This is a genomic window from Kitasatospora sp. NPDC092039 (assembly GCF_044756065.1).
Taxonomy (GTDB): Bacteria; Actinomycetota; Actinomycetes; order Streptomycetales; family Streptomycetaceae; genus Kitasatospora.
This window is the reverse complement of the sequence record NZ_JBIVSD010000002.1, coordinates 381,576-590,393: the sequence shown is the minus strand read 5'-3', so window position 1 is coordinate 590,393 and position 208,818 is coordinate 381,576. Positions and strand designations below refer to the sequence as shown.

General features: G+C 75.0%; 129 protein-coding genes and 3 pseudogenes. 61 read left to right on the top strand and 71 right to left on the bottom strand.

All coding sequences use genetic code 11. The features are described 5' to 3' along the window. Nucleotides 1-151: 151 nt before the first annotated feature. The 6 genes from ACIQI7_RS05675 to ACIQI7_RS05650 form a co-directional block, all read right to left on the bottom strand. Nucleotides 152-1,900, bottom strand: coding sequence for a glycoside hydrolase family 36 protein (locus tag ACIQI7_RS05675; protein WP_401105461.1), 1,749 nt, complete (start codon nucleotides 1,898-1,900; stop codon nucleotides 152-154). Between the two features lie 2 nt (nucleotides 1,901-1,902). Further along, nucleotides 1,903-2,730 (bottom strand): carbohydrate ABC transporter permease, encoded by an 828-nt coding sequence (locus ACIQI7_RS05670; RefSeq protein WP_401105459.1) that lies wholly within the window; start codon nucleotides 2,728-2,730, stop codon nucleotides 1,903-1,905. After that, nucleotides 2,727-3,641, bottom strand: a complete 915-nt coding sequence (locus ACIQI7_RS05665) for a carbohydrate ABC transporter permease (RefSeq protein WP_401105456.1) — start codon at nucleotides 3,639-3,641, stop codon at nucleotides 2,727-2,729. Before ACIQI7_RS05665 ends, ACIQI7_RS05670 begins: the two co-directional genes overlap by 4 nt. Next, on the bottom strand, nucleotides 3,638-4,981 hold the full coding sequence (locus ACIQI7_RS05660; protein WP_401105454.1) for an ABC transporter substrate-binding protein: 1,344 nt from the start codon (nucleotides 4,979-4,981) through the stop codon (nucleotides 3,638-3,640). The genes ACIQI7_RS05665 and ACIQI7_RS05660 overlap by 4 nt, the downstream gene beginning before the upstream one ends. 236 nt (nucleotides 4,982-5,217) lie before the next feature. After that, on the bottom strand, nucleotides 5,218-6,444 hold the full coding sequence (locus ACIQI7_RS05655; protein ID WP_401105452.1) for a radical SAM protein: 1,227 nt from the start codon (nucleotides 6,442-6,444) through the stop codon (nucleotides 5,218-5,220). Nucleotides 6,445-6,464: 20 nt separating this feature from the next. Beyond that, nucleotides 6,465-7,199 carry a hypothetical protein gene (locus ACIQI7_RS05650; RefSeq protein WP_401105450.1) on the bottom strand — a complete coding sequence of 245 codons (735 nt, stop codon included), beginning with the start codon at nucleotides 7,197-7,199 and terminating at the stop codon, nucleotides 6,465-6,467. 304 nt (nucleotides 7,200-7,503) lie between these two features. Between ACIQI7_RS05650 and ACIQI7_RS05645 the strand changes: the two genes are divergently transcribed. Continuing rightward, nucleotides 7,504-8,460 (top strand): aromatic prenyltransferase, encoded by a 957-nt coding sequence (locus tag ACIQI7_RS05645; protein WP_401105448.1) that lies wholly within the window; start codon nucleotides 7,504-7,506, stop codon nucleotides 8,458-8,460. Continuing rightward, nucleotides 8,457-9,248 (top strand): class I SAM-dependent methyltransferase, encoded by a 792-nt coding sequence (locus ACIQI7_RS05640; RefSeq protein ID WP_401105446.1) that lies wholly within the window; start codon nucleotides 8,457-8,459, stop codon nucleotides 9,246-9,248. The genes ACIQI7_RS05645 and ACIQI7_RS05640 overlap by 4 nt, the downstream gene beginning before the upstream one ends. Nucleotides 9,249-9,318: 70 nt before the next feature. Here the strand turns inward: ACIQI7_RS05640 and lysA are convergent, their stop codons facing one another. Then, the gene (gene lysA / locus ACIQI7_RS05635; protein WP_401105444.1) at nucleotides 9,319-10,740 is read right to left on the bottom strand and encodes a diaminopimelate decarboxylase; all 1,422 of its coding nucleotides are present in this window, start codon (nucleotides 10,738-10,740) and stop codon (nucleotides 9,319-9,321) included. Between the two features lie 60 nt (nucleotides 10,741-10,800). Next, nucleotides 10,801-10,992, bottom strand: coding sequence for a hypothetical protein (locus ACIQI7_RS05630; RefSeq protein ID WP_401105442.1), 192 nt, complete (start codon nucleotides 10,990-10,992; stop codon nucleotides 10,801-10,803). Between the two features lie 520 nt (nucleotides 10,993-11,512). Here ACIQI7_RS05630 and ACIQI7_RS05625 point away from each other — a divergent pair. From ACIQI7_RS05625 to ACIQI7_RS05615, 3 genes and pseudogenes are all read left to right on the top strand, one after another. Continuing rightward, a pseudogene (locus ACIQI7_RS05625) lies at nucleotides 11,513-12,097 on the top strand (potassium-transporting ATPase subunit B); the annotation flags it as partial. 268 nt (nucleotides 12,098-12,365) lie between these two features. Continuing rightward, nucleotides 12,366-12,851 carry a universal stress protein gene (locus ACIQI7_RS05620; protein ID WP_401105440.1) on the top strand — a complete coding sequence of 162 codons (486 nt, stop codon included), beginning with the start codon at nucleotides 12,366-12,368 and terminating at the stop codon, nucleotides 12,849-12,851. 491 nt (nucleotides 12,852-13,342) lie between these two features. Further along, the gene (locus ACIQI7_RS05615) at nucleotides 13,343-13,807 is read left to right on the top strand and encodes a hypothetical protein (protein WP_401105438.1); all 465 of its coding nucleotides are present in this window, start codon (nucleotides 13,343-13,345) and stop codon (nucleotides 13,805-13,807) included. Nucleotides 13,808-13,829: 22 nt separating this feature from the next. Here ACIQI7_RS05615 and ACIQI7_RS05610 read toward each other — a convergent pair whose 3' ends face one another. From ACIQI7_RS05610 to ACIQI7_RS05585, 6 genes are all read right to left on the bottom strand, one after another. Then, nucleotides 13,830-17,636 (bottom strand): ATP-binding protein, encoded by a 3,807-nt coding sequence (locus ACIQI7_RS05610; RefSeq protein ID WP_401105436.1) that lies wholly within the window; start codon nucleotides 17,634-17,636, stop codon nucleotides 13,830-13,832. 68 nt (nucleotides 17,637-17,704) lie between these two features. After that, nucleotides 17,705-19,051 carry a nitrate/nitrite transporter gene (locus ACIQI7_RS05605; protein WP_401105434.1) on the bottom strand — a complete coding sequence of 449 codons (1,347 nt, stop codon included), beginning with the start codon at nucleotides 19,049-19,051 and terminating at the stop codon, nucleotides 17,705-17,707. After that, on the bottom strand, nucleotides 19,048-19,407 hold the full coding sequence (gene nirD / locus ACIQI7_RS05600) for a nitrite reductase small subunit NirD (RefSeq protein ID WP_387751557.1): 360 nt from the start codon (nucleotides 19,405-19,407) through the stop codon (nucleotides 19,048-19,050). The genes ACIQI7_RS05605 and nirD overlap by 4 nt, the downstream gene beginning before the upstream one ends. After that, entirely contained in the window at nucleotides 19,404-21,992 is a 2,589-nt protein-coding gene (gene nirB / locus ACIQI7_RS05595; protein WP_401105432.1) for a nitrite reductase large subunit NirB, read from the bottom strand. The genes nirD and nirB overlap by 4 nt, the downstream gene beginning before the upstream one ends. Beyond that, nucleotides 21,989-23,212 carry an NAD(P)/FAD-dependent oxidoreductase gene (locus ACIQI7_RS05590; RefSeq protein ID WP_401105430.1) on the bottom strand — a complete coding sequence of 408 codons (1,224 nt, stop codon included), beginning with the start codon at nucleotides 23,210-23,212 and terminating at the stop codon, nucleotides 21,989-21,991. Before ACIQI7_RS05590 ends, nirB begins: the two co-directional genes overlap by 4 nt. Continuing rightward, nucleotides 23,209-25,398, bottom strand: a complete 2,190-nt coding sequence (locus tag ACIQI7_RS05585; protein WP_401105686.1) for a molybdopterin oxidoreductase family protein — start codon at nucleotides 25,396-25,398, stop codon at nucleotides 23,209-23,211. Before ACIQI7_RS05585 ends, ACIQI7_RS05590 begins: the two co-directional genes overlap by 4 nt. Nucleotides 25,399-25,770: 372 nt before the next feature. On the opposite strand from ACIQI7_RS05585, the gene ACIQI7_RS05580 reads away from it, so the two are divergent. Together ACIQI7_RS05580 and ACIQI7_RS05575 are read left to right on the top strand one after the other, a co-directional pair. Then, entirely contained in the window at nucleotides 25,771-26,892 is a 1,122-nt protein-coding gene (locus ACIQI7_RS05580; protein ID WP_401105428.1) for a uroporphyrinogen-III synthase, read from the top strand. Then, entirely contained in the window at nucleotides 26,892-27,587 is a 696-nt protein-coding gene (locus tag ACIQI7_RS05575; protein WP_401105426.1) for a sirohydrochlorin chelatase, read from the top strand. The genes ACIQI7_RS05580 and ACIQI7_RS05575 overlap by 1 nt, the downstream gene beginning before the upstream one ends. Nucleotides 27,588-27,909: 322 nt before the next feature. Here ACIQI7_RS05575 and ACIQI7_RS05570 read toward each other — a convergent pair whose 3' ends face one another. The 4 genes from ACIQI7_RS05570 to ACIQI7_RS05555 form a co-directional block, all read right to left on the bottom strand. After that, nucleotides 27,910-28,857 carry a phosphorothioated DNA-binding restriction endonuclease gene (locus tag ACIQI7_RS05570; protein WP_401105424.1) on the bottom strand — a complete coding sequence of 316 codons (948 nt, stop codon included), beginning with the start codon at nucleotides 28,855-28,857 and terminating at the stop codon, nucleotides 27,910-27,912. A gap of 53 nt (nucleotides 28,858-28,910) precedes the next feature. Continuing rightward, nucleotides 28,911-31,019, bottom strand: a complete 2,109-nt coding sequence (locus ACIQI7_RS05565) for a hypothetical protein (protein WP_401105422.1) — start codon at nucleotides 31,017-31,019, stop codon at nucleotides 28,911-28,913. Nucleotides 31,020-31,104: 85 nt separating this feature from the next. Beyond that, on the bottom strand, nucleotides 31,105-32,202 hold the full coding sequence (locus ACIQI7_RS05560) for a tetratricopeptide repeat protein (RefSeq protein WP_401105421.1): 1,098 nt from the start codon (nucleotides 32,200-32,202) through the stop codon (nucleotides 31,105-31,107). A gap of 130 nt (nucleotides 32,203-32,332) precedes the next feature. Next, on the bottom strand, nucleotides 32,333-32,980 hold the full coding sequence (locus tag ACIQI7_RS05555) for a lysophospholipid acyltransferase family protein (RefSeq protein ID WP_401105419.1): 648 nt from the start codon (nucleotides 32,978-32,980) through the stop codon (nucleotides 32,333-32,335). A gap of 559 nt (nucleotides 32,981-33,539) precedes the next feature. On the opposite strand from ACIQI7_RS05555, the gene ACIQI7_RS05550 reads away from it, so the two are divergent. Continuing rightward, the gene (locus ACIQI7_RS05550; RefSeq protein ID WP_401105417.1) at nucleotides 33,540-34,151 is read left to right on the top strand and encodes a transglycosylase family protein; all 612 of its coding nucleotides are present in this window, start codon (nucleotides 33,540-33,542) and stop codon (nucleotides 34,149-34,151) included. 130 nt (nucleotides 34,152-34,281) lie between these two features. Here the strand turns inward: ACIQI7_RS05550 and ACIQI7_RS05545 are convergent, their stop codons facing one another. The 3 genes and pseudogenes from ACIQI7_RS05545 to ACIQI7_RS05535 form a co-directional block, all read right to left on the bottom strand. Then, complete coding sequence (locus ACIQI7_RS05545; RefSeq protein ID WP_401105415.1) at nucleotides 34,282-36,219, bottom strand: amino acid transporter; 1,938 nt, start codon at nucleotides 36,217-36,219, stop codon at nucleotides 34,282-34,284. A 338-nt stretch (nucleotides 36,220-36,557) separates the two neighbouring features. Continuing rightward, nucleotides 36,558-37,284: pseudogene (locus tag ACIQI7_RS05540) on the bottom strand (multicopper oxidase family protein); the annotation flags it as partial. 15 nt (nucleotides 37,285-37,299) lie between these two features. Next, the gene (locus tag ACIQI7_RS05535; RefSeq protein WP_401105413.1) at nucleotides 37,300-38,265 is read right to left on the bottom strand and encodes a LysR family transcriptional regulator; all 966 of its coding nucleotides are present in this window, start codon (nucleotides 38,263-38,265) and stop codon (nucleotides 37,300-37,302) included. A gap of 125 nt (nucleotides 38,266-38,390) precedes the next feature. Between ACIQI7_RS05535 and ACIQI7_RS05530 the strand changes: the two genes are divergently transcribed. The 13 genes from ACIQI7_RS05530 to ACIQI7_RS05470 all read left to right on the top strand — a co-directional run bounded on the left by ACIQI7_RS05530 (nucleotide 38,391) and on the right by ACIQI7_RS05470 (nucleotide 51,106). Next, complete coding sequence (locus ACIQI7_RS05530) at nucleotides 38,391-39,437, top strand: YncE family protein (protein WP_401105412.1); 1,047 nt, start codon at nucleotides 38,391-38,393, stop codon at nucleotides 39,435-39,437. 374 nt (nucleotides 39,438-39,811) lie between these two features. Then, nucleotides 39,812-39,952: a hypothetical protein gene (locus tag ACIQI7_RS05525; protein ID WP_401105410.1), complete on the top strand. Its 141-nt coding sequence runs from the start codon at nucleotides 39,812-39,814 to the stop codon at nucleotides 39,950-39,952. Between the two features lie 128 nt (nucleotides 39,953-40,080). Continuing rightward, complete coding sequence (locus tag ACIQI7_RS05520) at nucleotides 40,081-40,305, top strand: hypothetical protein (RefSeq protein ID WP_387751513.1); 225 nt, start codon at nucleotides 40,081-40,083, stop codon at nucleotides 40,303-40,305. 104 nt (nucleotides 40,306-40,409) lie between these two features. Beyond that, on the top strand, nucleotides 40,410-42,020 hold the full coding sequence (locus ACIQI7_RS05515; RefSeq protein WP_401105408.1) for a Rieske 2Fe-2S domain-containing protein: 1,611 nt from the start codon (nucleotides 40,410-40,412) through the stop codon (nucleotides 42,018-42,020). An 11-nt stretch (nucleotides 42,021-42,031) separates the two neighbouring features. Then, complete coding sequence (locus tag ACIQI7_RS05510; protein ID WP_401105406.1) at nucleotides 42,032-43,135, top strand: glycosyltransferase family A protein; 1,104 nt, start codon at nucleotides 42,032-42,034, stop codon at nucleotides 43,133-43,135. After that, on the top strand, nucleotides 43,132-44,211 hold the full coding sequence (locus ACIQI7_RS05505) for an NAD-dependent epimerase/dehydratase family protein (protein WP_401105404.1): 1,080 nt from the start codon (nucleotides 43,132-43,134) through the stop codon (nucleotides 44,209-44,211). Before ACIQI7_RS05510 ends, ACIQI7_RS05505 begins: the two co-directional genes overlap by 4 nt. 20 nt (nucleotides 44,212-44,231) lie before the next feature. Further along, a complete protein-coding gene (locus tag ACIQI7_RS05500) occupies nucleotides 44,232-45,245 on the top strand; it encodes a decaprenyl-phosphate phosphoribosyltransferase (protein WP_401105402.1) in 1,014 nt (337 codons plus the stop codon). Next, entirely contained in the window at nucleotides 45,239-46,426 is a 1,188-nt protein-coding gene (locus ACIQI7_RS05495; RefSeq protein ID WP_401105400.1) for an endonuclease/exonuclease/phosphatase family protein, read from the top strand. The genes ACIQI7_RS05500 and ACIQI7_RS05495 overlap by 7 nt, the downstream gene beginning before the upstream one ends. Beyond that, nucleotides 46,419-47,417: a glycosyltransferase family 2 protein gene (locus tag ACIQI7_RS05490; protein ID WP_401105398.1), complete on the top strand. Its 999-nt coding sequence runs from the start codon at nucleotides 46,419-46,421 to the stop codon at nucleotides 47,415-47,417. The genes ACIQI7_RS05495 and ACIQI7_RS05490 overlap by 8 nt, the downstream gene beginning before the upstream one ends. Further along, nucleotides 47,414-48,532 carry a lysylphosphatidylglycerol synthase domain-containing protein gene (locus tag ACIQI7_RS05485; protein WP_401105396.1) on the top strand — a complete coding sequence of 373 codons (1,119 nt, stop codon included), beginning with the start codon at nucleotides 47,414-47,416 and terminating at the stop codon, nucleotides 48,530-48,532. The genes ACIQI7_RS05490 and ACIQI7_RS05485 overlap by 4 nt, the downstream gene beginning before the upstream one ends. Beyond that, nucleotides 48,507-49,466 (top strand): aldo/keto reductase, encoded by a 960-nt coding sequence (locus ACIQI7_RS05480; protein WP_401105394.1) that lies wholly within the window; start codon nucleotides 48,507-48,509, stop codon nucleotides 49,464-49,466. Before ACIQI7_RS05485 ends, ACIQI7_RS05480 begins: the two co-directional genes overlap by 26 nt. Nucleotides 49,467-49,721: 255 nt before the next feature. Beyond that, a complete protein-coding gene (locus tag ACIQI7_RS05475; protein WP_401105392.1) occupies nucleotides 49,722-50,051 on the top strand; it encodes a hypothetical protein in 330 nt (109 codons plus the stop codon). A gap of 119 nt (nucleotides 50,052-50,170) precedes the next feature. Then, nucleotides 50,171-51,106: an aegerolysin family protein gene (locus ACIQI7_RS05470; RefSeq protein WP_401105390.1), complete on the top strand. Its 936-nt coding sequence runs from the start codon at nucleotides 50,171-50,173 to the stop codon at nucleotides 51,104-51,106. A gap of 66 nt (nucleotides 51,107-51,172) precedes the next feature. On the opposite strand, the gene ACIQI7_RS05465 is transcribed toward ACIQI7_RS05470, so the two are convergent. The 3 genes from ACIQI7_RS05465 to ACIQI7_RS05455 all read right to left on the bottom strand — a co-directional run bounded on the left by ACIQI7_RS05465 (nucleotide 51,173) and on the right by ACIQI7_RS05455 (nucleotide 56,084). Beyond that, nucleotides 51,173-53,857, bottom strand: coding sequence for a LuxR C-terminal-related transcriptional regulator (locus ACIQI7_RS05465; RefSeq protein ID WP_401105388.1), 2,685 nt, complete (start codon nucleotides 53,855-53,857; stop codon nucleotides 51,173-51,175). 225 nt (nucleotides 53,858-54,082) lie between these two features. Then, the gene (locus ACIQI7_RS05460; RefSeq protein ID WP_401105386.1) at nucleotides 54,083-55,060 is read right to left on the bottom strand and encodes a LuxR C-terminal-related transcriptional regulator; all 978 of its coding nucleotides are present in this window, start codon (nucleotides 55,058-55,060) and stop codon (nucleotides 54,083-54,085) included. A gap of 400 nt (nucleotides 55,061-55,460) precedes the next feature. Further along, on the bottom strand, nucleotides 55,461-56,084 hold the full coding sequence (locus ACIQI7_RS05455) for a LysE/ArgO family amino acid transporter (RefSeq protein ID WP_401105384.1): 624 nt from the start codon (nucleotides 56,082-56,084) through the stop codon (nucleotides 55,461-55,463). A gap of 69 nt (nucleotides 56,085-56,153) precedes the next feature. On the opposite strand from ACIQI7_RS05455, the gene ACIQI7_RS05450 reads away from it, so the two are divergent. Both ACIQI7_RS05450 and ACIQI7_RS05445 read left to right on the top strand, forming a co-directional pair. Then, nucleotides 56,154-57,053, top strand: coding sequence for a LysR family transcriptional regulator ArgP (locus tag ACIQI7_RS05450; RefSeq protein ID WP_401105382.1), 900 nt, complete (start codon nucleotides 56,154-56,156; stop codon nucleotides 57,051-57,053). A gap of 211 nt (nucleotides 57,054-57,264) precedes the next feature. Then, a complete protein-coding gene (locus tag ACIQI7_RS05445) occupies nucleotides 57,265-58,536 on the top strand; it encodes an MFS transporter (RefSeq protein ID WP_401105380.1) in 1,272 nt (423 codons plus the stop codon). A gap of 9 nt (nucleotides 58,537-58,545) precedes the next feature. Here the strand turns inward: ACIQI7_RS05445 and ACIQI7_RS05440 are convergent, their stop codons facing one another. The 7 genes from ACIQI7_RS05440 to ACIQI7_RS05410 all read right to left on the bottom strand — a co-directional run bounded on the left by ACIQI7_RS05440 (nucleotide 58,546) and on the right by ACIQI7_RS05410 (nucleotide 66,380). Further along, complete coding sequence (locus ACIQI7_RS05440) at nucleotides 58,546-59,421, bottom strand: helix-turn-helix domain-containing protein (protein ID WP_401105378.1); 876 nt, start codon at nucleotides 59,419-59,421, stop codon at nucleotides 58,546-58,548. Nucleotides 59,422-59,528: 107 nt separating this feature from the next. Next, complete coding sequence (locus ACIQI7_RS05435; RefSeq protein WP_401105376.1) at nucleotides 59,529-60,371, bottom strand: class I SAM-dependent methyltransferase; 843 nt, start codon at nucleotides 60,369-60,371, stop codon at nucleotides 59,529-59,531. Next, a complete protein-coding gene (locus tag ACIQI7_RS05430) occupies nucleotides 60,368-61,867 on the bottom strand; it encodes a 4-hydroxyphenylacetate 3-hydroxylase family protein (protein WP_401105374.1) in 1,500 nt (499 codons plus the stop codon). The genes ACIQI7_RS05435 and ACIQI7_RS05430 overlap by 4 nt, the downstream gene beginning before the upstream one ends. After that, nucleotides 61,864-62,508, bottom strand: a complete 645-nt coding sequence (locus ACIQI7_RS05425) for a flavin reductase family protein (protein ID WP_401105372.1) — start codon at nucleotides 62,506-62,508, stop codon at nucleotides 61,864-61,866. The genes ACIQI7_RS05430 and ACIQI7_RS05425 overlap by 4 nt, the downstream gene beginning before the upstream one ends. Beyond that, entirely contained in the window at nucleotides 62,505-64,340 is a 1,836-nt protein-coding gene (gene asnB / locus ACIQI7_RS05420; RefSeq protein WP_401105370.1) for an asparagine synthase (glutamine-hydrolyzing), read from the bottom strand. The genes ACIQI7_RS05425 and asnB overlap by 4 nt, the downstream gene beginning before the upstream one ends. Nucleotide 64,341: 1 nt before the next feature. After that, nucleotides 64,342-65,220 carry a hypothetical protein gene (locus ACIQI7_RS05415; RefSeq protein WP_401105368.1) on the bottom strand — a complete coding sequence of 293 codons (879 nt, stop codon included), beginning with the start codon at nucleotides 65,218-65,220 and terminating at the stop codon, nucleotides 64,342-64,344. Between the two features lie 242 nt (nucleotides 65,221-65,462). Beyond that, nucleotides 65,463-66,380 (bottom strand): LuxR C-terminal-related transcriptional regulator, encoded by a 918-nt coding sequence (locus ACIQI7_RS05410; protein WP_401105366.1) that lies wholly within the window; start codon nucleotides 66,378-66,380, stop codon nucleotides 65,463-65,465. A 716-nt stretch (nucleotides 66,381-67,096) separates the two neighbouring features. Here ACIQI7_RS05410 and ACIQI7_RS05405 point away from each other — a divergent pair. From ACIQI7_RS05405 to ACIQI7_RS05375, 7 genes are read left to right on the top strand one after another with little or no spacing between them, the layout of a single operon-like run. Continuing rightward, the gene (locus ACIQI7_RS05405; protein WP_401105364.1) at nucleotides 67,097-68,041 is read left to right on the top strand and encodes an ABC transporter permease; all 945 of its coding nucleotides are present in this window, start codon (nucleotides 67,097-67,099) and stop codon (nucleotides 68,039-68,041) included. A gap of 1 nt (nucleotide 68,042) precedes the next feature. Then, complete coding sequence (locus ACIQI7_RS05400; protein WP_401105362.1) at nucleotides 68,043-68,927, top strand: ABC transporter permease; 885 nt, start codon at nucleotides 68,043-68,045, stop codon at nucleotides 68,925-68,927. Continuing rightward, the gene (locus tag ACIQI7_RS05395) at nucleotides 68,924-69,706 is read left to right on the top strand and encodes an ABC transporter ATP-binding protein (RefSeq protein ID WP_401105360.1); all 783 of its coding nucleotides are present in this window, start codon (nucleotides 68,924-68,926) and stop codon (nucleotides 69,704-69,706) included. Before ACIQI7_RS05400 ends, ACIQI7_RS05395 begins: the two co-directional genes overlap by 4 nt. Further along, nucleotides 69,703-70,479: an ABC transporter ATP-binding protein gene (locus tag ACIQI7_RS05390; protein ID WP_401105358.1), complete on the top strand. Its 777-nt coding sequence runs from the start codon at nucleotides 69,703-69,705 to the stop codon at nucleotides 70,477-70,479. The genes ACIQI7_RS05395 and ACIQI7_RS05390 overlap by 4 nt, the downstream gene beginning before the upstream one ends. A gap of 60 nt (nucleotides 70,480-70,539) precedes the next feature. Then, entirely contained in the window at nucleotides 70,540-72,156 is a 1,617-nt protein-coding gene (locus ACIQI7_RS05385) for an ABC transporter substrate-binding protein (protein ID WP_401105356.1), read from the top strand. A 46-nt stretch (nucleotides 72,157-72,202) separates the two neighbouring features. Then, nucleotides 72,203-73,228 carry an LLM class F420-dependent oxidoreductase gene (locus ACIQI7_RS05380; protein WP_401105354.1) on the top strand — a complete coding sequence of 342 codons (1,026 nt, stop codon included), beginning with the start codon at nucleotides 72,203-72,205 and terminating at the stop codon, nucleotides 73,226-73,228. Between the two features lie 33 nt (nucleotides 73,229-73,261). Then, a complete protein-coding gene (locus tag ACIQI7_RS05375; RefSeq protein WP_401105352.1) occupies nucleotides 73,262-74,356 on the top strand; it encodes an LLM class flavin-dependent oxidoreductase in 1,095 nt (364 codons plus the stop codon). An 82-nt stretch (nucleotides 74,357-74,438) separates the two neighbouring features. Here the strand turns inward: ACIQI7_RS05375 and ACIQI7_RS05370 are convergent, their stop codons facing one another. Next, on the bottom strand, nucleotides 74,439-75,587 hold the full coding sequence (locus tag ACIQI7_RS05370) for an FAD-dependent oxidoreductase (RefSeq protein WP_401105350.1): 1,149 nt from the start codon (nucleotides 75,585-75,587) through the stop codon (nucleotides 74,439-74,441). Between the two features lie 195 nt (nucleotides 75,588-75,782). Here ACIQI7_RS05370 and ACIQI7_RS05365 point away from each other — a divergent pair, with 195 nt between their 5' ends. Then, nucleotides 75,783-76,694, top strand: coding sequence for a hypothetical protein (locus ACIQI7_RS05365; protein ID WP_401105348.1), 912 nt, complete (start codon nucleotides 75,783-75,785; stop codon nucleotides 76,692-76,694). A gap of 24 nt (nucleotides 76,695-76,718) precedes the next feature. Here ACIQI7_RS05365 and ACIQI7_RS05360 read toward each other — a convergent pair whose 3' ends face one another. Both ACIQI7_RS05360 and ACIQI7_RS05355 read right to left on the bottom strand, forming a co-directional pair. Then, nucleotides 76,719-77,234 carry a hypothetical protein gene (locus tag ACIQI7_RS05360; RefSeq protein WP_401105346.1) on the bottom strand — a complete coding sequence of 172 codons (516 nt, stop codon included), beginning with the start codon at nucleotides 77,232-77,234 and terminating at the stop codon, nucleotides 76,719-76,721. A 138-nt stretch (nucleotides 77,235-77,372) separates the two neighbouring features. Beyond that, nucleotides 77,373-78,263, bottom strand: coding sequence for a LysR family transcriptional regulator (locus ACIQI7_RS05355; protein ID WP_401105344.1), 891 nt, complete (start codon nucleotides 78,261-78,263; stop codon nucleotides 77,373-77,375). 212 nt (nucleotides 78,264-78,475) lie between these two features. On the opposite strand from ACIQI7_RS05355, the gene ACIQI7_RS05350 reads away from it, so the two are divergent. The 5 genes from ACIQI7_RS05350 (at nucleotide 78,476) to ACIQI7_RS05330 (ending at nucleotide 84,404) form a co-directional block, all read left to right on the top strand. After that, nucleotides 78,476-78,886 carry a nuclear transport factor 2 family protein gene (locus ACIQI7_RS05350; RefSeq protein WP_401105342.1) on the top strand — a complete coding sequence of 137 codons (411 nt, stop codon included), beginning with the start codon at nucleotides 78,476-78,478 and terminating at the stop codon, nucleotides 78,884-78,886. Nucleotides 78,887-79,079: 193 nt separating this feature from the next. After that, entirely contained in the window at nucleotides 79,080-81,920 is a 2,841-nt protein-coding gene (locus ACIQI7_RS05345; RefSeq protein ID WP_401105340.1) for an AAA family ATPase, read from the top strand. Between the two features lie 170 nt (nucleotides 81,921-82,090). Then, nucleotides 82,091-82,963, top strand: coding sequence for an NAD-dependent epimerase/dehydratase family protein (locus tag ACIQI7_RS05340; RefSeq protein ID WP_401105338.1), 873 nt, complete (start codon nucleotides 82,091-82,093; stop codon nucleotides 82,961-82,963). Beyond that, complete coding sequence (locus tag ACIQI7_RS05335; protein ID WP_401105336.1) at nucleotides 82,956-83,780, top strand: MBL fold metallo-hydrolase; 825 nt, start codon at nucleotides 82,956-82,958, stop codon at nucleotides 83,778-83,780. Before ACIQI7_RS05340 ends, ACIQI7_RS05335 begins: the two co-directional genes overlap by 8 nt. Before the next feature lie 222 nt (nucleotides 83,781-84,002). Continuing rightward, nucleotides 84,003-84,404: a YccF domain-containing protein gene (locus ACIQI7_RS05330; RefSeq protein WP_401105332.1), complete on the top strand. Its 402-nt coding sequence runs from the start codon at nucleotides 84,003-84,005 to the stop codon at nucleotides 84,402-84,404. Nucleotides 84,405-84,485: 81 nt separating this feature from the next. On the opposite strand, the gene ACIQI7_RS05325 is transcribed toward ACIQI7_RS05330, so the two are convergent. From ACIQI7_RS05325 to ACIQI7_RS05285, 9 genes are all read right to left on the bottom strand, one after another. After that, a complete protein-coding gene (locus ACIQI7_RS05325) occupies nucleotides 84,486-85,751 on the bottom strand; it encodes an APC family permease (RefSeq protein ID WP_401105330.1) in 1,266 nt (421 codons plus the stop codon). Nucleotides 85,752-85,896: 145 nt separating this feature from the next. Next, nucleotides 85,897-86,328, bottom strand: a complete 432-nt coding sequence (locus tag ACIQI7_RS05320) for an SRPBCC family protein (protein ID WP_401105328.1) — start codon at nucleotides 86,326-86,328, stop codon at nucleotides 85,897-85,899. 111 nt (nucleotides 86,329-86,439) lie between these two features. Beyond that, nucleotides 86,440-88,071: an AMP-binding protein gene (locus tag ACIQI7_RS05315; protein WP_401105326.1), complete on the bottom strand. Its 1,632-nt coding sequence runs from the start codon at nucleotides 88,069-88,071 to the stop codon at nucleotides 86,440-86,442. Nucleotides 88,072-88,211: 140 nt separating this feature from the next. Continuing rightward, nucleotides 88,212-88,451: a chaplin gene (locus ACIQI7_RS05310; RefSeq protein ID WP_401105324.1), complete on the bottom strand. Its 240-nt coding sequence runs from the start codon at nucleotides 88,449-88,451 to the stop codon at nucleotides 88,212-88,214. Nucleotides 88,452-88,549: 98 nt separating this feature from the next. Beyond that, complete coding sequence (locus ACIQI7_RS05305) at nucleotides 88,550-88,927, bottom strand: hypothetical protein (RefSeq protein WP_401105322.1); 378 nt, start codon at nucleotides 88,925-88,927, stop codon at nucleotides 88,550-88,552. Next, a complete protein-coding gene (locus tag ACIQI7_RS05300; protein ID WP_401105320.1) occupies nucleotides 88,924-91,491 on the bottom strand; it encodes an Hsp70 family protein in 2,568 nt (855 codons plus the stop codon). Before ACIQI7_RS05300 ends, ACIQI7_RS05305 begins: the two co-directional genes overlap by 4 nt. A 31-nt stretch (nucleotides 91,492-91,522) precedes the next feature. Further along, a complete protein-coding gene (locus ACIQI7_RS05295; protein WP_401105319.1) occupies nucleotides 91,523-92,356 on the bottom strand; it encodes a nucleotide exchange factor GrpE in 834 nt (277 codons plus the stop codon). After that, nucleotides 92,353-92,775 (bottom strand): hypothetical protein, encoded by a 423-nt coding sequence (locus tag ACIQI7_RS05290; RefSeq protein ID WP_401105317.1) that lies wholly within the window; start codon nucleotides 92,773-92,775, stop codon nucleotides 92,353-92,355. Before ACIQI7_RS05290 ends, ACIQI7_RS05295 begins: the two co-directional genes overlap by 4 nt. A 161-nt stretch (nucleotides 92,776-92,936) precedes the next feature. After that, nucleotides 92,937-97,025, bottom strand: a complete 4,089-nt coding sequence (locus ACIQI7_RS05285; RefSeq protein ID WP_401105316.1) for a hypothetical protein — start codon at nucleotides 97,023-97,025, stop codon at nucleotides 92,937-92,939. A 230-nt stretch (nucleotides 97,026-97,255) separates the two neighbouring features. Between ACIQI7_RS05285 and ACIQI7_RS05280 the strand changes: the two genes are divergently transcribed. Next, nucleotides 97,256-99,043: a hypothetical protein gene (locus ACIQI7_RS05280; RefSeq protein WP_401105314.1), complete on the top strand. Its 1,788-nt coding sequence runs from the start codon at nucleotides 97,256-97,258 to the stop codon at nucleotides 99,041-99,043. A gap of 196 nt (nucleotides 99,044-99,239) precedes the next feature. Here ACIQI7_RS05280 and ACIQI7_RS05275 read toward each other — a convergent pair whose 3' ends face one another. Then, nucleotides 99,240-101,480 carry a heavy metal translocating P-type ATPase gene (locus ACIQI7_RS05275; RefSeq protein WP_401105313.1) on the bottom strand — a complete coding sequence of 747 codons (2,241 nt, stop codon included), beginning with the start codon at nucleotides 101,478-101,480 and terminating at the stop codon, nucleotides 99,240-99,242. Between the two features lie 262 nt (nucleotides 101,481-101,742). Between ACIQI7_RS05275 and ACIQI7_RS05270 the strand changes: the two genes are divergently transcribed. Together ACIQI7_RS05270 and ACIQI7_RS05265 are read left to right on the top strand one after the other, a co-directional pair. Continuing rightward, nucleotides 101,743-102,024, top strand: a complete 282-nt coding sequence (locus ACIQI7_RS05270) for a metal-sensitive transcriptional regulator (RefSeq protein WP_401105311.1) — start codon at nucleotides 101,743-101,745, stop codon at nucleotides 102,022-102,024. A 50-nt stretch (nucleotides 102,025-102,074) separates the two neighbouring features. Next, nucleotides 102,075-103,019 carry a hypothetical protein gene (locus tag ACIQI7_RS05265; protein ID WP_401105309.1) on the top strand — a complete coding sequence of 315 codons (945 nt, stop codon included), beginning with the start codon at nucleotides 102,075-102,077 and terminating at the stop codon, nucleotides 103,017-103,019. Between the two features lie 239 nt (nucleotides 103,020-103,258). Here the strand turns inward: ACIQI7_RS05265 and ACIQI7_RS05260 are convergent, their stop codons facing one another. The 4 genes and pseudogenes from ACIQI7_RS05260 to ACIQI7_RS05245 form a co-directional block, all read right to left on the bottom strand. After that, the gene (locus ACIQI7_RS05260) at nucleotides 103,259-103,447 is read right to left on the bottom strand and encodes a hypothetical protein (RefSeq protein ID WP_401105307.1); all 189 of its coding nucleotides are present in this window, start codon (nucleotides 103,445-103,447) and stop codon (nucleotides 103,259-103,261) included. A 386-nt stretch (nucleotides 103,448-103,833) separates the two neighbouring features. Continuing rightward, nucleotides 103,834-104,989: pseudogene (locus ACIQI7_RS05255) on the bottom strand (permease). A 30-nt stretch (nucleotides 104,990-105,019) separates the two neighbouring features. Beyond that, on the bottom strand, nucleotides 105,020-105,193 hold the full coding sequence (locus ACIQI7_RS05250) for a hypothetical protein (protein WP_401105306.1): 174 nt from the start codon (nucleotides 105,191-105,193) through the stop codon (nucleotides 105,020-105,022). Between the two features lie 102 nt (nucleotides 105,194-105,295). After that, nucleotides 105,296-106,729 carry an MFS transporter gene (locus ACIQI7_RS05245; protein ID WP_401105304.1) on the bottom strand — a complete coding sequence of 478 codons (1,434 nt, stop codon included), beginning with the start codon at nucleotides 106,727-106,729 and terminating at the stop codon, nucleotides 105,296-105,298. Nucleotides 106,730-107,034: 305 nt separating this feature from the next. On the opposite strand from ACIQI7_RS05245, the gene ACIQI7_RS05240 reads away from it, so the two are divergent. Beyond that, nucleotides 107,035-107,940 carry an NADP-dependent oxidoreductase gene (locus ACIQI7_RS05240; protein ID WP_401105302.1) on the top strand — a complete coding sequence of 302 codons (906 nt, stop codon included), beginning with the start codon at nucleotides 107,035-107,037 and terminating at the stop codon, nucleotides 107,938-107,940. 30 nt (nucleotides 107,941-107,970) lie between these two features. On the opposite strand, the gene ACIQI7_RS05235 is transcribed toward ACIQI7_RS05240, so the two are convergent. After that, nucleotides 107,971-109,011: a CU044_5270 family protein gene (locus tag ACIQI7_RS05235; RefSeq protein ID WP_401105301.1), complete on the bottom strand. Its 1,041-nt coding sequence runs from the start codon at nucleotides 109,009-109,011 to the stop codon at nucleotides 107,971-107,973. Beyond that, a complete protein-coding gene (locus tag ACIQI7_RS05230) occupies nucleotides 109,008-109,640 on the bottom strand; it encodes an RNA polymerase sigma factor (RefSeq protein ID WP_401105299.1) in 633 nt (210 codons plus the stop codon). The genes ACIQI7_RS05235 and ACIQI7_RS05230 overlap by 4 nt, the downstream gene beginning before the upstream one ends. Before the next feature lie 105 nt (nucleotides 109,641-109,745). Here ACIQI7_RS05230 and ACIQI7_RS05225 point away from each other — a divergent pair, with 105 nt between their 5' ends. From ACIQI7_RS05225 to ACIQI7_RS05215, 3 genes are all read left to right on the top strand, one after another. Beyond that, nucleotides 109,746-111,332: a serine protease gene (locus ACIQI7_RS05225; protein WP_401105297.1), complete on the top strand. Its 1,587-nt coding sequence runs from the start codon at nucleotides 109,746-109,748 to the stop codon at nucleotides 111,330-111,332. A 258-nt stretch (nucleotides 111,333-111,590) separates the two neighbouring features. Beyond that, nucleotides 111,591-111,911 (top strand): cation transporter, encoded by a 321-nt coding sequence (locus ACIQI7_RS05220; protein WP_401105295.1) that lies wholly within the window; start codon nucleotides 111,591-111,593, stop codon nucleotides 111,909-111,911. A gap of 110 nt (nucleotides 111,912-112,021) precedes the next feature. Next, the gene (locus ACIQI7_RS05215) at nucleotides 112,022-112,303 is read left to right on the top strand and encodes a metal-sensitive transcriptional regulator (RefSeq protein WP_355267078.1); all 282 of its coding nucleotides are present in this window, start codon (nucleotides 112,022-112,024) and stop codon (nucleotides 112,301-112,303) included. A gap of 123 nt (nucleotides 112,304-112,426) precedes the next feature. On the opposite strand, the gene ACIQI7_RS05210 is transcribed toward ACIQI7_RS05215, so the two are convergent. After that, nucleotides 112,427-113,200 (bottom strand): thioesterase II family protein, encoded by a 774-nt coding sequence (locus ACIQI7_RS05210; RefSeq protein ID WP_401105292.1) that lies wholly within the window; start codon nucleotides 113,198-113,200, stop codon nucleotides 112,427-112,429. Nucleotides 113,201-113,424: 224 nt separating this feature from the next. Between ACIQI7_RS05210 and ACIQI7_RS05205 the strand changes: the two genes are divergently transcribed. The 3 genes from ACIQI7_RS05205 (at nucleotide 113,425) to ACIQI7_RS05195 (ending at nucleotide 116,023) form a co-directional block, all read left to right on the top strand. Further along, the gene (locus ACIQI7_RS05205) at nucleotides 113,425-114,363 is read left to right on the top strand and encodes an ABC transporter ATP-binding protein (RefSeq protein ID WP_401105290.1); all 939 of its coding nucleotides are present in this window, start codon (nucleotides 113,425-113,427) and stop codon (nucleotides 114,361-114,363) included. Then, nucleotides 114,347-115,120: an ABC transporter permease gene (locus tag ACIQI7_RS05200; RefSeq protein ID WP_401105288.1), complete on the top strand. Its 774-nt coding sequence runs from the start codon at nucleotides 114,347-114,349 to the stop codon at nucleotides 115,118-115,120. The genes ACIQI7_RS05205 and ACIQI7_RS05200 overlap by 17 nt, the downstream gene beginning before the upstream one ends. Nucleotides 115,121-115,297: 177 nt before the next feature. Then, entirely contained in the window at nucleotides 115,298-116,023 is a 726-nt protein-coding gene (locus tag ACIQI7_RS05195) for a TetR/AcrR family transcriptional regulator (RefSeq protein ID WP_401105286.1), read from the top strand. 160 nt (nucleotides 116,024-116,183) lie between these two features. On the opposite strand, the gene ACIQI7_RS05190 is transcribed toward ACIQI7_RS05195, so the two are convergent. The 10 genes from ACIQI7_RS05190 to ACIQI7_RS05145 all read right to left on the bottom strand — a co-directional run bounded on the left by ACIQI7_RS05190 (nucleotide 116,184) and on the right by ACIQI7_RS05145 (nucleotide 138,452). Then, the gene (locus ACIQI7_RS05190) at nucleotides 116,184-121,916 is read right to left on the bottom strand and encodes an amino acid adenylation domain-containing protein (RefSeq protein WP_401105284.1); all 5,733 of its coding nucleotides are present in this window, start codon (nucleotides 121,914-121,916) and stop codon (nucleotides 116,184-116,186) included. A gap of 63 nt (nucleotides 121,917-121,979) precedes the next feature. Then, complete coding sequence (locus ACIQI7_RS05185; RefSeq protein WP_401105282.1) at nucleotides 121,980-122,411, bottom strand: hypothetical protein; 432 nt, start codon at nucleotides 122,409-122,411, stop codon at nucleotides 121,980-121,982. Between the two features lie 99 nt (nucleotides 122,412-122,510). Then, nucleotides 122,511-122,933, bottom strand: coding sequence for an aspartate 1-decarboxylase (gene panD / locus ACIQI7_RS05180; protein ID WP_401105281.1), 423 nt, complete (start codon nucleotides 122,931-122,933; stop codon nucleotides 122,511-122,513). Between the two features lie 43 nt (nucleotides 122,934-122,976). Next, nucleotides 122,977-124,488, bottom strand: a complete 1,512-nt coding sequence (locus ACIQI7_RS05175) for an alpha/beta hydrolase (RefSeq protein WP_401105278.1) — start codon at nucleotides 124,486-124,488, stop codon at nucleotides 122,977-122,979. 115 nt (nucleotides 124,489-124,603) lie between these two features. Continuing rightward, nucleotides 124,604-124,807, bottom strand: a complete 204-nt coding sequence (locus ACIQI7_RS05170) for an MbtH family protein (RefSeq protein WP_401105684.1) — start codon at nucleotides 124,805-124,807, stop codon at nucleotides 124,604-124,606. 38 nt (nucleotides 124,808-124,845) lie between these two features. Continuing rightward, a complete protein-coding gene (locus ACIQI7_RS05165) occupies nucleotides 124,846-125,706 on the bottom strand; it encodes a methyltransferase domain-containing protein (protein ID WP_401105276.1) in 861 nt (286 codons plus the stop codon). 11 nt (nucleotides 125,707-125,717) lie between these two features. Continuing rightward, nucleotides 125,718-128,654, bottom strand: a complete 2,937-nt coding sequence (locus ACIQI7_RS05160) for a type I polyketide synthase (RefSeq protein WP_401105274.1) — start codon at nucleotides 128,652-128,654, stop codon at nucleotides 125,718-125,720. Between the two features lie 13 nt (nucleotides 128,655-128,667). Then, nucleotides 128,668-135,132, bottom strand: coding sequence for an amino acid adenylation domain-containing protein (locus tag ACIQI7_RS05155; RefSeq protein WP_401105272.1), 6,465 nt, complete (start codon nucleotides 135,130-135,132; stop codon nucleotides 128,668-128,670). Further along, nucleotides 135,129-137,822: an acyltransferase domain-containing protein gene (locus ACIQI7_RS05150; protein ID WP_401105271.1), complete on the bottom strand. Its 2,694-nt coding sequence runs from the start codon at nucleotides 137,820-137,822 to the stop codon at nucleotides 135,129-135,131. Before ACIQI7_RS05150 ends, ACIQI7_RS05155 begins: the two co-directional genes overlap by 4 nt. Before the next feature lie 159 nt (nucleotides 137,823-137,981). Then, complete coding sequence (locus ACIQI7_RS05145) at nucleotides 137,982-138,452, bottom strand: ester cyclase (protein WP_401105269.1); 471 nt, start codon at nucleotides 138,450-138,452, stop codon at nucleotides 137,982-137,984. Nucleotides 138,453-139,070: 618 nt separating this feature from the next. On the opposite strand from ACIQI7_RS05145, the gene ACIQI7_RS05140 reads away from it, so the two are divergent. From ACIQI7_RS05140 to ACIQI7_RS05120, 5 genes are all read left to right on the top strand, one after another. Continuing rightward, nucleotides 139,071-157,877 (top strand): SDR family NAD(P)-dependent oxidoreductase, encoded by an 18,807-nt coding sequence (locus tag ACIQI7_RS05140; protein ID WP_401105267.1) that lies wholly within the window; start codon nucleotides 139,071-139,073, stop codon nucleotides 157,875-157,877. A 28-nt stretch (nucleotides 157,878-157,905) separates the two neighbouring features. Beyond that, nucleotides 157,906-174,603, top strand: coding sequence for an SDR family NAD(P)-dependent oxidoreductase (locus ACIQI7_RS05135; RefSeq protein WP_401105266.1), 16,698 nt, complete (start codon nucleotides 157,906-157,908; stop codon nucleotides 174,601-174,603). A gap of 83 nt (nucleotides 174,604-174,686) precedes the next feature. After that, nucleotides 174,687-185,813, top strand: a complete 11,127-nt coding sequence (locus ACIQI7_RS05130) for a type I polyketide synthase (protein WP_401105264.1) — start codon at nucleotides 174,687-174,689, stop codon at nucleotides 185,811-185,813. Nucleotides 185,814-185,838: 25 nt separating this feature from the next. Further along, a complete protein-coding gene (locus ACIQI7_RS05125; RefSeq protein WP_401105262.1) occupies nucleotides 185,839-188,184 on the top strand; it encodes a beta-ketoacyl synthase N-terminal-like domain-containing protein in 2,346 nt (781 codons plus the stop codon). A gap of 92 nt (nucleotides 188,185-188,276) precedes the next feature. After that, complete coding sequence (locus ACIQI7_RS05120) at nucleotides 188,277-188,579, top strand: hypothetical protein (RefSeq protein WP_401105260.1); 303 nt, start codon at nucleotides 188,277-188,279, stop codon at nucleotides 188,577-188,579. A gap of 6 nt (nucleotides 188,580-188,585) precedes the next feature. Here ACIQI7_RS05120 and ACIQI7_RS05115 read toward each other — a convergent pair whose 3' ends face one another. Together ACIQI7_RS05115 and ACIQI7_RS05110 are read right to left on the bottom strand one after the other, a co-directional pair. Beyond that, on the bottom strand, nucleotides 188,586-189,128 hold the full coding sequence (locus ACIQI7_RS05115) for an MOSC domain-containing protein (protein WP_401105258.1): 543 nt from the start codon (nucleotides 189,126-189,128) through the stop codon (nucleotides 188,586-188,588). 56 nt (nucleotides 189,129-189,184) lie between these two features. Next, nucleotides 189,185-189,580 carry a DUF4345 domain-containing protein gene (locus ACIQI7_RS05110; RefSeq protein WP_401105256.1) on the bottom strand — a complete coding sequence of 132 codons (396 nt, stop codon included), beginning with the start codon at nucleotides 189,578-189,580 and terminating at the stop codon, nucleotides 189,185-189,187. Nucleotides 189,581-189,692: 112 nt separating this feature from the next. Here ACIQI7_RS05110 and ACIQI7_RS05105 point away from each other — a divergent pair, with 112 nt between their 5' ends. After that, a complete protein-coding gene (locus ACIQI7_RS05105; protein WP_401105255.1) occupies nucleotides 189,693-190,331 on the top strand; it encodes a TetR/AcrR family transcriptional regulator in 639 nt (212 codons plus the stop codon). A gap of 100 nt (nucleotides 190,332-190,431) precedes the next feature. Then, complete coding sequence (locus ACIQI7_RS05100; protein WP_401105254.1) at nucleotides 190,432-191,667, top strand: cytochrome P450; 1,236 nt, start codon at nucleotides 190,432-190,434, stop codon at nucleotides 191,665-191,667. 225 nt (nucleotides 191,668-191,892) lie between these two features. Here the strand turns inward: ACIQI7_RS05100 and ACIQI7_RS05095 are convergent, their stop codons facing one another. Next, nucleotides 191,893-193,113, bottom strand: coding sequence for a Dyp-type peroxidase (locus ACIQI7_RS05095; RefSeq protein ID WP_401105252.1), 1,221 nt, complete (start codon nucleotides 193,111-193,113; stop codon nucleotides 191,893-191,895). Nucleotides 193,114-193,144: 31 nt separating this feature from the next. On the opposite strand from ACIQI7_RS05095, the gene ACIQI7_RS05090 reads away from it, so the two are divergent. The 3 genes from ACIQI7_RS05090 to ACIQI7_RS05080 all read left to right on the top strand — a co-directional run bounded on the left by ACIQI7_RS05090 (nucleotide 193,145) and on the right by ACIQI7_RS05080 (nucleotide 196,753). Beyond that, nucleotides 193,145-194,506, top strand: a complete 1,362-nt coding sequence (locus tag ACIQI7_RS05090; RefSeq protein ID WP_401105250.1) for a right-handed parallel beta-helix repeat-containing protein — start codon at nucleotides 193,145-193,147, stop codon at nucleotides 194,504-194,506. Nucleotides 194,507-194,783: 277 nt separating this feature from the next. Further along, nucleotides 194,784-196,049: an MFS transporter gene (locus ACIQI7_RS05085; protein ID WP_401105248.1), complete on the top strand. Its 1,266-nt coding sequence runs from the start codon at nucleotides 194,784-194,786 to the stop codon at nucleotides 196,047-196,049. Between the two features lie 125 nt (nucleotides 196,050-196,174). After that, a complete protein-coding gene (locus ACIQI7_RS05080) occupies nucleotides 196,175-196,753 on the top strand; it encodes a hypothetical protein (protein ID WP_401105246.1) in 579 nt (192 codons plus the stop codon). A gap of 85 nt (nucleotides 196,754-196,838) precedes the next feature. On the opposite strand, the gene ACIQI7_RS05075 is transcribed toward ACIQI7_RS05080, so the two are convergent. Then, nucleotides 196,839-197,267, bottom strand: coding sequence for a hypothetical protein (locus tag ACIQI7_RS05075; RefSeq protein WP_401105244.1), 429 nt, complete (start codon nucleotides 197,265-197,267; stop codon nucleotides 196,839-196,841). A gap of 312 nt (nucleotides 197,268-197,579) precedes the next feature. Here ACIQI7_RS05075 and ACIQI7_RS05070 point away from each other — a divergent pair, with 312 nt between their 5' ends. Together ACIQI7_RS05070 and ACIQI7_RS05065 are read left to right on the top strand one after the other, a co-directional pair. Continuing rightward, nucleotides 197,580-197,798: an MbtH family protein gene (locus ACIQI7_RS05070; protein ID WP_387751293.1), complete on the top strand. Its 219-nt coding sequence runs from the start codon at nucleotides 197,580-197,582 to the stop codon at nucleotides 197,796-197,798. A 102-nt stretch (nucleotides 197,799-197,900) separates the two neighbouring features. Next, nucleotides 197,901-198,899, top strand: coding sequence for an ArsR family transcriptional regulator (locus ACIQI7_RS05065; protein WP_401105241.1), 999 nt, complete (start codon nucleotides 197,901-197,903; stop codon nucleotides 198,897-198,899). Between the two features lie 206 nt (nucleotides 198,900-199,105). Here ACIQI7_RS05065 and ACIQI7_RS05060 read toward each other — a convergent pair whose 3' ends face one another. The 3 genes from ACIQI7_RS05060 to ACIQI7_RS05050 are packed head-to-tail and all read right to left on the bottom strand — an operon-like array spanning nucleotide 199,106 to nucleotide 202,575. Further along, nucleotides 199,106-199,666, bottom strand: coding sequence for a flavin reductase family protein (locus tag ACIQI7_RS05060; protein ID WP_401105239.1), 561 nt, complete (start codon nucleotides 199,664-199,666; stop codon nucleotides 199,106-199,108). Then, a complete protein-coding gene (locus tag ACIQI7_RS05055; protein WP_401105237.1) occupies nucleotides 199,663-200,994 on the bottom strand; it encodes a cation:proton antiporter in 1,332 nt (443 codons plus the stop codon). Before ACIQI7_RS05055 ends, ACIQI7_RS05060 begins: the two co-directional genes overlap by 4 nt. Before the next feature lie 30 nt (nucleotides 200,995-201,024). Then, the gene (locus ACIQI7_RS05050) at nucleotides 201,025-202,575 is read right to left on the bottom strand and encodes a tryptophan halogenase family protein (RefSeq protein ID WP_401105235.1); all 1,551 of its coding nucleotides are present in this window, start codon (nucleotides 202,573-202,575) and stop codon (nucleotides 201,025-201,027) included. 293 nt (nucleotides 202,576-202,868) lie between these two features. Between ACIQI7_RS05050 and ACIQI7_RS05045 the strand changes: the two genes are divergently transcribed. The 3 genes from ACIQI7_RS05045 (at nucleotide 202,869) to ACIQI7_RS05035 (ending at nucleotide 206,465) form a co-directional block, all read left to right on the top strand. After that, nucleotides 202,869-204,011, top strand: a complete 1,143-nt coding sequence (locus ACIQI7_RS05045; RefSeq protein WP_401105233.1) for a 2,3-diaminopropionate biosynthesis protein SbnB — start codon at nucleotides 202,869-202,871, stop codon at nucleotides 204,009-204,011. Between the two features lie 308 nt (nucleotides 204,012-204,319). Further along, on the top strand, nucleotides 204,320-205,120 hold the full coding sequence (locus ACIQI7_RS05040; RefSeq protein WP_387751276.1) for a BTAD domain-containing putative transcriptional regulator: 801 nt from the start codon (nucleotides 204,320-204,322) through the stop codon (nucleotides 205,118-205,120). A 217-nt stretch (nucleotides 205,121-205,337) separates the two neighbouring features. After that, nucleotides 205,338-206,465, top strand: a complete 1,128-nt coding sequence (locus ACIQI7_RS05035; RefSeq protein ID WP_401105231.1) for a LysR family transcriptional regulator — start codon at nucleotides 205,338-205,340, stop codon at nucleotides 206,463-206,465. Here the strand turns inward: ACIQI7_RS05035 and ACIQI7_RS05030 are convergent. Genes ACIQI7_RS05030 through ACIQI7_RS05020 form a run of 3 tightly spaced genes read right to left on the bottom strand, consistent with a single transcriptional unit; the run spans nucleotide 206,357 to nucleotide 208,799 of the window. Continuing rightward, nucleotides 206,357-207,715, bottom strand: coding sequence for an FtsX-like permease family protein (locus tag ACIQI7_RS05030; protein ID WP_401105229.1), 1,359 nt, complete (start codon nucleotides 207,713-207,715; stop codon nucleotides 206,357-206,359). The two genes, ACIQI7_RS05035 and ACIQI7_RS05030, sit on opposite strands and share 109 nt — an antisense overlap. Then, nucleotides 207,715-208,530: an ABC transporter ATP-binding protein gene (locus ACIQI7_RS05025; protein WP_401105227.1), complete on the bottom strand. Its 816-nt coding sequence runs from the start codon at nucleotides 208,528-208,530 to the stop codon at nucleotides 207,715-207,717. The genes ACIQI7_RS05030 and ACIQI7_RS05025 overlap by 1 nt, the downstream gene beginning before the upstream one ends. A gap of 29 nt (nucleotides 208,531-208,559) precedes the next feature. Then, complete coding sequence (locus tag ACIQI7_RS05020) at nucleotides 208,560-208,799, bottom strand: hypothetical protein (RefSeq protein ID WP_387751265.1); 240 nt, start codon at nucleotides 208,797-208,799, stop codon at nucleotides 208,560-208,562. Between the last annotated feature and the right edge of the window lie 19 nt (nucleotides 208,800-208,818).

Genomic DNA, 208,818 nt, shown 5'->3' with positions numbered 1-208,818 from the left:
CCCGCGGGGGGGGGGGGCGCCGCGGGGCGCGGGGGGGGGGCCCCCGGGGGCGGGGGGCCCCGGGGGGGGGGGGGGGGGGGGGCGGGCCCCGGCCCCCCCCCCCCACCCCCCGAACGGGTCGGCCTCGGCGCGGCGTCGCCTCGGCGCGGGGTCAGGCTCGGCGCAGGGTCAGCAGCCCGCCGCGCGGCACGGGGATCGCGTCCGCGCGGTCCAGCTCGACCTCGCCCTGCCGGACGATACGCCCCCGGGCGTCCCGCACCGTCACCGCCACCCGCCCGCGGCCGCCGGTGAGCCGGACGTCCGGGTCGGCGTCGGCGTTGGCCACCAGCAGGGTCTGCCAGTCGTCGCCGGAGGCGTCCACCGGCAGCGCGGCGTAGCGGGCCACGGCCACGGTGCCGTCACCGCGCGCGGTGACCATGGGGTAGCCGAGGTCCGGGCGGGCCGGGAGCAGTTCGCCGAGTTGGAGGGTGGCGGCGTGCTCGCGGAAGACGCCGAGCCAGAAGGCCATCGCCTCGCGCTGGCCCTCGCTCTGCGCGGCGAGGTCGACGGAGACCTGCGGCACCGAGAACAGCACGTTGATCAGGTGGCAGGCGACCTGCTCCGGCGGCTCGTCACGGTGCCACATCAGCATGTCGGCGTGGACCGGGACGGGCCCGGCGGCCAGCCGCACGTCGACGGTCCGCTGCCGGTTCTCCTGCGGGCTGAGCGGGCAGTCGGTGGCGCGGATCATGGTGGCGTACGGCCACAGGCCGGGGCTGACGTACGGCTGGCGGTGCTCGATCATCGCCTCCGGGTCGGCGGCGGTGATCCGGCGGCGGATCCCGGCGAGCAGCCGCTCCACGCCCTCCTCGACGCTCGCGCAGTCCGCGCCGGGGCGGGCCGGCGCGGCGTCGGCGCTCTCGGCGGCGCGGGCGAACCAGTCGACGAAGTCCACCTTGAGGCCGTCCATGCCCCACTCCTCGACGGCCCGGGCGAGCCGGTCGGTGAGGAAGGCCCGGACCTCGGGGTGGCGCGGGTCGGCGACGATCGCGCCCATGTGGGGGACGTCGGCCAGCGCCAGGTGGCCGATCTCCCGGTACGCGGCGCTGTCCCTGCCGATGAACGGCAGCGCGTACCAGAGCAGGTAGCGCACCCCGAGGTCGTGCACCCGCCGGACGTGGGCGGCGGTGTCGGGCAGCGAGACCGGCTCCCAGTCGCCGCAGTGGGCGTAGCCGCGGGTGCGGTCGGCGGTCATCCAGCCGTCGTCCACGATGATCACGTCCAGGCCCAGCTCCTTGCCGAGCGCGGCCTGGGTCTCGACGCCCTCGGGCGTGACGTCCTGGTGCATCGAGTACCAGGTGGAGTACGCGGGGCGGCGGGCGGCCTCCGGGATGTCGGCCGTTCGGCCCTCGCCCCACCAGGCGGCGAGGTCGGCCAGGGCGCGGCCGAAGTGCCGGCGGGAGGTGTCGATCCGGACGGTGAGCCGGTCCTCGGCCTGGGCCCAGAACCGGAACTCGCCGGTCTCCTCGACCACTCCGGCGCCGACCAGCACGTCCGGGCGCCCGGCGGCGAAGGCGCACAGGGCGACGTCCCCGGTGCCGACCAGCGCTGCGATCGGCGCGCCGTTGGCGAGGCCGGTACGGCGCGGGGCGCTCCAGGCGGCGGGCAGCCAGCCGGTGCCGCGCGGCTCGGGGGTCCACAGGGCGGTGGCGTCGACGCAGGGCACCCGCCACTCGATCCGCACCCCGCCCGCGCCCTCGGCGGTCACCTCCACCACCCCGTCGGCGAGGCCCCGGGCGGTGCCCGTACCGCTCACCCGCAGGTCCAGCCCGTCGGCGTACAGCGGGCGCAGGCCGCCGGCGGCGGTGGGGGCGTGCGGCTCCCAGACCTCGGCCGTGGCGGTCTCGTCGGTCCCGGTCATGGTCATCCCTTCGTGGCGCCGGCCAGCAGGCCGGAGATGAACTGCCGTTGGAGGACCAGGAAGAGGACCATCATCGGCAGGGTGGACAGCGCGGTGCCGGAGAGGATCGCGCCGTAGTCGGTGTTGGACTTGTTGCCGTGCAGCGTCGCCAGGGCGACCGGCAGGGTGTGCATCTCGGGGCTGCGCAGGGCGATCAGGGGCCAGACGAACTGGTTCCAGGAGCCCAGGAAGAGGAAGATCGACAGGGCCGCCAGCACCGGGCGCATGACCGGCACCACCACGCTGAACAGCACCCGGAGTTCGCCCGCGCCGTCGACCCGGGCGGCGTCCAGGAGTTCGTCCGGCAGGCAGCTCAGCGACTGCCGCATCAGGAAGACGGCGAAGGGCACGCACAGGCCGGGCAGGATCAGCGCCTGGTAGGTGTCCAGCAGGCCGAAGTCCGTCATCATCGTGAACAGCGGCACCAGCGTGACCTGTTCGGGCACCACGAGGGTGGAGAGCAGCAGGGCGAACAGCAGGGTGCGGCCGCGGAAGCGGAACTTGGCGAAGGCGTAGCCCGCGAGCAGCGCCACGACGAGGGCGCCCAGGGTCTGGATCCCCGCCACCAGCAGGGAGTTCCCGACCACCCGGAGCAGGCCGATCTTCTGCTCCAGGTGGCCCAGGTTCTCGCCGAGGCTCCCGCCGGGCAGCAGCTTGGGCGGCCAGTCGAAGACCTCGGTGTCCTTGCGGGTGGCGGAGACCACCAGCCAGTAGAAGGGGGCGATGGACAGCCCGGTGACGGCGGCGAGGAAGAAGGTCAGCGGCCAGCCGCGCAGTTTCTTGAGGTTCACTTGTCCTTCTCCCCCATCAGGCGCATCTGGGCGGCGCCGAGCACCGACACCAGCAGGGTGAGCGCGTAGGCGATGGCGGAGGCGTAGCCGAAGTCGAAGTACCGGAAGCCGTTCTGGTACAGGTACATGGAGACGGTCAGGGTGGCGTTGTCCGGCCCGCCACCGGTCAGCACGTACGGCTCGTCGAAGAGCTGGAGCGTGCCGATGGTCGAGAGCACGACGGTGAACAGCAGCACCGGGCGCAGCGCGGGGACGGTGACCGAGGTGAACCGGCGGATCGGGCCGGCGCCGTCGACCATCGCGGCCTCGTACAACTCCTTGGGGATGGACTGGAGTCCGGCGAGGTAGATGACGGCGTTGTAGCCGGTGTAGTGCCAGGTGAGCACCACGACGACGGCCATCCGGGCCCAGCCGGGCTGGCCCAGCCAGTCGACGGAGGGCAGGCCGACGGCGTTCAGCACCCGGTTGACCATGCCGTCGTCGGCCTTGAGCAGGTAGGCGAACATCACGCCGGTGGCGACCAGGCCGGTGACCGAGGGCATGAAGACGCCGAGCCGCCACACCGTGCGCCAGCGCACCAGGGCGGAGTTGATGCCGACGGCCATCAGCAGGGCCAGTCCGAGCATCAGCGGGACCTGGACGACGAGGATCTCACCGGTGTTGCGCAGGGCCGTCCAGAACAGCGGGTCGTCCAGCAGCCGCCGGTAGTTGGCGAGGCCGGCGTCGCGGGTGGCGGAGCCCGAGCCGGTGGTGAAGGAGAGCAGCAGCGAGTCGACGACCGGGTAGGCCTTGAACACGCCGAAGGTGAGCAGGGCGGGGGCGAGCAGCAGGTACGGTACGGCGGCGCGGCGCCGGCGGGCCGCTCCGGCCTTCCCCGCGAGGGAGGTGGCGGGCGGGCTGGCGGCACTCATGCGATACCGCGCCCCGTCTGCTGGGCGAGCTGCTTGGCGGCGTCCTGGAGCACGGCGGCCGGGTCGGCGCCCTTGAGGAGGACCTTGACCTGGGCGTCGCTGACCAGCTTGAGGGCGCGGGCGTAGTCGCCGGAGTAGTTGGTGGGGTCGCCGCCCTCGGTGGCGAGGTCGGCGAAGGTCCTCAGCACCGGCTGGCCGCCGTAGTAGGCGCTCGGCGCGGCGTACAGCGGGTCGGTGTAGGCCTCGGTGAGGGCCGGGAAGACGCCGCCCGCGTCGAACATGGCGTTCACCGAGGCGGGGCGGGTGACGGCGTACTCGACGAACTTCCAGGCGGCGCGGCGGCGCGGGCTGGAGGAGGCGACGGCCAGGTGGGTGGAGTTGACCAGGGCGGTGCGCCTGCCGCCGGGGGTGACCGCCGGGGGCTTGGTGAGGCGCCAGTTTCCGCTCTGGTCGGGGAACTTCTTCTCCAAGTAGTGGGCGACCCAGGCGGGCATCGCGGCGACCGCGAGCTTGCCGGCCTTCATCACGGGCGGCCAGCTCTGGACGCCGGGGGTGTCGCCGACCAGCCCGGCCTCGTCCAGCCGCTTGATGATGGTCAGGGCGCGTACGGCCGGTTCCGAGCCGACGGTGATCCTGCCCTGGAGGTCGAAGTAGAAGGCGCCCTGGAGCTGCATCAGGGACTGCAGGAAGTCCAGGTCGGGGGTGGGGTTGGCGGCCCGGTTGAGGCCGATCAGGGCGGTGCCGGGGTTGGCGGCCTTGAAGCGGTCGGCGACGGCGAGCAGGTCGTCCCAGGTGGCGAGGGCCTCGGGGTCGATGCCGGCCTTGTCGAAGTAGTCCTTGCGGTAGAAGAAGCCGAGCGGGTTGACCTCCCAGGGCAGCGCGTAGGCGTGGCCGTCCTTGCCGGAGACGACCGGCCACAGGCCCTTGGCGAACCTGTCCTTGTGCGCGTCGGCACCGAGCGAGGAGAGGTCGGCCAGGCCGCCGGGGAACTTCTCCAGGTATCCGGGCAGGTAGTCGCAGCCGATGTGCAGGACGTCGCCGAGGCCCTGGCCGCCGGCCGCCATGCCGACGGTGATCTTGTCCCAGATGGCGGGCTCGCCGATGTCCTGGACGTCGACCTTGATCCCCGGGTTGTCCTTCTCGAAGGCCGGGACGATCCCGCGCAGGGCCTCGGCGGCGGTGGCCCAGGACCAGACGGTGATGGTTCCGGTGTCGGCGTCCCCGCCGGCGCCTGCCGAGCCGGAGCCGCCGCCGCAGGCCGCGAGGGTGCCTCCGGCGGCGACGGCCAGCAGGCCGGCTCCGGAGGCGCGGAGGAGGTCCCGACGGGAAAGGTGTGACATTGCATTCCTCTCGGTGGGGTGGCGCCGGAAGACTGTGGTGCACAGGGGGGTGGTGAGTGGGGAGAGACGGGTGCGGCGGGGGCTCGACACGGTTTGAACGTTCAAACACACAAAACAAATCAGAACCGAACAGGTTCCAACGAGCGGACACAGCAAACGCCCGCCCTCCCCGTGCCGTCAAGCCCTGGGCAGGGGAAGGGCGGGCTCCGCAACCGTTCCGTTATCAGCTGGGGGCGTCAGCCCTGCCCGGCGTCCACCGGCTCGAACACCGTCCCCGGGGTGACCGGGATGCCCCGGGACATGGCCTCGAAGTCCAGGATCGGGTGGGTCAGGATCTCCTCGACCTCGTCGGTCAGCAGGTTGCCCAGGATGAACTCCTCCTCGGCGCCGGAGCCGAAGGTGACGACCTGCCCGCTCGACTGGATCATCCAGTTCAGCAGTTCCCGCTCGCTGCTCTCCGCGAGGTGGATCTCCCGGCCGGGATGGTCCCGCCGGATCGCCTCCACCACCTCGCGGACGTCCTCCACCGCCACCCCGAGCCTGCGGACCGTGGCCGGTGACGCCCGCCGGCCCCACCACTGGAAGATCACCCACTGGGCGACCGACGGATGGGACATCACCTCGGCCGCGAGTTCCGGCAGTTGGTGGAGGTTCTCGGCGCTCGCCACGGTGTGCACCCGGACCCGGTCGAAGCCCTCGGCGTCGCACAGGGCGAGGGAGTCCAGCAGCGCCTGGAGCAGGTTGCCGTCCGGGCTGCGGCGGAAGGCGCGCTGCACGTCCGCGGTGACGGCGTCCAGCGGCAGCCGCAGCGAGGACAGCCCCCGCAGCCGGGCGAGCTTCTCGGCGGTGAGCGTGTAGCCGGTGGTGTCGAGGCCGACCTTGAGGCCGCCGGCGACGGCGTGGTCGACCACGTCGAAGATCGGCGGCCACAGCAGCGGGTCGCCGCCGGCCAGGACCAGGTCGCTGGTCCCGTGCGCGGCCAGCTTGTCGGTGATCCGGTACGCCTGCGCGAGGTCGATCTGCTCCGCGGCGAACGGGTTGTAGCAGCCCTGGCAGGACATCGGGCAGCGGTTGTTGATCGACCAGTTGACCCGTCGGACGCGGCGGCCGGTGCGCGGCCGCCCGGCCCGGCCGAGGATCCCGGCCACCAGGTGGGCCAGTCGCCGGCCCTGCGGCAGGGTGGTGCCGGCGAGCAGGTCCGCGGCCCGCTCGACGGCGGCCGCGGTGGCGTTGTTCTGGAGCAGCAGGAACGCCAGGCGCCACCGCATGGTCTCGTCCGCCGGGTCCTGGCGCAGGGCCTGTTCGACCCGCTCGGTCAGGGCACCGAGGTATCCCGGGTTGAAGTGGGCCGGTTCCAGGCGCCGTTGGAAGTCGTCGGCGATCGACCCGCGCTCCAGGGCCCTGTCGTAGCCGGCCCGCAGGGGGTGCGGGGGAAGGATCTCCACGTGCTGCCGAGTGGACATGAAGTGCTCTCCGGTCGTGGTCAGTTCGGGGCGGACGGCAGCAGGACGAGCATCGAGTCGGCGGACGGCAGGCCCATGCTCTCGACGAAGACCGCGTCGCGGACGAGCCGGGCGACGTCGGGATGGGTGGGGGCGTCGAGGTAGCGGGCGGTCGACTCGAGCGGGGTCACGCCGCGTTCGGCGATCAGGGTGCGCAGCGCCCGCGGGAGGTTGTCGAGGTTGTCGCGCACCTCCGCCAGGTCGAACCGGTCGGCCAGCCGCGTCGCGGCCCTACGGGCCTTGGCCAGGTTGGTCGTCGGGTCGAGGACGGTGGCCTTGGCCAGGTAGTAGGGGACGGGCTGCATCATCCAGGACAACGCGGCGCGCTGGTCGCCCTCGGCGCGGCCGGGGTGGACGAAGGCCTCCGGCCCGAGCCCGAGCCCGTCGCAGAACCACTCGGGCCGCATGCTGATCCGGTAGTGGGCGTGGCCGGCCATCCGGAACGCCGGAAGCATGGCGATGACGGACGTCGTCTCGATCCGGAAGGTGTCCGAGATCCGCTGCATCCTCCGTTCCACCAGGGCCCGGACCTCCGGCACGTCGGCGCCGTCGGCCACGACGTGGATCAGGTCGAGGTTGGAGACGATGTCGCCGCCGGGCCCGGTGCGGTGGTCGCCCCGGGCCAACGAGCCGGTCGCGGCCACCGACATGTCGGTCACGTCCGCGTACTCGCGGGCCAGCTCCTGGAACAGCAGGGGGACGTCTTCGGGTCTCACGTGGCTCCTCGGGGGTCGGCGGCGGCGGTGAAGGCGCGAGCCTTCACCCTCTCTTCCAAGTCCTTTTACATCGTGGAGAGTTCGTATTCAGGCGCGCAGCCTAACAGCGGCCCGCCACAAACGGTCGAGTTCGCATCAACTACCCCAGGAGTCCGGACTGACAGATCGACAGAAGCGGTCTGATCCGGTCAATCGGGAACCGCGCGCCCGCGTTCCTCCCCTCTGGCGAAATGATCTTCTCAGTGGTTTGATCACTGAGGGACTGGGGCGGAGCCCCTGCACGACCGAAGGGGGAACCCCTCTGATGACCTCTGCCGTCGACTTCTCGACGTCCCGGTTCCTCCGGGACGTCGAGGCCACCGCGGACCTGCTGGGCATCGAGCACTCCCTGCCGACGACCCGCCGCGTCCTGGACGCGTACGAGGAGAGCTTCCACCGCGGAGCCGTCCTGTGGCGCACCGACGACAGGCCCGGCGGCGCCCTGAACTACCGCTTCTACGACCGCGTCCCCATCGACTCCGTGGACATCGCGGTGCGGGCCGGACTCCTCGGCCCGCACCGCCCGACCGCCGCCCTGATCTCCGCGTGGAGCTCGCTGTACGACGGCTCGACGGAGCTGTGCGACTTCGACGCGGTCCGGGGCCTGGTCAAGACGTGGGTGTACCTGGGCGGGATTCGGCCCGTGGCGGAGGTCCTCGACGCCCCCGGGGTCCCGGACACGATCCGCCGCCATCACGACCGCTTCCGTGAGCTGGGCCTGACCTCGGTGCGGCACGTCGCCGTGGACTACCAGCACGACACGGCGAACCTGTACTTCCGCACCCGGGAAGGGCTCGCTCCGGCAGGCCTGGAGCGCCTGCTCGCCCTGTCCGGGGGCGGGGTGCCGGACGCGGCGACCTTCCAGGACATGGCGGCCTTCACGGCCCCGGACGGGCACACCTTCTCGGTGACGCTGCGCCTCGGGTCCGGCGGGATCGAGCGCGTCGGCGTCTACGCCCTCCGGCTGCCCGCCGGGCGGTTCCCGCGCGTCAACGAGCGACTGGCCGCCTTCTTCCGGGGCGCTCCCTCGCACGACGAGGAGGAGATGAACGCCGTCGCCTGGTCGTTCGGCGCGGGCGGCAGCCACTACGCGAAGGCGGAGCGCAGCTACTGCGGCCGGCTGGTCGAGCTGATGCGCGAGTGGAACAGCCCGATGACCGACCCCGGCGAGCAGCCGCGCGTCACCCCCGTCGCGGCCCGGCACCCGAACGGAGGACGATGAGCGACCCGGTCTACCAGGACGGAGTCCTCGCCCACGGCACGCGGGGCGAACGCGAACGCCTGCGTCTGCTGGAGCAGCTCAACGATCCGGCCACCGTCGCCGTCTTCGAACAGCTCGGTGTCGCCGCGGACTGGCACTGCGTCGAGGCGGGGGCCGGACACGGGTCCATCGCCCGCTGGCTCGCCGCCCGCTGCCCCGACGGCCGGGTGACGGCCACCGACCTCGACACCGCGTTGCTCGAGGCGTCGCCCGTACCGGCCAACCTGACCGTCGCGCGGCACGACGTGACGCGGGACGACTTCCCGGCGGGCTCCCAGGACCTGGTGCACGCCCGGGCCCTGCTCGGCCACCTCCCCGACCCGGAACTCGCCCTCGACCGGATGGCCGGCTGGCTCAGGCCCGGCGGGTGGATCGTCGTCGAGGACCCCACCTACCTCCCGGCCGCGGCCTCCCCCTATCCGCGGTTCGCCGAACTGCTGGAGGCCTGCCAGCAGTTGCTGGCCCGGACCCACGGGACGGACCACTCCTGGGCCCGCCGCATCCCGGCGGCCATGGCCCGCGCCGGACTCACCGACGTCGGCATGACCATCCGCGTCGCCGTGTGCGGCACGGACGACACGGAGGACGCCTTCTGGCGCCGGTGCTTCGCCCAGGCCACCCCCGGGCTCATCGCCACCGGGCTGATGACGGCCGAGCAGATCACGGCGGCGGTCGCCCACCTGGACGACCCGGCCTTCACCGACACCGCCTGGATGATGGTCTCCTGCTGGGGCCGCCGCCCCGCGTGAGCCACCGGCGCCTGGACCCACCCGCGTGAGAAGTCGGCCGGGCCGACTTCTCACGCGCCGGTGCTCCCCCTCAGCGGCCGACCTCGCGGAGGCGGAAGTCCTCCACCGTCTCCCGCCGGATCAGCAGGCGGGCGCGGCCGTCCCTCACCGCGACCACGGCCGGGCGGCCGACCAGGTTGTAGCCGGAGGCCATCGACAGCTGGTACGCGCCGGCCGACGGCATCGCCAGCAGGTCGCCGGGGCGCAGGTCGGCGGGCAGGGCGGCGTCGCGCACCAGCACGTCGCCGGCCTCGCAGTGGCGGCCGACGACGTCCACCCGGGCCTCGCCCGCCTCCGAGCGGCGGCCCACCAGCCGTACCGCGTACGGCGATCCGTACAGGGCCGGGCGCGGGTTGTCGCTCATGCCGCCGTCCACCGCGACGAAGCGGCGGCCGTCGGCGGCGTGCTTGACGGAGAGCACCCGGTAGACCGCCACCGCGGCCGGGCCGGCGATCGCGCGGCCGGGTTCGACGATCAGCCGGGGCACCTCCAGCCCGGCCTCGGCGCAGCGCACCGCCAGTCGGTCGGTCACCCGTACCACGAACTCGGCGAGGTCCAAGCCGGTGTCCCCGGGCAGGTAGCGGATGCCGTGGCCGCCGCCGAGGTCCAGCTCCGGCAGCTCCACGCCGTGCCGCTCCCGCACCTCGGCGAGCAGCCGCACCAGCGCGTCCAGCGCCCGCAGATACGGTTCGACCGAGGTGATCTGGGAGCCCAGGTGGCAGTGCAGGCCCGCGAGTTCCAGCCCCGGCTGGTCGAGCACCCGGGTGACGGCGTCCGCCGCGTCGCCGCCCTCGATCGGGAAGCCGAACTTCTGCCCGCCGACGCCCGTCCGCACCGCCGCGTGGTGCCCGGCGGCGATCCCCGGCACCACCCGGACCAGCACTTTCTGCGGCGTGTCGGCGGCCACCAGCGCGGCCAGCCGCGCGATCTCCGCCGGGCCGTCGATGACGATCCGCCCGACCCGCAGCCGCCGCGCCAGCCGCAGTTCCTCCGGGGACTTGGCGTTGCCGTGCAGCAGGATCCGCTGTGCCGGGAAGCCCGCCGAGACCGCCAGCCACAGCTCGCCCGAGGAGCAGACGTCCAGCCCCAGGCCCTCCTGTTCCACCCAGTCGGCCATCGCGCTGCAGAGGAAGGCCTTGGCCGCGTACAGCACCTCGGCGTGCGGCAGTGCCCGCCGGTAGGCCCGGGCGCGGTCGCGGACCTCGGCCTCGTCCAGCACGTACAGCGGGGTGCCGAACCGCTCGGCGGCCTCGGCCAGCCCCACCCCGCCGACCAGCAGGTCGGCGCCCCGGCCGGGCCGTGCCGAGGCCGGCCAGGGGCCGCCGAGCGCGTCGGCGGGCGTGGCGGGGGCGGTGGCGGGGCCCGTGGCGGGGGCGGTGGGGACGGGCGGGACGGGCAGGGCGGACAGGACGGACGGGACGGACGGGACGGACGGGGCGGTGAGCTGGGTCATGGCGGCTGCTCCTGTGGATCGGCGCGGGGTGGCGGTGTCGGTCGTCCGCGTGGGGCCGGGTCAGTCCTCGTAGTGCGTCGCGAACCGGCAGTGCGCCGGGCGGGTGCGCTCCCGGTCGGCCGCCGGGGCCGGTTCCAGCGGCTCGGGCTGGTCCCCGCGGCCCTGGCGGTCCCGGCCCCAGGCGGCGGGCAGGAGGCGGACGGTCCGCTCCAGCGGCTCCTCGACGTCGACGACGGCGGTGACAGTGGTCATGGCGGTCCCTTCGAACAGCGGCCCGTACGGCCGGACCCCTCCAGTGGAGCCCCTCCGCCGACCGGTCGCACCCGTCCTTGACGCAGGGCGTACGGTCCGGCGGCCGTCCTTGACGCCCTCCTGACGGCGTTCCGGCCGGGGTGTCAGGGAGGCGTCAGGGACGGCCGCTTCGCCGCCAGGGCCTCGTCACGGCAGGCATGTCCCCCGTTCCTCCGGCGGTGGGCTGTCCGCCGTCCCCGCGGCCCCACCGAACCCGCCGCCCCGGCCCAAGGGGGCGGCCCGGAAGGTCCCCCGAGACGATGCGCCGTTCGGCCCCCACCGCCCCTGACACCAGCCCGGGCACCGCCTCAGCCCCCAGCGCCGACCAGCGAACCGGTTCCGGCGCCGGGAACCCGCACCGGCACCACCGCCGAGCCACCGGCCCACCTCACCGGCCCACCTCACCGGGCGGCTGCCGCCAGCTGATCACCCGCCGCCGGCTGGCCGAGGCACTGCCGGCCGCCGGCTCCACCCGCGCACCATGGTGCGCAACCCGGTGATGCTGGTGGTCGAGACCGGCTCCGCGCTCACCGCCCTCAGCGCCGTCGTCCACCCGGACGTCTTCGCCTGGGTGATCTCGTTCCGGCTCTGGCTGACGGTACTGTTCGCCGACCTCGCCGAGGCCGTCGCGGAGAGCCGCGGCAAGGCGCATGCCGAGTCGCTGCGCCGCGCCCGGTCCACGACCACCGCGCGGCGGCTGCCGCACTGGCGGGTCGGCACCCGCGGCCTGCGCCACGAGGTCGTCCCCGCCAAGCAGTTGCTGCAGCCCGACGTCGTCCTCGCCCCGGCCGGGGAGGTGGTCCCCCGGGACGGCGAGGTGGTCGAGGGCGTCGACGAGTCGGCGATCACCGGGGAGTCCGCGCCCGTCGTCCGGGAGTCCGGCGGCGACCGCACCGGCGGCACCGGCTGCACCAAGGTGCTCTCCGACCACCTGGTCGTCCGGATCACCTCCCGCCCCGGGCAGGGCTTCGTGGACCGGATGATCGCCCTGGTCGAGGGCGCCGACCGGCAGAAGACGCCGAACGAGGTCGCGCTCAACATCCTGCCGGCCTCGCCGACCGTCGTCCGGCGGGCTCGTCCTGCCGTTCCTCGGCATCGAAACGATCGACCTGCCGATCCGGTTCGTGCCCGGGCTGGGCTGAGAGGTGCGGGAGCAGGGCCCTGTCAGCAGGCCGTCAGGATGCGTACGCCCGGCGTCATGGTGGTGTCAGCGGCGGCACGGAGGGCTCCGTTCCGGGGTTGACTGGAGTCATCCGAAGCAAGGAGTGCCGAACCGGCGGAGCCCGACGGAGAGTTCCGCCGGGCACTCCGCCGGAGAGACGGAGGCAACGGCCATGACCGGGACCACCCGAGTGATCGTCGGCCTGAGCGGATCACTGAGCAGTCTGGCCGCCCTCTACCACGCCGTCGGCGAGGCGGCCCGGCACCGGGCGGTGCTGGTGCCCGTCGCCGCCTGGACCGCGAACGAGCGGGACGGCCTGCGCCCGTCCTCCGAACCGGAGCACGCCGCCCGCCGGCGCCTCGACGTCGCCTTCGAACAGGCCTACGGCGGCTACCCGTCCGGCCTGGTCATCCACCCGCTTGTGGTCAACGCCGGCCCCGGCCCCGCCCTGGTCGGCGCCGTCACCGGTCCGGACGACCTGCTCGTCCTCGGCGCCGCCACCCGCCGCCGCCTGGACCGCCTGCGGCACGGCTCGGTGGCCCGCCACTGCCGCCACCGGGCCGGCTGCCGGGTGGTCGAGGTCTCCCCCTCGGCGCTGCTCGCCCGCCTCGAACTCCCCGCCCGCACCGGCGCGCCGCTGCCCCTGCTGGCCCGCTGAGGACGCTTCGTACGGGCTCGGTACGGTCGGCCCGCTCGGCCCGCTCGATCCGCTCGGCCCGCTCGGCCCGCTCGGCCCGCTCGATCCGCTCGGCCCGCTCACGCCGGGAGCCCCTGGTGACCAGCCAGGGGCTCCCGGCGTTTCGCCGTTCCCCCGCGGGCCCGGGTAACACGACTTCGACACTCCTGTCGAAGTTGGCATGCCCGGGCTATGCTGACCCGAAGCCCGGAAGTCCGGCCACCACCGGCCTCCCGCCCCGTCGACGAACGCACCGCCCAGGCGCGACCGACCGGAAGGAGCTGCCCCCAGCCCTCCGAACGCGGCCAACGTCCCTCCCTCTTCATTTTCTTGACGGCCCGTCAATTCAGCTCCCGCGATTTCACCGCCTGAGCCATGACGCGTGCCCCGGGCCGCCCACCGCCGTTGTACGGAAGGTGAATCGCCGCGCCCGCCCGAAACCCCCGGCCGCCCCGCCGAGGAGGAGGTTCCGCATGACGACGTCCCGGACCCACCCGCGCCCCGCCGAGGCCGCGGTGCTACTCACCGCGCTCAGCCTGCTCGTCCTGGAGGAGATCGCCCTCGGCATGGCCGAGGAGGACGACCGCCCCGTCATCGGCGGCATCCTGATCGGCGCCTCCGGCACCGGCCTGCTGGTGGTCGGCGCGGTACTGCTCAGCCGCTGGCTCGACCTCCGCCGCCCCCTCCCGCTGCCCCCGCCGGGCCCCAACGGCCGCGAGTACAGCGCCCGCGCCCTCGAAGGCTTCCCCATGGAGGCCGTCCGCCCACTGCTGCTCGCCGAGAACGCGCCCCAGCTCGGCCACCTCTACTCCGCCTGGATGCTCGCCCGGGCCGGCCGCCCCGCCACCTGGATCGCCCGCCGGCTCCCCGTCCCCCTGGACGCCGCCCAGCTCCTGGTCGACACCGCCCGCTCCGCGGGCCCCAACCAACATTGCTGACCGGCCGCCGCGTTCGCTGCGGTCAGCAGGGGTCGGCGTCGGCCCTCGGGACCCGGGCGAGGGCGTCACGGATCGACTCGGCTACATCAGGGACCTTGAGACCCCACGCACGGAACCAACTGGCAATCTGCGCCATCGAATGCCCCGTCCGGAGCGACATCTTCAGCAGATCAGCAAGGTCGAGGTCCTTGATCCCCAGCAACCCAATCGACCGGGACCTACCCCCGCTGAGGAGATTGACAGCCTGTTCCACTGTGAGTTCGGTCGGCAGATCGTCACTGGACGACAGGATCCCGCGTGTCCTCAGGTGTCGAGCCAGCTCTCCCGGGCCCCGCTTGAGCGTCCGAGCCGCCATAATCAAGCGGGCGAACGGCACGGGGTCGGCCACCCGCAGGTCGCCCCAGTCCATCGCACCGTCGGGCGAGAAGAGCTCACGGTCCAACCGGGTGAGCGCCTCCGGCAGAACGATCGGAATCTCGAAGCCATAAGCGCCGTACCGCTCGATCACCTCACGCAGCGAGAATTTCCTCGATTCCCGCAGCTCGAAAAGCCTCCGGTAGGTCAGCCTGGTAATGTCGGGCCATCGCAGTCGACCCTCGCAGAACAACTCCAGGTCATCCGCACAGGCATCTCCTGGAACACGCGCCAGAGGGAATCCCGCGGCCTCGAGCACCTCCATGGCCCGTTCGACCGCGATTCCCAAGTCTCGTGCCGCCTGCAATAGGTGCCCCGCCGGCACCACGTCCGCCCGCCTCAGCCATGGGCTGGATCCGTTGAGACCCCAGCTCAGCAGCGCCACGGTCGTATCGGACGGGAAGGGCGGCAGGCCTCTCGGGTCCGCCTCGAGTCCGTACCGCGTCATGGCCACACAGATCTGGTCGACCGAGATCCCGAGCACTTGACTGCTCTTGGCCACAAGACCCAGCGCGACCGGGCCTCCAGGTTGCGCCCCGTTCCAGAAGGTCCCCTTCCCGGACCGATTCCAGAGGAACACCGGATCGGTGTCGACGGCGATGGCGAGGTCGACGACTTCCCGAGGGACCATCCGGCCATGCTCCGCCCAAAGGTCCGCCGCAGCCGCTGCCGAGATTCCATTCCGGTCAGCCAGAACCAGCACGTCATTGACGGTCACCGGCGAGTCGCCACCGACTGGCGAGAACGTAAGTTCACCACGAGGGACCGCACCGAGTTCGGAAGCGCGGGCGACAGCGATCTCGGAGCTGACGCCGAGTTCCCGTGCGACGTCCGAGGTCCACCGGTCGTAAAAGTACCCCGGGGCCCATGACCTGGCACCGGGCGTGCCACTCGGCGCCAGTACTGCGATATCTGAAGGAATCGCTGGGCGCACCGGCACAGGGGCCAGCAACCCCTCGCAGAGGTCGGCGAGTTCTGGAACCAATCGATCCAACCCGTGTGCCAGCATCCGCCAGAGCAGGATGTGGTCCGGCGGATTCCCACCAACCGTCCCGCTCACGAATACATCATGACTCTCGAACCACTTGAGGATTTCGCCATCCGCCAGGAGGAAGCCGGTGCGGCGAGTGTCGTAGGTGACGCCGAGGAATTCGAACCGGCGGCCCTGGCGAATGGCTTCGCCGGCCACCAGGTCGGCGAGGTCATAGTTCGCCTCCGTCACCCGGTGGATCCACTCCATACTCAGCACGGCCGAGTCGCGGCTCACGAACTCGCCCACTGCCGCCTCCAGCAGTCCCCTGACCGCCTCCGACACGTCGCTGATGACGCGGCGACGATCAACCGACAGCTTCGTCGGCGACAGCCTTCCAGAGAGGTTCACCACGGCTCCGGACAACCCTCCCGGCGAGACCATGCCCCGCACGACCTCCGGCTCGACCACCAAACCGTCCACCAGTAGGGCTCCGCCGTGCTCGCACCACGTCACCTGCGCACTGTCCGGGGCAGCGACCCAACCGGTAGTCCGGCCCCAGGCGTTGAAGCCGAAGGTCTCGCCTCGGGGAGCCTCCCGGGACTTCAGAACTCCGGCGTCCCATACCGCCTCCCGGTCACCGTGCACTACCGAGGTGGAGAACTCAGCGACGGCCAGGAGGCGTTCGAGGACTTCCACGCACGACCACGAGTCCGCCATCTCGATGTCGTCCCGCAGGTACAGCCGCACGGTCGTACCGGGTTGACGGCCGCAGGCATTCCGTTGGGCGATCCGGAAGAGGTGGCTCGGGCCGTAGATGGAGACCTCCAGCTGCGGGCCGAGGCTGCCGTCGGCGTGCATGCGGCAGGTGGCCACCCGGATCTCGTCGGCGAGCATGAAGTAGCTCAGCACGCCGATGCCGAAGCGGCTGTTGGGGTACAGCTCGACGGGTGGGTCGACCTTGCGCCACTCGGCGCGTTCGAGCTTGAAGTCGAGCTGTTCGGCGAAGCGGGCGCCGGCGTTGGAGAAGACGCCCCTGAGCTCCTCCTCGCCCATGCCGACGCCGTTGTCCTGGCATTCCAGGTAGGCGCGGCCGTCCTCGTCCAGGCCTTGGCGGAACTCGATCCGGCCTTCGTAGGTGAAGGTGGCGATCGGGTTCGTGCGGTCGAGGTACTCCGTGCGGGCGCGGCGGTACCGGCATGCGTCCAGGGCGTTCTGGTAGAGCTCGCGAACCGCCAGGTCCCGGTCGCGGTACAGCTCGACGCCCATCAGCAGGCTGCGTACCCGGCGTTCGTCCATTCGAAAGCTCGCCCAGCCGGTGAAGGCGCCCGCAGCGGGGACGGCCTCGTCCGAGGTGAGGCGGGTCGGCAGGGGATGCGAGGTGAGCACCCGGCGGACGGCGTGGAGGAGTTCGTCGGCCCGGGCGGTGTACTCGCGCAGGCCTTCCACCACTGCCTCGTGATGGCACTCGGCGCGCAGCACCGGCAGGTCGTAGGAGCCGCCCCAGACGGCGAGTTCGAGTGTGCGGCGCAGGTCGGCGAGGCCGACCTCGTCGGGGATGCCGAGGTGTTCGGCCACGATCTCGGGCAGCGCGGTCATTTCGACGGCCGTCCCGTACGCCAGCGCCAGCAGCAGCGCCAACCGTGGTTCCCGGACGTGCTGTTCGCCCGGGGCCCGCAGGTGGTCGTCGGCGCTGAGGTTGGCCAGGTAGTCGCGGTTCCCGACGTCGGGGCCGCGGCGCAGGCCGTGCAGCAGGGCGCAGACCCGCTTGAGGGTGAAGGTCTCGCCGAGTTCGAACAGCACAGGCAGCCGGTCGAGGATCTCCCGCACGCCGTCGGCGTCGGCGAGGTCCTCGTACTGGTCGAGCCAGCGGTGGTAGAGCCACCAGCCCAGCGGGGCGGTGGAGTTCGGTCGGGTCCGGGTGCGGCCCACCAGCAGGTCGTAGGACTCTGTGAACTGCTCGTACGCCGCGCGCTCGGTGTCCGGCTCGGACGAGGGTGCGAGGTCGGCCGGGGCGACGGAAGCCCGCGCCGCCGCCAGGCGTAGCGAACGGACCCGGTAGAGGAACGGGAGCACCGCCAGCAGCGCCGCCTCGGCCGGGTAGAGGTCCAGGCGGTCGTTGCCGAGCAGCCAGTCGACTCGTGAGGCGAAGCGCTCCGCGATGCCCGGGTCCTGCCAGGGGTCGTCCGCCAGGTCGACCGCGTCCCGCAGCACGGCCAGCTCGCCCACGGCCGTCAGCACGACTCGCCGGTAAGGCTCGACGTCCCGGTCCTCCCGGACGTGCTTCCAGACGCGGGACTCCGCGGCGGCCCGCACCCAGTCGTCGGCCCCTTCCGGCACCGCCGGGGGCCGCCTCCCGTCCAGGTAGACGGCCCCGATGCTCCCGGCCTGCACGACCGGCCCGGTCACCGTGCCGTACACCGCGTTCGTCGTGTTGTCGACCATCCCCTGCGCCTCCCCTTGTGCAGGGGACGAGCGTAGGACAATCGCGGTTCGGCAAGGCGCCGGCGCCGTCAGCGCCGCCGGAGCCAGACCGCCCAGGTCAGCGCCGAGCAGGCCGCGTACGCCAGCAGGAACCCCGTGTACGCCGCGTCCCCGTTGCCGCCGGCCAGGAAGGACTGCCGGAACGCCAGGTTCACCAGCACCCCGCCGAAGGCCCCGACCGCTCCCGCGAGCCCGATCAGCGCCGCGGACCGGCGTCGGGAGTCGGCCTCGGCGGCCGCCGGGTCGGCCCCGGCCGCGACCGCCGTCCGGGCCACGGCCTGGTAGTGCGCCGGGATCATCTTGTAGGTCGAGCCGTTGCCGATGCCGCTGAGCACGAACAGGGCGACGAACCCGCCGAGGAACAGCGGCAGCGAGCCCGCCCGGGAGGCGGCGAGCACCACCGCCGTGCCGGCGCCCATGGCGGCGAAGGTGGCCAGGGTCACCCGCGCGCCGCCGTACCGGTCGGCGAGGCGTCCGCCGACCGGCCGCAGCAGCGAGCCGAGCAGCGGCCCGAGGAAGGTGAGCGCGGCGGCCTTGGCCGGGGTGTCGAAGCGCTCGTGGAACTGCACCTGGAGCACCTGTCCGAAGGCGAAGCCGAAGCCGATGAAGGAGCCGAAGGTGCCGATGTAGAGGGTGGAGACGGCCCAGCCGTACGGATCGCGGGCGACCTCGCGCAGCGCCCGCCCCTCCCCCGAGCCGCCCGGACCGCCCGACACCACTGGCAGGTTGTCCATCCGCCACCACGCCCCCGCCGCCGCCAGCAGGATCAGCGGCAGGTAGAGCAGCGGCAGCAGCCGGGGGTGGGCGGCGCCGGCGGTGGCCAGCACCAGCAGCCCGAGCAGCTGCACCGCGGGCACGCCCAGGTTGCCGCCGCCCGCGTTGACGCCGAGCGCCCAGCCCTTGAGCCGGTGCGGGTAGAAGGCGTTGATGTTGGCCATCGAGGAGGCGAAGTTGCCGCCGCCGACACCCGCCACGCAGGCGACGGCCAGCAGCGTCCCGTACGGCACCCCGGGTTCCAGCACCAGGGCGGCGAGCGCGGTGGGCACGAGCAGCAGCAGGGCGCTGATCACCGTCCAGGTGCGGCCGCCGAAGCGGGCGACGGCGAAGGTGTACGGCAGCCGCAGCAGCGCGCCGAGGGCGGTCGGCAGGGCGGTGAGGGTGAACTTGCCCGCGGTGTCGATGTGGTACTCGGGGCCGAGGAACAGCACCAGGACCGACCAGAGGCTCCACACCGAGAAGCCGATGTGTTCGGAGAGCACCGAGAAGACCAGGTTCCGGCGGGCGATCCGGGCGCCGTCGCGCGCCCAGAACTCCTCGTCCTCCGGGTCCCAACCGGCCAGCGGGGCGGGCGATCTGGTGTCGAGGACGGCCGTCATGCCGCGGCCTCCCCGGCGAGGGCCCGGACCGGCCAGCGGCGCAGTACGGCGGGCGTGCCGTCGGGGGCGGTGTCCTCGTCCAGGCAGCGGCCGTCGGTGAGGTCGTAGACCTGCTTGTACATCGGCGAGATGAGCGTCGGCCGGTCGCCGCGGCTGCCGAGCAGGCCGCGGGCGAGGACGGGGGCGCCACTGAACGGGTCGAGGTTGTCGACGGCGTACAGCCCGTCGGAGCCGTCGCGGAAGAGCGCGACCTGTCCGGCTTCGGGGAGCAGCACGGCGACGCCGCGGCCGGGTTGGAGGTCGGTGAGGTCGCAGACGGTCTGCCAGCTGGTGCCGTCGTGGATCTGTACGGTCACGGGGTGAGCACCTCCAGTCGGGCCCCGGCGACCAGCACCGGGGCGTTGAGGGTGTGGCCGGCCTCGCCGGGGCGGGCCGGGCGGATCTGGCCGCGTTCGGGGACGAAGGTCACGGCGGGGTCGGGGGTGCCGGGGGCGTTGACGAAGGAGGCGAAGCGCCGCAGCCGCTCGGGGTCGGCCAGGGTCGCGGCCCATTCGTCCTGGTAGCCGCCGATGTGACGGATCATCAGGTCGTCCAGTTCGGCGGCGATGCCGAGCGAGTCGTCGAGGACGACGGCGCGCAGGTGGTCCAGGCCGCCCTCCAGCCGCTCCAGCCAGACCGAGGTGCGTTCCAGCCGGTCGGCGGTGCGGATGTAGAACATCAGGTAGCGGTCGATGGTGCGGATCAGCGTCTCGCGGTCGAGGTCGGCGGCGAGCAGGTCGGCGTGGCGCGGCGTCATGCCGCCGTTGCCGCCGACGTAGAGGTTCCAGCCGGCCGAGGTGGCGATGATGCCGAAGTCCTTGCTCTGCGCCTCCGCGCACTCGCGGGCGCAGCCGGAGACGGCCGCCTTGAGCTTGTGCGGGGAGCGCAACCCCCGGTAGCGCAGTTCGAGTTCGATGGCCAGGGCGGTGGAGTCCTGGACTCCGTAGCGGCACCAGGTCTCGCCGACGCAGGACTTCACGGTGCGCAGCGACTTGCCGTAGGCGTGCCCGGACTCGAACCCGGCCTCGACCAACCGGTGCCAGATGGCGGGCAGTTGGTCGACGGTGGCGCCGAACATGTCGATCCGCTGGCCACCGGTGATCTTGGTGTACAGGCCGTGGTCGCGGGCGATCTCGCCGATGGCGATCAGGCCCTCGGGGGTGATCTCGCCGCCGGGCACCCGGGGGACGACAGAGTACGAGCCGTTGCGCTGGAGGTTGGCGAGGAAGTGGTCGTTGGAGTCCTGGAGCGCGCCCTGCTCGCCGTCCAGGATGTGGCCGTTGCCGAGGCTGGCCAGGATGGAGGCGACGGTCGGCTTGCAGATCTCGCAGCCCTCGCCGCTGCCGTGCCGGTCGCGCAGTTCGGTGAAGGTGGTCACCCCGGTCACCCGGACGATCTCGTACAACTCGGCCCGGGTGTGGGCGAAGTGCTCGCACAGGCCCTTGAACGCGGAGACCCCGGCGGCCTCCAGCTCCTCGGTGACGACGGTGCCGAGCTGCTTGAGGCAGCTGCCGCAGCCGGTGCCGGCCCGGGTGCACTTCTTGACGGCGGCGACGCTGTCGGCGCCCTGCTCGCGGACGGCGGCGCGCACCGCGCCCTGGGTGACGTTGTGGCAGGAGCAGAGCACCGCGTCGTCTGGCAGCGCGACCGGCCCGGCGGCCCCCGCGAACCCGACGGGCAGGACGAGCTGTTCGGGGGCCACGGTGAGCGGTTTGCCGCCGACGGCGAGCGGGCGCAGGGTGCCGTAGCCCTCGGTGTCGCCGACCAGGACGCCGCCGAGCAGCGCGCCGTCGGTGCCGATGACGAGCTTGCGGTAGACGCCGCTGCGGCTGTCGCTGTAGAGCACGTCGAGGGCGCCCTCGGCGGTGCCGTGCGGGTCGCCGAAGCTGGCGACGTCCACGCCGAGCAGCTTGAGCTTGGTGGACAGGTCGGCGCCGGTGAAGGCCGCGCCGTCCAGGCCGGCCACCGTGCGGGCGGCCGTCTCGGCCATCTGGTAGCCGGGGGCGACCAGGCCGTAGACCCGGCCGTCGACGGCCTGGGCGCACTCGCCGATGGCGAGGACCGCCGGGTCCTCGGTGCGGCACCGCTCGTCGACCACCACGCCGCCGCGCGGGCCGACCGGCAGTCCGCAGTCCCGGGCGAGCTGGTCGCGGGCGCGCACCCCGGCGGAGAAGACCACCAGGTCGGCGGGCAGCTCGCGGCCGTCGGACAGGGCGAGGCCGCGGACCCGGCCGTCCGGGCCGGTGAGCACGCCGCCGGCGCCGGCGCCGGTGTGCACGGTGACGCCCAGGTCCTCGATCTTGCGGCGCAGCGCTGCGCCGCCGCCGTCGTCGACCTGGACGGCCATCAGCCGGGGCGCGAACTCCACCACGTGGGTGGTCAGGCCGCCGGCCCGCAGGGCGCCGGCCGCCTCCAGGCCGAGCAGTCCGCCGCCGACCACCACGCCGGTAGCGGCGGTGGCGGCGTCGGCGCGGATGGCGTCGACGTCCTCGATGGTGCGGTAGACGTGGCAGCCGGGGGCGTCCGTCCCGGGCACCGGCGGTACGAACGGCACCGAGCCGGTGGCCAGCACCAGGACGTCGTAGCGGACTTCGGCACCGGACCGGGTGGTGACGGTCCGCCCGGCCCGGTCGATCGCGGTGGCCGGGTCGCCCAGGCGCAGGTCGATGCCGTGCTCGGCGAGGAAGCCGGACGGGCAGAGCGCGAGGTCCTCGGCGGTGCCGCCGTCGAACAGCGAGCTGAGGTGGACCCGGTCGTAGGCGGGCCTGGGCTCCTCGGCGAGCACGGTGACCCGCCAGCCGCGCGCGGCCGGCTGCTCGGTCCAGGCCTCCAGGAAGCGCTGGCCGACCATGCCGTGGCCGACCAGGACGAGGTCGCGGACAGTCCGGTCGTCAAGGGTCATCGCGCTTCTCCAGTCATTGCGGTTCCTCGGGTGAGCAGGTGCAGGGGGTGGCCGGCCAGCGCGCCGCCGTCGGCGAAGGCGCCGGCCAGGGCGTCCACGGCGGCCAGGTCGCCGAGCAGGATGGCGCCGACCAGCCGGTCGCCGCGCAGGACGAGCTTCTTGTAGCTGCCGCGGGTGGCGTCGGCGAGCCGCAGCACGTCGAGGCCGGGGTCGAGGGTCTCGTCCACGGCGCCGAAGGCGGCGTACTCCAGGTCTCCGGTGCTGAGCCGGGCGCGCGGGCTGGTGCCGGGGTAGCGGGCTCCGGGCTCGGCGCCGGAGAGGCGGCGGGCGAGCACGTCGGCCTGTTCCCAGGCGGGGCCGGCCAGGCCGTGGACGGTGCCGCGGTGCTCGGCGCAGTCGCCGATCGCGGACACCTGCGGGGCGACGGCCAGCCGGTCGTCCACCAGGATGCCGGTGCCGACCGGCAGGCCTGCCGTGTGGGCGAGCGCGGTGCGCGGGCGGGTGCCGCAGGCGAGGACCACCAGGTCGCAGTCCAGCCGGTACCCGTTGGCCAGCTCCACGGCGGCCACCGACTCGCCGCCGTGCACGGCCCGGGCACGGTTGCCGGTGTAGCAGTCGACGCCGAGCGTCCTGAGCCGCTCGCGCAGCACGGCGGCCGCCTCCGGGTCCAGCTGACGATCGATCAGGTACGGTGCCTGGTGGACGATTTCGGCACGCACCCCGAGCGCGGCCAGCGCCCGGGCGGCGCTCACCCCGAGCACCCCGCCGCCGATCACCACCGCCCGCTTGGCGCCCACGGCCTCCTCGGCCAGCCGGGCGCAGTCCTCCAGGGTGCGCAGCGTGTGCACGCCCTCGACCAGGCCGTACCCGTCGGGGCGGCGCAGCCCGCGGACGGGCGGGAGCACCGGGTTGGCGCCGGTGGCCAGCACCAGTTCGTCCCAGGGCTCCTCGGTGCCGTCGGCCAGCCGCAGGGTGCGGGCGGCCGGATCGAGGGCGACCACCTCGCAACCGGGCCGAGCGGACGCCCCGCCGAGCGGCAGGGCGATCGAGTCGGCGTCGTAGCGGCCGGTCAGCACCTCAGCGAGCAGCACCCGGTTGTACGGGGCGCGCGGCTCGGCGCCGTACAGCGTCACCTCGCCGGCGCCGCCGAGGGCGCCGTACCGCTCGGCGAAGCGGGCGGCCGCCATGCCGCCGCCGACCACGGCGATCCTCGGGGTCATGCCGCCGTCTCCTCTCGGGCCTGCTCCGAACCTGCCGCGTCCGCTCCGGGCGGCTGCGAACCGGCCGCGTCCACTCCGACCGTGTCCGACCCAGCCGACTGCGCACCCGCGTCCGCTCCGGCCGGTTCCGCTCCGGCCTGCTGCGACCGGAGCGGCTCCACGCGGACGGCGCAGAGCTTGAACTCCGGCATCCGGGAGACCGGGTCCAGCGCCGGGTTGGTGAGGCTGTTGGCCCGGCCGGCGCCCGCCCAGTGGAAGGGCATGAAGACGGTGTCGGGTCGGATCGCCTCGGTGACCCGGGCCGGGGCGACGGCCCGGCCGCGCCGGCTGGTGACGGCCACCGGCTCGCCGTCGGCGATCCCGAGCCGCGCGGCGAGCCTGGGGTGCAGCTCGACGTACGGTCCGGGCGCGGCCGAGTTCAGCTCGGCGACCCGGCGGGTCTGCGCCCCGCTCTGGTACTGGGCGAGTACCCGGCCGGTGGTCAGGTACAGCGGGTAGGCCGCGTCCGGTTCCTCGCCGGCCGGGCGGTGGGTGACGGCGGCGAACCGGGCCCGGCCGTCCGGGGTGGCGAAGCGGTCCAGGAACAGCCGGGGCGTGCCCGGGTGGTCCGGCGCCGGGCAGGGCCAGAACACCCCGTCCTCGGCGGCGATCCGGGCGTAGTCGATGCCCGCGTAGTCGGCGTCGCCGCCGGCCGAGGCACGGCGCAGCTCGTCGAAGACCCGCTCGGCCTCGACCGGGAAGCCGTCCGCCGGGAAGCCGTCCGGCACCCCGAGCCGGGCGGCCAGCTCGCGCAGCACCCACAGTTCGCTGCGCACGCCCTCGGGCGGGTCGACGGCGCGGCGGCGCAGGATCACCCGGCCCTCCAGGTTGGTGGTGGTGCCGGTCTCCTCGGCCCACTGGGTGACCGGCAGCACGACGTCCGCGAGCCGGGCCGTCTCGGAGAGCACCAGGTCGGCGACCACCAGCAGGTCCAGCGCGCGCAGCCGTTCGGTGACGTGCCCGGCGTTCGGCGCGGACACCGCCGGGTTGGAGCCGGCCAGCAGCAGCGCCCGGACGCCGCCGGGGCGGCCGAGGCCGTCCAGCAGCTCGTACGCCGACTTGCCGGGGCCGGGGAGGCTCCCGGCGGGCACGCCCCAGACGGCGGCGACGTGCTCGCGCGCCGCCGGGTCCTCGATCGAGCGGTAGCCCGGCAGCTGGTCGGCCTTCTGGCCGTGCTCGCGCCCGCCCTGGCCGTTGCCCTGGCCGGTCAGGCAGCCGTAGCCGCTGTACGGACGGCCGGCCTTGCCGGTGGCCAGGCAGAGGTCGATCCAGGCGCCGACGGTGTCGGTGCCCTTGCTCTGCTGCTCCGGGCCGCGCGCGGTGAGCACCATGCCGGTCGCCGCCCGGCCGAACAGGCCCGCCGCCTCCCGCAGTCGGTGGGCGGGCACGCCGGTGATCCGCTCCACCCGGTCGGGCCAGTGGGCCATCGCCGCCTCGCGCGCCCGCTCGAAGCCCGACGTCCGCTCGGCGACGAACGCCTGGTCGACCAGTCCGTCGGCGATCACCAGGTGCAGCAGGCCGAGGGCGAGCGCCAGGTCCCCGCCGGGGCGGGGCTGGAGGTGCAGGTCGGCCAGTTCGGCGGTGCGGGTGCGGCGCGGGTCGACCACGATCAACTTCCCGCCGTTCTCCCGCAGTTCGCGGAGGTAGCGGATGGCGGGCGGCATCGTCTCGGCCGGGTTCCCGCCGACCAGGATCAGGCAGCCGGTGTGCGGGACGTCGGCGAGCGGGAACGGCAGTCCGCGGTCCAGGCCGAAGGCCCGGCGGTGCGCGGCGGCGGCCGAGGACATGCAGAACCGGCCGTTGTAGTCGATGTTGGCGGTGCCCAGCACGACCCGGGCGAACTTGCCCAGCAGGTACGCCTTCTCGTTGGTCAGCCCGCCGCCGCCGAACACGCCGACCGCGTCCGGCCCGTGCTCCGCCCGGACCCGGGCCAGCCCGGCGGCCACCCGGTCCAGCGCCTCCGGCCAGCCGGCCGAACGCAGCGGACCGCCGGGGCGGTCGCGCAGCAGCGGGCCGGTCAGCCGGACGTCCCGGGCGAGCAGCGCCGGCGCCGAGCGGCCCTTGCCGCACAGCGCGCCGCGGTTCACCGGGAAGTCCGGGCGCTCCAGCACTTCGACGGGCAGGTCCGCACCCGGCGCCAGCCGCATCCCGCACTGCAGCGAGCAGTACGGGCAGTGCGTGTCGGTGGCGGCCACGGCGGCACCGGGGCCGGTCGACGCTCCGCTGGGGCCGGTCGACCCGGCGCCGGGGCCGGTCGACGCGGCGCTGGAGCTGGTCGACCCGGCACCGGGGCCGGTCGTCGTGGCGCTGGGGCTGGTCGGCGTCATGCCCAGAAAGGTCGCCGCCCGCTGTTTCGCGAGCGGGTCGCCGGTGTTGCGTGCGCGGTACACCTCGCTCACGCCGTCCCGGCCGCAGGGTGCACGGCCGGACATCTGCCGTAACCTCGGCGGCACTTTCGCTTACCGGCAGGTGACGGCCGGGCAATGCCCCCGTAACACGCGCGGCGGAGGCTGACCGGCATGGCAACCCTCACCCAGCCGGGGCCCCTCACCGGCTACACCGTCGGCGTCACCGCCGCGCGCCGCCGCGAGGAGCTGACCGCGCTGCTCACCCGGCGCGGCGCCCAGGTGGTCGAGGCCCCGGTGCTGCGCATCCTGCCGCTCGCCGACGACCTCGCCCTGCGCGAGGCCACCGACCGCTGCCTGGCCGCCCCGCTCGACTACGTGGTGGCCACCACCGGGGTCGGCTGGCGCGGCTGGATGAGCGCCGCCGAGGGCTGGGGCCGGGGCGCCGCGCTCGCCGAGGCCTGCCGCGGCGCGGTGGTGCTCAGCCGCGGCCCCAAGGCCACCGGGGCGGTCCGGGCGAGCGGGCTGGACGAGGGCTGGTCCCCCGCCACCGAGGCCACCGACGAACTGCTCACCTGGCTGCTCGCCCGCCCGCTGGCCGGGCGGCGGATCGCCGTCCAGGAGCACGGGGTCCGACTGGACGCCTTCGCAGCGGCGCTTCGCGAACGCGGCGCCGAGGTGATCTCCGTCCCGGTGTACCGCTGGGCACCGCCGGAGGACCCGGGGGCGGTGCGCCGCCTGCTCGACCAGACCGTACGGCGCCAGGTGCACGCGCTCACCTTCACCAGCGCCCCCGCGATCACCGCGCTGCTCGCCGCGGCGGAGGACGAGGGCCTGCGCGAGGCGCTGCTCGACGCCCTGCGCGCGGACGTCCTGCCGGTCTGCGTCGGCACGCTCTGCGCCCGGCCGCTCACCGAGCTCGGCCTGCCCGCCGTCCACCCCGAACGCGGCCGGCTCGGCGCCCTGGTCCGGCTGCTCGCGGACACCCTGCCGGGCCGCTCCCGACGCGAAGTCCTCCTGCCCGGGCGGCTGTTGACCCTCCAGGGGAACGCCGTCCTGGTCGACGGCGAGAGCCACCGGCTCAGCCCGCGCGGCGCCGCCGTCCTGCGGGCACTCGCCGAGCGGCCCGGCCGGGTGCTCAGCCGGGCCGAACTCCTGCGCGCCGCCTGGCCGGACGCGAGCGCCGACGAACACGCGGTGGAGGCGGCGGTCGGCCGGCTGCGGGCCGCCCTGGGGCCGCACGCGGGGCTGATCCGGACGGTCCCCAAGCGCGGCTACCGGCTGGCGGCGGGCTGATGCTGCTCGCCGTCGCGCACGGCAGCCGGGACCAGGCGGCCGGCACCTCGATCCGCCTGCTGCTGCGGACGGTTCGCTCACTGCGGCCCGAACTGCCCGTCCGCTGCTGCTTCCTGGACCTCGCCCGCCCCTCGCTCGCCGAAGCCCTCTCCCAGGTCGCCGGCTTCCGGCCGATCCTGGTCCCCCTCCTGCTCTCCAACGGCTACCACCAGCGGGTCGACCTCCCCGCCGCGCTCGCCGCCGCCGGTCTCCCGCTGCCCCACCTCGCCCCCGTGCTCGGGCCGCACCCGCTGCTCGCCGAGGCCCTCGCCGACCGCCTCACCGAGGCCGGTGCCCCGCCGCACGCCCCCGTGGTGCTGGCCGGCGCCGGCTCCTCCGACCCCGCAGCCCTCGCCGACACCGCCCGGATGGCCGGCCTGCTGGCCGCCCGGCTCGGGCGCCCGGTCACCCCGTCGCACCTGTCGGCCGCCACCCCCACCCCGCACCAGGCGGTAGCGGACCTCCGCGCGGCCGGGCACCCTCGCATCGCCCTCGCCAGCTACCTCCTCTCCCCCGGCTTCTTCGCCCGCCGCGCCGCGACGACCAAGGCCACCTGGACCAGCGCCCCGCTCGGCGCCCACCCGGCCCTCGCCCGCCTGGTGCTCCACCGCTACGACCAGGCCCGGGCGGCCACCGAGGCGCTCGCGGCCGCCTGATCGCACCCGGCTCCGGCGAGATCGGCTGCGGCCGATCTCTCCTGGCCGTTCCGAGCCCCGTGGCGTGCGTGAGAAGTCGGCCCGGCCGACTTCTCACGCACACGGCCGCGGTCCCACCCACCGCCCTGGCACGCCGTCAGGTCGCCGACGCCCGCGACCCGCTGCCCGCCGCCCTGGCCCTGCTGGGCGACCATGCCTGACCGAACCCTCGGGCCTCGCGCCACCCCGTACGGCACCCACCCCCGAACCCGCTCTCACCCCGTAGCCGCACACGAACGGCGGCCCGTGCCCCAGGACACCCGGGGCACGGGCCGTCACATCGTCAGGTGGTCGAACTCGCCCGCCTCGACGCCACGCAGGAGGGCGTCGAATCCGACGGTTGGCGCGGTTCGCCGTGGAAGACCTGCTGGACGTGCCACTCCCGGTGCCGGTCCGCGACCGGCGGGCGGCCGGGTCGGGGGCCGATCACGGCGCGGCCGTTCAGGGCGAGCACGTGGCGGCGGCTGGCCTCGCTGCGGCCGACGAAGCGGTCGGAGACCAGGATGCGGTGGCCCTCGCCCAGGCCCAGCACGCCCTTGTCGAAGAGCTTGTGGTGCAGCGAGCACAGGCACAGGCCGTTGTCGACCTCGTCCGGCCCCTCGTGCGACCACCAGCGCACGTGCGCGGCCTCCAGGCCGACCGTGCTCGCCCCGAGGGCGCCGTCGTAGCCGCAGAAGGCGCACTGGAACTCGTAGGCGGTGAGTATCAGTTCACGCATCCGCCGGTCGCGCTGCCGCCGGACCGCGGTGTCGGCCCCGCCCGCGAGGACGGTCTCGGCCCGCTCCAGGTCGAGGCCGACCGCCTCGCAGAGCTCGGCGTGCAGGGAGGACGGGAAGTTGACGTCCAGCAGCACCCTGGCCATCCGTCCCAGCAGGGCGGGGTCCTCCGCCAGGGACTCGCGCAGCGCGGGTGCGAGCCGACCGGTGGCGCCGCTCGACCGGAGGACCCCGATCCCGCTGCCGGGGCTGCCCGGGCCCCGGTCGGTGCGGACCTCCCACACCCCGTCGCCGACCAGGTGGTGGAACGGGTAGGCCGGAGTCGTCGGACGCGGCGGCCCGTACTCGGCGAGCAGCTGCTTCAGCTCCTCCTCGACCGCGCTGTACCGCAGTTCACCCTCCGCGTCCCGCTGGTAGCCGCCGAGGGCGTACAGCAGCAGCAACGGTTTGTGCGGCGCACGCTCGCCGCGCTTCGTCCAGCGCCTCAGCCGCGCCACCCGGTCGAGCCAGTCCATGCCCGCCAGCGTAGTACTGCAGCCGTAGCGGGGCCGCAGCCGCCAAGTCCGACTCAGTGCCCGCCTCGGTGCCCGCCGGGTGTCGTCGAGGAGTGCGAGAGCTCGCTGCGCGCCTGGTCGCTGATGTCCATCAGGCTGCTGATGAGCTCCCGGCCCTGGTCGTTCAGCGGGGTCAGCCGATCGACCAGCTCGCGGCTCCGCACGATGTCCGGCGCGTTGATCCGTGCCTCGATCTGGTGGAGGGTGGCGTGGAGCCGGTTGCGGTACTGCTGGATGTGGTTCTCGACGGCGTCGATCAACAGCAGGCCCTGTTGTTCGGCCACCTTCCTGAAGTCGTTCTGGGCCGTGAGGACCTGCCCCGCGATGGCCTGCTTCCGTTCCCCGCGGGCCCGTTGGACCACCGACTCGCGTTCCTTGAGCGCTTTGGCGCCGGCCACGGCGGCCGCGCCGACCGCGACCGCGGCCGCCACCGGCAGCGCGAGGGTGGCCAGCGAGAGGCTCGTCATCAGCCAGGCCGTGCCTCCCGCGACCGGGCCGATCAGCCCGACGGTCGCGCCCGCGGTCTGCACCATGCGGTAGAGGTCCGACGGGCTGCGCTCCGGCCTGGAGCCCAGCATCCCGGCGGTGTCGAAGGGCTCGGGCGCGACCAGCCGGAACTCGCTCTCCTCGTCGCCGAGGGACGCGCTCAGCAGGGCGTGTCCCTCCTGGCTGAGCGCCTCCAGCGCGTGCTGCCAGAGCACGGCCGGCCCGCTGGGAGCCGTCATCCACTGGTTGAACACGTGGTTCTGCCGAACCTCGATCTGGTTGCTGTGCTCGGCGTCGAGGTTGCCGCTGTCGATCAGCGTGTCCAGTCCCCGGTGCAGGTAGTCGGCGAGCTTCCCGAAGGGCTGTTCGGATTCCCGGACCCGCCGGTCGAGGCTCTTGCGGAGCTGGGCGCTCACCCGGTCGGCGGAGTCCTCCGTCCTCCGGATGCGCGCCCGCACCTCGGCGAGCTGGTCGGCCAGGTCGCTCACCGAGAGCTGGTGCGCGCCGACCTGGTCGAGGACGGGGCGGTGCCGGCGCTTGACCAGGAGCCGCGCCTCGTCGGCGATCTGGACGAGGTGCCGGTAGCCCGCCCCACCGTCCACCAGGCCGGACAACAGCGCGCGGAGCGACTCCATGTTGCTGTTCCGACGGTTGCGGCCGGCGATCCTCGTCTGCCCGTCCTCCTCCTGGAAGGCGGCCTGGGCCTCCCAGGCCGGAGAGACGGCGACGAATCCGGGCCCGATGAACGTGGCGTCGCTGTAGGGGCCGTGGCCGAAGTGCTGGTACAGGTAGGCGTTGTTCGTCTCCTGGGTGGTGCGCCAGGCCAGTTTCTGCGTGGTCGCGTCCCGCTGGTTCGCCCGGTCGATCCCGGTGAGCACCCAGAGGACCTTCTTCCCGGTCTCCAGGTGGTGCCGGTGCAGGTCCCGGATCAGTTCCAGCTCCGGGTCGGAGAGGCTCGACGTCGCCTGGGTGACGTAGATGAAGCAGTCCGCCTCGGCCCAGGCCCGCCGCATGATCGCGTCGTGCGACCGGTCCGGGGACTGCGCCCCCGGCAGGTCGTAGAGCTTGGCCGCCAACGGCGGGTCCTGGAGCAGCAGTTCGATCTCCTTGACGGTGAGCCCGATGTGCTCCGGCCGCCGGTCCTGCAGGTTGTCGCCCGAGCCGTAGGCCGCCACCTCCGCCGGCGAGAGGTCGCTGCCGATCTCCACCCACCCCTCCGCCGTGGACTCCGCGAAGCAGACCCGCAGCAGGCCTCGCTTGAACTCCGGATCGGAGGGGCCGCGCCGGACGGGCACGACGGTGGAGGGGCAGGCGGTGGTCGCGTTGGAGGCCGAGGGCAGGATGCCCGTGTAGAGGTCGGCGACGCCGCCGTCGTCCTCCTCGACCTCGACGTACTTCAGGCCGTGCTGCAGGCCGCTGACCAGGAAGCTCTTGCCCGAGGACTGGCTTCCGACCAACGCCACGTTGAGCATCGCCGACAGCGCGCGGGTGCGCATGCTCCGCATCTGCCGCACGTCCCGGGCGATCTGGTCGCCGTCCGACTCGAGATCGGGGGCGGAGGACAGGTTCTGCAGCCATCGCTCCGCCGCCGTCAGGAGGCGTTCGAGGTCTTCGCGAAGCTCATCGACCGTCGTCATGGGAGATGAATACCGCACGATTCGGTCCAAGCGCAGCAGAACGGGAACTTCACCGCCTCGCCGCGCAGTGCCACCCGTGGCACCGTCAGGCGGTGCCCAGGCCGTCGTACCGGGCCCGGAACTCGGCCCGTTCGTCCTCGTCCGGCGCCGTGTCCAGTGCCACGGCGGCATGGTGGTGCGCCCGGCCGTCCCCGAGCATCCCGTAGACCATCGCCAGGGCGCCGTGCCCGTAGAAGTCGAGTTCCTCGACGGCGGCGAGGCTCTCGGCCAGCCACAGCGCCTCGGCCGCGTTCCCGACGCCGGCCTCCGCCTGCACCACGCAGCGCAGGACGTCCGGGTTGTTGGGGCTCGTCCGGTACTGCGACCGGAGGTCCCGGACGGCGCCGTGCGCCTGCGCGGGCTCGGCAGCGAGGGCGAGCAGCCGGTCGGGATCCGGCGCGGCGGCGGGCGGGGCCGAGCGCCAGTCGTCGAGGCGGCCGGACCCGGGGGCGACCCGCACCAGCCCCAGCACCGCCGCCTGCCACCGGGCGTCGGCGCCCGCCTGGTACGCCGCTGCCGCGAGGAGCTCCAGCACCTGTTCGCGGCCGGGGTCGAGGTGGTCGGCCCGCTCCAGGACGCCCACCACGTCCGGCCAGTCCACGCCGCTGCGCGGGACCGCGGCCAGCTGGTACAGCACCCTCCCCAGGGCGAGCCACTCGTCCGGGCCACCGGTCCCGTCGGCGACCAGTCCGGAGAGCACGCCGGCCTGCTGCCGCAGCACGTCCACGGAGGCCTCGTGCCACCGCAACCAGGCGCGGACGTCGACGAGTTGACGCTCGGCGGCGACACAGTCGGGGTGGGCCGCGAGGACGCGCTCCAGCTCCCGGGCGGCCCGGTCCACCCCGCCGATCCGGGTGTAGCCGGTGGCGAGGTCGCACCGCGCGGCCGGGTCCTCCGGCCCCGCGTCCGCCAGGAACTCCAGCAGCGGGACCGCCTCCGGGAACTGCCCCGCGACCAGGTGGGCCGACGCCAGCGCGTGCAGGTCACCCGAGAGCGGGTCGGCCGACAGGGCCGCCGACCTCAGGGCGGCCAGCCCCTCCGCGTCCGGAGCCGAGACGAACCGCTCGAAGCGGGCGAGGACTTCGGGACGCGTGCGGTCCCCCCGGTACTGCGGCTCCCAGTCGATGCTCGGTTCCCCGCTCACACACGCCTCCCCAGTCATCCGCCCCACACGGCCTACCCGCGCTCTCCACCGTCCCACCCCGCACCGACAAGCCGCTACGCCGACCGGCACGCAGCGCCTCGGCACACCTGCCGCGCAACCACGCGGGGGCTCACCGCCGGGGACAGCGGCGCTGGGCGGTGCGCCAGGCGGCGGTGACGGCGTGGTGGGCGGCGGCGGTGGCGGTGGGGATGTCGCCCGCCAGGTGGAGCGGGGCGCCGAGGTGGACGTGCAGGGCGGGGCGGCGCAGGGGGGCGGTGGCGAAGCCGGCGAGCTGCTTGGCGGCGCCGCCGGAGCTGAGGCGGCGGGCGCCGCACTGGCCGAGCGGCACCACCGGGGCGCCGCTCGCCGTGGCGAGCCGGGCCAGGCCGGTGCGGAAGGCGCGCGGCTCGGCGTCGTGCGGGTCCCGGCGCTCGGGCAGGCCGCCCTCGCCGTAGATCAGGACGACCCGGCCGGCCGCGAGGGCCGCCGCCGCGGAGTCGAGGGCCGTGGCCGCCCGGGCCGTCCCGCGGTGGACGGGGATGTGCCCGCCGGCCCGCAGCACCCGGCCGAGCAGCGGCACCCGCCACAGCCCGGCGGTCGCCATCACCACCGGCTCGGTGCCCAGCCGGCGCAGCGCGGCCAGCACCACGCCGGGGTCGGCGAGCGAGCTGTGGTTGGCCGCGACGATGCTGCCCGGGGCGACCGGGCCCGCGACCTCGGACGTGACGGACAGACGGCCGAGGGCGGGCACCAGAGCGGCGGCGATCCGGCTGAGCATGGCGGTTCCTTCGTGGGACTTCGGCGGCGTGACGCCTCCATGCTCGCCGGGCGCCGCCGCCGGCCGCCTGAGTAGGAGTACTCAAACCGGACCGGGTCAACCGCGCTGCACGGTGCTCCGGTCCACGGCCGTCCCGTCCTCCCCGGGGGAGCGCAGCTCCGTCCGGGCGGGCTTGCCCGCGGCGGCCGGGGTCACGTCGACGGCGGCCAGGCAGTACCCGGTGCAGCGGCCCCTGGACCAGGTGACCTTGACGGTCCGGCTGTGGCCGTCCCGCTCGGGGACCGCCGCGGGGACGGGCTCGTCGTTCTTCGTCTCGTGCCGAGGTAGGTGTCGGAGGCCGGGAAGGAGCAGAACCCCCGTCCCGGTGGATCCGGGGGGCGGGCGGGCCCGGCGACGAGGGTGACGGCCGATCGGCCGCGGGCCGCCGGAGTGGCCCGGGGCCGCCGTGCGGGTGACCTGTCGGACGTGTCGGCGGCGGAACGCCCCGTCCGGCGTGCCTGGGTGGGAGGGCGCCGTCCGCGGACGGCGCGGGTCCTGTCCCCGAGCCTGAGAGCCGCCCATGCCTGCCACCGCCCGTCTGCGCCGCATCGTCCCGACCGCGCTCTGCGCCCTGTCCGTGGCCCTCGCCGCCGCCCCCGCGGCCCATGCCGCGCCACCGGGCCGCGACAGCGGGTCCGACCCCGGGAGGGCGGGCGACGGCTCGTACGACTGGGACCGCGTGGCGGCCTGTGAGAGCAGCGGCAACTGGCGCGTCAACACCGGCAACGGCTACTACGGCGGCCTCCAGTTCGACCAGCCGACCTGGCGGGAGAACGGTGGCCTGGCGTACGCCCCGCGAGCCGACCTCGCCAGCCGCGAGCAGCAGATCGCCGTCGCCCAGCACCTCGCCGACCGCCGCGGCCTCTCCCCGTGGCCCGTCTGCGGCGCCCGCGCCACCCGCGGCCACGGCGGCCGCGAGACCGTCCTGGCGCCCCCGAGAACGGCCATCCCGGCCCGGGCCGCGTCGGAGGACGGCACCTGGACCGTCCGCGAGAACGACACCCTCGCCGACATCGCCGAGGCCCTGCGGGTCCCCGGCGGCTGGCCCGCGCTGTACGAGCTCAACCGTGCCGCCATCGGGGAGGATCCGGACCTCATCCACCCCGGCCTGGTCCTCGACCTCCCGTCCTGACCCCGCCGGCCCACCCCGATCCGCCGCCCGCGCCCGCCCCGGCGCGGGCGGCGCCAGCACCGGGAGGAACCTCCCGGACACGCCGACGGCCCGCCCGCTCCCGGTGAGCGGGCGGGCCGTCGCCGGTGGCTCAGCCGACGTGGACGCGCGGGCGGCGCGAGCGGTCCGGCTCGGCCTCGCGCAGCACCTCGCGGGTGACCGGCGCCACCTCGCCCTGCCCGAACAGGAAGAACCGCAGGAACTGGGCGAAGGGGCTGCCCTCCGTCCACTCGAAGTAGAGGTGCGGCTGCTGCCCGGTGCGGTCCCGGATGTTCAGCGCCAGCGCGGCGAGCGCGTTCGGGATGCTGGAGCTCTCCAGGGTGAGCACCCGGTAGCGGCCGTGCAGCACCTCGCCGCGCACGGTCAGCTCGGCCTCGAAGTCGGAGGCGTCGCGGACGGTCACCTCGACGAAGACCAGGTCGTCCTCGCCGGGGATGTCGTTGTCGGCACGGATCTGGCGGATCTTGTCGCGGTACTCGGCGACGTCGCGGTGGCTCGGCTCGTTGGCGATCAGCCGCAGCGGGCGGTGCGCGTAGTCCCTGATGAAACGTTCCGCCATGTCGTCCAGTGCCACGCTGGTGACGCGCAGCTCGAAGGCGCGGCGCAGCCGGGAGAGCAGCGAGACGAGGATGATCCCGGCGATGAAGCAGGCGCCGATCTTCAGGCCGTCCGGCCGCTCCAGCACGTTCAGCACGGTGGTGTAGAGGAAGATCGCCGAGATGACCGCGAAGGCGACGGTCCAGCCGCGCTCGCGCTTCCGGTACGCGGCGATGGTCACCGCGATGGCGGCGGAGCTGATCAGCACCAGCACACCGGTCGCGTACGCGCCGCCCTGGGCGTCCACGTCCGCGTCGAAGATCCAGGTGACCAGGAAGCCGATCAGGGTCAGCACGATCACCATCGGCCGCACCGCGCGGGCCCAGTGCGGGGCCATGCCGTAGCGCGGCAGGTAGCGGGGCAGCAGGTTGAGCATGCCCGCCATGGCGGAGGCGCCGGCGAACCAGAGGATCGCGATGGTGGAGAGGTCGTAGACGCTGCCGAAGGCGCCGCCCAGGTACTCGTGCGCCAGATACGCCAGGGCGCGGCCGTTGGCGTCGCCGCCGGCCTTGAACTGGTCGGCCGGGATGAGCAGCGTGGTGATGAAGCTGGTGGCGATCAGGAAGCAGCTCATGATCACGGCGGAGGTGGTCAGCAGCTTGCGGGTGCCGCGGATCCGGCCGGCCGGGTTCGCCTCGGTGTCCTCGGGGGCGCCCTTGATGTGCGGCATCACGGCGACGCCGGTCTCGAAGCCGGACAGGCCGAGCGCCAGCTTCGGGAAGGTCACCAGCGCCACGCCGACCATGACGATCGGGTTGCCGTGCTGGGCGGTCAGCGCGTCCGTCCAGTCGGTGACCACGTGCGGCGCCTCAATGATCTTCCAGAGGCCGACGGCCACCACGACCACGTTCAGCAGCAGGTACGTCCCGACCAGGAACACCGCCAGGCCGATCGCCTCGCTGAAGCCCTTGAGGAAGACCGCGCCGAGCAGCGCCACCATGACCAGCGTGATCAGCACCTGCTTGCCGCCGAGGGCGCCGGTCAGGTGCGGGTTCTCCACCAGGTGCGCGCTCGCGTCGGCGGCCGACAGCGTGATGGTGATCAGGAAGTCCGTGGCCGCGAAGCCCAGCAGCGCGAGGACGAACAGCTTGCCCTTCCAGAACGACAGCAGCCGCTCCAGCATCGCGATCGAGCCCTCGCCGTGCGGGCTCTCCTTGGCCACCCGCCGGTAGACCGGCAGCGCGCCCAGCAGGGTGACCACCACCAGCACGATGGTGGCGATCGGCGACAGCACGCCCGCGGCGAGGGCGGCGATGCCCGGCTGGTAGCCGAGCGTCGAGAAGTAGTCCAGGCCGGTCAGGCACATCACCCGCCACCAGCGCCGGCCGGGGTGCGCACCGTGCGCGGCGGGGTCCTCCGCGGCCGTGCCCTCGGGCGACGCCTCCGGGGCGCCCTCCGCGGTGGACGGCTGCGCGGGCTTCGCCGCGCTCACGTCCTCCAGCAACCAGCTGCGGAGGCGTATTCGCGCCGACGGCGCGTCCGACTCCGCCGTCTCCGTCGAACCCGACGAAACCACCTTGCACCTCTTGTTTGAAGACCCCGGAAGAACGCCGTCGAGCGACGGCAGTGCGACACGCTATGCGACCGGCGTCAGGAATCCGTCATCGGCCGCGTTAAGAAAACGTCATGGCCGCGCGGGCCGGCGGCGGTGGCACGCCGAGGTGGCCGGGTGCCGGGAAGGAAAGGACCCCGAACCGGTGGAGAATTCGGCGTTCCTTCCCGGGGTGAGACCCGGAGGCTTTCCCTCTCGGGGGGGGGGGGGAGCCTGGGTCAGGCCCGGTAACCGAGGACGGTCATCCTGCCCGTCTCCGCGTGGTAGACGTCGTGGCAGTGCACCGTCCACAGGCCCGGGTGGTCGGCGTCGAAGTCGACGGCCGGGGTCGCGCCCGGCAGCACGCGACCGCGGTGTCCTTGCGCGGGCCGTCGCCGGGCGGCGCGAAGCTGTGGCCGTGCAGGTGGACGGGGTGCCGCATGGTGGTGCTGTTGCGGAACTCCAGCCGCACCCGCTCGCCCGCCGCCACCGGGTAGCGCCGCGCCGGGTCGTACCCGCGGCCGTTGAACGCCCGGTCGGCCTTCGCCATCCCGCCGGTGAGCTCCAGCCGCACCGTGCGGTCCGGCTGCCTGGCGGGCAGCCGGACGGCCGGGGCCGCCCTGAGCCGCCCGGCGGTGACCAGCCTGCCGTCCAGCTCGGCCGGGCGGACGGCGGCGTCGGGCGCGGCGCCCCGCCGGTGCGCAGCACGGCCAGGGCGGTGGCGTTCTTGCCCTCGGCCAGCGCGGTCAGCGGGAAGGCGCCGTCCCCGGCGGTGGCCGGCACGTCGTGGCGCTCGCCCATGCCGAGCAGCAGCGCCCGGGTGGTGGCCGGTTCGACCGGGAAGCCGTCGGTGTGGGTGACGGTCAGCTCGTGGCCGCCGAGGGCGGCCCGGTAGGCGGTGTCGCCGCCCGCGTTGATCAGCCGGTTCCGGATCCGGTCGCCGGGCTTGGCCGTGAAGGTCTCCGGCACGGTATCCCGAGTTCACCTCGGGGGCCGCGCCGGGGCACCGCGTTCACTCGCCCCGGCGCTCCCCCGGAAGTTCCCCGCCCCGCGGGGGCCGGCGCCCAGCACCGCCGCCGCCACGTGCTCGCGGAACCAGCGGTGCCCCGGATCGGCCGAGTTGCGCGGGTGCCAGGCCATGCCCAGTTCCAACGGGGCGAGTTCGAGCGGGATCGGGAACGTCCGCAGCCCCAGCGCGGCGACGGTGTCCGGCAGCCAGTCCGCCAGGACGAGGGTGACCAGATCGCTGTCCCGGGCCAGCAGCATCGCGCCGGTGTGGCTGGGTACGACGACCGCCACCCGGCGCCGCAGCCCGAGCCCGGCGAGCGCGGTGTCGATCGGGCCGAGCCGCTTGCCGCGCCGGGAGACGCCGATGTGGTCGACGGCGGCGAAGCGCCGGGCGGTGATCCGGCGGCCGTCGAACAGCGGGTGGCCGTCGCGGGCGAGGCCGACCAGCGAGGCGCTCAGCAGTCCGCGGCTGCGGATCTCCGGGTCCAGCTGCCCGAGCACGCCCAGTTCCACGTCCACCAGGCCCTGCCGCAGCGCCGGGCCGCCCTCCAGGCTCTCCGGCAGGAACACCACGTCCACCCGCGGCGCCTCGGCCCGGACCCGCTCGGCGAGCGGTCCGGCCGTCCGGGCCAGCAGCAGCTCACCGGCCTGCACCGTGAAGGTGCGGTCGAGGTGCACGGGGTCGAACCCGGCGCCGGGCCGCAGCACGTCGTCGCAGCCGCGCAGCAACGCGGCCACCTCCTCCCGCAGTTCGAGCGCCCGCGGGGTGGGGACGAGGCCCTGCCCGGCGCGCACCAGGAGCGGGTCCTCGACGGCCCTGCGCAGCCGGGCCAGCATCCGGCTGACCGCCGCCGGCGAGGTGCCGAGCCGCTCGGCCGCGCGGGTCACGCTGTTCTCCTGGAGCAGGGCGTCCAGGGCCCGCAGCAGGTTGAGGTCCATCCGCCGTGCGCTCCCGAGCTGTGTCTTTGCGTCCTGGGCAACTATCCGATGCCGATTCTTGCATTGTTCCGGTCGGGGCCGCCGACGAAGGTGGGGACGACCGCGAAACCTTCTGAGGAGTCCTCATGTCACAGCCCTCCCGCGCCGCCCGCGCCGGCGACGTCCTCGCCGTCGTCAGCCAGAGCGGCCCGACCGTCTCGTTCTTCGACGCCGCCACCGACCGGCTCCTGGACACCGTCGAGGTCCTCGCCGAGCCGCACGAGCTGTGCTTCGACCCGACCCAGCGGCTGCTCTGGTGCACCAGCGCGTACCGCTCGGGCTACTACCACGCCAACAGCGGCCGCCGCACCGAGCTGACCGTCATCGACGCCGACACCCGCCGGATCGTCGAGGTGATCGACCTCGCCCCCGAACACGGCCCGCACGGGCTGGCGTTGGACACCGCCCGGCGCCGCCTCTACGTCAGCGTGGAGGGCGGCGAGGACCGCCCCGGCGGCGTCGTGGTCATCGACACCGAGACCCGCCGCCCGATCGGCCGGATCGACACCGACGCCCCCGGCCCGCACTGGTTCGCCGTCTCCCCGGACGGCCGGACCGGCTTCGCCACCAACAAGGAGGCGCCCTTCGTCTCGGTGGTGGACCTCGAGAAGGGCGTCCTGACCGCCAAGGTCGAGGTCCCGGGCAGCGAGGGCCTGGCCGTCTCGCCCGACGGCAACCGGGTCTACGCCGCCGGCCCGTACCTCTCCACCTCCGCCGCCCCCGGCGCGGCCCCCGGCATCCGCGTCATCGACGTGCCGTCCGCGACCGTCACGGCCGTCCTCCCCACGGAGTCCCCGGCCCTGCCGGTGCACCTCACCTCGACCGGCCGGATCCTGGCCGGCGAGGTCCGGCTGGCGCCCGACCCGGCCAACGCCCTGGGCCGTCAACTCCCGGGCCGTCTCACGGTGTTCGCGGCCGACGACCACAGCCGGATCGGCTCCGTCGAGGTGGGCCTCTTCCCACTCACCATCACCTCCTCCCCGGACGGCGAACTCGCCTACGTCTCCAGCGTGGTGTCCTCCACCGTCGACGTCATCGACCTGGCCACCCTGACCCCGGTCTCCCGGCTGACCGTCCCCAAGCTCGCCGACCCGGGCGCCCACGGCCTGGCCTACCTCCCCCGCCCGGCCTGATCCCGAGCGCTCCTCCACATCCGCCCCGGGCCCCTCGCGCCAGAGTTCCGCGCGAGGGGCCCGGGGCGTTCGGCCGCACGGGCGGGGCGCGTCGGCCGCACGGGCGGGGGACGGACCGCGCCGGTGTCCACATCGCGGGACGCCCGGCGGGCGGGAGCTGACAGCTTCCGCCTGACCCAAACCTGCCAAGGCCGCTGCCGCGCAGCTCACTCGGGGTCGATCCGGCGACCCGGCCCTGGCCCGAAGCTGCCACGCGTTTGGTGTCACCCCGGAACCCGTGTGAGCGCACCGGGACGCGTGCGAATCTTGGGACCGCAGAGGCCGCGGACGAACGAACGCGGCCCGAAACCCCCCACGATTCGGAGGACTTCCCCATGTTCACCTCCGCGCGTTCCCGCGGCCCCGTGCACCGGGCGACGACCGGGCTCCGCACCGCGCCGGCCGCCCCGCTCCCCGGCCGTCCGGCCCCGGAGGCCGTCCCGGCCTCGACCGGCAACGGCTTCTCCTGGGGCTGACCGGCCGGTCTCCCCCACACCTCCCGGGACCTCCGGTTCACCTCGTCGGCGTCCTGCTGACCGCCGCCGCGGGCGGCTCGGCGGACGCCCGGCCGACCGCCGGGGCCGTGCTCGCGACCCTGGACGGCGTGACGTCCGCGCGTGACGGCGTCGAGCACGTCCATGTCCAGGTCACCCCGCGCGGCGTCCGGTTGACCTTCTACCTGGCCGGCTGCGATCTGGTCGACGCCGTCGGCCGCGCCATCGCGATCGCCCACCGCGCCGTCGCCGGACCGACCGCGCTCGCCCGGTTCGCCGTCGCGGACTTCAACGTGCTCGACCGCCCCGCCCGCCCGCCGCACGGCGCCCGCTGACGCCCCCACGGGGGTCACCCGACGGCGGCTCCCCCCCGCACGCACCGCCGTCGCCCACCCCGGTCCGCCTCCTCCCGAAGTCGCTCGACCGCCTTTGGAGACTCATGCGCATCACATCCGTCGGCCACGCCGGCCTGCTCGTGGAGACCAGTGCCGGGCGCATCCTGTGCGACCCCTGGTTCAATCCGGCCTTCTTCGCCTCCTGGTTCCCGTTCCCCGACAACGAGGCGATGGACACGGCCCAGCTGCACACCGCGGAGTACCTGTACGTCTCCCACCTCCACCACGACCACTTCGACGCCGAGTGGCTGCGGACCCGGATGTCCAAGGACACCGTGGTGCTGCTGCCGGACTTCCCGGTCCGCGACCTGCGGACGTCCCTGGAGGACCTCGGCTTCCGCCACTTCGTGCAGACCCGGGACCTCGAACCGACCCCGCTGGACGGCGGCGTCCGGGTGATGGTCAACGCGCTCACCTCGCCGACCGACGGCCCGATCGGCGACTCCGCGATCCTGGTCGACGACAACGGCACCAGGATCCTCAACCAGAACGACGCCCGCCCGGTCGACGAGCCCCGGATCAGGTCCTTCGGGCCGCTCGCCGGGCACTTCCTCCAGTACTCCGGGGCGATCTGGTACCCGATGGTGTACGACTTCCCCGCCCGGATGAAGCAGACCGTCGGCCGCCGCAAGCGCCGCAACGGCATGGCCCGCGCGTTGAACTACGTCGAGCAGTACGGCGCCGAGCACGTCTTCCCGTTCGCCGGGCCGCCCTGCTTCCTGGACGAGGAGCTCTTCCACCTCAACGACCTGGACGGCGACGACGCCAACATCTTCCCCGACCAGTGGGTGTTCCTCGACTTCCTGCGCGAGCACGGGGTGGCCAACGCCCACCTGTTCCTGCCCGGCACCGTCACCGAGTTGGGCCCGGACCGCGGCTTCCGGCTGGAGCAGGTCGACGAGCGGACGGTCGCCCGGATCCGCGACGACCGCACCGGCTACCTGCGCGACTACCAGGCCCGCCGGGCCGAGCGGATCCGCGCGGAGAAGGCCGGCTGGCCGACCGGCCGCACGGACCTGCTGACGAGCCTCCAGGAGTGGGTGGAGCCGCTGCTGCGGTACGCCGACCACACCTGCGAGGGCGTCAACGGCCGGGTCCTGGTCGAGGTGGTGGACGGCGCGGACGCCGCCGGGGCCCCGGGCGCGGACACCGAGCAGATCCTGTTCGACTTCCTGGACCGCCGGGTGGCCCGCTGGGCGGGCGAGGAGTGCCGCTACCGCTTCGAGCTGCCCCGGCCGCTGGTGGAACGGCTGGTCGCCGAGCGCTGCCCCGACTGGGCGAACGAGCTGTTCCTGTCCTGCCGTTTCAGGGCGGCCCGCAAGGGGCCCTTCAACGAGTTCGTGACCACCTTCTTCGCCTCCCTCTCGACCGAGCGGATGTCCTACGTCGAGGGCTACTACGCGGAGTTGAGCCAGACCGAGGAGCGCGCCCGGGCCGGCGACTACGTCGTCCAGCGGCTCTGCCCCCACCTCAAGGCGGACCTGGTCCGGTTCGGCTCCCACCGGGACGGCGTGCTCACCTGCCGGCTGCACGACTGGGAGTTCGACCTGGCCACCGGCCGCTGCCTGACCAGTGACGACCGGAAGATCATCAGCGAGGCGCGGGTGAACCCGTCCGACGATGACCCGGACCTGCCCGAGATCCCCGCGGCCTGAACAGGACTGTCATGACCCTTCCCCTGGTGTCGGTGGTCATCCCGCTCTACAACGACGCCCGCACGCTGCCTGCCTGCCTGGAGGCGGTGACCGCCCAGACCTACCCCAACGTCGAGATCGTCGTGGTCGACGACGCCAGCACCGACGACTCCGCCCTGGTCGCCGAGCGGTACCCGTGCCGGCTGGTCCGCCAGGAGCGCAACTCCGGCCCCGCCGAGACCCGCAACCGCGGTGCCCGGGAGGCCCGCGGCGAGATCGTGTTCTTCCTGGACGCCGACGTCGGCCTGTCCCCGACCTCGGTCGCCGCCGCCGTGGAGCGGCTGGCCGCCGACCCGAAGGTCGGATCGGTGTGCGGCATCACCGACAAGCACCCGCTGCTGCCGACCACCCGGGTCGGGGACTACCGGATCCTCCAGTCGTACTACTGGCGGATCAGCTCCGAAGGCACCGTCACCCCCTGGTTCTCGGCCCTGGCAGCCATCCGCCGGTCGCTGTTCCTGGACTCCGGCGGGCTGAACCCGGCCCTGCGCCAGACCGAGGAGATCGACTTCGGCGTACGGTTGTCGGCCACCCACCGGATCGAGCTCAGCTCCGCGGTGGTCGGGCGGCACAACGACGAGGAGCGGCTGTCCGCCCTGGTCCGCAAGCTGTTCCGGCGGGCGCGGCTGCGGGTGCCGCTCTACGTCGACCACCGGGGCTTCATGCGCGGGTTCGAGACCCGGTCCCGGGCCTTCGCCGCGCTCGCCGCGGCCGGCGCGACGGCCTCGCTGCCGCTGGCCCTGGTGTCCCGCCGGACGCTTCCGGTCACCGCCGCACTGGCGGCCGGCGCCGTGCTCGCCGACCGCGGCTTCCACGCCTTCCTGGTTCGCGAACGCGGGGTCGCGACCGCCGTCGCGTACACCGCCCTGCACTTCGCGGCGGGCACCGCGGTGACCGCGGGCGCGGCGGTCGGCGCCGGCCAGTGGCTGCTGAGCCCGCGGTTCCGTCGGCTGTACCGGCGTCAACTGCCGCCAGTGGGCGCCGGTACAGCCGCCGGTGCAGCCGCCGGTGCGCGGCCCGCGGCGCCCGGCGGGGACCGGAACCCGCTCCCGAGCGGGCCGGCAGGCCGCCCGTGACCACCGACACCCCCCGACCCGCCGCCCGTCCCCAGCGCGTCCTGCTCACCGGCGCGGCGGGCTTCCTCGGCAGCGCCCTGGTCCGCCGGCTCGGCAGCTCGCCCGGGCACCGGGTGGTCGCCCTCGACCGCCGCCCGCTGCCGCCCGCACTCGCCGCCCTGCCCTCCGTGGAGGCGGTGGTCGGCGACGTCCGGGACCGCACCCTGCTCGGCCGGCTGACGGCCGAGGCGGACGTGGTGGTGCACGGCGCCGCCGCGCTGCCGAGCCACCCGGCGGCAGAGATCCGCTCGGTGGACGTCGACGGCACCCGCACCGTCCTGGACGCCGCCCGGCGCGCCGGGACCGACCGGGTGCTGCACATCTCCTCCACCGCGGTGTACGGCCTGCCGGAGCGCACGCCGACCCCGGAGTCCCACCCGCTCGTCCCGGTCGACCCGTACAACGCCGCGAAGATCGCGGCCGAGCGGCTGTGCGCCGACCACCGGAGCCGGGGCATGTGCGTGCCCGTGCTGCGCCCGAAGACCTTCATCGGCCCGGGCCGGCTCGGCGTATTCGCGATGCTCTTCGACTGGGCGCTGGACGGCCGCGGCTTCCCGGTCCTCGGCGGCGGCCACACCCTCAACCAGATGCTGGACGTCGAGGACCTCTGCGACCTGGTGACCGCGATGCTCACCATGCCGGGCGAGCGGATCAACCGGGAGTTCAACGTCGGCGCGGCCGAGTACGGCTCGTTCCGCGAGGACTGCCAGGTCGTCCTGGACCTCGCCGGCCACGGCGGACGCGTCGTCCCGCTGCCGCTCGGCCCGGCGAAGGCGGCCCTGCGGACGCTGGCCGCGCTGCGGCTGTCACCGGTCTACGGCCGCCTCGTCCAGAAGCTCACCCGGGACTCCTGCGTCGACATCACCGACGCCCGCGAGGTGCTCGGTTTCACCCCCCGTCACTCCAACGCGACCGCCATCGGGCGCAGCTTCACCTGGTACCGCGAGAACCGGTCCACCGTGGCCGGAACCACCGGCCGGACGCACTCCGACCGCTGGCGCGAGGGTGCCCTGCGCACGGTCAAGGTCCTCTTCTGACAGCAGCGAAGGGAACGGAAGTGAGTACTGCGAGCGAGTACCGCGAGGGCCTGGTCGGTCCGCCGGTCCATCCGCCCGACGGGGACACCGGCCCCCCGACCGCCGAACCGCCCGACGGGCCCGGCGCGTCACCCCGGGAGCCCGGACGCGGCGCGCTGGTGCGCGGCCTGGTCCGGCTGGTCCGGCCGCACCAGTGGGCGAAGAACGCGGTCGTCCTGGTGCTGCCGCTGCTGGAGTCCGGCACCTCGCCGTGGCCGGCGGTCGTCGGCGCGCTGCCCGTCCTGGTGCTGTTCGTCCTCGCCTCCTCGGCCACCTACGTCGTCAACGACCTCGCCGACCGGGAGCGGGACCGCCGCCACCCGGTCAAGCGCCACCGCCCGATCGCCTCCGGGGCCGTGCCGGTCCCGGCCGCCGTCGTGCTCGGCGCCGTCCTCTACCTCGCCCTGCTGGCCGGATCGGCGACCGCGGGGGCCGCCGCGGTCCCCGTGCTCGTCTACGCGGTCACCAACATCCTGTACAGCTTCGTCCTCAAGCACGTCTCGGTGGTCGACGTCTTCGTCATCGCCACCGGCTTCGTGCTGCGGGTCTGCGCCGGCGCCATGGCGGCGTCGGTCTCGATCTCCTCGTGGTTCCTGCTCTGCGTGTTCTCGGTCTGCATCCTGCTGGGCTTCGGCAAACGCCGGCACGAACTGACGTCGGTCCAGGGCGGGCCCTCCGAACTGCACCGGCCGGCCCTGCGCGCCTACTCCGTCCCGTTCCTGAACAGCATGGTCACCTTCGCCGCGTCGGTGACCGTGCTCGCCTACGTGTCCTTCCTCCAGAGCGACGCCGCGGCCGGCGGCATGCGCCAGCTGCGGATCCTGCTCTCCACCCCGCTGGCGGTCTTCGCGATCGCCCGCTACCTGCAGATCCTGCTGGTCAGCGAGGGCGGCGGCGAACCGACCCGGACGCTCTTCACGGACCGGACCATGCTCGCGGTCGGCGGGCTGTGGCTGGCCGGCTTCGGCCTCCTGCTGGTGGTGCAGTCGTGGTGACGCTCCCCGGGCCCGGCCGCTCCGCGCTCCCCGGGCCCGGCCGCCGCTTCCTGCCCCGGCCCCGGCGCTCCTGGTTCCTCGCCGACCGGGCCGCCACCTGGCCGGTCCGGCTGCTGACCGGGGCGAGCGCGGCGTGGCTGCTGTTCTGCGCGCTCCAGGAGGCGCTGACCGGCCGGGCCTGGTTCTGGGTGGTCCCCGGCTCCGCGCCCCCGCCGGTGCTGCTCGGCGTCCCCCTGCTGGTGCTGCTGGCCGCGCTGGCCGTCCGGCTGCGCCGAAGCCCCAGCCGGGTGCGCTGGCCGGCCGCCATGGGCGCGCTCTCGCTCGCCGTCGGACTGGACCAGTCCGGGCTGACCCTGGCCGCGGCGACGGCCGACCGGACCGTACCGCCCGGCGCGCTCCACGTCGTCGCGCAGAACACCGAGTACTGGGGCTCCGACGTCGACCCGGACCGGTTCTACGCCTACCTCAGGGCGCAGGACGCCGACGTCTACCTGCTCCAGGAGTACCTGCACTGGGACGACTCGGCCGGCGCGGACGGCGCCCGCGAGGTGGACGACACCGCCAGGCTGAGGCGCGAGTTCCCCGGCTACCAGCTGGTCGTCCGGGGCGAGTTGGTGACGCTCTCCCGCTTCCCGGTGGTGGCGCAGCCGCCGGTCGGCCCGGACCGGGAGCTGCGGGCGAGCGGGGAGGGCGACTGGTCGCGGGTCTTCGCCGGGGCCAAGGTGCTGCGCACCGACCTCGCGGTGAACGGGTCGGTGGTCTCCTTCTACAACGTCCACATGCTCGTGCCGGTCGCCTACGGGATGCCCCCGCAGGACTTCCCGGCCGACGTGCACCGCCGGCAGCGGGAGCGCCGGCAGCAGTTCGACGGGCTGCTCCGGGACGTCCGCGACAACCCCCACCCGCTGTTCATCGCCGGCGACTTCAACACCAACGCCGGCATGGGCGACCTCAACGGGCTGCGCGGCCTCACCCAGGACGCCGCGGACGCGGGCGACACGATCCTGCCGACGTCCTGGGACGCCGGCAGCTGGCACGACTGGTGGCGCTTCGACTGGGCGTTCACCGCGCACGGTGCCCGGACCCACCGCTACGCGCTGAGCAGCCCCGAGGGCACATCCGACCATCTCCGCCAGGACGCCTGGATCTCCGGGCCGGCATCGGGAGGCACGCATGGCTGACGCACGACCCACGGTGTCGGTGATCATCCCCAACTACAACTACGAGAAGACCATCGCGGCGGTCGTCGAGTCCGCCCTGGCGCAGACCTACCCCGTGCACGAGGTGCTGGTCGTCGACGACGGCAGCTCGGACCGCTCCCCGGAGATCGTCCGGCGCTACCCGGTCCGGCTGATCACCCAGCGCAACGGCGGGGTGTCCGTCGCCCGCAACCGGGGCGCGGCCGAGAGCACCGGCGAGATCCTGTTCTTCCTGGACTCCGACATCGCGCTGGACCCGGACGCGGTCGGGAACGCGGTGGCCCTGCTGGAGGAACAGCCCGACCTCGGCTGCGTCCACGGGGTGGTCGGCAAGCGGGCGCTGTTCGACGACGGGCCGGTGGAGCGCTACCGCGTCCTGCACGAGTACTGGTGGCGCCGGCGGGCCACCGGCCGGGTCCGCACCGTCTTCTTCGCCATGTGCGCGATCCGGCGGACGGTGTACGAGGAGATCGGCCCGCTGGACGAGACCCTGCGGGAGTCGGAGGACGTCGAGTACAGCGAGCGGCTGTCGGCGAAGTACCCGGTCCTGCTGACCGAGCGGATCACCGGTCGGCACGACGACGTGGACCGGCTGGGCGCGCTGCTCGGCGAGCAGTACCGGCGCTCGCAGCTGCTGGTGGCGTTCGCCGGCGCCCACCGGTTCAGCCCGGGGGCGCTCAAGGCCAACCGGATGCCGGGCGTGCTGGCCACCGCCGCCACCTGGGGGAGCCTGCCGCTGCTGCTCCTGACGCCCCGGGCGGCCGTCCTCCCGGCGCTGGGGGTGGCCTGGTTCGCGGTGGCGGACCCCGGGTTGGCCCGGTTCGTGGTGCGGGACCAGGGGCTGCGGTACTACCCGGTCTTCGTCGGCTACCACTTCCTGCTGCACACCGCGCTGGTGGCGGGCGTCGCCCGGGGCGCGGTGCGGGCGCTCACCGAGCGCGGCTTCCGGCGGCCGCGGCACCGGGCGTCATGACCGGCGCGTCCGGGGGGCGTCCGGCCACGGCGCCGGCGGCGGGCGGCGCTGCGACGGCCGACACGGCGGCGGGCGGCGCTGCAGTGGCGGGCGGCGGGACGGCGGACGGCGCGACGGCCGACACGGCGGCGGGGCGGCCCAGGGGCCGGCACCGCCTGCTGACCGCCGTCCTGCTGCTGGCCGGCGTCGCGGGCATGGTCGCGGTGGCCCGCAACGACGCCTGGAGCCTGGTGACCAGGATGGCGGACGGGCGCTTCCTGGCCCTGCTGGCGCTGTCCGTGCTGACGAACGTCGGCGGGCTGCTGCTCGGCCTGCTGTCGTGGCGGGCCGTCCTCGACGACCTGGGCCCGCCCGTCGGGCTGTTCGGCAGTGCCCGGATCTTCTTCTGCGGGCTGCTCGGCAAGTTCCTCCCGACCCCGGTCTTCGGGTTGCTGGCCCACATCCAGCTCGGCGCCGGGTACGGGGCCACGGCCGGACGGATGGTCACCACCTACGTGGTCAGCCTGGGCATCACCATGCTGACCGCCTGCCTCGCCGCACTCGGCATCGCCCCCGCCGTGCTCGGCGGGAACACCTGGTGGCTGGCCCTGCCGGTGCTCGTCCTGCTCTGCTTCGTGGTCCGCCCGGGGCTGATCGGCGCGTCGGTGGAGCGCGGCGCCCGGCTGTTCCGCCGACCGCCGCCGACCGGGCGCAACTCGCCCCGCGCGGTGCGGGTCTCGCTCGCCCTGGCGCTGCTGTCCTGGTTCTCGGCCGGGCTGCACCTGTGGCTGATCGTGGTCGCCCTGGACGGGCCGCCCGCCCGCTCGCTGTCGGCCTGCGTCGGCGGCTTCGCGCTCGCCACCGTCGCCGGGACGCTGACCATCGTCCTCCCGGACGGCCTGGGCGCCCGGGAGATGGTCCTGGTGCTGTCGCTGTCGACGGTCGTCCCGGTCCCGACGGCGGGCGCCGCCGCGATCGTCTCCCGGCTGGTCTGCACATTGGCCGAACTGGGCACCGCCGGGGTAATGATTCTGGTGACCCGGTCCCGGCGGGCCACACCCCCGGCCGCGACCGGCGACACCACCGACGACCCCCCTGGAGGGATGACTGATGCGGTACCGCAGCCTCGGAGTTGACGGGCAGTCGGCCAGCGCGCTCTGTCTCGGCGCGATGACCTTCGGCACCACCGTCGACGAGGAGACCGCGACGGCGATCCTCGACCGGTTCACCGAAGCCGGCGGGACGTTCATCGACACCTCGAACAACTACGCCTTCTGGGCGCCCGGCGCCGACGGCCACGAGAGCGAGGAGCTGCTCGGCCGCTGGACGGCGCGCCGCGGCAACCGCGACGACCTGGTGCTCGCCACCAAGGTCGGCGCCCGCCCGGTGCCCGGCCTGCCCTTCCCCGAGCACATCGAGGGCCTGTCCGCCCGCGCCGTGCGCGAGGCCGCCGAGGGCAGCCTGCGCCGGCTCGGCACCGACCGGGTGGACCTCTACTACGCCCACGTGGCCGACCCGGCCACGCCGGTCGAGGAGACCATGGGCGCCTTCGCCGCCCTGGTCGCCGACGGCAAGGTCACCGCCCTCGGCTGCAGCAACCACGGCGCCGCCGAACTGGCCGCCGCCAACGACCTCGCCGCCGAGCGGAGTTGGCCCGGCTACCGGTGCGTCCAGCAGCGCCACAGCTACCTGCGGCCGCGGCCCGACGCGGACTTCGGCATCCAGAAGCACGCCGACGACGCCCTGCTCTCGTACCTCGCACCGCGGCCGTCGATGACGCTGCTCGCCTACTCCCCGCTGCTCGGCGGCTCGTACTGCCGATCCGACCGCCCGCTGCGCGAGCAGTACGAATGGCCCACGGCGAAGGCCCAGTTGGCCGTGCTCGCAGAGGTGGCCGAGGAGACCGGCGCCACCGTCAACCAGGTCGTGCTCGCCTGGCTGCTCGGCCACCCCGTGCCGACCGTGCCGGTCGTCGGCGCCAGCTCCGTCGCCCAACTGGAGGAGAGCCTCGGCGCGTTGGACCTCGTCCTGGACGAGGAGCAGCGCCGGCGACTGGACGCCGCGGCCTGACCCGGCGGCCGACCGCCGGGGCCTGTCGTGCGGGACAGGCCCCGGTATCCCTGGGACGCCCGCACGTGGGGAGCGCGCACTTCCCGGACGCACACCCCTGGAACGCGCACCGCGCCAAGTTCGCGGTTTTCCACGATGCCCGGGTGCGGCGGTCGCTGCCAGTCTGTGACCACCACCGCACCCCGCAGCCGGGGCGGGCCGATCCGCCACGGGTGACCGGCTGTCGCGTGGAACGTCCAGAAGGGAATATTTGTCATGAACAGGCGAATTCGCGCGGCCTCGCTCTGCGCCGCCCTCGCCGCCGCGGTCCTCGTCGGCGGCACCGCCCAGGCGTACGCCGCCGCCTCTTCGGCCGCCCCCGCCCGGCCGCACGCCGCCGTTGCGCCCGCCGACGCGCCGACCGCCCTCCAGGAGGGCACCTCGGCGCAGGCCATCGACATCTGGCGGTGGGCCGGCCGGTACGACACGTACGTCGCGGCGGAGGCCGCGTACTGGGTGCTGTACGGCCTCGGGAGCGCCGTACAGCAGAGGATCGAGCAGGTCTGGGTCGACGGCGCGTACCGGTGGGAGCTCTACATCCAGTAGGTCCCCGGCCACATCCAGCGAGCCCCCCGGCGCCGGCCCCGAGCCGCGACGCCCCCGGATCCGACCACGGCGAGCGTGCCGCATCCGCTCGCCCCGCCACGAAGAGAGTTGGTCACCCCATGCAGCGTACGACGTCCACCACCGCCCTGGGCCGCACGGCCGCCGGTGCCCTCACCGCCCTGCTGATGGCGGCCGGAGCGGTCTCCCTCGCCCCGTCCGCGCAGGCCGCCGCACCGGCCGCGCCCCAGGCCTCCGCGGCGCAGCGCCCGGCCGCCGAGAGCCAGGCGGCGAGCGTGCCGCGGATCACCGCGGACCGTTCCACCAAGGTCACCGTCTCCAACAACAGCGGGTCCGGCCTGACCAAGACCTGGGAGAAGCTCGACCACGGCTGCTGGACGAACGACATGCTGCCGCCCGACTACGTCCCCAACTCGAAGTCCGCCACTTGGCAGAGCGAGTCCTGCGGGTTCGCGACCGGGACGGAGGGGAGCATCACCTACACGCTCTCCGACGGCGGCGAGGTCAAGCTGCACTGGAACAACCCCTACTGGGGCTCCAACGACTACAGCTGCTCCGTCCCGTACGGCTACACCTGTTCCCGTAGCGGCGGCAGCGGGGACAACACCTCGGTCACGTTCTCCATCGGGCGCGCGTCCTTCGCCGCCGCGTCCCCGGCCGCTGCGGAGGCCCCCGCCCTCACCAGCGCCGCCCGCAGCACCTCCGTCAACTTCACCAACAACTCGGGCAAGCTGCTCACCCGTTCCGGCGCGAGCCTGCAGTGGGGGATCTGGTCCGACAACGGGATGCCGCCGTCCATGATCCAGTCCGGCGTCACCGCGAAGTGGGAGAGCGAGTCGGACGGCTTCATGACCGGCACCGAGGGCGACGTCACCTTCGACCTGCTCGGCGAGCAGGGCAAGGTGAAGGTGCACTGGAACAACCCCTACGCGGGCAGCAACAGCTACAGCTGCGACGCCCCCTGGGGGTACAAGTGCACCTGGCAGGGCGGCGGCGGCGACAACGCCGCGGTCTCCTTCACCCTGTCGAAGTCCTGATCGCGCCGGCCTGACCTGAGCCGCCCCGCCCGGGTGCGTCCGCACCCGGGCGGGGCGGCGTGGCTCCTACTGCCCCAGTACCGCGACCAGCTGGGTGCGCCGGGCGATCCGCAGCTTGCGGTAGGCGTTGGTGAGGTGCGTCTCCACGGTGCGGCGGGTGAGGCAGAGCGCGTCGGAGATCTGGTTGTTGGTGTGCCCCGCCGCCGCCAGTTCGGCCACCCGCCGCTCGGCGGGGGTCAGTTCGTGGCCGCCGCTGCGGTTGCGCACCCCGCCCTCGCGCAGCGCCCGCGCCGTCAGGTCGAGCAGTCGGCCGGTGGCCGGCGCCCCGTTCTCCGCGGCGGGCCCGGCCAGCCGCAGCGCCACGGCGTGCGCCTCGCGCAGCGTGTCGCGGCCCCTGCGGCCGTTGCCCGCCCCGATCTGGGCCCGGCCCAGGTCGACCAGGACCTCCACGAGTTCCACCGGCGCGCAAGCCGGCCTGAGCAGCTCGGCGCCCTCCGTCAGCGCACCCAGGGCCGGCCGGCCGCCCACCGTCGCGGCGAAGGCCCGCAGCGCCCGGCCGACGGCTCGCGCGGTCCCCCAGGTCCGGGCGTGGCGCAGCTCCTCCTCGGCGAGTTCCCGGGCCTCCTCCCGCCGCCCGAGCCGCGTCAGGGCGAGCGCCGCCCCGGAACGCCACGGCGTGGCGACCGGGCTGACGAAGTCACGAGCGCTCTGGCCGGCTCCGCAGCGCAGGTGGTCGTCGAGCGCCGCCTGCCAGTCGCCGTCCGCCGCGTGCAACAGGGCCCGGGCGTGGCTGAGTTCGTTCCACTCCCAGGAACTGTCGCTGCCGCAGGGGCCGGCCAGGTCCAGGGCCTCCCACGCCCCGGCCCGCCGCCCGGTCTCGCACCGGGCGGTCGCCACCATGGCCGCCAGGTGCGGCAGCCGGACGCCCCGCCCGGCGGTCGCCTCCACCAGGGGCGCGTTCTCGGCGACGACCCGCTCGAACTCGCCCGCCCAGAGCGCCGCTTCGGCCCGGACGCTGAGCAGGCACTGGAGACCCGCGTCCGTCAGGTCCGGCGGGACGGGCGGGGCGGGCAGGCAGAGGCCGGTCAGCTCGCGCGCCTCCGCCAGGCGGTCCGCCCACTGCAACAGGGTTGCCGCGCTGCCCAGCCAGGCGGTCCGCAGCCGCGGGTCCACCGGCGCCGCCAGCCGCGGCCGGACCCGGGCGAGCGCCTCGGCCGCCGAGCAGAGGCCGGCTCCGGCTTCGTACTCGGTGATCAGTCCGCACACCAGCGGCTCGATGGCCGGGGCCGCCGTCGGGGCGAGCGCGCGCAGCCCCGCGACGGCGCCGCGCCACGCGTCGCCGTCGTGCGAGGAGACCAGCGCGCCGAGGGTCTGCAACACCTGGACGAGCTCGTCGTCGGTGGCGCCCCGGCCCGCCTGGTGGAGGATCCGCAGGGCGGTGTCCGGGTCCCGGCCCGCGACGAGGGCCGCGCTGAGGGCGGTCGCCGCGGTCGCCCGGTCCCGGAGGTCGGTGTGCAGGTCCAGTCCGGTGTGGAGCCTGCGGATGCCGGCGGTCGCGTTGTTCGGAAGTTCCAGCGCGCCGAGGCGCATGGTGAGGGCGGCGCGGCGCTCCGGGTCGAGCGGGCCGCTCAGGGCGTGGCGCAGGTACGCGGCGGACTCCGCGACGTGGCCGGCCCGCATCGCCTCCTCGGCGGCCTCGGCCAGTGAACGGGCCATCCACACCTCGCCGGGCCGGTCCACCCGCAGGAGCCGGGCGGCCACCGCCCTCGCGGGCGCACCGCTCTCGTCGAGCAGTTCCGCGATGCGGGCACGCAGTGCGGCGATCTCCTCCGGCTCCGCGGCGGCGAGGACGGCCTCCCGCGCGAGGGGGTGGCTCAGCAGCGTGCTCAGGCGGCGCACCGGCCGCTCGCCCGGGGAACGCCACGACGGGCGGCGGCCGGAGAGCCGGTGGAGCAGGCCGGGGCCGGCCGGCAACCCCTCCTCGGCCGCGGCGGCGAGCGCGAGGCAGGCGTGGCGTAAGCACGGATCGGCCCCCCTCAGCCAGTCGGCGATCGTGTCGCGGTAGCGGCTGCGGGACCGGGCGGACGGTCGGCGGGGGATCCGTCCGTCGCCGAGGTCGGCGGCGAGCGCCCGTACCAGGGCCGGGTTCCCGGCACTCGCCTCGACGCAGGTCACGGTGGACCCTTGGTCCAGGCCGGCGGCCCGGGCGATCCGGGCGACCGCGGACGCGCTGAGGGGGCGGAGGGCGACGGACACGCCCGTGGGGCCCGGGAAGGGGGCCGGACCGCACGGGTCGGCGCGCTCGGTGGCCACCAGCAGGACGGGGATCCCGCCGATCCGGCGGGCGAGGTAGCCGATCCAGCGCCGGGACGGCTCGTCGGCGTGGTGGAGGTCGTCCACCGCGAGCAGCGTCGGCCGTTCGGCGGCCGAGCGGGTCAGCCGTGTCGTCAGCCGGTGGAACAGCCGCTGTTCGTCCGGCCCGGCCGGCGCCGAGAAGGGGACGGCCTCGTCGTCCGCGAAGAGCTGCCGGACGAGCCCGAACGGGAACGCCGTCTCCTCCGGCACACCGCGCGCGCGGCCCACCCGCATCGCGTCGCCGTCCGCCTGCTGCCGGACGATCGCCTCCAGGGCGGCGCTGCGCCCCATGCCCGCCACCGGCGCCGAGAGCAGGACCCAGCGCCCGCTGCCCGCCCGCGCGGCGTTCGCGGCCGCCGCGGCCGCCCCCAGCACCTCCTCGCGCTCCAGGAGCATCTGATCCCATCCCCTTCTTCCTGTTCACCGCAGGAATGTCCACCACAGGAATACCGTGACCGTCTCCCCCCGTCGGATCCTCACCCGGTTACGGCACGAACCGACTCGCCGCACGGAAAACGGCGCGATCACGCGCGTGGCGGAGCCTGATCTCGCCGCTGTTATCACGTTTCACCCACGAACTTTCCGCCCGCGCCGACCGGGCACCGGAATTCACCGGCCGGGTCAGAGCCAGCCCTCCTTCGCCGCGCGCACCCCGGCCTCGAAGCGGCTGCGCGCGCCCAGCCGGTTCATCAGCTGGGAGCTCATCCGGCGCACCGTGCGCAGCGACAGCCCGAGCCGCCGCGAGGCCACCTCGTCGGTGCAGCCGATGCTCAGCAGGAGCAGCAACTCCCGTTCCTGGGGCGTCAGATCGTGCTCGTTGCGGGGCGGGTCCTGGCCGAACGGCGTGCCCGCCGCCCAGAACTGCTCGAACAGCAGGGCCAGCGCGGTCACCACCCCCGGGGTCCGGACCTCCAGCGCGCCGGCGCGGCCGTCCTGCGGGTCGATCGGCACCAGCGCCGTCTCCCGGTCCACCACCACCAGCAGCATCGGCAGCAGGGGCACCGTGCGGGCCTCGCCGCCGAGCCGGGTGAACCAGCGGACGTACTCCAGCGTCGGCGGGTCGTTGCGGAAGCTCTCCTGGTAGACGCTCCTGATCCGCACCCCGCGTTCCAGCGCCTGCCGGTCCAGCGGTTCGCTGGCGTCCATGGTGTCCGGCAGCTGGGCGCCGCCGGGCAGCAGCGACAGGCACTCGCGCTCGGCGGTGGAGGCCAGGTCCTCCAGGCGCTTGCGGACCACGTCCAGCCCCTCCAGCCGGTGGATGATCTCGTGCCGGGAGGGCCGGTTGGCGTTGAACCGGGCGCTCAGCGCGGTCACCGCCTGCTCGGCGGACTCGATCTGCCGCTGGCGGCGGCTGAGGTCGGCGGTGGCGCGCGAGAGCAGGAACCCGAAGCCGATGTCCGGGTTGAACGGCACCGCGTCCAGGCAGCCGTCCTCCAGGTTCACCAGGTCGAGCTCGGCGAGCTGGTTCAACGCGGAGCGCACCCGCTCCTCGCTCCACCCCAGCCGCTCGGCCATGTCGCCGATCCGGAATCCCGGCTCGTCGACGAGCAGCCGGTACACCGCCTCGGCCGATGGTTCGATGCCCAGAACTTCAAGCACAGCGTTCCCCCGCCTGATCCCGCCCGATTCTTCAGGGAGGCTAAGCCAGCTCGCCGATCAGGTCTAGACCAAGTTTCCTCGGATGCCCGCCGTCCGGCCATCCCCGGGCCGGGCTCCGTTCAGTCGCGGCACGTTCCCGCCGGGCCGGCCCGGTGCCCGCGCCGCCCGACCGGCGCCGGCTCCCCGCCGGCCCGTCCCGGGCCGGGTCAGGACGGCGACGGAATCCGTCCGCGACGTCATCCGGTCGCTTTTCCCCGGCATTCGGACGGCACCCGCCGACCCCGCTCGCCGGAATTCCCCTCGCGGCGGTGCCCGTCGAACCGCAATCCCCGCATCGGGCGCCGCCGCGTCACGCCACGCCCCCCTCGTCCACGACCCTCCGCCCGCCGCGGAACGCCCCTCAGGCCCCGGCGACCAGCATCCCGCCCATGGCCAGCATGGTCGCCGCGACCACTGCGTCCAGCACCCGCCAGGCCTTCGGCCGGGCCAGCACGCCGCTCAGCAGCCGGGCGCCGAAGCCGAGGGCGGCGAACCAGCCCAGGCTGGCCAGCGCCGCACCCGCGCCGAAGGCCCAGCGCAGGTCGCCGCGGTGGGAGGCGAGCGAGCCCAGCAGGACCACGGTGTCGAGGTAGACGTGCGGGTTCAGCCAGGTCATCGCCAGGCAGGTGAGGACCGCCCGCCGGACGGACCCCGCCCCCGGCCCGCCGTCGGTGAGCGCGGCCGCCGGGTCCGGACGCAGCACCCGCCGGGCCGCCAGGACGCCGTAGCAGAGCAGGAAGGCCCCGCCCGCCAGGCCCACCGCGGTCAGCGCCGCCGGCCAGGCCGTGACCACCGCGCCCACCCCGGTCACGCCGAGGGTGATCAGGACCGCGTCGGAGAGCGCGCAGATGGCGACCACGGCCAGGACGGCCTGCCGACGGGCGCCCTGGCGCAGGACGAAGGCGTTCTGGGCCCCGATGGCCACGATGAGGGAGAGCCCGGTGCCGAAACCGGCGACCACGGCCGCGGTGGTGCTGCTGTTCATGGCTCCGACCGTAGGGATCACCCGGCCATGAGTACAGCTAAGAATTTTTACGTATCCTTAGCTCCACTTATGGACGAACTTCCCCTGGACCAGGTCCGGACCCTGCTCGCGGTGGTCGACGAGGGCACCTTCGACGCCGCGGCCGCCGCCCTGCACGTGACCCCCTCCGCCGTCAGCCAGCGCGTCAAGGCCCTGGAGCAGCGCACCGGGCGGGTGCTGCTGATGCGCACCAAGCCGGTACGGCTCACCGAGTCCGGCGAGGTGGTGGTCCGGTTCGCCCGCCAGCTGGCCCGCCTGGAGCGGGACGCCCGCGCCGAACTGGGCCTGGCGGCCGAGCAGGGCCCGGCCCGGGTGCCGATCGCGGTCAACGCCGACTCCCTCGCCACGTGGTTCCTGCCCGCGCTCACCCGGGTGCCGCAGGACCCGCCGATCTGCTTCGAGCTGCACCGGGAGGACGAGGCCCACACCACCGCTCTGCTGCGCGAGGGCCAGGTGATGGCGGCCGTCACCTCCTCGCCCGACCCGGTGGCCGGCTGCACCGTGCGGCGGCTCGGCCTGGCCCGCTACCTGGCCGTGGCCACGCCGGAGTTCGCCGCCCGCCGGCTCACCGGCGACGTGGCCGAGGACCTGTGCGAGGCCCCCACCGTGGTCTTCGACCGGCGCGACGAGCTCCAGGACGCGTTCGTCCGCTCCCTCACCCGGGGGCGGTCCGGCGCCGGCCGGATCCGCCATATGGTGCCCGCCTCGGACGGGTTCCGGGACGCGGTGGCCGCCGGTCTCGGCTGGGGCCTGGTACCCGAACCGCAGGCCGAGCCGCTGCTGCGCTCCGGCCGGCTGGTGGAACTGGCACCCGGTCGGCCCATGGACGTCCCGCTGTACTGGCAGCAGTGGAAGCTGGACTCGCCCGCCCTGTCCACCGTCGCCGAGGTGGTCGCGGCGGCCGCCGCGGAGGCCCTGCGGGCCGGTTGACGGCGCGGGAGGGCCTGCGGCACCGGAGGCGGGCGCACGGGGGCGGCGCCCAGCCTGTGAGCTGGACTCACAGGATCACCGCCTGTCTGGCTTGGCGTCCCGCCGGTCCGCAGGATGGCCGCATCGGACCTCTGTCAGCCGTCGCGCGGCCGCTTCCGCCTGCCGTCCGAGGGCCCGGCCGCGCCCCCGTACGAGAAGGCGGTACTTCGCCGTGAGCAGCATCTCCGACCCGCCCCGGCCCTCCGACCAGGCCGAGGACGTCCCCCAACTGCCCGCGTCGGCGCGGGCCTTCGACCGGTGGCGCTATGCCGGGGTGTTCCTCCTGCTGTTCCTGTTCGGCACCGAGACCTTCCTGGTCTCGCCCCTGCTGCCGACCATCGCGGACTCGGTCCGCACCAGCGAGGCCGCCGCCGCCTCCAGCGTCACCGCCTACGTGCTGGTGTACGCCGTCGCGGCGCCCTTCCTCGGGCTGCTGAGCGACCGTCTGGGCCGCCGCCGGACCCTGGTCGCGGGCACCCTGCTGTTCGTCCTGTCGAACGCGGCGGCGGCCCTGTCCACCGGGCTGACCCTGCTGGTGGTCTCCCGCGCGGTGGCCGGGCTGGCGGCGGCCGCGGCCGGGCCGGCCATCTGGGCGCACATCGCCGAGAGCGCGCCGGAGGCGGTGCGCGGGCGCGCACTGGGCCTCGGCATGGCCCTGTTCTCCTGCGGCCAGGTGATCGGTGTGCCGCTCGGCGGCTTCCTGGCCGGGCTGGCCGGCTGGCGCTCGGCGTTCTGGGCGCTGGCCGTCGGCACTGCCGCGGCCGTGCCGCTGCTGCTGCGCCAGGTCCGGGGCCGTACGGAGGAGCAGGCGCAACGGGCGGACGCGCCGCGGGTGGGTGCCGTCCGGGCGATCCTGGCGGGCTGGGCCGATCCCACGCTGCGCCGCGCCCTGCTGGTCAACACCGTCTTCAACACCGCCAACCTGGGCGCCTACACCTTCCTCGGCGCGCTGCTGGTGCAGCGCTTCGACCTGTCGGTGCAGGCGCTCGGCCTGGTGGGCGTGCTGGTCGGCGCGGGCAGCGTGGCCGGCTCGCTGCTGGGCGGGCGGCTCGGCGACCGGGCCAGGACCGCCGGGCGCTCCGACCTGCCGTTGCTGCCGCTGTGGGGCGTCCTGCTGGCGGTGGGCGTCGCGGTGGCGGCCGAGGGGCCGGGCCTGGTGCTCGCCCTGGCCGGGGTGACGGTGTGGTTCGTGGCCTCGGGCGGCTTCGTGACGGACCAGCAGACGCTCGCGGGCACCATCGCCCCGGAGCTGCGCGCGACCTCCAGCGCGTGGCTGACCTCGACCATGTACGCGGGCACCGGGGTCGGCGCCTGGGCGGTGGGCGCCTTCGGCGACGTCGCGGACGGCATGCTGGTGATCGGCGCGGGGCTCGCGCTGCCGGCCGCGCTCGGCGCCCTGGCGGTCAGCCTGGGGCTGCGCCGGGCCGCCGGACGGAAGGCCTGAGGTCCGGGCTCAGCCGACCCGGCGATCCCCCTCCGCGTCGCCGACCGGGCGCAACGGGTGCTCGACGAGTTCGGCCATCCGCGCCCGGTCGGCGGCGCCGCTCGGGGTGAACAGCAGCACCGTCGCCGAGGGGTCGTCCACCGGGTGGAAGGAGGACAGGGCCAGCCGGACGGGGCCGAGCCCGGCCGGCTCGACCGTGACGGTGCGGACGGTCAGCTCCGCCACCGAGTGGCACCCCCACCAGTGGCGGAGCTCCGGCGCGTCCTCGTCCAGGTGCCGGTAGACCTCGCCGGTGCGGGCCTCGGCCAGGGCGGCGCCCGCCTGGGCCCGGAAGTGCTGGAAGACGTTCATCGCGAGCGGTTCCCAGTCCCGCAGCACCGCGCGGACCCGGCGGTCGGCGGCCATCACCCACATCAGGTTGCGCCGGTCGGCGGGCACGAACTCGGGCGAGCCCCACAGGGCCGCCCACGCCGCGTTCCAGCCGCGCAGGTCGAAGTGGCGGTCCAGCAGGACGGCCGGGCTGGTGGGCCAGGAGTCCAGGACGTGCTGGATGGCCCCGGTGAGGCGGCCGGTGCCCTCCGGGCCGGCGTCCGGCGCCGGCTCGTGGAAGCCGGCCAGGCGCAGGGCGTGCCGCAGGCCGGCGTCGTCCAGCTTCAGCACCCGGGCGATCGCCTCCAGCACCTGCCGGGAGGCGGCGACCCTGCCCTGCTCGATCCAGGTGTACCAGGCGAGGCCGACGCCGGAGAGGGAGGCGACCTCCTCCCGGCGCAGGCCGGGGGTGCGGCGGCGGGTGGTGGCGGTGAGGCCGACGTCGGCGGGCTTGAGGAGTTCGCGGTGGGCGCGCAGGAAGGCGCCGAGTTCCCGTCCGGTGGGGGGAGTTGACACGGTGGGGCTCCTCGGCCAGGTCCGGTGGTGCGGGGTTCGTGACGAACCCCAGCGTAAGGCGCGGCCCGCCGCTCGTCCCAGGGACGAGCGGCGGGCTACACACGCTGTTAACGGGAGGTGAGCGTCCAGAGCAGCACGGGCATGCTGCTGACGTGTCCCCGCTCGCGCTGCCGGCGCCAGGCGCTCTCACCCACGGCGCGGAAGAACTCGGCCCGGCGTTCCTCCGGCACCAGGCGGCTGTAGTAGTCGCCGAAGGTGGCGGCGTGGAAGTGCTCGTACCGCTCGGCGCTGTCGACGGTGACGACGGCCTCGCGCTCCAGCCGCCCGGCCACCCGGAGGTGCGGACCGATCACCGCCGCGAGGTCCTCGGCGGTCCTGGTGCGGGTCGCGATCGGCAGCACCCCGTGGCGCGCGAACACGGCGGGCACCTCCTGGCGGGGGGTGCCGAGGGCGACCAGCGCGTCGCGGACCAGCTCGTCCTCGCCGCCGAGGCCGTGCTCGTCCCGGGCGGGGTGGTAGGTGGTGAGCAGGAAGCTGCCGTCGGGGGTGAGGTGGGCGGCGGCCCAGGCGAAGACGCGCTCCTCGTCCGGGTGGAGCCAGTGCAGCACCGAGGTCTGGGTGATCACCTCGGCCCGGAACGGCAGCGGCTCGGGCGCGGTGAGGTCGGCCCGGTGCAGGGCGACGCGTTCGCCGTACGGGCGCAGCCGGTCGGCGGCCTCGGCGAGGCGGTGTTCGGAGCGTTCCAGGCCGACGGCACGCCGCAGGGTGGGGAACCGTTCCAGCGCGGCCTGCAGTAGCTGGCCGATCCCGCTGCCCAGGTCGATCAGGGACTCGGGGGCGCCGGTGATCCGGTCGAGCACCCAGTCGCGGTCCTGGACCTGGCGCAGTCGGCTGGCGTCGGCGTACCCGGCGAGGGTGCGGGCCTGGATCTCGACGGCGGACGGGCTCACTTCTGGTCCTCCTCGGTGCCTGCGGGCCGGTCGACCAGCTGGAGCAGGCGCTCGCGGGCGCCGCTCTGGTCGTACCGCTTGAAGATGTTGATCCGGTTGCGGGTCAGGTCGCCCCGGTGGACGTACTCGTAGAGGTCCTGGCGCTGGCCGAAGCCGTCGCCGGTGAGCTCCCAGGCGATCCGGAACAGCCGGGACTTGCGCTCGGCGTCGATGCCGCGCCCGCGCATGTAGCGGTCCAGGTGCGGGCGCAGCCGGGGGTGGGCGAGGTCGGCGGCGGTGGGCTGGATCAGCAGCCCGGAGGCGCCGATCCGGCGGACGATCTCGACGGCGCTGCCGGCCACCTCGGCGGACCAGACCCGGGAGGCGGCGGTGTCGCCGGGGGCGAACAGGCCGCCGTCGGTGGGGCCGCCGCGGGCCTCGGCGGCGTCCAGGAAGTACTCGGTCAGCTCGGCGTAGCCGGCGAGGCGGCCGAGGTCCTCCTGGATGTTGCGGAAGCCGTCCACCCCGATCGACTCGGCGACGAGGGTGGCGGTGGCGAGCAGGGTGCGCAGCCGCTCGCGGTAGCGGATGTGGCCGACGTAGGCGCTCCAGGCGTTGATCCGGCCGAGGCCGAGCCGGGCGAGGCCGGCGTCCCGCAGCAGGAAGACGCGGTCCCAGGGCACCAGGACGTCGTCGAAGAAGAGCATCGCGTCCTGCTCGTCGTACCGCGCGCCGAGCGGATGGGCGTGGCCCCAGGGGGCGCCGCCGAGCGGCTCGCGGGCGAGCGTGACCAGGCCGGGGGTGTTCAGCGGCAGGGCGAACCAGCTCACGAACTGCTCGCCGCGGCCCTCGGTGAAGGAGGCCGAGAGGTAGACCAGCACCTCGTGGGCGAGCGGGGCGAGGGTGGTGAGCTGCTTGGCGCCGCGCACCACGATGCCCCGGTCGTTCTCCTCGATGACGCGCAGGGCGAGGTCCGGGTCGTCGACCGGGTCGGCGGAGCGGTCGATCTGCGGGTCGCCGAGGGCGTGCGAGAGGACGAGGTCGTTGGTGGCGCAGTGGCGGTACCAGGCTTCGGCGTTGGCGCCGAAGCGCGGGTCGGCGGCGGCCAGCCGGTGCCGGAAGTCGTAGACGCCGACGGCGATGGAGGCCATGAAGGCGGGTGAGCGGCCCTGCTGCCCGAGCGCCTCGGCGTGCCAGAACTCGGCGCTGCGGCGCTGGAGCCGGAGCTCGTCGAGGGTGCGCGGGGGCTGGTAGGCGCGGGCGAGGCGCAGGCCGCTGTCCGGGTCCTGCCAGGTGAGCAGGTCGCGGTGGTCGGGGTGGTGCTGGAGGTCGAGAAGGCGGGCCAGCTCGTCCACGGCCGGGCTGAACGCGGGGTGTCCGGCGGGGTCGGTGATCCGCCGGCCGTCGAGGTAGAGCTCGCGCCCGTCGTCGAGTTCGGCCCGGTAGCGGTCGCCGGTGAGCAGGCCTCGGGCGGTGGCGGGCGCGCCGCGACCGGGGGCGGTGTCCAACAGTGTCATGCGCCAACTCCGGTGGGGTTCAGGGGTGTCGGGGCCAGTACGCGGTACCGGGCGTCGTGGTAGAGCAGGGGTGCGCCGGCGCCGTGGTCCGCGGCGGCGACCAGGCCGACCAGGATGGTGTGGTCGCCGCCGGGCAGGGCGGCGTGCAGCCGGCAGTCGAACCAGGCGAGGGCGGACTCGACGAGCGGGGCGCCGGTGGCGGCGGTCCTCGTCGGCACGGCGGCGAAGGCGCCCGCGGCGGTGAAGTCACCGAGCGCGCGGCCGGCTCCGGGGGTGGCGAACCGTCGGGCGACCAGTTCCTGACGGTCCGTCAGAACGGACAGGGCGAACCGCCCGGCGGCCCGGGCGGCCGCGACCAGCGGGCTGTGCCGGCCGACCGCGACGGTGACCAGCGGCGGGTCGAGGGAGAGGGTGCTGAAGGAGGAGACCGTCTTGGCGAAGACCTCCTCGCCCGCGCGGGTGGTGACCACCGCGACCCCGCTGGTCCAGCCCCGGGAGGCGGCCCGGAAGTCCTCCTCGGTGACGTGCTCGGCAATCGGCCGGGCGGCGGGCTGAGCGGTGGGCCCTGCGGCGGGCTGGGCGGCGGTCTCGGCGCCGAGCTGGGTGGCGGGATCGGCCGCCCGGGCGAGGGCGCCGCTCACCGCAGCCCCACCCGGTAGGCGCGCAGCCACTCGTCGACCTGCACCAGGTGGTCGAGGCCGCCGACCGGGTTCGGCGCGGTGCGCGGGCTGGGCAGCGGACGGCCCTCGGCGAGCAGCCGGCGGACCGCTCCACGGTCCACCAGCTCGAAGACCGGCGCGTCCGGGTCGGCCAGCAGCTCCCGCGCCCGGCTCGTGAGCACCTCGGCGTAGCGGACGGCCGGGGTCGACGGGTATCCGCTCTTGGGCCGGTCGGCGACCTGCGGCGGAAGGAGGTCCCGGACGGCGTCGCGCAGCAGGCCCTTGGCCCGCCCGCCCGGCGCCTTGAGCGCCCACGGGACGTTCCACAGGTACTCCACCAGGCGGTGGTCGCAGAACGGCACCCGTACCTCCAGCCCGACCGACATCGACACCCGGTCCACCCGGTCCAGCAACGGGGGCAGCCAGCGGGTGAGCGCGAGGTGGAAGACCTCGCGGGTGCGCGCGTCGGCGGCCGACTCGCCGGGCAGGCGCGGCACTTCGCCGAGCGAGCGCCGGTACGCGGCGGCGGTGTACTCCTCGGGGCGCACCTCGGCCCGGACGTCCGGGCGCAGCAGGTCCGCCGGGGTCGCCCTGCCGTGCAGCCACGGGAAGGTCGGGGCGGCGAGCGCGTCGGCGTCGTGGAAGTACGGGTAGCCGCCGAAGATCTCGTCCGCGGCCTCGCCGGAGAGGGCGACGGTGGAGCGCCGCCGGACCTCGCGGAAGAGCAGGTGCAGGGAGGCGTCCATCTCGCCCCAGCCGGGGCGGTCGCGGGCGCGCAGGACGGCGTCGCGGGCGTCCAGCAGGTCGTCGTCGGGCACCAGGACGGTGGTGTGCACGGTGCCGATGTGCTCGGCGGCGGCCGCCACGTAGGGGGCGTCCAGGGTGGTCCGCCAGGCGTCGGGGGTGCGGTCGGCGCTACCGGGGAAGTCGACGGAGAAGCTGGTGATCTTCCCCTGGCCGGCGCGTTCGCGGGCGGCGGCGGCCAGGGCGGTGACGGCGCTGGAGTCGACGCCGCCGGAGAGCAGGGTGCACAGCGGCACGTCGCTGACCAGCTGGCGCTCGACGGCGTCGGCGAGCAGCTCGCGGACGGTCGCCCGGGTGGTCGCGGCGTCGTCCCGGTGCTCGGCTGACTCCAGCCGCCAGTACCGGACTTCGCGGGTGGCGGCGCGGGTGGCGACCACCAGGTGGCCGGGCCGGACCTCGTGCAGGCCGCGGAAGATCCCGTGGCCGGCGCTCGGCGCGGCGGGCAGCGCGAACAGTTCGGCGACGCCCTCGGCGTCCAGCTCGGCGCGGAACAGCGGGTTGGCGAGGACGGCCTTCGGCTCGGAGCCGAACAGCAGGCCGCCGCGGTGGGCGTGCCAGTAGAGCGGCTTGACGCCGAGGTGGTCGCGGACCAGCAGCAGTTCCTCGCGCCGGGCGTCCCACAGGGCGTAGGCGAAGATGCCGTTGAACCTGGTCGGCGCCTCCTTCCCCCACTGGAGGTGGGCGCGCAGGACCACCTCGGTGTCCGAGCGGGTCCGGAAGACGTGCCCGAGGGCCTCCAGTTCGGTGCGCAGCTCGCGGTGGTTGTACAGCTCGCCGTTGTAGGAGAGGACGGCCGCGGCGTCCGGCCCGGGGCGGTCGGCGAGCGGCTGGGCGCCGCCGTCCGGGTCGATCACGGCGAGCCGGCGGTGGCCGAGGGCGGCGTGCCGGGAGAGCCAGACGCCGTCGGCGTCCGGGCCCCGGCAGGCCAGGGTGGCGGTCATCTCCCGGACGGTCCGGGCCTGGTGGAGCAGGTCGGTGTCCCAGTCGATCCAGCCGGTGATACCGCACATGTCAGGACTCCCCGGGGTCGTCGGCGGCGGTGGGCGTCGCGGTGGCGGCGGGCTCGGCGGCGGTGACGGACCCGGCGGTGACGGACCCGGTGGCGGCGGGCTCGGCGGTGGCGGCCGGCCCGTTCGCGGCGGTGGACTCCCAGCGGCAGCCGTGGCCGGTCGGGCCGTGGGTCAGCCGGTGCGCGGGCCGGTAGCCCTTGGCGCGGATGTTGGCGGACAGCGCCTCGGTGCAGTACGTGCAGGGCGAGGCGAGGGTCAGCCGTACGCCCGAGCGCCGGGCCTTCTCCCGGTAGTCCCAGATCGCGCAGTGCGTGATGGTGAGCGCCGCGCACTCCCGGCCGGGCGCCGCGTCGTCGTCGAACTCGTAGTCGGAGCCGTACAGTTCGGCCTGCCGGGCGATCCGGTGGATCGGGTCGGCGGCGCCCCGGCCGTGGTCGGGCTCGACCTCGCGGTGCACCTCGGCGTTGGACCGGGCCCAGTCGCCGAGGACCTCCTCGCCGTAGCGCAGCACGAGGAAGCGCTCCATCAGGGCCTGGTCGCGGAAGAACACCCGCTGCCACTCGACGGCCGGGGCGTCCGGCTCGGGCAGGTCGGCGAAGAGCTCGGACTGCAGCACGAACCAGTCGGTGAGGTGCGGTTCGTGCCCGCGCGACACCAGGTAGCGGGTCAGCCCGGCCTCGGCCTCGTGCAGCCGCTGCCGCCAGAGCGCGGACCGCTCGGCGTCCGCCATCGCGCGGTACGGGGACCTCGGCTGCTCCGCACCGGGGCCGCCGTCCCGGATCGACGCGGCGGCCAGCACCGCCGTGACCGGACCGGCCTCGACACCCGCCCCGTCACCGGCGACGGTCGGACCGCCGGTCCCGTCGGACACACCCCCCATCGGGCCATCTCCCTTCGGCTGGACGATCCTCCGGACCGTCGTGTCGTCGTCGTTCCCGCCACGCTACGAAGCGGCCCGGGCGCCCCGGTAGCCCCGAACGGCGCCGGTCAGGGCGCCGATCGTCGCCGTGCGGATGCTCCGAAGGTCGCCCCGCGCCGAGCGGGTGGACGGACACGACGGAGGGCGGGCCCCGCGGACCGGCGGGACCCGCCCTCGGGCGGTGTGCGTGGGCGGAGGCGGAACTATCCGGCGAGCCCGTGCCGGTGGGCGTACAGCGCGGCGCGCAGCCGGTCGGGCTGCCCGATCTTGCGCATCGCCTGGGTGAGGTGCTTCTTCACGGTGGCCTCGGCCAGGGCGAGTTCGCGCCCGATCTCGGCGTTGCTCAGCCCCTGCCCGAGCTTGACCAGCACCTCCCGCTCGCGCTCGGTCAGCCCGGCCTGCTGCGGCGGCAGCTCGCCGAGGTGCCGCGCCGGGGCGGCCGGGTGGATCCGGGCCGACGGCGGGGCCGGCAGGAACACCGACCCACCGGCGGCGGCGAGTTGGACCGCGCCGATGATCCGCTCCCCCGCCAGGTCGAGCGGGAAGCAGCCGCCGGCCCCGGCCAGCAGCATCCGGCTCGCCTCGGCGGTCGACTCGGCGCGGCGCAGCAGCAGGACCCTGGCGTCGGGCGCGCCGTCCGGTCCGCGCAGTGCCACCACGGCCGCGAGGTCCTCCTCCAGGCTCGCGCCGCGGCCGAGCAGGACGACGTCGGGGGCGGTGCGGCGCACGGCCGGCACCGCGCGCAGCCGGTCGCCGGTGGAGCCGACCACCGTCAGTCCGGGCGCGGTGGCCAGCACGCTGCGCAGTCCGGCGCTGGTCACCGGGTGCCGCTCGACCAGGAACACCCGGGCCGCCGCGGTACGGTCGCGGCCCTCGTCCACGCACATCGGGTGGCCGCAGCCGCACCCGGCAGCGGCCCTGGCCGCGCCGGGCGGTGCGGGTTCGGCCAGCAGCTGGTGGCCGGCGATCAGGTCGAGCGGATTGTCGATCTCGGCGTGCAGCGGGGGCGCTCCCGTGGCGGGGGCGTCCCCCGGGCCGGTGCCGCCGCAGGCGCCGCGGCGGGCGGGGTACCGGCGGCCGCGCGGGCCGGCCGGGGCGGCGAAGGTGCTCACTGCTGCCATCGGGCACCTCCGGGAACGGAGGCAGGACGTCTGTCGTCGGGCATGGCTCTGCGGTCCCCCTTGCTGGTGGCCGGTCGGCCCCGTGGACGCGGGTGCGACGCGGTGCGCGAAGCGGTCCGCTGCCGGACGTCGCGTGCGGAGCGGCACGCTGCGACAGGGATCGGCCGGCGACGCGGACGGGCGTCGGGTGTGGATCCGGGTGAGGAGAGGGCGTCGACCGCGGCGGGTGCGGAGCAGGGCGGTCAGCGCGTCGCGCGCGGTCGACAGAGCTCGTCGAAGCACCTGCGGTGCCACGAGCCGCCGATCCCGACCAAGGTGAAGTCGGTCCGCCGATTAGCCATGCGGGCACCCTAGGTCCGGTTCCTTGTGCAGGTCAAGGACGGGACCGGGCCTCGGCGGCCCGGGCAGCGGCGCTGCGGGCCACTGCGGATGCTGTGAGCCGGAGTAACAGCATCAGGAGCTGACTGGCTGTCCGGGCCGTCCGTCCGCGACGCTCCTCCCAGCGGCCGCGGCCCTCGCGGCGTCGCCCCGACGCCCGGTGACGGCCGCCGCCCCCGTGCCGGACCCGCGCTCGCCGACGCCGAGACGACGGCACCCCTCGTCCCCGCCTCCCATCCGAGGACTCCCGACGCCCGAAGGAGCAGCAGCGCCATGCCCGCCCCGCCCCACCGGCCCGCCGCCGGCCCGTCCGGCGCCCCGCCCCGGAGGGCCGACGGGTGACCCGGTTCCTGCTGCGCCGGCTCCTGCTGGCCGTCCCCACGCTGCTCGGCGTCACCGCCGTCGTCTTCGTGACCGTCGCGCTCGTCCCCGGCGACCCGGTCACCGCCTTCCTCGGCCCGGGCGCGCCGCCCGAGGCCCGCCGGCAGCTCGCCGAACGGCTCGGTCTGGACCAGCCGTTGCCGGTCCGCTACGCCGACTGGCTCGGCCACGCGCTCACCGGCGACCTCGGCACCTCCGTCTCGGGCCAGCGCCCGGTCGCCGACCTGCTGCTGCCCGCGCTCGGCCAGACCCTCACGCTGACCGCGGCCGCGTTCGTCCTGGTCCTGGCCGGCGGGGTGGCGCTCGGCGCCGTCGGCGCGCTGCGCCCGCGCGGCCCCGGCGGGCGGATCTCCGGCGCCCTGTCCACCCTCGCGGTGTCCGCCCCGCAGTACTCGGTGGCGCTACTGCTGATCGCCGTCTTCGCGGTCGGGCTGCGCTGGCTCCCGGCCGGCGGCACCCACGACGCGTTCGGCTCCGGCGGCCCGGCCGACCTCGCCCGTCACCTGGTCCTCCCGGCGGTCGCCGCCGCGCTGGTCCCGCTCGGGCTCACCGCGCGGGTCTTCCGGGCCGCGCTGGGCACCGTCCTGGCCGGCGAGCTGGCCGACTCGCTGCGCGCCCGCGGCCTGCGCCCGGCCGCCGTGCTGCGGCACTGCGCGCACAACGCCTCCCCCGCGCTGCTGACCATCGGCGGCCTGCAACTCGCCTACCTGCTGGAGGGAGTGGTCTTCGTGGAGACCCTGTTCACCTGGCCCGGCGTCGGCCGGCTGCTGTACGACGCGCTCACCGCCCGGGACCTGCCACTGGTGCAGGGCGGGGTGCTCGTGGTGGCGGTGGCGTTCGTCGGCGTCAACCTCCTGGTGGACGCGGCGCACGCGGCCGTCGACCCGCGGGTGCGGGCCTGACATGACGTCGCACCCGCCCCTCGGACGCCACCTCGGACTGGTCGTCCCCGCCGCCCTCGCCGTCCTGCTGCTCCTGCTCGCCCTCGCCGCGCCGCTGGTCGCCCCGTACGACCCGGCCGCCGGCCGGCTCGCGGACCGGCTGCTCGACCCCGGCAGCCCCGGCCACCCGCTCGGCACCGACGGCCAGGGCCGCGACCTGCTGAGCCGGCTGGTCTGGGCCGGGCGCGCCTCGCTCACCGGCGCCCTGGTGCCGGTCACCGTCGCCACCCTCGCCGGCACGCTGCTCGGCATCGCGGCCGGCCTCGGCGGCCGGCTCACCGAACAGGCCCTGCTGCGCACGCTGGACGTGCTGTACGCCTTCCCCGGGGTGCTGCTGGCGATCGCCGTCGCCTCCCTGCTCACCCCCGGCCTGGGCGCGACCGTGCTCGCGCTGTCCGTGGTGCTCACTCCCGCGGTCGCCCGGGTCGCGTTCACCGAGACCCGGCGGGTCCGGTCCGCCGAGTACCTGGAGGCCGCCCGGGTCAGCGGCGCCGGCTGGGGCGCGCTGGTGCTCCGCCAGGTCGCGCCCGTGGTGGCGCCGGTGGTGCTGGTGTACGCGTCCTCGCTGGTCGGGCTGGCCGTCGTGTACGCCGCCGGGCTGTCCTTCCTCGGGCTCGGGGTCGCCCCGCCCGCCGCCGAGTGGGGCGCGATGCTGGACGAGCTGCGGCCCGCGCTGCTCACCCACCCCTGGGTGGCGGTGCTGCCGGCCCTCGTCATCCTCGCGGTCTCGGTCGTGTTCAACACCCTCGGCGAGGCGCTGCGCACCCGCATCGGCGACACCGTCGCCCACCTGCCGCGGGCCGCCCCGCCGGCACCGCGACGAGCCCCGAAGCAGGTGACCCGGTGAAGGAGCTGCTGGAGGTCGACGCCCTGACCGTCGAGTACCCCGGAGGCGTCCGGGCCGTCGACGGGGTCTCCCTCACCCTGCGCCCCGGCGGCGCCCTGGTGCTGCTCGGCGAGTCCGGCAGCGGCAAGACCACCGTCGCCCGGACGGTGCTCGGCCTGCCCGGCCGGGGCGCCGCCGTCACCGGGGGCGTCCGGCTCGCCGGAACCGACCTGCGGGCGCTCGACGAACGCGCGCTCTCGGACGTCCGCGGCCGGCGGATCGGCTACGTGCCGCAGGACCCGAGCGCCTCGCTCGACCCGCTGCGCCGGATCGGCCCGCAGCTCGCCGAGGTGCTGCGCCGGCACGGGGTCGCCGACGGCCGCCGGGCCGCCCGCGCCGCCGTGCCCGGGCTGCTCGCCACCGCGGGCGTCCCGGACCCGGAACGGGTCGCCCGGGCGTACCCGCACGAGCTCTCCGGCGGGCTGCGCCAGCGCGCCGCGATCGCCCTCGCGGTCTGCTGCGGCCCGGAGCTGCTGATCGCCGACGAGCCGACCACCGCGCTGGACGCCCTGGTCCGCGGCCGGATCCTGGACCTGTTCGCCACCCTGCGCGCCGACTGCGGCATCGCGCTGCTGCTGGTCACCCACGACCTCGCCGCCGCCCGCCGGACCGGCGGCACGGTGGCGGTCATGCGGGCCGGCCGGGTCGTCGAACTCGGCCCCGCCGAGCGGGTGCTCGGCGAGCCCGACCACGCCTTCACCGCCGCCCTGGTGGCCGCCGACCCGGGAGCACGCCGATGAACCCGGCCCCGCCCGCCCTGCTCACCCTGGACGCCGTCGGCAAGCGCTACGGCGACCGGACCGCCGTGGACGGCGTCAGCCTCACGGTCGCGCCCGGCGAGACCCTCGGCCTGGTCGGCGAGTCCGGCTCCGGCAAGTCCACCCTGGCCCGGCTCGCCCTCGGCCTGCTCGCCGCCGACTCCGGCACCGTCCGCTTCGCCGACCGGGACCCGTACCGGCTGCGCGGCCGCGCCGACCGCGCGCTGCGGGGCCGGCTGCAGTACGTCCCGCAGCACCCGCGCGGCTCGCTCAACCCCGCCCTGCGGGCCGGGGAGGCGGTCGCCTTCGCGCTGCGGCTGCACGGCACCCCGCGCGCCGAGCGGGCCGCCGCCGTCGCCCGGCTCTTCGACCGGGTCGGCCTGGAGCCCGCACTCGCCGCCCGCTACCCGCGCGAGCTCTCCGGCGGGCAGCTCCAGCGGGTGGCCGTGGCCCGGGCCCTGGCCACCGGGCCGGAGCTGCTGGTCTGCGACGAACCGACCTCCGCCCTGGACCGCGGCGTGCAGGCCCGGCTCCTCGACCTGCTCACCGAGCTGCGCGAACGCACCGGCCTGGCCTACCTGTTCATCTCCCACGACCTCGCCGTCGTACGCCGGCTCGCCCACCGGGTGCTGGTGCTGCGGCACGGCCGGGTGGTCGAGGAGGGCCCCGCCGACCGCCTCTGGGACTCCCCCGCGCACCCGTACACCCGCGCCCTGCTGGAAGCCGCCACCGGCACCGCCCGACCCACGACCTGACGCCCGCCCCCCGAACGCCGAACCACGAACCACGAACCACCGAACCGACGAGGACCCGCCATGACGCGCACCGCCCGTACCCGCTCCAGAGCCGTCGCCCTGCCGGCCGCCGTCGCCCTGCTCACCGCGGCCGCCGGCTGCGCCGGAACCGACGGCGCCGGCACCGGGGCGGGCGGCGGCGACGGCCGCGGCGGGACGCTGGTCATCGGCGCCACCGGCAAGCTGCCCAACACCGACACCGTGATCGGCGGCGCGGGCTTCGAGGGCAAGCGCCTGGTCTCCTTCCAGCTCTACGAGGGCCTCACCCGCTACGAGCTGCTCCAGGGCACCGACCGGCCGCCGGTCGTCACCGGCGCCCTGGCCACCGACTGGCAGGTCGCGGCCGACCGCAGGACCTGGACGTTCACCCTCCGCCAGGGCGTCAGGTTCCAGGACGGCACCCCCTTCGACGCCGACGCCGTGGTCTTCAACCTGGCGCGCTACCTCGACAAGGGCAGCCCCGAGTACACCGACGCCCTCGGCGCCGCCGCCGCGGAGTACGCGGGCGACATCGTGTCCTACCGCAAGACCGACGCCGACCACGTCGAACTCGTCACCGAGCAGCCCAACGGCCACTTCCCGGAGGACCTCGCGCACGTCCTGATCGCCAGCCCCACCGCCGTCCGCCGGACCGGCACGGCGAACTTCGCCCAACACCCGGTCGGCACCGGACCGTTCGCCTTCGTCTCGCAGACCGAGGGCCAGCAGATCGAGCTCACCGCCAACAAGGACTACTGGCGCGGCGCCCCCAGGCTGGACCGGCTCGTGGTCAAGGCGCTGCCGGACGCCGCCGCCCGCACCGCGGCCCTGCGCTCCGGCGGCGCGAACTGGATCGAGTACCCGAACCCCGACGACCTCGACAGCCTCCGGGCCGACGGCGTCACGGTCGCCACCAACAGCTACGACCACCTCTGGTACTGGATCCTGGACACCTCCAAGGCCCCCTGGGACAACCCGCTGGTGCGCCGGGCCGCCAACTACGCCATCGACCGCGGGGCGATCGCCGACACCCTGCTGCACGGCACCGCCGACCCGGCCTACCAGGCTGCGCCGCGCGCCACCGCCGCCTACGACCCCGCCGGGGACGCCTACTCCTATGACCCGGCCAGAGCACGGCAGTTGCTCGCCGAGGCCGGCGTCCCGAACGGCTTCGCCACCTCCGTCACCGTGCCCACCGGCGGCAGCGGCAACCTGCTCCCGGTGCCGATCGCCGAGGCGATCCAGCGCGACCTCGCCGCCGTCGGCATCCGGGCCGAACTGCGCACCACCGACTGGGCCACCCTGATCGGCGCCGAGGCCAAGGGCCAGGTGGCGCTCGGCTCCGACGCCGTCGCCCAGTCCACCACGCTGTTCCAGTCCGAGGCGCTGCTGCCGCTGTTCGTCGGCTCCAGGAGCCCGTTCTGGACCGGCCACTACGCGAACCCGCAGGTCGACGAACTGCTCGCCGCCTCGGCCGCCGAAACCGACCAGAGCGCCCGGCAGGCCGGCTACCGCCGGGCGCTGGCCCTCGTCACCCAGGACGCGCCCTGGCTCTTCGTCGTCAACGACCGCAATCCGCGGGCGCTCTCGCCGAAGGTCCACGGGCTGGTGCAGCCGCGGTCCTGGTTCATCGACCTCACCACGGTGTGGGTCCGCTGAAGCCCGCTCCCCCTCGCCCGAGCCCCACAGAACGGACACCCGCCCGATGACCACCCCGCACCCGCCGCACCACCGCCCCGAGACCGAACCGCCCAAGTGGGGCATCACCCTGCCCCTGCCGGGCCTGACCATCGACCGGCACCGCTTCCTGGTCGAGCGGCTGCCCGAGCTCGGCTACACCGACGTGTGGAGCGCCGAGGGCGGCGGCACCGACGCCTTCACCCCGCTGGCCGCCACCGCCGCGTGGTCCCCGTCGCTGCGGATCGCCACCGGCATCGTCCCGGTGCACACCCGCGGCCCGGCCGTGCTCGCCCAGACCGCCGCGACGCTCGCCCAACTCGCCCCGGGTCGGGTCCTGCTGGGCATCGGCGCCTCCGTCCCCGCCCACGTCACCGACATCAACGGCATCCCCTTCGACGAGCCCTTCAAGCGCACCCGGGACGTCCTGCGCTTCGTCACCCGGGCGCTGCGCGGCGAGTACGTCACCGGCGGCTTCGACACCTTCGACATCACCGGCTACCGGTTGCCGCACCCGCCGGCCGAACCGGTCAAGGTGATCCTGGGCGCACTGCGGCCCAACATGCTCCGGCTCGGCTTCACCGAGGGGGACGGCGCCATCACCAACCTGCTGTTCCCGCACGACGTGCCGAAGATCCTGGAGACCGTCGGCCCGCAGCCGCCCGGCAAGGAGCTGGTGGTCAAGGTCTTCGTCTGCCCCACCGAGGACACCGACTACGCCCACCGCGCCACCCGGCCCTTCCTGGCCTGGATCCTCAACCGCGAGCCGTACCGGAAGTTCCACGAGTGGCTGGGCCACGGCGAGCTGCTCGCCGAGACGCACCGCCGCTGGGCCGAGGGGGACCCGGAGGGCGCCCAGAAGGCCCTGCCGGACGAGGTCGTCGACGGACTCTTCGTCAGCGGCTCCCCCGAGGAGTGCCGCGAGCGCATCCTCGCCTACCACCGCCCGGGCGTCACCACCATCCAGCTGTACGTGTCGCTGCCGCCCGAGGTGTTCGTCAGCCGGGCCAAGCTGCTCGACACCCTCGCCCGGCTCGGCCCGGCCGCCCGCTGACCCGCCCCGCCCCTTCCCATCCGAGGAGAGCCCGTGCCCCTGGAGATCCGCGGCGGGGTCCGCGCCGCCCCCGTCCCCGGCGACACCCCGCAGGAGCGCCAGGCCCTGCGCTGGGCCCCCGACGGCCGCGACCGCACCGCCGACCCCGCGTACATCGCCCGCACCGCGCGCGAGAACGAGGAGGACGGGCTGGACAGCGCCCTCGTGGTGCAGTCCAGCTCGTGGCCCGACCCCTGGCTGGTGGCCTCCTGGGCGCTGGCCGCCACCACCCGGCTGCGCGTCGCCGTCGCACACCGGATCGGCACCACCGCGCCCACCGTCGCCGCCCGCTCCCTGGCGACCCTGGACCGCCTCTCCGGCGGACGGGCGGCGGCGCACGTCATCATCGGCTCCAGCGACCTCGACACCGCCCGCGACGGCGACCGCCTCGACAAGGCGGAGCGCTACCGCCGGGCCGAGGAGTACCTCGACCTGTTCACCCGCTACCTGCGCGCCGACCAGGACATCGACCACGAGGGCGAGTTCTACACCGTGACCGCCGCCCGCCCCGGCCTGCACCCGAGACCGGGCGGCGAGCTGCTCTCCTTCGGCGGCTCGTCCCCGCAGGGCCTCGACCTCGCCGCCCGCTACGCCGAGGTCTACGCCGTCAGCCCGCTGCCGCTGCCCGACACCCGCCGCCGGATCGCCCAGGCCCGCGCCGCGGCCGCCGCCCACGGCCGGTCCCTGCGGATCTGGCGGCACCTCACCGTCGTCCTCGCCGACACCGACGAGCAGGCCCGCGACCGCGTCCGCCGACTGCGCCGCGACGCCCTGCGCCTCACCTCCGGCGGCGGAGCCGGCCGCTGGCGGGAGGCCGTCCAGCTCGACCGCGACCGCGAACGCGGCCGCTCCGACCCCGCGCACGGCGACGAGCAGGTCGCCGCCTACGTCCGCCGCTCCCTCACCGCCGCCTACACCGGCTCCCCCGCCACCGTCGCCACCCGCATCGGACTCCTCCGCTCCGCGGGCGTGGACATCGTCCAACTCGACCTCCCCGTCGAGACCGACCACGACCGCGACCTGCGCCGCACCCTCGTCCGCCGGCTGCGCACCGGCCACGGCACCCCGGCCGAACGCCGCCTCTGGTGACCCCGGCGAGCCCGGCGGCCCCGCACGTCCCGGTCCCCGCGCCGTCCGGTCGTTCCGGGCCGTCCGGTCCCCCGCTCGGCGGTCAGCGTGCCGGGGTGAAGTCCGGCAGGCGCCGCACGCTGTCGGCGACGGCGGCGAAGCCGTACTCCAGCATCCGCCGCTCGTACCGCCCGACGGCGTCCGGGAGTTCGGCCCGCCCGCGCTGGACGGCGGTGAGCGTACGGGCCAGCAGGGCGGCGTCGCGCAGGGCCGAGTTGGCCCCCTGGCCGCCGCTCGGCGGCATGGTGTGGATCGCGTCCCCGAGCAGGGTGACCCGCCGGCTGCCCGCCCAGTGCGGCACCGGTTCGGCGTAACGGGCGCTCAGCGGCGCGCTGTTGACGACGTCGGCCCGGTGGACGAGGTCGACGAGGTCCGGGTGCCAGCCGTCGAGCAGGTCGAGCAGGTCGGCCCTGACCGCCTCCCAGTTCCGCGTCCCGGCGGGAAGCGGCTCGGCCGGCATCACCACCCAGCGCAGGTAGCTGCCGGTGTCGGGCAGCCGGACGTCGGGGGCCAGTTCGGCGGCCGCCAGCCGGGGCGGGCGGCGGAACTCCATCCGGCCGAGCAGCATGCTCACCCGGGTGCCGCGGGCACCGGTGCCCTGGACGACGGTGCCGAAGCCGGGGACGAGGGCGGCGAACCGCTCGGTGAGCGGGGTGCGCCCGAGGACGGCGCCGCCGGGGAGGGTCACCACCCGGGCGCCGGGCAGCAGTTGGCGGCGCACCGCCGAGCCCACGCCGTCCGCGCCGACGAGCAGGTCGCCGACCGCGCCGCCGCCGTCGCCGAGGTGCGCCTCGACCGTGCCGTCCGCCCGCTCGGTGTAGCCGGTCACGGGCTTGCCGAACTCGACCCGGTCGCCGAGCCCGGCCAGCAGCAGTTGACGCAGCACGTGGCGGTCGACGGCCGTGCCCTCGTCCGCGACGCCGAGCCGGCGGACCTCCCGCAGCCGCTGGTCCACGACCAGCCGCTCGCCCGCCAGCGGACCGGAGACGGCCGCCAGCAGGGCGTGCAGCCGCTCCGGCAGGCAGGCGTGCAGAGCGGACAGGCCGTGGGCGTTCAGGGCGATCCGGAAGCCCTGGTAGCGGCTGTCCGGGCCGTCCTCCCGCTCGTGGACCCGGACGTCCACGCCCGCCCGCAGCAGCCCGTGCGCGAGGCAGAGCCCGCCGAGTCCGGCCCCGGCCACCAGTACCTTCATGTCCGCTCCCCTGTCCGTCCCGCCGTGCGGGCTCTCCGTGGGTCGAGCCTGTCGCACGGGGCCGGCCCGGTGTCAGTGAGTTCTGTGGCCGGAAGGTCATGACGGATGTCATGGGGACGGTCCGACCAGGCGCGGAGCGCGGGCCCGTAGCATGGCCACCTTCGACGGACAGCGGTACGAGGAGAGGAACGGGACGTGCGCGGGGGCGAGTTGGTGGGCGGTCTGGGGCGGCTGGTCGGAGCGGCGGCCGGAGCGGCCGCGGGGGCGGCGGCCGGATTGGGCGAGGCCGGGCGGCAGGCCGTCCAGCGGGGCGGACGGGGAGCGGCGGCGGGCGGCCGGTGGGCGCACACGGCGCTCACCTCCGTCGCCCCGCCGCCGGTGCCCGCCACCGCGCCGTGGAAGCTGTCGGTGGGCACCCTGATCGGCCGCCACCCCCTGACCCCGGCCGTGGTGCACAAGCTGCTCGGGCTCCTGGACGGCCTCGGCGCCGTCCACCTGGGGCCGTCCCAGGTCGGCTTCGACGGCGAGGAGGTCGACTGGGAGAAGGTCGTCGAGATCCGCACCAGCAACGCCTTCGAGGTGCTGACCACCACCGCGCTGGAGCAGGAGGTGGATCGGATCCGCGAGTTCCTCCCGCCGGTGCCCGGCCGCAAGTGGGTCGTCACCCGGGCCGGCGAGGCACTGACCACCGTCGTCCTCGCCGCCCTCGAACGCGCCTCGGACGACCAGCGCCTGGACGAACTGACCGTCCCGGCCCGCATCGTCCACCGCGGCCTGCTCGGCCGACAGAAGACCCTGGACGCGGGCGCGTTCGCCGCCGCGGCGCTCGTCGTCGCCGACCGCGCCGGCGAGAGCCTGATCGCCACCGCCCGCAGCCGGGGCATCCCGGTCCTGCCCGTCGACGAACCCGCCGAGCCGACCGGCACCTCCCGGGTCGCCCTCCTGCGGGAACGCACCGACTCCGTCGCCCGGCTGCTGAGCCGCATCGAGCAGAGCGACCCGCAGACCCCACCGGCCGCCGGAGCGGCCCCGCAACCACCTCTGTCGCTCGGCAAGGGCCCGGACGACGACGCGGGTGACGACGGCCGGCCGCCACGGGCCGGTTGAGACCCCCATCGGTCCGAGAACCACCTAGGCGCTGGCGCGGCTCGACCACCAGACCGAGCCGAAGAGGAGCGCGCCGGGGAGGATGCCCGCGACGGTGGAGACGGCGGGGGCGGGGGCGCCGAGGAAGGCGAGGGCCATGCCGAGTGCACCGCAGGCCGCCATCGAGCCGCCGAGGACGCGGAGCGGGGGTCGGCTCCACGCGGTCGCGAGGCCGAAGAAGTGGACGCCGACGACGAAGGCGATCCAGCCGGCGGTGGCGGCGGGCGTGTGGAGGACTTTGTGGATGACGAGGAGGCCGACGGCTATGCCGACGACCTCGGCTGCGGCGACGAACCAGTAGTACCGGCCGAAGCGCAGCGGGGCGGCGGTGGTGGCCTCGGGGACGGGCCGGCGGTTGAAGACCCCGAGGAGCAGGAGCGCGACGACGGCGAGGACCCGCAGGGGGATGCCGACGGCGTTCGGAAGGGCACCGGCATTGGCCTGGACGAAGAATAGCCCGAAGCTCGACCCGATGAGCCTGGTGGCTCGTACTCTGTTCATGATCGCGAAGATAGCGCGACGGCCGTCCTCACTCGAACGCACCCTTCCACCCGCCTGCCGAGGCCGGTCGGTCCGCGTGCTGGGAGATGAGCGCGGGGCGGCCCCGTACCGGTGGCGACGGCTGCCGCGCGGGCTTCGTCAGAAGTGCAGGACGCCGATGTCGCGGACGGTCTGGGCGAGGGCCCGGACGAGGTCGTTCTCTCCGTCCTTGCGCCACACCAGGGCGTAGGGGATCGTCCCCATGTCGGGGACGGGGACGAAGCGGACGTGGGACATGGACCAGTAGCGGGTGACGTGGGAGGGAAAGGGGTGGACGATCTCGCCGGTGCTGACGAGGTGGATCAGCTCGTCGGCGTTGGTGACCTGTTCGACGCGTTCGATCGGCTTTCCCCGGACCGTGTGGAACGACAGGTAGGCGTCCTCCCAGTAGTCGGGCATGTCGGGTGGCATGGCATGGGCGTAGTCGGCCAGGGCCTCGAACGGGACGGAGTGCCGTTCGGCGAGTTCGTGGCCTGCGGCGACGGCCAGGACGCGGGGGTCGCGGAACAGGATGGGCCCGACGGTGAGATCGGGCTCGTCGACCGGCAGCCAGGTGAGGAAGACGTCCATGTCGCCCTCGCGCAGCCTGGCGAACGGGTCGAGGTAGGGCGCCCGGCGCAGCTGCAGTTCCCACTGGGGATGACGGGAGCGGAAGGTCTCCCAGTAGGGGTACATGTCGGGCACGTTGAACGGCATCATGCCGACGCGCAGGCGTGCGGTCTTGCCGCGGGTCGCCATCCGGGCGCGTTCGAGGCTGTCGCGCAGGTTCGCGTAGACCGGCCGCAGGTCGCTGCGGAGCTGCTCGCCGAGCGGGGTCAGGCGAATCTGGCGGCGGTTGGAACGGTCGAACAGCAGGCCGCCCAGTTGTCGCTCCTGACGTCCGATCACCTGGCTGACGCGAGCCTGCGTGAGGTGCAACCGGGCGGCCGCCCTGCCGAAGTGCAGCTCCTCCGCCAACGTCAGGAAGATCTCGATGTCGCGTACTTCCACCCGTGCCGACCCCCGTCATAAGCCTCGGTTATCGGATCTTACTGATCTTCGACCTTGATGGGCGCGGTGGGGGGTTGGAAGATCGACGGCGGCCGGAACCGCCGCGCGTGGTCCGTGGGCGCTGCGGCACCCCTACCGGTACCCCGTGCACCGCGCGCGCACGCACCCGAGCCACGGCAGACCGATCGTTCCACTTCCGAGGAGTTGCGGCATTGACGTTCCGTACCACGGCCGAGGTGATCCACTGCTTCAACCGCGCCTTCATCGAGCATGACGCCTCCTTGCTCGCCGACCTGATCGCCGACGACTGCGTCATGGAGGCGAGGGAGCCGGCTCCCGACGGAGCCCGCTACGAGGGCCGCGCCGAGTGCCTGGAGTTCTGCCGGGCACTCGCCGATGACCGCACGATCCAGTTCGAGCCGGAGGCCGTCGTCGTCACCGGTGAACGGGCAACGGTCCGCTGGCGGTGCCACTTCCACGACGGACCCGTCGACTCGGTCCGCGGCGTGAGCCTCACGCTCGTACGGGACGGCTTGATCGTCGAGTCCCTCGGCTACAGCAAGACCACGGAGGACGCCCCCTCGGCCGAGGGCGGAATCCACGGAGAGCCCGGGGAATCCTGACGGCAGCCGTGAAGCTGCTGCTCGGCGGTACGGCCGCCGGATCGGGGAAACCCGGCCGGGACCGCCCCGGCCAGTACGCGGCAGCGTTCCGGCGAACCGGGCCTTCCCGAACGGCAGCCCGGCGGTGCGGATGCGCGACGGTTGAACCGATGACATCGTCAGCCACGCTGACCGGAGGAGGGGACAGCATCAGATGACCGACGTGGTCCGGGCAGGCAGCGCCGATCGGAGGCCCGCCGGTCTCAGCGGCCGGCAGCACGAACAGGAAGTGCTCGACGGGCTCTTGAGTGGAGCCCGGGAGAGCCGGGGCGGGGCCGTGGTGCTCCTCGGTGAGTCGGGGTCGGGCAAGACGGCACTCCTCGACCGGTGCGCCTGCGTGGCGGCGGCAGCCGGAGCCCGGCTGTTGCGGTGTACGGGTGTCCAGTCGGAGGCCTCGCTGCCGTACGCCGGTCTTCAGGTGCTCCTCCAGGGCACCCTGGACCTGGCCCCGAGCCTGACGGAGCGGCAGTCGACGGCGCTGCGCGGGGCGATCACACCGGACGACGTGCCCGCCGGGGACCGCTTCCTGGTCGGGGCCGCGACGCTGGGCCTGCTGGACGGGCTCGCCGAGGAACGTCCGGTCGTGGTCCTGGTGGACGACGCGCACTGGCTCGACCTGGAGACCGTGGACGCCCTGCTGTTCGCCGCCCGCCGGCTCGGCAGGGGGCGGGTGGCCATGGTGGTCGCAGCGCACGACGATCCGGCGGCCTTCGACGGCGCGCCGGGACTGCCGGTGCTGCACCTGGGTCCGTTGACCGACGAGGAGGGGGCGGCGCTGCTCGCGGACCGGGCGCCCGAGCTGCATGCCGCCGTGAGCAGCCGCATTCTCGGGCTCGCGCAGGGCAATCCGCTGGCCATGGTGGAGCTCGTGGGGGCCCTGACGGCGGCCCAGCGGGACGGGAGCGAACCGCTGGACGCACGGGAGATCGCCGTGTTGCCGGCCTCGTGGCGGGTGCGGCGGATCTTCGACGAGCGGATTCGGGCCCTGCCCGCGCCGACCCGTCTACTGCTGACGATCGCCGCGGCCGACGACACCGGCGACGTGGCGCTGCTGGTGGCGGCAGGGGAACGGGTGGGCGCGGCCGCCGGCGACCTCGGGCCGGCGGAGGCGGCGGACCTGGTGAGGGTGTCCGGACGCCGACTGGTGTTCCGGCATCCGCTGGCGCGCGCCGCCGCGTACCAAGGTGCGGTGCTGGCCGAACGGACGGCCGCGCACCGGGCGCTCGCCGAAGCGGCACCGGCCGCCGACGACATGGGCCGCCGGGCCTGGCATCTGGCCGCGGCGACCGTCGGCTACGACGACGAGGTCGCCGCCGAACTGGAGCGCAGCGCCGAGCTGTTCCGCTCGCGGGGCGGACGGGCGGCGGTCGCCGCCGCCTATCGGCGGGCCGCACGGCTGACGGGGGACCAGGAGGCCCGGTCGCTGCGGCTGGCCGCCGCGGCCGCCGCCGCGGCCGAGGCGGGACAGGTGGAACTCGCGGGGATGCTCGCCGACGAGGCGGGGCCGGTGAGCAGTCCACCGGCGGTCGCCCGGCTCGCCAGCGTCCGGGCGGCGCTCGAACACGAGCAGGGCCGTGCGGAGTCGGCGCGGCTGCTGCTCGTCGAGGCGGCTTCCGAGGTGACGGCGGACCGTCCCGCCATGGGGGCGTCGCTGCTGTTCGAGTCCACCGCGATGGCCTGGGAGGCGCCGGACCCGGTCGCGGCGGCCCGGGCCACCCGCGCGCGGGTGGCCGGTCTCGACTTCGGTGAGCATCCCGTGCACCGGGGTGCGGCCGGGGTCCTCGACATGCTGGCGGGTGATCTGGTGGACGGGGCGACGGCGGTACGGGAGTTCGCCCGGTACGTCGCGCGGACCCGGCACAAGCGCAGCCTGACCGATCAGGTGCGGCTGCACGGCTGGGACATGCTGCTCGGCGAGTACCGCACGGTGCACGACGAGGCCGTGGCCCTGGAGCGGGAGTGCCGGGTGGAGGGTGCCGTCGGGGTGCTGCCGCGGGTGCTGCTGCGGCTGGCGCGGCTGCGGCTGTTCCTGGGACGGCACCGGGACGCCCGCACGACGGCGGTCGAGGGTCTGGAGATCGCCGGCGACACCGGTCAGCGCCATCTCGCCACGATGCTCAGCGGTGTCCTGGCGGTGCTGGCCGCGCTCGACGGGACGGAGCCGGGCGCCGCGCAGGGGCCGGAGGGAACCGACGGCCCGGAGGGCGGGGACCTGCTCGGCCGCGGCTCCGCCGGCCGACCGGGACCGGACCTGTGCCCCGAGGTCGTACCGTCCCCGTTCTGGCTGACCAGGGCACACGGTCTGCTCGACCTCGGGCTCGGACGCTACGACCGGGCGCTGCAACACTTCGCCGCCCTGACAGGGGGCCCGCACCGGCACCTCATGGTCTCCGTGCACAGCCTGCCCGACCAGGTGGAGGCCGCCGTGCGCGCGGAGCGGCCCATCGAGGCCGGGCCGGCCGCCGAGGGTTTCGCGCGCTGGACCGGGGCCACCGGAACCGCCTGGGCGAGGGCGGTGGAGCTGCGCTGCCGCGCCCTGCTCACCGCCGACGCCGCAACCGCGGAGGAGTTCTACCAGCGGGCGCTCGCCGCCCACGACGGGGACGGCCGCCCGTTCGAGGAGGCGCGCACCCGGTTGCTGTACGGGGAATGGCTGCGCCGGGCGAAGCGTCGGGCTGACGCCCGGGAGGCGCTGACCGTGGCGTTGGAGTCGTTCGAGCGGATGTCGGCCGCCGCGTGGGCGAACCGGGCCCGCACGGAGTTGCGGGCCGCCGGTGTCGCCCCGGCCGCGTCGGCGGCGGGCGCGGCTCCCGTGGACCGGCTGACCGCGCAGGAGCTGCGGGTGGTTCGGCTCGCGGCAACCGGCCTGAGCAACCGGGACATCGGCGCGCGCCTGTTCCTGAGCCCGCGCACGGTCGGCTACCACCTGTCCAACGCCTACCCGAAGCTCGGCGTGACATCGCGGGCCGCCCTGGGAGCGCTCGACCTGGTCTGACCTCCGCCCGCCCCCCGTCAGCTCCTCGCCCGTCGGTCCGGTCGACCCGGTCGCCCGACGGTCCCCTTGCGGGTGAACGCCGGTACGCGCCCCGGTCATCCGACGGATCCGCGGGTGCCGGCGCGGTTCCTACGGTTGTCGTGTTCGAAGAACGTCTGCTGGGAGGATTCATGAAGGTTCTGGTACTCGGTGCCACCGGCTACATCGGCTCCGCGGTGGTGTCCCGTCTGACGCTGGAGGGCCACGACGTGGTGCCCCTGGTCAAGGACGCGGCCGCGCTGCACCCGGACGTGCCGGTACGGGTCGGCGACCTGACCGACCCGGCGTCACTGCGCGCGGCGGTGACGGACGACGTGGACGCGGTGGTGAACCTCGCCACCCCGACCGGCGACGAGTCGGTGGACACCGCCGCCCTCGAGGCGCTGCTCGCACCGCTGCGCGGCACGAACCGGGCGTTCGTCTACACCAGTGGCGTGTGGGTGCTCGGCGCCACCGGGGACACCCCCCTGACCGAGGACGCGCCGACCGACGCCATCGCCATCGTCGGTTACCGCCCGCGGATCGAGCAGCGCGTGCTGGCCGCCGCCGGGGACGACGTGCGCGCCGTCGTCCTGCGGCCCGGCATCGTGTACGGCCACGGCGGCGGTATCCCCGGCCTGATGACCGGCTGGGCACGCGAGCACGGCACCGGCCGGTACGTCGGCTCGGCCGCGACCCGCTGGCCCATGGTGCACGTGGACGACCTCGCCGAACTCTTCGGGCTGGCGGTGACCAAGGCCGACGCGGGCAGCGTGCTGCACGGCGTGGCGCACGAAGCGGTGCCGGTCGCCGCACTCGCCGCAGCCGCCGACATCGCCGCGGGCGGCACCGGCCGGGCCGAGCCCTGGCCGGTGGAGCAGGCCGCCGAGGTCGTGGGCGGCCCGTTCGCCGAGGCCCTCGGCCTGAACCAGGTGGTGTCGGGACGGCGCGCCGTCGAGGAACTGGGCTGGCTGCCGAGCCGCCCGTACGTCCTCGACGAACTCGTCGGAGGCGGCCGTGGCTGACACCACCGCCCCGACGCGTCCGATCTGCCGCACCTGCGGCACCCAGTACGCCGCCGCGCGTCCGGACTGTCCGGTCTGTCTGGACGAACGCCAGTACGTGGGCCGGGACGGCCAGCAGTGGACGACACTGGCGGGCCTGCGGGAGGAGGGCCACACCGGCCGCTTCGAGGAGCAGGGGCCCGGTGTGCTCGGCGTGGGGGTCACCCCGGAGTTCGCCATCGGCCAGCGGGCCCTGCTGCTGCGCACCGCCGCCGGGAACGTGCTGTGGGACTGCGTGCCGTACCTCGACGACGCGATGGTGCGCGCCGTCGAGGAGCTCGGCGGCATCGACCACATCGCGATCAGCCACCCGCACTTCTACTCCGCGATGGTGGAGTGGGCACACGCCTTCGACGCACCGGTCCATCTGCACGAGGCCGACCGGCAGTGGCTGGGCCGGCCGGACCCGGCCGTGCGGTTCTGGAGCGGGCGCACACTCCAGCTCACCGACGAGGTGACCCTGATCAACCCGGGCGTGCACTTCCCGGGCAGCGCGGTGCTGCACTGGAGCGCCGGCGACGGGGCGCTGTTCACCGGCGATGTCGTCAACGTCTGCCCGGACAGCCGGTGGGTGACCCTCATGTACAGCTACGCCAACCACATCCCGGAGCGCCCGCAGGCGGTCCGCGCGGCAGCGGACCTGCTCGCCGGCTACCGTTTCGAGCGGATCTACGGCGCCTGGTGGGACCGGGCCGTCACCTGCCACGGCAACGAAGTCCTGAGCCGGTCCGTCGAGCGCTACCTCCGCTTCGAGGAGGGAACCGTTCCGGGCGACTGACCCACCCCACCGCACCGCTGCCCCGTCACCGCGACGCAGGACCACGCGGGGAGTCCTGCGAACCCGCCGGCCTACGGCGGGTGGTGGCGGCGGCAGCGGATCGGACGGTCCGCGCGACCCCGACCGACCCCTGAGGAACGTCCCCTAGGGGCGTGGACACGGCCGCCCACGGGCATGGCACGGTCGTAGCCGCAAGCCACCACGCGTGAGAAGGTACCGACCATGAAGGCGATAAAGCTCATCCTCAACGTCATCTGGTTGCTTTTCTGTGGCATTTGGATGGCACTTGCCTACACGCTCGCCGGAATCATCTGCTGCGTGCTCGTGGTCACCATCCCGTTCGGCATCGCCTCCTTCCGGATCGCCGGCTTCATCCTGTGGCCGTTCGGGCGCACGGCGGTGGAACGGCCGGACGCCGGGCCGGCGTCCTGCGTGGGGAACGTCATCTGGCTGGTCTTCGCCGGGTGGTGGCTGGCGCTCGGGCACCTGATCACCAGCATTCCGCTGTTCCTGTCGGTCATCGGCATCCCCTTCGGGTGGGCCAACCTGAAGATGATCCCGATCTCGCTGATGCCGCTCGGCCGCGAGATCGTGCCGACCGACCGTGAATGGGGCGCGCGGTAACCCGGACGTACCTCGACGGCCGGCGCAGGGCGGCAGCCCTCGCCGGCCGTCGGCGTTCGGCGGTTCTCCGGTTCCCCGGGCTCAGGCCCGGGCGAGGGCCTTGCGGACGAGGTAGGCGGCGGCGCCGAGGGCGAGGACGGCGGCGCCCTGGAGGACGGACGCGGCGGGGAGGGCGAAGGCGAGGGCGAGGCAGCCGACGAGGCCGAGGACGGGGACGGCGCGCGGGGGGCGGCCCTCGGCGGGGGTGAGGGTCCAGGCGGCGGCGTTGGCGACGGCGTAGTACGCGAGGACGCCGAAGGAGGAGAAGCCGATCGCGCCGCGGACGTCGCCGAGGGCGGCGGCCACCGCGACCACCGCGCCGACGGTCAGTTCGGCGCGGTGCGGGACGCCGAAGCGGGGGTGGACGGCGGCCAGGGCGTGCGGGAGGTGGCGGTCCCGGGCCATCGCCAGGGTGGTGCGGGAGACGCCGAGGATCAGGGCGAGCAGCGACCCGAGGGCGGCGACCGCCGCACCGGCCCGCACCACCGGGGCGAGGGCCGGTGCTCCGGCGGCCCGTACGGCGTCGGCCAGCGGCGCGGCACTGTGGGCGAGCCGGTCGGGGCCGAGGACGGCCAGGACGGCGAGGGCCACGGCGGCGTAGACCACCAGGGCGATGCCGAGGGCCAGCGGGACCGCCCTGGGGATGGTGCGCCGCGGGTCGCGGACCTCCTCGCCGAGGGTGGCGATCCGGGCGTACCCGGCGAAGGCGAAGAACAGCAGGCCGGCGGCCTGGAGCACGCCGTGGAGGCCCGCGTCCGCACCGGGGGCCCAGCGGCCGGTGTCGGCCTCACCGCTCGTCAGACAGGCGGTGACGACGGCGGCCAGCACCGCCAGGACGACGGCCACGATCGCCCTGGTCAGCCGGGCGGCCTTCTGCACGCCGACGTAGTCGACGGCGGTCAGCGCCACCACGGCGGCGACCGCGACGGCGTGGGACTGGGCCGGCCAGGCGTAGGAACCGACGGTGAGGGCCATCGCGGCGCAGGAGGCGGTCTTGCCGACCACGAAGCCCCAGCCGGCCAGGTACCCCCAGAAGTCGCCGAGCCGCTCCCGGCCGTAGACGTAGGTGCCGCCGGACCGCGGGTAGCGGGCGGCCAGCCGGGCCGAGGAGGTCGCGTTGCAGTACGCCACCGCACCGGCCAGCGCCAGCCCGACCAGCAGCCCCGAGCCGGCGGCCACGGCGGCGGGCGCCAGCGCGGCGAAGACGCCCGCGCCGATCATCGAGCCCAGCCCGATCACCACGGCGTCGAACACCCCCAGGTGCCGCCGCAGCTCCCCCGGTCCTGCCGCCGTCGGCGACGAACTCATGCCCCGCACCCCTCCCGCTCCGGCTCCGACGTCGGCGCACCCTACCGGAGGGAGGGAAACGGCGGGCGCCGGACGGACCGCGGACGAGCACCGGGGGCCGCCCGGGCGCGCCGGTGGGAAGGCGGCCCGCCCCGGGGAGCGGCGGTCAGCGGCCGAGCCGGTCCTCCAGGGCGCGCAGGTCCGCCGTCAGCGCGGCCCGGACCCGGCGGGACGCCAGCGGACCGGCCAGCCGAAAGCCGCCGCGGACGCGGATGCGGGCGAAGGTGCCGTTCAGGGTGGGCTCGAAGGTGTAGGTGACCCGCATCGGCATCGGCCCGGCGACGGAGGCCATGTCGAGCACCGTCGGCGGGTCGTGGCGCGTCACCCGCAGCACGTACGAGAAGGACCTGCCCAGGAAGTGCGCGGTCCGGGTGACCTCCGCGCCCACGCCGAAGCCGCCGCCGTCGGCCTCCCGGGTGAGGGTGGCGTCGCGGATGCCCCGGGTCCACGCGCAGTCGTGGCGCCAGTCCATCGCGTAGGCGGCGACCGTGGCGGGCGGGAGGGGGATCAGGCGTTCCACTGTGACGTCGAGGGGCATGATCACACTCTCCCGCCGGGCGGGCCACCGCGCTCCCCGGACGCACCGGGGGCGAGGGCCGAACGGGCGAACCCGGTCCGGCCCGGGGGGCCGGCAGGGCCCGAGGGGCTGTCAGAGCCCCAGGATCCGCTGCGCCTGCGCCCGCATCTCGACCTTGCGGATCTTCCCGGTGACCGTCATCGGGAACTCCTCGACCACGTGCACGTAGCGCGGGATCTTGAAGTGGGCGAGCCGGCCGGCGCAGTACGCGCGGACGGTATCGGCGGTGAGCGGCTCGGCGCCCTCCCGCATCCGGATCCAGGCCATCAGCTCCTCGCCGTACCTGGCGTCGGGGACGCCGATCACCTGGACGTCGAGGACGTCCGGGTGGGTGTGGAGGAACTCCTCGATCTCGCGCGGGTAGAGGTTCTCGCCGCCGCGGATCACCATGTCCTTGATCCGGCCGGTGATGGCGAGGTAGCCGTCCTCGTCCATCACCGCGAGGTCCCCGGTGTGCATCCAGCGGGCGGCGTCGACGGCCTCGGCGGTGCGCTCGGGCTCGCCCCAGTAGCCGAGCATCACGGAATAGCCGCGGGTGCACAGTTCGCCGGGTTCGCCGCGCGGGACGGTCCGGCCGGTGGCCGGGTCGACGACCTTGACCTCCAGGTGCGGGCCGACCCGGCCCACCGTGGCGACCCGCCGCTCGACCGGGTCGTCGACCCGGGTCTGGGTGGAGACCGGCGAGGTCTCGGTCATGCCGTAGCAGATGGAGACCTGCGTCATGCCCATCCGCCCGATGACCTCCTTCATCACCTCGCTGGGGCAGGGCGAGCCGGCCATGATGCCGGTGCGCAGGCTGCCGAGGTCGTAGCGGTCGAAGTCCGGGTCGGCCAGTTCGGCGATGAACATGGTCGGTACGCCGTACAGCGAGGTGCAGCGCTCGGCGGCGACGGCGGCCAGGGTGGCGCCGGGCTCGAAGGAGGGGGCCGGGATGACCGCGCAGGCACCGTGCGAGGTGGCCGCCAGGTTGCCCATCACCATGCCGAAGCAGTGGTAGAAGGGCACCGGGATGCAGATCCGGTCCTGCTCGGTGTAGTCCAGCAGCTCGCCCACGAAGTAGCCGTTGTTGAGGATGTTGTGGTGCGAGAGGGTCGCGCCCTTGGGGAAGCCGGTCGTCCCGGAGGTGTACTGGATGTTGATCGGGTCGTCGGGCGACAACTCGGCCTGGCGCTCGGCGAGTCGGGCCGGGTCGGCCCGCCTGCCGGCGGCGGTCGTGGCGTCCCAGTCGGAGCTGCCCAGCAGCAGGACGCGCTCCAACCCGGGGCAGCGGGGCCGGACTTCCTCGATCATCCCGGCGTAGTCGGAGGTCTTGAAGCGCTCGGCGGCGACCAGCAGCCGGATCCCGGCCTGGTTCAGCACGTATTCCAACTCGTGGGCGCGGTAGGCCGGGTTGACCGTGACCAGGATCGCGCCGAGCTTGGCGGTGGCGTACTGGGTGAGCGTCCACTCCGCACAGTTGGGGGCCCAGATGCCGACCCGGTCGCCCTTGGCGATCCCGAGCTCCAGCAGGCCGAGCGCCAACGCGTCGACGTCGGCGGCGAGTTCGGCGTACGTCCAGCGGCGGGCGGTGGCCCGGTCGACCAGGGCGTCGCGGTCCGGGAAGGCGCGCACCGCGCGGTCGAGGTTCTCCCCGATGGTGTCGCCGAGCAGCGGGACGTCCGAGGTGCCGGAGGCGTAGCTGCGCGGGATCGGCGTGGTCGGCACGGGCTGGCTCCTGGGGACGGCGGTGCGGGACAGGGACCATGGTCGCGGTCCGGCGCCCCGCACCGCCACCCCCGAACGGGGGTACCGACACGGCGCCGGGGCCGCCCGTCGCTCTCGACGGACGGCCCCGGCGCGCGGGGTCACTGGTTGACGCAGATGTTGCCGAACGCCGGGTTGAGGAGCCCGATGATGTCGATCGAGTTCCCGCAGACGTTGGCCTCCAGGTTGATCGGGACCTGGATCACGTTGCCGGACAGGATGCCGGGCGAGCCGATGGCGGCACCGTTGGCGGTGGCGCTGCCGGCGAAGGCGGTCCCGGTTCCGGCGAGGACCGCCGCCGCGGTCAGGGCGGTGGCGGCGAGGGTGTTACGCATACGCATTGCGTCGCTCCTTGTGAGCAGGGCGGTTCGAAGTGTGACGATCACACTCGCTTACGATCACAAGCGATCCGGTCCACCGCACGCGGGATTGACCCGTCCTAGGGAGTGTCGCCCTCCCGACCGTCCTCCCGGCCCCCCGGCGCCGGGGCCGCCGGACCGGCGACGCTCAGTGATTCCAGCAGCTCCCGGGCCGGACGCAGCCCCGGCTCGGCGGCCACCGCACGGTGCAGCAGCCCGAGCGCGAGCGCCCCGTCACCGGCCGTCAGGGCCTGAAGCGCCCGGTTGTAGTCGATCCGTCCGGCGTAACGCAGCCTGAACAGCACGGACAGGTCCTCCCGGCAGGACGGGCAGCGCAGGGTCCCCGGGTCCGCGGGCACCCTGCACAGCGGGCAGGGCACCTCGGGCGCCTCCGGGGCCTGCGAGCCCTGCGAAACCACCACGGCCTCCGCGGCCTCCACGTCGTCCACGGCGCTCATCGCGGCCCCGCCTCCTCCGGCCGGACCGGGCCGAGCGACTCCTGGGCCGGCTCGCTGCCCAGCTCCCGCTGCGCCTGCGCGTACAGGGCCAGCAGGTTCGACATGTGGGTGTTGACGTCCGCCATGTTGGGCGCCTCCACGGCCGCGTCCAGCCCGCGCAGCTCGGCCATGATCAGCTGGGCCAGCGCGGGCGAGACCATGTTCTGGGTCACGTAGACGTTGCACATGGTGAGCATCCGCATGGTGTGCCCGAGCGCGTCGCACAGCTCGTCCGCCTTCTGGGCCGCGCGCACCGCGCCCTCCCAGTCGGCGGCCTCCCGGCGCAGCCGCAGCTCGGCGGCCACCGACCGCAGCCGGTCCAGGTCGCTCGGGTCGAGGTGCTTCTCGCAGTAGTGGATGAACAGGCTCAGGTACGCCTCGGAGCCGCGCACCCAGCGCTGCGCCTTGAGCTGCTGCTGGGCCCGCTCCAGCGCGGCGTCCACGGACTGGCCGCGGGTCTGCCCGGCCGCCAGGTCGTCGAGGGTGTCCATCAGCCGCTGGGCCTCGCGCATCTCGGCCTCGGTCAGCTCGCCGCCCCAGCGGTCGGTGAAGGTCTCGATCTGCCGCTGCTGCTCCTCGACCTGCACCTTCAGCTCGGGGTCGAGGGTGACCCGCTCCAGCTTGACGGTCTTCTCGGCGCCGCCCTGGATCCGCACCGACAGGGTGATGGTGCGGTCCCGGTCGAGGCCGAAGGAGACCTCCACCGGGGTGCGGCCGCCCAGGCCCTCGGGCAGCCGCAGGGTGAGGTGGCCGATCAGCTCGTTCTGCTGGGCGATCTCGTGCTCGCCCTCGTAGACCGCGACCTCCAGCCGCTGCCGGCCGCTGCCGGAGACCACGAACTCCCGGCTGACCGGCGAACTCGTCGGGTAGCTGGTGTTCTTGGGGATGATGACGGCGAGCCGGCCGTCGTTCAGCTCGATGCCGAGGTTCTTCGGCGTGATGTCGAACGGGTTGGTGACCTGCGCCAGCTCGCCGCAGCCCGGGCAGACCTCGCAGCCGGGCGGGTTGACCACGCCGCAGGAGGCGCAGCGCAGACCGACGTCCTCGGCGGCGGTGGTGGCCACCTTGGTGTGGCCGGGGGCGGCCGAGTTGAGCGGCTCGCCGCACAGTTCGCAGGCCGTGACGCCGGGGGCGGCCGGGGTGCCGCAGCGCGGGCAGTTGCCGCCGTGCACCACGGCGGTGGTGCCGGTCTGCCGCGGGATCGCCGCGCCACCGCCCGAACCGTCCAGCGCCTGCTCGCACTTGGGGCAGGCGGCGGCCTCGGCGTCGACCGGGATGTGGCAGGTCGGGCAGGAGACCCGGGCGCCGCCGAGCAGGGTGGTGGCGCAGTTGGCGCAGTTGGAGGCGGACAGGTCGCCGGGGGCCCGGCACTCGGGGCACTCCACCTCGCCGACCAGCGCGGACTGCACGGCCGCGCCGAGCGCCACGCACTGCATCGGGTTGACGCCGCGCCGGATCCGGCGGGGGCCGAAGACCTCGCCGAGCCGGCGGGCGACCAGCGGGATCGCGGTCGAGCCGCCGACCAGCACCACCTCGTCGATGTCCCCGACGGTCAGGTTGGCCTGCATGATGGCCTTGTGGGTCAGCTCGATGGTGCGCTCGATCCGGCCCTCGATCAGTTCCTCGAAGCGGGCCCGCTCGAACTCCGTCTCCAGCACCAGCTGCCCGGCGCCCAGGCCCGGCAGGATGACCTCGGAGGACTCCTGGTTGGAGAGCTCGATCTTGATGGTCTCGGCGGTGGCGGCGATCTTGGGACGGTCGCGCAGGTCCGGCTGGTACTCCGAGCCGTACTCCTCGCGGATGTCCTCCAGCAGCGCGGTGGTGATCCCGCGGTCGAAGTCGTCGCCGCCGAGCAGGTTGTCGCCCTCGATGCCGAGCACCGAGACCGAGCCGGGCACCAGCAGCAGGATCGAGATGTCGAAGGTGCCGCCGCCCAGGTCGTAGACCAGGACGGTCCTGCCCTCGTCGCCCGCCTCGGAGGTGATGCCGTACGCGAGGGCCGCGGCGGTCGGCTCGTTGATGATCCGCAGCACGTGCAGGCCGGCCATCCGGCCCGCCTCCTGGGTGGCCGCGACCTGCCGCTCGCCGAAGTACGCGGGGACGGTGATGACGGCCCGGGGGAAGGGCTCGCCGAAGCGCTGCTCGGCGTCCTCCTTGAGGCGGTGCAGGATGATCGCGGAGATCTCGATCGGGGTGTACGAGCGGCCGTTGAACCAGACGTTGACGTCGCCGTCGGTGCCCGCGGTGACCTTGTAGTCCACCTCCTTCAGGGCTGCCTGGACCTGCGGGTCCTTGAACTTGCGGCCCATGAAGCGCTTGACCGAGCGGATCACGTTGGCGCCGTCGATGGCGATCCGGCTGCGCGCGGTGGAGCCCACCAGCAGCTCGCCCTTGCGGCCGCTGCCGACCACGGAGGGCGTGGCCTCCTGGTTCTGCCGGTTGAAGATGATCTCCGGCTCGCCCCGGCGCAGGTGGGCGACCACCGAGTTGGTGGTGCCCAGGTCGATGCCGAGTGTGCGGTACATGTCGTTCCCCTCTTGCCCCTCGTGGTCCTGGCTACTTCTTGCGCTTGGCCTGCTTGGCCACGGCCTTGCCCCGGCGCCGGGCGCGGGGCGGGACCGCCTTGGGCTGGGCGCGGACGACCGGCGCGGCGACGGCGGTGACGGCGGCGGTGACGGCGGCGGACGGCTCGTCCTCGACGGGCCCGGGCGGCTCGGGTGCCCCCGGTGCCTCGGGCGCCGCCGGAGTCCCGGGGCCGGCGGCCTCGGCCTCGACGGGTCCGACGGGTCCGGGCGTCGTCGGTGCGGGGCCCGCGGGCTCCGACAGGGCGTGGTCCGTCGCCGGCACCCGGGGATCCGGCTGCGGGTCCGGCTCCGGTGCGGCGACCACCACCTGGGCCCGGCGCAGCACCTCGTCCCCCCAGAAGAACCCGGTCACCACCGTCCGCACCACCGTCTCCGGCGCCACCCCGGACCGGGCCTCGGTGCCCACGATCTCGGTCAGGTCCGGGTCGGCCGTCATGCCCTCCAGCCGCATCGGCCGCACCTTGGCCTTGGCGAGCTGCCCGAGCAGCCGCCGCCGGGTGGCCTCCAGGCCGGCGCCGCGGCCGAGCGCCACCAGCTCGCGGTCCAGGCCGAGGGCGGCGAGCGCGTCGTCCACCTCGACCAGGATGCCCAGCAGTTCGCGCTGTTCGGCCCGGGCGGCCTGCTTCTGCTCGGTCAGCTTGCTGCCCAGCAGGGAGGCCCGGAAGAGCAGCCGGCCGAAGGCCTGCTCCAGATCGACCTCCTCGACGCCGGGCGGGACCTCCAGCGGCCGGTGGCCGTCGGGCAGGGCGGCGCCGGGCGCCTCGGCGGGTGCTCCGGTGGGCGCGTCGGCGGGTGCGTCGGTCATTCGGGTACCTCGATCTGCGGCAGCACGGACAGGTCCGCCGCGTAGCGGGCGGGCACGGGCGGTTCGGGGTCGGCGCCGCCGGGGGCGGGCTCGGCGAAGTCGGCGGCCAGCTCGGCCCGGTGGAGGACGGCCAGGGCGGTGGGCGGCAGCGGCGGGCGCTCGATCACCAGCAGCGGTTCGGCGAGGGCCGGGGCGAGCAGCTCGGCGGCCTGGTCGACCGGCTCCGGCGGGAGGGGCTGCTGGAGGTCCGCCTCCAGGCGCCGGTCCGGGTTGCGCAGCAGCGCGGCGGCCTCCTGGATCTGCTGGCGGCTGTACCGGCCGGCCCGCATCGCCGGTCCGACGGCGAGGTTGATCTCGCGCACGCCGGCCGTGAGCGGGATGCCCAGGACCTCGTACGGCGACGGTTCGTGCAGTGGCATGGCGGGCGGTCTCTCTCCTCACGGTGGCGGGACTGCTCGGGTGGCTCGGACTGCTCGGGTGGCTCTGGCGGCTCTGATGACTCGGGTGGCTCTGATGACTCGGGTGGCGGCGCGACCGCGGCGTACGGTCTAGGACGACGCCGACTGCCGTGCGGTTGCCGTCAGTAGAGCGAGTTGATCCGCCTCTGCATGGTCCGCAGCTCGACGTCGTCCGGGCTGTGCTCGACGGCCTTGCGGGCCAGGTCGCGGGCCTCGCGCAGCTGCCGGGCGTTGGCCCGCTGGACGGCGTACGAGCCGTAGACGATGCCGAGTTCGCGGTGCAGCTTGCCGGTGTCCTCCGGGCTGCGGGACAGGCCGAGGGCCTCCTCCAGCAGCCGGACCGCCTCGGGGTAGCGGCGGGCCTCGTAGTGGCCGATCGCCTCGCCGCGCCAGACGCTGACCATCAGCCGGCGGATGTCGGCCGAGTCGTCGTAGGACCTGGCCTTCTGGAGCATCGCCGCCTGGGCGGTGAACGGCTGGTCCTGCATGGCGTCCACCACGTGGTTGGCGAGCATCACCGAGACCCGGCGCGGGGCCTCCTGGTCGACCGCGCCTTCCCACTCCGGGTCGGCGCGCAGCGCCTCGGCCATCCGCTCGACGGCCCGGCGGCGGTCGTCGGCGAAGGCGGCCGAGCGGGCGAGGTGGCGCAGCACGAAGGCGAGGCCGAGCCGGTGGTCCGGGTCGGGGTTGAGTTCGATCAGCGCCCGCCAGGCCTCGGCGGCCTCCTCCAGTTCCGCGTCGGTCGCGTCGGGACGGCTGAGCTGGCCGGCCCGGTTGCCGAGGGCGGCCTCCAGGAAGTGCCGGGCGGTCGGGTCGCCCGGGGCCAGCTCCATGCTCTTCTCCAGCAGGGCGAGGGCGCGGGGGTAGTCCTTGTCCTCATTGTTGATCTTGCGTGCCCACTGGGCGTAGGTGGCGCCGAGGTCGCCCCGCACCTCCGGGTCGTCGGGCGCCAACGCCAGTGCCTTCTCCAGGAGTTCGGCGGCGCCGGCCTGGTCGTCCAGGCTGTTCTTGAGCAGGGCGCGGGCGGCCCGGACGCCGGACTCGGCGGCGATCGCGGCGGCGTCGGCGGGCAGCCGGGCGCCGGGGACGGAGCGGGCGCGGGTGAGGCTCTCCAGGGCCTCGCGCCAGTCCTGGTTGCGGTGGTGCTCGCGGGCCTGGCTGACCAGGGACTCGCCGAGCAGCGCCTGCCAGTCCTCGCCGCGCCGCTGCTCGGGCACCGCGTCCAGCGCGGCGACGGCGGCGGCCTGCCGGCCCTGGAGCTGGAGGTAGCGCTGCGGCCCGAGCTCCCCGAACAGGCCGAGGGCCCGGACGGGCGCGGGCGCGCCGGGGCCGACGGGCCGCCGCCAGGGCCGGACGGCCTGCTCGAAGGCCTCCGCCCAGCCGGCCGGTCCGGTCCCGGCGCGGAGCAGCCGGTCGAGGGCGGGGCCGAGCGCGAGGCGGCGGGCCGGGCGGCCGGGCAGGGTGATCCGGACGTCCTCCTGGGCGAAGGCGTCCGCGCAGTGGGTCTCCATGCCGAGGCGCAGCGTCCAGGCGGTGACCTCGTCCCCGCTGAGCCCGGCGGCCCGGTCCAGGGCGCGCAGGTCGTCGCGGAGGCGGTCGAGCAGCCCGGTACGGGCGGCGGCCAGCCGCTGGGGTTCGGCGGTGCGGCCGGTGATCCGGGCGGACTCGGCCCACAGGTCGGGCTGGTGCAGGGCGGCGACCAGGCAGCCGAGCGTCCAGTCCCAGACCTCCTCGTCACAGGTGTCGGCGCCGGCCGCGAGCCGGTAGCCGGCCAGGCCGAGCGCGTGCAGCAGCCGGGGGTGGGCCGGGTCGTCGAGCAGCAGCGCGCGGTAGCCCTCCCAGGCCTCCCGGTGGCGGCCGTCGAGGGCGGCCTGGTGGGCCTCGTGCTCGGCGAGCAGGACGAGCGCGCCGGCCGCCCGCTCCTGGCCGGGGGCCAGCCGGAGCGCCTCGCGCAGGTCGACGGCGGCCCGGCCGGGCCGGTCGGCGGCGAGGGCGGCACCGGCCCGGCGGACCAGCACGGCGGCGCGGGCCTCCCCGGCGTCCTCGGGCAGACCGGCCAGGGCCTCGTCCGGTCGGCCGAGTTCGGCGCGCAACAGGGCGAGGTCGGTGCGGACGGGCGTGCCGGCGGCGCCGTCGCCGAACGCCTCGGCCCAGCGGGCGAGCACGGGTTCGGCTTCCTCGGGGGTGCCGGCCCGGCGGGCGCAGTCGAGGACGGCGCGCAACGCGGGGGCGGCGCAGTGGACGCAGCGGGGCGGGGCGGCGGCCCCGGGGGCGTGCTGGTGCTCGGCGCAGGCCTCGCGGCCGCAGCCGCCGCAGGTGGCGGCGGCGGGGCGGTCGCAGAGCGCGCAGTCGCCGGTCGGCGCCGGGCTCTGCGCCATACCGGAGGCCAGGAAGTGCCGGTACCAGTCCAGGGCGGCGGCCCAGTTGCCGGCCCGTTCGGCGAGCAGGGCGCGCAGCCGGGCGGTCGCCGGGTCGCCGGCCGGGTCGGGCGGGCCGAGCAGGGCGATCGTCCGGGCCGGACGGCCCGCCAGCAGGGCGACGGCGGCCAGGTGGTAGCGGTCGCGCAGGCCGCTGCCGGCGTCGAGCAGGGCGGCGACCGGTTCCGGGTCGCCCTCGGTCAGGGCGAGGGCGGCGCGTAGCCGGGCCTGGCGGTGGGTGAGGGCGCCGGGCAGGGTGTCGGCGAGCGCGAGCGCGGCGGCGGCGCGGCGGCGCGGCTCGGCGTGGTCGCGGCCGGTGACCAGCAGGTGGGCGGCCTCGCGCAGGGCGGCCTCGCGCAGCGCGGCGCGGTAGCCGGGGGCGGCCGGGTGCTCGGCGGCGGCCCGCTGCCAGAGTTCGCGGGCGGCCGTCGGGTCGGCGGCCAGCCGGGTGCGGGCGAGCCGGTCGCGGGCCAGGGCCCGGCGGGGGTTCAGGTCCTCGTCGTCCAGCGCCTCCCAGCGGGCGAGGGCGCCGGCCGGGTCGTCGGTGCGGGCGAGGGCGAGGCCGTGGTGGAAGGCGGCGATGGTGGTCCAGCGGGTGCCCGGTTCGGTGTCGGCCTCGGCGCGCAGGACCGGTTCGGCCTCCTCGGCCTGTCCGGCGGCGAGCAGGGCGGCGCCGAGCCGGACCCTGGCGGGGCGCCAGTCGGGGGCCCCGCCGAGGCCGGCCCGGTAGTCGGCGGCGGCCTCGGCGAAGCGCTCGGCCCGTTCGTGGACCAGGGCGAGGCCGAACCGGGCCGGGGCGAAGTCGGGTCGGACGGTCAGGGCGGCGGCGAACTGCTCCCGGGCCTGCTCGTCGGCGCCGAGCAGCAGGGCGAGCCGACCGAGGGCGTAGCGGGGGCGGGGGTCGGTCGGGCTCTCGCCGGTGGCGGCCGCGAGGTCGGCCCAGGCCTCCTCGGTGGCGCCCAGGCGCTGGCGGGCCAGGCCGCGGAAGAGCAGGCCGTCGGTGCGCAGGGCCGGGCCGCGCCCCCACGGGGAGGGCTCGCCGGGGCCGCGGCGCAGTGCCTCGTCGAAGGCGGTGACGGCGGGTTCGTCGCGGTGCAGGGTGTAGAGCTGGGCGCCCCAGCGGAACCAGAGTTCTCCGCTTCCGGCGGGGGCCGCGGCGGCGAGCAGGGCCTCGGCCTCGGTGGCCCGGTCGGTGGTGTTGAGCAGGGCGGCCCGGGCGAGCACCGGCCAGTCCCGGCCGGGCAGGGCGGCGAGGGCGCGAGCGGTGACGTCCTCGCGCTGGTCGGGGGCGCCGTCGCGGCAGCGGCGCTGCAGCCAGTCGACGGTACGGGCGGCGGCCTCGGCCTCCTCGCCGGGTTCGGCACCGGCGGCGGTGGCCTGGAGGAAGGCGAACAGCGGGCCGAGGTCGCCGTCGGCGGCCCGCATCCGCTCCTCGGCGAGACGGCGCAGGCTCCACCGGGGCAGCTGCCGGGCCGGGTCGGCGAGCAGCGGGTAGGCCTCGCGGTGCAGGGCGAGGGTGGCCTGCTGGTCGCCGGTGGGGATGGTGGCCTCGGCCTGGCCGAGCAGTGCGAGGCCGCGCTGCGGGTGCAGTTCCTCGGGGGCGTCGGCGAGCCGGCGGGCCAGCCGGGCGTAGCGGCGGCGGGCCTGGGCGGCCTGCCCGGCGGCGAGCCGTTCGGCGGCCGCCGCCAGGGCCTTCGCCACCGCCGCAGCGTCCAACGCCCGCCGGCGGACCAGGACGACGGCGGCCGCACCGGCCAGCGCCATCACGACCAGCAGCACCGCTATCAGCGCCATGCACCGTCCCCCTGAGTTCGGACACCACCCATCTCATGATCAACTGGCGTGGAGCGATCATGAGTTGACGTCATGTCGTGATGTTGCTCGAGCGCCATCAGAATAGGCCCTCGGTCGGACGGACGAACAGGAGAGAGCACTATCCTGGGCATCACATCAACAGCAGGACGACAGCACAGCAGCGGCGCGCGGACGGCGCGTCACCAGCGGTCAGAAGCGTCGGGGGTCGTGTGTCCGAGTCGCGTTGGGTGCCCGGCCTCCGGTTCGGGCCGGAGTTCGACCCCGAGCAGTACGAGCTCCTGGAGTTCCACCACCGGGGCGGCGAGGCCGAGGTGTGGCGGGCGGTGCGCACCGGGCACAACGGGCGCAAGGAGCTGGTCGCCGCGAAGATCATGCTGGAGCGCGACCCGGCCGAGGTGCGACGCTGGCTCGGCCGCTGGGACGACGTCTCGCACAACGCGCACCGGCTGGGCGTCACCGACCTGGTGGTGCCCAGCTTCCTGCTCGGCCCCTCCCCGCACCGGCCCGGCACCCCGCCCGGTGGCGCGCTGCTCGGCTACCAGATCTCGCCCTGGGTCGAGGGCGCGCCGCTGCACACCTGGGCGCGCGGCCAGCGCGGCGGCCCGCCGGCGGTGGCCGAGGTGCTGAGCCGGCTCTGCCGGATCGTCGACGAACTGCACCGCAAGCGCTGGGTGCACCGCGACATCTCCCCCGCCAACGTCCTGGTGGACGGCCAGGGGCAGGTCAAGCTGATCGACCTGACCTTCCTCGCCCCGCTGGACCACACCCTGACCGTCGCGGTGTTCACCCCCGGGCACGTCCCGCCGGAGGCCGAGCAGGTGGGCGGTTTCCCGACCACCGCCAAGGACCTGTTCGCGGTCGGCACCCTCGCCCGCATCCTGCTGCTGCCCGACCACGGCCGGCTGGACCACCGGCTGGCCGCCGAGCAGGCCCGCGCCGAGCTGCTGGCGGCGGGCTACAGCGAGGAGTTGGCGCGCTGGGCCTGCGAGCCGCTGGCCCGCGAGCCGGACCGCCGCCCCTCCCCGCTCGGGCCGTGGGCCGCCCGGGGACGTGAACTGCTGCGCGCCCACCGGCCGGTGGCCCGGACCGCGGGCCTGGCCGTGCTGCCCGACCCGACCGGGCGGCCGCTGGTGGTCACCGGCGGCGCCGACGGCACCGCGCTGGCCGGTCCCGGCCACCTCGGACGACGGCTCCCGACCGGCCAGGGCCCTTCCGCCGTCCGCGAGTTGACGGCCGGCTGGGCCGGGCCCCAGGGCGAGCTGGTGGTCTGCGCCGAGGACCGCGGCGGCACCCTGTGGGTCGGTACGGCGGGCGGCTGGTGGGAGGCGGCACGCGGGGTCAACGGCCTGGCGGGCGCGGCCGGTTCGGCCGGGGAGATGACCGTCTGGACGGCGGCCGGCGGCGCGCTGCGCTCCTACCGCTGGGCGCCCGGCCGCACCCTCACCGGCCAGGAGCACCCCGGCTGCCCGGCCGACCGGGTGCTCGCCGCCGAGGAGGAACGGCCCGGCGCCTGGCTGCTGCTGGTCGAGCACCGCGAGCGGGTGCTGAGCTGGCGGCCCGGAGCCGCCGGACGGCCCCTCCCGGTGGGCCCGCCCGGCCCGCTGCGCGCCGGAGCGCTGGCCCGCACCTCCGCCGGGACGCAGGCCGCCACGCTGCGGCCGGACGGCTCGGTCCAGCTGCACACCCTCGGCGCGGCCGGGGCGGGGACCGAGATCAGCGACGGCGAGCCCTCGCTCGGCCTCGCCATGGTCGGCCACCGCGGCGGCCCGACCCTCGCGCTGGCCGGCGCGGGCGGCGTACGGCTGCGGCTGCCGGCCGGCGGCGCCTCCCGGCGGCCGCGCTGGTGGCGGCCGACGCTGCGCCCGGCCACCCGGGTCGCGCTGGCCATGGGCGACGACTGGCGGCTGTGCCTGGCGGCGGTGGTGGAGGGCGAGTTGCAGGTGTGGCAGGAGGACGCGGCGTACCGCTGGCAGGCGGTGGAGCTGCCGGAGGGGTGAATCCGCGGACGCCGCGGGGGCGGGCGCCGCGGGCACGGACATGCCGGACATACCGAGGCCCCGGAACCCTGACGGGGGTTCCGGGGCCTCGGCCCGGCGGTGGGGAGTGGCTCGGGTTCGCGTCCACCGGTTCTCCGGTTCTCGGTCACGCGGTCACGCAGCTGCTCGGCTGTTCGGCGCCCTCGCTGCCGGCCGCTCAGCGGAAGCGGCGCAGCCGCAGGCTGTTGCCGACCACGAAGACCGAGGAGAAGGCCATCGCGGCCCCCGCGATCATCGGGTTGAGCAGGCCGGCCGCGGCCAGCGGCAGGGCGGCGACGTTGTAGCCGAAGGCCCAGAACAGGTTGCTCTTGATGGTGCTCAGGGTCCTGCGGGAGAGCCGGATGGCGTCCGCCGCGGCCAGCAGGTCGCCGCGCACCAGGGTGAGGTCGCCGGCCTCGATCGCGGCGTCGGTGCCGGTGCCCATCGCCAGGCCCAGGTCGGCCTGGGCGAGCGCGGCCGCGTCGTTGACGCCGTCGCCGACCATCGCCACGACCTTGCCCTCGGCCTGCAGCCGCTTGACGGTATCGACCTTGTCCTGCGGCATGACCTCGGCGATCACGTGCTCCGGCCTGATGCCGACTTCGGCCGCCACGGCCTCGGCGACCAGCCGGTTGTCGCCGGTCAGCAGCACCGGGGTCAGGCCCAGGGCGCGCAGCTTGCCGATCGCCTCGGCGCTGGTCGGCTTGACGGCGTCGGCGACCTCCAGCACGGCCCGGGCCTCGCCGTCCCAGCCGACCGCGATCGCGGTCCGGCCGGCCGCCTCGGCGGTGCGCTTGGCCTCGGCCAGCGCCTCGGGCAGCCGCTGCGACCACTCGTTCAGCAGGGCCTCCCGGCCGGCCACCACGGCGTGGCCGTCCACCACGCCCTGCACACCGAGGCCCGGGACGTTCTCGAAGCCCTCGACGGCGGGCAGTTCGCCGGCCTTGGCGGCGGCGGTGGCGATCGCCCGGGCGATCGGGTGCTCGGAGGCGTGCTCCAGGGCGCCGGCCAGGCGCAGCACCTCGGCCTCGGCCACGCCCTCGGCGGTGTGCACCGCGAGCAGGGTCATCTGGCCGGTGGTGACGGTGCCGGTCTTGTCCAGCACGATGGTGTCGACCTTGCGGGTGGACTCCAGGACCTCCGGGCCCTTGATCAGGACGCCCAGCTGGGCGCCGCGGCCGGTGCCGACCAGCAGGGCGGTCGGGGTGGCCAGGCCGAGGGCGCACGGGCAGGCGATGATCAGCACGGCCACCGCTGCGGTGAAGGCGGCGGTCCAGCCCTCGCCGGTGCCCAGCCAGTAGCCGAGGGTGGCCACCGCGAGGGTGATCACGATCGGCACGAAGACCGCGGAGATCCGGTCCGCGAGGCGCTGCGCGGCGGCCTTGCCGTTCTGCGCGTCCTCGACCAGCTTGGCCATCCGGGACAGCTGGGTGTCCGCGCCGACCCGGGTGGCCTCGACCACCAGGCGTCCGCCCGCGTTGACGGTGGCGCCGGTGACGCCGTCCCCGACCCCGACCTCGACCGGAACGGACTCACCGGTCAGCATCGAGGCGTCCACGGCGGAGGCGCCCTCGACCACCACGCCGTCGGTGGCGATCTTCTCGCCCGGCCGGACCACGAAGCGGTCGCCCACGGCGAGGTCCGCGATCGGGATGCGCACCTCGGCGCCGCCGCGCAGCACCGTCACGTCCTTGGCGCCCAGTTCCAGCAGTGCCTTGAGCGCGGCCCCGGCGGTGCGCTTGGAGCGCGCCTCGAAGTAGCGGCCGGCCAGGATGAAGGCGGTGACGCCGGCCGCCGCCTCCAGGTAGATGTTGGACGAGCCGTCGGTGCGGGCGATGGTGAACTCGAAGCCGTGCCGCATGCCCGGCATCCCGGCGTCGCCGAAGAACAGCGCCCACAGCGACCAGAGGAACGCGGCGGCGGTGCCGAGCGACACCAGGGTGTCCATGGTCGCGGCGCCGTGCCGGGCGTTGGTGAACGCCGCACGGTGGAACGGCCAGGCGGCGTAGGTGACGACCGGCGCGGCGAGGGTCAGCGAGAGCCACTGCCAGTTGTCGAACTGGAGGGCCGGCACCATCGCCATCGCGATCACCGGCAGCGCGAGCCCCACCGCGGTGAACAGCCGCTGGCGCAGCGGGGCCAGTTCGTCGGCCGGCTCGGCCGGCTCGGCGCTCTGGTCGGTGACCGGCGGCTTGGGCAGCGCGGCGGTGTAGCCGGTGGCCTCGACGGTGGCGATCAGGTCGGCGATCTCGACACCGCCCTCGAAGGAGACCTTCGCCTTCTCGGTGGCGTAGTTGACGCTGGCCGTGACCCCGTCCATCCGGTTGAGCTTCTTCTCGATCCGGGCCGCGCAGGAGGCGCACGTCATGCCGCCGATCGAGAGTTCCACCTCCGCTGAGGCGGGTGCCTGCGTAGTCATCGTCGCTCCTCGTGACGTCGTCATCGTGCGGTACGTTCGGCGGCCGGGCCTTCATACCGCGGAGGGGTATCGGGCGGTGCCGGGTTCATTTATACCCCCGAGGGGTATGTTCCGCAAGCCCTGAGGGATACCCCCGGCCGGTATTTTTCCCGGGGCGGCGATCCGCTTGACTTGATACCCCCACGGGGTATTCACTCAAGGGTATCGAGCCACGGGACGCGCCCGTCCCCAGGCCGCACGCCGGAATCCCGAGGAGGGCCCCATGGCCGGCTACCGCACCGACAAGGACCAGCTCCTGCGCCGACTGCGCCGCGTCGAGGGCCAGATCCGCGGTCTCCAGCGCATGGTCGACACCGACACCTACTGCATCGACACGCTGACCCAGGTCTCGGCCGCCACCAAGGCCCTCCAGTCCGTCGCCCTGCAGCTGCTCGACTCCCACCTCGCCCACTGCGTCCACGACGCGATCGCGGGCGGCGGCGCCGAGGCCGACGCCAAGGTCGCCGAGGCCTCCCAGGCCATCGCCCGGCTCATGCGGGCCTGAGCACCGCCCCACCACTTTCGTACGTCACGTCCTACCGAGGGGACTCCGCCATGAACACCGCCCTGCGCATCACCGCCTTCACCGCCGGACTCGCCGCCGCCTTCGGCCTCGCCCTCGGCGTCGGCCACGCCACCGGCGGCGGCCCCTCCCCGGAGCCCGCCGCGCACGCGGGCCACGCCGCGGCCGCCGGCGGCCCCGCCAGCCCCGGCGTCCCCGGCGAGCACCTGCCCGGCGGGCTCCAGATCTCGGAACGCGGCTACACGCTCAGCGTCGACACCCCGTTCGTGACCGCCGGCTCCCCCACCGACCTGCGCTTCCGCATCCTCGGTACGGACGGCAAGCCCGTCACCGCCTACCAGCAGCAGCACGAGAAGGACCTGCACCTGATCGTCGCCCCGCGCGACCTGTCGACCTTCCAGCACCTGCACCCGACGCTGGCCGCCGACGGCACCTGGAGCGCCCCCACCGCCGTCCCCGCCGCCGGGGAGTACCGGGTCTTCGCGGACTTCACCCCGGCCGGCCAGAGCGAGGGCCTCACCCTCGGCGCCGACCTCCACGCCGCGGGCGACCTGCGCCCCTCCCCGCTGCCGGAGACCGGACGGACCGTCACCGTCGACGGCTACACCGTCACCCTGGGCGGCGACCTCACCCCCGGGCGCAGCGGCCGGCTCACCCTGAGCGTCAGCAAGGACGGCAAGCCGGTCACCGACCTCCAGCCGTACCTCGGCGCGTACGGCCACCTCGTCGCGCTGCGCGCCGGCGACCTCGCCTACCTGCACGTCCACCCGGACACCACCGTCCCGGGCCCGGAGATCGCCTTCACCACCACCGCCCCGAGCAACGGCGCCTACCGGCTCTTCCTGGACTTCAAGCACGGGGACACCGTCCGCACGGCGGCCTTCACCCTGACCACCGACGGCACCACCGCCCCCGCGACCCCGGCCGCCGCTCCCACCGCCCACCCGACCGGCGAGGCGGGCGGCCACCAGCACTGACCGCTGCCGCAACACGAAGGTGCCGGGCGATCCCTGACGGATCGCCCGGCACCTTCGCCGTTCACCCGACCTGCCGGAGCACCGAGCGGAGCAGGGCTTCGGCGTTACCCAGGGTGGCCCTCCGGAGGCGCATCTCGGCGTGGGCGGCCGGCGGCGGGGGCTGACCGCGCGGACCGGGCGGGAGAACTGGGCACTGAGGCACCACCGCGTCTCGATGCGGGCCCGGGCGAGTCGCCCGATCACGCGGGACCGGTCACGCGCAGGTGGACGGGGTGGTTGGACTCGATGCCGACGTAGGCCATCGCGCGCACCGCGCCGAACTCGACCAGCTGATGGGCGATTCGAGCGGCCGCGGCCTCGCCGAAGCGGTCGGCGAGGCAGTCGCCTCGCGCAGCACTCCGGGGGTGCGCTGGACGTGCGCTCGGCACGGGGCTTGTCCACGGGGGACTCGGCCTCCAAGCGCTCACCACCGCGCGGGGTGCACGCGACCACGGGATAGAAACGGGAATCGCCGTCGGAGTACTCGGCCTCCCGCACCCGGACGATCTCCCCGTCGGCCCACCACCCCCGCACCCTCAGCCGCACCGAGGCCCGGGCCGCACTGGCGTACGCGGCGGACAGCCCGCCGAGCAGCACGGCGAAGAACCACTCGACGGCCTGTTCCATCCCCGTGCCTGGATCCTTCAGCCGCCGGACGACCACTGTCAGCGGCAGGCCGCCACCATCGCTGCGCGAGAAGTCGGCCTGGCCGACTTCTCGCGCAGCACACACGTGAAGTCCACGGTTGCGGAGCGTACTTGAACCGTGGTGGATCTCAGTGAGGGTGGTCGTGGTCCGCGCTGTCGGGGCTGCCGCCCATCATGCGGAGCACGGGGGCGCCGCCGGTGCGGAGGAAGCGGGCCACCAGGAGTGCGGCGAGGAGGAGGAAGGCGATGTTGAGCCAGGTGGTGTAGTTCCACGTGACGCCTGACATCGGGATCTCGGCGTCCCGCTGGTCGGGGACGAGGCCGGCCCAGCCGAAGAGGAGCTCCACGACGTAGCCGGCCAGGGCCATCGCCGGGTAGAAGGCGCCGAGGAGGAAGAGGGCCATCCGCCGCCGTAGCACTTCCGGCAGATGGTGAGGATCGGCAGGATCAGCAGGTCCGCGAAGATGAACGCGACCACGCCGCCGAAGCTGATGCCGCCCCTCCAGGGCACCACCGCCAGCGGCACGTTGCCGATCGAGCGGACGAAGGACGCGATCGCGACCAGCGGGCCGACCAGGGGCTCCAGAGTTCGGCGGCCGGTGGGTGGTCGACGACGAAGAAGGCCCGCCAGAAGGTGTCGGGCACCCAGGCGGCGATCGCGCCGGCGATCAGCAGACCGACGACCAGGTCGCGCAGGATCGCGGCCCACTCCATCACGAACGCGTGCGGTACCGCGGTGACGCCCGGCCGGGACAGCAGCCGGCGGGCGAAGGAGCCCTCGCCCGCCACCGACATGTCCATCGCCGCGCGCCCCTCCATCGAACCCGCCCGGCCGTGCTCCGCCTGGTCGCGGGCCTCCCGCAGCAGCGGCTCGCGCAGCAGCAGGCGGAACAGCACGGCGAGCAGCAGAATCATCACCGGGCCGCCGACGAACTCCGCGGCGGTGAACTGCCGACCCGGCAACCGAGCCAGGATGACGCCGAGTTCGACCACCAGGTTGGTCGTGGCGACCTCGAAGGCCATCGCCGCCGTGAAGTCCACCCCCTTGCGGAACAGCGCGCGGGCCGGCGCGACGGCCGCGTACGAGCAGGAGGAGGAGGCCGCGCCGAGCCCGGCCGCGACGGCGAGGGTGCGCGGGCGGTCGTCGCCGAGCAGCCGGACGACCGCCGCCCTGGGGACGACGGCCTGGACGACGGCGGAGAGCAGGAAACCGAGGACCAGCGCCCAGGTGATCTCCCAGGTCATCGATCCGGCGATGGGGAGCGCGTGCGGGATCGCGTGCATGGCGGCCGACGATATACCTGCCAGGGGTATTCAGCGACTGCGGCGCTCCGGGCACCCGCCGGCCCCGACGCCCGAGCCGGCCGGTTCGGCGGCCACGGCGGCCGCGACGGCGCCGGCCAGGCAGGCGATCAGGCAGCGGGCGACAGGGTGGCGTACGGCCCGCCGCAGGACGGCCGACGGGGCGGTGGGGTTCTCGGGGCGCATCCTCGGACACTCCTTCAGGAACGTACGGAACGGGACCGGCAACGCCTCACGGGGCGGCCCCGGACCGGGACCGCCCCGCGAGGGGTGGGGTGGTGGACGGCCTCACGCGGCCGTCGCCGACTGGGCCTCGCGGCCCGCGCGCTCGGGGCGCGGGGTGCGCAGGGTGGCCACCGCGAGCAGGCCGCCGACCACCGCGATCGCCGCGGCGCCGACGAAGGCGGCGGAGAAGCCCGAGGTCAGGCCCTCGACGGTGGCGTCCGGGGTCCGGGCGCCGGCCAGCGCGGTCATCGCGGCCAGGCCGAGCGCCGAGCCGACCTGGTAGCCGGTGTTGACGATGCCGGAGGCGAGGCCGCCGTCCTCCGGGGGCGCGCTGGAGATCGCGGTGCCGAGCGAGGGGATGAAGGCCAGCGCCATGCCGATCGCGGCGAGCAGTGAGGCGGGCAGCACGTCGGTCCAGAAGTTGCCGTCCGGGCGGGCCAGCGAGAGGCCGAACAGGCCGGCGCCGAGGGCCAGCATGCCGGTGACGACCAGCGCCTTGGGGCCGAAGCGGGCGATCAGCCGGGGCGCCAGGGTGATCATGATGCCCATGATGGCGACGGTCATCGGCAGCAGGGCCGCGCCGCTGGCGAAGGCGCCGAGGTGGAGCACCTGCTGGAGGTAGAGGTTGAGGAAGAACCACATCGGCACCCACGCCGCGGCCAGCAGGAACTGGGCGAGGTTGGCGGCGCCGAGGTTCGGCACCCGGAAGATGCTCAGCCGCATCAGCGGCTCGCGGCGCCTGCCCTGGATGACCAGGAAGGCGATCAGCAGCACAGCGGCACCGGCCAGCGTCAGCAGGGTGGACGCCGAGGCCCAGCCCGCCTCCGGGGCACGGACGACGGCGTACACCGCGGCGGCCAGGCCGCCGGTGACGGTGAGCGCGCCGACGACGTCGATGCCACCGCTGCGCCGGGGCGCGGCGGGCATCAGCGCGGGGGTGGCGAGCAGCGCGACCACGGCCACCGGGATGTTGACGTAGAACACCCAGGGCCAGCTGATGTACTGGGTGATCAGGCCGCCGAGGAAGACGCCCGCGGTGCCGCCGGCCGGCGCCGCCGCGCCGTACAGGGCGAAGGCCTTTGTGAGCTCCTTGGGGTTGCCGCCGAAGAGCATCATCAGCAGGGTCAGTGCCGAGGGGGCGATCAGTGCGGCGCCGAGGCCCTGGACGCCGCGGCCGGCCAGCTCGGTCGGGACGTTCTGGGCGAGCCCGGCGAGCAGCGAACCGGCGCCGAGGACCGCCCAGCCGGCGCTGAACAGGCGGCGGACGCCGAGCAGGTCGGAGAGCCGCCCGCCGAGCAGGAGCAGGCCGCCGAAGGCGACCACGTACGCGTTGAACACCCAGGACAGGTCCTCCTGGCCGAAGCCGAGGTCGTCCTTCATCTTGGGCAGGGCCACCCCGATGATCGAGGTGTCCATGATCACCACGAACTGCGCGGCGGCGATCAGCGCCAGGGCGCGCCACCTCCGGGGGTTCGGCCCGGTGTTGTCGGTTGCCATCTCTCTTGCTCCTTACCCGTTGGGGGTATCCGCCCGCGGCTGCGGCCAGGGCGCCCGGGCACGGCCGGAGGTCGCCAACTCGCAGGAACGGCAAGGTTGACGCCTCCGGCCGACGACTCCGGCGGGGACGTCGATGAACATACCCTAGGGGGGTAGGGTTTATCTACGGAAGGCAGCGGGGGAATCCGGCGCCATGGGGGCGGGGGGGGTATGCCGTCGGGCGGGGGCGGGCGCGGCGCGGGAATCCCGTGATCTTCGCCGGGGTTCCACAGGGCGTCAGCAGGCACCAGGACGAAGGGACTTCCGTGCGCGCCATCCGCATCGACCGTTTCGGCTCCCCCGAGGTCCTCGACCTCGTCGAGGACCGGCGGCCCCTGCCCGGGCCCGGGGAGGTGCTGGTGCGGACCGTCGCGACCGGCATCAACCCCGTGGACGACAAGACCCGGGAGGGGGCCATCGGCGAGGGGACTCCCCCGTTGCCGTTGACGCTCGGCTGGGACCTGGCCGGGGTGGTGGTCGACGGCGGCACGAGCCAGCTGCGGGCCGGGGACCGGGTGTTCGCGATGTCGCACCAGCTCGACACCGCCCGGGGCACCTGGGCCGACCTGGTCGCCCTTCCGGCGGAGGCGGTGGCCCTCGCACCGCGGACGGTCAGCCTGGTCGAGGCCGCCACGCTGCCGCTGCCCGGCCTGACGGCGCTGCAGACCCTGGACTGGCTCGCGGTGTCGGCCGGCGAGCGGCTGCTCGTCGCCGGCGCCGCCGGTGCGGTCGGCGGCCTGGCCCTGCAGATCGCCCGGGCGCGCGGCGTCGCGGTGGACGCCCTGGTCTCCCGGGACGGCCAGGCCGCCTTCGTCCGCGAGCACGGCGCGGGCCTGGTCTCCACCGACCCCGCCGCCTTCGGGGGCCGCCGCTACGACGCCGTCTTCGACACCTTCGGAGCCTTCGTCACCGAGGCGGTCGCGGACGGCGGCCGGTACGCGTCCATCGCCACCCAGGCCGGCCCGGTGCCCGACCTCTCCGCCCGGGGCGTGCGCACCACCGTCCACCAGGTCCGCGAGGACGGCGCCGGACTGGCCGAACTGGCCCGGCTCGTGGACGAGGGCGCGCTGCGCCCGCGGGTGCACGCCACCTACGGGCTCCACCGGATCGGGGAGGCGCACGAGCGGTTCCGGGAGGGCGGGCTGACGGGGAAGATCGTCGTCACCTTCTGAGACCGTCCGGCCGTCGCCCGTCTCAGCGGATCACCGTGCTGCTGAAGGAAGTTCGCCGGGCCGGTCGGTCGCACCCTTGGTGAGGACCGCCGAGGTGCCGACCACCGTCCCGGCCGGCCCCGCGTCGCCGTCCTCGCCGAGGACGGTGCGCTCGCCGAGGAACACGTACGTGGTCCGGTCGAAGATCCACTGGGTCTGCTGCCCGTGCGCCGTACGGGCCACGGCGACGCCCTCGCGCCCGGCGGCGTCGACGGCCGACGGGACGACGGTGACCCCGGGGATCCGCTCGGCGGCCCGGTAGAGCGCGGCGCCGACCCGCGGCGGAGCCCAGGTCTCGGCCAGCAGGTCGCCGATCGCGGTGAAGGCCTGCTGATCCGGGTCCCCGCCGCGGCCACCGTCCCGGATCAGCTCCAGCAGGGCGTCCGGGTCGGTGGGCAGCGCGGCGACGTACGCGTGGGTCGGCGCGTGGACCGACGGGCCGCCTCCGCGCGGGCCGCCTCCGCCCGGGGCACCTCCGCCCGGGGCGTCGAGCCGGCTGTCGGGCCCGCCCTGCTCGCGCAGCAGGCCGGGGCGGCTGCCGTCGGCGGAGAGCCAGACCTGCCGGGTGTGCACGGGTGCCATGACCACGGGACCGCCGTCCGCGCTCTGCGCCGCGTAGGCGACCCGGCTCTCGATGTAGACGAACTGGTCGGCGCGGACCGGCGGTTGCTCCGGTCCGCCGGCGGCGGCGAGCGCGATGCGGTCGAGCAGGCGCACCGCCTCGGCGGTGCCGGTGGCGGCGTTGCCCTCGGCCACCGCCGCGCGGTTGGGCCCGGCCGCACCTCCGTGGTCCACCGCCAGGACGCCGGCGACAGCCAGGGCGCAGGCGAGCGCCGGCACCGCGATCCGGAACCGGGCCGGACGCCGGGTGACGCGCCGCCGCCGCGGCTCGTCGGACGCGGCCGCGCGCACCAGTCGCTCCCGCAGCAGTCGGTGACGGTCCGCGCCCAGGTCGGGAACCGCCGGCGGGGGGAGCAGCGCGGCGAGTTCGCGGCGCTCGGTCGCTTCGGTCCGGTCGGGTCTGGCGTTCACCCGTGGGCCTCCTGGGTCGACGGCCGGAAGGCGGGCAGGCGGCCCGGTACGGGCCGGGCGGTGACGGCGGAGCGGCGCCTGACCTCGGCCGCCGGCGCCCCGGCCTCGGCCTCGGTCAGCTCGCGCAGGCGGGCCCGGGCCCGGGACAGCCGCGAGCGGACGGTGCCGACCGGCGTGCCGAGCGCCTCGGCCGCGCTCGCGTAGTCCAGCCCGGCCCAGACCACGAGGGTGAAGACCTCCCGGTCGCGGCGGCGCAGCCGGGCGAGCGCACGACGGGCGGCGCGCAGGTGCTCGACGTCGGCGAGGTGCGCGACCAGGTCGTCGGCGAAGTCCGGGACGGCGCCGCGCTCCGGGAGCCGGGCGAGCGCGGCGTCCCGGCGCCGGCGGGCCCGGGCGTTGCGGCGCATCACGTTGGTCGCGATCCCCAGCAGCCACGGACGCAGGTCGTCGCCGTCCGGGTGCAGCCTCTCCCGGCCCCACCACGCCTCCAGGAAGGTCGTCGAGACGACGTCCTCGGCCTCCGCCCAGTCGCCCGTCACGCGCAGGGCGTAGCGGTACAGCACCTGGGCGTGCCGGTCGTACAGCTCGCCCAGGACGTCGGGGTCGCCGCGGCGAAGACGCGTTCTCATGTGTGCTTCCACACTCTGCCCTGCCCGGTCCGTTGCCCGGGTTCCGGTGACCCGCGTCACAGGCGGCTGACGGGAACTCGACCGCCCCACCGAGCAGTACAGGGCATGACCGCTACTCCCGTTCCCCGTTCCGCTCGCCGCCGGACCGTCCTGCGCGCCCTGGCCGTCGCCGTCGCCCTGGTCGGCGGTTCGACGCCCGCCCGGGGCGGCGCCGCCTTCGCCGCCGGGCCGGAGACGTACACCCTCACTGTCAGGCACCTGGACCGCGAGGGCCGTACGACCGCGCCGTACCGGAGCCAGGTCACCGGGATCTCCGGCCCCGGCGCCGAGGCCTCGGCCACCCTGGACGACCCCTCCGGCGTCACCACCGTCCGGCTGCCCAGGGGCCGGTACGTGCTGGACAGCACCCTGGCCTCGGGCCTGGAGCCGGGCGGCACGATCTGGACGGACTGGATCGTCCAGCCGCGCCTCGACCTCGACCGGGACACCACCGTCGTGGTCGACGCGCGGACCACCGCCCCCGTCGACGTCCGGCCGCCGGACGGCTCCGCGCGCTTCGAGAAGAGCTCGATGTTCGTCGAGGTCAGTCACGGGGGTGCCACCCGGACCGTCAACGTCAACAACGGCAGCACCAACCTGCGGGTGGCCCACCTCGGCCCCGAGACCGAGGCCGGGGCGGTGAAGCAGTGGTTCGACGCCAACTGGAAGGGCGACACCGCCGACTACCTGCTCGGCCAGACCTTCACCGGCACCCGCGCGCTGACCGGGCTCACCCGGCACTACGCCGCGGGGGAGCTGGCCACCCTGAACGTGCGCGGCGCCACCGGCCCGGGCAGCGCGGGTACCGGGCTCATCGGCGTCCTGCCGACGGACGGACCGACCATCGGCGTCTCCCGGAGCCTGGCGACCCCCGGCACCGCCACCTTCCTCGTCACCCCCGGGCGCGGCACGTGGGACGTCAGCTACACCGCTCCCCGCGCCGACGGCGGCGCTCCGACCACCTACCTGGCCGACCGCATCGCCGTCCGGGCCGGGGCCACGGCCACCCACACCTTCGACGGCCCGGTGTTCGGCCCCGCGCTCACCGGCCGCCCCGCCGTCTCCCGGGACGGCGACCGGATCACCGCGGACGTCCCGCTGTTCGCCGACGGCGACGGCCACGTGCCGTGGACGGCGTCGGCCGAGACCGCCTACACCTCGCTGTACCGCGACGGCGTGCTGGTCGGCGCCGCGTCCGGCACGCCCGGGCGCGGCGAGTTCACCGTGGCCCCGGGCGCGGCCTCGTACCGCCTGGCCGCCACGGCGACCCGCAAGGCCGCGGTCGGCGCCACCACCCGGGTGACCGCCTCCTGGACCTTCGCCTCGGCCACCACGGCCGAGCCGACCGCCCTGCCGGTGAGCGTCGTGCGGTTCTCCCCCGAACTCGGCACGGCCGGCACCGCGACGGCCGGCCGCCCGATCCGCATCCCGGTCACCGTCCAGGGCGCCGCCGCCGACGGCCGCACCCGATCGCTGACCGTCTCGGCCTCCACCGACGGCGGCGCCTCGTGGACCCGCCTCCCGCTCGACGCCGGCGCCGCCACCCTCCGGAACCCGCCCGCGGGCACCGCCGTCTCCCTGCGCGCCGAACTCACCGACACCGCCGGCAACACCCTCGACCAGACCGTCACCGACGCCTACCGCACCGAGTGACGACGGCGGCCGCCTGACGCGGCGAACCCGCTCCCGGCGCCGGTCTCCCCACGCGCGGAGGCCGGCGCCGTACCGGCGCCCGGAGCGGGCGACGGTACGCAACCGGGCTGGCTCAGCGGGGCGTTGACGGACGCGCACGGGCAGGACGGAGGAACCGCGAATCCTCTTCAGTACCCTAGGGGGGTATGGTATCTTCGAAATGAAGCAGCCGCCCGGGCCGTCCGGTCGGCGCCGGGCATCCACGACAGGAGCACACCCATGAGCGAGACCGCCGTCACCATCGAGTCCGCCGCCGCCGAGGCCTCCTCCTGCTGCGGCTCGTGCGGCACCGGCGCCGCCTCGGCCCCGGCCGCCGAGTCCACCCTGACCTCGGCCTTCCAGGTGAAGGGGATGACCTGCGGACACTGCGTCACCTCGGTGACCGCCGAGCTGAAGAAGCTCGCCGGCGTCGAGGAGGTCGCCGTGGACCTGGCCTCCGGCAAGGTCACCGTCGGCAGCACCGGGCCGCTCGTCGACGCCGACGTGGCCGCCGCCGTCGACGAGGCGGGCTACGAGCTGGTCGGCCGCGTCCAGGGCTGACCCACCGTCGCCGGCCCGGACGTGCACCACCCCCGTCCGGGCCGGCTCCACCCCACCGCGCCCCCGGTAGAGTGAGAGCACTCCTCACCGCACAGGAACCGGAGACGGCCATGGCCAGCTACAGCTCCCACAAGGACGACTTCCTCAAGCGGCTGCGCCGTGTCGAGGGCCAGATCCGTGGTCTCCAGCGCATGGTCGAGCAGGACACCTACTGCATCGACGTCCTCACCCAGGTCTCCGCCGCCAGCCGCGCACTGCAGTCCTTCGCGCTCCAACTCCTGGACGAGCACATCGAATGCTGCGTCCGCGACGCCATCGCCGAGGGCGGCCAGGAGGCGAGCACCAAGATCCGCGAGGCCAACCAGGCCATCGCCCGGCTGGTCCGCTCCTGAGCCGCACCCGACGCGAAGGACCATCGAGAACGCCCTCCGGCGGCACCCGCCCGCCGGAGGGCGTTCTGCCGTCCGGGTAGGGGGTGGGGGTATCCCTGGACGCCCCCGGCAACCCCGGGCCCGTCACCGGCCGGCCGGCGCGCCGACCAGTTGGGAGATGAGCAGGCCGAGCACGGCCGGGGCCTGGTCGGCCAGGTAGAAGTGCCCGCCGGGGAAGACCTGCAGGTCGAAGGGGCCCCGGGTGTGGCCCGACCAGGCACGGACCTCCTCGACGGTGACGCGCGAGTCGGCGTCGCCGGTCAGCGCGGTGACCGGGCAGTCCAGGACGGCGCCCGCCGCGCCGGGGTAGGTCTCGATCGCGGTGTAGTCGCTGCGCAGCGGCGGCAGGATCATCTCGCGCAACTCCGGGTCCGCGAGCACCTGTTCGCTGGTGCCGCCGAGCACCAGCAGCTCGGCGAGCAGCTCCTCGTCGGAGAGCAGGTGGACCCGCTCCTCGCGGTGGACGGAGGGGGCGCGCCGCCCGGAGACGAACAGGTGGGCCGGGGCGGCCAGGCCGTCCCGGGCGAAGCGCCGCGCCACCTCGAAGGCGAGCACCGCGCCCATGCTGTGCCCGAAGAAGGTCAGCGGCCGGTCGGCGCAGGGCCGCAGCACCTCGTACAGCCGGTCGGCCAGCTCCGCGATCGACACGATCCCGGGCTCGCCCCGGCGGTCCTGCCGGCCGGGGTACTGGACGCAGAGCACCTCGGCGTACGGGGAGACCGCGGCGGACACCGGGTGGAAGTAGCCGGCCGACCCGCCCGCGTGCGGGAAGCAGACCAGCCGGGCCGCGGCGGCCGTCGGCGCGGGGTGGTACCGGCGGAGCCAGCGGCTGTCGACCGGGGTGCTGTTGCCTGACATGGGTGCCCCTTCGTTCGCCTGCGTGGAAGGACTTCCACGAAGGACCTCATGCGGAGGATCTTCTGACGGATCGCCATCTCTTCGCCACCCCCCGCGGGCCGGAGTACCGGCCCGGTGACCCCGTGTTGCGGAGTGGCGTTTCTACGTTGTAGATTCTACGGCATAGTCCTACGGCGTAGAAAAGTGCCGGACGAAGGAGACCCCGTGTTGGCGAAGGACGGACCATGCTGGAGATAGAGGGCCTCGAGAAGCGCTACGGCGACCGGCAGATCCTCCGCGGAGTGGACCTCCAGGTCCGGCCGGGCCGGATCCTCGGCCTGCTCGGGGCCAACGGCGCCGGCAAGTCGACCCTGGTGGGGATCGCCGCCGGCCTGCGCACCCCCGACGCCGGCACCGTGCGGATCTGCGGCACCGACGTGCACCTCCACCCGGCCAAGGCGCAGGCCCGGCTGGGCATCGCGCCGCAGGACCTCGGGATCTACCCGACCCTGTCCGTCGCCGAGAACCTCAAGCTCTTCGCCAGCCTGTCCGGACTCGGCAAGCGCGAGGCCAGGGCCCGGGTCGAGGAGGTGGCCCGGCTGCTGGACCTGACCGAGCTGCTGCCGCGCAAGGCCGAGGTGCTGTCGGGCGGCCAGAAGCGCCGTCTGCACACCGGCATGGCGATCACCCACCGCCCGGACGTGCTCTTCCTCGACGAGCCCACGGTCGGCGCGGACGTGCAGTCCCGCACCGGCATCCTGGACGTCGTGCGGGACCTCGCCGCCAACGGCAGCGCCGTCGTCTACACCACCCACTACATGCCCGAGCTGGAGCAGCTGGGGGCCGACATCGCGGTGCTGCACGAGGGCCTGATCACGGCCCGCGGGACGATCGAGGAGATCGTCCGTGACCACGGCACCTCCTCGGTGGTGCTGCAGTTCGACGGTCCGGCGCCGCAGGTGTCGGTTCCGACCTGGCGGGTCGAGGGCGACACCCTGGTGTCCGACGAGGCCGCCGCCAACCCGGGGGTGGAGATCGCCCGGATCATGTCCGGCCTGGGGGACGCCGCCGGCCGGCTCACCGGGATCGACCTGCGGCGCCCGAGCCTGGAGAACGCGTACGTCGCGATCACCGGCGCGCACGCCGCCGAGCAGACGGAGGTGCTCGATGCTCTCCCGGCGTAGCCTGGTGATCGCCCGGTCCGGCCTGAAGCTGGTGCTCACCGACCCGGCCCCGATGATCACCACCATCGTGATGCCGCTGCTGCTGGCGGCGTTCCTCACGCCCAACACCAAGGCTACCCTGAACGTCCAGGGCTTCTCCGGCGCCTCGGGCGCGGAGCAGACCATCCCCGGGATGGCCGTGCTGTTCGCCTTCTTCGGCATCACCATGATCGGGACGCTGTTCTTCAAGGAGCACGCCTGGGGCACCTGGGACCGGCTGCGCGCCAGCTCCGCGTCCACCATGGACCTGCTGGTGGGCAAGCTGACCCCGCTCTACTTCTGCTACCTGCTGCAGATGGTGGTGCTGTTCGCGCTCGGCAACCTGCTCTTCGACTACTCCCCCAACGGGTCGGTGCTGGCCCTGGCCGCGATCCTGGTGGTGCTGGTCGCGGTGCTGGTCTTCTTCGGCGCCATGCTGGTCGCGGTCTTCAACACGATGGACCAGGCGCTCGCCATCGGCAGCGTCAGCGGCATGGTGATGGCGGGCCTCGGCGGCGCGCTGGCCCCGGCCGAGACCCTGCCCGGCTGGACCCACGGCATCGCCAAGTGCATGCCGCCGTACTGGGCGCTGGACGGCCTGCGGAAGGTCACGCTCAAGCACGGCACGCTGTCCGACGTCACGCTGAACCTGGCGATCCTGGCCGGCTTCGCGGTGCTCTTCGCCGCCGTCGCGGTCTTCCGCTTCAACGCGAGCGAGGCGAAGGTCGGCACCAGCTGATCGGCCCGGACGGCCGATCCCCCACACCCCTCTTGGCCCGGACCCCCGCCGGGCCAAGAGGCATTTCGCACGCGCGCCGACGGTATTCTGAGCGGATGTCCCCGACGGCACCGCGAGAGCGCGGTCCCGGCGGCGCACACCCCCCACCCCGACACCCGACCCGTGAGGCAGACCGACATGAGTGAGGACGCGACGCCCCAGCGCCGGCGGCGATCAGGCACCGCCGCCCCCAGGGGTGGCACCCGGGGCAACCGGGTCGCGTTGAACCGGGATCTGATCATCACCACGGCACTGGAGATCATCGACGGCGGCGGGCTCGACTCGCTGTCCATGCGCAAGCTGGGCGCGCAGCTCGGCGTCGACCCGATGGCCGTCTACTACCACCTACCGAACAAGGCCGCCCTGTTCGACGGCGTGGTCGAGGCCATCCAGCGCGAACTCGGCGCCCAGCTCGACGCGTTGGACCTGGACGGCGGCGATCCGGCGGACTGGGCGGACCGCGCGACCCTGGTGATGCAGACCTACCGCGACGTGCTGCGCCGCCACCCGCACGCGCTGCCGGTCATCTCCACCCGGCCGGTGCGCAGCCCCGAGGCGCTGGCCCCGTTCGAGCGCATCCTGGCGGTCTTCACCGACTCCGGGATCGCCCTGCCGGCGGCCGTCCACATGGTCACCTGCGTGGTCGAGTTCACCATCGGCCACGTGCTCGCCGAGGCGGGCGAGCCCTTCGGCGGGGAGACCCCGTACGAGGCCGACGCCCTCGACCAGCACGCCTCGGACCTCCCGCACGTCGCCGAGGCCTGGCAGGACCAGGAGCAGGCGATCGACCCGGACACGCTGTACGAGCTGGGCGTGCGGTCCATGCTGGAGGGCATGAACGCGCGGCTCTCGGCGGCCCGTTGAGCGGCCGCCGGTAAGAGTACGGTAAGGATCGACCGGCCGGAGGCGGCTGTCCGCAGGCCGGAAGACCCGGACACGGGGAGGGGCCCGGCCACCGCGTACGGTGGCCGGGCCCCTCGTCGTACCGCCGGTCGGCGGCGCCGTCGGCCGCGGGTGCGGGAGGTCAGCGGGCGCCGGGGGCCGGCAGGTAGCCGGTGCGGACGAACCAGTCCAGGTAGACGGTGACCAGGGCGCGGTCCACCACCGGCAGCACCACGCCCGTCCCGGCCAGCGCCCGTTCGGTGCCGCTCGCGTCGAACAGCGCGTCCGGCACGCCGCCGCCGGTGTCGGTCAGCACCCCGAGCAGCGGGTAGGCCGCGTTCTCCGGGTCGGCGCCGACCGCCTCGCACCACTGCGCGAAGGGCACCTCGGCCAGCTCGTAGCCGTACTCGCGCAGGTGGTCCAGCATCCTGGCCAGCGGGACCCGGCGCTCGTTGGTGAGGTGGTAGACGCCGTTCGCGGCCTCCGTCCGGCGCGAGGCCGCGACCAGGGCGCCCGCGACGTAGTCGACCGGGACCAGGTCGATGGCCATGGTGGCGTCCGCCGGGGCGGCCCCGGCCTGGACGCAGCCCTTCAGCACCCGCCACAGGTAGTCGTCCCGCTGGCAGGCGCCGGTGCGGGTGTCGCCGCTGATCCGGGACGGCCGGTACACCGACACCGGCAGGCCGCGCCGCCGGGCCAGCCCGACGACCTCCTCGGCCACCCACTTGCTGCGGGTGTACCCGGTGCCGAGTTCGGCGGCCGGGCCGGTCGGCGCGGACTCGGCGATGCCGCCGCCGCCGAGCACCGGGGCGGAGGCGCCGAAGACGCCGATGGTGGAGACGTGGTGCACCGGGACGGTGCGGTGCCGGGCCGCCAGCCGCAGCACCTCCTCGGTGCCGGTGACGTTGGCGGCCTTCAACTCGGCGTACGGATAGACCAGGTTGACCGAGGCGCCGGCGTGGTAGACGGCGTCCACCGTCCGGGCCAGCGCGTCGAAGCGCTCCTCGGTCAGGCCGAGCCGCGGGCGGGCGAGGTCGCCCGCCAGGACGGAGATCCGGCCCTCCGGCAGCGCCGGGCCGCGCAGCCCGTAGCCGTCCAGGACGGTCAGCAGGCGCTCGCGCGCGGCGGCCCCGTCCGCGCCCCGCACCAGGCAGTGCACCCGCGCGTCGGTGGCGGTGAGCAGTTCGCGCAGCAGGAAGGCGCCGAGGAAGCCGGTGGCGCCGGTGAGCAGCACCTCGCGCGGCTCGGCGACGGCCGTGACCACCTCGGCGGCGGGGGCGACGTCATCGGCCAGCCGCACCTCGGCGGCGAGGTCCGGCTCGGCGCCGCCCGGCGCTCCGGCGGTGAAGCCGTCGACGGCGGCCGCGATGCCCGCCATGGTCGGGGACTCGAACAGCACCCGTAGCGGGACCGGGGCGCCGCACTCCTCGCCGAGCCGGAAGACGAACCGGGTGGCGAGAAGCGAGTGCCCGCCGAGCTCGAAGAAGTTGTCCTCGGCCCCGACCCGGTCGACGCCGAGCACGGCCGCGCACAGCTCGGTCACCAGCCGCTCGGTCTCGGTGCGCGGCGCGGTGTAGCCGCTGTGGCGCACCGCGCGCTCGGCGTCCGGCAGCGGGAGGGCGGCGCGGTCCACCTTGCCGTTGGGGGTCAGCGGCAGCCGGTCCAGCACCACGAAGCCGCTCGGCACCATGTAGTGCGGGACCTTTGCCTTGAGGAACTCCCGTACAGCCGGGACGAGTTGACGGCGACGGCGGGCCAGCATCGGGTCGTTGGCGTAGCTCGCCGGGCTGTCCCGGTACGCGGCCTCGGCGGCCGGGGCGGGGGCGTCGGCAGCCGGGGCGTCGGCGGCCGGCGTCTCGACCGGTGCCGGGCCGGCCGGGGTGCCCGTCAGGGTGAACACCGCGTCGTAGGCGCCCGCCCGCTCCGCGTTCCACTCGAAGCGCACCCGGTGGCCGAGGCGCTCGGCCAGCTCCTGGACGTCCTCGATCTCCATCCCGGCGGCCGTGGCGCGGTCGAGCTCGCGGCGCAGGTCGAGCACGGTCGCGCCGGCCCCGGCGGCCGCCAGCAGCTCCAGGGCGCGCAGTTCGGCGGCGGTGCGCGGGTTCGGGACCGCCGCCACCCGCAGCTCGCCGTCGGCGGCCCGGCGGGTGGCGAGCAGCCGCTCCAGGCCGGCCCGGTCCCCGGCGTCGGCGGCCCAGTCGGCGGCGGGCTGCTCGGCGCGGGCCGGGCCGGCGCCGAGGTGCAGCACCGCGTCGTAGCGGAAGCAGCTCATCTCGTTGCGGTGGCGGCCGCGCCGGGGGCGGATCTCCACCGCGCCGAGCCGCGGGACGACCTGGCGCAGCGCGTGGAAGTAGCCCGGGTCGCAGAGGAGTTCGTCCTCCTCCAGGATGCGGCGGGCGATCTGCTCGCGCAGCCGGGTGAGCGGCATGTCGTCGTCGGCGCGGAACAGCTCGACCGACAGGTGGAAGGCCTCCAGCAGTCGCAGGTCGCGCAGGTCGCCGACGAACAGGACGGCGTCGTCCGGCAGGATCGAGGCCGCCCGGGTGAGCACGGTGGTGAGGTAGTGGACGTCCGGGAAGTACTGGGCGACCGAGTTGAGCACCACGGTGTCGAAGTGCCCGGTGGGCAGGCCCTCGACCACGTCTGCGCTCTGGTGCAGCAGGGTGACGTGGTCCGCGCCGACCCGGCTCTTCAGGGCGGCGACCGCCCCGGCCGACAGATCGGTTCCGGTGTAGTCGACGGCGGCCGGGGCGAGCCGCTGGAGCAGCAGGCCGGTGCCGCAGCCGATCTCCAGCACCCGGCGGGGCTCCAGGGCCGAGATCGCGGCGACCGTGGTGTCCACCCACTCGCGCATCTGCTCGGCGGGCAGCGGCTCGTTGGTGTAGGTGCTGTTCCAGCCGGTGATGTCGAAGTCGTCGGCGAGGGTGCCCTGCTGCGAGCCGTACATGCCGTCGAAGACCAGCTCCCACTCGTCGATCTGGGCGCGGGCCGCGGTCTCGGAGGCGGCCTCGGGGGCGTCATCGAAGGAGGTGTCATCGGCAGGGGCGTCCGCGGCGACGGCCGCCGGGTCGGCGACCAGGTAGGCCACCAGTCGGCGGTCGCCGTCCTCGGCCTGGTGCGGGGTGACCACGGCGGCGGTGACGGCGGGGTGGGCCAGCAGCCCGGCCTCGATCTCGCCGGTCTCGATCCGGAAGCCGCGGATCTTCACCTGGTGGTCGATCCGGCCGAGGTACTCGATGTCGCCCGAGGGGAGCCGCTGGGCGAGGTCGCCGGTGCGGTAGAGCCGGGCGCCGGGCTCGGCGGCGAACGGGTGCGGCACGAAGCGCTGCGCGCTGCGGTCCGGGTCGCCGAGGTAGCCGGCCGCCAACCCGGCGCCGCCGACGTGGAGTTCGCCGGGGACACCGTACGGCACCAGCTGGGCGCCGGTGCCGTCCAGGACGTACAGCTCCAAGTCCGGCAGCGGCTCGCCGATCGGGCTGCGGCCGGGCTGGTCGAGGTCGGCGGCGCGGACGGTCCGGTGGGTGACGTGCACGGTGGTCTCGGTGATGCCGTACATGTTCACCAGCCGCGGCCGGTCGTCGCCGTGCCGGGCGATCCACTGCCGCAGGGTGCCGAGCTCCAGCGCCTCGCCGCCGAAGACCACGGCGCGCAGGGCGAGTTCGGCGTCCTCCCGGGCGTCGACGGCGGCGAAGTGGACGAAGGCGGAGGGGGTCTGGTTGAGCACGGTGACGCGCTCGTCGCGGACCAGCGCGTAGTAGGCCTCGGCGGAGCGGGCGGTGTCGGTGGGGACGACCACGACCCGGCCGCCGTGCAGCAGCGCGCCCCACATCTCCCAGACCGCGAAGTCGAAGGCGTAGGAGTGGAACATGGTCCACACGTCGTCCTGACCGAAGGAGAACAGGTCGCGGGTCGCCTCGAAGAGCCGGACCACGTTGCGGTGGCTGATCAGCACGCCCTTGGGGGTGCCGGTGGAGCCGGAGGTGTAGATGACGTAGGCACCGGCGTCCGGGTCGCCCGTGACGGCGGGAGCCCCGGACGCCGCCGAGGGGGCCTCGCCCGGGTCATCCACGCAGAGCACCGGGGCGTCGCCGTCCGGGAGTTGGCCGAGCATCCGGCGCTGGGTGAGGACCAGCGCGGGGCGGGCGTCGCGCAGGATCGCGTGCAGCCGGGCGGTGGGGTAGGCGGCGTCCATCGGCACGTACGCGGCACCGGTGCGCAGCACGGCGAGGATGGCGGCGACGGTGTCCGTCGAGCGGTCCAGGAAGAGCGCGACCCGCTGCCCCGGGCGCACCCCCGCGGCGGTCAGCCAGCCGGCCAGCTCGGCGGCCCGGGCGTCGAGCGCGGCGTAGCTCAGGTGCTCGTCGCCGTGGCTCACCGCGATCCGGTCCGGGGTGCGGGCCGCCTGCTCGGCGAACAGGCCGTGCAGGGTGGCCGCGCCCGGGTGGACGGCCCGGCGGCGGCCGGCGTGCAGCAGCTCGGCGCGTTCGGCGGCGGGGAGCATCGGCAGGGCGGCGAGGTCGGCGCCGGGGTCGGCGACCGCGGACTCCAGCAGGACGCGGTAGCGGTCGAGGAGGCGGCGGGCGGTGTCCGCGTCGAAGCGGGTGGCGTCGAACTCGAGGGTGGCGTGCAGCGATCCGTCGCGCGGGGTGACGGCGAGCAGCAGGTCGAACTTGGCGGTCGCGGTGTGCACGTCCACCGGGGTGATCTCCAGGCCGGGCAGCCGGGCGGCCCCGGTGGCGGCGTTCTGGAGCACGAACATGGTCTGGAACAGCGGCGCCTGGCTCATCCGCCGTTCCGGGCGCAGCTCCTCGACCAGCTTCTCGAACGGGACGTCCTGGTGGGCGAAGGCGCCGATGGCCACCTTGCGGACGTGCCGCAGCAGGGCGCGGAAGTCCATGCCCTCGGCGAGGTCGAAGCGCAGCGCGAGGGCGTTGACGAAGAAGCCGATCAGGTCCTCGGTCTCGACCTGGTTGCGGTTGGCGATCGGGGTGCCGACGACCAGGGTGGAGCGCTCGTCGCCGGGGCCGCTGTGCCGGTGGAGCAGCAGCACGTACGCGGCCAGCAGGGTCATGTACGGGGTGGCGCGCTCGGCCCGGCCGAGCCGGTCGAGGGCGGCGGTGAGCTCGGGGCCGAGGTCGAGCGAGACCCGCCCGCCGGCCGCGATGGCGGGGCTGGTGGAGGTGCGTGGGGCGGCCATCGGCAGCTCCAGCGGGGGCACCGTGGCGCCGAGCCGCTCGCGCCAGTAGGCGAGGTCCCGGTCGAACGCCCCGGCGGCCTGCCGATCGCGCTGCCAGAGCGCGAAGTCGGCGTACTGGACGGGGAGTTCGGGAAGCCCGGGGTCGGCTCCGGCGGCCGCCGCGGCGATCGCGGCGGAGAGCTCGCGCATCAGCACGCCGACCGACCAGCCGTCCGAGACGATGTGGTGCAGGACGAGCAGGAAGGTGTGGTCGTCCTCGGCGTGCCGGACCAGGGCGGCGCGCAGCAGCGGCGGCCGGGTCAGGTCGAAGGGGACGGCGGCGAGTTCGGCGAGCCGGGCGGCGCCGGCCGGTTCACGCTCCGGCTCCGGGAGGTGGGCGAGGTCGTGCCGGTCGAGCGGGATCTCCAGCGCGGGCAGGACGCGCTGGTGCGGGACGCCGTCGGTGCTCTCGAAGACGGTGCGCAGCACCTCGTGCCGGCGCACCACGGCGTCGACGGCCCGGCGCAGCACGTCCGCGTCGATCCGGCCGCGCAGCCGGGCGGCGAGCGGGACGTTCTGCACCGCGGTGCCGGGGACCAGTTGTTCCAGGAACCAGAGCCGCTCCTGGGCGAAGGACAGCGGGATCCGGTCGGGTCGGCTGCGACGGGTGATCGCGGCGGGGTCGGCGGCCGTGCTCATGGTGGGTCTCTCCGGGTGTCGTGGCGGACCGGGACGCGGCGCCGGCGACCCGGCCCGGCCGGTTCAGCGGGCTTGCTGGACGAGGTCGTTGGAGCCGACCTTGAACTTCACCCGGACCTTGTCCGAGTGGGAGGTGCCCTCGATCGCGCCGGCGAAGCCGTCCACGGTCAGCGGGCCGGTGCCGCCGTTGACGACGATGTCGGCGCCGAAGACCTTGATGTCGACGGCGGTCTCCTCGGGCAGGTCGAGCACGAGGTCGATCCGGCCCTTCTGGCGGAAGTACCGCAGCGCGGAGGAGGAGCCGATGCGCAGCACGTCCCCGTGGGCGGTGGCGGTGGCGCCGAGGGTGGCGGTGTCACCCTTGGCCCGGACGACGACGGTGTCGCGGCGGGCGAAGTCGAGGCGGATGTTGCCGCCGACGATCTTGATCTCGACGCGCCTGATCCGGCCGGGCTCGCCGCGGAACACGTCGATGGTGGGCGGGTCGCTTTTCACGGCGGTCTCCTCGGGTAGCGGCCGTTCGTGGGGCCGGTGGGGCCCGCGGCCGCGCGCCGGGGCGCGGCCGCGGGGGTGCTCTCTTCGGACTGGCGGGTTCTACGCGTCCACGGCCACGGCGTCGCCGCGCCGCAGCCCGCTGCCGTCCGGCGCCTCGGCCGGGTCGGAGCCGAGGGTGACGAGCCGGTTGGCCTCGTCGACGAAGACCACCCGGGGCTCCAGGGCGCGGGCCTCCTCGTCGGCGACCTGGGCGTAGGCGATGATGATCACCAGGTCCCCCGGGCTGATCAGCCGGGCCGCGGCGCCGTTGATGCCGATGACGCCGGAGTCGGCCGGGCCCTCCAGGACGTAGGTGGAGAGCCGGGCGCCGTTGTCGATGTCGACGATGTCGACCTTCTCGCCGGGCAGCAGGTCGGCCGCCTCAATCAGGTCGCGGCTGATGGTGACCGAGCCGACGTAGTGCAGGTCGGCCTGCGTCACGGTGGCTCGGTGGATCTTGGACTTCATGAGCGTCCGGTACATGGGAACCCTCCGGGGCCCTTTCGGTGCGGCGTGGTGTGGTGGATCAGGCGGACGGGAAGGGCGGGTTCTGCTGCTGCACGACGGTGCCGGCCGGCGGCAGCTCGCCGTCCACCAGGTAGGCCGCCAGCAGCCGCTGGACCTGCGGGTCCGGGTTGTAGTGCACGGTGTGCCCCTCGCCCTCGACGGTCAGCAGCCGGGCGCCGGGGATGGACTCGGCCAGCCGGGCGGTGGTCGCGTACGGCGTGCCCGGGTCCCCGGTGACGCCGATCAGCAGCGCGGGGCCGGCCGTCTCGCGGTCCCACGGGCCGGTGTAGCGGTGCGCGGCGCAGGGCCAGCCGGCCGCGGCGACGGCGGGCCAGGTGACCACCAGCCCCATCCCGCCGGAGCGCTCCTCGGCGGCCTTGGCCTGGGCGAACCAGCTCTGCGGGTCCGCCGGGTTGGGGGTGTCGCCGCCCAGCAGCGAGAGCGACTGCTCCGGCGGCGCGGCGTACAGCGGCGGCAGGTCGGCGCCCTCGGGCGAGCCGGAGAAGTCGAACCGGGTGGGGTACGGCTCCTGGCCGCCGGCCTGCACGGCCAGCCAGAGGTCCTGCAGCCGCTCGGCCTGCTCGGCCCAGTACGCGGTCTGGTAGAGCACGACCCAGAGCTGGGCGATCACGGTGGCGTAGCCGACCGTCACCGCGCCCTCGGGGCCGGCCAGCCGGACCGGCTCGGCCCGCAGCCGCTCCAGCAGCTCGGCGAACTTGGCCCGGGTCGCCTCGGGGCCGCCGGCCGAGAACGGGCTGGCGGAGGCGCCGACCCGGTCGAGGAAGCGCTCGACGCCCTGGGCGGCCGCGAGGTCGAAGCCGACCCGCAGCGGGGTGTTCAGCGTCGGGTCCGCGTCGTCGTGGTACCAGTCGACCGGGTCGATGGTGCCGTCCAGCGCCATCGCCCGCACCCGCTCCGGGAACAGGTTGGCGTACACCACGCCGAGCAGCGAGCCGTACGAGACGCCGTGGAAGCTGATCCGCTCCTCGCCGAGGGCCTCGCGCAGCAGGTCGATGTCGCGGGCGGTGTCGGCGGTGGACACGTGCGCCAGCAGCTCGGGGTTGCGCTCCCGGACCAGGGCGCCGAAGGAGGTGAAGGCGTCGATCCAGGTCCGGCAGTCCTCCTCGGCCAGCGGGAAGGGCAGGGTCAGGCCGGCGAACAGGCCCATCATCTCGTCCATCGACTCGAAGGCCCGGACGGGCGTGCTGGCGCCGGAGCCGCGCGGGTCGAAGCTGACGATGTCGAAGCTCTCCCGTACCTCGGCCGGCAGGAACCGGTGGTGCGAGGGGAGCAGGGTGACACCGGCGAAGGCCGGGCCGCCCGGGACGAAGACGAGCACGCCGCGGCGGCGGGCGGCGTCCCCGGCGGGCCGGCGGATCACCTCGACCGCGATCCGCGGGCCGTCCGGGCGGGTGTGGTCGAGCGGCACCTGGAGCGTGCCGACCTCGAAGCCGGGCTCGCTCTCGTGGGCGCGCCAGGTCAGGGCGGGCGGTGTCGTGCGGGGTGCGGACGCTGCCGGTTCCTCGGCCATACGGGGTCTCCCTCGTGCGTGTTTCCGTGTGTGGTGGCGACTTGAGGTGTCCGGGCGGCGGCGGGCCGGGGCTGCGGCGCTCCCCCGGCTCCGGCCTACCCGGGCCGAATCCGGCTCAGGCCTCGCCGAGCCGGCGGCGCAGGCTCAGCGGGCGCAGGTCCGTCCAGACGGTGCCGATGTGCTCCAGGCACTGCTCGCGGCTGCCGGTGACGTCCAGGGCGCGCCAGCCGGGGGGCAGTTCGCGGTGCGCGGGCCAGACCGAGTACTGCTCCTCGTGGTTGACGACCACGGTCCAGGCGGGCCCTGCGGCGGCGGTCACGTCCGTTCCGGCGGCGGTCACGCCCGCGGCGGCGGCGGTCACGCCCGCTCCGGCTTGCGGCCCGAGTACAGGAACACCAGCAGCATCGCGGAGGCCTCCGGCAGGGCGAGGAACTCGTCCACCGCGTCGGCGAGTTGGCGCACCGCCTCGGCGGCCGCCGGGTTCTCGTCCACCATCAGCGCGTAGCGCGAACGGATGTTCAGCTGCGGCTCCAGGGCCGCCATGCCCAGCTCATCGCTGGAGACGGCGACCGCCTCGACCTTGATGTCCGTGAAGCCGGCCGCGCGCAGCAGCTGCGGGATCCGGCGGCCGATCAGCCGGTCGCCGCCGCGCTCGGCCTGCATCCGGATCCGGCCCTCGATGACCTGCTCGATGGCCGGCAGGTCGGGGCTGGGGAACACCGAGCCCCAGAGCCGGTCGTCCACGTCGGCGATGACGGCCAGGCCGCCCGGGCGCAGCATCCGGTGAATCTCGGCGAGTGCCTGCTCGGGCTGCGGGACGTGCTGGAGCACGAAGCGGGCGTGCGCCAGGTCGAAGGACTCGTCGGGCAGCGGGGACTCGACCACCGAGCCCTGGACGATCCGCAGTCGCTTCTCGTCGTGCTCGCCGAGGTAGCCGCGGGCCTGCTCGATCTGGTACGGCTCCAGCTCCAGGCAGGTGAGCGAGCCGTCCGGCAGGTCGTTCAGGAACAGCTCGGTGGTGAAGCCCGGGCCGCAACCGATCTCCAGGGCGTCCATGTCGGGGCGCAGCCCGAACTGGCGCATCACCCGGGCCTCCTTCTCCCAGGAGGCGGTGGCCTGGAGGCGCAGCCGGTTGAGCTCGCCCTCGGGGTCGGGGTGCTCGCCGGCACCGTAGTAGGACTGGGCGCGGTCGGCGCCGGTGGTGTCGGTGACGGTCATCTGTGGTCGCTTCACTTTCCGTTGGGTGCGGTGCCGGTGCGAGCGGTGGTCACCAGCTCGGCCATCCGGGCGGGAGTGGGGTCGTCGAGGAGGTCGTCCAGCGGCAGTTCGACGCCGAACAGGCGGTTGGCCCGGGAGGCCAGCCGGGTGACGAGCAGGGAGTCGCCGCCGAGGTCGAAGAGGTCGTCGGCGGGGGTGACCTCGGTGCCCAGCAGGTCCCGCCAGAGCGCGAGGACCCGCGCGGTGACGTCCTGCTCCTCGGCGGGCGCGGCGGCACCGGCGTCCGCCGCGGCCGGCTCGGCGAGCGCCGTGGGCTCGGCCGGGGCCGTCGGGACGGCCGCTCCCGGGGCGTCGATCCAGTGCCGGCGCCGCTGGAACGGGTAGCCGGGCAGTTCGGCGGTGCGCCGCTGCTCGGCGGCGCCGAAGGCCGCCCAGTCGACGGCGACGCCCTCCTCCCAGACCGCGCCGAGGGCGCGCAGCAGGACGGCCTGGTCGCCGCCGCCCTCGCGGGCGCCGGGCAGCGAGGCGACGGCCCGCACCTCGGGGTCGAGCTCCCCGACCAGCCGGCCGAGCACCCGCCCGGGCCCGGCCTCGACCAGCAGCGGGCGGCCGGCCGCGAGGAGGGCCGCCGCGCCGTCGGCGAACCGGACGGTGGCCCGGGCCTGCCGCGCCCAGTACGCCGGGTCCACGGCCTGCTCGCCGGTGATCCAGGTGCCGGTGACGTTGGACAGGAACGGGACGGTGGGCTCCCGGCGCGGGACGGTGGCGACCAGCTCGGCGAACGGGCCGGTCATCGGGTCGAGCAGCGCCGAGTGGAAGGCGTGCGAGGTCGCCAGCCGCCGCCCCGGCACCTGGCGGGCCAGCCGCTCGACGGCCGCCTCGGGCCCGGCCAGCACGCAGCGGCGCGGGCCGTTGACGGCGGCGAGGTCGAGCCCGTGCTCCTCGGCGAGGGCGCGCGCCTCGTCCTCCTTCAGCTCGACGGCGAGCATCGCGCCCGGCGGCAGGGCGGCCATCAGCCGGCCGCGCGCGGCCACCAGCCGCAGGGCGTCCGGCAGTTCGAACACCCCGGCGAGGCAGGCGGCGGCCCACTCGCCGATCGAGTGCCCGAGCAGGGCGACCGGCCGTACGCCCATCGACCGCCACCAGCGGGCGAGCGCGTAGCCGACGGTGAACAGGGCGGGCTGGGCCAGTTCGGTGGCGGTCAGCGGGTCCGGCTCGCCCGGGGCCGCGCGGCGGTCCAGCAGGGTGCGCAGGTCGCGGCCGAGCTCGGGGGCGAGCAGCTCCGCGCACTCGGCCACGTGGGCGGCGAACTCCGGCTCGGTGCGCAGCAGTTCGGCGGCCATGCCGCGGTACTGGGCGCCCTGGCCGGGGAACAGCAGCGCGGCCCGGGGCGAGCCGGCGCCGCGCCGCCCCACCGCGTGCTCCAGCGCGTCCGCGGCCGCGAGCGGGTCGGCGGCGACCACGGCGGTGCGGTGGTCGAACTGCCGGCGGCCGCGCTGGAGGGTGTGGGCGAGGTCGGCGAGCCGGTCCGGGCCGCCCTCGCGCAGCCGGGCGGCCAGCCGGGCCCGGGCCTCGGCCAGCGCCTGGGGGCCGGGCGCCGACAGGGTCAGCAGCTGCTGGGCGCGCACCGGCCCGGGCGCGGACGGTACCGGAGGCTGCTCGACGACCAGGTGGACGTTGGTGCCGCCGACGCCGAAGGAGCTGACGCCGGCCCGGCGCGGCCCGGGCGCGGCCGGCCAGGGCCGCAGCGCGGTGTTGACGGCGAAGGGGCTCGCCGGGTCGGTGCGCGGGTTGCGCTCGCGGAAGTGCAGGCTCGCGGGCAGCCGGTCCTCGCGCACCGCGAGGACGGCCTTGAGCAGGCCGATCACCCCGGAGGCGGCGTTCAGGTGGCCCAGGTTGGACTTCACCGAGCCGATCGCGACCGAGCCCGGCGCGGCCCCGGCCGGGCCGAACACCGCGTCCAGCGCGGCCAGTTCGATCGGGTCCCCGACGGCGGTGCCGGTGCCGTGCGCCTCGACGTAGCCGACCGTCGCCGGGCTGATCCCGGCCGCGCGGTAGGCGTCGGCGATCGCGGCCCGCTGGCCGTCCACGCTGGGCGCGGCGTAACCGACCTTGCGGGCGCCGTCGTTGTTGACGGCCGAGCCGAGGACCACGGCGTGCACCCGGTCCCCGTCGGCCAGCGCGTCGGCGAGCCGCTTGAGCACGACCACGCCGACGCCGCTGGTGAAGACGGTGCCCGCGGCGGCGGCGTCGAACGGGCGGCAGTGGCCGTCGGGCGACTGGATGCCGCCGGCCTCGTGGACGTACCCCCAGTCCTGCGGCAGTTTGACCGAGGCGCCGCCGGCCAGCGCGGTGTCGCACTGGTAGTCCAGCAGGGCCTGGCAGGCCTGGGCGACGGCGACCAGCGAGGTCGAGCAGGCGGTCTGCACCGTGACGGCCGGGCCGTCCAGGCCGAGCCGGTAGGCGACCCGGCTGGTCAGGTAGTCCTTGTCGTTGCCGTGCAGCAGCTCGGCCGGGTACTCGCGCAGGACGTCGCCGGCGGCGAGGTGCGGCAGCAGGTTCAGCGGCAGGTAGCCGTTGAAGCCGCAGCCGCCCCAGACGCCGGTCCGGCCGGCCGACCGGGCCGGGTCGATGCCGGCGTGCTCCAGCGCCACCCAGCACTGCTCCAGGAAGAGGCGGTGCTGGGGGTCGGCGTACTCGGCCTCGCGCGGGGTCATCCCGAAGAACTCGGCGTCGAACTCCGCCAGGCCGTCGATCCGCCCGGTGGCCGGGACGTAGCCGGGCGGGTCGTCCGGGCCGCGCTCCCCCACCGTGACCGACTCCACGCCGTCCAGGAGGTTGCGCCAGAAGGCCCGGACGTCGGGGGCGCCGGGGACGCGGCAGGCCAGGCCCACCACGGCGATCCGGTCCTCCTGGTAGTCGTCCTCGTCGTACCCGGTCTCCGTCACGGCCCCTGCTTCCTCACGCATCGCGGTGTCCCTGCTTCAGCCGGCGGCGGCGGTCCGCCCGCTTCCTGGCCCGCTCGTCCGCCGAGGGGCCGGCCTCGTCCGCGCCGGGGGCGGCGGCCGGCGCGGCGCCCTGCTCCAGGACGGCGGCGAGCGCGGCCACGGTGGGGTGGCGGAAGAGCTCGACGACGGGGAGGTCCCGGCCGAACTCCGCGCGCAGCGCCTGCTGGAGCGCGACCATGAGCAGGGAGTGCCCGCCCAGGTCGAAGAAGGTGGACTCGCGGCCGATCCGGGCCGGGTCCAGGCCGAGCAGCCGGGCCCAGAGCGCGGTGAGCGCGGTCTCCGCGCCGGGGGCCGGGGCGAGCCCGGCCGGGGCGGCGGGGGCGGTCCCGGCGGCCAGCCGGTCCAGGTCCACCTTGCCGTTGGGCGTCAGCGGGAACCGCGCGACCGGCGCGATCCGGGCCGGCACCTGGTGGCCTGGCAGCCGGGCGGCCGTGTGGGCGCGCAGTGCGGCCTCGTCCGCCCCGCCGTCGGCCGTGGTGACGTACGCGGTGAGCACCTGCTCGCCGAGGCCGTCCCGGACGGCGGTGACCAGCGCCGCGGTCACGGCGGGGTGCTCGCGCAGCACCGCCTCGGTCTCGGCCGGCTCCACCCGGTGGCCGCGGATCTTCAGCTGGCGGTCGGCCCGCCCGGCGAAGCGCAGTTCGCCGTCGGGGCCGATCCGGCCGAGGTCGCCGGTGCGGTAGCCGCGGTCGGCGCCGCTGCCGGTGAACCGGGCGGCGGTGGCCCGCTCGTCGTCCAGGTAGCCGAGCGCCAGGTGGGGGCCGCGCACCACGATCTCGCCGAGCTCGTTGACGGCGGCCGGGCTGCCGTCGGGCCGTTCCACGGCCACCCGCATGCCCGGGACGGCGCGGCCCAGCGGCAGCGGCCGGTCGGCCTCGACCGGGCCGTCCACCACGTGGAAGACCGGGGCCTGCGGGGTCTCGGTGGCGCCGTAGAAGCCGGCCACCCGGGCGTTCGGGGCCAGTCGGCGCACCAGCGCGACCTCGTGGCCGGTGAGCCGGTCGCCGCCGAAGAACACGTGCCGCAGCGCGGGCAGCTGCACTTCGGCGGCGGCCAGGAACCGGGCGGTGGGCGGGGTCAGGTGGAGGACGGTGACGGCGTGGTCGGCCAGCCAGCGGGCGAAGGTCCGCGGGTCCTGCTGGACGGTCTCGTCCGGGACGCACAGCCGGGCGCCGACGGACAGCGGGACCAGGAGGTCGCGCAGCAGCGGGTCGTGGCCGAGGCCGGAGGTCAGCGCGAAGCGGTCGTCCGGGCCGAGGCCGAAGGCGGTGGTGCACCAGTCGACGAAGTGCGTCAGCGGGCGGTGGCCGCCGCGGACGGCCTTGGGGGTGCCGGTGGAGCCGGAGGTGAAGGCGATGTACGCCTCCTCGCCGTGCCTCTCCGGGCCCTGGGGTGCCGCGGGTGCCCCGTCGGGGGCCGCCGTCAGTGCGAGGGCGACCGGCGGGCCGAGCACCTCGGGCGGGCCGGCCGCGCCGGTGGCGTCCAACCAGGCGGTGGCGCCGAGCAGTTCGGCGCAGGCGGTGAGGCGGGCGCGCGGGTGGGCGCGGTCCAGGACGGCGAACGCGGCGCCGGAGCGCAGCACCGCCAGCAGGGCCACCACCAGTTCGGTCCGGCGGGCGGCGTGCACGGCGACCCGGGCCCCCGGGCCGACCCCGCCGGCCCGCAGCCGGGCGGCCAGCGCGGCGCTGCGCTCGGCCAGTTCGGCGTAGTCCAGCTCGCCGTCGGGGCCGACCAGGGCGACCGCCCGCGGGCGCTCGGCGGCGGTGCGCAGGAAGGCGGCATGGGCGGGGGCCTCAGCGGTCTCGGTGCCGACGGCGTCGGCGACCTCGTCGCTGCCCGCCGGGGCGGCGGGCAGCGCGGCGACCGGCAGGCCCGGGTCGGCGGCCACCTGGGCCAGCAGCAGACCGAGTTGGCCGAGCTGCTCCTCGGCGGTGGCGGCCGTGAACAGGCTCGCGTCGTACACCAGGTCGAGGGCGAGGTCGTCGCCTTCGGGCTTGGCGTACAGGGTCAGCTCGAAGCGGGGCGTGACGTCCTCCGCCTCGACCAGGCGCACCTCGACCCCGGGGATCTCCGCGTCCAGCGGGGCCAGGTTGATCATGTTGAAGACCACCTGGAAGACCGGCGTGCGGGCCAGGTCGCGGGCCGGGGCGAGCCGCTCGACGATCCGCTCGAACGGAACGTCCTGGTGGGCGTCCGCGCCGAGCGCCGACTCCTTGACCCGGCCGAGGAGCTGGCGGAAGGTCGGTCCACCGGAGAGGTCGGTGCGGACCACCACGGTGTTGACGAACAGCCCGACCGTGCCCTCCAGGTCGGTGCGCGAGCGCCCGGCGACGGGCATGCCGACCAGCACGTCGTCCTGGCCGGACCAGCGGGCCAGCAGCACGTCGAAGGCGGCGAGCAGGGTCATCGACAGCGTCGCCCGCTCGGCCCGGGCCAACTCCTCCAGACGGCCCAGTAGTTCGGCGCCCAGCAGGCGCCGGGCCCGGCCGGCGCGACGCTCCGCGCCCTCGCGGTGCGGCCGGTCGGTGGGCAGGTCGATCGCGGGCGGGCCGCCGGCCAGCCGCTCCGTCCAGTAGTCGAGCCCGGCCGCACCCTCCTCGCCCTCCTGGCGCTCGCGCTGCCAGGCCGCGAAGTCGGCGTACTGCACGGCCGGCGCGGGCAGCGGCGAGTCGTCGCCGGCCGCGAACGCCCGGTAGAGGGCGACCAGTTCGCGCACCAGCACGCGCATCGACCAGCCATCGGCGGCGATGTGGTGCACGGCGAGCAGCGCGACGTGCCGCCCGGGCGCCAGCCGGACCAACCGGGAGCGGGCCGGGGAGTCCGTCAGGTCGAACGGCTCGGTGTCGAACTCGGCGCGGATCCGGGCGAGTTCGCGATCCCGCTCCACCTCGGGCAGGGTGGACAGGTCGGTCAGCGGCAGCGGGTCGGCCGGGGCGTCCACGACGAACTGGCGCGGCCCGCCGTCCACCACCCGGTAGACCGTCCGCAGCGCCTCGTGCCGGCGGACCACCTCGGCCATCGCGGCGCGCAGCACCCCGGCGTCGACCGGGCCGTCCAGCCGCAGCTCGCCGCAGAGCCGGTAGGCCTGGTCGCCGGGGCGCAGCTGCTCCATGAACCAGAGCCGCTGCTGGGCGAAGGAGAGTGGCAGGCCGTTCCCGTCCCGGGCCAGCCGGGCGATCTCCCCGGGCCGCGCGCCGTCCGCCCCGGCGCCCCGGGCGTCCAGCAGGGCGGCCAGTCCGCGCACGGTCGGGGTGTCGAACACCTCGTGCAGCTGGACCCCGGAGCCGTGGGCGTCGCGGATCCGCGCGACCAGCTGGGCGGCGAGCAGCGAGTGCCCGCCCAGGTCGAAGAAGTTGTCCTCGGCCCCGACGGCCGGCAGGCCCAGCACCTCGCACCAGAGCCCGGCGATCCGCCGCTCGGTGGCGGTCGCGGGCAGGCCGGTGCCGGTGGGGCCCTCGGCGGGGCCGAGTTCGGGCTCGGGCAGCTCGCCGCGGTCGACCTTGCCGTTCGGGTTGAGCGGGAAGGCCTCCATCACGGTGATGAAGGAGGGCACCATGTTCGGCATCAGCCGCTCGGCCAGGTGGTCCCGCAGCCCGGCCGCGGTGACGGCGGGGGCGTACGAGCGGTTCGGCACCACCCAGCCGAGCAGCCGCAGTCCGCCGCCGGGGGCCGGCCGGGCCATCACCACGGCCTCGCGCACGCCGGGGTGGTCGGTCAGCACGGCCTGGACCTCGCCGGGCTCGGTGCGCACCCCGCGGATCTTCACCTGGTGGTCGTTGCGGCCCAGGTAGCGCAGCCGGCCGTCCTCGTCCAGCCGGACCCGGTCGCCGGTGCGGTAGAGCCGGGCGCCCGGGACGTCGGTGTAGGGGTGCGGCACGAAGCGGTCGGCGGTCAGGTCGGGGCGGTTCTGGTAGCCCCGGGTGACGCCGGAGCCGCCGAGGTACAGCTCGCCGACCACGCCGACCGGCACCGGTTCGAGGTTCTCGTCCAGCACGTACAGCTCGGTGGCCGCGACCGGCCGGCCGACGGCGGGGGTCCGGCCGTCGGGGACGCAGGTCTCCAGCGTGCAGAAGACGGTGATCTCGGTCGGGCCGTACGCGTTGACGATCCGTCGCCCGTCGGCCCAGGTGCGGACGACCTCGGCGGAGATCGCCTCGCCGACCGAGGTGATCTCGGTGACCGTGGGCAGGTCGGCCGGATCCATGGTGGCCAGTACCGCGGGGGTCGCGGCGATCGCGGTGATGCCCCGGCTGCGGACGGTCTCGATCAGCGGCGGTCCGGGGCGCAGCCGGGCCCGGGGCGCCAGGTGCAGGGCGGCGCCGGTGGTCAGCGCCATCACCCACTCCCAGGTGGAGACGTCGAAGCTGATCGAGGAGTTCTGCAGGATCCGCCGGTCCGGGTCGGGCGCGAAGCCCTCGCGGTGCGCGAGGTCGAGGTCGACCACGCCGCGGTGCTCGACCAGGACGCCCTTGGGGCGCCCGGTGGAGCCGGAGGTGTAGATGATGTACGCGAGGTTGTCGGCGGTGGGCTCGACCGGCTCGGGCGCCGGGTCGGGCAGCGGGTGCTCCTCGTCCAGCAGCAGCACGGGCAGCTCGCCGACGGGCAGCCGCTCCAGCAGCTCGCGGTGGGTGAGCAGCAGCGCGACGTCCGCGTCCGCCAGCATGTACTCCAGCCGCTTGACCGGGTAACCGGGGTCGAGCGGCAGGTAGGCGCCGCCGGCCGTCAGCACGGCGAGCATGGCGACCATCAGGTCCGCCCGGCCGTCCACGCTGATGCCGACCCGCACCTCGGGCCGCACCCCGTGGCCGCGCAGCACCACGGCCAGTCGCTCGGCCTCGTCGATGAGTTGACGGTACGTCAGCGTACGGTCGGCGCCGACCACGGCGATCCGGTCGGGGGTGCGCCCGGCCTGGGCGGCCACCAGGTGGTGGATGCAGGAGCCGGGCGCGGCCTGGCCGTCGTCCGGCCGGTTCCAGCCGACCAGCACCTGCTTGCGCTCGGCCCCGCTCAGCATCGGCAGCAGGCCGACGTCGCGGTCGGGCTCGGTGGCGCAGCCCCGGGCGAGGGTCGCCAGGTGCTCGGCCATCCGCGCGACGGTGGCGCGCTCGAACAGGTCGACGCTGTAGCGCAGGGAGCAGTAGGAGACGCCGTCGATCTCCTCGACGAACAGCGCCAGGTCGTGCTCGCTGCCGTGGGTGGGCACCTCGTACGGGCGCAGCTCGACGTCGCCGAGCGGGATCCGGGTGTCGGTGAAGCCGGTGCCCAGCAGGGACAGGCCGCGCTGGGCGGACCACGGCGCCGTCTCGTAGTGGAACACCACGTCGTAGAGGGTGGTGGAGCCGTCGCCGCGGCCCTCCGCGGTCTGCCGGACGACCAGCGGGAACGGGAGGTCCTGGTGTTCCATCCCGTCCAGCACGGTGGCGCGGACCTGCCCGAGCAGGTCGCGGAAGGTGCAGCCGGGGGCGACGGCGGTGCGGACCGTCATCATGTTGGCGAAGTAGCCGACGACCTCCTGGAAGGCGGCCTGGTTCCGGTTGGAGGTGGCGGTGCCCAGCCAGAGGTCGCGCTGCCCGGTGTAGCGGTGCAGCAGCACGTTGAAGACGCTCAGCAGCGCCACGTACGGGGTGGCGCCGGCGGCGCGGGCGGTCTCCTTGAGCGCGGCGGTCAGCTCGCGGTCGAGGACGAAGGAGTACGCGGCGGCGCGGTGCGAGGGCCGGGCCGGGCGGGCCCGGTCCAGCGGCAGGTCGAGCCGGGGCACCTCCCCGGCCAGCTGCCGCCGCCAGTACGCGGCGGCCGCCTCCGCCTGCGGGCCGGCCAGCCACTGCCGCTGGTGGCGGACGAAGTCGAGGTAGCCGGCGGCGGGGCGGCCGGCGAGCGGCTCGCCCGCGTAGCAGCGGCGCAGGTCGTCCGCGATCAGGCCGAAGGACCACAGGTCGGTGGCGACGTGGTGGGCGGTCAGCACCAGCAGGTGGGCGTCGTCGTCCAGCCGGGCGACCTGGGCGCGCAGCATCGGGCCGGCCGCGAGGTCGAAGGGCCGTTCGGTGAAGGCGGTGACGGCCGCGTCCACCTCGTGCGGCGCGCGGCCGGTCAGGTCGGTCTCGGTGAAGTCCGCGGCGAGGGCGGCGTTGACCTTCTGCCGCAGTTCGCCGTCCTCCTGGACGAGGGTGGTGCGCAGCGCGGGGTGGCGGTCGAGCACCCGCTGGAAGGCGTCGCGCATCCGGGCCGGGTCGAACGGGCCGTCGATCCGGGCGGCGCCGCTCAGGTGGTAGGCGGGGCTGCCGGGGTGGAGCTGGTCGAAGAGCCACAGGGCGCGCTGGCCGGCGGCGACGTCCTGGAGGGCGGCGGCCTGCCGGGCGCGGGCGAGCAGCAGTTCGCGCAGCTGCTCCCGGCGGTCGGGGGCGGTGGTGGGCTCGGTCATCGCTGTTCCGCCGTTCCGGTGGCCAGGTGCTGCATCAGCGTGTCGATCTCCTCGGCGGAGAGGTTGTCCATGTCGGCGAGCAGCCGCTCCAGCTCGCGCGGGTCGTCCAGCGCGCCGACGGGGGCGGGCGGGCCGTCGCCGTCGGCGGGCGACTGGGCGAGCCGGGCGGCGAGGTCGGCGGCGAGGTCGTCCACGCTGTCGCCGCGCAGCAGCCGGACCACCTTGACCTCGGTGCGCAGGGCGGTCTCCAGCCGGCGCTGGAGTTCCAGGCCCATGATCGAGTCGACGCCGAGGCTGTTCAGCGGGCGGGCGGTGTCGATCCGGGCGGCCGGCAGGCGCAGCACCCGGCCCAGCTGCTCGCGCAGGAAGGCGGTGACGGCCTCGGTCCGCTCGGGCAGCGGGGCGCTCGCCAGGGCGGCCGGGTCGATGCCGCCGCCGGCCTCGCGCGGAGCCTCCTCGGCGGCGTGCTCGGCGTCCTGCTCAGCGGCGGTCTTCGCCAGCACCTCGGCGTCGACCCGGCGCTGCCGCAGCCGGGCGACGGCGGCGAGCACCCGGCCGTCCTCGTCCAGCACCAGGGCGGTGCGGGCGCTCTCCTCGCCGGGGAGCGGCTCGGCGGGGCCGAGCAGGACCCAGGCGGCGGTGTCGGCGGCGGCGCCGCCGGGGGCGCGCAGGGCGGTGAACTCGACGGGCAGCGCGGTGCCGGTGCGGTCCGCGCCGGCCAGGACGGCGGCGTGGACCAGCAGGTCGGTCAGCTGCCGGGCGGGGCCGGCGGGCGCCGGGGCGAGCCGCAGCAGGGTGTGGCCGTCGGGGGCGGTGTGCAGCTCGGCGACCAGTTCGGCGGCGGGCGCCAGGTCGTGGGCGGCGAGGGCGCGGTAGTGGTCGCCGGCGGGGGTGCGGTGGGTGGCGCGGGCCCGCGCGGCGGCCAGGTCGATCCGGTCGGGCCCGGTGGCGGGCCGCGGTTCGGCGAGCGCCTGGATGTGCCAGACGCCTCCGTCGCCGAGGAGTTGGAGTTCGACGGCGCCGTCCGCGACGGGGACGGCGGCCCAGGTCTCCCGGCCGTCCGTCAGCAGGCGGGCACCGACTTCCAGCCGGAGGTCGACGGCCTGCGGTCCGGCGGCCGGCGTTTCGGCGGCTGGCGTGTTTTCGACGGTCGGGGTGCTGGGCGTGGCGCCTTCGACACCGGCGGCCAGGGCGCTCAGCGCGGTGTCGGCGGCCAGCGCGAAGGAGGCCAGCGGCCGGCCGCGCCAGCCGAACCGGCCGTGCCCGGCGGTCCGCCGCTGGTGGGCCCGCCAGAGCCGCAGCCCGCCGAAGACCCGGCCGGCCGGCGCGAACCGGGCTCCCCCGGCCTGCTCCTCGACCGGCCGCAGCCGGACCGGGCGGCGGTCGGCCGGGGCGAGCGCGGAGAAGTCCAGTGCGGCGCCTGCCTCGTAGAGCCGGGCGGCGGTGGTGAGCAGGGCCGCGCGCTCGGGTTCGCCGCGCCGCAGCGTCGGCACGACCAGCACGGGCCCGCCCTCGGCCGCCTCGTTCAGCGCGGGGGCCAGGGTGGGGTGGGCGCCGATCTCCACGAAGGCGCGGTGGCCGGTGTCCAGCAGGTGCCGGACGGCGTGCAGGAAGCGCACCGGACGGCGGATGTTGTCGGCCCAGTGCTCCGGGCCCAGTTCGCTACCGTCCAGGGTCGCGCCGGTGACGGTGGAGACGAACCGGGCGTCGGCCGGACGCGGGCGCAGCTCGGGCAGCCGGTCGGCCAGTCGGCCGGCCACGGCCTCGACCCGGCTGCTGTGGAAGGCGACGGTGCCGGGCAGGACGCGGGCGAAGACCTCCTCGGCCGTCAACTGTCCGACCACCGCACGCACGGTGCCCTCGTCCCCGGCGATCAGGGTGGAGCCGGGCGCGTTCCAGGCCGCGACCTCGGCGTCCCCGCCGTGGGCGGCGATCCGCCGCTCGACCTCGTCGGCGGGCAGCGCGACCAGGGCGGTCAGTCCGCTGCCGGCCGCCTCCCGCATCAGCTCGCCCCGCCGGGAGGCGAGGGCCAGGACGTCGGCGAGGTCCAGCGCGCCGCTCGCGGCGGCGGCGGAGAGTTCGCCGAGGCTGTGCCCGACGTACGCGTCGGCGACCACGCCCCACGCGGTGAGCTGACGGGCGATCGCCACCTGGAGGGCGACCAGGGCCGGCTGCAGCCGGGCCGGGTCGTCCAGCCCGGCCGGGTCGCGGTAGGCGTCGAGCAGCGACCAGCCGGCGGTGCGGCGCAGGACGGCGTCGCTCGCGTCGAGGGTCCGGCGGGCCTCCGGTTCGCTGCCGTACAGGCCGAGGGCCATGCCGGGCCACTGGTTGCCCTGGCCGGAGAAGACGAAGACGAGCGGTGCGGGGCCGGCCGCGGGGGCCGGCCCGTCCGGCGGGGTGAGGCGCAGGTCGGCGAGCCAGTCGCGGGCCGCCGCCGTACCGTCGACCACGCCGGCCCGGCGGTGGCCGAGGTGCCGGCCCAGCGCGCCCGCGCTGTAGGCGAGGTCCCGCAGCCGGACGCCGTCCTGCGCGAGGAGGCCGTCGTAGTGGTCGGCGAGCGCGGTCAGCGCCGCCGGTCCGGTGCCGGACACCGGCAGCAGGACGGCGCTCGCGCCGTCCGCGCGGCTCGGGCCGGTGTTCGTCGGCCCAGCGTCCGTGCCGCTGACGCGGCCGTGATCTCCCCCGTGCACGCCTGAACTCCCCTTGGTCAGACTGATTCGGACTCGGACCCGCAGGTCCACGGCGGCCCGAGACGCGCCGTACACGGCCGGTCGGGCCGGCCGGGGCGGGGAATCCCGGGATTTCCACCCGGGATTCCCCGATGCCGCCGGATTCACCGGCGGCGACGACTACGCCGACTGGCCGGCCGCGTCGGCGGCGAGCTGGGCGTCGATCTGCTTGCGGATTTCGGCGAGGGTCTGCGCCGGGTCCCACTCGCCCTTGGCCTCGATGGCCCGACCGTCCTTGAAACGGCACCAGCTGGTGTAGGAGACCTGGAACTTCTTGCCGGTCGGCTCGAATCCCATGATCTTGCCGGCGTGCACGCCGGACATCGTCCAGTCCAGGTGGACGGTGTCGCCCTCCCAGCGCACGACCGTTGCGGTGTAGTGCGGTTGGAGCTTCTCGCGGAGCTCGACGATCCCGTCCTGGATGCCGTCGCGGTCGTCACCCTGGGCGTCCAGCTCCAGCGCCGACTCATCCGTATGGGTGATGAAGTCCGGGTGAATGAATTCCCCGAGCCGCTCGATGTGACCCTTGTTCAGAACTTCCTCGACCCAGGCCTGAAGCGTTTGCTCGCAAGCCGCCCTGTCTTCCCCCATGGGAATCCGCCTCACTTGTACGGAGCGTTGTTACGGATGGAGATCCATCGCCGTCGTCGCGCGCGGCCGGGGTCTGATCGCCCGGCCCGCGGGGCCTGCACGCCATGTAATCCGACGGCATTAAGGAATTGAGCGATGCCGTTTCTACTATGTAGATCACACGGTGTCAACCAGCGGAGCGTGACGACCCGTCACCGGGACGGAATCCCTTTTGTCAGGCCCCTGCCGACACCCGCGGCCACCAGGGTCGACGGCCGGGTTACCCCGGATCGGGCCGGCCAACCCTCGACCGTCAAGACTTGGTCAAGGTTTCACTGGACGGCGGCCAACATCCCACCCCGGCCTGCGGCGTAACCGCGGGATGACCCCCTGCAACGTGACCGGGATCACAGAGATTCCCCCTTGTCGGGTCCTTCAGGCCGGATCGTCCTACGCTGTAGGGTGAGCGCCGGTTGATCAATTCGATCACCATTTACGGGGGTTCCATTCGTCGCTCAGCACGGCGCGCTTTCCGCCGTGCCACGCCACCACGGCTTTCGACGCCCCGTACGTGGTCTTCACCAGACAAGAATTCGTCGGACCGGAAATCTTCCACGGGCTCGGGGGCGAGAACGTTTCATGGAAAAGGCGCATTCTGCAGCGATCGCGACGGGTTTCGACCCGGACACGACCATCGCCGTCGTCGGGGTTTCCTGTCGGCTTCCGAAGGCGCCCGACCCGGCCTCGTTCCGGCGACTGCTGGAAAACGGCGAAAGCGCCGTAACGGAGTGGCCCGAGGACCGTTTGCGCACGGCCGACCACTACTCCGCCGACCGCTCCGCACCCGGCCGGTCGCACGCCCGGCACGGCGCCTTCCTGGACGAGCCCGGGGCCTTCGACGCCGGCTTCTTCGGGATCTCCCCGCGCGAGGCCGAGATGACGGACCCGCAGCAGCGGCTGGCCCTGGAGCTCGGCTGGGAGGCCCTGGAGGACGCCGGGATCCGGCCCGCCCGCCTGCACGGCAGCCGCACCGGCGTCTTCATGGCCACCATGGCCGGCGACTACGCCGCGTTGGTCCACTCGCTCGGCGCGGAGGCCGTCAACCAGCACACCGTAGCCGGCCTGACCAGGGGAATCATCGCCAACCGGCTCTCCTACGCACTCGGCCTGCACGGCCCCAGCCTCACCGTCGACTCCGCCCAGTCCGCCTCCCTGGTGGCCGTCCACCTGGCCCGGGAGAGCCTGCTGCGCGGCGAGTCGGACCTGGCGCTGGTCGGCGGGGTCAACCTCATGCTGGTGCCCGAGAGCACCGTGGCAGCCGCGAAGTTCGGCGGCCTCTCGCCGGACGGCCGGTGCTGGACCTTCGACGCCCGGGCCAACGGATACGTCCGCGGCGAGGGCGGTGTCGTCCTGGTCCTCAAAAAGCTGAGCCGTGCCATTTCCGACGGCGACGGAATCCAGGCCGTCATTCTCGGCAGCGCGGTCAACAACGACGGCGCCACCGAGGGCCTCACCGTGCCCGACGCGGGCGCGCAGAGCGAGGTCGTCCGGGAGGCGTGCCGCAGCGCGGGTGTCCGCCCGGAGAATATCCGGTACGTCGAATTGCACGGCACCGGAACTCCGGTCGGCGACCCGGTCGAGGCGGCGGCGCTCGGCGCGGCCATCGGCAAGGCCCGGCCGTCCTCGGACCCCCTGCTGGTGGGTTCCGTCAAGACGAACATCGGCCATCTCGAAGGCGCCGCCGGCATCGCCGGATTGTTGAAAACGGTACTGAGTCTGCGACACGGGATATTGCCCGCGAGCCTCAATTTCGAGACGCCCAATCCTCGTATTCCGCTGGCCGAACTCGGCCTGAAGGTGCAGACCAGCAGCACCCCCTGGCCGGCCGGTCCGCGGCTGGCCGGCGTCAGCTCCTTCGGTATGGGTGGCACCAACTGTCATGTGGTCCTGGCGGGTTGGCCGACTCTCGACGAGGCCGAGGAGGCCGCGCCGCAGGGCCCGCCGGCCGCCGTCACCCCCGTTCCGCTCCCCCTGTCCGGCCGGAGCCCGGAAGCCCTGCGGGCCCAGGCCGCACGGCTCGCCGAACACCTCGGAGACTACCTGCCGGAGCGCGTCTCGGACGCGCAACTCGCCGATGCAGCCCACGCGTTGGCCGAGACCCGGACCCCGTTCGAGGAGCGCGCCGTACTGCTGGCCGAGGCCGGTGCGCGCACCGACGCGCTGGCCGGGCTGCACGCGCTCGCCGACGGTTCGCCGTCCGCCGACGTGGTCACCGGCCGCGCCCGGGCGGGTGAGCGGGCCCGGGTCGTCTTCCTGTTCTCCGGCCAGGGCAGCCAGCAGCCCGGCATGGGCCGGGAGCTGTACCGCCGCTTCCCCGCCTTCGCCGCCGCCCTGGACGCCGCCGCCGAACACCTGGACGCCGAACTCGGCTTCTCCATCAAGGAGTTGATGTTCGCCGAGGACGACGAGCGGCTGCACCGCACGGCCGGCACCCAGGCCGCGCTGTTCGCCTTCGAGACGGCCCTGGCCCGGCTCTTCCAGCACTGGGGCATCCACCCCGACCACCTGATCGGCCACTCCGTCGGCGAACTCGCCGCCGCGCACGTCGCGGGCGTGCTCCCGCTGGGCGACGCCGCCGCCCTGGTCGCCGCGCGCGGCCGGCTGATGCAGGCTCTCCCGGCCGGCGGCGCGATGGCCGCCGTCGAGGCCACCGAGGAGGAGATCCTCCCGCTGCTCGCCCGGCACGCCGGAGCCGTCGGCCTGGCCGCCGTCAACGGGCCCACGGCGCTGGTCGTCAGCGGCGAGGAGGGAGCCGTGCTCGCGGTGGCCGCCGCCCTCGCCGAACGCGGGCGCCGAACCCGGCGGTTGGAGGTCAGCCACGCCTTCCACTCGGCCCGCATGGACCCGATGCTGGCGGAGTTCCGGCAGGTCGCCGAGCGCCTGACGTACGCGCCGCCGAGCATTCCGGTGATCTCCAACCTCACCGGGCGGCCGGCCACCGTCGAGGAGCTGTGCTCACCCGGGTACTGGGTCCGGCACGTCCGCGAGGCCGTGCGTTTCCGCGACGGTGTCCGGGCCCTGGCCGAGGCCGGGACCACCCATCTGCTGGAGCTCGGACCCGACGCCGTGCTGCTGCCGGCCGCCCGGCAGAGCCTGCCCGAGGACGCCGGCCGGATCGCGTTCAGCGCGGCCCGGCGGCGCGGCCGCGACGAGGTCCGCACCGCCGTCACCGCGCTCGCCGAGGCGCACGTGCGGGGCGTCGAGGTGGACTGGACGGCCGTCCACGGGGAGCGCTCGGCGCGCCGCGTCGCGCTGCCGACGTACGCGTTCCAGCGGGACCGGTACTGGATCGGGAGCACTGCGGAGAGTCCGGGGGCGGTGGTGCGGGGCGGCCGGGAGGCGTCGTCCGGAGCCGCCGGGGTGGCCGTCGCCGGGGCCATTGCCGAGGCCTCTGCGGGGGCCTCTGCGGGGGCCTCTGCCGGGACTTCTGCGGGGGCCGAGGAACTGGACGTCGCCGGGCTGGTGCGGGCGAGCGTCGCGCTGGTCCTCGGCCACAGCGGCGCCGGCACCGTCGACACGGAGCGGACCTTCAAGGAGCTCGGCTTCGACTCGCTGTCCGCCGTCGAGCTGCGCGACCGGCTCCGCGAGGCCACCGGCGTCACGCTGCCGCCCACCCTGGTCTTCAACTACCCGACGCCGCAGGCGCTCACGGACCACCTCCGGGCCGAACTCGCCGACGGCCCGCGCACCGGCGCCGCCTTGACCACCGCGCGCGGAACCGCCGTTCGGCTCGACGAGCCGATCGCCGTCGTCGGCATGGCCTGCCGCTTCCCCGGCGGCGTCGAGTCGCCTGAGGACCTGTGGCGGCTGGTCGCGGACGGCGTGGACGCCATCGGCGACTTCCCCACCAACCGCGGCTGGGACCTCGACGCCCTCCACCACCCCGACGCCGGCCGGCACGGCACCTCCTACACCCGCCGGGGCGGCTTCCTCCACGACGCCGACCGCTTCGACGCCGGCTTCTTCGGCATCAGCCCGCGCGAGGCCACCGCGATCGACCCGCAGCAGCGCGTGCTGCTGGAGGCCGCCTGGGAGGCCTTCGAGCGGGCCGGCCTCGACCCGGCCACCCTGCGCGGAAGCGACGCCGGGGTGTTCATCGGCGCGATGGCCCAGGACTACGGGCCCCGCCTGCACCAGGCGCCCGAGGGCCTGGACGGCTACCTGCTGACCGGCAACAGCCCGAGCGTCGCCTCCGGGCGCCTCGCCTACACCTTCGGACTGGAGGGCCCGGCCGTCACCATCGACACGGCGTGCTCCTCCTCACTGGTCGCCCTGCACCTCGCCGTGCAGTCGCTGCGCAACGGCGAGTGCTCGCTCGCCCTCGCGGGCGGGGCGACGATCATGTCCAACCCCGGGATGTTCGTGGAGTTCAGCCGACAGCGCGGGCTGTCGGTGGACGGCCGCTGCAAGGCCTTCGGGGCGGGTGCGGACGGGACGGGCTGGGCGGAGGGGGTCGGGCTGCTGCTGGTGGAGCGGCTGTCGGACGCGCGGCGCAACGGGCACCGGGTGCTCGCGGTGGTGCGCGGCACGGCCGTGAACCAGGACGGTGCGTCGAACGGGCTGACGGCGCCGAACGGTCCGGCGCAGGAGCGGGTGATCCGCCAGGCACTCGCCAACGCTCGGCTGACGGCGTCGGACGTGGACGCGGTGGAGGCGCACGGGACCGGGACCACGCTCGGTGACCCGATCGAGGCACAGGCGCTCCTCGCCACGTACGGCGCTGATCGGGATTCCCAACAGCCCTTGTGGTTGGGCTCGTTGAAGTCCAACATCGGGCACGCCCAAGCGGCGGCGGGCGTCGGCGGCATCATCAAGATGGTCATGGCGATGCACCATGGCGTGCTACCGCGCACCCTGCACGCCGACCAGCCGTCCCCGCACATCGACTGGACCGCAGGAGCCGTTCAGCTACTCACCGAGGCGCGGGACTGGCCCGCCCTGGACGGGCGGCCGCGACGCGCCGCCGTCTCCTCCTTCGGCATCAGCGGCACCAACGCCCATGTCGTCATCGAGGAGGGGCCGGCGCCGGTCGCCACGGAGACAGAGGGTGGCTCCGTTACGGATGCAGGCGTCGTTCCGTGGGTGCTGTCGGCGAAGTCGGCGGAGGCGTTGACGGCGCAGGCCGAGCGGCTGCTCGGCGCGCTCTCCGACGACCAGTCGGCGGTCGGCGTGGCGCAGGCGCTGCTCAAGCGTGCGTCGTTCGAGCACCGGGCCGTCGTCACGGGCGACCACCGTGCCGGGCTCGCGGCGCTGGCGCGCGGCGAGCAGTCGGCCGACGTGGTCACCGGGGTCGTGGAGCAGGGCGGAGGCCTTGCTTTCCTGTTCAGCGGGCAGGGTGCGCAACGCCTCGGCATGGGATCGGAGTTGGCGCAGGCGTTCCCGGTGTTCGCCGAGGCCTTCGACACCGTCTGCGCAGCCCTCGACGCCCACCTCGACCGTCCGCTGAAGGACGTCATCAACGGGGACGACGTCGAGCTGCTGAACCGCACCGAGTACACCCAGCCCGCGCTGTTCGCCTTCGAGACCGCCCTCTACCGGCTCCTCGAATCCCTCGGAGTCCGACCCGACTACCTCATCGGGCACTCCGTCGGCGAGATCACCGCCGCCCACCTCGCCGGGGTCTTCACCCTGGAGGACGCGGCCAAGCTCATCACCACGCGCGGAAGACTCATGCAGTCCCTGCCCGACGGCGGCGCCATGACCGCCGTCCAGGCCACCGAAGACGAAGTCCTACCCCTCCTCGACGGACGCAACGCCACCATCGCCGCCGTCAACTCCCCCACCTCCCTCGTCATTTCCGGCGCCCAGGCGGACACCGACGCCGTCACGGAGGAGCTGAAGGCCCGGGGCCGCAAGACCACCCGCCTGCGGGTCAGCCACGCCTTCCACTCCCCCCTCATGGACCCGATCCTCAACGAATTCCGGACCGTCGTCGCCGAGTTGAACACGAACGACCCGCGCATCCCGATCGTCTCCAACCTCACCGGCACCACCGCCACCACCGAGGAACTGAACGACCCCGACTACTGGGTCCGCCACCTCCGCGAAGCCGTCCGCTTCGCCGACGGCATCCAGCACCTCGAAGCCGCAGGCATCACCACCTACCTCGAAATCGGCCCCGACGCCGCCCTCACCCCCCTCCTCGCCACCAACGCCCACCCCACCACCCGCCGCAACCACCCCGAGCCCGCCACCCTCCTCCAAGCCCTCGCCCGCCTCCACACCACCGGCACCCCCGTCACCTGGGCCGCCCTCCTCCCCACCACCGCAGAGCTCCCCAGCCTCCCCACCTACCCCTTCCAGCACCAGCACTACTGGCTCACCACCCCCGACACCGGCGACGTCACCGCCATCGGCCTCACCGCCACCGACCACCCGCTCCTCGACGCCGGGATCGAGCTGGCCGGCGAGCAGTCCACCGTCGTCTTCACCGGCCGGGTGACCCGCCACGCGCAGGCGTGGCTCACCGACCACACCGTGGCCGGCCACACCGTGCTGCCCTCGTCCGCCCTGGTCGAGCTGGCGCTCCGGCTCGGTGACGACCTGGGCTGCCCGCACCTGGAATCGCTCACGGTGGACGCGCCGCCGCTCGTCCCCGAGCACGGCGGGCTGCGCCTCCAGGTCTCCGTCGAGGCCCCGGACGCGACCGGTCGCCGCCGCCTGGCTGTTCACACCCGCCCGGACGAAGCCGCCGAGGACGCGGCCTGGACGCAGAACGCCCACGGTCTGCTCGGCGCCGAACTCCCCGCACCGCGGGCCGAGTCGGCCCCGTGGCCGCCGGCCGGCGCCGTCGCGGTGCCCGTCACGGCCCTGGACGACACGGGCCTGGGCGCGCTGTTCCAGAACGTCCAGGCGCTCTGGCGGCGCGGCGAGGAGCTGTTCGCCGAGGTCGCCCTGCCGGAGGAGCTGTCGGCGGACGCCGCCGGCTACGGCGTGCACCCGGTCCTGCTGGAGTGCCTGCCGTACCTCGGCGCCGCCGCCCCCGCTACCGGCGAGCAGGTCCGGCTGCCCCTGGCCTGGCAGGGCGTGTCGCTGCAGCTGACCGGTGCCACGCTGCTGCGTGTGCGGGTCACTCCGGCCGGCCCGGGCGCCGTCGCCGTGTCCGCGTCGGACGTGGGCGGCGCGACCGTCCTGTCGGTCGCCTCGGTGGCCCTCGGGACGCCGGACGCGGCCGTCTTCGCCGGCCGTACGCTCGGCGGCCTGTACACGGTGCAATGGGCCACCCGCCCACTCGCCGCGTCCCCCGCCGCCGCAGCGCCCGAGTTCACGGTCGTCCGGCTCGACTCCGAGCGCGACGACGCCGACGCCGCCCGCGAGGTGGCCCTCGAAGCCCTGGCCGCCGTACGGTCGTGGCTGGACACCGAACACGCCCCGGACGCCCGCCTGGTCCTGGTCACCCGACAGGCCGTCGCGACGGACGTCGAGCAGTCGCAGCGCCTGGCGGGTGCCGCCGTCTGGGGCCTGGTGCGTTCCGCGCAGACCGAGAACCCGGACCGCTTCGTCCTGGTCGACGTGGACGGCAGCGCCGAGTCCGAGCAGGCCCTGGCGGCCAGACTCGCCACCGGCGAAGCGCAGTTCGCGCTGCGCGCCGGGGAGTTGCTCGTCCCCCGCCTCGCCCGCCGCGAGGCGGCCCCGGCCGGACCGGCCCGCTGGGACGGCGACGGCACCGTGCTGATCACCGGCGCCGGCGGCACCCTCGGCCGGCTGTTCGCCCGCCATGTGGTCGCCGACCTCGGCGCCCGCCGCCTGCTGCTCGTCAGCCGACGCGGCTCCGACGCGCCGGGAACAGCGGATCTGGTGGCCGAGCTGTCCGCGCTGGGCGCCCGGGTGACGGTCGCCGCCTGCGACGTCGCCGACCGCGCCGCGCTTGCCGAACTGCTCGACGCCACACCGGGCCTGACCGCCGTCGTGCACGCCGCCGGGGTCCTGGACGACGGTGTCGTCGGCGCCCTGGACGAGCGGCGGATCGCCACCGTATGGGCCCCCAAGGCCGAGGCCGCCTGGCACCTGCACGAGCTGACCCGCGACCGCGACCTCACCGCGTTCGTGCTCTTCTCCTCGGTCGCCGCCACCCTCGGCAGCGCCGGTCAGGCCAACTACGCCGCCGCCAACGCCTTCCTGGACGCCCTCGCCCACCACCGGCGCGCCCAGGGCCTGCCCGCCACCAGCCTCGCCTGGGGCATGTGGGGACAGCAGGGCGGCATGGCGGCCGCTCTGAACGCCGCCGATCTGGCCCGCTGGGCCCGGACGGCCGTCCTGCCGATCGACCCCGAGGACGGCGTCGCGCTGTTCGACGCCGCGCTCGCCACCGGGGACGCCGCGCTCGTGCCCGCCCGGCTGGAGCGCGGCGGCACCTGGCGCGGGTCCGGCCCGGTGCCCGCCCTGCTGGGCGGCCTCTACCGCGCCTCCGCCCGCCGCCGGGCGGCCACCGCCGACGCCCGTACGGCCGACTCGCTCACCGACCGCCTCGCCCGGATGGCCGGCGAGGAGGAGCGGGATCGGTTCCTGCTCGACCTGGTCTGCACCGAAGCCGGTGCTGTGCTCGGCCACGGCTCGGCGTCCCCCGTCGCCCCCGCGCGGGCGTTCAAGGAGGCCGGCTTCGACTCGCTGACCGCCGTCGAGTTCCGCAACCGCCTCAACGCCACCACCGGCCTCCGGCTGCCCAGTTCGCTGGTGTACGACCACCCGACGCCCGCCGCGCTGGCCGGCCGGCTCAGGGCGGAGCTGCTCGGCACGGAGCCGGGCCGGTCGACGGCCCTCGGCACGGCGGCCGCGGCGGCCGCGGCGGCCTTCAACGAGCCGATCGCCGTCGTCGGCATGGCCTGCCGCTACCCCGGCGGCGTCGCCTCGCCGGAGGACCTGTGGCGGCTGGTCGCGGACGGCGTGGACGCCATCGGCGAGTTCCCCACCGACCGTGGCTGGAACCTCGACGAGCTGTACCACCCGGACCCGGAGCACCCCGGCACCTCCTACACCCGCCGGGGCGGCTTCCTCCACCGGGCCGCAGACTTCGACGCCGACCTGTTCGGCATCAGCCCGCGCGAGGCGCTCGCGATGGACCCGCAGCAGCGGCTGCTGCTGGAGACCGCCTGGGAGACCTTCGAGCGGGCCGGCCTCGACCCGACGGGCCTGGCCGGTACGGCGACCGGCGTCTTCGTCGGCGCGGCGCCGCAGGATTACGCGCCCGGCCCCCGGGCGACCCCGGAGGGCGTCGAGGGCTATCTGCTGACCGGCAACCTCGCGAGCGTGGCCTCCGGCCGGGTCTCGTACGCCTTCGGGCTGGAGGGCCCGGCGGTGACCGTCGACACGGCGTGCTCCTCCTCGCTGGTCGCGCTGCACCTGGCCGCCCAAGCGCTGCGCAACGGCGAGTGCTCGCTCGCCCTCGCGGGCGGCGCGATGGTGATGGCGACGCCGAACACCTTCATCCAGTTCAGTCGGCAGCGCGGGCTGTCGGCGGACGGGCGTTGCAAGGCGTTCGGGGCGGGCGCGGACGGCACGGGCTGGGCGGAGGGCGTCGGGCTGCTGCTGGTCGAGCGGCTGTCGGACGCGCGGCGCAACGGGCACCGGGTGCTCGCCGTGGTGCGCGGCACGGCCGTGAACCAGGACGGTGCGTCCAACGGGCTCACGGCGCCCAACGGTCCGGCGCAGGAGCGGGTGATCCGCCAGGCGCTCGCCAACGCTCGGCTGACGGCGTCGGACGTGGACGCGGTGGAGGCGCACGGGACCGGGACCACGCTCGGTGACCCGATCGAGGCGCAGGCGCTCCTTGCCACGTACGGCGCCGAGCGCGATGGTGAACAGCCTTTGTGGCTGGGCTCGTTGAAGTCCAACATCGGGCACGCCCAGGCGGCGGCGGGCGTCGGCGGCATCATCAAGATGGTCATGGCGATGCACCATGGCGTGCTACCGCGCACCCTGCACGCCGACCAGCCGTCCCCGCACATCGACTGGACCGCAGGAGCCGTTCAGCTGCTCACCGAGGCGCGGGACTGGCCCGCCCTGGACGGGCGGCCGCGACGCGCCGCCGTCTCCTCCTTCGGCATCAGCGGCACCAACGCGCACGTCATCCTGGAGGAGGGCACGCCCTCGGCCGCGTCGGCCGAGGTGCACGACGACCACGGTGAGCTGCCGTTCCTCCTCTCTGCCAAGTCCCCCGCCGCGCTGCGGGCCCAGGCCGCACGTCTGGCCGCGCACCTCGACGAGGGGACCGCGCTCACGGGCGTCGCCCACGCCCTCGTCACCACGCGTGCGGCGCTCGACCACCGGGCCGTCGTGACGGCGTCCGACCGTGACGGGCTGCTCAACGCCCTCGCCGCGCTGGCGCGGGGCGAGCAGTCGGCCGAGGTCGTCACGGGCACCGTTGCCGGGCAGGGCGCGCGGGTCGCGTTCCTGTTCAGTGGGCAGGGTGCGCAACGGCTGGGCATGGGATCGGAGTTGGCGCAGGCGTTCCCGGCGTTCGCCGAGGCCTTCGACACGGTGTGCGCCGCGTTGGACCCGTACCTGTCGCGGCCGCTGAAGGACGTGATCGGCGGGGACGACGTCGAGCTGCTGAACCGCACCGAGTACACCCAGCCCGCGCTGTTCGCCTTCGAGACCGCCCTCTACGGGCTCCTGGAATCCCTCGGAGTCCGACCCGACTACCTCATCGGGCACTCCGTCGGCGAGATCACCGCCGCCCACCTCGCCGGGGTCTTCACCCTGGAGGACGCGGCCAAGCTCATCACCGCGCGCGGAAGACTCATGCAGTCCCTGCCCGACGGCGGCGCCATGACCGCCGTCCAGGCCACCGAAGACGAACTCCTGCCCCTCCTCGACGCACGCAACGCGGCCGTCGCCGCCGTCAACTCCTCCACCTCCCTCGTCATTTCCGGGGCACAGGCGGACGTCGAAGCCGTCACGGAGGAGCTGAAGGCCCGGGGCCGCAAGACCACCCGCCTGCGGGTCAGCCACGCCTTCCACTCCCCCCTCATGGACCCGATCCTCGCCGAATTCCGGACCGTCGTCGCCGAGTTGAACCCGTCCGACCCGCGCATCCCGATCGTCTCCAACCTCACCGGCACGATCGCCGAGAACAGCCGGCTCAAGGACCCCGACTACTGGGTCCGCCACCTCCGCGAAGCCGTCCGCTTCGCCGACGGCATCCACCACCTGGCGACCGCAGGCATCACCACCTACCTCGAAATCGGCCCCGACGCCGCCCTCACCCCACTCCTCACCACCAACGCCCACCCCACCACCCGCCGCAACCACCCCGAGCCCGCCACCCTCCTCCAAGCCCTCGCCCACCTCCACACCACCGGAACCCCCATCACCTGGGCCGCCCTCCTCCCCACCACCGCAGAGCTCCCCAACCTCCCCACCTACCCCTTCCAGCACCAGCACTACTGGCTCACCACCCCCAACACCGGCAACGTCACCGCCGTCGGCCTCACCGCCACCGACCACCCGCTCCTCGGTGCCGCCGTCACCCGCGCCGACGGCGACGGCATACTTTTCACCGGTCGGCTCTCCACCACCACCCACCCCTGGCTCACCGACCACACCATCGCCGGCACCGTCCTCCTCCCCGGCACCGCCTTCGCGGAACTCGCCCTGCGGGCCGGCCACGAGGCCGCCGGGTGCGACCGCATCGAGGAGCTGACGCTCCAGACGCCCCTCGCCCTGCCCACGAGCGGCGCGGTGAACGTGCAGGTGTCCGTCGGCGGGCCGGACGCGTCCGGCCGGCACCCGGTGGACGTCTACTCCGAGGCCGACGGCGTCTGGACCCGGCACGCCACCGGCCAGCTGACCGCCGCCGCCCCCGCGTCCTTCAGCCTGGACGTGTGGCCGCCGCCCGGCGCCGAGCCGATCGACGTCGAGGACGCCTACGACCGGCTGCACGCCGCCGGCTACGCGTACGGCCCGGTCTTCCAGGGCCTGCGCGCCGCCTGGCGGGCCGGGGACGCGGTGTTCGCCGAGATCCGCCTGCCAGGAGGGCTCCCCACGGGCGCCGGAGCCGACAAGTTCGGCGTTCACCCGGCGCTGCTGGACGCCGCGCTGCACCCCATCTCGCTCGGATTGGTCGGCGGGGACGGCGAGTTGCAGCTCCGGCTGCCGTTCGCCTGGTCCGGCACCTCGGTGTACGCGACCGGCGCGGACGCCCTGCGGGTCCGGCTGGCCGTCGTCCGGCCGGACGAGTACGCGCTGTCGATCGCCGACCACACGGGCGCTCCGGTCGCCGCCGTCGACTCGCTGGCGGTCCGGCAGCCGGCGGTGGACGGTCCCGGCGTGCGCCGCGGTTCGCTGTTCGCCCTCGACTGGTTCGACCTGCCGACCGTCGACAACCCCGCCTCGGTGCAGCCTGGTTGGCGCTTGGCCGACCTCCGTATGGTCGGCGGCGACGACGTCCCGGGCCGCGCCCGGCAGACGGCGCTCCAGGCGCTCGCCCACCTCCAGGCCCACCTCGCCGCAACGGAGGAGGACGAGGACGGCGGCGGCCCGCTGGTCCTGCTGACCCGGTCGGCGGTGGCGGCCGTCGACGGCGAGTCGCCCGACCCGGCGCAGGCCGCCGTCTGGGGGCTGGTCCGCTCCGCGCAGACCGAGCACCCGGGCCGGTTCGTCCTGCTCGACGTCGCCGACGACACCGACCCGGCTACCCTCGCGCCCGCCGCCCTGGCCACCGGCGAGCCGCAACTCGCGCTCCGCGACGGGCGGTTCAGCACGCCGCGCCTGGTTCCCGCCACCGCGGACCGGTCGGCCGTCCGCTGGCCCGGCGAGGGCACCGTGCTGGTGACCGGCGGCATGGGCGCGCTCGGCGTGCCGGCCGTCCGCCGCCTGGTCGGCGAGCACGGCGTGCGCCGGCTGGTGCTGGCCTCGCGCAGCGGCGACCGGGCCGAGGGCGCCGCCCGGCTCGCGGCCGAGCTGGCCGAGTCGGGTGCCGAACTGCGCTTCGCCGCCTGCGACGTCACCGACCGCACCGCCCTCGCCGAACTCCTCGACACCATCGAGGACCTGACCGCCGTCGTGCACTGCGCCGGTGTCCTGGACGACACCCCGCTGGAGACACTGGACAGCGCCGGCCTCGACCGCGTCCTGCGTCCCAAGGCGGACGCCGCCTGGCACCTGCACGAGCTGACCCGCGAGCGCGACCTCACCGCCTTCGTGCTCTACTCCTCCGTGGCCGGCACCGTCGGCAGCGCCGGTCAGGCCAACTACGCCGCCGCCAACGCCTTCCTGGACGCCCTCGCCCACCACCGGCGCGCCCAGCGCCTGCCCGCCACCAGCCTCGCCTGGGGCCTGTGGGACCGGGCCGACGGCATGGCCGGCCGGCTCGCGGCGGCGGACCTCGCCCGGCTGGCCCGCACCGGCATCGCCCCGCTCCCCGTCGAGGACGGGATGGCGCTGTTCGACCTGGCGCCCGCCCTGGACCGCTCGGTCGCCGTCCCGGCCCGGCTGGACCTCGCCGGGCTGCGCGCCGGGAGCCATGTGCCCGCCGTGTTCGCCCGGCTCGTCCGGCCCTCGGCCCTGCGGAAGGTGTCCGAGTCGGCGCCGACCGCTCCCGACGGCTCGACCGCGCTCGCTCACCGGCTCGCCGGACTCGACCCGGCCGAGCAGGAGCAGCTCCTGCTGGACCTGGTGCGCGGTCAGCTCGCCGTCGTGCTCGGCCACGCCTCAGCGGACACGATCGATGCCGAACGCGCCTTCAAGGACTTCGGGTTCGACTCGCTGAGCTCGCTCGAACTGCGCAACCGCCTGAACGGCACGACCGGCCTCCGGCTGCCGAGCACCCTGCTGTTCAACCACCCCACCCCGCTTGCCGTGGCCCGCCGGCTGCGGACGGAACTCCTCGGCACCACCGCCGCCACCACCGTCGTGAAGGCCGCCGTCACCGCCGACAAGGACGACCCCGTGGTGATCGTCGGCATGGCCTGCCGCTACCCCGGCGGGGTCCGTTCCCCCGAGGACCTGTGGCGCCTGGTCGCCGACGGCGTCGACGCGATCGGGCCCTTCCCCGGCAACCGCGGCTGGGACCTCGACGGCCTCTACGACCCCGACCCGGCCAAGCACGGCAAGACCTACCTCCGCGAGGGCGGGTTCCTCCACGACGCCGACCGGTTCGACGCCGGCTTCTTCGGGATGAGCCCGCGCGAGGCGCTGGCCACCGACCCGCAGCAGCGCCTGCTGCTGGAGACCGCCTGGGAGGCCTTCGAGCACGCGGGCATCGACCCGGCCGGGCAACGCGGAAGCGACACCGGCGTGTTCACCGGCGTCATGTACCACGACTACGGCGGCCGGCTGCGCGAGGCGCCCGAGGGCTTCGAGGGCTACCTCGTTAACGGCAGCGCGGGCAGCGTGGCCAGCGGCCGGGTCTCGTACACCTTCGGGCTGGAGGGCCCGGCGGTGACCGTGGACACCGCCTGCTCGTCCTCGCTGGTCGCCCTGCACCTGGCCGCCCAGGCCCTGCGCAACGGCGAGTGCTCGCTCGCCCTGGTCGGCGGCGTGACGGTGATGGCCACCCCGGCCGTGTTCGTGGAGTTCAGCCGGCAGCGCGGGCTGTCGGCGGACGGCCGCTGCAAGGCGTTCGGCGCGGGTGCGGACGGCACGGGCTGGGCCGAGGGCGTCGGGCTGCTGCTGGTCGAGCGGCTGTCGGACGCCCGGCGCAACGGGCACCGGGTGCTCGCCGTGGTGCGCGGCACGGCCGTGAACCAGGACGGTGCGTCCAACGGGCTGACCGCGCCCAACGGTCCGGCGCAGGAACGGGTGATCCGCCAGGCACTCGCCAACGCTCGGCTCACGGCCTCGGACGTGGACGCGGTGGAGGCCCATGGGACCGGGACCACGCTCGGCGACCCGATCGAGGCACAGGCGCTCCTCGCCACGTACGGCGCTGACCGGGATGCCCAACATCCCTTGTGGCTGGGCTCGTTGAAGTCCAACATCGGGCATGCCCAAGCGGCGGCGGGCGTCGGCGGCATCATCAAGATGGTCATGGCGATGCACCATGGCGTCCTGCCGCGCACCCTGCACGCCGACCAGCCGTCCCCGCACGTCGACTGGGAGGCCGGGGCGGTCGAACTCCTCACCCGGGCGCGCGAGTGGCCGGCCTTGGCCGGACGCCCGCGACGGGCCGCCGTGTCCTCCTTCGGCGTCAGCGGGACCAACGCGCACGTCGTGCTGGAAGGCGTCGCGGCTCAGCAGTCCGCCGCCGGCGCCGATGTCGAACCGGCCGTGGCCCCTTGGGTGCTGTCGGCGAAGTCGGCGGAGGCGTTGACGGCGCAGGCCGAGCGGCTGCTCGGCGCGCTCTCCGACGACCAGTCGGCGGTCGGCGTGGCGCAGGCGCTGCTCAAGCGTGCGTCGTTCGAGCACCGGGCCGTCGTCACGGGCGACCACCGTGCCGGGCTCGCGGCGCTGGCGCGCGGCGAGCAGTCGGCCGACGTGGTCACCGGGGTCGTGGAGCAGGGCGGAGGCCTTGCTTTCCTGTTCAGTGGGCAGGGTGCGCAACGCCTCGGCATGGGATCGGAGTTGGCGCAGGCGTTCCCGGTGTTCGCCGAGGCCTTCGACACCGTCTGCGCAGCCCTCGACGCCCACCTCGACCGTCCGTTGAAGGACGTCATCGGCGGGGACGACGTCGAGCTGCTGTACCGCACCGAGTACACCCAGCCCGCGCTGTTCGCCTTCGAGACCGCCCTCTACCGGCTCCTCGAATCCCTCGGAGTCCGACCCGACTACCTCATCGGGCACTCCGTCGGCGAGATCACCGCCGCCCACCTCGCCGGGGTCTTCACCCTGGAGGACGCGGCCAAGCTCATCACCACGCGCGGAAGACTCATGCAGTCCCTGCCCGACGGCGGCGCCATGACCGCCGTCCAGGCCACCGAAGACGAAGTCCTGCCCCTCCTCGACGGACGCAACGCGGCCGTCGCCGCCGTCAACTCCCCCACCTCCCTCGTCATTTCCGGCGCCCAGGCGGACACCGACGCCGTCACGGAGGAGCTGAAGGCCCGGGGCCGCAAGACCACCCGCCTGCGGGTCAGCCACGCCTTCCACTCCCCCCTCATGGACCCGATCCTCGACGAATTCCGGACCGTCGTCGCCGAGTTGAGCACGAACGACCCGCGCATCCCGATCGTCTCCAACCTCACCGGCACCACCGCCACCACCGAGGAACTGAACGACCCCGACTACTGGGTCCGCCACCTCCGCGAAGCCGTCCGCTTCGCCGACGGCATCCACCACCTGCAAGCCGCAGGCATCACCACCTACCTCGAAATCGGCCCCGACGCCGCCCTCACCCCCCTCCTCACCAGCAACGCCCACCCCACCACCCGCCGCAACCACCCCGAGCCCACCACCCTCCTCCAAGCCCTCGCCCACCTCCACACCACCGGCACCCCCGTCACCTGGGCCGCCCTCCTCCCCACCACCGCAGAGCTCCCCAACCTCCCCACCTACCCCTTCCAGCACACCAGCTACTGGCTCGACCTCCCCGCCGAGTCCGGCGACCTCACCGCCGTCGGCCTCGCGGCCACCGAGCACCCGCTCCTCGGCGCGGTCGTCGAACTCGCCGACGCCGAACGGACGGTGTTCACCGGTCGGCTCTCCACCACCACCCACCCGTGGCTCACCGAGCACGAGGTGTTCGACTCCACGCTGCTGCCCGCCGCCGCCCTCGTGGAGCAGGCGCTCGCGGCCGGCGCGCGGATCGGCTGGCCCGTCCTGGACGAGCTGACACTGGAGGCGCCGATCCCGGTCCCCGACCGGACGGGCGTGCAGGTGCAGCTCTCGGTCGAGGCGCCGGACGCCACCGGGCGCCGCCGCGTCACCGTCCACTCCCGCCCCGAGGAGGCCCCCGGGGCCACCACCGACGGAATCACCGACGGAATCATCGACGCGTCGCCGTGGACCCGCAACGCCTCCGGCTTCCTGGCGAGCGGTCCCGCACCCGAGCCGCAGGCCGCCGACGCCCTCGGCGCCTGGCCGCCCACCGGGGCCGACGCTCTGCCGACCGACGGTCGCTACGACCGCCTGGCTGCCCAGGGCTACGGCTACGGCCCACTGTTCCAGGGCGTCACCGCCGCCTGGCGGCGCGGCGAGGAGCTGTTCGCCGAGGTCACCCTGCCCGCCGGGCAGCCGTCCGACGTCGCCGGGTACGCCCTGCACCCGGCGCTGCTGGACGCCGCCCTGCACCTGCTGATCCCGGACGACGCCACCGCCGACGCACCCGTCCGGCTGCCCTTCGCCTGGACCGGCGTCACCCTGCACCCGGCCATCGACGTGACCACCACGGCAGGGAGAAGCGTCGAGACCCCGACCGCACTCCGCGTCCACATCCGCCCGAACGGCCCCGACAACGCCGCGCTCACCCTCGCCGACGCCGCCGGTCGTCCGGTGCTGTCGGTGCGCTCGATGGTGTCCCGGCCGGTCCGCGCCGAGCAGCTCCGCGCCTCGGGGGCGAGCGTGCTCGACGCGCTCCACCAGGTCGAGTGGATCGCCGCCGCCGTCCCGGCCCCCGGGGCGGCCACCGCCCCGCCGGTCTGCGCGCTGCTCGGCGAGGCCCGCCCCGACCTGGCCGGCCTGCCCGTCACCGCGCATCCGGACCTCGCCTCACTGCTGTCCGCCGCCGACCTGCCGGACGTCGTCCTGGTCGCGCCGCCCTCCACCGGGGCCGGCACCCACGACGCTCCCGCGGCCGTCCACGCGGCCGCCCGTGCCGCCCTGGCGCTGCTCCGTTCCTGGACGGCGGAGGAGCGGCTCATCGGCACCACCCTGCTGCTGGTGACGCGCGGCGCCATGGCCGTACGCCCCGGAGAGCGGCCCGATCCGGCGCAGGCCGCCCTGTGGGGCATGGTCCGGGCGGCCCGGCTGGAGCACCCCGGCCGGATCGTCCTCCTGGACCTCGGCGCCGGTGACGGGTTCGACCCGACCGGCCCGGCCCGCGCGCTCCACAGCGGCGAGCCCGAACTCGCCCTCCGTGACGGTCAGTTGTCCGTACCACGGCTGGCCCGGGTGCGCGAGCTGCCCGTCGACGGCGCCAAGCCCTGGCACCCGGCCGGCACCGTCCTGCTCACCGGCGCGACCGGCGCCCTGGGCCGGTCGGTCGCCCGACGCCTGGTCACCGAACACGGCGCGACCCGTCTGCTGCTGGTCAGCCGGCGCGGCGCCGAGGCGCCCGGCGCGGCCGAGCTGACGGCCGAACTGGCCGCCCTCGGCGCCCAGGCCACCTTCGCGGCCTGCGACGCCGCCGACCGCGAGCAGCTCGCCCGTACGATCACCGCCGTCCCCGCCGAGAACCCGCTGACCGCCGTGGTGCACGCGGCGGGCGTGCTGGACGACGCCCCGCTGACCGCGCTGACCGACGAGCGGCTGAGCGCCGTGCTGCGTCCGAAGGTCGACGCGGCGTGGAACCTGCACGAGCTGACCCGTGACCTGGACCTGGCGGCCTTCGTCCTGTTCTCGTCCACCACGGGCACGCTCGGCGCGGCCGGCCAGGCCAACTACGCCGCCGCCAACGCCTTCCTCGACGCCCTGGCGCACCTGCGCCACGTCCAGGGCCTGCCCGCCACCAGCCTCGCCTGGGGTCTGTGGGCCGACCCGGAGGGCATGGCCGCCGACCTCGGTGCCGCCGACCTGCGCCGCCTCGCCCGCTCCGGCATCGCGCCGATGGCGCGGCAGGACGGCCTGGCGCTGTTCGACGCCGCGCTGCGCGCCGGGGACCGGCCGACGCTGGTGCCCGCCCGCCTCGACCTGCGGCCGCTGCGCGAGGCGGCCGCCGAGGGACGCTTGCCCGCGCTGCTGAGCGGCCTGGTCCGCACACCGGCCCGGCGCTCCGCCGAACCCGGCGGCGCGGCGCCGGCCGCCGAGCGGCCGCCCCTGCGCGAGCGGATCTCCGCCCTGCCGCAGGAGGCGCGGCTCGACGCCCTGCTGACCCTGATCCGCGAGGAGGTCGCCACCGTGCTCGCCCACGCCTCGCCGGACGCGATCGGCCGGCAGACCGCGTTCAACCTGCTCGGCTTCGACTCGCTGACCGCGATCGAGCTGCGCAACCGGCTCGCTGCGGTCACCGGGCTGCGGCTCCCGGCCGGCCTGCTGTTCGACCACCCCTCGCCGGAGGCGCTCGCCGGGCACCTGCTGACGCGGCTGGTCGACGAGCCCGGCGGGCCGGGCGGCCCGAACGGCATGGCGGGCGCGGGCCCGGAGGAGGATGCGGACGAAGCGCTGCGCCGCGCCCTCGCCGCCATCCCGCCGGCCCGGCTGCGCGAGGCGGGCCTCGCCGAGGCGCTGCTGCGCCTGGCGGCCGAACCGGCCGGCACCCCCGCGGCGGAGCCCCGCCGCAGCACCGACGTCGCGGACATCGACTCGATGGACCTCGAAGACCTGATCGAGCTGGCGCTCGACGACCAGTCCTGAACCAGCCCGGCCTGTGGAGCAGAACACCATGACTTCCAGCACGTCCCCGACCTCCGCCGCGTCCACCGCGTCCACCGCGTCCACCGACAAGATCGTCCGCGCGCTGCGCGCCTCGCTCAAGGAGACCGAGCGGCTGCGGGCCGAGAACGAGGAACTCCTCGCCCGGTCCCAGGACCCGATCGCCATCGTCGGCATGGCCTGCCGCTATCCGGGCGGCGTCGCCTCGCCCGACGAGCTCTGGCGGCTGGTCGCGGACGGCGTGGACGCCACCGGCGACTTCCCCGGCAACCGCGGCTGGAACCTCGACGAGCTGTACCACCCGGACCCGGAGCACCCCGGCACCTCGTACACCCGCCGGGGCGGCTTCCTCCACCGGGCCGCCGAGTTCGACGCCGCGTTCTTCGGCATGAGCCCGCGCGAGGCGCTGGCCACCGACCCGCAGCAGCGCCTGCTGCTGGAGACCGCCTGGGAGGCCTTCGAGCACGCGGGCCTCGACCCGGCCGGGCAGCGCGGCAGCCGGACCGGCGTCTTCGCGGGCGTGATGTACGAGGACTACGCGGGTCGGGTCCAGCGCGCGCCGGAGGAGCTGGAGGGCTACCTGCGCACCGGCAGCACCGGCAGCGTGCTGTCCGGGCGCCTCGCCTACACCTTCGGGCTGGAGGGCCCGGCCGTCACCATCGACACCGCCTGCTCCTCCTCCCTCGTCGCCCTCCACCTCGCCGCCCAGGCCCTGCGCAACGGCGAGTGCGACCTCGCCCTCGCCGGCGGCGTCACCGTCATGGCCACGCCGAACACCTTCATCGAGTTCAGCCGCCAGCGCGGGCTGTCCGCGGACGGGCGTTGCAAGGCCTTCGGGGCGGGTGCGGACGGGACGGGCTGGGCGGAGGGGGTCGGGCTGCTGCTGGTGGAGCGGCTGTCGGACGCGCGGCGCAACGGGCACCGGGTGCTCGCGGTGGTGCGCGGCACGGCCGTGAACCAGGACGGTGCGTCCAACGGGCTGACGGCGCCGAACGGGCCGGCGCAGGAGCGGGTGATCCGCCAGGCACTCGCCAACGCTCGGCTCACGGCCTCGGACGTGGACGCGGTGGAGGCGCACGGGACCGGGACCACGCTCGGTGACCCGATCGAGGCACAGGCGCTCCTCGCCACGTACGGGCAGGGACGCCCCGATGGCCGTCCGCTGCACCTGGGATCGGTGAAGTCCAATCTCGGGCACACCCAGGCGGCAGCCGGTGTGGCGGGCATCGTCAAGATGGTCATGGCGATGCGCCACGGCGTCCTGCCTCGCACCCTGCACGCGGACCAGCCGTCCCCGCACGTCGACTGGGAGGCCGGGGCGGTCGAACTCCTCAGCCAGGCACGGGAATGGCCGGCCGTCGACGGGCGGCCGCGCCGCGCCGCCGTCTCCTCCTTCGGCATCAGCGGCACCAACGCCCACGTCATCCTGGAGCAGGGCCCCGACGAGAGCTCCGAACCGACGGACGCCCCGCAGGCCGGGAGCGTCGTGCCGTGGGTGCTGTCGGCGAAGTCGGCGGAGGCGTTGCAGGCGCAGGCCGAGCGGCTGCTCGGTGCGCTCTCCGACGATCACTCGGCGGTCGGCGTGGCGCAGGCGCTCGGCCGACGGGCCGCACTGAAGCACCGGGCCGTCGTCACGGGCGACCACCGCGCCGGACTCGCCGCGCTGGCGGCGGGCGGGAGCGCACCGGAGGTGGTGCGGGGGACGGCGGTGGAGAACCGCCGGGTCGCGTTCCTGTTCAGCGGTCAGGGTGCGCAACGGCTGGGCATGGGATCGGAGTTGGCGCAGGCGTTCCCGTTGTTCGCCGAGGCCTTCGACACGGTGTGCGCCGCGTTGGACTCGCACCTGTCGCGGCCGCTGAAGGACGTCATCGGCGGGGACGACGTCGAGCTGCTGAACCGCACCGAGTACACCCAGCCCGCGCTGTTCGCCTTCGAGACCGCGCTGTACCGGCTCCTGGAGTCGCTCGGAGTCCGGCCGGACTACCTCATCGGGCACTCCGTCGGCGAGATCACCGCCGCCCACCTCGCCGGGGTCTTCACCCTGGAGGACGCGGCCAAGCTCATCACGGCGCGCGGACGGCTCATGCAGTCCCTGCCCGACGGCGGCGCCATGACCGCCGTCCAGGCCACCGAAGACGAAGTCCTGCCCCTCCTCGACGGACGCAACGCGGCCGTCGCCGCCGTCAACTCCGCCACATCCCTCGTCATTTCGGGTGCGAAGGCGGACGTCGACGCCGTCGCCGAGGAGCTGAAGGCCCGGGGCCGCAAGACCACCCGCCTGCGGGTCAGCCACGCCTTCCACTCCCCCCTCATGGACCCGATCCTCGACGAATTCCGGACCGTCGTCGCCGAGTTGAACACGAACGACCCGCGCATCCCGATCGTCTCCAACCTCACCGGCACCACCGCCACCACCGAGGAACTGAACGACCCCGACTACTGGGTCCGCCACCTCCGCGAAGCCGTCCGCTTCGCCGACGGCATCCACCACCTGCAAGCCGCAGGCGTCACCACCTACCTCGAAATCGGCCCCGACGCCGCCCTCACCCCCCTCCTCACCACCAACGCCCACCCCACCACCCGCCGGACCAAGCCCGAGGTCCAGACCCTCACCCAGATCCTGGCCCACCTCCACACCACCGGCACCACCGTCCGCTGGGCCAGCTTCCTCCCGGCCACCGCCGCCCACCTCGACCTCCCCACCTACGCCTTCCAGCACCAGCACTACTGGCTCGACCTCCCCGCCGGAACCACCACCGCCACCGACCTCACCGCCGCAGGTCTCGCCGCCGCCGAGCACCCGCTCCTCGGTGCCGCCGTCACCCGCGCCGACGGCGACGGCATGCTGTTCACCGGCCGCCTCTCCACCACCACCCACCCCTGGCTCACCGACCACACCATCGCCGGCACCGTCCTCCTGCCCGGCACCGCCTTCGCGGAGCTGGCCGTCCACCTCGGCTACCAGGTCGGCTCCGGTCGGCTCGACGAACTCACCCTCCGCGCACCGCTCGCGCTCCCCGAGGGGGAGGCCGTCCGCCTCCAGGTCTGGGTCGGCGGACCGGACGCGTCCGGTGACCGGCCGGTCGCCGTCTACTCCCGCCCGGAGGACCACACCGCCGCCGACGAGGTGTGGACCTGCCACGCGACCGGCCGGCTGACCGCCGAGACCGCCACCACGCCGTCCCCGGAGGCGGCCTGGCCCCCGCCGGGCGCCGTCGCCGTCCCGCTGGACGGGCTGTACGAGGACCTGGCGGCGCGCGGCTACGGCTACGGTCCGCGTTTCCAGGGCCTGACGGCCGCGTGGCAACGTGGGGCGGAGCTGTTCGCCGAGGTGTCCTGGCCCGCCGGGGCCGAGGAGGCCGAGGAGTTCGCCCTCCACCCGGCACTCTGGGACACCGCCCTGCACGTCCTCGGGACCGCCGACGGTGGCTCCGAGGCCCTGCGGCTGCCGTTCGCCTGGTCCGGCGTCGCCCTGCACGCCACCGGCGCCACCGAGCTGCGGGTCCGGCTCACCCCGACCGGTCCGGACGAGGTCGCGCTGCTCGCCACGGACCCCACCGGCGCGCCGGTCGTCTCCGTCGACGCGCTCACCCTGCACGCGGTCTCGCAGCAGCAGTTGATCGCACCCGGGCTCGCGGCGGACCGGATGCTGTTCTCGGTGGAGTGGCAGAACACTCCCTCCGCCCTGGCGGAGAAGGAGAGTCGGGCATCGATCGCTGCGGACGGACCGGTGTCCGACGGCCTCGCCGAGCTGGCCACGTCCGACGAGGTGCCCGGCACGGTGTTCGCCGCCGTTCCGGCCGAGTTGCTCGACGGCGCCGACCCGGCGGCCTCCGCGCACGCGGTCGCCGGTTGGGCGCTGGAGCTCTGCCGTGGCTGGCTGGCGGAGGAGCGGTTCGCCGCGTCCCGGCTGGTCCTGGTGACACGCGGCGCGGTGGCCGTCGAAGAGGACGCGCCCGTCGACCCGGCACAGGCCGCCGTCTGGGGCCTGGTCCGCTCCGCCCAGACCGAGCACCCCGGACGCTTCGTCCTCCTCGACACCGACACCGACAGCGACAACCTCCCCGCCCTCCCCGACGAGCCCCAACTCGCCCTACGCGCCGGCACCTTCCACGCCCCCCGCCTGCGCCGCACCACCCCCACCGACTCCGCACAACCGATCACCCTCGACGGCACCGTCCTGATCACCGGCGCCAGCGGAGCCCTCGCCACCCTCACCGCCCGCCACCTCATCACCCACCACGGCGCCCGCCGCCTCGTCCTCGCCTCCCGACGCGGCCCCGACAGCCCCACAGCAACCGAACTCGCCGACCTCGACGCCGAGATCCACCACACCACCTGCGACGTCACCGACCGCGAGGCCCTCGCCCACCTCCTCCACGGCATCGAGGACCTCACCGCCGTCATCCACTGCGCCGGCATCCTCGACGACGCACCGATCGAGACACTCGACGCCCAGCGCCTGGACCGCGTCCTACGCCCCAAAGCCGACGCCGCCTGGCACCTCCACGAACTCACCCGCGACCGCGACCTCACCGCCTTCGTCCTCTACTCCTCCATCGCCGGCACCCTCGGCAACCCAGGCCAAGCCAACTACACCGCCGCCAACGCCTTCCTCGACGCCCTCGCCCACCACCGCCGCACCCACGACCTACCCGCCACCAGCCTCGCCTGGGGCCCCTGGCACACCGGCATGGCCGCCGAACTCACGAACACCGACACCACCCGCATCGCCCGCACCGGCATCACCCCCCTCACCGACCACCAAGGCCTCACCCTCCTCGACACCGCACTGAGCACCGGGCAGCCCGTCCTCGTACCGGCCCGAATGGCCACCGCCGTTCACGACAGCGCCCAGGTCCCCGCCCTGCTGCGCGACGTGGTGCGGGGCGGTCGCCCGCGTGCCGCCGGCCGGACGGAGCGGCCCCAGGGCCTGGCCGGACGGCTGGCGGACCTCGCGCCGGCCGAGCGGGAGCGAGCGCTGATCGAGCTGGTGACCGAGCAGTTGGCGGTCGTCCTGGGCCACACGGACGCCACCGCCATCGCATCCGACCGCGCGTTCAAGGACCTCGGCTTCGACTCGCTGACCGCGCTGGACCTGCGCAACCGCCTCAACACCCTCACCGGCCTGCGCCTGCCCTCCAGCCTGGTCTTCGACCACCCCAACCCCGAAGCCCTCGCCCGCCACCTCGGCAACGAACTCCTCGGCACTGCCCAGGAGACCGTCACCACCGCCACCGTCCGGACCGCCGACGAGCCCATCGCCATCGTCGCCATGGCCTGCCGCTACCCGGGCGGCGTCGAGTCGCCGGAGGACCTGTGGCGGCTGGTCGCGGACGGCGTGGACGCCGTCACCGCCTTCCCCACCGACCGTGGTTGGAACCTCGACACCCTCTTCGACGCCGACCCCGACGCGACCGGCAAGTCCTACGCCCGGACCGGCGGATTCCTGCACCAGGCCGCCGACTTCGACCCCGCCTTCTTCGGCATGAGCCCCCGCGAGGCCCTCGCCACCGACCCCCAGCAGCGCCTCCTCCTCGAAACCGCCTGGGAGGCCTTCGAGCGCGCGGACCTCGACCCGACCACCCTGCGCGGCAGCCGGACCGGCGTCTTCACCGGCGTCATGTACCACGACTACGGCACCCGGATCGCCAAGCCCGCGCCCGGCTTCGAGGGACACCTGCTGACCGGCAGCACCGCGAGCGTCGCCTCCGGCCGACTGTCCTACACCTTCGGGCTGGAGGGCCCGGCCGTCACCATCGACACCGCCTGCTCCTCCTCCCTCGTCGCCCTCCACCTCGCCGCCCAGGCCCTGCGCAACGGCGAATGCGACCTCGCCCTCGCCGGCGGCGTCACCGTCATGGCCACGCCGAACGTGTTCGTCCAGTTCAGCCGCCAGCGCGGCCTCTCCCCCGACGGGCGTTGCAAGGCCTTCGGCGCGGGCGCGGACGGCACCGGCTGGGGCGAAGGCGTCGGCCTCCTCCTGGTCGAGCGGCTCTCCGACGCCCAGCGCAACGGCCACCGGATCCTCGCCGTCGTCCGCGGCAGCGCCGTCAACCAGGACGGCGCCTCCAACGGCCTCACCGCCCCCAACGGCCCCGCCCAGCAACGCGTCATCCGCCAGGCCCTCACCAACGCCCACCTCACCACCACCGACATCGACGCCGTCGAAGCCCACGGCACCGGCACCCCCCTCGGCGACCCCATCGAAGCCCAAGCCCTCATCGCCACCTACGGCACCGGCCGCGCCCCCGGCCACCCCCTCCACCTCGGCTCCGTCAAGTCCAACATCGGCCACACCCAGGCCGCCGCCGGCGTCGCGGGCATCATCAAGATGGTCATGGCCATGCGCCACGGCACCCTGCCCCGCACCCTCCACGCCGACCAGCCCTCCACCCACATCGACTGGACCGACCAGAGCGTCCAACTCCTCACCCACCAGCAGGAATGGCCGACCCTCGACGGACGCCCCCGCCGCGCCGCCGTCTCCTCCTTCGGCATCAGCGGCACCAACGCCCACGTCATCCTCGAACAAGGCCCCGACGAGAGCGCCGAACCGGCGAACGCCCCGCAGGCCGGGGCGCTCGCGCCCTGGGTGCTGTCTGCGAAGTCGGCGGAGGCGCTGACGGCGCAGGCCGAGCGGCTGCTCGGCGCGCTCTCCGACGACCACTCGGCGGTCGGCGTGGCGCAGGCGCTGCTCAAGCGTGCCGCGTTCGAGCACCGGGCCGTCGTCACCGGCGACCACCGTGCCGGGCTCGCGGCGCTGGCGCGCGGCGAGCAGTCGGCCGAGGTCGTGACGGGCACGGTCGGACAGGGCGGCCGGACCGCTTTCCTGTTCAGTGGGCAGGGTGCGCAACGGCTGGGCATGGGATCGGAGTTGACGCAGGCCTTCCCGGTCTTCGCCGAGGCCTTCGACACCGTCTGCGCAGCCCTCGACGCCCACCTCGACCGTCCGCTGAAGGACGTCATCGGCGGGGACGACGTCGAGCTGCTGAACCGGACCGAGTTCACCCAGCCCGCGCTGTTCGCTTTCGAGACCGCGCTGTACCGGCTCCTGGAGTCCCTCGGAGTCCGGCCGGACTACCTCATCGGGCACTCCGTCGGCGAGATCACCGCCGCCCACCTCGCCGGGGTCTTCACCCTGGAGGACGCGGCCAAGCTCATCACCGCGCGCGGACGACTCATGCAGTCCCTGCCCGACGGCGGCGCCATGACCGCCGTCCAGGCCACCGAAGACGAAGTCCTGCCCCTCCTCGACGGACGCAACGCGGCCGTCGCCGCCGTCAACTCCCCCACCTCCCTCGTCATTTCCGGCGCCCAGGCGGACATCGACGCCGTCGCCGAGGAGCTGAAGGCCCGGGGCCGCAAGACCACCCGCCTGCGGGTCAGCCACGCCTTCCACTCCCCCCTCATGGACCCGATCCTCGCCGAATTCCGGACCGTCGTCGCCGAGTTGAACCCGTCCGACCCGCGCATCCCGATCGTCTCCAACCTCACCGGCGCAATCGCCGAGAACAGCCGGCTCAAGGACCCCGACTACTGGGTCCGCCACCTCCGCGAAGCCGTCCGCTTCGCCGACGGCATCCACCACCTCGAAGCCGCAGGCGTCACCACCTACCTCGAAATCGGCCCCGACGCCGCCCTCACCCCCCTCCTCACCACCAACGCCCACCCCACCACCCGCCGCACCAAGCCCGAAACCACCACCCTCCTCCAAGCGCTGGCAGGCCTCCACACCACCGGCACCCCCGTCACCTGGGCCGCCCTCCTCCCCACCACCGCAGAGCTCCCCAGCCTCCCCACCTACCCCTTCCAGCACCAGCACTACTGGCTCACCGCCCCCGACACCGCTTCCCCCGGGGACTTCGGACTCGCCGCCGCCGAGCACCCGCTCCTCGGCGCGATCGTCGAACTCGCCGACGCCGAGCGGACGGTGTTCAGCGGCCGGCTCTCCACCGGCACCCACCCCTGGCTCCAGGACCACGCGGTGCTGGGCGCCGTGCTGATGCCCGCCGCGATGGTGCTCGAACTGTTCTGGCACGCCGGTCACCGCCTCGATTCCCCGCACGTCGCGGAACTGACCCTCGAAGCTCCGCTGGTTCTCACCGAACAGGGCCCCCTAGCCCTCCAGTTGGTCGTGTCCGCCCCGGACGACACCGGCCGCCGCTCGGCGAGCCTGCACTCGCGGCCCGCTCAGGCGCAGTCGGACGAGCCGTGGGCCCGTCACGCCGTCGGCGTCCTCGCGGCCGCCGAGCCCGCTCCGTCGGAGAACCTGGCGGCCTGGCCGCCGGCGGGCGCGACCGCCCTCCCGGCCGCGGGCCTGTACGACCGGCTGGCGGAGCGCGGCTTCGACTACGGCCCCGCCTTCCGTGGTCTGCGGCAGGTCTGGCACCGTGGCGACGAGCTGTTCGCCGAGGTCGCGCTGCCCGACCAGGCGGCCGCCGTCAACGGCTTCACCCTGTCGCCGATGATGCTCGACGCGGCGCTGCACACCCTGCTCGCGCGGCAGGAGGACGCGGACGTACGGCTGCCGTTCGCCTGGTCCGGCGCGTCGCTGTACGCGACCGGCGCCGAGACCCTGCGGGTCCGGGTGACCGCCGCCGGGGGCGGGGACGTCGCCCTGCTGCTGGCGGACGAGTCCGGCGCGCCGGTCGCCTCGGTGGAGGCGCTGGCCGTCCGCCCGGTGACCGCCGAGCAGTTGGCAGCCGCCTCGGGCGGGCGGGACCCGCTGTTCGAGATCGAGTGGATCACGGCCGGCCCGGCCTCGGTGGAGCAGAACGCCACCGTCCCGGACGGACCGCTCAGCGAACTCGCCGAGCACGGCGCCGTACCGGCCACCGTGTACGCGCGTGTGCGCGCCACGGACGAGGCGGGCGGCACCACCCCGGAGGCCGCTCGCCATCTCCTCGTGAGCACTCTGGGCCTGCTGCAGGAGTGGCTGGCGGAGGAGCGGTTCGCCGCGTCCCGGCTGGTCCTGGTGACACGCGGCGCGGTGGCCGTCGAGGACGACGCGCCCGTCGACCCGGCACAGGCCGCCGTCTGGGGCCTGGTCCGCTCCGCCCAGACCGAGCACCCCGGACGCTTCGTCCTCCTCGACACCGACACCGACAGTGACGACCTCCCCGCCCTCCCCGACGAGCCCCAACTCGCCCTACGCGCCGGCACCTTCCACGCCCCCCGCCTGCGCCGCACCACCCCCACCGACTCCGCACAACCGATCACCCTCGACGGCACCGTCCTGATCACCGGCGCCAGCGGAGCCCTCGCCACCCTCACCGCCCGCCACCTCATCACCCACCACGGCGCCCGCCGCCTCGTCCTCGCCTCCCGACGCGGCCCCGACAGCCCCACAGCAACCGAACTCGCCGACCTCGACGCCGAGATCCACCACACCACCTGCGACGTCACCGACCGCGAGGCCCTCGCCCACCTCCTCCACGGCATCGAGGACCTCACCGCCGTCATCCACTGCGCCGGCATCCTCGACGACGCGCCGATCGAGACACTCGACGCCCAGCGCCTGGACCGCGTCCTACGCCCCAAAGCCGACGCCGCCTGGCACCTCCACGAACTCACCCGCGACCGCGACCTCACCGCCTTCGTCCTCTACTCCTCCATCGCCGGCACCCTCGGCAACCCAGGCCAAGCCAACTACGCCGCCGCCAACGCCTTCCTCGACGCCCTCGCCCACCACCGCCGCACCCACGACCTACCCGCCACCAGCCTCGCCTGGGGCCCCTGGCACACCGGCATGGCCGCCGAACTCACGAACACCGACACCACCCGCATCGCCCGCACCGGCATCACCCCCCTCACCGACCACCAAGGCCTCACCCTCCTCGACACCGCACTGAGCACCGACCGCGCGGTGACCGTCCCCGTCCGGCTCGACCTGGCCGCCCTGCGCACCGCGCCCACGGCCCCGGTCCTGCTCGCCGGGCTGGTCCGCACCCCGCGCCTGCGTCACGCCACCGCCGCGACCGCCGGCTTCGCCGCCGAGCTGCTGGCCGCCCCGGCCGAGGAGCGCGCGGCGCTGCTGCTGCGGGCCGTCCGGGAGCAGGCGGCCGAGGTGCTCGCGCACCGGGACGCGTCGGCGGTGACGGCCGACCGGGCCTTCGTCGAGCTGGGCTTCGACTCGCTGACCGCGCTGGACCTGCGCAACCGCCTCAACACCCTCACCGGCCTGCGCCTGCCCTCCAGCCTGGTCTTCGACCACCCCAACCCCGAAGCCCTCGCCCGCCACCTCGGCAACGAACTCCTCGGCGACCACCTCCTCGGCACCACCGAGGAGTCGAAGAACACCACCACCCGGACCATCGACGAGCCCATCGCCATCGTCGCCATGGCCTGCCGCTACCCCGGCGGCGTCCAGACCCCCGAGGATCTCTGGCACCTCGTCGCCTCCGGCACCGACGCGATCGGCGACTTCCCGGCCGACCGCGGCTGGGACCTCGACGGCCTCTACGACCCCGACCCCGACACCGCGGGCAAGTCCTACGCCCGGACCGGCGGATTCCTGTACCAGGCCGCCGAGTTCGACCCCGCCTTCTTCGGCATGAGCCCCCGCGAGGCCCTCGCCACCGACCCCCAGCAGCGCCTCCTCCTCGAAACCGCCTGGGAGGCCTTCGAGCGCGCGGGCCTCGACCCGACCACCCTGCGCGGCAGCCGGACCGGCGTCTTCACCGGCGTCATGTACCACGACTACGCGAACGGCGGCTCCGGCTCGGACGGTCTGGAGGGCCACCTCCTCACCGGCACCACCGGCAGCGTCGCCTCCGGCCGACTGTCCTACACCTTCGGGCTGGAGGGCCCGGCCGTCACCATCGACACCGCCTGCTCCTCCTCCCTCGTCGCCCTCCACCTCGCCGCCCAGGCCCTGCGCAACGGCGAATGCGACCTCGCCCTCGCCGGCGGCGTCACCGTCATGGCCACGCCGAGCGTCTTCGTCGGGTTCAGCCGCCAGCGCGGCCTCTCCCCCGACGGGCGTTGCAAGGCCTTCGGCGCGGGCGCGGACGGCACCGGCTGGGGCGAAGGCGTCGGCCTCCTCCTGGTCGAGCGGCTCTCCGACGCCCAGCGCAACGGCCACCGGATCCTCGCCGTCGTCCGCGGCAGCGCCGTCAACCAGGACGGCGCCTCCAACGGCCTCACCGCCCCCAACGGCCCCGCCCAGCAACGCGTCATCCGCCAAGCCCTCACCAACGCCCACCTCACCACCACCGACATCGACGCCGTCGAAGCCCACGGCACCGGCACCCCCCTCGGCGACCCCATCGAAGCCCAAGCCCTCATCGCCACCTACGGCACCGACCGCGCCCCCGGCCACCCCCTCCACCTCGGCTCCGTCAAGTCCAACATCGGCCACACCCAGGCCGCCGCCGGCGTCGCGGGCATCATCAAGATGGTCATGGCCATGCGCCACGGCACCCTGCCCCGCACCCTCCACGCCGACCAGCCCTCCACCCACATCGACTGGACCGACCAGAGCATCCAACTCCTCACCCACCAGCAGGAATGGCCGACCCTCGACGGACGCCCCCGCCGCGCCGCCGTCTCCTCCTTCGGCATCAGCGGCACCAACGCCCACGTCATCCTCGAACAAGGCCCTGCGCCCACGTCCTCCGAGACCCCCGACACCCCGGCGGCCGCTCTTCCCTACCTGCTCTCCGCCAAGTCCCGGAAGGCGCTCCAGGCGCAGGCCGCCCGCCTCCTCGGCGCGCTCGCGGACGGCACCACCGACGGCGGCGCCACCGGCACCGCCCTCGCCCGCTCGCTGGCCACCACCCGCGCCCTCCACGAGCACCGCGCCGTCGTCACGGCCGCCGAGCCGACCGCCCTGCGCGAGGCGCTGGCCGCCCTCGCCGAGGGCCGGACGGCGGCGAACGCGGTCGTCGGCACGGCGCAGCCGGCCGGCCGGACCGCGCTGGTGTTCCCCGGCCAGGGCTCGCAGTGGCTCGGCATGGCCGTCGAACTCCTGGACACCGCACCGGTGTTCCGCGGCCGGATCGAGGAGTGCGCGGCGGCGCTGGCGCCGTACACGGACTGGGACCTGCTGGACGTGCTGCGCGGCGTCGGCGACGAGGCGTCGCTGGAGCGCGTGGACGTGGTGCAGCCGGCGCTGTGGGCCGTGATGGTGTCGCTGGCCGAGCTGTGGCGCTCGTACGGGGTCCGGCCGGACGCCGTGGTCGGCCACTCCCAGGGCGAGATCGCCGCGGCCGCCGTGGCCGGCGCGCTCTCCCTGGACGACGCCGCCCGGGTGGTGGCGCTGCGCAGCCGCGCGCTGCGGCGGATCGCCGGGAAGGGCGGGATGGTCTCCGTCCCGCTGCCGGTCGCCGAGGTCCGCGCGCGGATCGCGGAAAGGCCGGAGGAGTTGAGCGTCGCGGCGGTCAACGGCCCCGCCGTGACAGTGGTTTCGGGTGACGCCGACGCGCTGCGCGAGCTGGTCGCCGGCTACGACCGCGAGGAGGTGCGGGCCCGGGTGATCCCGGTCGACTACGCCTCGCACTCGGTGCACGTGGACGCCATCCGGGATGAGGTGCTCGATCTGCTGGCCGGCATCGAGCCCCGCTCGACGGGCGTGGCCTTCTACTCCACGGTGACCGGCGGGCCGGTGGACACGGCCGGGCTCGACCCGGAGTACTGGATGCGCAACCTGCGGCAGACGGTGCTGTTCGAGCAGGCCGTGGACGCGCTGCTGGCCGACGGCCACCAGGTGCTCGTCGAGTCCAGCCCGCACCCGGTGCTGACCATGGGCGTGCAGCAGGTGGTGGAGGCCGCCGGGCGCGAGGACCGCACGGTGGTCACCGGGTCGCTGCGCCGGGGCGAGGGCGGGCTGCTCCGCTTCCTCGCCTCCGCCGCCGAGGTCCACGTCCGCGGCGGCTCGGTGGACTGGGCGGCCGTGCTGCCGGCCGCGCCCCGGGTCGAGCTGCCGACCTACCCGTTCGAGCACGGCAGCTACTGGCTGGCCCCCGGCGCGAGCGCCTCCGACGTCGGGTCGGCGGGCCTGAGCGGCGCCGGGCACCCGCTGCTGGGCGCCGCCGTGGAGCGGGCGGACGAGACCGGGCCGCTGTTCACCGGCCGGGTGTCGCTGCGCTCGCACCCCTGGCTGGCGGACCACGCGGTGCTGGGCACCGTCCTGGTGCCGGGCGCGGCCCTGGTCGACCTGGCGATCCACGCGGGTGACCGGGTGGGCTGCGGCCGGGTCGAGGAGCTGACCGTCGAGGCGCCGCTGACGGTGCCGCGGGAGGGCGCCGTCCGTCTCCAGGTGCTGGTGGACGCGGCGGACGCCGAGGGCCGGCGCCCGCTGGCGGTGTACTCCCGTCCGGACGGCGCCCCGGAGGAACGGCCGTGGACCCGGCACGCCACGGGCACCCTGCTGCCCGGCGGGAACCCCGGCGGCAGCCCCGCCGACAGCGCCGCCGACCAGGGCTGGTCCTGGCCCCCGGAGCGGGCCGTGGAGGTCCCGGTGGCGGACGCCTACCCGCTGCTGGCGGCGACCGGCCTGGAGTACGGTCCCGGCTTCCGGGGCCTGCGGGCCGCCTGGCGGCGCGGCGACGAGCTGTTCGTCGAGGCCGCGCTGCCCGAGTCCGCCGCGCCGGGCGCGTTCGGCCTGCACCCGGTGCTGCTGGACGCGGTGCTGCACGGCCTCGCGCTGAGCGGCGCCGGGGACGCGCCGCGGCTGCCGTTCTCCTGGTCGCGGGTGTCGCTGTTCGCGACCGGCGCCCGGACGGTCCGGGCCCGGATCGCGCCGACCGGCCCGGACACCGTGTCGCTGGACCTGGTGGACACCGCCGGCGCGCCGGTGGCCTCGGTCGGCGCGCTGACCGTCCGTCCGGTGAGCGCGGCGCAGCTGGCACCGTCCGCGCCGGACGCCGACGACCTGTTCGCGGTCGACTGGAGCACCCTGCCCGAGCCCGCCGGCCCGTTGGCGGAGCCCGAGGGCTGGGCGCTGCTGGGCGAGGACACCGTCGGCCTGGCCGAGCGGCTGCCGCTCGCCGCCGCGGCGGACCTGGACGGCCTGGCCGCGGCCGGCGTGCGGACCGCGTTCCTGTGCGCCGCCGGCGCGCCGGAGGTCCGGTCCGCCGCCGTACGGGTGCTGGAGACGGTCCGCGCCTGGCTGGCGGACGAGCGGTTCGCCGAGGCCCGGCTGGTGGTGGTCACCCGCCGCGCGGTGGCCGTGCACGCCGGCGAGGACGTGCCGGACCTTCCCGGGGCCGCGGTCTGGGGCCTGGTCCGCTCGGCGCAGACCGAGCACCCGGACCGCTTCGTGCTGCTGGACCTGGACGGGCGGGCCGCCTCTGCGGCGGCGGTGCCGACCGCGCTGATGGCGGGCGAGCCGCAGCTGGCGGTGCGCGACGCGGCCGTGCTGGTGCCGAGGCTGGCCCGGGCGGCGGCCGGCCGCGGCCTGGCGGCCCCGCAGGACGGCCCCTGGCAACTCGACGTGACCGCCAAGGGCAGCCTGGACAAGTTGGCCCTGGTGCCCTGCCCCGAGGTCGAGGGCCCGCTGGCGGAGGGACAGGTCCGGCTGGCGGTGCGGGCGGCGGGCCTGAACTTCCGGGACATCCTGATCACCCTGGGCATGGTCCCGGACGACGGCCGCCCGGCCGCCTCCGAGGGCGCCGGCGTGGTGCTGGAAGTCGGCCCGGGGGTCACCGGCTTCGCGCCGGGTGACGAGGTGATGGGCTTGATCGGCAAGATCGGCCCGGTCTCGCTCGCCGACCACCGGCTGCTGGCCCGCAAACCGTCCGGCTGGAGCTTCGCCGAGGCGGCGGGCGCGCCGGTGGTGTTCCTGACCGCCTACTACGGGCTGCGCGACCTGGCGAAGGCCCGGGCCGGGGAGTCGCTGCTGCTGCACGCCGCCACCGGCGGCGTCGGCATGGCCGCCCTCCAACTCGCCCACCACTGGGGCCTGGAGGTCTACGGCACCGCCAGCACCCCCAAGTGGGACACCCTGCGCGCCCTCGGCTACGACGAGGACCACATCGCCGACTCCCGCACCCTCGACTTCGAGGAACGCTTCCGCAAGGCCACCGACGGCCGCGGCGTCGACATCGTCCTCAACTCCCTCGCCCACGAGTACGTCGACGCCTCCCTGCGCCTGCTGCCCCGCGGCGGCCGCTTCATCGAGATGGGCAAGACGGACAAGCGGGACGCGGCGGAGGTGGCGGCGGCGTACCCGGGCGTCGCGTACCGGTTCTTCGACGTCATGGACCCGGGGCCGGAGCACGTCCGGTCGATGCTGGGGGACCTGGTGGAGCTGGCCGACCGGGGCGTGATCACCCCGGTGCCGGTGACGGCCTTCGACATCCGGCGGGCGCCCGAGGCCTTCCGCTACCTCGGCCAGGCCAAGCACACCGGCAAGGTGGTCCTCACCCTGCCCACCCCGCTCGACCCCGACGGCACCGTCCTGGTCACCGGCGGCACCGGCGTCCTCGGCAGCCGCCTCGCCCGCCACCTCGTCACCCGCCACGGCATGCGCAAGCTCGTCCTGACCAGCCGGCGCGGCGCCGGGGCACCGGGCGCGGCCGAACTCGCCGAGGACCTGCGCGGGCTCGGCGCCGAGGTCGTCCTCGCCGCCTGCGACACCGGCGACCGTACGGCCCTCGCCCAACTGCTCGACGGCATCACGGACCTGACCGCCGTCGTGCACACCGCCGGCACCCTCGCCGACGCCACCCTCGAAGGCCTCACCCCCGACCACCTCGACCGCGTCCTGCACCCCAAGAGCGACGCCGCCCACCACCTCCACGAACTCACCCGCGACCGCGACCTCGCCGCCTTCGTCCTCTACTCCTCCGCCGCCGGCACCCTCGGCAACGCCGGACAGGCCAACTACGCCGCCGCCAACGCCCACCTCGACGCCCTCGCCCACCACCGCCGCACCCACGGCCTGCCCGCCACCAGCCTCGCCTGGGGCCTGTGGGACGAGGCCAGCGAGATGACCGGGAACATGAGCGAGACCGACCGGGCCCGGATGGGCAAGGGCGGCTTCCTGCCGCTGGGCACCGAGCAGGGGCTCGCCCTGTTCGACGCGGCCTTCGACGCCGACCGGGCGGTGCTGCTGCCGGCCCGGCTCGACGTCCGGGCCCTGCGGGACCGGGCACCGGCGCTGCTGGCCGGCCTGGACCGCACCCCGGTGCGCCGCACCGCCGGTCAGGCGGAGGCGGACGGCGGGGCCTCGGCCCTGCAGGTGCGGCTGACCGGCCGGTCCGCGGCCGAGCAGTCCCGGCTGCTGGGCGAGCTGGTACGGGACGACGTGGCCGCCGTCCTCGGCTACGGCCCCGGGGACGCCGTCCAGACCGGGCGCAGCTTCAAGGAGTTGGGCTTCGACTCGCTCACCGCGCTGGAGCTGCGCAACCGGCTCAACGCGGCCACCGGCCTGCGGCTGCCCGCCACCCTGGTCTTCGACCACCCGACCGTGGAGGTGCTGGCCGAGCACCTGCGCTCGCTGGTAGCCCCCGAGCCGGTGGCCCCGGCGCAGACCGTGCTGGCCGAACTGGACCGGATCGAGGCGGCGTTGGCCGCGCTCGAGGCCGAGGAGGGCGACCACGGCCGGATCACCGCCCGGCTCCAGGCGCTGCTGTGGAAGTGGAGCGGCCCCCAGAGCGCCGGCTCCGCCGCGGACGGCACCGAGGAGGGCGACGACCTGGACCTCGCGACGGACGACGACCTGTTCGACGTCCTCGACAACGAACTCGGCCTCGGCCGGTGAACCCGCCGGCCCGGTCGCCGCACCCCGGCGGCCGGGCCGGCCCACCCGCTGACACCGAAGCCCCAGCAAAGGAAACGACGGAGATGCCGAACACCGCCAACGAGCAGACCCTGCGCGACTACCTCAAGCGGGCGACCACCGAACTGCGCACCACCCGCCGCCTGTTGAGCGAACAGCAGGAGCGCGCCCACGAACCGATCGCGATCGTCGGCATGAGCTGCCGCTTCCCCGGCGAGGTCGGCTCGCCCGAGGAGCTGTGGCGGGTGCTGGAGTCCGGCGGCGACATGATGACCGGCTTCCCCACCGACCGCGGCTGGGACGTCGACTCGCTGTACGACCCGGAGCCGGGCCGCCCCGGCAAGGTCTCCACCCGCACCGGCGGCTTCCTGCACGACGCGATGGACTTCGACGCCGGCTTCTTCGGCATCAGCCCGCGCGAGGCCCTCGCGATGGACCCCCAGCAGCGCCTGCTGCTGGAGACCACCTGGGAGGTGTACGAGCGGGCGGGCATCGACCCGGCCTCGGTGCGCGGCAGCCGGACCGGCGTCTTCCTCGGCGTCATCACCCAGGGCTACGGCGGCAGCGACCCGCGCGCCTCCGGCGAGGACCTGGAGGGCTACCTGCTGACCGGCACCACCGGCAGCGTGGCCTCCGGCCGGGTCGCGTACACCTTCGGGCTGGAGGGCCCGGCCGTCTCGATCGACACCGCCTGCTCCTCCTCGCTGGTCGCGCTCCACCTGGCGGTGCGGGCGCTGCGCAACGGCGAGTGCACGATGGCGCTGGCCGGCGGCGCCACCGTGATGTCCACCCCGGGCATCTTCCTGGAGCTGAGCCGCCAGCGCGGTCTGGCGGCGGACGGCCGCTGCAAGGCCTTCGCCGACGCGTCCGACGGCACCGGCTTCTCCGACGGCGCCGGGATGCTGCTGCTGGAGCGGCTCTCCGACGCCCGCCGCCACGGCCACCGGGTGCTCGCGGTGGTCCGTGGCACCGCCCTCAACCAGGACGGCGCCTCCAACGGGCTGACCGCGCCGAGCGGAACCGCCCAGCAGAAGGCGATCGAGCAGGCGCTCGCGGACGCCGTGCTGACCCCGGCGGACGTGGACGCGGTCGAGGCGCACGGCACCGGCACCACCCTGGGCGACCCGATCGAGGCCAACGCCCTGCTCGCCACCTACGGGCAGCACCGCCAGGACGGCGAGCCGCTCTGGCTGGGCTCGGTGAAGTCCAACATCGGGCACACCCAGGCCGCCGCCGGGGTGGCGGGCATCATCAAGATGGTCATGGCGATGCGGCACGGCGTGCTGCCGAGGACCCTGCACGTGGACGCGCCGTCGCGGCACGTGGACTGGACCTCCGGCGCCGTCGAGCTGCTGACCGAGGAGCGCCCGTGGGCGTCCTCGGCGGAGCGCCCACGCCGGGCGGGGGTCTCGGCGTTCGGCATCAGCGGCACCAACGCGCACGTCATCCTGGAGCAGGCGCCGGCCGAGGAGCCGGCCGACGCGGCCGAGTCCGGCGGCGAGTCCGGGGCTGAGCCCGCGGTGCTGCCCTGGCTGCTGTCGGCCCGCTCGCCGGAGGCGCTGCGCGCCCAGGCCGGGCGGCTGCGCGAGAGCCTCGCCGACCCGGCGGTGCGTCCGGCGGACGCGGCCCGCTCGCTGGCGCTGACCCGCTCCGCGCTGGAGCAGCGCGCGGTGGTGGTCGGCGCGGACCGCACCGAGCTGCTGGCCGGGCTGGACGCGGTGGCCGACCCGGCCGGCGGTCCGGCGGCCGCGGTGGTGCGGGGCGTGGCGGACGCGCCCGGGCGGACGGTGTTCGTCTTCCCCGGCCAGGGCTCGCAGTGGCTCGGCATGGGCACCGAACTGCTCGACTCCTCCGAGGCGTTCGCCGAGCGGTTCCGGGCCTGCGCGGCGGCGCTGGCGCCGTACACCGACTGGGACCTGCTGGACGTGCTGCGCGGCGCCCCGGGCGCCCCGGGCTTCGACCGGGTGGACGTGGTCCAACCGGCGCTGTGGGCCGTGATGGTGTCGCTGGCCGAGGTGTGGCGCTCGTACGGGGTGCGGCCGGACGCCGTGGTCGGCCACTCCCAGGGCGAGATCGCCGCCGCCGCCGTCGCCGGCGCCCTCTCCCTGGACGACGCCGCCAAGATCGTCGCCCTGCGCAGCCAGGCCCTCGCCGCCATCGCCGGACAGGGCGGCATGGCCTCCATCCCCCTACCCGCCGAGCAGGTCCGCGAACGCCTCACCGCCTACCCGGGCCGCCTCGACGTCGCCGCCGCCAACGGCCCCGCCACGACAGTCATTTCGGGCGACACCGACGCCCTCGAAGAGTTCGTCACCGCCTGCCGGAACGAGGACATCCGGGCCAGGACCATCCCCGTCGACTACGCCTCCCACGGCCCCCACGTCGACCAAATCCGCGACGACCTCGCCCGCCTCCTCACCGGCATCACCCCCCGGGCCACCGACACCGCCTTCTACTCCACCGTCACCGCCCAACCCCTCGACACCACCCGACTCGACGCCGACTACTGGTTCCGCAACCTCCGCCAACCCGTCGAATTCGAACGCACCATCCGCACCCTCGCCACCGACGGCCACACCATCTTCATCGAATCCAGCGCCCACCCGGTGCTGACGGTCGGCCTCCAGGACACCCTGGCGGCGCTCGGCCCGGCACTCGGCCCGGTGACCGTCACCGGGACGCTGCGCCGCGACGACGGCGGGCCGCGCCGGGTGCTGACGTCCGTGGCGGAGGTCTGGGTCCGCGGCGGCCGGGTCGACTGGGCCGGCCTGCTGCCCGGCGGCGCCGACGTGGAGCTGCCCACCTACCCGTTCCAGCGCACCCGCTACTGGCTCGCCCCGGCCGCTCCGGACGCCGGGCAGGGCCGACTCGCGCCCGCCGAGGCGGAGTTCTGGGCCGCGGTCGACCGCGAGGACGTGCCGGCCGTCGCCGGGACGCTGGACGTCGCCGAGGACGCCGCGCTCGGCAGCGTGGTGCCCGCGCTGTCCTCCTGGCGCCGCCACCGGCTGAACGGCGCGGCCGTGGACCGCTGGCGCTACCGGGTCGAGTGGCAGCGCCGCCCCGACCGGGCCGACGCGCCGCTGAACGGCCGCTGGCTGGTCGTGCTGCCGGAGTCGGGCGCCGCGCCGGAGACCGTACGGGCCGTGCTGGACGCGCTGGCCGCGCGTGGCGCGCAGGCCGTCCCGGTCCCGCTGGCCGGGGCCGACCGGGCCGGGGCCGCCGGCGCGCTGCGGGCGGTGGCCGACGGGGAGGCCGTCGCCGGGGTGCTCTCGCTGCTCCCGCTGGACGAGCGCCCGTACGCCGGCCCCGCCGACGACCGTACCGATCCCGGCCTGCCGACCGGGCTGGCGCAGAGCCTGGCCCTGGTCCAGGCGCTGGCCGGGGAGGGGCCCGTCCCGCTCTGGACGGTCACCCGGGGCGCGGTGTCCACCTCCGCCGTCGAGGCACCGCTGAGCCCCGCCCAGGCCGCGGTCTGGGGCCTGCTGGGCGTGGCCGGCGTCGAGCTGGCCGGGCTGCGCGGCGGCCTGCTGGACCTGCCGGCAGAGCTCGACGCCCGGACGGCGGCCCGGCTGGCGGCCGCCGTCGGCGGCGAGGAGGACCGGCTGGCCGTGCGCCCGGCCGGGGTGTTCGCCCCGCGCCTGGTCCGCTCCGCCCGTCCGGAGTCCGCCGCGCCGCACTGGCACCCGCGGGGCACCGTCCTGGTGGTCGGCGGCACCGGCGGGCTCGGCGGGCACGCCGCCCGCTGGCTGGCCGGGCGCGGTGCCGAGCACCTGGTGCTGGTCGGCCGGCGCGGGCCGGCCGCCCCCGGCGTGGACGCGCTGACGGCCGAACTGGCCGCCGCGGGCGCCCGGGTGACCGTCGCCGCCTGCGACGCCGCCGACCGCGCCGCGCTGGCCGGGCTGCTGGAGCGGCTGGCCGCCGACGGCGAGCGGGTCACCGCCGTGGTGCACGCCGCGGGCGTGCCGGCCGCCGAGCCGGTCGAGCGCCTGGACCTCGCCGCGCTGGCCGCCGCACACCGCGCCAAGGCCGTGGTCGCCGAGAACCTGGACGCGCTGACCCGCGGCCTGGAACTGGAGGCCTTCGTCCTGTTCTCCGCCCTCTCCGGCACCCTGGGCCTGCCCGGCCAGGGCGGCTACGCGGCCGGCACCGCGCAGTTGGAGGCGCTGGCCCGGCGCCGGGCCGTCGAGGGCCTGCCGGTCAGCTGCGTCGGCTGGGGCCCGTGGGACGGGGCGGGGTTGACCGAGGACGCCGGGACCGCCGAACTGCGCCGGCGGCACGGCGTGCCGGCCATGCCCGCCGCCCTGGCGCTCACCGCGCTGGCCGACGCCGTGGACGCCGCCGAGGCGCCGCTGCTGGTCGCCGACATCGAGTGGGACCGCTTCTTCCTGGCCTTCACGGCCGGCGGGCGCCGCCCGCTGATCGAGGACGTGCCGGAGGTCCGGCGGCTGCTGGCCGACGGCGCCGGCGGCGCGCCCGCCCGCACCGCGCAGGGCTCGGCGCTGGCCGGCCGGCTGGCCGGGCTGTCCGAGGCCGACCAGCACCGGCTGGTGCTGGACGCGGTCCGCGGCCAGATCGCCCTGGTGCTCGGCCACCGCAGCGGGGACGCCGTCCGCGCCGAGGCACCGTTCAAGGAGATCGGCTTCGACTCGATCACCGGGGTCGAGCTGCGCAACCGGCTCGGCGCGCTGACCGGGCTGACGCTGCCGGCCACCCTGGTCTTCGACCACCCGACACCGGCCGCGCTGGCCGCCTACGTCCGCGCCGAACTGCTGGGCACCCCCGGCGAGTCGGCCGTCACCGCGCGCGCCGTCGCGACGGACGAGCCGCTCGCCGTGGTCGGCATCAGCTGCCGCTTCCCCGGCGGGGTCCGCTCGCCGGAGGACCTCTGGCGCCTCGTCGAGTCGGGGACCGACGCCGTCACCGACTGGCCGGCCGACCGCGGCTGGGACGCGGCCGGGCTCTACCACCCGGACCCGGACCACACCGGCTCCACCTACACCGTGCGCGGCGGGTTCCTGGACGCCCCGGCCGAGTTCGACGCCGCGTTCTTCGGCATCAGCCCGAAGGAGGCGACCGCGATGGACCCGCAGCAGCGGCTGCTGCTGGAGTCCGCCTGGGAGGCCTTCGAGCACGCCGGGCTGGACCCGCGCGCGCTGCGCGGCTCCGACACCGGCGTCTTCGTCGGCATGACGTACCAGGACTACGCGGCCCGGCTGCACGGCGCCCCCGAAGGCTTCGAGGGCCACCTGATGATGGGCAACACCGCGAGCGTCGGCTCCGGGCGCCTCTCGTACACCTTCGGGCTGGAGGGCCCGGCGGTGACCGTGGACACCGCCTGCTCCTCCTCGCTGGTCGCGCTGCACCTCGCGGCCCAGGCGCTGCGCAGCGGCGAGTGCTCGCTCGCGCTGGCCGGCGCGGTGGTCGTGATGGCGACTCCCGACATGTTCGTGGAGTTCAGCCGGCAGCGCGGCCTGGCGGCGGACGGCCGGTGCAAGGCCTTCGGCGCGGAGGCGGACGGCTTCGGCGCCTCCGAGGGCGTCGGCCTGCTGGTGGTCGAGCGGCTCTCGGACGCGCGGCGCAACGGGCACCGGGTGCTCGCGGTGATCCGCGGCACCGCCGTCAACCAGGACGGCGCCTCCAACGGCCTGTCCGCGCCGAACGGCCCCGCCCAGCAGCGGGTGATCCGGCAGGCGCTGGCGGGCGCCGGGCTCACCGGCGCCGACGTCGACGCGGTCGAGGCGCACGGCACCGGCACCCCGCTCGGCGACCCGATCGAGGCGCAGGCCCTGCTCGCCACCTACGGCGCCGGGCGCGACCCCGAACAGCCGCTCTGGCTGGGCTCGTTGAAGTCCAACATCGGCCACGCCCAGGCGGCGGCCGGGGTCGGCGGCGTCATCAAGATGGTGATGGCGATGCGGCACGGCGTGCTGCCGCGCACCCTGCACGTCGAGCAGCCGTCCCCGCACATCGACTGGAGCGCGGGCACCGTGCGGCTGCTCGCCGAGGCCCGGCCGTGGCCGGAGCCGGCGCGCCCGCGCCGGGCCGCCGTCTCGGCCTTCGGCATCAGCGGCACCAACGCCCACGTGATCCTGGAGCAGGCCCCGGCGGTCGAGCCGGTGGCGGAGCGGGCGCCGGACGGGCCGGTGCCGGTGCTGGTGTCGGCCAAGTCCCCGGCGGCGCTGCGGGCCCGGGCCGAGCAGCTGCGCGCCCTGCTGGCCGCCGAGCCGACCCTCACCCCGGGCGCCCTGGCCCACGCGCTGGCCCTCCACCGGGCCCACCTGGAGGAGCGGGCCGTGCTGGTCGCCGACGACCGGGCCGGGCTGGACGCCGCGCTGGCGGCGCTGGCCGCCGACGAGCCCTCGCCCGCCATCGTCGGCGGGACGGCCCGGCCCACCGGGCGGACGGTGCTGGTGTTCCCCGGCCAGGGCTCGCAGTGGCTCGGCATGGCCGTCGAACTCCTGGACACCGCACCGGTGTTCCGCGACCGGATCGAGGAGTGCGCGGCGGCGCTGGCGCCGTACACCGACTGGGACCTGCTGGACGTGCTGCGCGGCGCCCCGGGCGCCCCGGGCTTCGACCGGGTGGACGTGGTCCAGCCCGCGCTGTGGGCCGTGATGGTCGGTCTGGCGCGGCTCTGGGAGGGCCTCGGGGTGCGACCGGACGCCGTGGTCGGCCACTCCCAGGGCGAGATCGCCGCCGCCGCCGTCGCCGGCGCCCTCTCCCTGGACGACGCCGCCAAGATCGTCGCCCTGCGCAGCCAGGCCCTCGCCGCCATCGCCGGACAGGGCGGCATGGCCTCCATCCCCCTACCCGCCGACCAGGTCCGCGAACGCCTCACCGCCTACCCGGGCCGCCTCGACGTCGCCGCCGCCAACGGCCCCGCCACGACAGTGATCTCGGGCGACACCGACGCCCTCGAAGAGTTCGTCACCGCCTGCCGGAACGAGGACATCCGGGCCAGGACCATCCCCGTCGACTACGCCTCCCACGGCCCCCACGTCGACCAAATCCGCGACGACCTCGCCCGCCTCCTCACCGGCATCACCCCCCGGGCCACCGACACCGCCTTCTACTCCACCGTCACCGCCCACCCCCTCGACACCACCCGACTCGACGCCGACTACTGGTTCCGCAACCTCCGCCAACCCGTCGAATTCGAACGCACCATCCGCACCCTCGCCACCGACGGCCACACCACCTTCATCGAATCCAGCGCCCACCCGGTGCTGGTGATGGGCGTGCAGCAGACCCTGGAGGCCGCCGGCGCCGAGGACGCCGTGGTCACCGGCACCCTGCGCCGCGACGACGGCGGGCCGCACCGCCTGCTCACCTCCGCCGCCGCCCTCTGGACGCACGGCGCCGAGCTCGACTGGAGCGGCCACCTGCCCGCCACCGCCCCGCACGTCGAGCTGCCGTCCTACCCCTTCCAGCGCACCCGCTACTGGCTGGAGGCCCCCGTCCGGGCGGCCGACGCCGCCGGTCTCGGTCTGGAGGAGGCCGGCCACCCGCTGCTCGGGGCGGCCCTGCCGCTGGCCGAGGGCGAGGGCATGACGTTCACCGGCCGGCTCTCCCGCCGCGCCCAGCCGTGGCTGGCGGAGCACACCGTGCTCGGCACGGTGCTGCTGCCGGGCGCCGCGTTCGTCGAACTCGCCCTGCACGCGGGCGAGTCGCTCGGCTGCGACACCCTGGCGGAGCTGACCCTGCGGGCGCCGCTGGTGCTGCCCGAGGACGAGCCGGTGCAGCTGCAACTGTCCGTCGCGGCCCCGGCCGCCGACGGCTCGCGCGCGCTGAGCGTGCACTCCCGCACCGGCGGGCGGGCCTGGACCTGCCACGCCACCGGCACGCTCACCGAGGGCTCCGGCGCCGAGCCGTTCACCCTCGCCGCGTGGCCGCCGCCCGGCGCCGAGCCGGTCGACCTGGAGGGCCTGTACGACACGCTGGCGGAGGCCGGGCTGGCGTACGGCCCGACCTTCCGCGGGCTGCGCGCCGCCTGGCGCCGCGGCGGGACGGTCTTCACCGAGGTCGCGCTGCCGGAGGGCGAGGCCGCCGGGTTCGGCCTGCACCCGGCGCTGCTCGACGCGGCGGTGCAGGGCATCGGCCTGACCGCGCTCGGCGGCCGGGGCGTCGCCCTGCCGTTCGCCTGGTCCGAGGTCACGCTGCGGGCCGTCGGCGCCCGGGCGCTGCGGGTGGAGCTGACACCGGCCGGCCCCGACGCGGTCGCGCTGCGGCTGGCCGACCCCTCCGGCGCGCCGGTCGCCTCGGTGGAGTCGCTGGCGGTGCGCCCGGTCACCCCGGAGCAGCTGCTCGCGGCCGGCTCGGGCCACCAGGACGCCCAGCACGTCCTCAGCTGGAGCCCCGTGGCCACCGGGGCCGCCGAGGTGCCCGCACCGTCCGGCAGCTGGGCGCTGCTGGGCGCCGACCGGTTCGGCCTCGGCGACCGGATCGCCGCCGCGTACCCGGACCTCGCCGCCCTGGCCGCCGCCGTCGAGGCCGGCGCCGCAGTGCCCGAGGTGGTCCTCACCTGCGCGCCGCCGGCCGGTCCGACCGAGCTGCGCGCCGCGCTGCTCCCGGTGCTCGCACTGGCCCAGGAGTGGCTGGCCGACGACCGGTTCGCCGGCTCCCGGCTCGCGGTGCTGACCCGGGGCGCGGTCGCGGCCCGGCCCGGCGAGCACCTGGACGCGCTGCCGGAGGCCGCGCTCTGGGGCCTGGTGCGCTCCGCCGAGTCGGAGCACCCCGGCCGCTTCCTGCTGCTGGACGTGGACGCCGCCACCGCCGATCCGGCCGCCGCGCTGGCCACCGCGGTGGCCTCGGACGAGCCGCAACTCGCCCTGCGGGAGGGCTCGCTGTTCGCTCCCCGGATCACCCGGGCGAACGCCGAGCGACTGCTGGCCGAGCCCACCGGGGTCGCGGCCTGGCAGCTCGCCGTCACCGGCGAGGGCGGCTTCGACGACCTCGCACTGACCGACTTCCCGGAGGGTGTCGCAGAGCTGACGGACGGTCAGGTCAGGATCGCCGTCCGGGCGGCCGGCCTCAACTTCCGGGACGTGGTGCTCGCCCTCGGCCTGGTCGCGGACGACGGACGGGCGGCCGCCACCGAGGCCGCCGGCGTGGTGCTCGAAGTCGGCCCCGGCGTCACGGACTTCGCGGTGGGCGACCGGGTGATGGGCCTGCTCTCGGCCGGGGTCGGACCGGTCTCGGTGGCCGACCACCGCCTGCTGGCCGAGGTCCCGTCCGGCTGGAGCTTCGCCCAGGCCGCGACCGTCCCGGCCGCCTTCCTCACCGCCTACTACGCCCTGCACGACCTGGCGAAGGCCCGGGCCGGGGAGTCGCTGCTGCTGCACGCCGCCACCGGCGGCGTCGGCATGGCCGCCCTCCAACTCGCCCACCACTGGGGCCTGGAGGTCTACGGCACCGCCAGCACCCCCAAGTGGGACACCCTGCGCGCCCTCGGCTACGACGAGGACCACATCGCCGACTCCCGCACCCTCGACTTCGAGGAACGCTTCCGCAAGGCCACCGACGGCCGCGGCGTCGACATCGTCCTCAACTCCCTCGCCCACGAGTACGTCGACGCCTCCCTGCGCCTGCTGCCCCGCGGCGGCCGCTTCATCGAGATGGGCAAGACCGACGTGCGCGACCCGGAGGCCGTCGCCGCCGCGCACACCGGGGTGGAGTACCGGACCTTCGACGTGCTGGACTCCGGCCCGGAGCACGTCCGTTCGCTGCTGCGCGAGCTGGTCGCGCTGGCCGAGCAGGGCGTCGTCGCGCCGCTGCCCGTCACAGCCTTCGACATCCGGCGGGCGCCCGAGGCCTTCCGCTACCTCAGCCAGGCCAAGCACACCGGCAAGGTGGTCCTCACCCTGCCCACCCCGCTCGACCCCGACGGCACCGTCCTGGTCACCGGCGGCACCGGCGTCCTCGGCAGCCGCCTCGCCCGCCACCTCGTCACCCGCCACGGCATGCGCAAGCTCGTCCTGGTCTCCCGGCGCGGCGCCGACACCCCGGTGACCGCCGATCTCGCCGACCTGGACGCCGAGATCCGCTACGCCGCCTGCGACGTCACCGACCGTACGGCGCTGGCCGAACTCCTGGACGGCATCACGGACCTGACCGCCGTCGTGCACACCGCCGGCACCCTCGCCGACGCCACCCTCGAAGGCCTCACCCCCGACCACCTCGACCGCGTCCTGCACCCCAAGAGCGACGCCGCCCACCACCTCCACGAACTCACCCGCGACCGCGACCTCGCCGCCTTCGTCCTCTACTCCTCCGCCGCCGGCACCCTCGGCAACGCCGGACAGGCCAACTACGCCGCCGCCAACGCCCACCTCGACGCCCTCGCCCACCACCGCCGCACCCACGGCCTGCCCGCCACCAGCCTCGCCTGGGGCCTGTGGCAGCTGACCGACGGCATGACCGGACACCTCGACGCCACGGACCGTTCCCGCGTCGCCCGCAGCGGCATCCTGCCGTTCACCGAGGCGGAGGGGCACGCGATGTTCGACGAGGCGGTCCGCGGCGCGGCACCCGTCGCGATCCTCAACCGCTTCGACCCGGCGGCGCTGCGCACCCGCGCCGACGCCGGGATGCTCCCGGCCGTGCTGCGCGCGCTGACCGGGCGCCGGGCCCGCCGGGCCGCCGCGGCGGCCGAGGCCGGCGGCGAGTCGCTCACCCGCCGGCTGGCCGGGCTGGGCGCCGAGCAGCAACTCGCCGTCGTGCTCGACCTGCTGCGCCGGCACGTGGCGACCGTGCTCGGGCACGCCGACCCCGAGGCGGTCAACCCGGGCCGGGCGCTCAAGGAGCTGGGCTTCGACTCGCTCTCCGCGGTCGAGTTCCGCAACCGGGTGAACGTGGCGACCGGGCTGCGGCTGCCCGCCACGGTCGTCTTCGAGTACCCGACCCTGGACACGCTCGGCCGCTTCGTCCTCGCGGAGCTCACCGCCGCCCCGGCCGCGCCGGCCCCCGCGCCGAACGTGCTGGACGAACTCGCCCGACTGGAGGCCGGGTTGTCCGCCCCGGCCGCGCTCGACGGAGCCGTCCGGGACGCCGTCGCCGACCGGCTGCGCGAGCTGCTCGACCGTCTGGGCGCGGCCGCGGCGGCCGACGGCGCGGGCCAGGACGTCGGCGAGCGGATCGGCCGGGCCAGCGACGACGAGATCTTCGACTTCATCGAGAACGAGCTGGGGCTCTGACCGGGCTCCGAGGGGGACCACCACCATGACCGACACCACACCCACCGGTGCCGTGAGCACCGAGGAGAAGCTCCGCGAGTTCCTGCGGAAGGTCACCACCGAACTGCACCACACCCGCCGCCTGCTGGCCGAGCGGCAGGAGCGCGCCCACGAACCGGTCGCCGTCGTCGGCATGGGCTGCCGCTTCCCCGGCGGGATCGACTCCCCGGACGCCCTGTGGCGGTTCGTCGCCAGGGGCGGCGACGCCATCGGCGACTTCCCCGCCGACCGCGGCTGGGACCTCGCCGCGCTGGCCGACGAAGCCCCGGACGCCCGCGGCACCTCGTACGTCCGGCACGGCGGGTTCCTCGCCGACGCGGGCGCCTTCGACGCGGTGTTCTTCGGCATCAGCCCGCGCGAGGCCCTCGCGATGGACCCCCAGCAGCGCCTGCTGCTGGAGTGCGCCTGGGAGGCGCTGGAGCACGCCGGCATCGACCCGCGCACGCTGCACGGCAGCCGCACCGGGGTGTACGCCGGGGTCGTCCACCAGGACTACCTGGCCAGGCTGCGCACCGTCCCCGCCGAGCTGGAGGGCTACCTCGGCACCGGCAGCTCGACCAGCGTCGCCTCCGGGCGGATCTCGTACGCGCTCGGGCTCACCGGCCCGGCCGTCACGGTGGACACCGCCTGCTCCTCCTCGCTGGTCGCGGTGCACTCGGCGGTCCGGGCGCTGCGGGCCGGCGAGTGCGACCTGGCGCTCGCCGGGGGCGCCACGGTGATGGCCACGCCCGGCATCTTCCAGGAGTTCAGCCGCCAGGGCGGGCTGTCCCGCTCCGCCCGGTGCAAGGCCTTCGGAGCGGACGCGGACGGCACCGCGTTCGCCGAGGGCGCGGGCCTGCTGGTGGTCGAGCGGCTCTCCGACGCCCGCCGCCACGGCCACCCGGTGCTCGCGGTGATCCGGGGCAGCGCGGTCAACCAGGACGGCCCCTCCAACGGGCTGACCGCCCCGAACCGGCAGGCCCAGGAGGACGTCATCCGGGAGGCGCTCGCCGACGCCCGGCTGTCCGCCGCCGAGGTCGACGCCGTCGAGGCGCACGGCACCGGCACCCCGCTCGGCGACCCGATCGAGGCGCGCGCCCTGCTCGCCACCTACGGGCAGGGCCGCGGCGGGGCCGCCCCGCTGCAGCTCGGCTCGCTCAAGTCCAACCTGGGGCACACCCAGGCGGCGGCCGGGGTCGGCGGCGTCATCAAGACGGTGCTGGCGATGCGGCACGGCGTGCTGCCGCGCACCCTGCACGCCGAACAGCCCACCCCGCACGTCGACTGGGCCTCCGGCGCGGTCGAACTGCTCACCGAGGCCCGGGAGTGGACCACCCCTGACGGCCGCCCGCGCCGGGCCGGGGTCTCCTCCTTCGGCTTCAGCGGCACCAACGCGCACCTGATCCTGGAGCAGGCGCCCGACGAGCAGCCGACCGGGCAGGCCCCCCAGCCGCGCCCGCTGCCCGAGCCGCTGCCCTGGCTGCTCTCCGCCGCCGACGCGGAGGCACTGGCCGCCCAGGCCGAACGGCTGCTCGCCCACCTCGACGGGCAGCCCGCCGAGCGCTTCGCCGACCTCGCGTACGCCACCTGCACCACCCGGGCCCACCTGGCCCACCGCGCGGCGGTGCTGGGCAGCGCGCCCGAGGAGGTCCGCCGGGGGCTGGCCGCGCTGGCGGGCGGCGGGCAGGCCCCGAACCTGGTGCGCGGCTCGGCTGTCGGTCCGGGCTCGGGAGCCGTACCCGACGGGGCCGGGGTCGCCGCGCTGGCCGCGGCTCATGTGGCCGGCGCGACGGTGGACTGGGCGGCGCTGTTCGCCGGCACCGGCGTCCGGGCGGTCGGGCTGCCGACCTACGCCTTCCGCCGGGAGCACTACTGGCTGCTGGACGAGCCCGCCGCCGGAGCCCTCTCCGGCCCCACCGTCAGCGGCACCGGCGAACTGGTGCTCAGCGGCCGCACCGAGTGGCGGCCGCTGCCCGAGGAGACCGGCGTGCCGCTGCACGGCACCTGGCTGCTGGTCACCCCGGCGGGCGGCTCGGGCGACGACCGGGCCGCGCGGGCCGCCGCCGGTCTGGCCGAGCACGGCGCCGCGGTCGCCGCCGTGGCGCTGCGGGCGGAGGAGCCCGCCCGGGCGCTCGCCGAGCGGCTGCGCGCGGCCGCCGAGCGCAGCGGTCCGCTGGTCGGCGTGCTCTCGCTGCTCGCCGCCGGCGGCGACGAGCCGCAGGACCACCGCGCCACCGCCCGGGCCACGGCCACCCTGACCCGCGCCCTCACCGAGGCCGGGCTGGACACCCCGGTCTGGTCCGTCGGCGAGCCGGCGGCGGACCGGCCCCCCGTCACCGCCTGCACCTGGTAGGCGGAGGACGCCTCCGGACCCGGCTGCCCTGGGCTGTCAGCCGTTAGGCTCCCCCCTGCTCGGATTCGCCACCGAGCAGGGGGGAGCCCGTCGTGTCCATCGTGTCCATCGAGTTCGTCCGCCGGCTGGACGGCCTGGTGTACCGCTTCGACCCGGACGGCGTCTTCCACGGCCGACCGTCGTACCGGCGGCAGGACCTGGACCTGTGGTGCCGGTGGCTGCCGGAGCGGGGCTGGTGCGTGGTCGACGCCGAGGGGGTGCCCAACTCCGGCCCGCTGCTGGGCGAGGACCGGCACCGGGCGCTTCCGCCGGCCGGGCCGTGGCGCAGTTGGAAGGCGGGCCGGTCGTACCTCTACGACCTGCGCCACCTGGGCGGGGAAGCGACCAGTGCCTGACGGTCCTCAGACCCGGTCGAGCGGGCGGTGCGGGCCGTCCGGCAGCTCGACGGCGATGGTGTCGCCGGGCCGGACGTGGCCGCCGGTGCGGACGACGCCCATGATGCCGGCGCGGCGCACGATCGTGCCGTCCTCGGCGCGGCCGACGACCTGCTTGAGCAGGCCGGGCCGGTAGGCGTCGATCTGGGCGCACGGGTTGCGCAGTCCGGTGATCTCCACCTCCGCTTCCGGGCCGATCCGCAGCACCGCGCCGACCGGCAGGCCGAGCAGGTCCACGCCCTCGGTGGTGATGTTCTCGCCGAGCGCGCCGGGTGCCACGTCGAAGCCCGACTCGGCGAGTTCGGCGAGCAGTTCGCGGTGGATCAGATGGACCTGGCGCAGGTTGGGCGCGGTCGGGTCCTGGGCGACCCGGGAGCGGTGCTTGACCGTCACCCCGGCGTGCACGTCGCCCTCGACGCCCAGCCCGGTGAGCAGCGTGACGCCCTCCCGGTTCGGCTTGGTGAACGAGTACTCGGCGTTGCTGCTGACTGCCACCACGGTGCCGCTCATGCTGCGAACCCTTCTTGCTCACGGACGTTCGATCGCCCCGGAAGCATAGCCACCCGTTACGGGCGGACCTCCGCGTGCGCCCGTTCGTCTGCGGCGGCGAGCCACAAGTACACCGGCGGGAGGCCGAGTTCGATCGCCATCAGCAGTAGCTGGAACCCGTGCGGCCGGCCGTCCGCCGCGATCGACAGCACCCGCGCGAGGCCGCCCAGCAGCATCACCGCCGACAGCCACCGCACCGCCCGGGCGGGCACCGGCGCCTGCCGGGCGACGTGGATCCAGGCCGCGCCGTACCCGGTGAAGACCGCGCCCATGAAGCGGCCGAAGCTGTCGACCGTCGGGCCGGCGTCCGCGATCCCGGGGATCGCGGCGTTCCCCAGCAGGATGTGGAAGAAGCCGATCGCCACGCAGGCGACCCCCATCGTCCACGTGAGCACCCGTAATGCCCTGGCCATGACCCACCCACCCCTCGCAGAGGTCCGGTCGACACGGTTGACACGTGTCTACTAAGCGTGCGACACCAGGCTAGCGCCGCCAAGTAGACACGTGTCAAGTAACCTGGCCCGCATGCCAGTCCACGAACGCCGCCGCCGGCTCGCCCCCGCCGAGCGACGCGCCCAGCTGCTCTCCGTCGGTGCCCGACTGTTCGCCGAACGGCCGTACGAGGAGGTGCTGATGGAGGAGGTCGCCGAGCAGGCCGGGGTCTCCCGCGCGCTGCTCTACCGGCACTTCGCGAGCAAGCACGAGCTCTTCGCCGCCGTCTACCGGGAGGCCGCGGACGACCTGCTCGCCAGGAGCCGGTTCGACCCGGCCGACACCCTGGTCGAGCAGCTGGTCGAGGGCATGGACGCCCATCTGGACTACTTCGTCGCCAACCGGCACGCCGTGCTCGCGGCCAACCGCGTGCTGGCCGGGGACCAGGTGATCCAGACCATCATCACCGAGGAACTCGACGCCCTGCGCGACCGGCTGCTCGGCGTCCTCCCGCTCGCGGACGAGCGGGCGCGGCAGGCGGTGTCCCAAGTCCTGCGCGGCTGGCTGGTGTTCGTCCGGGTACTGGTCCTCGACTGGCTGACCGAGGAGACCTGCACCCGCACCGAGCTGCGGAACGCCTGCATCGGCGCCGTGCTGGGCGCGCTCCGGCCGCTGCTGCCCGTCGATCCGGCACCCGGCTGGGAGCGCCGAGGGCATACCATCGGGGCGTAACGGGAGAAGCGCCACAAGCGTCCAAGTCCCTATGAATATATGACAATTGGATGCGCCGACTCCCCGACCTGACGGACCTCCGAACTCCGCGAAGGGACCCATGGACTCCGCCGCAGCCGACACCCGGACCACCCTGCCCCCGCTCCACCGGCTCCCCACCACCCCGGCCCAGCCGCCCCACCCCACCACCCTCCCGGACGGCACCCCCGCGTGGCTGATCACCCGCTACCACGACGTCCGCCAGGTCCTCGGCGACCCCCGGGTCACCCGGGCCGACCTGCATGACGTCGGCACCGCGGGCGCCACCGCCGACGTGGCCGCCAACCCGGCGTCCCTGTTCAACCAGGACGGGCCCGCCCACCGCCGGCTGCGCGGCACCGTCCAACGGGCCTTCACCCCGCGCGCCATCGCCGGCTGGCAGCCGTGGGTCGCGGCCGCCGTCCAGCAGTCCGTGGACCGGCTGGTCGCCGCCGGCCCGCCGGCCGACCTGGTCCCCGCGTTCGCCCGGCCGGTGCCGTTCGCCGTCACCACCCGGCTGATGGGGCTCGACGGGGACGGGCCGGACCACCTGGACGAGGAGCGGCTGCACCGCTGGACCGTCGCCCTGCTCGCCCAGGGCGACGGGCAGAGCGACGAACAGGGCGACGGGCCGGCCGGCGCCGACGGGGCCGACCACGGCGACACGCTCGCCGAATTCGGCGCCTTCATGGGCGAGTTGGTCGCCCGCCGGCGCCGCGAGCCCGGCGACGACCTGGTCAGCCGGCTGGTCCGGGCCGCCGACCAGGACGGCGGCGTCCCCGAGGAGTCACTCGTCTTCCTCGCCGCCGGGCTCACCGCCAGCGGCAACGAGAGCGTCGCCGGGGCGCTCGCCAACGCCCTGGTCTACGTGCTCGGCGAATGCCCCGAGCACTGGCCGCGCCTCGCCGACCCGGACGTCGCCGAGCGCACCGCCGAACGGCTGCTGCACTACATCCCGCTCGGCGACGACGAGGCGACCATCCGCCGCACCACCGCGCCGATCGAGGTCGGCGGCGTCACCGTGCCGGCCGGCGCGGTCGTCGCCGTCAGCCTCGGCAGCGCCAACCGCGACCCGGCCGTCTACCCCGACGGCCTCGACGCCGACCTCGGCCTGCCGCTGCCCGCCCCCACCCTCGCCTTCAGCGCCGGCCCGCACTACTGCATCGGCGCCTGGCGGGTCCGGCTGGAGATGCGCGAGTCCCTGCACCGCCTCGCCACCGCCCTGCCGGGCCTGCGCCTCACCGTCCCGGTCGCGGAGCTCGCCTGGCAGCTCGGCGGCACCACCCGGAGCCCGGCCCGCCTCCCGGCGGACTGGTAGCCGCCCGGTGGACCGGTAGGGCCCGGGGCGCCGCGTCGGTCGGCGCCCCGCTCGGCGCCACCCGTCGAGCAGGCGCCGACCGCCGCTCCCGGGGCCGCCCGAGGGCGCCGGCGCGCCGGACGTCCCCTCGCCACTGCGCGCACGGCCGGGCCCGCCGCCCCGACACCCGTACCGGTACCGGTACCGGTGAAGTCCCGCCGGACAGCGGCCGTTCCCCCGCACGGCTCAGCCGAACAGCCCGTCCCCCAGCGTCCCGCCCGCCGGTGCGCCCGGCAGCACGTAGGCCACCGCCGAGGCCGTGTGCTCGACGAAGGCGTTGAGCGCGTCGCGCGCCGCCAGCCGATTCTGGACCCGGGTGAACTGGGCCGGGTCGCGCACGAAGGCGCAGAACAGCAGCCCGCGGTCGCCCGGGCCGTCGTCGTAGCTGTAGCCCCGGCGCAGCATCCGGGCGCCGCCGTCCAGCCGGGGGCTGGAGAGCCGGACGTGCGCGGTGGCGGGGATGACGTACGAGCCGTCCGGGTTCTTGGCGTAGATGTCCGGCTCGTCGTGCTCCGCCGTACCGGTGAGCGGGGCGCCGTCGCCGGCCCGACGGCCCATCACCTGCTCCTGGCGGTCCCCGGGGAGGGCGGCGAAGGCGGCGGTGTCCATCCGGATCCGGCGGTAGACCAGTACCGTCCCGTGCTCGTACGGCCCCGGCGGGCCCCAGACCCACTGCCCGGCGTCCGTGCCGTCCGGGTTCGCCGTGCCGTCCTTGAAGCCGAACAGGTTGCGCGGGGTGGCGCCGGCGGCCGTCCTGGCCAGGAAGCCGGACTGCGTCCAGCGCACCGTGGCACCGGCTGCCCGGGCCGTCGCGCCCACCTGCTCGGCGACCACCGACAGCGGCCAGCGGTCCTCGGCGCACAGCTGGACCACCAGGTCGCCGCCGCCGCGCGCCGGGTCGAGCCGGTCCCCGGGGAAGTCGGGCAGCCCGGCCAGCAGGGCGGGCGGAACGTCCAGCCCCAGCCGGGCGGCGAGGCCGGGACCGACCCCCACCAGGCTGCTCAGCCGGGCCGGTCGGCCGTCCCGCAGCCGCGCGTCCGCCGGTTCGTCGCCCGCCGCCTCGGCCAGCACCCGGGTCAACCCGCCGAGCAGGCCGCGCAGGGCGGCCCGGCCGTCCGAGGTCGCGGCGGGCGCCAGGTCGAGGGCCAGCAGCTCGGTGGCCGGCTGCTGCGGGGCGGTCACCCCGGACTGCCGTTCGCCGTGGAAGGGCACCGCCGACGGTTCCGGCGGCGCCGCCGCCCGGCCCCGGCCGTCCCGGGCGTTCCCGCCGCCCAGCGCCAGCGCCGTGACCCCCGCGCCGAGCCCGGCGGCCACCACCGCCCCGCCCGCGAGCAGCCCCCTTCGATCCACGCCGCCGCCCCTGACGGTCGGTGGCTGGTCCTGCGCCTTTCCGGTTTCGGCATGCATGGGCGACATTGGAGACGATAGAACACGCCGTATGCAACTTTTGACCACACGTCACCTGCGCTCCGGCACAACCCCCTCACCCGGGGCCCGGACCGCCAGGCGCCTGCCCGCGCTGCTCGCCGCCGCCGTCCTCGCCCTGGCCGGCTGCTCCTCGGGCGGCTCGTCCTCCTCCGACGCCAAGCACCCGGGCGGCACGGTCGTCCGCGTCCCGCAGCACTTCCCGACCATCCAGCAGGCCGTGGACGTCGCCCGGGAAGGGGACACCGTGCTGGTCGACCCGGGCACCTACCGGGAGAGCGTGCGCCTCACCAAGCCCCGGATCGTGCTGCGCGGCACCGACCGCGACGCCGTGGTCCTGGACGGCGGGCTGCGGCTGGTCAACGGCATCACGGCGACCGGCCCCGGCTCGGTGGTGGAGAACCTCACCGTCCACGGCTACCTCGCCAACGGCGTGCTGTTCACCGGCGTCACCGACGAGAAGCTCCAGCAGCGCGGCGCCGGCGGCTCCGCCTACGACCCGCTGGACACCGCCCGCTTCCCGGTCGTCGAGGGCTTCCGGGCGAGCAACGTCACCTCGTACAACAACGGCCTGTACGGCATCTACGCCTTCGACGCCCGCGGCGGCGTCATCGAGGACTCGTACGCCTCCGGGCAGGCCGACTCCGGCATCTACGTCGGCCAGTGCAAGCCCTGCGACACCCTGGTGCGCGGCAACACCGTCGAGCGCAACGCCGTCGGCATCGAGCTCACCAACGCCTCCGACGGGGTCACCATCGTCGGCAACCGGATCAACGGCAACCGGGTCGGCGTCACCGTCAACTCCAACGACCTGGAGGCCCTAGCCCCGCAGCGCGGCGCGGTGATCGCGGGCAACGTCGTCACCGACAACAACGCCTCCGACACCCCCCAACAGGCCGACGGCGCCTGGGGGATCGGCATCGGGATCGGCGGCGGCACGGCCAACCAGGTGCAGCGCAACCTGGTCCGGGGCAACCGCGCGGCCGGCATCGTGATCACCGACCCGCCCGGGCACCCCGCGAGCGGCAACCGGGTCGAGGACAACCGGGCCACCGGCAACGGCACCGACCTCGTCCTGGCCTCCGTCGACCCGGCCAACTGCTTCAGCGGCAACCAGCCGGCCGTGCAGAGCCCGGACGGCCTGGAGACGCTGGCGGGCTGCGCCGTCCAGGGCCGCACCGCCCCGCCGTTCGGCCGCAGCACCCCGGTCCAGGCGCCGCCCGGCATCCCGTTCAGCCAGGTCCCGGCGCCGCCCGCCCAGCCCTCGCTGCCCGACCCGACCGCGCCCGGCCGCCCGGCCACCGGCCTCCCGGGCCCGGTCGACCCGGGCGCCTACCCGCTGCCGGAGGCCGCGGACGCCGTCCCGAAGCACTGACCCCCCGCCCGGTCCGGGCGCGCGCCCGGCTCCCGGGCCCGCGCCCGCCGGCCGGGAAGCGGTCGGGCGGTCGGGCGGTAGGGCGGTAGGGCGCAGCGGCCCGCCCGGGACCCGGCCGCGCCAGCCGGGAGCCGCCTGCCCCACCGACCGCCCCGCCCGGACACTCCGGGCACCTCAGGATGAGCCCGACACCCTTGCCGACACGGACAGTTCGGGACACCTCAGGCAGTTCGGAAACCACCCGGGAAGTCCTCCGCGGACATGACATACTGCCTCGGTGACCTCAGCTGACCTGGCCGCGAAGCCGTCCAAGAGCCGTCCCCGACTGGGCCGGAAGTTCAATCTGCTGTGGTCCGCGTCGGCGATCTCCTCGGTCGGCGACGGCATGCGGGACTCCGCCCTGCCGCTGCTGGCGGTGGCCGTCTCCGACTCCCCCAGCGCGGTCTCCGTGGTCTCGGTCGCCGCGTCGCTGCCCTTCCTGGTGATGTCCCTGTACGGCGGGGTGCTCGCCGACCGGGCCGACCGGCGGCGGCTGATGTGGACGATCGACGCCGCCCGCGCCGCGGTCGTCCTGGGCTTCGCCTGCTGGGTGCTGGTCGCCGACCCTCCGCTGGTGGCGCTCGCCGCGCTGGCCTTCCTGCTCGGCTGCGGCGAGACGGTCTTCTCCAACGCCGCCACCTCCGCCGTCCCCGAGCTGGTCCGTCCCGACCAACTCGACGCCGCCAACGGCCGGTTGCAGGCCAACATGCTGGTCGGCGGCAACCTGATCGGCCCGCTGGTCGGCTCCGCGCTGTTCGCCGTGGCCGTCGCCGCGCCCTTCACGGTGGACGGCATGTCCTTCGCGCTCGCCGCCGTCCTGGTCGCCGCCACCGGCCGTTCCACCGCCCCGCGCACCCGGGCCGACCGCCGCCCGGTGCTCACCGAGATCCGCGAGGGCGTCGACTGGCTGCTGCACCACCGCGACGTGCGGATGCTCGCCGTGCTCTCCACCCTCGGCGCGCTGGCCTGCTTCACGGGCACCACCATGGTGGTCCTGGTGGTCACCAAGGTCATCCACGCGCCCGCCGCCGCCTACGGCATCGTCCTCGCGGCCGGCGCCATCGGCGGCACCGCCGCCAGCACCCTGGCCGGCCGGCTCAGCCGGCTGCTCGGCCGGGGCGCCCGGATCGCCCTCGCCTTCCTGCTGATGGGCGTCTCGCTGATCCTGATCGGCCTGAGCACCACGGTGGCCGAAGTGGCCGCGCTGTACGCCGTGATCGGCTTCGGGATGGTCACCTGGAACATCCAGGCGATCTCGCTGCGCCAGCAGGCCGTGCCGAAGGAGCTGCTCGGCCGGGTCAACAGCTGCTACATGCTGCTGAGCCGACTCGGCATCATGGCCGGTGCCGCCCTCAGCGGTTGGATCGCCTCCACCGTCGGCGTCCGCACCCCGCTCCTGGTCGGCGGCGGCCTGCTGCTGGCCCTGCTGGTCGCGGTGCTGCTCCTGCTGCCGCGGATGACCGCGATGGAGAGCGCCCCGACCGCCGCCCCGGACGCCGAGTAGCCCACCCGTCGGAGGGGCCTTTCGCGTTCTCCCTCCCGACGGCCCCCACCGGCCGATATGGTGACCCACGGGGTGGGCCGGCGAGTCCGACCGGCGAACAGCTGCCGCATGACCCGAGGAGAGCCGTGAACGCCAACCACCCCACCCCCGCGGACCGGTCGACCGCCTCCGACGCCCCCGGTGTCCGCGTGCCGCCGGTCGGCCTCGGCCCGCTGGTGCGGACCGACGGCGGCTGGTTCATCGGCGACCACGGGAGCCGGGCCCACCTCGCCGTCCTCCCCGAGGGGTTCGAGCACCGCGTCACCGGCCAGGAGCCGTTCCTGGTGCCGTGGGACCGCCTGATGAGCCTGGAACTCGGGGTCACCAGCGGACGCTTCTTCAGCACCCCGGCCGGCGGCCTCCTGACCAGGCACGACGGGATCGGCGCCCACGGCTCCTGGCTGGACACCATGGTCCGGCACCCCTACGACGTGTGGCGGCCCCGGTTCGTCCACCACCGCCACTGGTACCCGATGCCCGAGATCACCGTGCTGCGCCAGCTGCTCGGGAACGTCGTCGACCTCGGCCGGGTGCACCGGCTCGGCGACGACGCCTGGCTGACCTCGGTCGTCGAGGCGCTGGCGGCGGACCGCCTGCTGCGCCGGTGGCGGACGAGCAGGGCCGTCGCGGACGGCGTGAAGGAGATCATCCTCCGCGGCGCCTGACGCCGCCCCGGCCTCCCGGGCCGGCGGCCACCGGCCCGGAGCACGCCGCCTGGGTCCCGCACAGGAAGTCGGCGGGGCCGACTTCTCAGGCCGGCCCCCGGCGCCGGCCACCGGCCGCGCCGAGGACGCGGCGCACCAGCGGCCGGATCCGGGGCGGCCCCAGCAGCGGCGCCCGGGCCACGCACAGGGCGAAGAGGAGCTGGCCCAGGAGGGGGACGAGCAGGAGCGGCGGGAAGAACAGCAGGAACCAGAGCGGCAGGAGCAGCAGCCCGGCCAGCCGACCCCGGAACGCCGTGCCCGTACGGGTGCTGAACAGCGAGTGGAGGACGCAGATCGCCACGGACGGGATCCCGACGAGGGCCACGAACCCCCGCACGTCGCCCGCCGCGAAGCCGCCGCCCGCCGCCGACGCCACCAGGAGCACCCCCGCGAAGGTGAGGGCGTAGCGGACCGCCAGGTCGGCGAGCCGCAGCCCGATGAGTCCCAGGTTCCGCCACGGCGTGCTCGGGTCCACGGGAGGCTCCTTAGTTCCGCGTCGGCGGTGGCCGGCGCGGAAGATCATGCCAGGAATACTGAACGCGTTCAATTGCCATCTCGCGCACGGCGCTCCGGATCGCCGGCCGGAACCGCGCGGGACGTCGGCAACGACGCGGAGGCCACGCCGCGTCAGCTGTGGACGAGGCGGCTCCACCGGACACCGCGTCCCGGCGGGCCGCGCCGGGCCCCATCAGGGCGCGGTCAGCACCATGTCAGCGAGCCGAGGGAGCATGTGCGGAGCGGGTGTGCCCGGTGTCCCCGCGCCCCGACCCGGAACGGAGTGTGCGACATGTCGAACCCCTTTGACGACGCGGACGGGACCTTCCTGGTGCTGGTGAACGACGAGGGCCAGCACTCCCTGTGGCCCGCGTTCGCCGAACGGCCGGACGGCTGGACGGTGGCCCTGGCCGAGGGGCCGCGCGAGGACGCGCTGGCCTACGTCGAGGCCAACTGGACGGACATGCGCCCGCGCAGCCTGCGCGAGGCCTCCACCGCCCGGGCCTCGTAGGCCCGGTCCGATCCCACCCGAGGAAGGGCCCGGTCCACCCGCGCGGGTACGGCCGGGCCGCGTCGATTTCCCCCTCATCGACACGGAACGGGGACCCTCATCGTGCAAAGGATCCACTTCACCGCCGCCGACCTCGCCAGAACCCGTCTGAAGAGCACCCTGGGCCCGCTCGTGGAGTCGGCCTTCGCCCGCGACCTGCTCGACCGCGGCGTCAGCGCGCCGTACGCCCGGTGGCGAAAACAGGTGAACGAGCGCCTGCCCCGCCGGCCGGCGGCCCGCCCGCACGGTCGGCCGGAGCACGACGTGGAGGCGCTGCTGCGGCAGGCGCTCCGGTACGCCGAGGAGCCCGACGCGCCGCCCGGCGCGGCCGAGGTGCCGGAGCGCCCGGGGGCGGGCGTGGACGCCTGCCTGCTGGAGGCCTGGCAGCTGGCCGTGGCGCCGTTCTGGCAGCACCTGCACGCCTACCTGGTGGCCGAGTGCGAGGCGCGCGGCCGGGCCGTGATGGCCGGCGGGGTGGAGCTGCTGCTGTCCACCGCGCACCCGCGGATGACCTGGCGGGCGCCGGTGCTGGAGGTCCCCGGCGGCCCGGACCAGGACATCCGGCTGGGCGGCCGGGGCCTGGTGCTCACGCCCTCGGTCTTCCTCAACCACCGGCCGGGCGTGGCGATCGACGCCGAGGGCCCGGACGAGCAGGTGGTGCTGGTCTTCGCGGCCCCGCCGCACGCCCTCAAGGGCGCGCAGCTGTGGCAGGAGCGCGACCGCAGCACGCGGCCGCTCGGCGCCCTGGTCGGCCAGACCCGGGCGGCCGCCCTCCGGGCCCTGCGGGCGAGTTGTACGACCAGTCAGCTGGCCGACCGGCTGGGCATCTCGGCGGCCAGTGCCAGTCAGCACGCGGCGGTGCTGCGGCAGACCGGGCTGATCACCACCCGCCGGGTGCGCAACACCGTGCTGCACTCCGTGACACCGCTCGGCATGGCGCTGCTGGACGGCGGGCCGGTGCGGCCGGTGCCCGCGATCGGGAACCGCGACCGGGCCGACCGGGCCGACCGCCCGGTTCGCGGCGTCCGGCCCCGGAGCACCTCGCGCCTCCTCGCGTCCTAGCCGGCCGCCGGCCCCACCGCCGTGGGGGGGGGCCCCCCCCCCCCCCCCCCCCGCGGCGGGGGGGGGGGGGGGGCCGGCCCCGCCCCCCCCGGCCCCCCCGCCGCGGGCGGCCCGCCCGCCCCCCCCCCCCCGGGGCCCCCCCCCCCCCCCGCCCCCGGGGGGGGGGGGGGGGGGCGGGGCCCCACGACCGTCCCGGCCCGCCGGGATCAGCTCCGCGGCCAGGCCCGGAACTGGCGCAGCCCGTACAGCAGCGGCCGCTGGTGGTGGCGCCGTACGACCCGGCGGACCTCGCCGTACACGGTGACGTGGTCGCCCACCCGCTGGGTCAGCACCACCCCGCAGTCGGCCACCGTGTGGGCGTCGCGCACCAGGTGCGGCCCGGCCGCGTCCGGGGTCTGCTCCCAGGGGAGCAGCTGGAACCGGTCCGGGTCGCCGGAGGCGAACAGTTCGGCGGTCCCCTGGGCGTCCTCGTGCAGCAGGTTGACCGCGAACAGGCCGCTGTCGGTGACGGCTTCGAGCGTGGGGCTGCCGTCGCGCAGGCAGACCAGGAGGGTCGGCGGGTCGAGTGAGACGCTGCACACGGCGGAGCAGGTCATGCCCCTCGGAACGCCGTCGGGGTCGGTGGCGGACACCACGCTCACGCCCGTGGGGAACCCGCTCATCATGGTCCGGAACTCCTCGGGAGCGGCCCCGGCCGTCTTCACGGCCCCTGCCGTCCCCACCGCCCCGGTCCGCACGCGGACCGGTTCACCGGCGTACTCGGTCATCTCGCACCGCTTTCTGTCTCGACGGACTCCCTCGGCGCCACGGCCGTCGCGCTGATCGCCTCCGCGTCCGAGGCCGCCTCCGCGGCGGCCGGGCGGCCCTCCATCCGGTCGAACAGCTCCAGCAGCGGCCCGGTGGCCGCCGTGGTGGCCAGCGCCATCACCACCAGCGCCAGGACCATCGGCGCGGGCAGCACCCCGGAGGCGTAGCCGGCCTGGAGGACGATCAGCTCGGTGAGGCCGCGGGTGTTCATCAGCGCGCCGATCCGCCGGGCGGCGGGCGGCCGCTGGCCGCCCAGCCGGGCCCCGAGGTAGCCGCCGAGGCCCTTGCCGAGGAAGCCGAGCAGGACCGTGGCGGCGATCAGCACCGCGGAGGTGGCGGAGAAGGCGCGGGTGAGCACGGTGACCCCGGTGACCACGAAGAAGGCGGGGGTCAGGAACTGCCCGGACCGGGAGACCGTGGACACCACGCGGGTCCACGGTCCGCCGTCGTCGTGCGGGACCGCCAGCCCGGCCAGTGCGGCGCCGAGGATCGACGTCATGCCGAGGTGCTCCATGGCGAAGGCCACCGCGAGGGCGGCCGCCCCGACCAGGACGGCCATCCCCCGGGGCGAGCGGCCGCACAGCCGGGAGGCGGCGCGGGTGCCCAGCGCGTAGCGGATGGCCAGGGCGCAGAGCACGCCGACGGCCAGGGCGCGCAGCGAGTGCAGCGAGCGCGCCAGGTCCCCGGCGCCGAGGCTGATCGCCACCGAGAGCAGCAGCCAGCCGAACGCGTCGATGACGACGGCCGAGGCCAGCGAGAGCCGGCCCGGCACGGTGTCGCCCATCCGGCGGTCGGCCAGGATGCGGGCCATCACCGGGACGGCGGTGATGGACATGGTGACGGCGACCATCAGGAGGTAGGCCGGCAGCGGGGCGCTGCCGCGGGCCGCCCGGTCGCCGGTGAGCGCGACCAGTCCGACCAGCACGCAGCCGGTGGCCAGCGGCGGCACCAGGGCCCCGGCGGTGATCCAGGTGGTGGCGCGCCGGGGCAGGCGGTCCCGGCCCCGGCGCAGCTTGTGGGCGAGGCCGACCAGGAAGAGCACCAGGGCGGCCTCGGCGACGTTCTTGACGAGGCCGAGCACCGGCCCCGGCAGCACGTCGTCGAAGGCGGGCCGGCCGACCAGGGCGATCACGGCGGGCCCGGCCAGCAGGCCCCCCGTGATCTCCCCGATCACCTCCGGCTGCCTCAGACGGCGCGCGACTCTCCTCCCCGCCACGGCGATCAGCAGCACGACGCCGAGGACGGCGGCCGCGTGCGCGACGTGGATCAGGAACTGGAGGACGTCCATGATGAACGGGCCCCTTCCCGGGGATCGGCGTCAGCGCATCCGGGCGAAGTAGTCGTACGCCTTGGGCAGGGTCGCGACGAGCCGCTCGGTCTTCTCCCGGATCTGGGCGAACTCCCGTTCCGCGGCGGCGCCGTCGGACAGGTCCAGGGCCGGCGAGTGCGCCACGTCGATGCCGCCCATGCCCAGCAGGACGCACATGTAGGAGTACGGCGGCAGGCCGTGGTAGTACGGGAAGACCGTTTCGGAGTCGGGGAGCCGGGACTTCCAGAGTTCGAGCCGCTCGGCCAGCGAGTCGGGGATGCTCCGGGTCTTGGTGTCCCGCCAGTACTGGGTGTCGGTGCGCTTGGCCGCGACGTAGTGCAGCACCAGGAACTCGCGCACCCCGTCCATGACGTGGGCGACGGCCCGGTTGTAGAGGTCGCGCGGGACCGGGTTCCAGTCCTCCGCCGGGAAGTACTTGACCAGTTGCTCGATGGCGTGGTGGATGAAGAAGATCCCGGTCGACTCCAGCGGCTCGACGAAGCCGCTGGCGAGGCCGATGGCCACGCAGTTGCGGGACCAGGAGTTGCGGCTGCGGCCGATCCGCATCCTGATGTGGTTGGCCTCGACGTCGGCGGCGGCGGGGCCGACGAAGGAGCGCAGGGTCCGCTCGGCCTCCTCCGGGGAGAGGTAGTCCTTCGCGTAGACGTAGCCGGTGCCGACCCGGCCCATCAGCGGGATCGTCCAGATCCAGCCTGCGTCCTGGGCGGTGGCGGTGGTGCACGGCAGCATGCCGCGCTTCTCCATGTCCATCGGCACCTGGAGCGCGACCGCGCTGTCGTTGGGCAGGGTGTCCTGGTAGGAGATGAACGGCTCCTCCAGCGCCTGGTTGAGCAGCACGCCGCGGAAGCCGGTGCAGTCGACGAAGAGGTCGCCGGTGAGCTCGCCGTGCTCGGCGGTGCGCAGTGCGCTGATCCAGCCGCGCTCGTCGAGCTTCACCTCCTGGACGTCGTCGACGATGCGCCTGACCCCTCTGTCGGTCGCGTACTGCGTCAGGTACTTGGCGAGCAGCGCGGCCTCGAACTGGTAGGCGTACGGGAACTGGGTCTTGCCCTGGTGCTCGGACATGGTGAGGCCCTGCATCTCGTCCGCGCCCTCGTCGAAGGGCTGGTCGATGAGGGTGCCGTCGAGGTGGCGCGGGCTGAGGCCGGCGTCGATGACCGAGGCCATCACGAAGCAGTCCTTGTCGAACCGGCCGGTGGGGCCCTGCTTGAGCCACCAGTCGGTGAGCGGGAAGCCGTTGACCGAGCGCATCTGCTCGAACGGGTGGTAGAAGTAGTGGCCGGGCTCGCGCCAGTTCTCGAACCGCACGGCGAGCTTGTACGTGGCGTTGCAGGCCGGCATCCAGTCCTTCTCCTTGAGCCCGAGGAACTCGAAGAAGTGGCGGATGTCGCTGAAGGTGGCCTCGCCGACGCCCACGGTGGAGACGTTGCCGGACTCCACGAGGGTGATGTCCACCCGGTCCCCGAACGCGGCCTTCAGGTACGAAGCCGTCATCCATCCCGCTGTTCCGCCGCCTACGATCACAACCCGGTCGAGCACTGGTGACTCCTCTTCGGTGGTCCACGTGTTCCGGCAGGGGTGGTGCCGGATACCGGCAGCGGTGGCGCCGTAGGTCGTCACCCCGCTGGAAGAAGCTGAGGGCGGCGCCACCAGAGAGTGACTCTAGGCAACGGCGTAAGGTCCGACCAGGTCATTTGGCACTGGCCGAAAGTCGCAGGTCGGGTTGATCCGTACCTGTCGACGAATCGAACACCTGACGGTTCGTCAGCGCGGTGTCAGCGCAGGTCAGCGACACTGCTGTGGCCAGATCTCCCCCCGAGACGGAGCCAGCCATGACCCAGCAGAGGCCGATCCCGCAGTTCGCCGTGATCCCCGGCGCGCAGGTGCACAGCGTGCTGTCCGGCAACGAGAAGCACACCCTCGACCTGGTCGCGGCGACCTACCGGGTGCACGGCGAGGGCGCCACGGTCAACCCGCCCTCGTACTTCCTGCGCTTCCCGGACCGGCCCTCCTCGCGCATCATCGCGCTGCCGGCCTCGGTGGGCGGCGACACCCCGGTCGACGGGATCAAGTGGATCTCCAGCTTCCCGGAGAACGTGGCCTCCGGCCTGCCCCGGGCCTCCGCGGTGCTGGTGCTCAACGACCCCGCGACCGGCTACCCGATCGCGTGCCTGGAGAGCTCGATCATCAGCGCCGCCCGCACCGCCGCCTCGGCCGCGCTGGCGGCCGACCTGCTCTGCGCCGGCCGGCCCCGGCCGCGGCGGGTCGGCTTCATCGGCACCGGCCTGATCGCCCGGCACATCCACACCTACCTCGCCCGCACCGGTTGGGAGTTCGACGAGGTCGGGGTGCACGACCTGTCCGCCGAGCACGCGGCCGGCTTCCGCGCCTACCTCGAACGCGCGGACCCGGAACGCTCTGACCCGCAACGCCCGGACGCGGAACGCCCGACCCCGGAAGGCGCGGGCCCGGCGGACACCGGCGAGGCGGGCGCCGGCGCCGCGCCGCGGATCACCGTGCACGCGAGCGCCGAGGAGCTGGTCCGCTCCTCGGACCTGGTGGTCCTGGCCACCGTCGCCGCCGCGCCGCACGTCACCGAGCCCTCGTGGTTCTCCCACAACCCGGTGGTGCTCAACGTCTCGCTGCGCGACCTGGCGCCCGAGGTGCTGCTCGCCTCGGCCAACGTGCTGGACGACGTCGAGCACTGCCTGAAGGCCGACACCTCCCCGCACCTGACCGAACAGCTCACCGGCAACCGGGACTTCGTCGACGGCACGCTCCACGAGGTGATGGCCGGGCGGGTGGCGGTGCCGACCGACCGCCCGGTGGTGTTCTCCCCGTTCGGGCTCGGCGTTCTCGACCTCGCGGTCGGCAGGTTCGTCTACGATGAACTGGCGGCCCGGGGCGAACTCGCCGTGGTGGAGGGTTTCTTCCACGAGCTGGACCGCTACGGCCGGAACACCCGGCAGCCGTAGCCGCCGCCCCGACTCCCCATGGACAGCTCAACCCGTCACCTGTAGCATTCTTCTGACAGGTCGACAGATCAGGACCCGCCGTCACGGTGCGTCCCCGTCGACCCGTCCCGGGCGGTGCGGCGAGGCCGCGCCCCCGCCTCCGAGCAGGGCGCCGGATCGCTCCCCCGTCGATCCGGCGCCCCCCGGCTGTCATGGACAGCGCGTGTCATACCACCCGTCCACGGCTCCCCCGCCCGGCTGGTATCTCCCGCTCCGCACCGGCATCGCGCAGACTCGCCTGGACGGCTCGGAAATTGGGGGATGCTGTTTTGGAAATCAAGCTTCTCGGCCCACTGCTCCTGTCGCACGAGAACGCGCACTACACCATGGCGTCGAAGCGGACCAGCGTCGTGCTGGCCCTGCTGGCGACCTCCCCGGGGATACCCGTCCCGTTCGACGAGATCGTGGACGAGTTATGGGGCGACCAGCCGATGGCCAATGCCCGCAACGCCCTCCAGGCGAATGTCGGCCGGCTGCGCCGGCTGCTGGAATCCGTGACCGGCCGCAAGGGCGACGAAACCCTCCGCACCGCCAACGGCGGCTACCTCCTCGACGTCCCGCCGGACGCCATCGACGCCCACCGCTTCCTGCGGCTCTCCGACGAGGGCGGCGACCTCGTCCGCCGGGACCCGGCCCGCGCCATCGCGGCCCTGGAGCAGGCGCTCGCCCTGTGGCGCGGCGGCGCGCTGATGGACTCCTGCGACGGCCTGCGCTGCCGGATCCGGGCGGACCACCTGGAGGAGCGCAGGATCAGCGCGTACGAGGACCTGACCGCCGCCAAGCTCGCCGTGGACTCGGCCCGCGTCCCGGTGTCCGAACTGCGGCAGCTCGCCGACGAGCACTCCGAACGGGAGCGCCTGAGCGAGCTGTTGATGCTGGCGCTCTACCGCGACGGCCGGCAGGCCGAGGCGCTGGAGGTCTTCCACAGCACCCGTCGGCGCCTCGCCGACGACCTGGGACTGGAGCCCGGCCGGGCGCTGCACCACGCGTACCAGGCGATCCTGCGGCAGGCCGACCTGCTCGGCGAGCCGCGGCGGGCGCTGGACTTCGCCGGACCCGTACCGGCCTGATTCCGTTTGGCATATGCCCGTTCCGGAACACCCGGAACGGCGATCATCGTTCGTGCCGTTTCCGGGCCCGCAACCACCGCCCGATTTCACCCCGTTCGCACCTGTCCGGCTGTGGACGCTCCAGGATCGCTCTGTTAGCGTGGCGACCGCCTTGGAATTTTCCTGGTGGCTACGCGAGGAAGTGGAAATCGCGGACGGGGGCCCAGTGGACGTCGAGTTGAGGCATGCCAAGATCGTCACCACCATCGACCGGCTGGGCAGCATTTCCAGAGCCGCCGCCCAATTGAGCCTCCCGCAATCGAGTCTCACCGCGCAATTGAAGCGGATCGAAAGGGCGGTGGGCGGCGAACTGTTCGTGCGGACCAGGACCGGAATCGTTCCGACCGCCTTGGGAGAGCGGATCATCCCGATGCTGGCCGAACTCGTCCGGCACGCCGACCGGGTGATCGCCGAGGCGACCGCGCACTTCACGGAGGTGTTCCGGTTCGGGAACGCCGAGTGGACGCCGCCGTCGCTGCGCAGCGCGCTCAAGTCCGCCCTGCCGGTCAAGGAGGTGCAGACCGAGACGCTCAGCCCCGACGCGGCCATCGCCCAGGTGTCCCGCGGCGCCCTGCACGCCGCGATGGTGCCCGGAGTCGCGCTGGCCGCCTCGACCGAGGCGGACGAACTCGCCCTGGCCAGTACGGTGATCGTGCGGGAGCCCGTCTGGGTGGCGCTCCCGCACGACCACTGCCTGGTCGGCCAGGACGCCGTGAGCCCGGCACAGCTCGCCTCGCTGCGGTGGGTCCGCTACACCCGCGACCACTGGTTCCACCCGATCGAGAAGCAGTTGTTCGCCTCCGTCGGCCACGCCGAGCTGGAGGTCCTCCACTACGTCGACGGCCACCACGAGGCGATGAACTGGGTCCGGGACGCCCGGGCCGCCGCGCTGACGCCTCCCACCGGCGCCACCCGCGAGGTGCGGCTGGTCCCGATCTCCGTCGCCGAGGGCACCGACATGCTGCTGGTGTGGCGCAGCGACTCGGTGACCTGCGACATCCAGCGAAGACTCCTGAACACGCTCCGCCGCTACTACTGCGAGTACGCCCGCACGATCCCCTGGTACTGGTCGTGGGTCACCCAACACCCCGACGAGTTCAAGGAGTTGGAGTCCTTCCTGCCGCCCCGGGCGCCGTTCGGCCCGCCCGGCCGACCGGGCCCGGACCGCTCCGGGCCCGGGGCCGGGCCCGGGGCCGGTCACAGGGTGGCGAGCGCCTCGGCCGGAGGCGTCCGCAGGGCCGCCCCGGTGGCCGAGACACTGGCCAGGGCGGTCAGCGCCCCGACGAACCCGACGATCGAGAGGTAGATCCAGACCGGTCCGCGGGGCATCCAGGAACCGTCCAGCGCCATCCCGAAGGGCGCGAGCGTCGCGCCGGCGACGAAGGTGCCGAGCACCGTGCCGACGGTGGTGACCAGCACCGACTCGATGCCGGTCATCGCCAGGATCTGGCCGGGGGTGGCACCGACGAGCCGTTGCAGGGCGAACTCCCGGCGGCGCTCGGAGGCCGCCACCACCAGGGTGTTGACCAGCGAGATCACCGCGTACGCGATGATGCTGCCGGCCAGCAGGTAGTCCACCCAGGCGCCGACCCCGTCCCCGCCCTGCGCGGCGGACAGCGTGGTCTGGAGGTAGATCAGCGCGGTGGACAGCCCGGTGGCCAGCATCACGGGGCTGACCGCGCCCGCGATCCGGATCCGCCGGGCCCGGGCGTTGTCCATCGCCAGGTCCCCGGTCAGCCCGAACAGCGCGCGCAGCGGGCGGTGGAACACCGCGGTGAGCGCCTTGGTCAGCCCGGGGCTGAGCAGGGCGATCCCGCCGGCCCAGAGCATCGCCGAGGGGCCGGCGGTGCTGGCGGCGACCTCGCCGTTCATCACCGTTCCGGTGACCACGGCCAGGGCGGTGCCGCCGGCCAGGCAGAACACCGCGAAGGCCAGCCGCGGGCCGCTCAGCCAGCGGTGCTGGAGGCGGGACTCCGCGAGCGCGTCGGCGGGCCGGGACAGCGCCGCCCGGCGGGAGGCGATGAAGGCCGCGCTCAGCGCGGCGAGCAGCGAGGTGCCGCCCGCGGTGAGCATCGGGATCCAGCCGGCGGTGTAGTCGATCCCCTTGGGCACCACCCCGCTGGCCGCGATCTGCTCCAGCATCCACTCGCCGGCGAGGTAGCCCGGCGCCAGGGCGAGGGCGACGGCGACCAGCGCGACCGCCAGGGTCTCCACCACGATCATCCGGCGGAGCTGTCCCGGCAGGGTGCCGATGGCGCGCAGCAGCGCCATCTCGCCGAGCCGCTGCTGGACCACCAGGGCCAGCGTGGAGCCGACGATGAAGACGGTGACCATCGCGGCGATGCCGCCGAACACCGCGGACATCGAGATCAGCCGGCTGGCCGCCTGCTGGGTGCCCGGCGGGACGTCCGCGAACGGTGGCACCCGGTGGCGGATGCCGGTCTCCATCAGGCCGCCGCAGGCGGTGAGGATCACCGCGCCGAAGAACAGCGCGACGGTGGAGGCGACGAAGCTCGTCCGGCGGAACCGCAGGGTCTGCAGGGCCAGGGTGAACATCAGCGGGCCGCCTCTCCGCCGCGGGTGACGCGGGTGACGTTGACGTCGGGGCCGGGGCTGTCGCCCCAGGCGCCGAGCCGGGTCATCCGCTCGGCGATGGTGTCGGCCGAGGCGCCGCTCAGCTCGTCGACGATCCGTCCGTCGGCCAGGAACAGCACCCGGTCGGCGTAGGAGGCGGCGACCGGGTCGTGGGTGACCATGACGGCGGTCTGCCCGTCGCCGTGGACGGCCTGGCGCAGCAGCCGCAGGATCTCCACCGCGGTGCGGGTGTCCAGCGCGCCGGTCGGCTCGTCGCCGAAGAGCACCGCGGGCCGGGTGATCAGGGCCCGGGCGATGGCGACCCGCTGCTGCTGGCCGCCGGACAGTTCACCGGGCCGTCGGTCGCCGCGGTCGCCGAGGCCGACCTGCTCCAGCACCCGCTCGACGCTCTCCCGTGCGGGCCTGCGCCCGGCCAGCCGCAGCGGCAGGGCCACGTTGTCGGCCACGCTGAGCGCGGGCAGCAGGTTGAAGGCCTGGAAGATGAAGCCGATCCGGTCCCGGCGGAGCCTGGTGAGCTCCTTCTCGCCGAGCCCGGCGAGTTCCAGGCCGTCCAGCGAGACCGAGCCGGAGTCCGGCCGGTCCAGCCCGGCGGCGCACTGCAGCAGCGTGGTCTTGCCCGATCCGGACGGTCCCATCACGGCGGTGAAGGTGCTGCGGCCGAAGCCCACCGACACGTCGTCGAGGGCGACGACCCGGTTGCGCTCGTTGCCGTAGCGGCGGCAGACGTTCCTCAGTCGCACGGCGTCGGCGATGCCGTGCACGGTTGCGGTGGTCATGGGCATCTCCTGAGTGACCGGGCCGGATATCAGTGTTCGTCGACGCTTCGCAGCAGGTCCTCCACCGACGCCAACCGGGCGGTCAGCGCCCGCAGTTCACCCCGGAGAAGTTTCTGGCCGGCCAGTGTGTCCTCGGCCAGCCGCCGGTAGGCGGCCATCGCCGCGGCGTCCGCGCGGTGCCGCTGGAGGGTGAAGTACGAGACGATGCTGACGCTGATCCCGCCGATGACGATCAGTGTGATGACGATGGCGATCACGCCGCCACTCATGAGGGTCCCTTCTGTTCCT

What these genes read in the sequence shown, in the direction of transcription:
- ACIQI7_RS05675 (WP_401105461.1), bottom strand. Translation starts at nt 1,900, where the DNA reads ATGACCGGGACCGACGAGACCGCCACGGCCGAGGTCTGGGAGCCGCAC.
- ACIQI7_RS05665 (WP_401105456.1), bottom strand. Translation starts at nt 3,641, where the DNA reads ATGAGTGCCGCCAGCCCGCCCGCCACCTCCCTCGCGGGGAAGGCCGGA.
- ACIQI7_RS05660 (WP_401105454.1), bottom strand. Translation starts at nt 4,981, where the DNA reads ATGTCACACCTTTCCCGTCGGGACCTCCTCCGCGCCTCCGGAGCCGGC.
- ACIQI7_RS05655 (WP_401105452.1), bottom strand. Translation starts at nt 6,444, where the DNA reads ATGTCCACTCGGCAGCACGTGGAGATCCTTCCCCCGCACCCCCTGCGG.
- ACIQI7_RS05645 (WP_401105448.1), top strand. Translation starts at nt 7,504, where the DNA reads ATGACCTCTGCCGTCGACTTCTCGACGTCCCGGTTCCTCCGGGACGTC.
- ACIQI7_RS05640 (WP_401105446.1), top strand. Translation starts at nt 8,457, where the DNA reads ATGAGCGACCCGGTCTACCAGGACGGAGTCCTCGCCCACGGCACGCGG.
- lysA (WP_401105444.1), bottom strand. Translation starts at nt 10,740, where the DNA reads ATGACCCAGCTCACCGCCCCGTCCGTCCCGTCCGTCCCGTCCGTCCTG.
- ACIQI7_RS05630 (WP_401105442.1), bottom strand. Translation starts at nt 10,992, where the DNA reads ATGACCACTGTCACCGCCGTCGTCGACGTCGAGGAGCCGCTGGAGCGG.
- ACIQI7_RS05620 (WP_401105440.1), top strand. Translation starts at nt 12,366, where the DNA reads ATGACCGGGACCACCCGAGTGATCGTCGGCCTGAGCGGATCACTGAGC.
- ACIQI7_RS05615 (WP_401105438.1), top strand. Translation starts at nt 13,343, where the DNA reads ATGACGACGTCCCGGACCCACCCGCGCCCCGCCGAGGCCGCGGTGCTA.
- ACIQI7_RS05610 (WP_401105436.1), bottom strand. Translation starts at nt 17,636, where the DNA reads ATGGTCGACAACACGACGAACGCGGTGTACGGCACGGTGACCGGGCCG.
- ACIQI7_RS05605 (WP_401105434.1), bottom strand. Translation starts at nt 19,051, where the DNA reads ATGACGGCCGTCCTCGACACCAGATCGCCCGCCCCGCTGGCCGGTTGG.
- nirB (WP_401105432.1), bottom strand. Translation starts at nt 21,992, where the DNA reads ATGACCCTTGACGACCGGACTGTCCGCGACCTCGTCCTGGTCGGCCAC.
- ACIQI7_RS05590 (WP_401105430.1), bottom strand. Translation starts at nt 23,212, where the DNA reads ATGACCCCGAGGATCGCCGTGGTCGGCGGCGGCATGGCGGCCGCCCGC.
- ACIQI7_RS05585 (WP_401105686.1), bottom strand. Translation starts at nt 25,398, where the DNA reads ATGCGGCTGGCGCCGGGTGCGGACCTGCCCGTCGAAGTGCTGGAGCGC.
- ACIQI7_RS05580 (WP_401105428.1), top strand. Translation starts at nt 25,771, where the DNA reads ATGGCAACCCTCACCCAGCCGGGGCCCCTCACCGGCTACACCGTCGGC.
- ACIQI7_RS05575 (WP_401105426.1), top strand. Translation starts at nt 26,892, where the DNA reads ATGCTGCTCGCCGTCGCGCACGGCAGCCGGGACCAGGCGGCCGGCACC.
- ACIQI7_RS05570 (WP_401105424.1), bottom strand. Translation starts at nt 28,857, where the DNA reads ATGGACTGGCTCGACCGGGTGGCGCGGCTGAGGCGCTGGACGAAGCGC.
- ACIQI7_RS05565 (WP_401105422.1), bottom strand. Translation starts at nt 31,019, where the DNA reads ATGACGACGGTCGATGAGCTTCGCGAAGACCTCGAACGCCTCCTGACG.
- ACIQI7_RS05555 (WP_401105419.1), bottom strand. Translation starts at nt 32,980, where the DNA reads ATGCTCAGCCGGATCGCCGCCGCTCTGGTGCCCGCCCTCGGCCGTCTG.
- ACIQI7_RS05550 (WP_401105417.1), top strand. Translation starts at nt 33,540, where the DNA reads ATGCCTGCCACCGCCCGTCTGCGCCGCATCGTCCCGACCGCGCTCTGC.
- ACIQI7_RS05535 (WP_401105413.1), bottom strand. Translation starts at nt 38,265, where the DNA reads ATGGACCTCAACCTGCTGCGGGCCCTGGACGCCCTGCTCCAGGAGAAC.
- ACIQI7_RS05530 (WP_401105412.1), top strand. Translation starts at nt 38,391, where the DNA reads ATGTCACAGCCCTCCCGCGCCGCCCGCGCCGGCGACGTCCTCGCCGTC.
- ACIQI7_RS05525 (WP_401105410.1), top strand. Translation starts at nt 39,812, where the DNA reads ATGTTCACCTCCGCGCGTTCCCGCGGCCCCGTGCACCGGGCGACGACC.
- ACIQI7_RS05515 (WP_401105408.1), top strand. Translation starts at nt 40,410, where the DNA reads ATGCGCATCACATCCGTCGGCCACGCCGGCCTGCTCGTGGAGACCAGT.
- ACIQI7_RS05510 (WP_401105406.1), top strand. Translation starts at nt 42,032, where the DNA reads ATGACCCTTCCCCTGGTGTCGGTGGTCATCCCGCTCTACAACGACGCC.
- ACIQI7_RS05490 (WP_401105398.1), top strand. Translation starts at nt 46,419, where the DNA reads ATGGCTGACGCACGACCCACGGTGTCGGTGATCATCCCCAACTACAAC.
- ACIQI7_RS05485 (WP_401105396.1), top strand. Translation starts at nt 47,414, where the DNA reads ATGACCGGCGCGTCCGGGGGGCGTCCGGCCACGGCGCCGGCGGCGGGC.
- ACIQI7_RS05480 (WP_401105394.1), top strand. Translation starts at nt 48,507, where the DNA reads ATGCGGTACCGCAGCCTCGGAGTTGACGGGCAGTCGGCCAGCGCGCTC.
- ACIQI7_RS05475 (WP_401105392.1), top strand. Translation starts at nt 49,722, where the DNA reads ATGAACAGGCGAATTCGCGCGGCCTCGCTCTGCGCCGCCCTCGCCGCC.
- ACIQI7_RS05470 (WP_401105390.1), top strand. Translation starts at nt 50,171, where the DNA reads ATGCAGCGTACGACGTCCACCACCGCCCTGGGCCGCACGGCCGCCGGT.
- ACIQI7_RS05465 (WP_401105388.1), bottom strand. Translation starts at nt 53,857, where the DNA reads ATGCTCCTGGAGCGCGAGGAGGTGCTGGGGGCGGCCGCGGCGGCCGCG.
- ACIQI7_RS05455 (WP_401105384.1), bottom strand. Translation starts at nt 56,084, where the DNA reads ATGAACAGCAGCACCACCGCGGCCGTGGTCGCCGGTTTCGGCACCGGG.
- ACIQI7_RS05450 (WP_401105382.1), top strand. Translation starts at nt 56,154, where the DNA reads ATGGACGAACTTCCCCTGGACCAGGTCCGGACCCTGCTCGCGGTGGTC.
- ACIQI7_RS05430 (WP_401105374.1), bottom strand. Translation starts at nt 61,867, where the DNA reads ATGACACTGTTGGACACCGCCCCCGGTCGCGGCGCGCCCGCCACCGCC.
- asnB (WP_401105370.1), bottom strand. Translation starts at nt 64,340, where the DNA reads ATGTGCGGTATCACCGGCTGGATCGACTGGGACACCGACCTGCTCCAC.
- ACIQI7_RS05415 (WP_401105368.1), bottom strand. Translation starts at nt 65,220, where the DNA reads ATGGGGGGTGTGTCCGACGGGACCGGCGGTCCGACCGTCGCCGGTGAC.
- ACIQI7_RS05410 (WP_401105366.1), bottom strand. Translation starts at nt 66,380, where the DNA reads ATGGCAGCAGTGAGCACCTTCGCCGCCCCGGCCGGCCCGCGCGGCCGC.
- ACIQI7_RS05400 (WP_401105362.1), top strand. Translation starts at nt 68,043, where the DNA reads ATGACGTCGCACCCGCCCCTCGGACGCCACCTCGGACTGGTCGTCCCC.
- ACIQI7_RS05390 (WP_401105358.1), top strand. Translation starts at nt 69,703, where the DNA reads ATGAACCCGGCCCCGCCCGCCCTGCTCACCCTGGACGCCGTCGGCAAG.
- ACIQI7_RS05385 (WP_401105356.1), top strand. Translation starts at nt 70,540, where the DNA reads ATGACGCGCACCGCCCGTACCCGCTCCAGAGCCGTCGCCCTGCCGGCC.
- ACIQI7_RS05380 (WP_401105354.1), top strand. Translation starts at nt 72,203, where the DNA reads ATGACCACCCCGCACCCGCCGCACCACCGCCCCGAGACCGAACCGCCC.
- ACIQI7_RS05370 (WP_401105350.1), bottom strand. Translation starts at nt 75,587, where the DNA reads ATGAAGGTACTGGTGGCCGGGGCCGGACTCGGCGGGCTCTGCCTCGCG.
- ACIQI7_RS05360 (WP_401105346.1), bottom strand. Translation starts at nt 77,234, where the DNA reads ATGAACAGAGTACGAGCCACCAGGCTCATCGGGTCGAGCTTCGGGCTA.
- ACIQI7_RS05345 (WP_401105340.1), top strand. Translation starts at nt 79,080, where the DNA reads ATGACCGACGTGGTCCGGGCAGGCAGCGCCGATCGGAGGCCCGCCGGT.
- ACIQI7_RS05340 (WP_401105338.1), top strand. Translation starts at nt 82,091, where the DNA reads ATGAAGGTTCTGGTACTCGGTGCCACCGGCTACATCGGCTCCGCGGTG.
- ACIQI7_RS05330 (WP_401105332.1), top strand. Translation starts at nt 84,003, where the DNA reads ATGAAGGCGATAAAGCTCATCCTCAACGTCATCTGGTTGCTTTTCTGT.
- ACIQI7_RS05325 (WP_401105330.1), bottom strand. Translation starts at nt 85,751, where the DNA reads ATGAGTTCGTCGCCGACGGCGGCAGGACCGGGGGAGCTGCGGCGGCAC.
- ACIQI7_RS05320 (WP_401105328.1), bottom strand. Translation starts at nt 86,328, where the DNA reads ATGCCCCTCGACGTCACAGTGGAACGCCTGATCCCCCTCCCGCCCGCC.
- ACIQI7_RS05310 (WP_401105324.1), bottom strand. Translation starts at nt 88,451, where the DNA reads ATGCGTATGCGTAACACCCTCGCCGCCACCGCCCTGACCGCGGCGGCG.
- ACIQI7_RS05305 (WP_401105322.1), bottom strand. Translation starts at nt 88,927, where the DNA reads ATGAGCGCCGTGGACGACGTGGAGGCCGCGGAGGCCGTGGTGGTTTCG.
- ACIQI7_RS05300 (WP_401105320.1), bottom strand. Translation starts at nt 91,491, where the DNA reads ATGTACCGCACACTCGGCATCGACCTGGGCACCACCAACTCGGTGGTC.
- ACIQI7_RS05295 (WP_401105319.1), bottom strand. Translation starts at nt 92,356, where the DNA reads ATGACCGACGCACCCGCCGACGCGCCCACCGGAGCACCCGCCGAGGCG.
- ACIQI7_RS05290 (WP_401105317.1), bottom strand. Translation starts at nt 92,775, where the DNA reads ATGCCACTGCACGAACCGTCGCCGTACGAGGTCCTGGGCATCCCGCTC.
- ACIQI7_RS05285 (WP_401105316.1), bottom strand. Translation starts at nt 97,025, where the DNA reads ATGGCGCTGATAGCGGTGCTGCTGGTCGTGATGGCGCTGGCCGGTGCG.
- ACIQI7_RS05275 (WP_401105313.1), bottom strand. Translation starts at nt 101,480, where the DNA reads ATGACTACGCAGGCACCCGCCTCAGCGGAGGTGGAACTCTCGATCGGC.
- ACIQI7_RS05270 (WP_401105311.1), top strand. Translation starts at nt 101,743, where the DNA reads ATGGCCGGCTACCGCACCGACAAGGACCAGCTCCTGCGCCGACTGCGC.
- ACIQI7_RS05265 (WP_401105309.1), top strand. Translation starts at nt 102,075, where the DNA reads ATGAACACCGCCCTGCGCATCACCGCCTTCACCGCCGGACTCGCCGCC.
- ACIQI7_RS05250 (WP_401105306.1), bottom strand. Translation starts at nt 105,193, where the DNA reads ATGCGCCCCGAGAACCCCACCGCCCCGTCGGCCGTCCTGCGGCGGGCC.
- ACIQI7_RS05245 (WP_401105304.1), bottom strand. Translation starts at nt 106,729, where the DNA reads ATGGCAACCGACAACACCGGGCCGAACCCCCGGAGGTGGCGCGCCCTG.
- ACIQI7_RS05230 (WP_401105299.1), bottom strand. Translation starts at nt 109,640, where the DNA reads ATGAGAACGCGTCTTCGCCGCGGCGACCCCGACGTCCTGGGCGAGCTG.
- ACIQI7_RS05225 (WP_401105297.1), top strand. Translation starts at nt 109,746, where the DNA reads ATGACCGCTACTCCCGTTCCCCGTTCCGCTCGCCGCCGGACCGTCCTG.
- ACIQI7_RS05220 (WP_401105295.1), top strand. Translation starts at nt 111,591, where the DNA reads ATGAGCGAGACCGCCGTCACCATCGAGTCCGCCGCCGCCGAGGCCTCC.
- ACIQI7_RS05215 (WP_355267078.1), top strand. Translation starts at nt 112,022, where the DNA reads ATGGCCAGCTACAGCTCCCACAAGGACGACTTCCTCAAGCGGCTGCGC.
- ACIQI7_RS05210 (WP_401105292.1), bottom strand. Translation starts at nt 113,200, where the DNA reads ATGTCAGGCAACAGCACCCCGGTCGACAGCCGCTGGCTCCGCCGGTAC.
- ACIQI7_RS05205 (WP_401105290.1), top strand. Translation starts at nt 113,425, where the DNA reads ATGCTGGAGATAGAGGGCCTCGAGAAGCGCTACGGCGACCGGCAGATC.
- ACIQI7_RS05200 (WP_401105288.1), top strand. Translation starts at nt 114,347, where the DNA reads ATGCTCTCCCGGCGTAGCCTGGTGATCGCCCGGTCCGGCCTGAAGCTG.
- ACIQI7_RS05195 (WP_401105286.1), top strand. Translation starts at nt 115,298, where the DNA reads ATGAGTGAGGACGCGACGCCCCAGCGCCGGCGGCGATCAGGCACCGCC.
- ACIQI7_RS05190 (WP_401105284.1), bottom strand. Translation starts at nt 121,916, where the DNA reads ATGAGCACGGCCGCCGACCCCGCCGCGATCACCCGTCGCAGCCGACCC.
- panD (WP_401105281.1), bottom strand. Translation starts at nt 122,933, where the DNA reads ATGTACCGGACGCTCATGAAGTCCAAGATCCACCGAGCCACCGTGACG.
- ACIQI7_RS05175 (WP_401105278.1), bottom strand. Translation starts at nt 124,488, where the DNA reads ATGGCCGAGGAACCGGCAGCGTCCGCACCCCGCACGACACCGCCCGCC.
- ACIQI7_RS05165 (WP_401105276.1), bottom strand. Translation starts at nt 125,706, where the DNA reads ATGACCGTCACCGACACCACCGGCGCCGACCGCGCCCAGTCCTACTAC.
- ACIQI7_RS05155 (WP_401105272.1), bottom strand. Translation starts at nt 135,132, where the DNA reads ATGACCGAGCCCACCACCGCCCCCGACCGCCGGGAGCAGCTGCGCGAA.
- ACIQI7_RS05145 (WP_401105269.1), bottom strand. Translation starts at nt 138,452, where the DNA reads ATGGGGGAAGACAGGGCGGCTTGCGAGCAAACGCTTCAGGCCTGGGTC.
- ACIQI7_RS05140 (WP_401105267.1), top strand. Translation starts at nt 139,071, where the DNA reads ATGGAAAAGGCGCATTCTGCAGCGATCGCGACGGGTTTCGACCCGGAC.
- ACIQI7_RS05135 (WP_401105266.1), top strand. Translation starts at nt 157,906, where the DNA reads ATGACTTCCAGCACGTCCCCGACCTCCGCCGCGTCCACCGCGTCCACC.
- ACIQI7_RS05130 (WP_401105264.1), top strand. Translation starts at nt 174,687, where the DNA reads ATGCCGAACACCGCCAACGAGCAGACCCTGCGCGACTACCTCAAGCGG.
- ACIQI7_RS05125 (WP_401105262.1), top strand. Translation starts at nt 185,839, where the DNA reads ATGACCGACACCACACCCACCGGTGCCGTGAGCACCGAGGAGAAGCTC.
- ACIQI7_RS05115 (WP_401105258.1), bottom strand. Translation starts at nt 189,128, where the DNA reads ATGAGCGGCACCGTGGTGGCAGTCAGCAGCAACGCCGAGTACTCGTTC.
- ACIQI7_RS05110 (WP_401105256.1), bottom strand. Translation starts at nt 189,580, where the DNA reads ATGGCCAGGGCATTACGGGTGCTCACGTGGACGATGGGGGTCGCCTGC.
- ACIQI7_RS05105 (WP_401105255.1), top strand. Translation starts at nt 189,693, where the DNA reads ATGCCAGTCCACGAACGCCGCCGCCGGCTCGCCCCCGCCGAGCGACGC.
- ACIQI7_RS05100 (WP_401105254.1), top strand. Translation starts at nt 190,432, where the DNA reads ATGGACTCCGCCGCAGCCGACACCCGGACCACCCTGCCCCCGCTCCAC.
- ACIQI7_RS05095 (WP_401105252.1), bottom strand. Translation starts at nt 193,113, where the DNA reads ATGCATGCCGAAACCGGAAAGGCGCAGGACCAGCCACCGACCGTCAGG.
- ACIQI7_RS05090 (WP_401105250.1), top strand. Translation starts at nt 193,145, where the DNA reads ATGCAACTTTTGACCACACGTCACCTGCGCTCCGGCACAACCCCCTCA.
- ACIQI7_RS05070 (WP_387751293.1), top strand. Translation starts at nt 197,580, where the DNA reads ATGTCGAACCCCTTTGACGACGCGGACGGGACCTTCCTGGTGCTGGTG.
- ACIQI7_RS05060 (WP_401105239.1), bottom strand. Translation starts at nt 199,666, where the DNA reads ATGACCGAGTACGCCGGTGAACCGGTCCGCGTGCGGACCGGGGCGGTG.
- ACIQI7_RS05055 (WP_401105237.1), bottom strand. Translation starts at nt 200,994, where the DNA reads ATGGACGTCCTCCAGTTCCTGATCCACGTCGCGCACGCGGCCGCCGTC.
- ACIQI7_RS05045 (WP_401105233.1), top strand. Translation starts at nt 202,869, where the DNA reads ATGACCCAGCAGAGGCCGATCCCGCAGTTCGCCGTGATCCCCGGCGCG.
- ACIQI7_RS05030 (WP_401105229.1), bottom strand. Translation starts at nt 207,715, where the DNA reads ATGTTCACCCTGGCCCTGCAGACCCTGCGGTTCCGCCGGACGAGCTTC.
- ACIQI7_RS05025 (WP_401105227.1), bottom strand. Translation starts at nt 208,530, where the DNA reads ATGACCACCGCAACCGTGCACGGCATCGCCGACGCCGTGCGACTGAGG.
- ACIQI7_RS05020 (WP_387751265.1), bottom strand. Translation starts at nt 208,799, where the DNA reads ATGAGTGGCGGCGTGATCGCCATCGTCATCACACTGATCGTCATCGGC.